Origin of the sequence: Thermodesulfobium acidiphilum (genome assembly GCF_003057965.1) — a bacterium.
GTDB lineage: Bacteria > Thermodesulfobiota > Thermodesulfobiia > Thermodesulfobiales > Thermodesulfobiaceae > Thermodesulfobium > Thermodesulfobium acidiphilum.
Window position 1 is genome coordinate 370,172 of the sequence record NZ_CP020921.1, and the last position, 230,686, is coordinate 600,857.

General features: G+C 34.2%; 263 protein-coding genes, 3 tRNA genes, 1 pseudogene, 1 riboswitch and 1 other annotated feature (2 of these 269 cut by a window edge). Of the genes and pseudogenes, 201 read left to right on the plus strand and 66 right to left on the minus strand.

Annotation, left to right across the window (positions count from 1 at the left end; translation table 11 throughout):
- On the minus strand, positions 1-416 hold the 5' portion of the coding sequence (locus tag TDSAC_RS01835; RefSeq protein WP_108308466.1) for a flavodoxin family protein. Its footprint begins 157 nt before the window's first position; the window shows 416 of its 573 coding nt (coding positions 1-416); it begins with the start codon at positions 414-416; the stop codon falls past the left edge of the window.
- Positions 417-436: 20 nt separating this feature from the next.
- A complete protein-coding gene (locus TDSAC_RS01840; RefSeq protein WP_108308468.1) occupies positions 437-1,030 on the minus strand; it encodes a flavodoxin family protein in 594 nt (197 codons plus the stop codon).
- A gap of 84 nt (positions 1,031-1,114) precedes the next feature.
- On the opposite strand from TDSAC_RS01840, the gene TDSAC_RS01845 reads away from it, so the two are divergent.
- The 6 genes from TDSAC_RS01845 (at position 1,115) to TDSAC_RS01865 (ending at position 5,363) form a co-directional block, all read left to right on the plus strand.
- Complete coding sequence (locus TDSAC_RS01845) at positions 1,115-1,525, plus strand: hypothetical protein (protein ID WP_108308471.1); 411 nt, start codon at positions 1,115-1,117, stop codon at positions 1,523-1,525.
- A 190-nt stretch (positions 1,526-1,715) separates the two neighbouring features.
- On the plus strand, positions 1,716-3,035 hold the full coding sequence (locus tag TDSAC_RS01850) for a glycosyl hydrolase family 18 protein (RefSeq protein ID WP_199919854.1): 1,320 nt from the start codon (positions 1,716-1,718) through the stop codon (positions 3,033-3,035).
- The gene (locus TDSAC_RS01855) at positions 3,025-3,405 is read left to right on the plus strand and encodes a hypothetical protein (protein WP_108308476.1); all 381 of its coding nucleotides are present in this window, start codon (positions 3,025-3,027) and stop codon (positions 3,403-3,405) included. Before TDSAC_RS01850 ends, TDSAC_RS01855 begins: the two co-directional genes overlap by 11 nt.
- Before the next feature lie 106 nt (positions 3,406-3,511).
- Positions 3,512-4,189, plus strand: a complete 678-nt coding sequence (locus TDSAC_RS01860; protein WP_199919855.1) for a tetratricopeptide repeat protein — start codon at positions 3,512-3,514, stop codon at positions 4,187-4,189.
- Between the two features lie 15 nt (positions 4,190-4,204).
- Complete coding sequence (locus TDSAC_RS09010; RefSeq protein ID WP_199919856.1) at positions 4,205-4,375, plus strand: hypothetical protein; 171 nt, start codon at positions 4,205-4,207, stop codon at positions 4,373-4,375.
- Positions 4,376-4,511: 136 nt separating this feature from the next.
- A complete protein-coding gene (locus tag TDSAC_RS01865) occupies positions 4,512-5,363 on the plus strand; it encodes a COG4705 family protein (RefSeq protein WP_108308481.1) in 852 nt (283 codons plus the stop codon).
- A gap of 80 nt (positions 5,364-5,443) precedes the next feature.
- On the opposite strand, the gene hepT is transcribed toward TDSAC_RS01865, so the two are convergent.
- The 4 genes from hepT to TDSAC_RS01885 all read right to left on the minus strand — a co-directional run bounded on the left by hepT (position 5,444) and on the right by TDSAC_RS01885 (position 7,780).
- Positions 5,444-5,875: a type VII toxin-antitoxin system HepT family RNase toxin gene (gene hepT / locus TDSAC_RS01870; protein WP_108308483.1), complete on the minus strand. Its 432-nt coding sequence runs from the start codon at positions 5,873-5,875 to the stop codon at positions 5,444-5,446.
- Positions 5,862-6,248 carry a type VII toxin-antitoxin system MntA family adenylyltransferase antitoxin gene (mntA, locus tag TDSAC_RS01875; protein ID WP_199919857.1) on the minus strand — a complete coding sequence of 129 codons (387 nt, stop codon included), beginning with the start codon at positions 6,246-6,248 and terminating at the stop codon, positions 5,862-5,864. The genes hepT and mntA overlap by 14 nt, the downstream gene beginning before the upstream one ends.
- 90 nt (positions 6,249-6,338) lie before the next feature.
- Positions 6,339-7,100 (minus strand): sulfite exporter TauE/SafE family protein, encoded by a 762-nt coding sequence (locus tag TDSAC_RS01880; RefSeq protein ID WP_108308488.1) that lies wholly within the window; start codon positions 7,098-7,100, stop codon positions 6,339-6,341.
- Between the two features lie 68 nt (positions 7,101-7,168).
- On the minus strand, positions 7,169-7,780 hold the full coding sequence (locus TDSAC_RS01885) for an FmdE family protein (RefSeq protein ID WP_108308493.1): 612 nt from the start codon (positions 7,778-7,780) through the stop codon (positions 7,169-7,171).
- A 412-nt stretch (positions 7,781-8,192) separates the two neighbouring features.
- Here TDSAC_RS01885 and TDSAC_RS01890 point away from each other — a divergent pair, with 412 nt between their 5' ends.
- The 7 genes from TDSAC_RS01890 to TDSAC_RS01920 all read left to right on the plus strand — a co-directional run bounded on the left by TDSAC_RS01890 (position 8,193) and on the right by TDSAC_RS01920 (position 17,052).
- Entirely contained in the window at positions 8,193-8,969 is a 777-nt protein-coding gene (locus tag TDSAC_RS01890) for an ABC transporter permease (RefSeq protein WP_108308495.1), read from the plus strand.
- Positions 8,970-9,017: 48 nt separating this feature from the next.
- Complete coding sequence (locus tag TDSAC_RS01895) at positions 9,018-9,707, plus strand: ABC transporter ATP-binding protein (protein ID WP_234405752.1); 690 nt, start codon at positions 9,018-9,020, stop codon at positions 9,705-9,707.
- Positions 9,708-9,819: 112 nt separating this feature from the next.
- The gene (locus tag TDSAC_RS01900) at positions 9,820-10,764 is read left to right on the plus strand and encodes a glycosyltransferase family 2 protein (RefSeq protein ID WP_108308500.1); all 945 of its coding nucleotides are present in this window, start codon (positions 9,820-9,822) and stop codon (positions 10,762-10,764) included.
- A gap of 35 nt (positions 10,765-10,799) precedes the next feature.
- A complete protein-coding gene (rfbC, locus tag TDSAC_RS01905; RefSeq protein ID WP_108308502.1) occupies positions 10,800-11,369 on the plus strand; it encodes a dTDP-4-dehydrorhamnose 3,5-epimerase in 570 nt (189 codons plus the stop codon).
- A 127-nt stretch (positions 11,370-11,496) separates the two neighbouring features.
- Positions 11,497-12,630 (plus strand): class I SAM-dependent methyltransferase, encoded by a 1,134-nt coding sequence (locus tag TDSAC_RS01910; RefSeq protein WP_199919858.1) that lies wholly within the window; start codon positions 11,497-11,499, stop codon positions 12,628-12,630.
- A gap of 14 nt (positions 12,631-12,644) precedes the next feature.
- Positions 12,645-14,942 (plus strand): glycosyltransferase family 2 protein, encoded by a 2,298-nt coding sequence (locus TDSAC_RS01915; RefSeq protein WP_108308507.1) that lies wholly within the window; start codon positions 12,645-12,647, stop codon positions 14,940-14,942.
- Between the two features lie 364 nt (positions 14,943-15,306).
- Complete coding sequence (locus TDSAC_RS01920) at positions 15,307-17,052, plus strand: hypothetical protein (protein ID WP_108308510.1); 1,746 nt, start codon at positions 15,307-15,309, stop codon at positions 17,050-17,052.
- 398 nt (positions 17,053-17,450) lie between these two features.
- Here the strand turns inward: TDSAC_RS01920 and TDSAC_RS01930 are convergent, their stop codons facing one another.
- The 9 genes from TDSAC_RS01930 to TDSAC_RS09245 all read right to left on the minus strand — a co-directional run bounded on the left by TDSAC_RS01930 (position 17,451) and on the right by TDSAC_RS09245 (position 26,640).
- The gene (locus tag TDSAC_RS01930) at positions 17,451-19,100 is read right to left on the minus strand and encodes a metal-dependent hydrolase (RefSeq protein WP_108308514.1); all 1,650 of its coding nucleotides are present in this window, start codon (positions 19,098-19,100) and stop codon (positions 17,451-17,453) included.
- Positions 19,097-19,702 (minus strand): TolC family protein, encoded by a 606-nt coding sequence (locus TDSAC_RS01935; RefSeq protein ID WP_108308516.1) that lies wholly within the window; start codon positions 19,700-19,702, stop codon positions 19,097-19,099. The genes TDSAC_RS01930 and TDSAC_RS01935 overlap by 4 nt, the downstream gene beginning before the upstream one ends.
- Complete coding sequence (locus TDSAC_RS01940; protein ID WP_108308518.1) at positions 19,699-20,760, minus strand: hypothetical protein; 1,062 nt, start codon at positions 20,758-20,760, stop codon at positions 19,699-19,701. Before TDSAC_RS01940 ends, TDSAC_RS01935 begins: the two co-directional genes overlap by 4 nt.
- 52 nt (positions 20,761-20,812) lie before the next feature.
- Entirely contained in the window at positions 20,813-21,517 is a 705-nt protein-coding gene (locus TDSAC_RS01945) for a hypothetical protein (protein ID WP_108308520.1), read from the minus strand.
- 65 nt (positions 21,518-21,582) lie between these two features.
- Complete coding sequence (locus TDSAC_RS01950; protein ID WP_108308523.1) at positions 21,583-22,494, minus strand: carboxypeptidase regulatory-like domain-containing protein; 912 nt, start codon at positions 22,492-22,494, stop codon at positions 21,583-21,585.
- A 282-nt stretch (positions 22,495-22,776) separates the two neighbouring features.
- Positions 22,777-25,320 (minus strand): bifunctional diguanylate cyclase/phosphodiesterase, encoded by a 2,544-nt coding sequence (locus TDSAC_RS01955; RefSeq protein WP_108308529.1) that lies wholly within the window; start codon positions 25,318-25,320, stop codon positions 22,777-22,779.
- A gap of 290 nt (positions 25,321-25,610) precedes the next feature.
- Positions 25,611-26,021 carry a hypothetical protein gene (locus TDSAC_RS01960; RefSeq protein ID WP_108308536.1) on the minus strand — a complete coding sequence of 137 codons (411 nt, stop codon included), beginning with the start codon at positions 26,019-26,021 and terminating at the stop codon, positions 25,611-25,613.
- A gap of 192 nt (positions 26,022-26,213) precedes the next feature.
- A complete protein-coding gene (locus TDSAC_RS09015; RefSeq protein WP_199919859.1) occupies positions 26,214-26,378 on the minus strand; it encodes a hypothetical protein in 165 nt (54 codons plus the stop codon).
- A 58-nt stretch (positions 26,379-26,436) separates the two neighbouring features.
- Positions 26,437-26,640: an Rpn family recombination-promoting nuclease/putative transposase gene (locus TDSAC_RS09245; RefSeq protein ID WP_108308538.1), complete on the minus strand. Its 204-nt coding sequence runs from the start codon at positions 26,638-26,640 to the stop codon at positions 26,437-26,439.
- A 307-nt stretch (positions 26,641-26,947) separates the two neighbouring features.
- On the opposite strand from TDSAC_RS09245, the gene fsa reads away from it, so the two are divergent.
- The 10 genes from fsa to TDSAC_RS02015 all read left to right on the plus strand — a co-directional run bounded on the left by fsa (position 26,948) and on the right by TDSAC_RS02015 (position 36,139).
- Positions 26,948-27,601, plus strand: coding sequence for a fructose-6-phosphate aldolase (gene fsa, locus TDSAC_RS01970; protein WP_108308542.1), 654 nt, complete (start codon positions 26,948-26,950; stop codon positions 27,599-27,601).
- A gap of 34 nt (positions 27,602-27,635) precedes the next feature.
- On the plus strand, positions 27,636-28,925 hold the full coding sequence (gene rbcL, locus TDSAC_RS01975) for a type III ribulose-bisphosphate carboxylase (protein WP_108308545.1): 1,290 nt from the start codon (positions 27,636-27,638) through the stop codon (positions 28,923-28,925).
- Position 28,926: 1 nt separating this feature from the next.
- The gene (locus tag TDSAC_RS01980; RefSeq protein WP_108308547.1) at positions 28,927-29,823 is read left to right on the plus strand and encodes a phosphoribulokinase; all 897 of its coding nucleotides are present in this window, start codon (positions 28,927-28,929) and stop codon (positions 29,821-29,823) included.
- Positions 29,813-30,694: a transketolase gene (locus TDSAC_RS01985; protein ID WP_108308549.1), complete on the plus strand. Its 882-nt coding sequence runs from the start codon at positions 29,813-29,815 to the stop codon at positions 30,692-30,694. Before TDSAC_RS01980 ends, TDSAC_RS01985 begins: the two co-directional genes overlap by 11 nt.
- 22 nt (positions 30,695-30,716) lie before the next feature.
- Complete coding sequence (locus TDSAC_RS01990; protein ID WP_108308551.1) at positions 30,717-31,778, plus strand: transketolase family protein; 1,062 nt, start codon at positions 30,717-30,719, stop codon at positions 31,776-31,778.
- Positions 31,762-32,763, plus strand: a complete 1,002-nt coding sequence (gap, locus tag TDSAC_RS01995) for a type I glyceraldehyde-3-phosphate dehydrogenase (RefSeq protein WP_108308553.1) — start codon at positions 31,762-31,764, stop codon at positions 32,761-32,763. Before TDSAC_RS01990 ends, gap begins: the two co-directional genes overlap by 17 nt.
- Position 32,764: 1 nt before the next feature.
- A complete protein-coding gene (locus tag TDSAC_RS02000; protein WP_108308556.1) occupies positions 32,765-33,970 on the plus strand; it encodes a phosphoglycerate kinase in 1,206 nt (401 codons plus the stop codon).
- A 47-nt stretch (positions 33,971-34,017) separates the two neighbouring features.
- Complete coding sequence (fbp, locus tag TDSAC_RS02005) at positions 34,018-34,989, plus strand: class 1 fructose-bisphosphatase (RefSeq protein ID WP_108308558.1); 972 nt, start codon at positions 34,018-34,020, stop codon at positions 34,987-34,989.
- 64 nt (positions 34,990-35,053) lie between these two features.
- Entirely contained in the window at positions 35,054-35,497 is a 444-nt protein-coding gene (gene rpiB, locus TDSAC_RS02010; RefSeq protein ID WP_108308561.1) for a ribose 5-phosphate isomerase B, read from the plus strand.
- A gap of 15 nt (positions 35,498-35,512) precedes the next feature.
- On the plus strand, positions 35,513-36,139 hold the full coding sequence (locus tag TDSAC_RS02015; protein ID WP_108308563.1) for a ribulose-phosphate 3-epimerase: 627 nt from the start codon (positions 35,513-35,515) through the stop codon (positions 36,137-36,139).
- A gap of 159 nt (positions 36,140-36,298) precedes the next feature.
- On the opposite strand, the gene TDSAC_RS02020 is transcribed toward TDSAC_RS02015, so the two are convergent.
- The 6 genes from TDSAC_RS02020 to TDSAC_RS02045 form a co-directional block, all read right to left on the minus strand.
- Entirely contained in the window at positions 36,299-37,870 is a 1,572-nt protein-coding gene (locus TDSAC_RS02020; protein WP_108308565.1) for a DUF255 domain-containing protein, read from the minus strand.
- A gap of 127 nt (positions 37,871-37,997) precedes the next feature.
- Positions 37,998-38,291, minus strand: coding sequence for a metal-sensing transcriptional repressor (locus TDSAC_RS02025; protein ID WP_108308568.1), 294 nt, complete (start codon positions 38,289-38,291; stop codon positions 37,998-38,000).
- Complete coding sequence (locus tag TDSAC_RS02030; protein ID WP_108308571.1) at positions 38,272-38,478, minus strand: heavy-metal-associated domain-containing protein; 207 nt, start codon at positions 38,476-38,478, stop codon at positions 38,272-38,274. Before TDSAC_RS02030 ends, TDSAC_RS02025 begins: the two co-directional genes overlap by 20 nt.
- 9 nt (positions 38,479-38,487) lie before the next feature.
- Positions 38,488-38,733, minus strand: coding sequence for a glutaredoxin family protein (locus TDSAC_RS02035; protein ID WP_108308573.1), 246 nt, complete (start codon positions 38,731-38,733; stop codon positions 38,488-38,490).
- Positions 38,734-38,763: 30 nt separating this feature from the next.
- Complete coding sequence (locus TDSAC_RS02040) at positions 38,764-39,450, minus strand: hypothetical protein (RefSeq protein ID WP_108308576.1); 687 nt, start codon at positions 39,448-39,450, stop codon at positions 38,764-38,766.
- Between the two features lie 21 nt (positions 39,451-39,471).
- Positions 39,472-41,682: a heavy metal translocating P-type ATPase gene (locus TDSAC_RS02045; RefSeq protein WP_108308578.1), complete on the minus strand. Its 2,211-nt coding sequence runs from the start codon at positions 41,680-41,682 to the stop codon at positions 39,472-39,474.
- A gap of 403 nt (positions 41,683-42,085) precedes the next feature.
- Here TDSAC_RS02045 and TDSAC_RS02050 point away from each other — a divergent pair, with 403 nt between their 5' ends.
- From TDSAC_RS02050 to TDSAC_RS02090, 9 genes are all read left to right on the plus strand, one after another.
- The gene (locus TDSAC_RS02050) at positions 42,086-42,307 is read left to right on the plus strand and encodes a YdbC family protein (RefSeq protein WP_108308581.1); all 222 of its coding nucleotides are present in this window, start codon (positions 42,086-42,088) and stop codon (positions 42,305-42,307) included.
- Between the two features lie 99 nt (positions 42,308-42,406).
- Positions 42,407-43,804, plus strand: coding sequence for an MFS transporter (locus tag TDSAC_RS02055; protein ID WP_108308584.1), 1,398 nt, complete (start codon positions 42,407-42,409; stop codon positions 43,802-43,804).
- The gene (locus TDSAC_RS02060; protein ID WP_108308588.1) at positions 43,782-44,522 is read left to right on the plus strand and encodes an alpha/beta fold hydrolase; all 741 of its coding nucleotides are present in this window, start codon (positions 43,782-43,784) and stop codon (positions 44,520-44,522) included. The genes TDSAC_RS02055 and TDSAC_RS02060 overlap by 23 nt, the downstream gene beginning before the upstream one ends.
- A gap of 98 nt (positions 44,523-44,620) precedes the next feature.
- Positions 44,621-46,822 (plus strand): DNA-directed DNA polymerase, encoded by a 2,202-nt coding sequence (locus TDSAC_RS02065; protein WP_199919861.1) that lies wholly within the window; start codon positions 44,621-44,623, stop codon positions 46,820-46,822.
- Between the two features lie 50 nt (positions 46,823-46,872).
- A complete protein-coding gene (gene panD / locus TDSAC_RS02070) occupies positions 46,873-47,220 on the plus strand; it encodes an aspartate 1-decarboxylase (RefSeq protein ID WP_108308593.1) in 348 nt (115 codons plus the stop codon).
- Entirely contained in the window at positions 47,217-47,927 is a 711-nt protein-coding gene (locus TDSAC_RS02075) for a hypothetical protein (protein WP_108308595.1), read from the plus strand. Before panD ends, TDSAC_RS02075 begins: the two co-directional genes overlap by 4 nt.
- A gap of 6 nt (positions 47,928-47,933) precedes the next feature.
- Positions 47,934-48,473 (plus strand): hypothetical protein, encoded by a 540-nt coding sequence (locus TDSAC_RS02080; RefSeq protein ID WP_108308598.1) that lies wholly within the window; start codon positions 47,934-47,936, stop codon positions 48,471-48,473.
- Positions 48,473-49,381: a ribonuclease HIII gene (locus TDSAC_RS02085; protein ID WP_108308600.1), complete on the plus strand. Its 909-nt coding sequence runs from the start codon at positions 48,473-48,475 to the stop codon at positions 49,379-49,381. Before TDSAC_RS02080 ends, TDSAC_RS02085 begins: the two co-directional genes overlap by 1 nt.
- Complete coding sequence (locus TDSAC_RS02090) at positions 49,378-50,151, plus strand: MBL fold metallo-hydrolase (protein ID WP_199919862.1); 774 nt, start codon at positions 49,378-49,380, stop codon at positions 50,149-50,151. Before TDSAC_RS02085 ends, TDSAC_RS02090 begins: the two co-directional genes overlap by 4 nt.
- A 48-nt stretch (positions 50,152-50,199) precedes the next feature.
- Here TDSAC_RS02090 and TDSAC_RS02095 read toward each other — a convergent pair whose 3' ends face one another.
- Positions 50,200-51,483: a TrpB-like pyridoxal phosphate-dependent enzyme gene (locus tag TDSAC_RS02095; protein WP_234405753.1), complete on the minus strand. Its 1,284-nt coding sequence runs from the start codon at positions 51,481-51,483 to the stop codon at positions 50,200-50,202.
- Between the two features lie 284 nt (positions 51,484-51,767).
- Here TDSAC_RS02095 and TDSAC_RS02100 point away from each other — a divergent pair, with 284 nt between their 5' ends.
- On the plus strand, positions 51,768-52,202 hold the full coding sequence (locus tag TDSAC_RS02100) for a bacteriohemerythrin (RefSeq protein ID WP_108308607.1): 435 nt from the start codon (positions 51,768-51,770) through the stop codon (positions 52,200-52,202).
- A gap of 15 nt (positions 52,203-52,217) precedes the next feature.
- Positions 52,218-53,501, plus strand: a complete 1,284-nt coding sequence (locus TDSAC_RS02105; protein ID WP_108308609.1) for a GGDEF domain-containing protein — start codon at positions 52,218-52,220, stop codon at positions 53,499-53,501.
- 45 nt (positions 53,502-53,546) lie between these two features.
- Here the strand turns inward: TDSAC_RS02105 and rbr are convergent, their stop codons facing one another.
- The 4 genes from rbr to TDSAC_RS02125 form a co-directional block, all read right to left on the minus strand.
- On the minus strand, positions 53,547-54,119 hold the full coding sequence (gene rbr / locus TDSAC_RS02110; protein ID WP_108308611.1) for a rubrerythrin: 573 nt from the start codon (positions 54,117-54,119) through the stop codon (positions 53,547-53,549).
- A 12-nt stretch (positions 54,120-54,131) separates the two neighbouring features.
- Positions 54,132-54,293 carry a rubredoxin gene (gene rd, locus TDSAC_RS02115; RefSeq protein WP_108308614.1) on the minus strand — a complete coding sequence of 54 codons (162 nt, stop codon included), beginning with the start codon at positions 54,291-54,293 and terminating at the stop codon, positions 54,132-54,134.
- A 121-nt stretch (positions 54,294-54,414) separates the two neighbouring features.
- Positions 54,415-55,953, minus strand: coding sequence for a Vgb family protein (locus tag TDSAC_RS02120; protein WP_108308616.1), 1,539 nt, complete (start codon positions 55,951-55,953; stop codon positions 54,415-54,417).
- Positions 55,954-56,020: 67 nt separating this feature from the next.
- Entirely contained in the window at positions 56,021-56,449 is a 429-nt protein-coding gene (locus TDSAC_RS02125) for a hypothetical protein (RefSeq protein WP_108308618.1), read from the minus strand.
- A gap of 391 nt (positions 56,450-56,840) precedes the next feature.
- On the opposite strand from TDSAC_RS02125, the gene TDSAC_RS02130 reads away from it, so the two are divergent.
- A complete protein-coding gene (locus tag TDSAC_RS02130) occupies positions 56,841-57,941 on the plus strand; it encodes a geranylgeranyl reductase family protein (protein ID WP_108308621.1) in 1,101 nt (366 codons plus the stop codon).
- Positions 57,942-58,006: 65 nt separating this feature from the next.
- Positions 58,007-58,253, plus strand: a pseudogene (locus tag TDSAC_RS09250) (NADH-dependent alcohol dehydrogenase); the annotation flags it as partial.
- Positions 58,254-58,311: 58 nt separating this feature from the next.
- On the opposite strand, the gene TDSAC_RS02140 reads toward TDSAC_RS09250, so the two are convergent.
- The 12 genes from TDSAC_RS02140 to TDSAC_RS02195 all read right to left on the minus strand — a co-directional run bounded on the left by TDSAC_RS02140 (position 58,312) and on the right by TDSAC_RS02195 (position 66,809).
- On the minus strand, positions 58,312-58,674 hold the full coding sequence (locus TDSAC_RS02140; protein ID WP_108308623.1) for a DsrE family protein: 363 nt from the start codon (positions 58,672-58,674) through the stop codon (positions 58,312-58,314).
- Positions 58,675-58,723: 49 nt separating this feature from the next.
- Entirely contained in the window at positions 58,724-59,086 is a 363-nt protein-coding gene (locus TDSAC_RS02145; RefSeq protein WP_108308625.1) for a DsrE family protein, read from the minus strand.
- Between the two features lie 33 nt (positions 59,087-59,119).
- Positions 59,120-59,482 (minus strand): DsrE family protein, encoded by a 363-nt coding sequence (locus TDSAC_RS02150; RefSeq protein WP_108308627.1) that lies wholly within the window; start codon positions 59,480-59,482, stop codon positions 59,120-59,122.
- A gap of 19 nt (positions 59,483-59,501) precedes the next feature.
- On the minus strand, positions 59,502-60,473 hold the full coding sequence (locus TDSAC_RS02155) for a heterodisulfide reductase-related iron-sulfur binding cluster (protein ID WP_108308630.1): 972 nt from the start codon (positions 60,471-60,473) through the stop codon (positions 59,502-59,504).
- A 5-nt stretch (positions 60,474-60,478) separates the two neighbouring features.
- Positions 60,479-60,781, minus strand: coding sequence for a 4Fe-4S dicluster domain-containing protein (locus tag TDSAC_RS02160; RefSeq protein WP_234405754.1), 303 nt, complete (start codon positions 60,779-60,781; stop codon positions 60,479-60,481).
- Between the two features lies 1 nt (position 60,782).
- Positions 60,783-61,025 (minus strand): helix-turn-helix domain-containing protein, encoded by a 243-nt coding sequence (locus TDSAC_RS02165; RefSeq protein ID WP_108308636.1) that lies wholly within the window; start codon positions 61,023-61,025, stop codon positions 60,783-60,785.
- A complete protein-coding gene (locus tag TDSAC_RS02170; RefSeq protein WP_108308638.1) occupies positions 61,022-62,746 on the minus strand; it encodes a CoB--CoM heterodisulfide reductase iron-sulfur subunit A family protein in 1,725 nt (574 codons plus the stop codon). Before TDSAC_RS02170 ends, TDSAC_RS02165 begins: the two co-directional genes overlap by 4 nt.
- Positions 62,743-65,328, minus strand: a complete 2,586-nt coding sequence (locus TDSAC_RS02175) for an FAD-dependent oxidoreductase (protein WP_108308641.1) — start codon at positions 65,326-65,328, stop codon at positions 62,743-62,745. The genes TDSAC_RS02170 and TDSAC_RS02175 overlap by 4 nt, the downstream gene beginning before the upstream one ends.
- A 15-nt stretch (positions 65,329-65,343) precedes the next feature.
- Positions 65,344-65,739 (minus strand): hydrogenase iron-sulfur subunit, encoded by a 396-nt coding sequence (locus TDSAC_RS02180; RefSeq protein ID WP_108308644.1) that lies wholly within the window; start codon positions 65,737-65,739, stop codon positions 65,344-65,346.
- 1 nt (position 65,740) lies between these two features.
- On the minus strand, positions 65,741-65,992 hold the full coding sequence (locus tag TDSAC_RS02185) for a sulfurtransferase TusA family protein (protein ID WP_108308647.1): 252 nt from the start codon (positions 65,990-65,992) through the stop codon (positions 65,741-65,743).
- Positions 65,993-66,008: 16 nt separating this feature from the next.
- On the minus strand, positions 66,009-66,362 hold the full coding sequence (locus TDSAC_RS02190) for an ArsR/SmtB family transcription factor (RefSeq protein ID WP_108308652.1): 354 nt from the start codon (positions 66,360-66,362) through the stop codon (positions 66,009-66,011).
- Between the two features lie 370 nt (positions 66,363-66,732).
- Positions 66,733-66,809: transfer RNA gene (locus tag TDSAC_RS02195), tRNA-Arg, on the minus strand.
- Positions 66,810-66,874: 65 nt separating this feature from the next.
- On the opposite strand from TDSAC_RS02195, the gene TDSAC_RS02200 reads away from it, so the two are divergent.
- The 6 genes from TDSAC_RS02200 (at position 66,875) to TDSAC_RS02225 (ending at position 71,972) form a co-directional block, all read left to right on the plus strand.
- Positions 66,875-67,882: a M23 family metallopeptidase gene (locus TDSAC_RS02200; RefSeq protein WP_199919863.1), complete on the plus strand. Its 1,008-nt coding sequence runs from the start codon at positions 66,875-66,877 to the stop codon at positions 67,880-67,882.
- A 76-nt stretch (positions 67,883-67,958) separates the two neighbouring features.
- A complete protein-coding gene (locus TDSAC_RS02205; RefSeq protein WP_108308656.1) occupies positions 67,959-68,879 on the plus strand; it encodes an NAD(P)/FAD-dependent oxidoreductase in 921 nt (306 codons plus the stop codon).
- 1 nt (position 68,880) lies between these two features.
- On the plus strand, positions 68,881-70,218 hold the full coding sequence (locus TDSAC_RS02210; protein ID WP_199919864.1) for an SH3 domain-containing protein: 1,338 nt from the start codon (positions 68,881-68,883) through the stop codon (positions 70,216-70,218).
- Positions 70,219-70,279: 61 nt separating this feature from the next.
- Positions 70,280-71,143: a fructose 1,6-bisphosphatase gene (locus tag TDSAC_RS02215; protein WP_108308661.1), complete on the plus strand. Its 864-nt coding sequence runs from the start codon at positions 70,280-70,282 to the stop codon at positions 71,141-71,143.
- Entirely contained in the window at positions 71,143-71,397 is a 255-nt protein-coding gene (locus tag TDSAC_RS02220; protein WP_108308663.1) for an FmdB family zinc ribbon protein, read from the plus strand. Before TDSAC_RS02215 ends, TDSAC_RS02220 begins: the two co-directional genes overlap by 1 nt.
- Positions 71,385-71,972, plus strand: a complete 588-nt coding sequence (locus TDSAC_RS02225) for a hypothetical protein (protein WP_199919865.1) — start codon at positions 71,385-71,387, stop codon at positions 71,970-71,972. Before TDSAC_RS02220 ends, TDSAC_RS02225 begins: the two co-directional genes overlap by 13 nt.
- Here the strand turns inward: TDSAC_RS02225 and TDSAC_RS02230 are convergent.
- Both TDSAC_RS02230 and pckA read right to left on the minus strand, forming a co-directional pair.
- Positions 71,965-72,444 carry a pilus assembly FimT family protein gene (locus tag TDSAC_RS02230; RefSeq protein WP_108308667.1) on the minus strand — a complete coding sequence of 160 codons (480 nt, stop codon included), beginning with the start codon at positions 72,442-72,444 and terminating at the stop codon, positions 71,965-71,967. The genes TDSAC_RS02225 and TDSAC_RS02230 overlap by 8 nt on opposite strands.
- Positions 72,413-73,924, minus strand: a complete 1,512-nt coding sequence (gene pckA / locus TDSAC_RS02235) for a phosphoenolpyruvate carboxykinase (ATP) (protein ID WP_234405762.1) — start codon at positions 73,922-73,924, stop codon at positions 72,413-72,415. Before pckA ends, TDSAC_RS02230 begins: the two co-directional genes overlap by 32 nt.
- A 92-nt stretch (positions 73,925-74,016) precedes the next feature.
- Here pckA and xseA point away from each other — a divergent pair, with 92 nt between their 5' ends.
- The 63 genes from xseA (at position 74,017) to speD (ending at position 119,514) form a co-directional block, all read left to right on the plus strand.
- A complete protein-coding gene (xseA, locus tag TDSAC_RS02240) occupies positions 74,017-75,396 on the plus strand; it encodes an exodeoxyribonuclease VII large subunit (protein WP_108308670.1) in 1,380 nt (459 codons plus the stop codon).
- On the plus strand, positions 75,389-75,586 hold the full coding sequence (gene xseB / locus TDSAC_RS02245; RefSeq protein WP_108308671.1) for an exodeoxyribonuclease VII small subunit: 198 nt from the start codon (positions 75,389-75,391) through the stop codon (positions 75,584-75,586). The genes xseA and xseB overlap by 8 nt, the downstream gene beginning before the upstream one ends.
- 180 nt (positions 75,587-75,766) lie before the next feature.
- Complete coding sequence (locus TDSAC_RS02250; RefSeq protein WP_108308672.1) at positions 75,767-76,669, plus strand: manganese-dependent inorganic pyrophosphatase; 903 nt, start codon at positions 75,767-75,769, stop codon at positions 76,667-76,669.
- Positions 76,670-76,778: 109 nt separating this feature from the next.
- Positions 76,779-78,017, plus strand: a complete 1,239-nt coding sequence (locus tag TDSAC_RS02255) for a peptidyl-prolyl cis-trans isomerase (RefSeq protein WP_108308673.1) — start codon at positions 76,779-76,781, stop codon at positions 78,015-78,017.
- Positions 78,018-78,039: 22 nt separating this feature from the next.
- Positions 78,040-78,831, plus strand: coding sequence for a nucleoside triphosphate pyrophosphohydrolase (gene mazG / locus TDSAC_RS02260; protein WP_234405755.1), 792 nt, complete (start codon positions 78,040-78,042; stop codon positions 78,829-78,831).
- A complete protein-coding gene (locus TDSAC_RS02265; protein WP_108308675.1) occupies positions 78,818-79,042 on the plus strand; it encodes a S4 domain-containing protein in 225 nt (74 codons plus the stop codon). The genes mazG and TDSAC_RS02265 overlap by 14 nt, the downstream gene beginning before the upstream one ends.
- A 34-nt stretch (positions 79,043-79,076) precedes the next feature.
- Entirely contained in the window at positions 79,077-79,340 is a 264-nt protein-coding gene (locus TDSAC_RS02270; RefSeq protein WP_108308676.1) for a hypothetical protein, read from the plus strand.
- A gap of 6 nt (positions 79,341-79,346) precedes the next feature.
- Positions 79,347-79,688: a S1 RNA-binding domain-containing protein gene (locus tag TDSAC_RS02275; protein WP_108308677.1), complete on the plus strand. Its 342-nt coding sequence runs from the start codon at positions 79,347-79,349 to the stop codon at positions 79,686-79,688.
- A gap of 6 nt (positions 79,689-79,694) precedes the next feature.
- On the plus strand, positions 79,695-80,900 hold the full coding sequence (locus TDSAC_RS02280) for an argininosuccinate synthase (protein WP_150130278.1): 1,206 nt from the start codon (positions 79,695-79,697) through the stop codon (positions 80,898-80,900).
- A complete protein-coding gene (gene argH / locus TDSAC_RS02285) occupies positions 80,884-82,344 on the plus strand; it encodes an argininosuccinate lyase (RefSeq protein WP_108308679.1) in 1,461 nt (486 codons plus the stop codon). The genes TDSAC_RS02280 and argH overlap by 17 nt, the downstream gene beginning before the upstream one ends.
- A complete protein-coding gene (locus TDSAC_RS02290; RefSeq protein WP_199919866.1) occupies positions 82,334-83,449 on the plus strand; it encodes a DUF1385 domain-containing protein in 1,116 nt (371 codons plus the stop codon). Before argH ends, TDSAC_RS02290 begins: the two co-directional genes overlap by 11 nt.
- Positions 83,395-84,351, plus strand: coding sequence for an ABC transporter permease (locus TDSAC_RS02295; RefSeq protein ID WP_108308681.1), 957 nt, complete (start codon positions 83,395-83,397; stop codon positions 84,349-84,351). The genes TDSAC_RS02290 and TDSAC_RS02295 overlap by 55 nt, the downstream gene beginning before the upstream one ends.
- Before the next feature lie 103 nt (positions 84,352-84,454).
- Positions 84,455-85,387, plus strand: a complete 933-nt coding sequence (locus TDSAC_RS02300; protein WP_108308682.1) for an AMIN domain-containing protein — start codon at positions 84,455-84,457, stop codon at positions 85,385-85,387.
- Between the two features lie 45 nt (positions 85,388-85,432).
- Positions 85,433-86,449, plus strand: a complete 1,017-nt coding sequence (locus TDSAC_RS02305) for a Gfo/Idh/MocA family protein (RefSeq protein ID WP_267894112.1) — start codon at positions 85,433-85,435, stop codon at positions 86,447-86,449.
- Position 86,450: 1 nt separating this feature from the next.
- On the plus strand, positions 86,451-87,605 hold the full coding sequence (locus tag TDSAC_RS02310) for a homocitrate synthase/isopropylmalate synthase family protein (protein WP_108308684.1): 1,155 nt from the start codon (positions 86,451-86,453) through the stop codon (positions 87,603-87,605).
- A 191-nt stretch (positions 87,606-87,796) separates the two neighbouring features.
- Positions 87,797-88,372: a 2-oxoacid:acceptor oxidoreductase family protein gene (locus TDSAC_RS02315; RefSeq protein WP_108308685.1), complete on the plus strand. Its 576-nt coding sequence runs from the start codon at positions 87,797-87,799 to the stop codon at positions 88,370-88,372.
- A complete protein-coding gene (locus TDSAC_RS02320; RefSeq protein ID WP_108308686.1) occupies positions 88,369-88,728 on the plus strand; it encodes a 4Fe-4S binding protein in 360 nt (119 codons plus the stop codon). The genes TDSAC_RS02315 and TDSAC_RS02320 overlap by 4 nt, the downstream gene beginning before the upstream one ends.
- 11 nt (positions 88,729-88,739) lie before the next feature.
- On the plus strand, positions 88,740-89,927 hold the full coding sequence (locus tag TDSAC_RS02325; RefSeq protein WP_108308687.1) for a transketolase C-terminal domain-containing protein: 1,188 nt from the start codon (positions 88,740-88,742) through the stop codon (positions 89,925-89,927).
- Between the two features lie 16 nt (positions 89,928-89,943).
- The gene (locus tag TDSAC_RS02330; protein ID WP_108308688.1) at positions 89,944-90,927 is read left to right on the plus strand and encodes a thiamine pyrophosphate-dependent enzyme; all 984 of its coding nucleotides are present in this window, start codon (positions 89,944-89,946) and stop codon (positions 90,925-90,927) included.
- Between the two features lie 197 nt (positions 90,928-91,124).
- Positions 91,125-91,228, plus strand: a riboswitch (TPP riboswitch).
- Between the two features lie 50 nt (positions 91,229-91,278).
- The gene (gene thiE / locus TDSAC_RS02335) at positions 91,279-92,286 is read left to right on the plus strand and encodes a thiamine phosphate synthase (RefSeq protein ID WP_108308689.1); all 1,008 of its coding nucleotides are present in this window, start codon (positions 91,279-91,281) and stop codon (positions 92,284-92,286) included.
- Entirely contained in the window at positions 92,287-93,585 is a 1,299-nt protein-coding gene (gene thiC / locus TDSAC_RS02340; RefSeq protein WP_108308690.1) for a phosphomethylpyrimidine synthase ThiC, read from the plus strand. It abuts the gene before it with no gap.
- Positions 93,579-94,562, plus strand: a complete 984-nt coding sequence (gene thiL, locus TDSAC_RS02345) for a thiamine-phosphate kinase (protein WP_108308691.1) — start codon at positions 93,579-93,581, stop codon at positions 94,560-94,562. Before thiC ends, thiL begins: the two co-directional genes overlap by 7 nt.
- A 155-nt stretch (positions 94,563-94,717) precedes the next feature.
- Positions 94,718-95,092 (plus strand): 30S ribosomal protein S12, encoded by a 375-nt coding sequence (rpsL, locus tag TDSAC_RS02350; RefSeq protein WP_108308692.1) that lies wholly within the window; start codon positions 94,718-94,720, stop codon positions 95,090-95,092.
- A 20-nt stretch (positions 95,093-95,112) separates the two neighbouring features.
- On the plus strand, positions 95,113-95,583 hold the full coding sequence (gene rpsG, locus TDSAC_RS02355; protein ID WP_013755868.1) for a 30S ribosomal protein S7: 471 nt from the start codon (positions 95,113-95,115) through the stop codon (positions 95,581-95,583).
- Positions 95,584-95,612: 29 nt separating this feature from the next.
- A complete protein-coding gene (gene fusA, locus TDSAC_RS02360; protein WP_108308693.1) occupies positions 95,613-97,691 on the plus strand; it encodes an elongation factor G in 2,079 nt (692 codons plus the stop codon).
- A gap of 79 nt (positions 97,692-97,770) precedes the next feature.
- Positions 97,771-98,988, plus strand: a complete 1,218-nt coding sequence (tuf, locus tag TDSAC_RS02365; RefSeq protein ID WP_108308694.1) for an elongation factor Tu — start codon at positions 97,771-97,773, stop codon at positions 98,986-98,988.
- Between the two features lie 9 nt (positions 98,989-98,997).
- The gene (rpsJ, locus tag TDSAC_RS02370) at positions 98,998-99,306 is read left to right on the plus strand and encodes a 30S ribosomal protein S10 (protein ID WP_108310286.1); all 309 of its coding nucleotides are present in this window, start codon (positions 98,998-99,000) and stop codon (positions 99,304-99,306) included.
- Between the two features lie 19 nt (positions 99,307-99,325).
- Positions 99,326-99,952 carry a 50S ribosomal protein L3 gene (rplC, locus tag TDSAC_RS02375; protein ID WP_108308695.1) on the plus strand — a complete coding sequence of 209 codons (627 nt, stop codon included), beginning with the start codon at positions 99,326-99,328 and terminating at the stop codon, positions 99,950-99,952.
- Positions 99,949-100,560 carry a 50S ribosomal protein L4 gene (gene rplD / locus TDSAC_RS02380; RefSeq protein WP_108308696.1) on the plus strand — a complete coding sequence of 204 codons (612 nt, stop codon included), beginning with the start codon at positions 99,949-99,951 and terminating at the stop codon, positions 100,558-100,560. The genes rplC and rplD overlap by 4 nt, the downstream gene beginning before the upstream one ends.
- 6 nt (positions 100,561-100,566) lie before the next feature.
- Entirely contained in the window at positions 100,567-100,860 is a 294-nt protein-coding gene (gene rplW / locus TDSAC_RS02385) for a 50S ribosomal protein L23 (RefSeq protein ID WP_013755874.1), read from the plus strand.
- A 14-nt stretch (positions 100,861-100,874) separates the two neighbouring features.
- Positions 100,875-101,705, plus strand: a complete 831-nt coding sequence (gene rplB / locus TDSAC_RS02390; RefSeq protein ID WP_108308697.1) for a 50S ribosomal protein L2 — start codon at positions 100,875-100,877, stop codon at positions 101,703-101,705.
- 25 nt (positions 101,706-101,730) lie between these two features.
- Positions 101,731-102,009, plus strand: coding sequence for a 30S ribosomal protein S19 (gene rpsS / locus TDSAC_RS02395; protein ID WP_108308698.1), 279 nt, complete (start codon positions 101,731-101,733; stop codon positions 102,007-102,009).
- Between the two features lie 22 nt (positions 102,010-102,031).
- On the plus strand, positions 102,032-102,391 hold the full coding sequence (gene rplV / locus TDSAC_RS02400) for a 50S ribosomal protein L22 (RefSeq protein WP_108308699.1): 360 nt from the start codon (positions 102,032-102,034) through the stop codon (positions 102,389-102,391).
- Entirely contained in the window at positions 102,392-103,129 is a 738-nt protein-coding gene (gene rpsC / locus TDSAC_RS02405; protein ID WP_108308700.1) for a 30S ribosomal protein S3, read from the plus strand. It abuts the gene before it with no gap.
- Positions 103,116-103,544: a 50S ribosomal protein L16 gene (rplP, locus tag TDSAC_RS02410; protein ID WP_108308701.1), complete on the plus strand. Its 429-nt coding sequence runs from the start codon at positions 103,116-103,118 to the stop codon at positions 103,542-103,544. The genes rpsC and rplP overlap by 14 nt, the downstream gene beginning before the upstream one ends.
- Entirely contained in the window at positions 103,541-103,756 is a 216-nt protein-coding gene (rpmC, locus tag TDSAC_RS02415) for a 50S ribosomal protein L29 (RefSeq protein WP_108308702.1), read from the plus strand. The genes rplP and rpmC overlap by 4 nt, the downstream gene beginning before the upstream one ends.
- A complete protein-coding gene (gene rpsQ / locus TDSAC_RS02420) occupies positions 103,756-104,031 on the plus strand; it encodes a 30S ribosomal protein S17 (RefSeq protein ID WP_108308703.1) in 276 nt (91 codons plus the stop codon). The genes rpmC and rpsQ overlap by 1 nt, the downstream gene beginning before the upstream one ends.
- Complete coding sequence (gene rplN / locus TDSAC_RS02425) at positions 104,006-104,374, plus strand: 50S ribosomal protein L14 (RefSeq protein WP_108308704.1); 369 nt, start codon at positions 104,006-104,008, stop codon at positions 104,372-104,374. The genes rpsQ and rplN overlap by 26 nt, the downstream gene beginning before the upstream one ends.
- Positions 104,371-104,709: a 50S ribosomal protein L24 gene (gene rplX, locus TDSAC_RS02430; protein WP_108308705.1), complete on the plus strand. Its 339-nt coding sequence runs from the start codon at positions 104,371-104,373 to the stop codon at positions 104,707-104,709. The genes rplN and rplX overlap by 4 nt, the downstream gene beginning before the upstream one ends.
- 9 nt (positions 104,710-104,718) lie before the next feature.
- Positions 104,719-105,264, plus strand: a complete 546-nt coding sequence (gene rplE, locus TDSAC_RS02435; RefSeq protein WP_108308706.1) for a 50S ribosomal protein L5 — start codon at positions 104,719-104,721, stop codon at positions 105,262-105,264.
- A gap of 53 nt (positions 105,265-105,317) precedes the next feature.
- On the plus strand, positions 105,318-105,503 hold the full coding sequence (locus TDSAC_RS02440) for a type Z 30S ribosomal protein S14 (RefSeq protein ID WP_108308707.1): 186 nt from the start codon (positions 105,318-105,320) through the stop codon (positions 105,501-105,503).
- 11 nt (positions 105,504-105,514) lie between these two features.
- Positions 105,515-105,907, plus strand: coding sequence for a 30S ribosomal protein S8 (rpsH, locus tag TDSAC_RS02445; protein WP_108308708.1), 393 nt, complete (start codon positions 105,515-105,517; stop codon positions 105,905-105,907).
- Positions 105,908-105,974: 67 nt separating this feature from the next.
- Entirely contained in the window at positions 105,975-106,517 is a 543-nt protein-coding gene (gene rplF / locus TDSAC_RS02450) for a 50S ribosomal protein L6 (RefSeq protein ID WP_108310289.1), read from the plus strand.
- A 12-nt stretch (positions 106,518-106,529) separates the two neighbouring features.
- Entirely contained in the window at positions 106,530-106,895 is a 366-nt protein-coding gene (gene rplR / locus TDSAC_RS02455; RefSeq protein WP_108308709.1) for a 50S ribosomal protein L18, read from the plus strand.
- 13 nt (positions 106,896-106,908) lie between these two features.
- Positions 106,909-107,412 carry a 30S ribosomal protein S5 gene (rpsE, locus tag TDSAC_RS02460; RefSeq protein WP_108308710.1) on the plus strand — a complete coding sequence of 168 codons (504 nt, stop codon included), beginning with the start codon at positions 106,909-106,911 and terminating at the stop codon, positions 107,410-107,412.
- Positions 107,405-107,854 (plus strand): 50S ribosomal protein L15, encoded by a 450-nt coding sequence (gene rplO, locus TDSAC_RS02465; RefSeq protein WP_108308711.1) that lies wholly within the window; start codon positions 107,405-107,407, stop codon positions 107,852-107,854. Before rpsE ends, rplO begins: the two co-directional genes overlap by 8 nt.
- A complete protein-coding gene (gene secY, locus TDSAC_RS02470) occupies positions 107,851-109,125 on the plus strand; it encodes a preprotein translocase subunit SecY (RefSeq protein ID WP_108308712.1) in 1,275 nt (424 codons plus the stop codon). Before rplO ends, secY begins: the two co-directional genes overlap by 4 nt.
- Positions 109,106-109,918: a type I methionyl aminopeptidase gene (gene map, locus TDSAC_RS02475; protein ID WP_108308713.1), complete on the plus strand. Its 813-nt coding sequence runs from the start codon at positions 109,106-109,108 to the stop codon at positions 109,916-109,918. Before secY ends, map begins: the two co-directional genes overlap by 20 nt.
- Positions 109,911-110,129, plus strand: a complete 219-nt coding sequence (gene infA, locus TDSAC_RS02480) for a translation initiation factor IF-1 (protein ID WP_041438279.1) — start codon at positions 109,911-109,913, stop codon at positions 110,127-110,129. Before map ends, infA begins: the two co-directional genes overlap by 8 nt.
- Positions 110,130-110,154: 25 nt before the next feature.
- Entirely contained in the window at positions 110,155-110,268 is a 114-nt protein-coding gene (gene rpmJ, locus TDSAC_RS02485; protein ID WP_108308714.1) for a 50S ribosomal protein L36, read from the plus strand.
- 12 nt (positions 110,269-110,280) lie between these two features.
- A complete protein-coding gene (gene rpsM, locus TDSAC_RS02490) occupies positions 110,281-110,652 on the plus strand; it encodes a 30S ribosomal protein S13 (protein WP_108308715.1) in 372 nt (123 codons plus the stop codon).
- A 33-nt stretch (positions 110,653-110,685) separates the two neighbouring features.
- Positions 110,686-111,090 carry a 30S ribosomal protein S11 gene (rpsK, locus tag TDSAC_RS02495; protein WP_108308716.1) on the plus strand — a complete coding sequence of 135 codons (405 nt, stop codon included), beginning with the start codon at positions 110,686-110,688 and terminating at the stop codon, positions 111,088-111,090.
- A 14-nt stretch (positions 111,091-111,104) separates the two neighbouring features.
- Positions 111,105-111,731, plus strand: a complete 627-nt coding sequence (rpsD, locus tag TDSAC_RS02500) for a 30S ribosomal protein S4 (protein WP_108308717.1) — start codon at positions 111,105-111,107, stop codon at positions 111,729-111,731.
- A gap of 15 nt (positions 111,732-111,746) precedes the next feature.
- Entirely contained in the window at positions 111,747-112,772 is a 1,026-nt protein-coding gene (locus tag TDSAC_RS02505) for a DNA-directed RNA polymerase subunit alpha (RefSeq protein WP_108308718.1), read from the plus strand.
- Positions 112,753-113,115: a 50S ribosomal protein L17 gene (gene rplQ / locus TDSAC_RS02510; protein ID WP_234405756.1), complete on the plus strand. Its 363-nt coding sequence runs from the start codon at positions 112,753-112,755 to the stop codon at positions 113,113-113,115. The genes TDSAC_RS02505 and rplQ overlap by 20 nt, the downstream gene beginning before the upstream one ends.
- Before the next feature lie 47 nt (positions 113,116-113,162).
- Positions 113,163-114,014, plus strand: a complete 852-nt coding sequence (gene truA, locus TDSAC_RS02515; RefSeq protein ID WP_108308720.1) for a tRNA pseudouridine(38-40) synthase TruA — start codon at positions 113,163-113,165, stop codon at positions 114,012-114,014.
- Positions 114,015-114,052: 38 nt separating this feature from the next.
- Entirely contained in the window at positions 114,053-114,487 is a 435-nt protein-coding gene (rplM, locus tag TDSAC_RS02520; RefSeq protein WP_108308721.1) for a 50S ribosomal protein L13, read from the plus strand.
- A gap of 76 nt (positions 114,488-114,563) precedes the next feature.
- Entirely contained in the window at positions 114,564-114,968 is a 405-nt protein-coding gene (rpsI, locus tag TDSAC_RS02525; protein ID WP_108308722.1) for a 30S ribosomal protein S9, read from the plus strand.
- Between the two features lie 13 nt (positions 114,969-114,981).
- A complete protein-coding gene (locus tag TDSAC_RS02530; protein ID WP_108308723.1) occupies positions 114,982-116,151 on the plus strand; it encodes a pyridoxal-phosphate-dependent aminotransferase family protein in 1,170 nt (389 codons plus the stop codon).
- On the plus strand, positions 116,152-117,738 hold the full coding sequence (gene serA / locus TDSAC_RS02535; protein WP_108308724.1) for a phosphoglycerate dehydrogenase: 1,587 nt from the start codon (positions 116,152-116,154) through the stop codon (positions 117,736-117,738).
- Positions 117,735-118,364 (plus strand): histidine phosphatase family protein, encoded by a 630-nt coding sequence (locus TDSAC_RS02540; RefSeq protein WP_108308725.1) that lies wholly within the window; start codon positions 117,735-117,737, stop codon positions 118,362-118,364. The genes serA and TDSAC_RS02540 overlap by 4 nt, the downstream gene beginning before the upstream one ends.
- 27 nt (positions 118,365-118,391) lie before the next feature.
- A complete protein-coding gene (locus TDSAC_RS02545; RefSeq protein ID WP_108308726.1) occupies positions 118,392-119,048 on the plus strand; it encodes a tRNA threonylcarbamoyladenosine dehydratase in 657 nt (218 codons plus the stop codon).
- Positions 119,049-119,109: 61 nt separating this feature from the next.
- Entirely contained in the window at positions 119,110-119,514 is a 405-nt protein-coding gene (speD, locus tag TDSAC_RS02550) for an adenosylmethionine decarboxylase (protein WP_013755907.1), read from the plus strand.
- Between the two features lie 60 nt (positions 119,515-119,574).
- On the opposite strand, the gene TDSAC_RS02555 is transcribed toward speD, so the two are convergent.
- Positions 119,575-121,128 carry a bifunctional aminoglycoside phosphotransferase/ATP-binding protein gene (locus TDSAC_RS02555; RefSeq protein ID WP_108308727.1) on the minus strand — a complete coding sequence of 518 codons (1,554 nt, stop codon included), beginning with the start codon at positions 121,126-121,128 and terminating at the stop codon, positions 119,575-119,577.
- Between the two features lie 168 nt (positions 121,129-121,296).
- Between TDSAC_RS02555 and TDSAC_RS02560 the strand changes: the two genes are divergently transcribed.
- The 28 genes from TDSAC_RS02560 (at position 121,297) to TDSAC_RS02695 (ending at position 146,789) form a co-directional block, all read left to right on the plus strand.
- Positions 121,297-122,094, plus strand: a complete 798-nt coding sequence (locus tag TDSAC_RS02560) for an ATP-binding protein (protein ID WP_108308728.1) — start codon at positions 121,297-121,299, stop codon at positions 122,092-122,094.
- Between the two features lie 10 nt (positions 122,095-122,104).
- Positions 122,105-122,305 (plus strand): FmdB family zinc ribbon protein, encoded by a 201-nt coding sequence (locus tag TDSAC_RS02565; RefSeq protein ID WP_108308729.1) that lies wholly within the window; start codon positions 122,105-122,107, stop codon positions 122,303-122,305.
- A 111-nt stretch (positions 122,306-122,416) separates the two neighbouring features.
- Positions 122,417-123,466: an NADH:flavin oxidoreductase gene (locus TDSAC_RS02570; RefSeq protein WP_108308730.1), complete on the plus strand. Its 1,050-nt coding sequence runs from the start codon at positions 122,417-122,419 to the stop codon at positions 123,464-123,466.
- A 66-nt stretch (positions 123,467-123,532) separates the two neighbouring features.
- Positions 123,533-123,706: a 50S ribosomal protein L33 gene (gene rpmG / locus TDSAC_RS02575; RefSeq protein ID WP_108308731.1), complete on the plus strand. Its 174-nt coding sequence runs from the start codon at positions 123,533-123,535 to the stop codon at positions 123,704-123,706.
- A gap of 20 nt (positions 123,707-123,726) precedes the next feature.
- Positions 123,727-123,801 (plus strand) — tRNA-Trp (locus tag TDSAC_RS02580).
- 75 nt (positions 123,802-123,876) lie between these two features.
- Positions 123,877-124,104 carry a preprotein translocase subunit SecE gene (gene secE, locus TDSAC_RS02585; protein WP_108308732.1) on the plus strand — a complete coding sequence of 76 codons (228 nt, stop codon included), beginning with the start codon at positions 123,877-123,879 and terminating at the stop codon, positions 124,102-124,104.
- The gene (nusG, locus tag TDSAC_RS02590) at positions 124,101-124,640 is read left to right on the plus strand and encodes a transcription termination/antitermination protein NusG (RefSeq protein ID WP_108308733.1); all 540 of its coding nucleotides are present in this window, start codon (positions 124,101-124,103) and stop codon (positions 124,638-124,640) included. The genes secE and nusG overlap by 4 nt, the downstream gene beginning before the upstream one ends.
- A gap of 29 nt (positions 124,641-124,669) precedes the next feature.
- Positions 124,670-125,116, plus strand: a complete 447-nt coding sequence (rplK, locus tag TDSAC_RS02595) for a 50S ribosomal protein L11 (protein ID WP_108308734.1) — start codon at positions 124,670-124,672, stop codon at positions 125,114-125,116.
- A 10-nt stretch (positions 125,117-125,126) separates the two neighbouring features.
- On the plus strand, positions 125,127-125,846 hold the full coding sequence (gene rplA / locus TDSAC_RS02600) for a 50S ribosomal protein L1 (protein ID WP_108308735.1): 720 nt from the start codon (positions 125,127-125,129) through the stop codon (positions 125,844-125,846).
- Positions 125,847-126,006: 160 nt separating this feature from the next.
- Positions 126,007-126,540 (plus strand): 50S ribosomal protein L10, encoded by a 534-nt coding sequence (gene rplJ / locus TDSAC_RS02605; RefSeq protein ID WP_108308736.1) that lies wholly within the window; start codon positions 126,007-126,009, stop codon positions 126,538-126,540.
- A gap of 70 nt (positions 126,541-126,610) precedes the next feature.
- Positions 126,611-126,997 carry a 50S ribosomal protein L7/L12 gene (gene rplL / locus TDSAC_RS02610; RefSeq protein WP_321165941.1) on the plus strand — a complete coding sequence of 129 codons (387 nt, stop codon included), beginning with the start codon at positions 126,611-126,613 and terminating at the stop codon, positions 126,995-126,997.
- Between the two features lie 105 nt (positions 126,998-127,102).
- Positions 127,103-128,083 carry an aldo/keto reductase gene (locus TDSAC_RS02615; protein WP_108308737.1) on the plus strand — a complete coding sequence of 327 codons (981 nt, stop codon included), beginning with the start codon at positions 127,103-127,105 and terminating at the stop codon, positions 128,081-128,083.
- A gap of 46 nt (positions 128,084-128,129) precedes the next feature.
- Entirely contained in the window at positions 128,130-128,702 is a 573-nt protein-coding gene (locus TDSAC_RS02620; RefSeq protein WP_108308738.1) for a hypothetical protein, read from the plus strand.
- A gap of 45 nt (positions 128,703-128,747) precedes the next feature.
- Positions 128,748-130,970 carry a methyl-accepting chemotaxis protein gene (locus TDSAC_RS02625; protein ID WP_108308739.1) on the plus strand — a complete coding sequence of 741 codons (2,223 nt, stop codon included), beginning with the start codon at positions 128,748-128,750 and terminating at the stop codon, positions 130,968-130,970.
- Positions 130,971-130,993: 23 nt separating this feature from the next.
- Positions 130,994-132,310 carry a vWA domain-containing protein gene (locus TDSAC_RS02630; RefSeq protein ID WP_108308740.1) on the plus strand — a complete coding sequence of 439 codons (1,317 nt, stop codon included), beginning with the start codon at positions 130,994-130,996 and terminating at the stop codon, positions 132,308-132,310.
- A 26-nt stretch (positions 132,311-132,336) separates the two neighbouring features.
- A complete protein-coding gene (locus TDSAC_RS02635) occupies positions 132,337-133,779 on the plus strand; it encodes a PP2C family protein-serine/threonine phosphatase (protein WP_108308741.1) in 1,443 nt (480 codons plus the stop codon).
- An 18-nt stretch (positions 133,780-133,797) separates the two neighbouring features.
- Entirely contained in the window at positions 133,798-135,543 is a 1,746-nt protein-coding gene (locus TDSAC_RS02640; RefSeq protein ID WP_108308742.1) for a serine/threonine-protein kinase, read from the plus strand.
- Between the two features lie 85 nt (positions 135,544-135,628).
- Positions 135,629-135,840: a binding site (T-box leader), on the plus strand.
- A 44-nt stretch (positions 135,841-135,884) separates the two neighbouring features.
- Positions 135,885-137,573, plus strand: coding sequence for a biosynthetic-type acetolactate synthase large subunit (gene ilvB / locus TDSAC_RS02645; protein ID WP_108308743.1), 1,689 nt, complete (start codon positions 135,885-135,887; stop codon positions 137,571-137,573).
- Positions 137,570-138,043 carry an acetolactate synthase small subunit gene (gene ilvN, locus TDSAC_RS02650; RefSeq protein ID WP_108308744.1) on the plus strand — a complete coding sequence of 158 codons (474 nt, stop codon included), beginning with the start codon at positions 137,570-137,572 and terminating at the stop codon, positions 138,041-138,043. Before ilvB ends, ilvN begins: the two co-directional genes overlap by 4 nt.
- Positions 138,044-138,116: 73 nt before the next feature.
- Complete coding sequence (gene ilvC, locus TDSAC_RS02655; protein WP_108308745.1) at positions 138,117-139,118, plus strand: ketol-acid reductoisomerase; 1,002 nt, start codon at positions 138,117-138,119, stop codon at positions 139,116-139,118.
- A 12-nt stretch (positions 139,119-139,130) separates the two neighbouring features.
- Positions 139,131-140,654: a 2-isopropylmalate synthase gene (locus TDSAC_RS02660; RefSeq protein ID WP_108308746.1), complete on the plus strand. Its 1,524-nt coding sequence runs from the start codon at positions 139,131-139,133 to the stop codon at positions 140,652-140,654.
- Between the two features lie 196 nt (positions 140,655-140,850).
- Positions 140,851-141,783 (plus strand): type IV pilus biogenesis protein PilM, encoded by a 933-nt coding sequence (gene pilM, locus TDSAC_RS02665; RefSeq protein ID WP_199919867.1) that lies wholly within the window; start codon positions 140,851-140,853, stop codon positions 141,781-141,783.
- Complete coding sequence (locus TDSAC_RS02670; RefSeq protein ID WP_108308748.1) at positions 141,773-142,339, plus strand: PilN domain-containing protein; 567 nt, start codon at positions 141,773-141,775, stop codon at positions 142,337-142,339. Before pilM ends, TDSAC_RS02670 begins: the two co-directional genes overlap by 11 nt.
- A complete protein-coding gene (locus tag TDSAC_RS02675) occupies positions 142,336-143,061 on the plus strand; it encodes a hypothetical protein (protein ID WP_108308749.1) in 726 nt (241 codons plus the stop codon). The genes TDSAC_RS02670 and TDSAC_RS02675 overlap by 4 nt, the downstream gene beginning before the upstream one ends.
- Positions 143,062-143,072: 11 nt before the next feature.
- Positions 143,073-143,594 carry a type II secretion system protein N gene (locus TDSAC_RS02680; RefSeq protein WP_108308750.1) on the plus strand — a complete coding sequence of 174 codons (522 nt, stop codon included), beginning with the start codon at positions 143,073-143,075 and terminating at the stop codon, positions 143,592-143,594.
- 19 nt (positions 143,595-143,613) lie between these two features.
- Positions 143,614-145,506 carry a type II secretion system protein GspD gene (locus TDSAC_RS02685; protein ID WP_199919868.1) on the plus strand — a complete coding sequence of 631 codons (1,893 nt, stop codon included), beginning with the start codon at positions 143,614-143,616 and terminating at the stop codon, positions 145,504-145,506.
- Between the two features lie 44 nt (positions 145,507-145,550).
- Positions 145,551-146,315, plus strand: a complete 765-nt coding sequence (locus TDSAC_RS02690) for a polysaccharide deacetylase family protein (RefSeq protein ID WP_199919869.1) — start codon at positions 145,551-145,553, stop codon at positions 146,313-146,315.
- Positions 146,316-146,330: 15 nt separating this feature from the next.
- Positions 146,331-146,789, plus strand: coding sequence for a universal stress protein (locus TDSAC_RS02695; RefSeq protein WP_108308753.1), 459 nt, complete (start codon positions 146,331-146,333; stop codon positions 146,787-146,789).
- Here TDSAC_RS02695 and TDSAC_RS02700 read toward each other — a convergent pair.
- The 10 genes from TDSAC_RS02700 to rpsO are packed head-to-tail and all read right to left on the minus strand — an operon-like array spanning position 146,779 to position 155,674.
- A complete protein-coding gene (locus TDSAC_RS02700) occupies positions 146,779-147,879 on the minus strand; it encodes a glycosyltransferase family 4 protein (protein WP_108308754.1) in 1,101 nt (366 codons plus the stop codon). The genes TDSAC_RS02695 and TDSAC_RS02700 overlap by 11 nt on opposite strands.
- Positions 147,876-148,742 carry a lysophospholipid acyltransferase family protein gene (locus tag TDSAC_RS02705; protein WP_108308755.1) on the minus strand — a complete coding sequence of 289 codons (867 nt, stop codon included), beginning with the start codon at positions 148,740-148,742 and terminating at the stop codon, positions 147,876-147,878. Before TDSAC_RS02705 ends, TDSAC_RS02700 begins: the two co-directional genes overlap by 4 nt.
- Before the next feature lie 52 nt (positions 148,743-148,794).
- Positions 148,795-149,373, minus strand: a complete 579-nt coding sequence (locus tag TDSAC_RS02710; RefSeq protein WP_108308756.1) for a CDP-alcohol phosphatidyltransferase family protein — start codon at positions 149,371-149,373, stop codon at positions 148,795-148,797.
- Positions 149,360-150,094, minus strand: coding sequence for a PHP domain-containing protein (locus TDSAC_RS02715; protein ID WP_108308757.1), 735 nt, complete (start codon positions 150,092-150,094; stop codon positions 149,360-149,362). Before TDSAC_RS02715 ends, TDSAC_RS02710 begins: the two co-directional genes overlap by 14 nt.
- Complete coding sequence (locus TDSAC_RS02720; protein ID WP_108308758.1) at positions 150,087-150,863, minus strand: lysophospholipid acyltransferase family protein; 777 nt, start codon at positions 150,861-150,863, stop codon at positions 150,087-150,089. Before TDSAC_RS02720 ends, TDSAC_RS02715 begins: the two co-directional genes overlap by 8 nt.
- Before the next feature lies 1 nt (position 150,864).
- Positions 150,865-151,929 carry an inositol-3-phosphate synthase gene (locus TDSAC_RS02725; RefSeq protein WP_108310293.1) on the minus strand — a complete coding sequence of 355 codons (1,065 nt, stop codon included), beginning with the start codon at positions 151,927-151,929 and terminating at the stop codon, positions 150,865-150,867.
- A gap of 1 nt (position 151,930) precedes the next feature.
- A complete protein-coding gene (locus tag TDSAC_RS02730; protein ID WP_108308759.1) occupies positions 151,931-152,587 on the minus strand; it encodes a PHP domain-containing protein in 657 nt (218 codons plus the stop codon).
- Positions 152,584-153,231: an endonuclease III domain-containing protein gene (locus tag TDSAC_RS02735; RefSeq protein ID WP_108310296.1), complete on the minus strand. Its 648-nt coding sequence runs from the start codon at positions 153,229-153,231 to the stop codon at positions 152,584-152,586. The genes TDSAC_RS02730 and TDSAC_RS02735 overlap by 4 nt, the downstream gene beginning before the upstream one ends.
- Positions 153,232-153,236: 5 nt before the next feature.
- Complete coding sequence (locus tag TDSAC_RS02740) at positions 153,237-155,402, minus strand: polyribonucleotide nucleotidyltransferase (protein WP_108308760.1); 2,166 nt, start codon at positions 155,400-155,402, stop codon at positions 153,237-153,239.
- Positions 155,402-155,674, minus strand: a complete 273-nt coding sequence (rpsO, locus tag TDSAC_RS02745) for a 30S ribosomal protein S15 (protein ID WP_108308761.1) — start codon at positions 155,672-155,674, stop codon at positions 155,402-155,404. The genes TDSAC_RS02740 and rpsO overlap by 1 nt, the downstream gene beginning before the upstream one ends.
- Before the next feature lie 170 nt (positions 155,675-155,844).
- Here rpsO and ruvX (TDSAC_RS02750) point away from each other — a divergent pair, with 170 nt between their 5' ends.
- Genes ruvX (TDSAC_RS02750) through wecB form a run of 4 tightly spaced genes read left to right on the plus strand, consistent with a single transcriptional unit; the run spans position 155,845 to position 158,885 of the window.
- Positions 155,845-156,249 carry a Holliday junction resolvase RuvX gene (gene ruvX / locus TDSAC_RS02750; protein WP_199919870.1) on the plus strand — a complete coding sequence of 135 codons (405 nt, stop codon included), beginning with the start codon at positions 155,845-155,847 and terminating at the stop codon, positions 156,247-156,249.
- The gene (locus tag TDSAC_RS02755; protein WP_108308763.1) at positions 156,239-156,697 is read left to right on the plus strand and encodes a deoxycytidylate deaminase; all 459 of its coding nucleotides are present in this window, start codon (positions 156,239-156,241) and stop codon (positions 156,695-156,697) included. The genes ruvX (TDSAC_RS02750) and TDSAC_RS02755 overlap by 11 nt, the downstream gene beginning before the upstream one ends.
- A 6-nt stretch (positions 156,698-156,703) precedes the next feature.
- Positions 156,704-157,723 (plus strand): glycosyltransferase family 4 protein, encoded by a 1,020-nt coding sequence (locus TDSAC_RS02760; RefSeq protein WP_199919871.1) that lies wholly within the window; start codon positions 156,704-156,706, stop codon positions 157,721-157,723.
- Positions 157,716-158,885 carry a non-hydrolyzing UDP-N-acetylglucosamine 2-epimerase gene (wecB, locus tag TDSAC_RS02765; protein ID WP_108308765.1) on the plus strand — a complete coding sequence of 390 codons (1,170 nt, stop codon included), beginning with the start codon at positions 157,716-157,718 and terminating at the stop codon, positions 158,883-158,885. The genes TDSAC_RS02760 and wecB overlap by 8 nt, the downstream gene beginning before the upstream one ends.
- On the opposite strand, the gene TDSAC_RS02770 is transcribed toward wecB, so the two are convergent.
- Entirely contained in the window at positions 158,874-159,515 is a 642-nt protein-coding gene (locus TDSAC_RS02770; protein WP_108308766.1) for a lactate utilization protein, read from the minus strand. The two genes, wecB and TDSAC_RS02770, sit on opposite strands and share 12 nt — an antisense overlap.
- Before the next feature lie 337 nt (positions 159,516-159,852).
- On the opposite strand from TDSAC_RS02770, the gene TDSAC_RS02775 reads away from it, so the two are divergent.
- From TDSAC_RS02775 to TDSAC_RS02830, 12 genes are read left to right on the plus strand one after another with little or no spacing between them, the layout of a single operon-like run.
- Entirely contained in the window at positions 159,853-160,071 is a 219-nt protein-coding gene (locus tag TDSAC_RS02775) for an AtpZ/AtpI family protein (RefSeq protein ID WP_108308767.1), read from the plus strand.
- A 16-nt stretch (positions 160,072-160,087) separates the two neighbouring features.
- On the plus strand, positions 160,088-160,843 hold the full coding sequence (gene atpB / locus TDSAC_RS02780) for a F0F1 ATP synthase subunit A (RefSeq protein WP_108308768.1): 756 nt from the start codon (positions 160,088-160,090) through the stop codon (positions 160,841-160,843).
- A 46-nt stretch (positions 160,844-160,889) separates the two neighbouring features.
- On the plus strand, positions 160,890-161,141 hold the full coding sequence (gene atpE / locus TDSAC_RS02785) for an ATP synthase F0 subunit C (protein ID WP_108308769.1): 252 nt from the start codon (positions 160,890-160,892) through the stop codon (positions 161,139-161,141).
- A 31-nt stretch (positions 161,142-161,172) separates the two neighbouring features.
- On the plus strand, positions 161,173-161,658 hold the full coding sequence (atpF, locus tag TDSAC_RS02790) for a F0F1 ATP synthase subunit B (protein WP_108308770.1): 486 nt from the start codon (positions 161,173-161,175) through the stop codon (positions 161,656-161,658).
- Position 161,659: 1 nt separating this feature from the next.
- The gene (atpH, locus tag TDSAC_RS02795; protein ID WP_108308771.1) at positions 161,660-162,202 is read left to right on the plus strand and encodes an ATP synthase F1 subunit delta; all 543 of its coding nucleotides are present in this window, start codon (positions 161,660-161,662) and stop codon (positions 162,200-162,202) included.
- Between the two features lie 17 nt (positions 162,203-162,219).
- On the plus strand, positions 162,220-163,734 hold the full coding sequence (gene atpA, locus TDSAC_RS02800; RefSeq protein WP_108310298.1) for a F0F1 ATP synthase subunit alpha: 1,515 nt from the start codon (positions 162,220-162,222) through the stop codon (positions 163,732-163,734).
- Between the two features lies 1 nt (position 163,735).
- Positions 163,736-164,596 carry an ATP synthase F1 subunit gamma gene (atpG, locus tag TDSAC_RS02805; protein ID WP_108308772.1) on the plus strand — a complete coding sequence of 287 codons (861 nt, stop codon included), beginning with the start codon at positions 163,736-163,738 and terminating at the stop codon, positions 164,594-164,596.
- A 10-nt stretch (positions 164,597-164,606) separates the two neighbouring features.
- On the plus strand, positions 164,607-166,028 hold the full coding sequence (gene atpD, locus TDSAC_RS02810) for a F0F1 ATP synthase subunit beta (protein ID WP_108308773.1): 1,422 nt from the start codon (positions 164,607-164,609) through the stop codon (positions 166,026-166,028).
- A 12-nt stretch (positions 166,029-166,040) separates the two neighbouring features.
- Positions 166,041-166,469 carry an ATP synthase F1 subunit epsilon gene (atpC, locus tag TDSAC_RS02815; protein ID WP_108308774.1) on the plus strand — a complete coding sequence of 143 codons (429 nt, stop codon included), beginning with the start codon at positions 166,041-166,043 and terminating at the stop codon, positions 166,467-166,469.
- A 56-nt stretch (positions 166,470-166,525) separates the two neighbouring features.
- Positions 166,526-167,773, plus strand: coding sequence for a UDP-N-acetylglucosamine 1-carboxyvinyltransferase (gene murA, locus TDSAC_RS02820; RefSeq protein ID WP_108308775.1), 1,248 nt, complete (start codon positions 166,526-166,528; stop codon positions 167,771-167,773).
- A 12-nt stretch (positions 167,774-167,785) separates the two neighbouring features.
- Positions 167,786-168,856, plus strand: coding sequence for a phosphodiester glycosidase family protein (locus tag TDSAC_RS02825; RefSeq protein WP_108308776.1), 1,071 nt, complete (start codon positions 167,786-167,788; stop codon positions 168,854-168,856).
- Positions 168,857-168,912: 56 nt separating this feature from the next.
- Positions 168,913-170,313: a phosphohexomutase domain-containing protein gene (locus TDSAC_RS02830; protein ID WP_150130282.1), complete on the plus strand. Its 1,401-nt coding sequence runs from the start codon at positions 168,913-168,915 to the stop codon at positions 170,311-170,313.
- 16 nt (positions 170,314-170,329) lie between these two features.
- Here the strand turns inward: TDSAC_RS02830 and TDSAC_RS02835 are convergent, their stop codons facing one another.
- Complete coding sequence (locus TDSAC_RS02835) at positions 170,330-172,003, minus strand: ribonuclease J (RefSeq protein WP_321165947.1); 1,674 nt, start codon at positions 172,001-172,003, stop codon at positions 170,330-170,332.
- A 139-nt stretch (positions 172,004-172,142) separates the two neighbouring features.
- Here TDSAC_RS02835 and TDSAC_RS02840 point away from each other — a divergent pair, with 139 nt between their 5' ends.
- The 9 genes from TDSAC_RS02840 (at position 172,143) to TDSAC_RS02880 (ending at position 179,549) form a co-directional block, all read left to right on the plus strand.
- Positions 172,143-172,622 carry a ribosome maturation factor RimP gene (locus tag TDSAC_RS02840; RefSeq protein WP_199919872.1) on the plus strand — a complete coding sequence of 160 codons (480 nt, stop codon included), beginning with the start codon at positions 172,143-172,145 and terminating at the stop codon, positions 172,620-172,622.
- Positions 172,619-173,647 carry a transcription termination factor NusA gene (gene nusA, locus TDSAC_RS02845; protein ID WP_108308780.1) on the plus strand — a complete coding sequence of 343 codons (1,029 nt, stop codon included), beginning with the start codon at positions 172,619-172,621 and terminating at the stop codon, positions 173,645-173,647. Before TDSAC_RS02840 ends, nusA begins: the two co-directional genes overlap by 4 nt.
- A gap of 1 nt (position 173,648) precedes the next feature.
- Positions 173,649-173,933: a YlxR family protein gene (locus TDSAC_RS02850; RefSeq protein WP_108308781.1), complete on the plus strand. Its 285-nt coding sequence runs from the start codon at positions 173,649-173,651 to the stop codon at positions 173,931-173,933.
- Complete coding sequence (gene infB, locus TDSAC_RS02855) at positions 173,934-175,985, plus strand: translation initiation factor IF-2 (RefSeq protein ID WP_108308782.1); 2,052 nt, start codon at positions 173,934-173,936, stop codon at positions 175,983-175,985.
- 106 nt (positions 175,986-176,091) lie between these two features.
- Entirely contained in the window at positions 176,092-176,370 is a 279-nt protein-coding gene (locus TDSAC_RS02860; RefSeq protein WP_108308783.1) for a DUF503 family protein, read from the plus strand.
- Between the two features lie 47 nt (positions 176,371-176,417).
- Entirely contained in the window at positions 176,418-176,756 is a 339-nt protein-coding gene (gene rbfA, locus TDSAC_RS02865; protein WP_108308784.1) for a 30S ribosome-binding factor RbfA, read from the plus strand.
- Between the two features lie 72 nt (positions 176,757-176,828).
- Positions 176,829-177,731 (plus strand): DHH family phosphoesterase, encoded by a 903-nt coding sequence (locus TDSAC_RS02870; protein WP_267894115.1) that lies wholly within the window; start codon positions 176,829-176,831, stop codon positions 177,729-177,731.
- Complete coding sequence (gene truB / locus TDSAC_RS02875; RefSeq protein WP_199919874.1) at positions 177,724-178,629, plus strand: tRNA pseudouridine(55) synthase TruB; 906 nt, start codon at positions 177,724-177,726, stop codon at positions 178,627-178,629. The genes TDSAC_RS02870 and truB overlap by 8 nt, the downstream gene beginning before the upstream one ends.
- Positions 178,626-179,549 (plus strand): bifunctional riboflavin kinase/FAD synthetase, encoded by a 924-nt coding sequence (locus TDSAC_RS02880; RefSeq protein ID WP_108308787.1) that lies wholly within the window; start codon positions 178,626-178,628, stop codon positions 179,547-179,549. Before truB ends, TDSAC_RS02880 begins: the two co-directional genes overlap by 4 nt.
- A 9-nt stretch (positions 179,550-179,558) precedes the next feature.
- Here TDSAC_RS02880 and aroH read toward each other — a convergent pair whose 3' ends face one another.
- Positions 179,559-179,942 (minus strand): chorismate mutase, encoded by a 384-nt coding sequence (gene aroH / locus TDSAC_RS02885; protein WP_108308788.1) that lies wholly within the window; start codon positions 179,940-179,942, stop codon positions 179,559-179,561.
- Between the two features lie 111 nt (positions 179,943-180,053).
- Between aroH and TDSAC_RS02890 the strand changes: the two genes are divergently transcribed.
- The 21 genes from TDSAC_RS02890 to TDSAC_RS02990 all read left to right on the plus strand — a co-directional run bounded on the left by TDSAC_RS02890 (position 180,054) and on the right by TDSAC_RS02990 (position 198,315).
- Positions 180,054-180,917 carry a bifunctional 5,10-methylenetetrahydrofolate dehydrogenase/5,10-methenyltetrahydrofolate cyclohydrolase gene (locus tag TDSAC_RS02890; protein ID WP_108308789.1) on the plus strand — a complete coding sequence of 288 codons (864 nt, stop codon included), beginning with the start codon at positions 180,054-180,056 and terminating at the stop codon, positions 180,915-180,917.
- Positions 180,904-181,953 carry a histidinol-phosphate transaminase gene (gene hisC, locus TDSAC_RS02895; protein WP_108308790.1) on the plus strand — a complete coding sequence of 350 codons (1,050 nt, stop codon included), beginning with the start codon at positions 180,904-180,906 and terminating at the stop codon, positions 181,951-181,953. The genes TDSAC_RS02890 and hisC overlap by 14 nt, the downstream gene beginning before the upstream one ends.
- Positions 181,946-182,755 (plus strand): HAD family hydrolase, encoded by an 810-nt coding sequence (locus tag TDSAC_RS02900; protein WP_108308791.1) that lies wholly within the window; start codon positions 181,946-181,948, stop codon positions 182,753-182,755. The genes hisC and TDSAC_RS02900 overlap by 8 nt, the downstream gene beginning before the upstream one ends.
- A 119-nt stretch (positions 182,756-182,874) precedes the next feature.
- A complete protein-coding gene (gene hisB, locus TDSAC_RS02905) occupies positions 182,875-183,483 on the plus strand; it encodes an imidazoleglycerol-phosphate dehydratase HisB (RefSeq protein WP_108308792.1) in 609 nt (202 codons plus the stop codon).
- Complete coding sequence (gene hisH, locus TDSAC_RS02910) at positions 183,483-184,091, plus strand: imidazole glycerol phosphate synthase subunit HisH (RefSeq protein WP_108308793.1); 609 nt, start codon at positions 183,483-183,485, stop codon at positions 184,089-184,091. The genes hisB and hisH overlap by 1 nt, the downstream gene beginning before the upstream one ends.
- A 92-nt stretch (positions 184,092-184,183) precedes the next feature.
- Positions 184,184-184,891, plus strand: coding sequence for a 1-(5-phosphoribosyl)-5-[(5-phosphoribosylamino)methylideneamino]imidazole-4-carboxamide isomerase (locus TDSAC_RS02915; RefSeq protein ID WP_108308794.1), 708 nt, complete (start codon positions 184,184-184,186; stop codon positions 184,889-184,891).
- A gap of 2 nt (positions 184,892-184,893) precedes the next feature.
- Entirely contained in the window at positions 184,894-186,279 is a 1,386-nt protein-coding gene (purF, locus tag TDSAC_RS02920) for an amidophosphoribosyltransferase (RefSeq protein WP_108308795.1), read from the plus strand.
- Positions 186,280-186,352: 73 nt separating this feature from the next.
- The gene (gene purM / locus TDSAC_RS02925; protein WP_108308796.1) at positions 186,353-187,369 is read left to right on the plus strand and encodes a phosphoribosylformylglycinamidine cyclo-ligase; all 1,017 of its coding nucleotides are present in this window, start codon (positions 186,353-186,355) and stop codon (positions 187,367-187,369) included.
- Positions 187,362-187,964: a phosphoribosylglycinamide formyltransferase gene (gene purN, locus TDSAC_RS02930; protein WP_108308797.1), complete on the plus strand. Its 603-nt coding sequence runs from the start codon at positions 187,362-187,364 to the stop codon at positions 187,962-187,964. Before purM ends, purN begins: the two co-directional genes overlap by 8 nt.
- 30 nt (positions 187,965-187,994) lie before the next feature.
- Positions 187,995-189,491 (plus strand): bifunctional phosphoribosylaminoimidazolecarboxamide formyltransferase/IMP cyclohydrolase, encoded by a 1,497-nt coding sequence (gene purH / locus TDSAC_RS02935; RefSeq protein WP_108308798.1) that lies wholly within the window; start codon positions 187,995-187,997, stop codon positions 189,489-189,491.
- A 70-nt stretch (positions 189,492-189,561) separates the two neighbouring features.
- A complete protein-coding gene (gene purD, locus TDSAC_RS02940; protein ID WP_199919876.1) occupies positions 189,562-190,794 on the plus strand; it encodes a phosphoribosylamine--glycine ligase in 1,233 nt (410 codons plus the stop codon).
- A complete protein-coding gene (gene purE / locus TDSAC_RS02945; RefSeq protein ID WP_013755989.1) occupies positions 190,791-191,282 on the plus strand; it encodes a 5-(carboxyamino)imidazole ribonucleotide mutase in 492 nt (163 codons plus the stop codon). Before purD ends, purE begins: the two co-directional genes overlap by 4 nt.
- Positions 191,283-192,086, plus strand: coding sequence for a lipid II flippase family protein (locus tag TDSAC_RS02950; protein WP_108308800.1), 804 nt, complete (start codon positions 191,283-191,285; stop codon positions 192,084-192,086).
- 40 nt (positions 192,087-192,126) lie between these two features.
- A complete protein-coding gene (gene gatC / locus TDSAC_RS02955) occupies positions 192,127-192,426 on the plus strand; it encodes an Asp-tRNA(Asn)/Glu-tRNA(Gln) amidotransferase subunit GatC (protein WP_108308801.1) in 300 nt (99 codons plus the stop codon).
- Positions 192,416-193,861 carry an Asp-tRNA(Asn)/Glu-tRNA(Gln) amidotransferase subunit GatA gene (gene gatA / locus TDSAC_RS02960; RefSeq protein WP_108308802.1) on the plus strand — a complete coding sequence of 482 codons (1,446 nt, stop codon included), beginning with the start codon at positions 192,416-192,418 and terminating at the stop codon, positions 193,859-193,861. The genes gatC and gatA overlap by 11 nt, the downstream gene beginning before the upstream one ends.
- Positions 193,862-193,865: 4 nt before the next feature.
- The gene (gatB, locus tag TDSAC_RS02965; protein ID WP_108308803.1) at positions 193,866-195,317 is read left to right on the plus strand and encodes an Asp-tRNA(Asn)/Glu-tRNA(Gln) amidotransferase subunit GatB; all 1,452 of its coding nucleotides are present in this window, start codon (positions 193,866-193,868) and stop codon (positions 195,315-195,317) included.
- Positions 195,318-195,342: 25 nt separating this feature from the next.
- Positions 195,343-195,948, plus strand: coding sequence for a tetratricopeptide repeat protein (locus TDSAC_RS02970; protein ID WP_108308804.1), 606 nt, complete (start codon positions 195,343-195,345; stop codon positions 195,946-195,948).
- Positions 195,929-196,348, plus strand: a complete 420-nt coding sequence (gene ruvX / locus TDSAC_RS02975) for a Holliday junction resolvase RuvX (RefSeq protein ID WP_199919877.1) — start codon at positions 195,929-195,931, stop codon at positions 196,346-196,348. Before TDSAC_RS02970 ends, ruvX (TDSAC_RS02975) begins: the two co-directional genes overlap by 20 nt.
- A 13-nt stretch (positions 196,349-196,361) precedes the next feature.
- Positions 196,362-196,556 carry a 4Fe-4S binding protein gene (locus tag TDSAC_RS09255; RefSeq protein WP_108308806.1) on the plus strand — a complete coding sequence of 65 codons (195 nt, stop codon included), beginning with the start codon at positions 196,362-196,364 and terminating at the stop codon, positions 196,554-196,556.
- Positions 196,556-197,935: a cobyrinic acid a,c-diamide synthase CobB gene (locus TDSAC_RS02985; RefSeq protein ID WP_199919878.1), complete on the plus strand. Its 1,380-nt coding sequence runs from the start codon at positions 196,556-196,558 to the stop codon at positions 197,933-197,935. Before TDSAC_RS09255 ends, TDSAC_RS02985 begins: the two co-directional genes overlap by 1 nt.
- A 77-nt stretch (positions 197,936-198,012) precedes the next feature.
- Positions 198,013-198,315 (plus strand): hypothetical protein, encoded by a 303-nt coding sequence (locus TDSAC_RS02990; RefSeq protein WP_108308808.1) that lies wholly within the window; start codon positions 198,013-198,015, stop codon positions 198,313-198,315.
- A gap of 31 nt (positions 198,316-198,346) precedes the next feature.
- On the opposite strand, the gene TDSAC_RS02995 is transcribed toward TDSAC_RS02990, so the two are convergent.
- The 10 genes from TDSAC_RS02995 to TDSAC_RS03040 all read right to left on the minus strand — a co-directional run bounded on the left by TDSAC_RS02995 (position 198,347) and on the right by TDSAC_RS03040 (position 207,017).
- Positions 198,347-198,820 (minus strand): 4Fe-4S binding protein, encoded by a 474-nt coding sequence (locus tag TDSAC_RS02995; RefSeq protein ID WP_108308809.1) that lies wholly within the window; start codon positions 198,818-198,820, stop codon positions 198,347-198,349.
- A 24-nt stretch (positions 198,821-198,844) separates the two neighbouring features.
- The gene (locus tag TDSAC_RS03000) at positions 198,845-199,786 is read right to left on the minus strand and encodes a respiratory chain complex I subunit 1 family protein (RefSeq protein ID WP_108308810.1); all 942 of its coding nucleotides are present in this window, start codon (positions 199,784-199,786) and stop codon (positions 198,845-198,847) included.
- On the minus strand, positions 199,783-200,205 hold the full coding sequence (locus tag TDSAC_RS03005; protein ID WP_108308811.1) for an NADH-quinone oxidoreductase subunit B family protein: 423 nt from the start codon (positions 200,203-200,205) through the stop codon (positions 199,783-199,785). Before TDSAC_RS03005 ends, TDSAC_RS03000 begins: the two co-directional genes overlap by 4 nt.
- Position 200,206: 1 nt before the next feature.
- A complete protein-coding gene (locus tag TDSAC_RS03010) occupies positions 200,207-201,496 on the minus strand; it encodes a proton-conducting transporter transmembrane domain-containing protein (protein WP_108308812.1) in 1,290 nt (429 codons plus the stop codon).
- Between the two features lie 16 nt (positions 201,497-201,512).
- On the minus strand, positions 201,513-203,402 hold the full coding sequence (locus tag TDSAC_RS03015) for an NADH-quinone oxidoreductase subunit 5 family protein (RefSeq protein WP_108308813.1): 1,890 nt from the start codon (positions 203,400-203,402) through the stop codon (positions 201,513-201,515).
- Positions 203,403-203,420: 18 nt separating this feature from the next.
- The gene (locus tag TDSAC_RS03020; protein ID WP_108308814.1) at positions 203,421-203,840 is read right to left on the minus strand and encodes a 4Fe-4S dicluster domain-containing protein; all 420 of its coding nucleotides are present in this window, start codon (positions 203,838-203,840) and stop codon (positions 203,421-203,423) included.
- Between the two features lie 9 nt (positions 203,841-203,849).
- Positions 203,850-204,725, minus strand: a complete 876-nt coding sequence (locus tag TDSAC_RS03025; RefSeq protein WP_108308815.1) for a hydrogenase large subunit — start codon at positions 204,723-204,725, stop codon at positions 203,850-203,852.
- Between the two features lie 3 nt (positions 204,726-204,728).
- Positions 204,729-204,947, minus strand: coding sequence for a hypothetical protein (locus TDSAC_RS03030; protein WP_108308816.1), 219 nt, complete (start codon positions 204,945-204,947; stop codon positions 204,729-204,731).
- Positions 204,940-205,407: an NADH-quinone oxidoreductase subunit C gene (locus tag TDSAC_RS03035; protein ID WP_108308817.1), complete on the minus strand. Its 468-nt coding sequence runs from the start codon at positions 205,405-205,407 to the stop codon at positions 204,940-204,942. The genes TDSAC_RS03030 and TDSAC_RS03035 overlap by 8 nt, the downstream gene beginning before the upstream one ends.
- A 374-nt stretch (positions 205,408-205,781) precedes the next feature.
- Complete coding sequence (locus TDSAC_RS03040; RefSeq protein WP_108308818.1) at positions 205,782-207,017, minus strand: MFS transporter; 1,236 nt, start codon at positions 207,015-207,017, stop codon at positions 205,782-205,784.
- A gap of 310 nt (positions 207,018-207,327) precedes the next feature.
- On the opposite strand from TDSAC_RS03040, the gene TDSAC_RS03045 reads away from it, so the two are divergent.
- The 7 genes from TDSAC_RS03045 (at position 207,328) to queA (ending at position 213,604) form a co-directional block, all read left to right on the plus strand.
- On the plus strand, positions 207,328-208,404 hold the full coding sequence (locus TDSAC_RS03045) for a glycosyltransferase (protein ID WP_199919879.1): 1,077 nt from the start codon (positions 207,328-207,330) through the stop codon (positions 208,402-208,404).
- Between the two features lie 71 nt (positions 208,405-208,475).
- Positions 208,476-209,414, plus strand: coding sequence for a bile acid:sodium symporter family protein (locus tag TDSAC_RS03050; protein WP_108308820.1), 939 nt, complete (start codon positions 208,476-208,478; stop codon positions 209,412-209,414).
- Between the two features lie 36 nt (positions 209,415-209,450).
- Positions 209,451-210,455, plus strand: coding sequence for an aspartate-semialdehyde dehydrogenase (locus tag TDSAC_RS03055; protein ID WP_108308821.1), 1,005 nt, complete (start codon positions 209,451-209,453; stop codon positions 210,453-210,455).
- A 28-nt stretch (positions 210,456-210,483) separates the two neighbouring features.
- Complete coding sequence (gene dapA, locus TDSAC_RS03060; RefSeq protein ID WP_108308822.1) at positions 210,484-211,374, plus strand: 4-hydroxy-tetrahydrodipicolinate synthase; 891 nt, start codon at positions 210,484-210,486, stop codon at positions 211,372-211,374.
- The gene (locus TDSAC_RS03065; protein WP_108308823.1) at positions 211,375-211,920 is read left to right on the plus strand and encodes an epoxyqueuosine reductase QueH; all 546 of its coding nucleotides are present in this window, start codon (positions 211,375-211,377) and stop codon (positions 211,918-211,920) included.
- Positions 211,917-212,141: a DUF2905 domain-containing protein gene (locus tag TDSAC_RS03070; RefSeq protein ID WP_108308824.1), complete on the plus strand. Its 225-nt coding sequence runs from the start codon at positions 211,917-211,919 to the stop codon at positions 212,139-212,141. The genes TDSAC_RS03065 and TDSAC_RS03070 overlap by 4 nt, the downstream gene beginning before the upstream one ends.
- A gap of 452 nt (positions 212,142-212,593) precedes the next feature.
- Entirely contained in the window at positions 212,594-213,604 is a 1,011-nt protein-coding gene (gene queA, locus TDSAC_RS03075; protein WP_108308825.1) for a tRNA preQ1(34) S-adenosylmethionine ribosyltransferase-isomerase QueA, read from the plus strand.
- Positions 213,605-214,085: 481 nt separating this feature from the next.
- Here queA and TDSAC_RS03080 read toward each other — a convergent pair whose 3' ends face one another.
- Positions 214,086-214,556, minus strand: a complete 471-nt coding sequence (locus TDSAC_RS03080; RefSeq protein WP_108308826.1) for an Hsp20/alpha crystallin family protein — start codon at positions 214,554-214,556, stop codon at positions 214,086-214,088.
- Between the two features lie 242 nt (positions 214,557-214,798).
- Here TDSAC_RS03080 and TDSAC_RS03085 point away from each other — a divergent pair.
- Both TDSAC_RS03085 and TDSAC_RS03090 read left to right on the plus strand, forming a co-directional pair.
- A tRNA-Ile gene (locus tag TDSAC_RS03085) sits at positions 214,799-214,873 on the plus strand.
- A 128-nt stretch (positions 214,874-215,001) separates the two neighbouring features.
- Positions 215,002-216,567, plus strand: a complete 1,566-nt coding sequence (locus TDSAC_RS03090; RefSeq protein WP_108308827.1) for a putative porin — start codon at positions 215,002-215,004, stop codon at positions 216,565-216,567.
- A gap of 24 nt (positions 216,568-216,591) precedes the next feature.
- On the opposite strand, the gene lgt is transcribed toward TDSAC_RS03090, so the two are convergent.
- Entirely contained in the window at positions 216,592-217,341 is a 750-nt protein-coding gene (lgt, locus tag TDSAC_RS03095; protein WP_108308828.1) for a prolipoprotein diacylglyceryl transferase, read from the minus strand.
- A gap of 188 nt (positions 217,342-217,529) precedes the next feature.
- Here lgt and mraZ point away from each other — a divergent pair, with 188 nt between their 5' ends.
- The 13 genes in view from mraZ to TDSAC_RS03160 are tightly spaced (at most 53 nt apart) and all read left to right on the plus strand, a layout consistent with a single transcriptional unit that may run on beyond the window.
- Complete coding sequence (mraZ, locus tag TDSAC_RS03100) at positions 217,530-217,946, plus strand: division/cell wall cluster transcriptional repressor MraZ (RefSeq protein ID WP_108308829.1); 417 nt, start codon at positions 217,530-217,532, stop codon at positions 217,944-217,946.
- Positions 217,939-218,835: a 16S rRNA (cytosine(1402)-N(4))-methyltransferase RsmH gene (rsmH, locus tag TDSAC_RS03105; RefSeq protein WP_108308830.1), complete on the plus strand. Its 897-nt coding sequence runs from the start codon at positions 217,939-217,941 to the stop codon at positions 218,833-218,835. Before mraZ ends, rsmH begins: the two co-directional genes overlap by 8 nt.
- Positions 218,832-219,182 carry a hypothetical protein gene (locus tag TDSAC_RS03110; protein ID WP_108308831.1) on the plus strand — a complete coding sequence of 117 codons (351 nt, stop codon included), beginning with the start codon at positions 218,832-218,834 and terminating at the stop codon, positions 219,180-219,182. Before rsmH ends, TDSAC_RS03110 begins: the two co-directional genes overlap by 4 nt.
- Before the next feature lie 53 nt (positions 219,183-219,235).
- Positions 219,236-220,849 carry a peptidoglycan D,D-transpeptidase FtsI family protein gene (locus tag TDSAC_RS03115; protein ID WP_108308832.1) on the plus strand — a complete coding sequence of 538 codons (1,614 nt, stop codon included), beginning with the start codon at positions 219,236-219,238 and terminating at the stop codon, positions 220,847-220,849.
- A 44-nt stretch (positions 220,850-220,893) separates the two neighbouring features.
- Positions 220,894-222,363, plus strand: coding sequence for a UDP-N-acetylmuramoyl-L-alanyl-D-glutamate--2,6-diaminopimelate ligase (locus TDSAC_RS03120; protein ID WP_199919881.1), 1,470 nt, complete (start codon positions 220,894-220,896; stop codon positions 222,361-222,363).
- 48 nt (positions 222,364-222,411) lie between these two features.
- Positions 222,412-223,818 carry a UDP-N-acetylmuramoyl-tripeptide--D-alanyl-D-alanine ligase gene (locus TDSAC_RS03125; RefSeq protein ID WP_199919882.1) on the plus strand — a complete coding sequence of 469 codons (1,407 nt, stop codon included), beginning with the start codon at positions 222,412-222,414 and terminating at the stop codon, positions 223,816-223,818.
- Positions 223,819-223,857: 39 nt separating this feature from the next.
- Complete coding sequence (gene mraY, locus TDSAC_RS03130) at positions 223,858-224,799, plus strand: phospho-N-acetylmuramoyl-pentapeptide-transferase (protein WP_108308835.1); 942 nt, start codon at positions 223,858-223,860, stop codon at positions 224,797-224,799.
- Entirely contained in the window at positions 224,790-226,184 is a 1,395-nt protein-coding gene (murD, locus tag TDSAC_RS03135; RefSeq protein WP_108308836.1) for a UDP-N-acetylmuramoyl-L-alanine--D-glutamate ligase, read from the plus strand. The genes mraY and murD overlap by 10 nt, the downstream gene beginning before the upstream one ends.
- Positions 226,181-227,284, plus strand: coding sequence for an FtsW/RodA/SpoVE family cell cycle protein (locus TDSAC_RS03140; RefSeq protein WP_108308837.1), 1,104 nt, complete (start codon positions 226,181-226,183; stop codon positions 227,282-227,284). Before murD ends, TDSAC_RS03140 begins: the two co-directional genes overlap by 4 nt.
- Positions 227,281-228,363: a UDP-N-acetylglucosamine--N-acetylmuramyl-(pentapeptide) pyrophosphoryl-undecaprenol N-acetylglucosamine transferase gene (locus TDSAC_RS03145; RefSeq protein WP_108308838.1), complete on the plus strand. Its 1,083-nt coding sequence runs from the start codon at positions 227,281-227,283 to the stop codon at positions 228,361-228,363. The genes TDSAC_RS03140 and TDSAC_RS03145 overlap by 4 nt, the downstream gene beginning before the upstream one ends.
- Positions 228,363-229,799 (plus strand): UDP-N-acetylmuramate--L-alanine ligase, encoded by a 1,437-nt coding sequence (gene murC / locus TDSAC_RS03150; protein ID WP_108308839.1) that lies wholly within the window; start codon positions 228,363-228,365, stop codon positions 229,797-229,799. Before TDSAC_RS03145 ends, murC begins: the two co-directional genes overlap by 1 nt.
- Positions 229,768-230,655, plus strand: a complete 888-nt coding sequence (gene murB / locus TDSAC_RS03155) for a UDP-N-acetylmuramate dehydrogenase (RefSeq protein ID WP_108308840.1) — start codon at positions 229,768-229,770, stop codon at positions 230,653-230,655. Before murC ends, murB begins: the two co-directional genes overlap by 32 nt.
- Positions 230,652-230,686: the 5' portion of a D-alanine--D-alanine ligase family protein gene (locus TDSAC_RS03160; RefSeq protein WP_108308841.1), read on the plus strand. The gene runs 892 nt beyond the window's last position; 35 of the gene's 927 nt are visible here — the first part of the coding sequence; the start codon lies at positions 230,652-230,654; its stop codon lies beyond the right edge, outside the window. The genes murB and TDSAC_RS03160 overlap by 4 nt, the downstream gene beginning before the upstream one ends.

Here is a 230,686-nt window from a genome sequence, read left to right on the forward strand (position 1 = left end):
TGATTGACGCTGTCGAATCCGTGTATTGCTCCAGCTCTCCTGTTTACTATTACTGCAGCGCCGATCTTTCTCTTTAAAAGAAAGTCATTGGCTCTGCCTACCATTCCAGCCCTATCTATTAAACATTTTAATTCGGGAGTAATGTCTGCAAAGTAGATAGGGGAGCCAAGCAGAATAATATCAGAGCTGATCATCTTTTCAAAGCACTCGTTGAATATATCATCGTCCACGGCACAACGCTTATCTTTGTTTGCAATACACTTATAACATGCTGTGCAGCCGTGGATCTTTTTCCCGGCCATCTGATAGAGTTCTGTTTGAATTCCATCTTTTTCTAATTCACTTAAGACCTTCTTTAACATTATTGCGGTATTAGAGTCTTTTCTTGCACTTGAGTTGATAGCCAATGCCTTCATAATTATCCCTCCTAAATAAATTATTGAAATCTTTCTTTGACAAGCCAGGCAATGTTGTGAGCCAGATCGATCATAGTCTTTACGCCCTCTTCGTCTACCTCTTCCTCTGAAACGCTTATTGCTTCCGATCCTCTTCCTACTCCTATATTTAAATAATTTGATCCGACAACGATCATTTGTTCTACTAAAAAGAAATGATTAATCGAATCAAGACCATGAATTGCTCCGGCTCTCCTATATCTTACTACCACACCAGCGCCAACTTTTCTTTTTAAGAGATATTTGTTTGCGATTGAGACCATTCCGCATCTTTCCATAAACGCAATAAGCTTTGGAGTGATGTCCACCAGATATACTGGGGAACCAAGAATTATAATATCTGATTCTATCAATTTTTGGATATAATGATTTAGATTGTCATCCTTTATTACGCATTTCTTATCTTTATTCTTAAAGCACTTATAACAAGCAGTGCAGGATTTTATTTCCTCGTCTGCAAGTTCTATGAGCTCTGTTTGTATTTTTTCTCTATCCAGCTCTTCTAAAACTGTCTTTAACATGAAAGCAGTATTCCCACCCTTTTTTGCACTTCCGCTAATAGCTATCGCCTTCATCACTTACTCCTTTCTAAAGGTTCGCAAAATAGTGTATTATTTTATTATAGTTTATTTTAATACAATTAAATTTGGAGGAAATTAATGAACGACATATATCCATCCAAAAAAAAGGATAATGAGCTAAAAGAAGTTGAAGAATACCAATATCAGGATGAATTTAGCAGGCTAAAATTCAAATATATAGTTGTAAACAAATTTGATGGAAGGATAAAACTCTTTTTAATCCAACTTTTAATCCTGTATATTCTACCTTTAGTATTGAGTATGCTTTCAATTATAAAGGGCAACTTTTTAGTTGTTTTTTGGACATGGGCACTTCTGACATCCTTTGTAATTTTTTTGGCTAATAAATATTATAAAGTAAGCAGATTTTTTACTATTACACTCTTTTTAATTTTCTACTTCACAATCTCTCTCTTTTCAATCTTTTATTTGGTATTTAGTTCGTTTTTTTATCTGATAACGAGTTTTATAACCTTGTTTTTTAGATAACTTTAATAGTTGATAGTTTGTAGGCTGTTTAAATTGGTATTTTAAAAGGGTCTAAGTGCTTCCCTGGCTTGAAAGTTTGAGCTTATTTTGATATTCTATCTTTCAAATGTATAGGATTATTTTTTCTCTTATTTTTGTTTTTCTTTTTGTTTCCCTGGGACAAATTTGTGCCTTTGACAAGGATCTTTATGTGGAAAGCTATCCGAGTAATTTTGCAGGTGAGGTTCTAAAAAACAATGACGGCCTTTTTATGCTGGCAAACAACATAAAGTTGGTTACCAAAAAGAACTTTTTGATAAACCCGAAAGAAAAAAGGGTTTATATCTTTGACGTAAAGTTTAATTTGCCTGACAGGAAAAGAATATCTCTTGAATCGGTAAACTTTCCACTAAAAATTATCAATAAAAACTACTACGTAGACCTTCTTTCGCTTTCAAGCCTCTTTGGTTTTGAGATACTGGACAAAAATGATTACTATCTTTTGGAGCAGGGCAAGAAACTTAAAATGCCTTCGAACAAAGAGGTACCAACGGGCCTGGTAGCTTTGGGATTTAGCACGGCAAGGAACTTTTCTGATCTTAAAAAAATTGATTTGAATTCGAATATCAATACCTTATGTTTTACCTGGTTTTCTCTGGAAGACGGTTTTGGAAATTTTAGCAATAATGCTGATATTGGAGTAGTTAATTATCTTCATGAAAAAGGATATAAGGTGTGGGGATTATTTAATAATAAGTTTAATCCTGATTTGACACATAAGCTGTTAGAGAATAAATATAACGTTGAGAATGCAATTAAACAGATTGTAATGTATGCTACTATATATCATTTAGATGGAGTTAATGTTGATTTTGAAAACTTTAGAGAACTTGACAAAAACAACTTTAATTACTTTATAGAAAGGTTGTCTGAAAGGTTAAGGAATATGAACGTTCTTTTATCTGTGGACGTAACTGTCCCTAACGATAACTCGTCCTGGTCCTCGTGTTATGATAGAAAAACAATATCAGAATTTAGTGATTACGTTGTTTTGATGGCATATGATGAGTTTACCAGGGGATCTGAGAGAGCAGGGCCTACAGCATCTATTTCCTGGGTAAAGAAGGGATTAGATGATACGCTAAAAGAAGTGAAACCTGCTAAAGTTTTACTGGGAATACCGTTTTATACCAGAGAATGGATAGAAGACTCATCGGGCAAGATAATAAGCGTTAAAGCGCTTGACAACAAGGACCTGAAAGAATTTATTGAGGCCAACAGCATTAGTCCAGAATTTGACAAAAAATATGGTCTTTATCATATTAGCTTTTACAGGTATAATTTAAGACATGAGATTTGGTTTGACGATACAAAGACCATGTCGAATAAACTTGAGCTTATTAAGAAATATAATCTGGGTGGGTTTGCAATATGGAAACTGGAGTCAGCAGGGATTTCTAGCTGGGCTTCTTTTTCTAGTGCCTTCGGGGACAAATTAATAAATATAGGAGGAATAAGAAATGGAGAATAGCGATCTTGAATATATGGAAAACTTTGAAAGCGACTTTGGTTCGTATGTTGTTGACAATGAGGAAAATGAAGTAAAGATCTGGCTGCTTGATTCTGACAGGGAAGAGGATCCAGATATTAGTATCTTTTACGAATTAGACGACGATAACGAACCATGGGTTACCGAAGTTAGCTTTTCTTTCCTCCCTCAAGTGCTCGACTTTGTAGGAATTTGGCGAGATAGATATTTTGATGAACTGGATACCTATTCTGAGGACGAGTTCGATGAAAGCTATGGAAATCTGATGGTAAACCTTGAAATAATTCAGGAACTCTTGTCCGAACCTTCAGAATGGAGCGACAACTGGTACGAAGAGATTGATGTAGACTAGCTTTGCTCACCCTTTAACGGATTAGTATGCTTTATCTAATATATGTATAATCTTTATGTTATAATTCTTAGTTATGGGAGGAAAAAGATTTCTTAGGATCTTTTTATTGGCTTATAGCCTTGTTTGTGCACTGTGGGGTGTATCCTTTTTTCTTTTGTTCAGCAGACTTGACAGGATCATAGACAACTCATCCTTTCATAGATTTAGATATTTTCTTCATCAACTACCGCCCATAAGCTTGATAATTTTAGCGCTTTGTATAACCATATACCTTCTTGAGAGAATTCGTATACTTTTTTTTGAAAAGGAAACAAGAGACTTTGTAATCAATAAAAAGGATCACAGGTTTTTGAAGATTCTTCACTACTTTTTTATAATTTTTACCTTATTGTTACTATCTTTTGATATATATGACATACTGACCAGCAAACTTGCATGGCACACTATATTTAATATGATTGACTCCCCTTCCATGATACTCCTCTCATTGATAATTAGTTTTCTTGTTCTTAGATGGCTGGAAAATCAAAGCATAAGGGCTATACATAATGAGGCGGCTGGAAATAGTGACATTTTTAGAAATCTAATGCTTGTGAGAAAGGGGCAGGACATTGCAAGAGCATATTTTAACCTGGGAAACATATATTTTGAGAACAAAAATTTCCCTAAAGCACTGCAGTACTTTAAAAAAGCCTGTAAATTTGGGAATAAAGATGCCTGCGATAAGCTAAAGGATTTATCTTGTGAAGAAATCAAAAGAGATTTGAGAAAAGAAAATATCTGATGTTAAGGCACTTCTTTGGCAGCAGGACTGATATGGAGAAAAAAGGCGGGGGATATAGATATATTGGTGGTGTCTGAGAAAATAGATTTCGATGTCAGAAGGAAGATAAAGCTGGATCTGATTTTGGCATTTGGCGATAGGATAAAAAATACTGCTCGTGGCTTTGAATTAGCTCTTGCCGCGTAAGATAGCAACACATTTTATTAAGAAAACATGAACAAAATTTCTAATAAGTTTATAACAGGTTCTCAAAACTCCTCTAATGATAATTGTCTATGCTTATATTAGTTAAAACAATTTCATGAAGAGGAGGATTATACGAATGAATGAAAACGTGAAATTAGAAAGCGAATCTTTAGCCAAAAAGATCTTTAACAAGGTGCCAGAAGTTACTATTTTTTTCTGGATTATTAAGATTTTGTGCACTACAGTAGGCGAGACTGCCGCAGACTTTCTGAACGTTCATATGGGATTTGGACTTACAAAGACCAGCATCGTAATGAGCGCTTTGCTTTTAGTTTTCCTGTATTTTCAGTTCAGGGCAAGAGAATACGTGCCAAAAATATATTGGATGGTAGTAGTCTTAATAAGCGTGGTGGGCACGCTGATAACAGATAACCTGAGCGACAAGTTAGGTGTTCCTTTACAGTTATCTACCGCTGTTTTTACGGTTGCGCTTATTCTAACATTTTTAGTGTGGTACTATAAGGAAAGGACCCTGTCTATTCATAGCATATTTACTCCAAGGCGTGAGGCTTTTTATTGGCTGGCAATTCTTTTTACATTTTCGCTGGGAACTGCTGCTGGAGATTTGATAGCTGAGACTCTTAAGCTGGGTTATTTTCCATCTGCCGTGATGTTTGGCTCATTGATTGCAATTATTACGCTGTTATATTATAAATTTAATCTGAATTCAGTGCTTGCATTCTGGCTGGCATATATATTGACCAGACCACTTGGTGCGACTATAGGGGATCTTATGTCTCAACCTAAAAACATTGGAGGGCTTGGACTGGGTACAGTAATGACGAGCGCAATATTTTTAACGCTTATCTTGATGCTGGTTATTTATTTGACAAAGACGAGAATTGACGAGGAAGCTGTTCCAGTAGAAGAAGTCTCTTACGAAGAGTTTGTTGCTGCCGAAAGGGCTGCAGAAAGAGAAGAAATATAACAACACCTGGTTTCAGGTTTTATATAAAAGAAGTGACCAGTTAATTGCTGGCCACTTCTCATTTTTAGTGTATAAAGTAATCAAAGAGCATCTTCAGACAGGACAAATTTTTTTAAAATTAATGTATAGAATTCTTCTATATCTTTCAAATTATGCTGAAGGATTGATTTCAAGATGTTTATATCAAGCGAGGCATAATCGTGAATGGCTATGTTCCTGAACCCAACCATAGCTTGCATCCTTTTCATCAAGTCGGCGTCAATTATTCCTGCTTCATTTAGAATCTTGAAATTTTCTTTTATTGTAGTAGCAAGTCCAAGACCTTGAGAGGCTATTATGTGGGCGGCAATATCGATTGTAGACTCTATGGCTCTCTGTAGATTCAATACGAATATATCCTGTTTGTCGATATCATCAAGGCTATTTGGATCATTGTTCGTGATGGCGATGATTCTTTTTAAACATCTTTGTATGTTTGCAACCTTTGCGAGAACTATATCAGTCTCTAACATAAATTCTGCCTTTAAGTATATTTTGTTCTTGGGGCCTTCTTATTATTTTCAAGTCATCATATTCTTTGATCGTTCTGAGAAAAAATTCATTGTAAACGCTATCGTTTACCTTCTTTAATAAGCGACCCCTTTTTAATACCTGCATTTTTATTATTGGCGATGCAGAATTTAAGATAACTATGTCAGTATCCCTATCTGTAATTTCAGTTATGCCGCTCTTGATCTTATTTAGAGATTTGAAATCAGGCATATTACTAAAAAGGATTGCAAAGTCTGCGTCGCTTTCATCTGTGAGTCTATTTTCGATAAAAGAGCCAAAGATAAATGCCAGCAAAACTTCGTCAATTTTGCTGAGAAATTCTTCTATTTTCACAATCGACTCTTCAATATCCATCAGAATTTATTTTAGCACAGTAAACTAAAGGATTTTTGAAATATCTCAACGTTATATATTTTCTCATTTTTAGTGTACAAAGTAATCAAAGAGCATCTTGGCAGCTACCATATATAACACTACTCCTATTAGAACCTTTACGCTCTTGTTGCTGAGCTTGTATTTCATAAGATAAGATCCAAAGAGAGCTCCCATGATGGCTGCTATAATAGTGCTGAAAAGTAACTTTATGTCAAGGCCTCCTATGGCTAGCTTTCCTAAAAATCCTCCAAAGGATGAGAAAAGGACTATAAAAGATGTAGTAGCAGCTGCAAACCTTGCTGGTACACCTATAAATATGAGTATAGGGATTATCATATTTCCTCCGCCAATGCCAAGAAGCCCGGCTACAAACCCTGCAAAAGCGCCAATTGGCGTGGCAATAGTGAGCATCTGTTTTTTATTTATTTGAAAATTTTCGCTTGAATTGCTCTTTTTCTGCTTGTAAAATATCATCATTGACGCAGCAAATATCAAAAATAGAGCAAAGAGAAGTAATAAGGTCTCTCTTGGAACAAATTTACTACAATATGCGCCTATTGGCGAGGTTATAAGGACAGCTATTATTATTGGAAAGGCCAATTTGTATTTTATCAAGCCAATTCTTGAGTATGAATAGGAGGCAAACGCCATAGCAACTACGTTTAACAAGAGGGCAGTGCTCATAGACTGGTGAAGGTCGAAGCCCATTGCATAAAACGCAGGTATAAGAATGAATGCTGCTCCAGCTCCAGTGATAACCATAATTGATTTTGCCACAAAGGTTACAAGTGCAGCTAATAAATATATCATTATTTTCTCCTTAGAAAAAGTTTAAGTTTAGAATAGCAGCCGCAAATTTTACGGCTGCATTTATTTTTTTATTTCTGAGTCAACTTTTCAGAACAGGGTATGCAGACCTGTTTTCCATCGATAAACTTTAGCCTGTCAATGAATACCGCTTCACCACAAACGTCGCAAAAATCTACATCCATTACTCCTGGAGTCTTTTTGAAATCATAGTTAAAAACAGGACTTATATCGAGAAAATCTTCTTCTTTAAGGTTTAATACCCTTTCTATCAATGGATCTACTATCTCTGGGGCAACGTCTTGAGGCGCTATTCCCTTTTTCCTCTCAGCTATGAAAGGCGACTCGAGCATCTTTTCAAAGAATTTTGGTTTTAGAGATACCCTTACTGCCTTCTTGTTCTTTACGTCGATGAGGGTAAAAGCCATCTTGCCATAATATAGCTTCTTTATATTGCTCTTACCATAGGTGCAACCCGTGACGGTCATAAGCCCATCTACAAAACAACCTGCTGCGTGATTGTCTGCTGTTTCTGCCAGGAGCATTAACTCTTTGTCCTTAGCCCTCTCTACTCCAAGGGTGTTCATTGCAGCGCAGGCAGCCTTCAGGCCCAATGGCATTGCCGGACATTTGTGACCGTGAAATTTCAATCCTAAATCAAAGAAATCTTTTGCTTCAAACATTTTATTTCCTCCTTAAAGCTCTTTAATTTAATAATTATATTATAAATTACTAATTTACTAATGTAAAGTAGTAAACTGAAATCTGTTTTTACTATTAGCGTGTTAGAGTTTAAGGTGAACCTATAGCTGTATTAAACCACAATACCACATCGGCATATATATTGTCGGAAAAAGATTATGAAGCTTTGATTGACAGTTTAAAAGATTATCAATTAGGGATGATCATTAATTATGAAGATGGATAGAAATTTCATTATTAATACTTTAAAATCAAATAAGGGCTATATTAAAAGCACTTTTCATATTAAAGATATGGCATTATTTGGTTCTTATAAAACCTTCTTTTTAACCTCATCTTAATTTTCTATGATAAAATTAATATTCGTTGAATTTTCCTAACTAAGGAGATATCTTGATCAAGAAAATTATTGAAATATATCGCTATCGAGAGATGCTGAGAAATCTCGTGTCCAAAGAGTTGCAGATAAGGTACAAAAATTCTGTTTTGGGGTTCTTCTGGACATTCCTGAATCCTCTCTTGATGCTTGTTGTTTATACATTTGTTTTTTCTACTATTATGAAGTCTGATATAAAGGACTTTAGCATATTTTTGTTTATTGGGCTTCTTGCCTGGAACTACATTGCTGGTTCAGTGATTCAGGGGACTGGGTGCCTGGTGGTAAACTCATCTTTACTAAAAAAGGTCTATTTTCCAAGAGAGGTAATTCCTCTTTCCATAGTGTTTGCGAATATGATCAACTATATTTTGAGCATGATAATACTTTTGGTGGCTCTGTTGATTTCAGGAATAGGCATTCATCACGATATATTGTTCTACCCTGTAATACTCCTTGTTCAGACAATATTTCTAATCCCTCTTGTGCTTATCCTTAGCGTAGTAAACGTATATTTTAGGGATCTGGAGCACACAGTAAACGTCCTTATAAACCTGTGGTTTTTTTCTACGCCAATAGTATATCCAATAAGCATAGTTCCTGAACACCTGAGGATATTTTTCTACCTGAACCCTGCTACGCATATAGTAGAGGCATATCTTGCGATAATGTATTACAGGACACCTCCCAATCTTTTAGCGCTTTTCTGGATGTTTGTGGGAAGCATTATATTTTTCTGGATTGGTTTTCTTATCTTCGACCGCTTACAGAGAAGAGTGGCTGAGGAGGTATAGATGGCAGAAATTGCAGTAGAAATTAAAGGACTTTATAAAGAATTCAGGGTGTACCACGACAGGGCTATGTCTATGAAGGAAAGAATAGTCAACTGGGGCAGACATAAATACGAGAAATTCTGGGCTCTGAAGAATATAAACCTTGAGGTAAAAAAGGGAGAGTCTCTGGGGATTGTAGGCAGAAATGGCTCTGGAAAGAGCACGCTCTTAAAGGTAATAAGCGGAATATACTATCCCACAAAGGGAGAGGTAAGGGTAAACGGAAAGCTGACCACGCTTTTGGAACTGGGCGCTGGATTTCACCCTGACTTTACGGGTAGAGAAAACATATATTTTAATGCATCTATATTTGGCCTTACCAGAAAAGAGATAAACGCAAAGTTAGATGAGATTATAGCCTTTTCTGAGCTGGGAGAATTTATAGACAATCCTGTGAGAAATTACTCATCTGGCATGTATATGAGACTGGCCTTTTCTGTGGCAATTCACATAGAACCAGAAATACTCTTGCTTGACGAAGTGCTTGCTGTGGGAGACAGCGCATTTCAGGAAAAGTGTATGTCGAAGATAGAGTCATTCAGGGAAAAGGGGGTTACTATGATCTTCGTCTCACATGCATCTTTGCAGGTAGAAAAGCTCTGCGACAGGGCGGTGTGGCTAAAAGACGGGGAGATAGAGAAGTACGACGATGCAAAGAGCGTTGTCAGGGCTTATGAGAGGTGGATGGACACAAGGTAGAAAGATAATATAAAATACTTTAAAGGTTTGTATGTACTGATATATGAGCTAAAATGTCTAATCTAATAATTTAAATTTAAAAAAAGAGGGTATTTTTCTGATAGATATACTTATGTCAACGTATAATGGAGAAAGCTATATAAGAGAGCAGATAGACTCTATCTTAAGTCAGACATACAAGGATTGGCGACTTCTGATACGAGATGACGGATCTAGTGATAAAACGCTTGAGATAGTATATGATTACTCCAAAAAATTTGACAAAATATATCCTATTAAAGATAACAGAAAACATCTTGGCCCTCAAATGAGCTATTTTGAACTGCTAAATCACTCTAGTGCTGATTATATTATGTTCTGCGATCAGGATGATGTTTGGCTACCTTACAAGATAGAAGCGACTTTGGGAAAAATGAGAGAACTGGAAAAGATTTACCACGAAAAGCCATTGTTGATTCATTCAGACCTAAAGGTTGTGGATGAAAACCTAAAAGTAATATCTGATTCATTTTGGAACTATCAAAAGCTAAATCCTGATTTGAAAGTTTTGAATAGCCTTCTAATCCAGAACAACGTTACAGGCTGCAGTGTTATGATAAATAGAAAATTGAGGGATTTATTAAAATCATTTCCACATAACGCAATAATGCACGATTGGTGGATTGCACTGGTGTCATCGGCATTTGGAACTATCGGCCACATAGATGAGCCACTTGTTCTGTATAGACAGCACGGCAGTAATGATACGGGTGCAAAGAAGTACTCTATTAAATATTTTTTAGGTAGGGCTATGAAATTCAGAGATTCTATAGAGTCTAATAAAAAAATTATTGACCAGGGTAGAGATTTTTATTCTATTTATAGCAATGTCCTTACGAAAGAGCAAAAAGAGGTTGTTTATAATTTCATTACGCTTTTTGAAACAGGAAGGCTCAGGAGGGCTTATAGGATATTTAAGTATAGATTTTTCAAATATGGCTTTTTAAGAAATTGTGGCTTTGTCTGTGTGATGCTAATTTCAAATAAAAGAGGTGTAAAGACAGAAATTAAAAGATAATATCAAATATAAAATTATTTCTATGGTGATGGGATATGGCATTTAAATTTATAGAAACAGTAATTCCAGAAGTAATAATGGTTAAGCCAAAGGTGTTTGAAGACGAAAGAGGCTTTTTCTTAGAGAGTTATAAAAAATCAGATTTTATAAAAGCTGGAATATATAAAGAGTTTATCCAGGATAATCATTCCAGATCAGTTAAGGGAGTCTTAAGGGGCCTTCACTACCAACTAAACCCGAAAGCTCAAGGAAAGTTGATAAGGTGTATAAAGGGCAAGATATTCGACGTGGCAGTGGATATAAGGGAAAATAGTCCCACATTTCTAAAATATGTAGCAGCAGAGCTTTCAGAAGAAAATAAATTTATGTTATGGATACCTGAGGGATTTGCACATGGGTTTCTTACCTTATCAGATGAGGCAGAAATCATTTACAAGGTGTCTGGCAACTCATATTCTCCAGAACATGACAGATCAATTCTCTGGAATGACCCTGAGATTGGAATAAATTGGCCATTAGAAGGTGAACCAATTCTGTCAAAAAAGGACAGAGAAGCGCCGCTTTTGCGCTATGCAGAGATTAATTTTGTATATGATGGAAGATAGTGAGAAATTCAGTGTCAAATTTTAATTTTTACAAGGATAATTTTAAGCTTAAACCAGGTTTTAAGTTAGGAATATATTTTTTGTATATTAAAATTATTTAAATTCAATTTTAATCAGGAGGCAAACATTGAATCTCGGTAACGCAAAAGAAAACAGACTATTTGTGATAAATAATGAGAAAAGATATTTTGCGACCGCAGATGATATACACCCAGAGATAGAAAATAATTCGCTTTCGTATATTGTCAAAGCTATAACGGATAATTCTACAGTGCTTGATGTTGGCTGTTCGTATGGTTACTTAGGCGAATGGCTAACAAAGAATAAAAACTGTCAAGTATATGGAATAGATATAGATGAAGAAGCTTTAGGGTATGTGAAAGAAAGAGGATACTACAAAGATGTATTTCATTTAGACCTTGATTACCCCCAAAATACAAAAGATGAATTTGAGAGATTTGCAAAACTACAAAATATTTTTGATTTTGCAATATGTGCAGATGTTTTAGAGCACCTAAAGAATCCTACAAATGCATTGGATTTTATTTCTTCAAAGCTTAAATTAGGCGGACAGGTTTTAATTAGCATACCTAATATTGCACATATGGATATAATCCTAAACTTATTAGAAAGTAAATTTAATTATTCTGAGTTTGGCATATTAGACAATACTCATTTAAGATTTTTTACGAAAAAGTCATTTGCTGAATGGATAAAAAACGCCAATGAATTTTACAAAGACAAGGGGTTTAAATTTGATGCTAAATATCTGGGCGCTACTACGTATGTTTCAGAATTTTTGGTAGATGTCAAAAATAATCATGCTGAATTATATAGTAAAATATTGGGGATTAATAATGAGCTTGAAATATTGCAGCATATTTTTGTACTAACTAAGGTTAATAGTTTTGCAAATACTTATAACTTAGATGAAATAATAAACACAGTAAACTACCCCAATGCTTTTTCAATTATTGCTTCAAGCATATCCTCTTTAGAAAATGAATTAACATTCAAAGATTCACATATTCAAGAACTAAACTCCAAAGTAGCCTCATTAGAGAACGAATTAGAATCAAGAGAGGTTGAAATCAAAAATCTAAATAACGAGCTTACAAACAAAGATTCATATATTCAAGAACTAAACTCCAAAGTAGACTCTTTAGAAAACGAATTAATTTCTGTTTTGCAAAGCAGAAGTTGGCGCTATACAAGGCCGATAAGAAAACTCTTACATAAATTGAAACTGAACAAAAAATAAAGGGGATAGAGGATATGTTTAAAATTGCCAGATTACTTAGTTTCTTTAGAAAAAGATATGTCATAAAGAAGAGTAGATTATTTGATGAAATATATTATTTAAAGTCATATCCAGATGTAAGAGCTGCTGATGTAGATCCAATAAAACACTATATATTATTCGGTGCAAAGGAAAGAAGAAATCCCAGTCCATATTTTCAGACTGCTTTTTATTTAGATAAATATCCAGATGTAGCCCAAAGCGGTATAAATCCACTCTTGCATTATATTTTATTTGGTGCAAAAGAAGGAAGATGGCCAAATCCTGAGTTTGACTCAGGATATTACTTGTTAGCAAACCCAGATGTTAAAAAGGCAGGATTAAATCCACTTCTACACTATATATTATTTGGACAACATGAAGGCAGAAAAGCAAAAGGCAACAGTGAAGTGAGATTATTAACAATTCAAAATGAGCCTACAAAACTTATAAAACTATTGAGATTAATTAATAAAACGCATATCAAAAAGAGCATTGATTACATAAGAATGTATGGATTAAAAGCGTTTTTTAGAAAAGTTAAGATGAAATTGGTTAGTGATAAAAGAATACAATTTTTAGATGATATGGACCATGATATTCTTTATCAATGTTGGATAACTCAGAATGAGCCATCGGTAGAGGAATTGCTTGCCCAAAGAACTACAAAATTTAACTACGAACCCAAAATAAGTATTATTGTACCTGTTTGGACTACACCAAAGCAATTTCTAATTGATATGATAGAGTCAGTATTGAACCAAACGTATTCAAATTGGGAACTATGTATTGCAGATGGTGCAAGCAAAGAAGCCTATGTAAAAGATGTGTTAGAAGAATATATCAAAAAAGACGATAGAATTAAAGTAAAATATCTTTCTGAAAATAAAGGAATTGTTGGGAATTCAAATGAAGCTTTAAGCATATCAACAGGTGATTATGTTGCTTTGTTAGATCATGATGACACATTAGCTCCATTTGCATTATTTGAAGTAGTAAAGGCAATAAATGAAAACGAAAATGCAGATTTTATATATTCTGATGAAGATAAAATCTCAGAAGATGGTACTAAAAGATTTAATCCACATTTTAAGCCAGATTGGAGTCCTGATACACTTAGAAGCTACAACTACATAGCGCATTTATCAGTAATAAAGAAAGAGCTTTTAAATGAAGTTGGTTGGTTTAGAGAAGGATATGACGGCTCTCAAGATTACGATCTGATACTTAGGTGTACAGAAAAAGCAAAGAAAATAGTACATATCCCTAAGATTTTATATCATTGGAGAATATCCCAAAATTCAACTGCTCAAAATCCGAATAGCAAATTATATGCATTTGAATCTGCTAAAAAACTTTTAAAAGATCATTTGGATAGAATTAGATTAAAGGGAAAAGTAAGGGACGGCTTGTTTCTTGGATCTTATAAAATAGACTACGATATAACTCGCAACTATAAGATTTCAATAATAATTCCAAACAAAGATCACAAAGAAGACCTTGAAAGATGTATTAACTCTATCTTGAGTAAGTCTACATATAAAAATTACGAGATTATAATAGTTGAAAATAGCAGTACCCAAGAGAAGACTTTTAAATATTATGAATACCTACAAAATAAATACAACAACATTTTCATATTGGAGTGGAAAGATGCATTTAATTATTCAGCTGTCAACAATTTTGCAGCTAAGTATGCTAAAGGTGATATATTACTTTTTTTAAATAACGATACTGAGGTTATAAATAAAAATTGGTTAGAAGAAATGATTCAATATGTTCAAAGAAAAGATGTAGGTGCTGTTGGTGCAAAATTATACTATCCTGATGATACGATTCAACATGCCGGCGTCATCATAGGGATGCTTGGAATTGCGGGACATTCTCACAGGTATTTCCCTAAAAATTCTTTTGGATATTTTGGGAAGTTAGGAATTGTACAAAACTTATCAGCAGTAACTGGTGCATGTTTAATGATGCGTAAAGACGTTTTTAATGAAGTTGGAGGATTTGATGAGGAATATCCTTTAGTATTTAATGATGTAGATATTTGTTTAAAGGTAAGAGGAAAGGGATATTTAGTAGTATGGACACCTTATGCAGAACTTTATCATCATGAATCAAAAACCCGTGGATTTGAAGATACTCCAGAGAAGCAAGAAAGATTTAAGAAAGAAATAGAATTATTTAAGAAGAAATGGGGGTATATTCTTGAAAATTGCGATCCATATTACAATCCAAATTTAACTTTAGAAAGAGAGGATTTTTCATACTCAAGAAAACCGGATGTATAAGTATTTTAAAAAACTTAATGAAAAAATTTAGACAATTTGATGGTTTTAAGAAGATGCTTTTTTGCTTTAAGTTATAATGATTTTATTGTTGATAAAAAGGTAAAGGCTCTTATGAGTAAGCTATAAATAACAGCCATATATCCAGAGAAAGTTGTTGGTACTCTAAGTGATACAACATCTGTTTATGGTGAACCAGATGTTTTTAATATTGATCAAGGTTTTCAATTAAGGTTTTATATGGCTGATTTAGGGGATGCAATCTAAATGAGAAATTAAGGAAAATAATAAATTGATTTAACAAAGGATTATAGGTTAAATTGTTTTATTTGGCATAAAAAACTTTTATTCAGAAAGGAAAATTTGTGTGAAAGTTAGCTTAAATAATAATGGAAATAGCAAACAAATAGGCTCGATTGAAGTTAAAAATTTCTTTAAAATAATATATATATATATATTTACAGCAGTACCAATTATTTTTTATTTATGGATAATTTTAAGATTCACTGTCAATATGCCATGGTGGGATGATTATGACGCTGTTTTGAATTGGATCAACAGGTTTATATCTCATCAAAACAATTTTAACTATCTGATTTCAATGCTATTTGAACAACATAACGAGCATAGAATACTTTTTGATAGAATCTTTATATTATTTAATTATTATGTTTTTGGTTCAATAAATTTTATATTTTTAAACTATATAGGATATCTTGGTTTATTCGCAATATTTGGATTAATGCTTTGGCTTAGTGTGAAAAATGGTGTGTCTGGCATATATTTACTACCTATTCCCTTTTTGACTTTTTCGCTATGTCAATACGAATTAATTTCTTTTGCAATGGCATCTATGCAACAGTATTGGCAACTCTTTTTTTGTTTAATTGCTATCATATTAATTACTAAAAACGAAGATATTAAAACTAGTTATTTGGTATTAAGTCTTTTATTTTCTATAATAGCTTCTTTTACTGGCGCTGGCGGCTTAATAGTTTTTCCTACAACTTTAATCTATCTTATAATTTATAAAAGAGGAATTAAAAATATAATCATATGGCTATCTATATCGATATTAACATTTATTTTTTATTTTGTTATTTTACAATACCATCAAACTGCAATAGGTATAGCAAGCCATCAGTTTGTTGTTGAACATCCATTAAAATATATAGCGTATATCTTTTGTTTTATTGGAAACATTGCAGGTGATAAAATCACCTCATTTATCTTGGGATTACTTTTATTTTTATCTATTTTGTTTTTGGGCTCAAAATTTTACAAAAAAAACACAGCGTTAATATTAATTTCATTCTTTATTATAGCAACAGCAGCAGCTGCCGGGCTTAGTAGGGTTAGTATGGGGGTAGTAGAAGCAACTTCTTCTAGATATACTATTTACTCTTCAATATTATTAGCATGTTTGTACATTCTGTTGATTGGTAGAATAAAATCTATTCTTTACAAACGCAACATTTTTATAATTTCAAGCTTAATAGCCATATCAATTTTTTTGTGCTGGGTTCCTAAAGGTATTGCTTCATTAGAGAACAAAGAAGTTTTGTTAAAGTCAAGTCTTGTGTATCCATCAGAACAAAGAGCTATAAAAATATTAGAAAATTCATTTAAATTGGGCACTTTTATGCCTATTGCTCAAATATATAAATTTTTGCCTTCTTATTATGCTTTTGCTATTGATCTAAATCAACCAACCTCTTACACAATAGAATCAATCACATTAAATAATACAAAACCTTTATATAACTTATCACAAAATCCTACACCTCCAACTGATATAAATCTAACAAAAAATGATAAAAATGACATTATCCAAATATCTGGCTGGGCAGTAGACAGCGTTGCAAAAAATGCTGATAGAGGTGTTATTGCAGTAATAGATAATAAATATTTTTATCCGTTAGGAAGTGGAGTCCAAAGACCTGATGTAAGTAAGGCTTTTAATAACTCAAATTATGAATATTCCGGATTTAGTGGTTCAATACCTTTGAACGAATTAAGTTATGGGAAACACATTTTAACCTTAAGAATAATAAATTATGATGAAACTGGTTATTATGAATCTAAGCCAATAGAACTAAATATTGAAAAGTAATGTAGAATAATTATGAATTGTGTTATCTTTAATTTATTTATCTCAACTATCTGGAGGTTCATATTAAAGATTTAGAATTGAATGCTGATAAAGTTTTTCTCACGCATAAAGAAAGGGTAGTCAGGTTTATCCTCATAGGTTTAATTTCTGCTGCCTTTAACTTTCTTCTAATATATGTCTTCATAGATCTTTTCAGAATGAACTCTTTATTTGATGACGAGTTGCGATTGATTGATATTGGGTCTTATTCTCAAATTTTTAAATAAAATTATAAAAATTTTTTTAAACACTGTGCTTTTTGCTTAAATTGTAGGTAAATTGTAAGATAAACCAAATCTCTACAAACAAAAGATTGGATAAAATTTACATCGATGTTAAGAAATCTAAAAAATAATAATCTACTCTACGCTTAAACTTCCACTAATCACACCATCATTAAAGTTTACGCTTATATTTGATACCTCACCGTCTATAGGACTAAATATATTTAATCTTTCAATGTGTCTGTTGTTATTTTCAATCTGAACGCTTAACTTAGCCTGTTCAGACTGAATGCTTGCAATCTCAAGCTCTTCATTTGCCTTCAGATTAGATATATCATTCTCAATATTCTTTACTGCCTGCTCAGAGATTAAGCCTTCTCTATAAAGATTTTTATTTAATTCAAGTTCTTTATATTTACTTTCGAGTTTTTCTTTGTAATTTGCCTGTATCTTTTCTATAGAGTTATTTAGTTTTGAAAAATCTATATAATTTTTATTATTCTCAAGTTTTAAAGCGTCCTGTTCTTTCGATGATATAACGAGTATGTCGCCTTTCTTTACCTTCTGGCCTACTTTAACCTTTATGTCTGATATGTCAAGTGCGTTAAAGCGTACAGTGATTTTATTTATATTTTCAGGGATATTTTTATCTGTATAATTTTTTTTCTCTGAAGTGTAATTGAGTTCTGAAGCGTGCGCTACGTCTTTATAAACTTTCTTCTCATATCTTATTGCAAGCTTACCACTGGTTATATGTGTATTCTTTAGCCTGTCAAGGTCTTCAAGCCTTGCAAACTGTAACTCTATTCTCTTTTGGTTTAACTTTATAGGGTTATATTGTGTGGGATATGAGGCTATATGATAGTGTTCATCGTCTATATATAACTCGCCTGTAATAAATGCTCTTGTGTCAGGGTCAGTAATGCTACTTTCAATGTCTGAGATAATTTTACGTATATTCGTCCTGTAAACGCTAATATTTTTGTTTGATATCAAGATATTATCGCCTGTCTTCTCTTCCATAGAAAACGGCTGGATATTATCAGTTATGCCTTTTCCTACGCTATAGAGATATCCTGTTTCAGTGTCTTCTACTATAAGGCTATTTGCGCCTATCCATCCACAAGCCTTAAACTGCTTGTTAATCTTCTCGTGTGTAACGTTGTGAATGCCTTTAAGGTTAACAATTGTTTCTTTCTCTGATGCCTCATATTTCACGTCTGACAATGCGCCTACTGGATTTTGAATAATTGAATGAATTATTTTTTTATAGCTCTCTGTTGGTAGACAAATAACAAATAGTAATATAAATATTCCTGCTAATATTTTCTCTACCTTGCTACCTGGCATGAAGCCTCTAAATGCTGCATCTTTTTTCGTAATAAGTGAAAACCTGATAAATGAAGGATAAAGAAGCCTTACGCCTGTAACAGAAAAGCTTTCTAATATTAAGTGTGAAATATAGCCTATCTCTAAGCTAAGCAAATAAGAAGTGTTTAATTTAAAGATAAAGAATGCTAAGTTTATTAATAGAGAAAAAATTAGATAACATAGTATTGAGTTTGTAAAGTCTATTATTTCCTGTTGGTTAACAGTAAGCTTATTAAAAATTGTAAAGGTTGATGATTTTCTGATTTTAAAGAGTATAACTGGCGTAAAACATATAAGGTTAGAGAATACACAGAGAATATAAAAGAATACATCAATCTTTACGTCATACGGTAAAAGTATCCTTACAAGCTGAATAAAAAGTAATGAAAAAGCTATATGAGTATAGAAGCTCATAAAGTTATCTCCATTTCTTTTATTTTCAATTCATCCTCTGTCTGCTCAAGCCTGCTTTTTATGTCAAGTAATTCTATGATCACTTTTTCCACCTCATCCCTGGTAATAAGTCCTGCATTGTATCTGTTCTGGACAATTTTAACCTGTGCCTCTTTTAATTTTAACTGTGCTTTTAAATTTTCTAACAAATTCTTTAGCCTCTTTATTTCTGCTATCTTAGCGTTATACTCAAGCGTCAATTTCTTTTTAATCTCTTTTAAATTAGCTTCTTTTTGCTGTAGTTCAATCTTTGCAAGCTCAATTTTTTCTTTGTACGTAGAAGTATTTAAAAATATATCCGTAATATTTCCTGATACTGATATCCCTGATGTGACATAGCCTTTAGATGGGTCATATCCTGAATGATAATGAATTTCTGGCTCTGATGCCTTCTTTAACTCTTTCTTCTGAATTTCAAGGTTTATTTTAGCCTTATCGTAATCATTTTTCGCTGTGATGTATTGATTATTTTTTGCTATGTATTCGTCAAGCGTTACAATCTCATTTGCTTGTGCTTTTTGAAAGGTTAGAAGTAAAAATAATATAGTTAAGATTAGCTTCATATAGTAATCCCAAAAAATATTTTAGAATTCTGGATATTAGCCGTTAAAAAGCCTGGTTGTCCTGTAATCTTAAATATCTTTATTCCTGCCTTCACGGCAAGGTTATTCTCTTGATATGTGATGCCAAAAAGCCCTTTATCGTTATTGATTGAAAAATTAATATTAGTCCCTGTGTGCCTGTCCTGCCTTGTGATATTCGTATACAGGCTTATAGTTGTATTTCTGTCTTCACCGTCTCTTAAATCTTTTTCAATTGATGCGGATATAGAATAGTTAGTAATCTTATGGTATACCACTGATATTGAACTGTTAAAGTCTGCAACGTTAAAATATCTGTCTATCATAAATGTAGATTTTATTTTGTCTGATTTAGTTAATGTGTGCCTTATATTAAAGTCAAATATCTTTTTATAGCTTGACATCTGATATGTAGGATGGCCTTTCAAGAAGTTAGCGTATATGTCAGATTTGATAGTCTTAAAATAAACGCTCTGGCTAATATAAAGGTCTTTCTTTTGTGCTATCTCTGAACCTGTAGTTGAGAAGTAATTTTCAATCTTTAATCTTTTGTGATCATACTTGTTATATATGCTGCTTCCTGATAGTGCCTTAGTTTTCTTGTCAAACTCAGAACCTATTGAAGTAGAAAATTCACCTGTTACGTATCTGGTCCCAAAGATAACATTTTCTCTCTTTTTCTCTTTGTCTGTGCTGTCTATGTAAAAGTAGTGTATGCCGTCCTTTTCTGAGTTGTCAGCTACTGCGTAATAATATCCTTTAAGATATTTTGCCTTTGGCCTGGTGAATAAATTTTTCTTTTCTTCTTCTGGATAATCGTAAACCCTGCCCGTGAAATACTCAAAGCCTTTTTCTTTCTCTTTAAAAGATAAGCCCTGTGCGCTTCTTTGATAGTGTCCTGCCTGTATATAACAGTCTCCTACGTTATAACTCATAAAATAATCTTCAGCGCTAATATTGGCTTTATTTTTTGTAATCTCTAAACTTGTAACGTCTGCATAAGCCTTATTATTTAGAGACAAAAATATAAAAATCAACAAAGTTATCCACATGATATAAACAAGTTATCAACAAGTTATCCACATATATCTATTAGATAATTTTCCTGAAATACTGATAATAGATAAACCTAAACAAAAAAAACATAGCCCCCATTGATCCCGCAAAGATATACGTGTCTTCATCGTTTAATCCAAGCGCTATAAACCTAAGCATAATAAAGATAAATCCAAAACCAAGAAGTATAGGAACAATAGACACATATGTAGCTCCGTCATATCTTAGTGCGTGTAGTGGCTCGCCTTCAGCGTATCGCCTGGCTAATTCTTCTGCACCGTTAAGGTTGCCACATGCAAGGTTATAGATATGTCTTGCTATCTCAGATGAAATATTATATTTTTTTGTAATATAATTTATTATCTTCTCTTTCTGTGAAAAAAGCTTTATCTCTTTCCCGTGCTTAAAAAAGGTAGTGATAATCTTCCCTGTAGGAAGAGATGAACAGCTAACATAAACGTCATTTTTTTCAAGCATTGCCTGGATAAATATTGCGAAGCTATCTGTCAGCTTTTCTGCGTGATTTATGTAAAATGGTTGATTTAGACTTCTTAACTCGTCTGCTAAACCGTATACATTTAAACCCTTTGTCTCAACGTTTAAATTTTTCAATACCTGTCTTATACATGTAGATGGCGGTGTAGGATTGTCAATATATATCCCAAATTTGGTTTTCATAATTGATTTTAGATGTCTTTCTCCTAAACCTGAGCTGTCTATTATGTAATAAAACGTGCCCATTTTCCTCCTCTTTTCCTTTAAGAAATCTAAAAGGCCGCTAAGGTTATTAGCGACCCTGAATTTTTCTACTTAGAAACTAAAGTTATAGTCTGAAGTGCAAAGGTAGCATTGGCATTAGGAATTATAACCTCTCTTATAGACTGATATCCTGATTTACTAACTCGTATAGGTACCTGTAGAATGCCGTTTGCTGGCACTACTATACTAAACTCGCCGTTAGCATTAGTAACAGTCTCAGGATATCCTACTTCTTTTAATGGTGCTGTTACCTTTGCATTAGCCACTGGATTACCCACTGCGTCAAGAACCTGTCCCGTTATAGTGGCTGTAGTTGTAGGCAGTACGTCTACGGTTACATTTTCATTAGCTACTGTAGTTGTGTCTTTGGTTACATTAAACTGTCCTGTAGCCATTGTATTCTTTATCCCATGCCCTAAAACTCTAACGTAATAGATAAAAGTAGAAGTATCATTTGGCTTTATTGCCTTTAGCGTGTATGTGCCGTCCTGCGCTGTTGTAGCCTTATCTACGACGTATTTACCCATAGTAGTACTTCCAAATCTTGGATCTTCTTTCATCAGTTGAACTACCAGGCCGCCTATTCCGTTGCCTGATGCGTCAGCTACCTTGCCTGTAACTGCTGCTGTGCCTCCTGCTGAAGGCATAGCCTTTATAGATATGTTTTTGTTTTTGGTAGTGATAGATACGGATTTGTCAACTCCAACATATCCTGTCTCTTTAACCTCGACTGTATAAACGCCTGAGTTAACGCCTGTAAAGAGAAACCTACCCGCGCTATCAGCTGTAACCTCCTTAAGAATATTACCAGAGCTGTCCTTTAGGTCTACAGTAGCGCCTGAAAGAGTAGCGGCTGTCTCAGCATCTATAATCTTGCCTTTGATATCCATTGCGTTTGCTGCTGATACAAGAATTAGTAAGCTTGAGCCAATCATTAAACCGCTTAAAAGTTTGTTCACTCTAACCCTCCTTAAAATTATTTGTTTTTCTAAGGCCAAAATCTAATTTAATACAAGCAAATCGCATCACCCCCATATGATTAATTATCAAAAATAATAAATTATAATAGATAATTTGTCAATATCTGAAATTGAAAGTAAGTATAAAAGTATAAGATAGTTAATTATCTTCCAGATAAAATTTATTGTGGATTGAATATGAAGGTCTTAGGGGAGATAAAAATTGACTTTAAATATTACGTATAATTGTTTTATTTGCAATTATTTATTCCTGATAGAGATTCAGGAGTTTAATATTTTATGAAGTTCACTCTTTGACATTGGCCTGTAAAACAAAAATCCCTGATAGTAATCGCATCCCATTGATTTTAGGATTTCAAACTGTTCTACAGTCTCTACACCTTCTGCTATGGTTTTTATGTTTAGGGATTTTGATAGGGCAATGATTGCGTTTGTAACGTTTTTTGTGTCTTTATCGTTTAGGTTTTTTACAAAAGATGTGTCTATTTTTAGGAAATTTACTTTTAGCTTTGATAGATAAGAGAGGCTTGAATATCCTGTGCCAAAGTCATCAATGCTAAAAAATATATTAAATTTCTTTAAGTTTTCTATAAGATTTCTTATATACTCAAAGTTTTCTAAAAAGGATCTTTCAATAATTTCTATATTTAATATGTTATGAGAAATATCTATGTTTATATTGCCTTTTACTTTTCTTCGGGTTAGTTTCGATATAAGGCTTTGGGATAGGTCCTTTCTAAATAAGCTTTTTATAGAGAGGTTGACAGAAACTGGAAAACTAAAACCTAGTTCACTTATATCGTCTAAAACATTATCGATTATTAAATCTTCAACATCTACAATATATTGCCCAGCTTCCAGCTCTTCTATAAATTCCGATGGCAACAGGATATTATCGCCTTTCTTCCATCGCATCAGGGCTTCTAACCCGACTATATTTTTATCTCTATCTACATATGGCTGATAATAAACAATGAATTCTTTATTTGACACTGCGCGTTCAAGTTCAGTTATTAAATTCAACCTTTTTATGACATCTTCTTCAATATCTTTTCTGAAAAAGCCAATCTGATTTTTTCCCTTTTGTTTTGCATCTACCAGCGCAATGTTTGCCATTTTTAGTATTTCAGATGGGTTGTTTACATCCTTTGATATGAATATTATTCCAAGATTAAATTCAAGAATAATATGACTGTTTCCTGTGTTATATGGCATTGCGAGTTCTTTTAAAATTTTTTTGGCAACTAGTAACACATCCTCTTTAAATCTCAGAGGTCTTATCAATACTCCAAATTTTTCTGATTCAAGTCTTGCTACAATGTCATTTTTTTCCACTATTTGATTTAGTCTGGACGCTATCAGACTAAGCAATTTATTCCCTGTGTCAAACCCAAAGGCTTCGTTTATCCTTCTAAATTCTTGTGGATCAATTAATATTAGCGCTCCAATTTGATCTTCGTATTTTACTGTTTGACAAAATTTTTCTATTTCTTTAATAAAATAATTAGTATTTGGTAAATTTGTTATGGGATCGTAGAAAAGCGCCTTTTCAAGACTTTTTAAGAGTTCATCCTCCCTTTCCAATATTTTGCCGATAACAATATAATTGGTAACTTTTTCCCCTTTAAAATAAGGCATAATATTTACAAGAAAATCTTTAGGAGAGTTATCCTTGAGCCTATAACTTATTACTCCAGTATATTGCCTGTCTGAAGAAAGCCTCTTGTAAATATCCTTTTTAAAGTCTTCTGATTGTTCAAAAAAACAAAAATCAATAAGATCTTTCCCGATAATTTCATTAGTTTGATATCCAGAAAGTTTTTTGGCTTTATCGTTTGCATATAATATTTTAAAGTTATCGTCTACTATACATACAAATTCGAAGCTTTTGTTTACTGCAGAAAGAATAAGTTGATACCACTTTTCATTTTCAACTTTTTCCAGGGCAAAAGATATGTCTAATTTTATCTGTTCCAGGAGGTGCAGGTGATCACTGTCAAACGTATTCGCAATAGTGTCGTGCAGGAGCAAAATATATTTTACCTCTCCTCTCTTTAATATTGGGATTGAACAGGCTGAAGATATGTTGAATTTGTTGAAAAAGTCATGCCAGTAGTGACCTGATTCAAGTTTTGAAATCTGAGAAATCAGGCTTATCTCTTTTGTGTGATAGGCTTTTGAAACCGTGCCTGTGCCATATGGGGTGTTTGGGTCTGCGCCAATCGTTAAAGATTTAAGGGCATCTTCTATCTCTTTTGTTTTGGCTTTTGTATAAATTTGTCTAAACAGCTTATTCTCATCTATATAGCCTATGGCACAATCCAGGTAACCAACCTCATCAATAGCTATTTCACAAATTTTTTCAAGAATTTCTTCCTCATCTTCAATCCTTACTATTAACTGATTTATCTGGCTTAAGGTGAGAAATAGCTTTTCAAATGACTTTTCTTTTGTTCTGTCAAGGATTAAAACCAGTCCAGAGTATTTGTTGTTATATTCTATTGTATAGGCAAAGAGAGATACAGGAATTATCGCATTAGTTCTGGATTTAAGATAGTGTTCTATATATTCAGCTGCAAAAATCTCTCCCTGGGCTTTTCTTTTTATATGCGATTTAACTTCATCAACATCTGAAGCTACCAGCTCTATTGCACTTTTCCCAATTAGCTCTTCTTTGCTGTCATACTTTAAAATTTGTGCTATCTTGTCGTTTGCAAAAACAATTTTAGCCTCTTCTCCTTGATATATGTATACTCCAAATACAGATGAATTTAATAGGAATTGGAACGTTTGCAGGTTAGACATGATATCCTCCTCCCTTTAAATATCTTTATACCTTAATTATCAAATTATTAACATCTACTCCCTGAAAAAAAATAATTTTTTATTATTATATTTCTTCTCTTGCTAAATATAAATAATGATAACTTATAAAATTTTAGCTTTAAAAAGCTTAATATATTTTGCAAATGCTATTTTTGAGGAGATTAGAGTATAAAATCTCTAAAATTATTCACAGGATATCCACAACTTATTAACAACTTATCCACAAAGTTTATTAGATTTAAGCCTGTTTGTAGATGAGATTAAGGAGATTAGGATGATAATATTTCAATAGATTTTAGTAGCTCATCTTTTTTCTTATACACATCCCCCAGATATGACTCTTCGTGTGGAAGTTCTAATCTTAAAAGATCGTCTTTGGTTAAATTCTTTTCAAATATATATCTGTTATTCTTGAAGTCATAATAGCACAGACTGGTTTTACTCTTTAAGACTATATCTCTCATGGTGCTTTTACCTGATATATAGTTCAGTATTACTGTTTGGTTTTCACACAGAAACCACTTTTCGTATTCTTCGTCATCATCATGCCAGATTAGTGCAATAGTTGCAGTTTTGTTTACCATAACCCTTGGTCCATAGTACCAGACCAGGATTTCAAAGTTATTCTCTAAAAGGACATCCCCTTCTTTATTTTCTATTTTTATTTTATAATCAAACACCAGCATCCCTCTTTAATTTAATTAGTTTATTTAATAAAATTTAAAAATTTGAGTTTGGGTTTTCTTGTAGAGCAAAGCCTGTAAAATTATTTATTATTTAGAACATACCCCTTATTTCATTTAAGCTTTGAACCTTTATAGTCGCTTTAAGTATGTTTCTTAACTTCTCCCTATCTTTTGTTTTTTTCACCATTAATTTATATCTCTTGGGACTTTATCGAATTTGGCTTCAATGGCATCTAAAAGTAAATCCTGGGCGTCAATAATCATACCCTCTTCTCTTCCCTTTTCTATCCACTTCTCAATTACAGGTGCCATCTTATCACCTCCTACAGTAGAGTCTAATATAGCTTTCATTTCCTCTTCTTCTAGATCATTTACATTTTATCCCAATTCGTTTTTCCATGATAGAAAACTACTGGAATAAACTGAACTTGTCTAAATTAAACCCCTTATACTTCTTTGAAATCTTTTCTGTGTTTATAGGTTTTATTGTATCAAAGTCCAGTTGTTTTAAAATCTCTTTTGGCAAAGAGAATTCTACAAAGCCCTTTGAATTCTCAATATTTGAGGTTATCTGTTTAAAGAATTTATCGTGTATTTGTTGTATGTCTTCCATAAATTGATTTAAACACAAGAATAGGGAAGTGTCAAATAGGGGAGTTCTTTAGTTTTAATTGTCTGACAATTATTAAAATTACTTAATTTAAGCGATAATTTTAATTATGTCAGAAGTGCTTGACAAGTCTGACAATTATATGTATTATTGTCAGACATACTTATGAAAGGAGGTTGGCAATGGCGGATGGGATTAGTTTTCTTTTCCTGGGTTTAGAGGCTTTTTTGTTTTTTGAGTTTAATCTCAGGTTGTATGACATTGTCAACCTGGATTACTCCCCTAAAAAATCTTTGGAGGTGAAAGAGCTATGCAAATTTTTTTAGATACTGCGAAAATTGACGAAATTAGAAAATTAGTTCCTACTGGTGTGGTAGATGGTGTTACCACGAATCCATCACTGCTTGCAAAGGCTGGTTGTAAAGACATTAAAGGTGCAATAAAGGAAATTTGTGCTCTGGTAAAAGAGCCTGTTAGCGTAGAGGTTATAGGGACTCAAGCAGATCAGATGATAAAAGAAGCAAGAGAATATTCATCCTGGAAGCTAAATACTGCTGTAAAGATCCCTATGACGGAAGAAGGCTTAAAGGCTGTAAGCGTTTTGTCAAAAGAAGGCATTAAGACGAACGTTACGCTCATTTTTTCAACTAGCCAGGGACTTCTTGCAGCTAAAGCAGGTGCGACCTTTGTGAGCCCATTTGTTGGCAGGTTGGATGACATATCCCATAACGGTCTGGAAGTGGTAAGAGACCTGGCACATATATTTAAGATTTATGGGATAAATACAAGAATTATTGCAGCCAGCATCAGACATCCTATTCACGTAGTAGAATCTGCGAAAGCGGGAGCTCACATCGCCACAATCCCCACTAAGGTTTTAGAGGCTATGTTTAGACACCCGCTGACTGACATAGGGATTGAGAAATTTTTAAGCGATTGGAAAGGGCTTCAGGAATCAAAATAGTTTAGAAGTAAAAAAATAATAATGAGGTGAAATTATGAGCAATAAATTAAATATTAAATATACAAATTTTTTGGATTTTGACTACGTTCCGAAAAAAAATGATGTGCTGGCTGCCTTTTACGTGGAACCTGCTCCAGGGACAGACATTAAAGAGGCTGCTGGAGCTGTGGCATCTGAGTCATCTATAGGTACATGGACAGATCTTGCTACTATGAAACAAAGTATTTGGGATGAATTGAGAGCAAGAGTTTATTCTATAGAAGGCGATGTTGTAAGGATAGCATATCCAGACGTGCTCTTTGAAGCAGCTAATCTTCCTCAGTTTTTAAGTAGCATTGCGGGAAACGTCTTTGGAATGAAAGCAGTAGAAAATTTAAGGTTGTTAGACATCGTTCTCACACAAAAATTTTTGGATGAGTTAAATGGACCTGCTTTTGGAGTAGAGGGCGTAAGAGAGGTATTGAACGTCAAGGACAGACCCTTGGTTGGAACTATTGTTAAGCCAAAGTTAGGGCTTGATCCAAAGGAGCAGGCAAAGGTAGTATATGAATCTCTTGTTGGTGGTTTAGATCTGGTAAAGGATGATGAAAACCTCACTCATCAAGATTTTTCTAATTTTGATGAGAGGGTAAAATATTCGCTCGATGCGGTTAGGCGCGCTGAAAAAGAGACTGGTGAGAAAAAGGCATATCTGCCAAACGTTACAGCTCCCACAGAGGAGATGTTAAGAAGAGCTACTCTGGTTAAACAAGAAGGTGGAAAGTATGCGATGGTGGACGTAATAACCACAGGTTTCGCAGGGGTTCAAAGTCTCAGGAATGCAAATACAGGGCTGATACTACATGCTCACAGGGCTATGTATGCAAGCTTTGCAAGAAGCAAAAAACACGGCATTCACATGTTAGTTCTCTCAAAGCTTTTGAGATTTGCAGGAGTGGACCAGCTTCATATTGGCACTGTAGTAGGAAAAATGGAAGGAGATAGGGATGACGTATTGGTGTGTCATGAAGCTTTGGGTTCTAGCAGTGAAATGAAAGTGAAAACATATTTGCCACATCAAGAATGGGGCAATATGAAGAGCGTTTTTTCTGTAGCATCTGGTGGGCTTCACCCAGGCCATACAGCTGATCTTTATAAAATATTTGGGAAAAATGCTATTTTTCAATATGGCGGAGGAGTTCACGGACATCCAGAAGGAACCAGAATGGGTGCAAGGGCTGTAAGGGATGCAGTTGAGTGTGCTGTTAAGGGAATAACTTTGAAAGAAGGGGCAAAGAGCAGCAAGGCGCTTGAAATTGCCCTATCAAAATGGGGAGGTGCATAAAATGAGCGTCGATCCTGTATTTATAGGCATAGCTGGGGATAGCGGTGCTGGAAAGAGCACATTTGTAAAAGATATAGCCACTCTTTTGGGTAGAGATAAGGTAAGAACTATATCTTTTGACGATTATCACTCTCTTGATAGGGTTGAGAGAAAGGCTATAGGGATTACTCCTCTTCATCCCAGGGCAAACAATCTCGGCCTTGCAATCGAGCACCTCTTTTTGCTTAAACAAGGGAAAAAGGTCTTAAAGCCCGTTTACGATCACTCTACAGGCAGTTTTGGAGATCCTGAGTGGGTGGTTCCTGTGCCTTATATAATATGTGAAGGTCTGCATCCATTTTTCTTTAGGTCTCTTGCAGAACTCTATGATATGAAGGTTTACTACGATACCCAGATGGATTTGAAATTCAACTGGAAGGTAAAAAGGGATACAGCAGAAAGAGGATATACAGTAGAACAGGTAGCAAAAGAGATCAGGCTCAGACAAAGAGATATTAGGAACTTTGTAGAGCCACAATGTGCTCTTGCGGATATAATAATCAAATTAAAGATTTCAAAAACTAGCTCTTCTGCAATTGGAGTGGACTGGAAGGAACCAGTCGATGATCCCTGGTTAAAGAAGTATTTGAAATCGTGTAATTTTGATGATTGGAAGTGTTTTAACGAGTGGTATGCGGGTAGAAAGATGAACGTTTTTGGAATACAAAGCGATTTAACTCAGGATCAGTTGAAAGAATTAAGTTCTATATTCTCTATAAGTCAAGATGTTCTTTCTAAGGTTAAGGAAAAGGAAGTAGTACCATATCGAACTATGTTAGTTTTGTTTGCTACCAGAATCAAGCAAATTAGGGCATCAAAGGACAAAGAAGAAAAGGTGGTGTTCAAAGATGCCGTTTAGCAGGATTGTATATAAGCCTGAATATGATGAGCTTGAGAAAAAGGCTTTGATTATCAGAAAAAATATAGTAAAAATGATTGGCAAAGCTGGATCAGGCCATCCAGGTGGTTCTCTTTCATGCGTAGATATATTAACTGCGCTATATTTCAGGATTTTGAGAATTAGTCCAAAATATCCGAAAGATCCTGAAAGGGATAGGTTTGTTCTGTCAAAGGGTCATGCTGCTCCGGCCTTGTATGCTACCCTTGCTGAAACAGGATTTATTCCATATGAATGGTTGGATGATTTAAGAGTGTTAGGGTCTCCTCTTCAAGGGCACCCTGATATGAAAAAAGTTCCCGGAGTTGAGATGTCTACAGGCTCTCTGGGACAGGGATTGAGCGTAGGAGTCGGCATGGCTCTTTCTGCAAAGATTTTAGAAAGTGGATATAGAGTTTTTGTGCTTCTTGGAGATGGAGAGTGTCAGGAAGGTCAGGTGTGGGAGGCCGCTATGGCTGCCTCTCATTTCAAGCTTACAAATATTGTGGCAATTGTAGATAGAAATAGATTGCAAATTGATGGCTGCACAGAAGACGTTATGGGAGTTGAACCCTTAGGGGCAAAATGGAAGGCTTTTGGTTGGACTGTGATAGAAGTAGACGGTCATGATTTTCTCGAATTAATACCTGCTCTTGAAGCTATATCTTACACTTCAAAGCCTACTGCAATAATTGCCAATACGGTAAAGGGCAAAGGTGTATGCTTTATGGAGAACAACGTAGATTGGCACGGAAAGGCTCCAAAACCAGATCAATTAGAAGAAGCTCTGAAGGGCTTTGAAGGGGTTGAGTTTATGGAATCTGAGGACGTAGAGATAGATTCCAAAAATTAAGGAATTAAGAAAATGAAAGGAGATGTTCTGTGTGGCCATTGTATCTGATAGGGAGATTGCTACAAGAGAGGCATATGGTAAGGCTTTGGTAGAACTTGGCAGACAAAATAACAATGTGGTGGTTCTTGACGCTGATCTGGCTAAGTCTACCCAAACTATAAAGTTTGCAAAGGAATTTCCAGATAGATTTTTTGACGTTGGGATTGCGGAGGCAAATATGATAGGGATTGGAGCAGGATTAGCTGCTTGTGGAATGGTGGTTTTTTGTTCTTCCTTTGCAATATTTGCTACGCAAAGGGTATTGAATCAGATCTTTCAATCTGTGGCATACCCTGGTCTAAACGTAAAAATTGCTGCAAGCCATGCCGGAATCAGCGTTGGAGAGGATGGAGCTACCCATCAGTCGGTTGATGATATCTCAATTATGAGATCTATACCAAATATGACAATTGTTGTTCCTGCTGACGCACATGAGGCTTATGAGGCTACCTTTGCAGCTGCAAACTTTGAAGGACCCGTTTATCTAAGGCTTAGCAGGATGGCAACCCCCGTAGTTACCCCTCCAGGAAAGCCGTTTGAAATTGGAAAGGCCATTGTGCTAAGAGAGGGAAAGGATATCACTATAGCAGCCTGTGGAATAATGGTTTATGAAGCTCTTGGCGCTGCAGAGAGACTTTCAGGACTTGGAGTAGAAGCTGAGGTAATCAATTACAATACAATTAAACCCTTTGACAAAGATACTCTTGTGGACTCGTTAATAAAGACTAGGGCTGTTTTAAGCGTTGAAGAGCATAGCATAATAGGTGGCTTGGGAAGCGCAATTGCAGAATGTGTGGCAGAAGAATTCCCTGTAGCTATGGCAAGAGTGGGTATAAGGGATCAATTTGGTCAATCTGGCAAAAGTTTAGATCTTTTAAAGCACTATCAGCTTACTTCAGAGGATATAGCAAAGGAAGCGCTGAAACTTTTGGAAACTAAAAGAAAGGCAAACGAGATATATGAGATTTCAGCTTCAACAAAAAGTAACTTTGAACCCTTAGGCCCAGAAGTTGAGGGAGGGATGTCAGATGAAGGTAGCAATTAACGGTTTTGGAAGAATTGGTCGTTTGGTGGCCAGAATTTCAAGTGATTATAAAGATATAGACATTGTTGCAATAAACAGTTCAAAAAATACTGCTATGCTGGCTAATTTGTTAAAACACGATTCTATATATAGAGACTTTGATAAGAAAGTAAGTTATGATAGCGATTCGCTTTATATCAACGATAAAAAAATTCTTGTCTTTGAAGAAAGAACTGATATCTCTAAACTTCCATGGAAAGATCTGGATATTGAGATAGTAGTAGAGTCTACTGGTAAATTTACAAAAAAAGAAGATGCGTACAAGCACATAATTGCAGGTTGTAAAAAGGTGCTTATTAGTGCGCCAAGTAAAGACGCTGATTGTATGGTTGTCTATGGCGTAAACCATAAAGACATACTGCCTTCCTTTGAAGTAATATCTGCAGCTTCGTGCACTACCAATTGTCTTGCTCCGGTTTGCAAGGTTTTAAACGATGAGTTTGGAATTGAAAAGGGTACTATGACTACAGTTCACGCATATACGTCGGATCAAAGACTATTAGACGGCACGCACAAAAAGGATCCAAGAAGGGCAAGAGCTGCAGCTATAAACATGGTACCAACTTCTACAGGGGCTGCAAGGGCTATTGGAAAGATATTCCCTGAGCTTGAAGGGAAGCTTGACGGAATATCTTTGAGAGTGCCAGTTCCTACGGCTTCTATAGTTGATTTGTCTGTGAATCTCAAAAAGAACCCTGAAATAGCGGATATAAATGAAGCGTTTAAGGGCTATTCAAATGACTCAATGAAAGGCATTTTATACTATTCACAAGAGCCTCTAGTATCAAGTGACATTATAGGCAGCAGATATTCTTCTATTGTGGATGGACTTTTAATATCAAAAATTCAAGACATTTATAAGGTATTTTCCTGGTATGACAACGAATTTGGTTATGCCAGTAGAATTGTTGATTTGATCAGATTTTTGTCAGGGGGAGGGGACTGAAGTGAGTTTGTTTGATAGAGCCTCTCTACTTGATTATCCAATATACAGGCTTCAGGGCAAAAGAGTGTTTGTAAGAGCGGATCTAAACGATCCAGCCGACTCAGAAGGTAATTTGACTGGAGACATGAGGCTCAGGGCAGTGGCTCCCACACTGGCATATTTGTGTGCTGCAAGGGCAAAGGTGATTCTGGCTTCGCACTTTGGAAGGCCAAAGAACAGAGAAGCGAACTTTTCATTAAAGGGAGTAAGGAAAAGGCTTTCTGAGATGCTTGGTTTTAACATAAACTTTATCCCGGAATGTACAGGGAGTGAGTTGGAGGAATTTGTTTTAAACGAATTAAAAGAAGGCGAGATTTTACTGATTGAAAATCTTAGATTTTGTCCGGGAGAGACAAAAAACGACATGCAATATGCGAGGTTTTTAGCCTCTTTGGGAGACATTTTTGTCCAGGAAGCTTTTGGTGCATGCCATAGAGAACACGCTTCAATAGCCTCTTTGCCAAAACTCTTGCCTTCTTTTGCGGGATTTTTACTTGAAAAGGAGGTTATTGCCTTGAGCAAGATTTTAAAAAGTCCAAAGAGACCTTTTCTTTTAATCTTAGGCGGTAAAAAGGTTTCTGATAAGATAAAGCTTATAAACAATATGATTGAGAAGGTTGACTGTATATGTATAGGTGGTGGCATGGCTTTTGCCTTTTTGAGGGCGAATGGATATGATGTGGGCAAGTCCTTTGTGGAAGAGTCTATTGATGACGTAGCGCGCCAAATACTTTATAAAGCTGGTGAAATGGGAAAGAAGATAGTCTTGCCAATAGACGTTTTGGTGGCAAAGGATATAATAAGTGGTAGTGAGTGTAGACTCGTCGATGCTCACAGAATACCTGCGGACTGGTATGGAGTTGATATTGGCCCTAAGACTTTGGAGCTTTTCAAGGAAGAAATATTGAAGGCAAAGACTATTTTGTGGAATGGTCCAATGGGAGTATTTGAGATCCCTGAGTTTTCGTGGGGTTCAAGAGCTATTGCTTTAGCAGTGGCTCTAAGCGAGGCGGTGAGCGTCTGTGGTGGCGGTGATACATCTGACGTACTTAGGCTAACTAATATGGTCAACTACTTTTCCCACGTTTCTACGGGCGGTGGAGCAGCTTTAAAGTTTTTGGAAGGTGAAAATTTGCCCGGAATTGACGTCCTCCCTAAAGTAATGTAGGGATTATTTAACTATGAAATAAAATATTTGGAAAGAGGGTAGATCCTATGAAGATAGAAAAAGGAATAGATCTAAGCAGGTTTATTCTTGAGGAAGAAAGGAAATATCCTAAAGCCTCAGGAACTTTGTCTCGCATACTTATCTCAATAGAAAATGCTACCAAGATAATTTCTTCCCATATTAGAAAAGCTGGTCTTGTAGACGTTCTTGGCAAGGTAGGTAGGATAAACGTCCAGGGAGAGGAAGTCCAAAAACTTGATGAGTTGGCGAACAACTGGTTAGTTGAGCATCTTGCTTCTACGGGCGACTTCTTTGCTGTTGTATCGGAAGAGATGGAGAAGGCGTTTTTCCCTGAGGGGGGCAAAGACGGGAAGTATGTAATATGTCTTGATCCTTTGGATGGGTCTTCTAATGTAGATGTAAATATAAGCGTGGGAACGATATTTTCAATTTACAAAAGGATATCTGACGATGACACATCGTTTCTTCAAGAAGGAAGAAAACAGGTAGCTGCGGGTTATGTAATTTACGGTTCCTCTACAATGCTAGTGTATTCTACAGGTAACGGAGTAAACGGTTTTACTCTGGATCCCGGGGTTGGATCGTTTATTTTGTCACACCCAAATATAAGGATACCAGAAAAAGGAAAGATATATGCTTTTAACGAATCAAATTATAAAAGATGGTCTGATGGTATAAAAAAATATGTCGATATTGTGAAGGAAAAAGGATACACGTTGAGATATGTGGCATCAATGATTGCTGACGTTCACAGAACCCTTTTGAAGGGCGGAATATTTGCCTATCCAGCAGATAACGTGAATAAAAATGGAAAGATAAGACTCCTTTATGAAGCAAATCCGTTGGGATTTCTGGTAACTCAGGCAGGAGGAATTGCAAGCAACGGTAACTCTAACATCCTTGATGTAAAGCCAGAATCCCTTCATCAGAGGACGCCTATCTTTATGGGTAGCAAAATGGATATGGAGGAATTTCTTTCTGTAACTAAAGAGAGTTAAAAAATTAAATTTTAATATTTTTTGATATTATTTATAATATAAATTCTCTTTTAAGGAGTTTGATATGAAGATTTCTATTGCGACTGATCACGGTGCCTTTGAACTAAAAAATAAGATTAAAGATTATTTAATATCAAAAGGCTATGAAGTTACTGATTTTGGTTGTTTTAGCAACGAAAGTGTAGACTATCCGCCAATTATAGCTAAAGCTGCAAGAGCAGTTTCAATAGGAAAGTGTGAAAGGGGTATAGTGCTGTGTGGTTCTGGAATAGGTGCATCTATTGTTGCAAACAAGATTAAAGGTATTAGATGTGCCTTGGTTTATGCTCCAGAACTTGCAAGGCTTTCAAGAGAACACAACAATGCAAATATGATAGCTCTTGGTGGCAGGTTTACTGACTTCGACACTGCTAAAGAGCTTGTGGATATTTTCTTGACTACCGAATTTCAGGGCGGAAGACACCTTAGGAGAGTAGAGCAAATTATGGATTTAGAAAAATTTTTATGAATTTTGGAGGCTGCCATGTTAATATCCGGTTCTATTCTGTCGGCTGATTTTTTAAATTTTGAAAGAAATATAAGAGAATTAGAGCCATATGCTGATGCCTGGCATGTAGACGTTATGGATGGGCACTATGTGCCCAACATATCTTTTGGACCGCAATTTGCAACTTATTTGGCAAAATGTTCTAAACTTCCCGTGTCCGTTCACCTTATGGTAAAGGAACCAGAAAAGTTTGTAAGTCTGGTTCCGAAAACCGTAAGAGAAGTAACCTTTCATCAGGAAGCTACCGTTGCACCTGTGAGATTTTGTGCAATGCTAAGGGAGATGAACTTCTTGCCTGGAATTAGTATTGGGCCAGGAGTGCACGAAAGCTCTATATTTGAGATATTGCCGTTTGTACATCACGTTTTGTTTATGAGTGTTGAGCCAGGATTCGGTGGACAGTCATTTATTGAACCAGTTTTTGAGAAAATAAATAGGTTAGTCAAACTTTATCCCAATAGAAATTTTGAGATCTGGGTTGATGGGGGCGTGGATATGTTTTGGGGTGAAAAACTAAAAGAGATTGGTACAGATCTGGTAGTTATGGGTAGTGCCTTTTTTAAGGCCAGGGACCCCGGTGAATTTGGAAAGCTTAGGGGGTAAGATTGAGTAAACAAAAACAAGGATAGTGTATAATGTAAGAGTTTAAATCCTACGTTAATAGGAGCAAGAAAGGTGGAAATATTTTTTATATCGCTCTTTATAGGTCTTATAATCGGTGTAGCGCTATATTTCGTTAGGAATAGAAAAAAGTCTTAGTTATTAGTTAAAGGTTTGGTTTTTCAGATCGAAAGCTACTTCCTCCTTTTCTATTGGATGATTTATCAAAACGTCCAGTGCCCTTAACACGCTTCCGCTATGAATTGGATTTTTGTCTGCTGAACCCATTAGCTTTCTAGCATATTCCTCAAGGAAGTATTCGTACTTTATCTCTTGTGGAAAATTTCTTAAGAGTTCCATCATGCTCATAAAGATATATGGTCCAGGTGCTGAAAGCGGCATATCGAGTAAATATTCTATCTGATCGTATAAACCACTTTCGCTTTCTACTTCAAAGAAACCACCTTTCCCTCTGTTCCAGAACCTATTTAGAGCCATATCTATTACATTCTTTGATGATTCAAGATATTTTTCTTCTTTAGTTATCTCAAACAATCTTAACAGGCTATATCCAAAATATGCATAATCAGATAGTATGCCTGGTTTGGTCTTTGATCTCATGAGATGGGCATTTTGCAGTCTATTATCTAGAAGCATATTAGCAGTTTTCACAGCGCTTTCTAGAAAGTATTTATCTGACGTGGCAAGATAACTTTCACAGAAAGCCTCTATTACAAGCGAGTTTACATCAGTGTAAATTGATTTATCTACAAATCTTTTTCCCTTTATTTTAGCGTTGGACGTGTAAAATCCGCCTTCTTCTGATTCGTTTGCAGAAAAATATTTTTTAAATTGATTTATTATATCCTTTAAATCAGAAGCTACAAAGGTTCTAAAGGCTCTAGAATAAAGCCGTAGTAGTTCTGCATTGTCTGCAGTAGTTTTTTCTTCTCTTACACATTGCCATGCTTCATCGGCGGAGCATCTATAAAATCCACCCTCTTCTTTATCGTGGATTTTACCCTTTGCCATATTCCTTAAAACGAGCAAAACTGCCTTTTTTATCTCTTCCTTTGTATCCGTTTGTGTTTCGTTAACGTATTGATTTACCATTACTTCAAAAAGAGAAGGAAAATAAAATTTCTGATCAAGAGCCAAACTGCCAGAGACATCGTCCCAGTTTTCTAACACTTCCATTACAGAAAAGTGTATTATGTTGTTATCAATGCCCATTGGTTCTGTGTGAAAGTGCTTTTGGATTAATTCTTCGTTGTTTTTTGAGAGTTCTTCTATCTTTTTTCTTGCTTCCTTGAACATACCTAACACTCTTTCAAGGATATCTTTAAAACCTATTTCTTCGTTTGTTTTTCTATACACAAAACCGTAGAATGCTCTCGCTTCAGGAGTAAGGAATGCTATCAATGGCCATCCAGAGTCTTTCATAATTACCGATATACTTTCCTGGTATCGTCTGTCAACCTCAGGGTGTTCATCTCGATCTAAGAGTACAGAAACGAAGTTTTTGTTCAAAAGGTCAGCTATCTGTGGATCTAGAAATATTTCATCAGTTATTTCATGACACTCCTGACACCATAGAGCACACGAAACCAAAAAAATTGGTTTATCCTCACTTTTTGCCCTGTCCAGACACTCTTTTGACCATGGATACCAGTCTATAGGATCATCTTTATGTAATTTCAGGATTTCGCTATCCGTGTTGCCGAGCTTGTTCATTAAATTAGACCTCCAATTATATGGAAAAAATTTTATACAAAATTACATTATACATTATTAATAGGATTCTTTATTACGTTGAAAAAATAAAGTCATAATTGTGTCGAAAGACAGTTTGATGTGAAATTTATTTGGTTTTTTCTATATATTTCATAATGTTTTGGAGTTCTGCGATCTTTTCGTCCACGTCTTTACTATTTACTGCGTTTCTTACGCATCTGTCAATGTGTTTATTTAAGACAGATGTATTAGCCTTTTTTAGTATAGCTATAATTGCCAGAATCTGGTTTGATATATCTATACAATATCTTTCATCTTCAATCATATTTATTACGCCATCAATGTGTCCTCTGGCAGTTTTTAGTAATTTGAGAGCATCTTTATGAAATGGTTCTTTTTTGTTAGTATTCGACTTTTTCAACCTTATATGCCGTGTCCTCTAAAGATTTTTCCAGCGCTTCTTTGCTAATATTTTTGGTACTTTTAATGTTTGCAATTTTTGTAGCCAGGTCTACTTCAACCTTTTCAACGCCATCAATTTGAGAAAATAACCTTTCAACTGTCTTTTTACAGTGCATGCACGTCATTCCTGAAACGTATACCTTCATTTTTTCACCTCAAGACTTTTTAAAAATTTTTTCTAAGTTAGGTTTTTGGTCCTTGAACGTTCCATAAAAAAATTTATCATTTATAACAGTAATTGGAGCTATTCTGACGCCAAACTTTTTATAGGCTTCATCTGCATTTGAATTAGCTGTGATATCTATCTCAGTATATTGTATATTATTTTTTTTAAGCCAGTTTTTTACGGCTGCGCAGTCTGGGCATCCAGGCGATGTGTAGATAATAACGTCATCTTTCATTTTTTTTGCTCCTCTTAAATTTATTTAAATCTACTTATCTAAGACTATAAACTTTCCATACATGCCATGTTGTGCATGTCCTGGTACCTGACATATATAATAATATGTTCCGGGTGTATTTGCACTAAATTCTGTGGATCCAGTTGCCAAAAGTTTACTTTGTTTGTCTTCATAAGGTAATGGTCTGATTGCAGAATATTGGAATGCTAAGGATATGTTCATCATCACCATATAAGGATATGAAGGTGCGGTGTTTGTAATTATTATCCCATGATACATATCATCATCATTGTTTATTAGTTTCAGAGTTACATTGGCATTTTTTCTAACAATAATAGTTGGATTTATTAGATTTCCTACTCCGAACGAATACATTGCATTGTCATTTGGAGAAGCTATGATGGGTATAACAGGGTTTTGATCGTTAAAGGTGACCGAATTGTTCTTATCGTTAACTGCTACGTTGCCAGTGAGATCTGAAAAACTCTTTAACTGGTTTGTAGGTATGGTTTGATAGCTACTCTGACCATTGTTATAGCCATACATCATTCCAGGTCCATAACCGTTTCCCGAACCATTTCCTTTTCCATACATCATTCCAGGTCCATAACCGTTTGTATATGTGCAAAATCCATTGCTATAAGCATATCCAAAAGCTAATATAAAGACTAAAACCAAAATAAAAATAATTGGCTTTACAAAACTCCTTTTAAACATTTTTAACCTCCTAAATATAATTTATATTTTAAAATTTCTAAGCCTAAGGGAGTTTGTAACTACAAAAACTGAGCTTGTAGCCATTGCTGCCTCGGCTATTACAGGATGAAGCATTCCAAGTGCTGCGAAGGGGATTGCAATAATGTTGTAGAAAAAAGCCCAAAACAGGTTTTGTTTAATTTTTTTGAACGTTGCTATAGACAGTTTTATAGATTTAGCTACGCTTATAAGATCATCTGACATTAATGTAATGTTGCTTGCTTCTTTGGCTATATCAGTTCCAGTTCCTATGGATATTCCTACATCCGATTGTTTTAAAGACGGGGCGTCATTTATTCCATCTCCAACCATTGCCACAACATGGCCTTTCTCTTGAAGTCTTTTGATGTGTGCTATTTTGTCTTGAGGCAATAGGTTAGCAAAATATTCATCAATGCCAACTTGACCTGCAACATATCTTGCAGTTTCTTCGTTGTCACCTGTGAGCATTATTGTTTTTATGCCCATCTTTTTGATTTGATCAATTGCTTCTCTTGCATTCTCTTTTATCTTAAAAGACAAAGCCATAATTCCCAGTAAACCCTTTTCATCTTCATATGCTATTGCCAGAGTTTTTCCTTCAAATTTTGACTTATCAATGTCTTTTATCCCTGCAATTTTTTCAATAAATTTTGGACTCCCTACGATGATCTTCTTGTTATTTAAATAGCCTTCTACTCCTAAACCTGGAACTACCTTTACGCTTTGAAAGTCTATTTTCGAAATGTTGTTGTCTTTTGCAAATTTATTAATTGCAATGCCGATAGGATGTTCGCTATAACTCTCAAGGGAGGCAACAATCTTTATAAATTCCTCTCTATCAATGTTTGACACAATATCAGTAATATAGAGTTCTTTGTCTGTAATTGTCCCTGTTTTGTCAAATACTACTATATCTATATCCTTTGCTCTTTCCAAGGCTTCACCTGATCTAATTAGTATTCCTTTAGATGCTCCTAATCCTAATCCTACCATTAGTGCAGTTGGAGTAGCGAGTCCTAGTGCACAGGGACAGGCTATTACAAGCGTTGCGATTGAAGCATATAAGGCAGCTGAAATTGTGTTGAGATTAGGATTTACCCAGGGAAGAAAATTCTTTACCCAGAAATTTAATTTGTGTAAATCTGATGGGAACAAGATCCAGGCTATAAATGTTAGAATAGCAATAATTATAATCGATGGAACGAAAATTGAAATAACCCTATCAGCAAATGCTTGTACAGGAACTTTAGTGCTCTGAGCGTCTTCTACTAATTTTGAAATTTTTGATAGGACTGTACTTTCTCCTATTTGTGTAACTCTGACTTTTATTGTGCCAAGTTGATTTATGGTGCCACCAATTACTTTATCATTAATTGATTTGGTGACTGGTAGACTTTCTCCAGTTATCATTGACTCGTCTACTGATGTGGTACCCTCAATTATTACTGAATCTGTTGGAATTTGCTCAGATGGTTTTACCAAAAGAATATCTGAAACCTTCACAAAGTCTATATCTACTGTTTCTATGGAACCGTCTTGTTTTACCAGATTAGCTTTCTTGGGGCTAAGGTTTAGTAGCTTTTTTATCTCTTCCGATGCTCTCCCCTTTGCTTTGTTTTCCAGGTATTGTCCTATAAGATAAAAGCTGGTGATCATAGCTCCTACTCCAGAATAATCAGCTATTTTTTGACCAAGCAAATTTAATACTCCTGTTAAATACGAAGACGTTACTCCGAAAAATATTAAAACGTCCATATTGGTATTTTTGTGAATCAATGCTTTTATTGCGCTTTTTATAGGATCTATACCTATTATGAAAATCACCGGGAAAGATAGAATAAGGTTTATTAGAATGTGATATTTGAATTCAATATTAAAAAACATGTGTAAAAACATAATAAAGCTAAGAGGGATTGTAATAGCCCAGGCATATATCATCTTTAATTTAGCTTTTTTTACCTTTTCCAAAAACTCATCGGACTCGTCTCTTTTATTAGCTTTTTCATAGAAGGCTTTGTATCCAGCTTTTTCTACGGCTTCAAAAACATCTTTTTCATTAAAATTTTGTGGATCAAATGTTATCAAAGCCTTTTCGCTGGCAAGATTTACTACTGCGCTTTTGACGCCTTTGACTTTCTTAAGAGCCTTTTCCACGTTCATTGCACAAGAGGCGCAACTCATTCCCTCTATCTTTAAGATTAACTTCTCCATCTGTTTTTGACCTCCTTTCCCACCCCATATGGGGTGGGTTATATTACATTATAATACTGTATTATTTTTTGTCAAACATTTTAATGATTATTTGCAAAAACTTTGAAAGATTTCAGTTTACTAAAATAGATTGCCGTAAAAATTCTTGATTTATCAATATGTTGCAGTTATTTATATGGGTTAGCTAAAAAATATTCGTAACACCTCAGGAACAAGCCAGAATAGCAAGAAGAATTTGTATAGCTGGAATATATATAAGTATTAGTTATCTATCTATATGTAGCTTAATTATAAGCGCATTATTTATTTATTTTAATTTATAATAAGTTATAAGGATATTTAAGCGCAATTTTTAGACTGTAAATTATAATAAGATTGAGTTAATCAAATACGAGGAGGTTTTATGGCTGAAATAAAGTTTGAAATCATAGAAACATTGGGAACCATTTCAGAAAGTCCAAAAGGATGGAAGAAGGATTTAAAACTGGTTAGCTGGAACGATAAGACTGCTAAATATGATATTAGAGAGTGGTCATCCAATTATGATAGAATGGGCAAAGGGTTGACTTTTACAAAAGAAGAGTTGATCTCTTTAAGAAATATTTTAAATACACTTGAACTTTAGAAAAGATTAAAATATTTGTGAGAAATTTTGATTTTTAAATTTAAGTTGACAGACTTTTTCTTTATAACAGGTTTTTGTTAATAATTTCGTAAATTAATTATGATTTCTTTAAAGAATATAATTTTGCTGTGTTGTTTATGTGTGGCTAGTTTTATGGTAAGCCTTGATGTTAGCATAGTAAACATCTCTTACCCTTACTTGAGCAAAGTTTTTAACGTCAATACTGAAAGTGTATCAAATTTGGCAATATTTTATCTTTTGTCACTTTGTTCAATGCTTATTATTTTTGGAAAAATTTCTGATTCTATAGGAGCGTCAAGGGTATTTTTGTTTGGATCTCTTTTATTCTCTTTGACTTCGCTTTTTTGTGCTGTTTCAGGGAATTTTTATATCCTGTTGATAGGAAGGTTTTTACAGGGGGTATCATCAAGTATGATTTCTGCAACTACAGGAGCCTTGATTTTGCAACGTTTGCCCAAAGACTTGATAGGAAGGTCTTTTGCAGCAGTTACCGGGCTTGGAGGAATAGGATTTGCATTTGGTTCTCCAATTGGTTCGCTTTTGGTGGAAAATTTTGGATGGCACTCTATTTTTTTAATAAACGTACCCATAGGCATTCTGACTTTTATTTTTGGGATTATTTCGTTATCAAAGACATATGAAACAAGGCTCAAAAATAAAATTGATTTTTTAAGCTCTCTTTTGATCTTTCTAATAATTTCTTTGTTAACCGTTATATTAAGTCTATATAGAATTATAATCGAAAAAAATTTGATTTTCTTGCTATGGGTTCTATGGTTTTTGCTTTTCTTCTTCTTTTTGTATTATGAAAAGAAAAACAAAAATGCGACTATAGACTTTTCAATCTTCAGGAACAAAAACATATTGTTTGCACTTATTTCGAGTTTTCTAATAGTTTGTTTGTTTGATGGTTTTAACTTCATAATACCCTTTTTTGCCATTGGCGCAATGGGTTTTAGCCAGGAACTGACAGGTTTTTTGATTGGTGTTGGAAGTACGATAACTATCTTAACATCTCCATTGATTGGGTTTTTGTCTGATAGATTTGGTCACAGGAAAATGTGTATCCTTTCCTCGGTGAATGTTTTTTTGTCAAGCATATTGTTCTTTTTTATTCAAAATTTCGTTTCTATTTTTTATTTTGTAATTGCTATTGTATTTGCTGGTATTGGCTTAATTGGGTTTTTCGTTGCAAGTCCATCTCTTATTTTAGGACAGGTAAAAAAAGCGCAAAGTGGTTTTGTTTCCTCATTCATCCAGGTGGTTCAAAATCTTGGAGCTATAATTGGCATATATATTTTTAGCAATTTTTATGGGAAAATAGATATATATGAATCGAGGAAACTTTTGGAAAGGGGTTTTCACGATGCGTGTTCTTTTGGGATATTCTTAAGCTTTATTTCGATAATTTTTTCTTTTTTTGCATTTGAAAACAGGGCAAAAGGAGTTTTGGGTGCCGAGTATAAAGATAAATAACCTTGAAACGTATTATGAGATTTTTGGAGCAGGGACCGATTGTCTGATTTTGCACGGTGGCAGTGAAAACATTAGTACGATGCATAATCTGGCAGGTAGACTGTCTGAAAAGAATTATAAGATATATTTGCCTGAACGAAGGGGACATGGCAGAAGCCTGGATACAGGCGATGAGTTTTCTTATGAACAGTTTGCATCAGACACATATCAGTTTATAAAAGCCTTTAAGCTGGAAGGGTGTTATGCAGTAGGTTATAGCGATGGGGCGATAATTCTTCTGCTTTTGTCGATAGAGAATCCAACACTTTTCAAGAAGATCGCTTTGTTGGGGGGACAATATCACTATGAGGGTCTTGAACCATATTTTGTAAAAGCTTTAAAGACAGATAACGTTTTAAAACTTTTTGAAAAAGAGAGAATAGAATATGAAAGGATAAATAAATACGGCGTAAGTTTCGAAAAATTCCTGAAAAAAATAATTTTGCTGTGGCTGACATCTCCGAAAATTGATTATACAGAGCTCAAAAAGATAACCACTCCTACTTTGATAATTAGCGCTGACAGAGACATTATAAAGCTTGAACACACTATTTCTATGTTTAGGGCGATTGAAAGATCACATCTTGCAATTATACCCAATTCTAATCACAATTTCCCAATTTCTAGACCTAATTTTACAGCTAGTTTGATTTTGAACTTTTTTAACTCAAAGCCATGAAAATTAAAGTATGTCCTTTTCAGATTCTCGTATCAAAGGAAAACAGGAAGCCTTCAATATGTATAAATTGTTTAGATGAAAATGGCGAAAGGATAAAATTGTTTGATGATAGTTTCAGACCAAGTTTTTACGTGCTTGTCGAAGAGAACAGTGAAAGGATAGAGTCTGTTATTAACTCTTCTCTTAATGAGGGAGTTAAGGAATTTAAAATAGAAAACAAGATATATATTGGTGAGAATAAGAGGTTTTATAGGATATATTTTGATTTCAATGAAGATAAGGACGTCCAAAGTGCTAAATTTTTTAAAAAATTTAGAGAGTTTATTTTATTTCATCACGATCTGAGGCCAACAGTTCAGTATATCTTAGAAAAGAACATAACCTTTTGCGCTTTCAATGAGATAGAAGTAAATAAATTTTCAGATGGTTATAGGGTAGAGGGTGATTTTTCTTTATATAGCTACGATTATCCTGACTTTAAATCTATGTCCTTTTACTTCTTGACAGATAGCAAGGTGTTAAATCCTGATCCAGAAATAAACAAAGTTACTTATATATCAATATTTTCCAATGAGGGGCCGATGACTTTTGAGGGGGACGAAAGGGGTATCTTTGAGAGTTTTTTAACATTTATCAAACGTTACAAGCCGAGCATCATATACGTTTTTAACGTCGGTCAAGATGATTTTGACTTCATGGCGAAAAGGGCAAAAAGCTTAGGCCTTGATCTAAAATTTGAGGATAGTCTTCCTGTTAAAGGCCAATTTGGTTCCATTCAAATAGATTCGATAGTAATATTCGATCTCTTCCAATATGCCCAGACTTTGTATGACCTTAAGCAAAAGGAATTAAAAAAGACTTTAGAGTTTTTGAATATAGCTTTTCAAAAGGATTACATTCTAGACCAGATCGAACTTGTAAAAGCTATTGAGTTTTTAGATGCTGAAAGGTTGTCAAAGCATTGTAAATATTCTGCCAAATCTATCTTTGATCTTGGAGAGCTAACCCATCAGTTATACTTTTCTCTATCTCAGATTACGTTTATGCCGCTTGATGTTGTGATATTTGCTCCTACCGGGTTTAGGGTTGAAGGGCTTTTTATGAAAAAGAGTTATTTACAAAATATGATAATATTGCCGAAAAAACGACACGTTAGCGATTCTTATGAAGGGGGTATAGTTCTAAAGACATCTCCTGGAGTGTATAAGAACGTAGTAGTTTTAGACTTTAAGAGCATGCTTCCGTCTATTATGATAAGATATAACATTTCATTTGATACATTTGTTGAGGAAAGCTGTGATGAAGAATGCTTTAAGTCTCCAAAGAATAAATATAAGTTTAGAAAGAGACCGGACGGATTCTATAAAAAAATCCTTCAAGAATTAATTTCTGAAAGGGATAGAATAAAAAAAAGTATGGATAATTTTCCAAAGTCTTCGAAAGAGTATATCTTCCTGAACGCTAAACAAAAGACCTTGAAGATAATTACAAATGCCTGTTATGGATATGCAGGGTGGCAAAGTGCCAGGTGGTTTAAGAAAGAAATTGCTGAGGCCACTTCCGAGTGGGGCAGGAAGACTCTAACAGATGCAATAGAACTGGCTGTAAGTTTAGGTCTTGAGATTATATATGGCGACACAGATAGCCTTTTTATAAAAGAAAGTGAAAATATAAGCAAATTTCTTTCAGAATTGAAACTTAGGGGCGAAATTATTAAAGTTGACGAAGTCTTTAGATCGGTTGTTTTTACTGAGGCTAAGAAAAAATATGCTGGAATTAACGATTCCGGGGAGCTAGTCCTGGTTGGTTTTGAAGGGGTCCACGGTGATGTTCCAGAAATTGTTAGGATTGTTCAGGAAAAAATTTTAAGATCTATTTTGAATTTTAAAGGATTTGATGCTGCTATAGAAATTTTACAGGACGAAATAGAGAAGCTAAGAAATAATGAATATCCACTTTTGTCCTTTGTAATTTATAGGGCTGTTAATAAGAATATAAGTTCATATGAAGTAAGAGCACCTCACGTTGAGGCTGCTAAAAAATACATTCAGATGGGATTCAAGTTGAGATCGGATAACATTATAGGATATGTGATTACAAAAGGTGCTGGAGCAATTAACTCAAGGGCTATGCCTTATATCTATTTGAAAGTCGAGGATGTAGATGTTGATTACTATATAAAAAATTTACTTGTTCCTTCTGTTTCAAGAATTCTATATAGCATTTTTGGAAAAAAAGTTGTCTTTAAAAACGACAAATTGATTGTGGATAATGATAAAAAGGATTATCTTTTCAATTGATAATTTAGCTATAATTAGATTTAATTGAGATTGTTTTAAGAGGTGATTAGATGTACATAAAGATGTTGAAATCAAAGATTCATAGAGCAAAGGTAACGGATACAAACCTCAATTATGAAGGCAGTATAGGCATAGACAAAGCTTTACTTGAAGAGTCAGGAATAATGCCAGGTCAGGCGGTAAGCATATTTAACCTTAATAACGGAGAGCGTTTTGAAACTTATGTTATAGAGGCAGAAAAAAATTCTGGTAAGATAAGTTTGAACGGTGCTGCAGCAAGACTTGCTGAACCAGGTGATTTGGTTATTATAGTGGCATACTGCTGGGTTGAGGATAAAGAACTAAAAGACTTTGTTGCAAAAATTGTTTACGTTGATGAAAAAAATAAAATAGTATGAGGGATATAGATCAGCAAGAATTAAGAAGATATATAAGAAAAAACTCGCTATTAATAGCGATTGTTTCAGTATTTTTTACCTTTATTCTCGTTTTGTCTGATTATCTAAATCAAGGGCCGATGTTTAAGCTAATAATATTGTCCCTTTCAGTATTTGTAATACTGTTAATTCTTTCTAGAGCTTATAGAAATAGGAATATAAGTTTTATTTCAGATAGCATGAAAATAAGGCCTTATAGGATTACTGAAGAACTTGGTAAAGAATTGGAAACGATACCAGAAAATTCTTTGGTATACACCCATTTTCCAGGAAGATATGGCGATATATTATATTTATTGGTGATTTTGGGCTCTGGTATTTTTATTATAAACGTGTGCTACACTAAGGGTTCTTTTTCAATAAAAAACAATGAATTTTTTTTAGATAACGCTAAACCAAAAAGGGATATATTGACAGTAGCCTTGAAAAACAAAGTCTGGTTAGAAGAGGAAATTAGAAAAAATCTAAAAGTTGACGTAAACGTTTTTTCGCTAATTGTTTTTATTAACTCTGATATTAATGGTGTTTTTGAGTTAAATAATGTATATTTAATGAACAGAGAAAGTCTGGCAAACTTTTTGAAAGCTAAAAGGGATTTTCGGATAAACATGAAAGATATTTCAAATTTATTGAAGAAGATTATAGAAAAATATAGTTTTAAGGAGTAGGTAGATATGAAAAGCGATGAAAATGTTGAACAGGGCATAATTGATAAAATTGGCAATATTGACGCTGGAAGGCCAAATCTTGGACTATTGATGCCCGTATTTATGTACAGGTTTTTCTTTATCTCTGTGCAGGAGAAACTAAAAGAAAGATTTGGACAAAGCGAAGCTGACAGGGTTTTGTTCGATGCAGGATTTTTAGCTGGAAACGAATTTTGTGAAACATTTATTTCTGCCGAAGGTGACGTTAAAAAGTTTTTGGTATCCTTGCAAACAGCGTTCAAGGAACAAAGGCTTGGTGTATTGCAATTAGAGGATATGGATTTGAATTCTTTATACTTTGAGATAAGTATTTTAGAGGATGTCTATTGCTCTGGGGTTGAACATTCTGATCGCTTTGTTTGTAGCATGTGCGAGGGATTTTTGGCTGGGATATTTAGTTTCTATTTCAAAAGAATCTTTGAAGCCAAAGAATTAGAGGCGTGGACTGGAACTAATCCAAAAAGCACTTTTGAATTAAAACCGAAGAAAATAAAAAAATCTTCTTAATGTTTGATACAGAACTTGAAGCTATAATAGAAAGGTTTAAGCTTTGTGGTTTTTTGATTAAAGATATTAAAGTAATTCAGTATGGAGTTCAGTTAAAAGTTTTGTTTGGAGAAGAAGAAGCAGTTGTAAGGTTTTATAAGAATAAAAAAAGTGGCCTAAAACTAGATACATCTCTAATAAAAAACACCGATTTAAAAAATGAAATTAGTTATTGCTTTAAAAATACATTTAAAAAATATTTGATATCTCAAGAAATAGATGAGAAGTTCGACTTTTATATTGGCTCTGATGAAAGTGGAAAGGGAGATTACTTTGGACCTCTGGTAGTTGCGGGGGTAAAAATGACGGATGAAAATCTGATATTTTTAGAAAGTTGTGGGATTAAAGATAGTAAAGTGTTAAGTGAGGATAGGATCTTTTGTCTTGAATCTGAAATTATTAATTCAAAAGTTTTATACAAAAGAATAACTGTATTGCCCGAGAAGTATAATAATGTTTATGAATTTTACAGGTCAAAAAACGCTAATTTGAACGATATTCTTGCAAGGCTTCATTTTGAAACAATAAGTTATTTTCTGGATAAAGAAAGCAGTTTTAATGTAGTGGTGGACAAATTTTCTATCAATAGCGGTTTAAAAGAAAAGTTTTCAGGGTATAAGAATGTAAAATTTTTTGAGGTAGAAAGAGCTGAAAGTAAATTTTTGTTTGTGGCTGCTGCCTCAATTCTGGCTCGTGCAGAATTTTTGAGACAGATGAAAAAGTTATCTGATGAAGTTGGGATCAAATTGAAAAGGGGGAGCGTGAGCGTTAGGGATGTTGCACAAAAAATCGTTGAACAATATGGTTTGGATGGCTTGAGAAAGGTTGCAAAATTGCACTTCAAGATTACAAAGGAACTGAAACTTTGAAAAGCGTTGAATTAAGCGTCCTGGCAAGCTCTAGTAGTGGCAATTCTACTTTATTAAGAATAGGTGGTTATAATTTTTTAATAGATGTTGGAGTTAGTTGCTTTTATCTTAAAAAGGCTTTAGAGAGCTTATATCTTAGGATTGGAGATATTGATGCAGTATTTATTACTCACGAACACACTGATCACGTCAAAGGATTGGAAGTCTTTATGAAAAATTATAATATTCCTGTTTTTATCAGAGAAAAGTGTCTTTATGAAGTTTCAAGAAAGGTATCATGTAGGAATTGTTTTCAAATATTAAATGACGATATAAAGTTCAATGACGTAAAAGTCTCATTTTTTCCAACATCTCACGACGCAATAGACCCAATTGGCTATGAGTTTTCTTATAAGGATTTTTGTTTTTCTTATATTACTGACCTTGGTGAAGTTACGTCTGACGTAAAGTATGCGATTGATAAATCTGATTTGTTAGTCCTTGAGTCAAATCATGATATTGAAATGTTGAAAAACGGATCTTACCCTTATTATCTAAAAAAAAGAATTCTTTCTTCAAACGGGCACTTATCCAATAAGGATGCAGCGTTTGCTCTTTTAAATTCTAAGATAAAAAAGAGAAATATTGTGCTTGGTCACCTGAGTGAAAAGAATAACTGTATCGAACTTTTGAAAAAGACTTATAGAGAAATTTTTGGGAAGTCAAAATTGCCTTTTAAAATTAAAATTGCTAAACCCAGAGAAATAGTTGGATTAAAGATCAACATATAACCTTAGTATTTATGGGTTTGAGGAATAAGTTACATTTGAATATTTTAATTAGTTTATCTCTCTATTTTTTTCATAAGCACTTAAATCTAAATAACCGTGCCCTGACAAAAGAAACACAATGGTTCTTTCTTTTTTTTCTTCCTTTGCTATTAATGCCTCATCTATAGCCTTTTTTATTGCATGGGCAGATTCTGGGGCAGGAGTTATCCCTTCTGTTTTAGCAAATATTCTTGCGGCTTCGAATATGCTCTTTTGATCGTAACTACATGCCTCAATTATTTTGTTTTTGTAAAGATTGCTTATTATTGGAGCCATCCCATGATATCTTAGCCCTCCTGCATGAATTGGTGGTGGAACGAAATTGTGCCCCAACGTATACATAGCAAGCAGTGGAGTAAATCCCATGGTATCCCCATAATCGTATTCAAATATACCCTTTGTAAGCGATGCAGCGACAGATGGTTCGACTGCTATAAGCCTAATTTGATTGTTTTTAATTTTTTTCTTTACAAATGGTGCTATTAGGCCGCCAAAATTGGAGCCCCCACCTACACACCCGATTAATATTTCTGGGCTTTCATCTGCTAGCTTCAATTGCTTCTTTACTTCCAGACCGATTATTGATTGATGCAATAAAACGTGATTTAGTACAGATCCCAGAGCATAATTGGTATCTGGATTTTTTACTGCTTCTTCGACTGCTTCTGATATAGCAATTCCTAAACTGCCTGGAGAGTTCGGGTCAGTTTCAAGGGTTTTTCTTCCTGACTCTGTAGTGCTTGAGGGACTAGGTAAAACTTGTGCATCAAAAAGTTCCATTAATATTCTCCTGTATGGTTTTTGTTCAAAGCTTGCTTTAACCATAAAAACTTTGCACTTGAGGTTAAAAAAGGAACATGCCATAGAAAGAGCGCTCCCCCATTGACCGGCACCTGTTTCTGTTGTAAGTGACCTTATTCCTTCTATCGAGTTAAAATATGCTTGTGGTATTGCAGTGTTTAACTTGTGACTTCCTGCTGGCGATATTCCTTCGTGTTTGTAATATATTCTTGCAGGGGTATTAAGATATTCTTCAAGAGCCAAAGCTCTTATTAGTGGAGTGGGGCGATAACTGAGATATTTATCTCTTACTTTTTTTGGGATTTCTATTTCTCTTTCATCGCTAGTCTCCTGTTTTATTAGCGACTGTGGAAAAATTGGTTTCAGATCATCTGCCTTTATTGGTTCTCGGGTTACTGGATGTAGTGGTGGTAAAAGCGGTTCTGGTAAATCTACCTGAACGTTGTAATAAAAATCTGGCATGTCTTTCTCATTTAGAATAATTTTTCTCAAGCTTATCTCTCCTTTTCTTAAATTAAATAAAATATTGTTTTTATTATTATACTTTATCAGCATTTAATTTTATCTTGAAGACAACTTTATAAATTAACTTTGTGCTTGCCGAACGTAATATATCACATCCTGAGAAAGTTGGCAAATTACAATTAAAATGGCTTTTTAGTTTGACCTTAATTGATATTCCAGATTTTGTATTATAATAATTTTAATAACATACATGAAACTTTCAAAAAGTTTAAAATAAATTTACGGGAGAATTAAATGATAGGGGTGTTCTGATGAATGATGAAAATATGAAAGTAGAGTGGACCCCTGATTTTGAAACAGGCATTGAGATTATTGACACCCAGCATAAGAAGTTATTTGAGAATATAAACGAGTTGCTAGATTCGTGTGAAAGGGGAGAGGCAAAGGAAGGAGTAGCTAAAATGTTTGACTTTTTAGAGCATTACATAATATTTCACTTCGGCACAGAGGAAGACTTTATGATTAAGTATCGATATCCAAATTATTACCAACACAGAATGTTTCACGATAGGTTTATTATTGATGTAAATGGTCTCAAGAGGGAATTTTTGAAAAATGGCATTAGTGAGAGCTTTCTTTTGTTAATAAAGCATTTTGTTATTGATTGGTTAAAGAATCATATAGGTGGTGAAGATAAGAGGTTAGGAATTTATTTGTTGAGGTTTCCAGAAATTGTACACAGTTAATTTACGTGATTAATTATGTTATTGCCTTTAAAAGTTTTATATATTGATTTGACTAAAACTTTTAACGTTCAGATATCCAATCTGGTTGCAAACAACGTTGAGACTCTTGAAACGTGTACAAAATCGCAGGATATTTTCGTAAAAATAAACGAATTTAGACCAGATCTGGTAATATTTAGATCGAAAAACAATTCAGAAATTCCAATTATTATAAATAAAATTAAAAAAGATTTTCCAGATGTTTTTCTGCTGTTACTTCTTGGAAGAGGAATTAACTTAAAATCTAGCACTTCTATTAGTTTTTATTATGTGGATGAGAACTTCAACCAATTGACCTTTTTAGACTTTTTCTTTAATCTTGCTAAAGAAATCAACCAGCAAAAAATGATAGCCTATGATTTAAAATTCTATAAAGACATTTGCTTTAATATCCAAAATATGGTTTTTGTGTGTCAATATGATGAAATTGTCTTTATGAACAAAAATCTACTGAATTATATTGGTCTTTCAAGCTTAAATGAGTTCAACGAAAAGAATCTTGATATATATGACTTTTTATATCCAGATGAAAAAAGTTTATATAAAGGAGAGGGTTTGAAAGAATGGCTTTTAAGTATTAAAAATAAAGGTAATAAGAAAAACGAGAACGTTGTTTTTTTGAAAAATAGTGTTTTTTTAAAAGAATTTTCTATTGAACCTTTTTGGATAGATTATTCAGAGATAAAAGGTGCTGAGATTGTAATTATTTCTTTGTTTAGGATGTCAAATTTAGATAGGTACAAAAGCTATAGAATTATTAAGAGAGTTAGAAATCCTATCACTAACCTATATGACAAAAAGTTCTTTTTTGAAGAGTTAAAGAAGGAAACTCAAAGGTCAGTAAGATATAAAAGGCCGCTTAGTTTAATTTTTTTATCTAACGATAATTATAATAGCATTTACTCTAAATTTGGCAAGGAAATAGCTCATAAAGTTTTGAGGGAATTCTGTAATAGAATAGATAATTCAATAAGGGGTCTTGATCTGTTTTGTAATTACTCAAAGAGTAAGTTCACCATTCTTTGCCCTGAAACTGATGTTTTTGGAGCGCTGTTCGTTGCTAAGAGAATAAAATCTATGATAACATCTGAAATCTTTTCTCATGGAGAAAATCTTGAATGTACTATTGGCGTTACCCAATATCAGCCACAGGAAGATATTGATATGTTTGTAAACAGAGCAATAGAGGCATGGAATAAATCAAAGCAAACCAAAGGGAAAAATGTAGAAGCAATACTGGTTCCAATTAATTACTCATAAACCCTAAGGCATTTATAAGTGCCTTAGGGAAATTTTAGAGAGACATTAATAGGGTTCTGAAAAGAGCTCGAAATACGCTTGAGGATGTAGACAGCTTGGACAGCTTTGTGGGGCTTCAATTCCTTCATGGAGATAGCCACAATTTCTACATTTCCATACAGTTTTCACTGTCTTTTTAAAGACTTCATTATTTTGAACGTTTGTGTAAAGCTTTCTATATCTTCTTTCGTGTGCTGCTTCAACTTTAGCTATATTCCTGAATAACGTTGCAATTTCGGGGAAACCCTCTTTTTCCGCAACTTCTGCTGCCTGAGGGTACAGTATAGTATGTTCTAGATGTTCCCCTTCTGCTGCGGCTTTAAGGTTTTCAAGTGTGTTGCCTATTACGCCAGCGGGGTATGAAGCTGTAATTTCAACATCACCGCCCTCAAGGAAACTAAAAAACCTTTTAGCATGCTCTTTCTCATTTTCTGCAGTTTCCAAAAATATTGCAGCAATCTGCTCGTATCCTTCCTTTTTTGCTTGTGATGCAAAAAAGGTATACCTTGTCCTAGCCTGAGATTCGCCTGCAAACGAAGCAAGAAGATTTTTTTCTGTCTTAGTGCCCTTTACGCTCATTTAGTTTACCTCCTACTCCTGTTTTTTAAAATCAGATTTTGAAGCTCCACAAACAGGGCATTGCCAGTCATCAGGTATTTTCTCAAATGGAGTATTTGGAGCTATGCCACCATCCGGATCGCCAACGGCTGGATCGTATACATAACCGCAAATTGTGCATACATATTTATCCACTCTGGTATCCTCCTATAAGTAATATCTATTATTATATTATACTTTGGAATTTTTTTTCTTACTAAAGTTCTGAATTTTAATAAATAGATTTTATTGGCTTTCTTTTTGAATATAACTGTATTTATTTCCCAATATTTTCTGGGAAGGTATGGTGTACGGCTATTGGTAAATGTGGATTAAGATTGGATGATGAATTTTGACTTGAGTTCATTTGTGTGGTTTCTGATGATCCATAAAATTCTGTAATAGTATTTTGCCCGCTTATTACCCATATATTATTATATTTGTCAACAACTAAAGGTCCGGGAAATTTCCCAAGTGGGTAAACATGTTTTTCTTCTTTGGCTATTTCTTCTAGAAGGCCTCCACCATATTTTTTGTTTCCAGAAATCCATATATTTCCCATACTATCTATTGCTATTCCTGTTGGCTGAATATCTAACTTATAGCTTTGATCTAAGATTTTACAGTTTAAATTTATATGTTCTAACATAACACTATTATCTAAAAGTTTGCCTGTGGTAATCCATGCTGTATTATTGTCTGAAATAATATTATTTACACCATATTGTGGACATTCCTTGATATATCCATCAGAATAAAGTATTGTTAATGGCCCATAACTTGAAGTGACCCATAAATTATTGACTTTATCCATTGTTATCTGGTATACACCGCGGCTTGCCTGATAGGTGTTTATTATGCTGCCATTTTCGTTAAGTTTAAAGATTTTACCACTTTTCCAGTCATCTACCCAGATATTATTTTTAGGATCTATGAAGATGTAGTTCATACCATCTGCTATTTCGTGGGTACCAAGTATTTTTCCTTCCTGATTGAGTTTTATCAAGCTATTATTGTTAATAACAAAAATATTTCCATAGTTATCTGCTGCAATACCTATTGGATCGACCTTTATGTTGAAGTTAGTAACATTCCCTTCCTGATTAATTTTTGATATACTTTGACTTTGATAATTTGTAACCCAAATATTGCCAAATTTATCTGTGGTTATTGCATTTGGTGCCTGTCCTACATATATTGTGCGCTCTTTATTAACATCTGCTGATTTTTTAGACTCTGATTGAGAGTAGGGATTCGTTTTATGAATTTGTATTTTACCGTTTGAATTAATTATTATGTCTGAAATTGCACTTTCTGAATTGCACGATTGTAAAATAGTTTTTGGCAAAATTGTACTATCACCTTTTTCTATTGCTACCCAGTGACTGCTAAAGGCACCGCATTGGCCCATAGGGTTAGGATTTCCAGCTATTGAACCTATAGTAATTTTATACGTTGAATCATTAATTTTACAGGACAAATTTAAAAGCTTTGTAGAAGTCACAAATCCATTGCTATTCCTTATTAATAGTTCATCTGGCCCGCCTAGATTTTTATAACCTGCTTGTTGAAGCGCTTCTATAGTACTAACTTTACTATTTTGTGCACTCTGAGTATAAAAATATAAATTTTTAAGCTCTAGTTTTCCTTCTGGTTCACACTTATAAAAAAGATAACTATTTGAGTTATCAGAGCTGCTAGAACTATTAAAGCTCTTGGACAAAATCTCAGGATGTTTAAAATTAATCAGAAATATTGTAACAATAACAATAAAACTTGCTACAATAACCAAAATTTTCAACCAATATTTTCTCATCTTATTTTCTCCATAAAGCATTAATAAAAAAGCGGCTAAACCATCATAGGCTTAGCCGCATGCAACCTTATTCCATAATCCAGGTTTGATACGTGCATTGTGGTCCCTGATAACCGTTGTGTACGAGTAGTTTTCCTGGATATTCGTTTGGAGCTCTCCAAACGTTAATAAATTCTCCATTGAGACAGGAACCGGGTGCATGAAGCTGGCATTGACCTACAAGTTGGGCATCTCTAAAACCTTCCACTGTTACATTTTGAATGTGTTGAAGGGGTATTTCCTGACCATGCCATGTACATGTTGCAGCCGGTTCTTCAATACAACCTTTACATTGTCCGATAAGTAGTGGGTCATTAAAACTTTTAGCGGTAATACTTTTGTAAATTTGAAATTCTGTCAGTTTTTCCTGCAGGAAGCAACTTTGAGCTTGAGCAAGGTTATAACTGAAGAGTATGAGAACTGAAATTACAAACAAGAGTATCAATTTGTATTTCATCTTTCCCTCCTATAAAAAATTTCTCTGTTACATAAATCAAAACTGCTTAAGTGCTACATATTTTTTCTAATATTAAATTATCATTTTCACCTCCCTTCCCGTTCACGAAAACAAAATCCAGTTACCCCTAAAAGTAATTAGAGTTTTGTAATTGTAATGTTTATAGATATTTTACTTTTGAATTGAGTTTTAGAAGCGTAAAGGTATTAGACAAAAGTTTAGTAAATATTTGGAATGAATATTAACCCATATAAAAATTTTATCATTTTTTTTAATTTTTTAAATTTAATTTATTAGACTTAATAACTAAATTTTATTATTTGATAAAGAAAATTTTTATTTTATAATAAATTTTCAACTTTATTGAATTTATCTTATAATCATAGTTTATATGAACAATGAAATTTTAGAATTTGATGTAGTTGTTTGTGGTTCAGGACCTGCTGGGGCTACGGCTGCTGCTTTGTTAGCAAAAAATGGCTTAAAAGTAGCATTAATTGATAAAGAAGATTTTCCCAGGGATAAACTTTGCGGGGGGTTACTAACAAAAAAGTCTTATAACTTAATTGAATCTATATTTGGTAATAAATTTTTACAAAAGGAAATTGAATTTTTCTCAAATAGGTTTGAAGTTTATTATAGGAAAACAAAAATATTTTCAGCCCTTTCAAAAAAGTTATTTATCTATGTCAATAGAAGAAAGTTTGACTATGCAATTTTAAAAAAGGCAATAGACTCAGGTGCATATTTTTTTGGTAAAACTAAGGTTGTAGGTATAGATGTAAACAATATGCTGATATTCACAAGTAGCAATACTTTTAAGGGAAGATATATTGTTGCTGCTGATGGTGTAAATAGCGTTATTAGGAATTATTTGATAAAAAATACTATTATAGATAGCAGTGATTATAAAGATAACTTAACCCTTGCTATAGAATTTTATGATTATAAGTTTACAACTGATCGAGCGTCTCTATTTTTTGGATTTACAAAATTTGGCTATGGATGGATTTTTCCTAATAAAGAGAGAACTGTTATTGGGATAGGAGCGCTAATAAGCAAAAATAAAGGTCTGATGCGAGAACAGTTCAATAATTTTCTAAATTCAATTGGATATGAAGAACCAATAAAAACTTTTGCTCATCTAATACCTACAGGTTGGATTCCAAATAGGACAGGTTTTAATAATATTTTATTAGTAGGCGATGCAGGTGGTTTTACAGATCCTATAACAGGCGAAGGTATATATTATGCTATTAAAACTGCTCAAATGGCTTCTGAGGCAATTTTATTTTCTGAAAAAAATAAACTTTTTGCTGAAATTAATTATAAACTATTCCTGGAAAAGATGCTTAAAGATTTAAAGAAAAGGAAAATGTATAGAAACATTGTTTTTGGTACAAAATTTAGGTTTTTTATAAAAATTTTTCTCCTGGTTCAATTAATTTTGTTTAGAGATAAAGTACTTGATTTTATTCATGAACCCTCTTGAGAAATGGAGGATGAACAATTAAAAGGATTGGCCTATATGACAAGGTTTGTTAGGGTCTGAAATGAATTAAGTATGCTCCAATTGCAATAAAAGAACCAACTAACTATCAGGTAAGAGCAAATCTGATGTGGACATCATCCTGGGCTTTAAATGGATTTTTGCAAACAGGCGGTGAGTTTCATGAGCGAGGTTGGCATTGATGATAAGAATTTCAAGATTATGGCACATAAGGCCTGTAGAGGGGGAATTTTGAACGGTTATAAGCCGTTGATTGAAGAAGACGTTGAAAAAATATATAGAATGTGCCTATAATATTTCTGAAAAGCCCCGTCTCCAACAATTTTTGGAGACGGGGGCAGGGTTTAAAAGATTAATAATTTAATACTGAGTTAGCCTCTAATATCTCTTTGATGGCTTTTCCGGCTTTTGTGAGCTCACAGCCATCAACTATCATTTCCTTTGTGATGCCTCTTTCTTCACAACAAGGAATGCATAGGAATATCTTTCCACCATTTGAAAGAAAATTCTCTACATGTTTTTTTATCGGATCATGTCCAGGTGCCTTTATGTGTTCGTAAACTCCCTTTGTTACTGTGTATACACCGTTTGCCTGCAAACAAACTATAACCTCAGCATCCATTGCAAGGGCTGCATTAGCCATTACGTATGCAAGGGTTGCCTTTTCAGGGTCTTCTGGTCCGATTGTCGACATAACTACAACTTTTTCGCTCAAATTAGAATTTCCTCCTTAGAATTTAGTTATAAAAATACACTTTAAAGATTTAATAGTTTAATGTGGTTTTGGCTTCCAGTATAGCTTTCATAGCCTTGCCAGACTTGGCCATTTCGCAGCCTTCCAGTATTTGGTCTTGAGAAATATCTCTTTCCTGACAACAGGGGATACAAACATAAAATTTTCCACCATTTGAAAGAAAATTCTCTACATGTTTTTTTATCGGATCATGTCCAGGTGCCTTTATGTGTTCGTAAACTCCCTTTGTTACTGTGTAAACGCCATTTGATTGGAGAACCATCAATACCTCAGCATCCATTGCAAGGGCTGCATTAGCCATTACGTATGCAAGGGCTGCCTTTTCTGGGTTTTCTGGCCCAGAAGATAAGGTAATTACAAGCTTTTCACTCATTTTTTTCCTCCGATTAAGTTTTTAGATTGATAATTAATAAAACATTACTAAGTCTGATTCGGCCATGTCTAACATTGCTCTTCCGGCTCCAACTATTTGAGCATTTCTAACAAGATCTTTCTCAGTTATGTTTCTGGCTTTACTTGCGCAAACGCATAAATAGAATTTACCGCCCTGTTCTATAAAGTTCTTTACGTAAATTTCCAGAGGATCATAATCTTTATACGTAATTCTCTCAAACATTCCGTTAACTGCTGTAAAAACTCCTCCGCTTTGAAGCCACATAGTAACTTCATAGTCCATTGCAAAAGCAGCGTTTGCCATAATAAAGGCACCTATAACTTTTTCAGGGTTATCAGGACCTGATGTGAGTGCAATAAAAGCCTTCTTTGCCATTCTCTCCTCCTAACACTATTTATGAATTTTGTAAGTATGATTTAACTAAGATTTCGGAAAGATCCAGGAAACTATCCTTTGAAGGAGAACTTTCTTTTAAGTTTAATAAGCAAATTGGACACATTGTAGTTACTATGTTTGAACAGGATAATAAATCGTTTGCTCTTTTTGAGGCAATTTCTTTTGCTTTTTTTGGGAAGAGTGACTCAATTGGACCACCGCAACAGTGAGTAAGCTTTCTTGAAAGTTCTGGTTCTACATAATTTATTCCGGCATTTTTTAAAAGAACTCTTGGCTCTTCTATTATCTCTTCATATCTTGCCAGGACACAGGAATCATGAATAGCGACTGTCATATCTAGCTTATTTTGAGGTTTGATTTTATTTTCATATAATACTTCAATATAATTTTTTACTTCGTAATTAAATTCTGGCAAAATCTTTTTATAAACCCTTCTAAGCATGTGTGTAGTGTGTGGATCGACTGTAATAATATTTTTAACGTTATTGTCTTTAAGAATTTTGTTTAATGTCTTTGCTTGATTTATTAGCGGTTCGTCTATACCGTTGTCGTACAAAAGAGTACCAACATAAAGTTCATCCTCATATAAGTATCCTGCCTCTACACCGGCGTACTTTAAAAGCTTATAGATATTTTGCAGACATCTTTCTGACCTTTCTACCTCATTTCTCTCAGGTTTTGCAGCGTATTTGGACATTGAAGAAAGGTTGACAAACTTATTAACGATTCTGCCTACTGGAGCTAGTTTCATAAGAGGGGAATCTTCGAGATTTTCGTAAAGAGTGGTTGCTGATTTTGTGATGGGCATAAGCTGGTACATGTGTCCCGTATAAATTATTGTTTCTGTACCTCTTTTTATGTCTAAATCTTTTGCCCATGATGTAAGGCTTTTTTCTGAAACGCTAAATACTGTTTTTCTCTTTTCAAAATTATCGTTTAATATTCCTAAAACCGCTCCCACTTTGCTCATTTTTTTCACACTCCAAGCTTGCTTTTGGCAAGATAATTTCTTATAAGCCTTATATTTTCTGTAATATTAACTTCATGTGGGCATTGCTCTTCACACATTCTACACAAAAGGCATGAAAATACCTGATCGGTGCTCTCAAGAATTTTTTCTTCTTCACCTAAGAGAACATATCTAAAGAGTTTTCTGGGTAAAATATCAAATCCTACTGGACACAGTGCTGAGCAAGTCCCACAATTAAAACATGCTGAAGCGTTGAAATCTTCGCTTATTTTAATCTTATCTATCAATCCAGAATTGACTTTTATCATCTTATTTCTCCTTGAGAGCGTATTTATAGTAATCATCTCGTCTCTTTTTTGGAAGTTCTTCGACAAGATTGTATCTGCGCATTGCCATTAGATGCATAGTAACCTCATAAGTTGGAATATTTAATTCCTTTGAAATTTCTGGTATTGTCTTTGGTTCACTTTTGAGCAAAGAAGCTATTTTTTCGTGGAAATACATCTCATTTTTTATAACGTGTAAAGGCGGCTTAATAAATTTTTTTATCATTCTTTTGCCTCCAAGAGCATAGAATTTATCATAGAATTTATTTGAACATGAGTGTAACCAAGAACTTCCAGCGCATCTTCAGGGCAATCAGGTACACAGCCGCCACATCCTTTGCAAATTGCAGGGTTTATGTTTGCAATTATCTTGTCGTTTTTATTTATAAAGGATATTGCTTCGTAAGGGCATGAATTTTCACATAATTTGCAACCTGTACACTTTTCTTCTATTACGTGTGCAACAGTGGGTTCAATGTCTACATAGCCTTTTATAAGAAGAGATGCTGTTTTTGATGCTGCAGCCATTGAACTAGCTACGCTTTCTGAAATATTTTTTGGACCTTGTGACGTTCCTGCAATGAATATGCCGTCTATTACAGTTTCTACAGGCCTTAGTTTTGGATGAATTTCGTTATAAAACTTATCTTTACCGATAGGAGTTTTTAAGATATCATTTAGCTCTGTATTTTCATTTGCTACCATACCGTTAACTAATACTAGCAGATCACAGGGGATTAAGATATCTTCTTTGGCCAGCAATCTATCTTTTACTATAATTTTTATTCTTTCGCCTTTTAGACTAATATCTGGGGGGTTTTCTTCCTCGTATTTGAAGTATAAAGCTCCACGTCTGAGATTTTCTTCGTAATATTCCTCGTATTTTCCGTATGTTCTTATATCTCTATAAATATGATATTGCTTTAAATTGTTATCGATATCAAATGCTAAAAGAGAAGCATAGTTAACAGCGCTGCAACAATATCTGGAACAGTATTTATTGCCGTTTTCTTTATTACTTTCTCGGGAACCTACACAATAAATGTAGGCTATTTCTCTAATTCTTTGACCATTAAAGATTAGTTCACCTTTTTTAGTATTATTTGATAATAACTTCTTAAAATCTACCAAAGTTATTACATTGGGGTGCCCATAGCCAAACTCATTAGGTTCTGGAATATAGGGCTTGAATCCTGTTGCTAAAATTATTGAACCAACGCTTAAAGTTAGTTTTTCATTTCCAGACATTATATCGCATTCAAAATTTCCTACGCTGCCTTGTTTTTTCAATAATTTTGCGTTCGTATAAACTTTTATATTGTTTCTTCCCTTAATTTCTTTTTCAAGTTCTTCTATTAGTTCAGAACTATTTTTATGTTCAGGAAAGACTATACCTATGTCCTTTAAATTGCCACCTATTTTGGATTCTTTTTCTACTACGTGAGCAAAGATCCCCATATCGGATAATGCTAAAGCGCACCTTAAACCTGATATGCCTCCTCCTATTATTAAAGCCTGATTTACAGTGTTTACTCTTAATGGAGTGAGTGGAACAGAATTTCTAGTTTTTGCAATGCCAGCTCTTACTAAATCAATTGCTTTAGAAGTGGCTGCTTCTTTGTTGTGAGTATGTGCCCATGAACACTGCTCTCTGATATTTACCTGAGTATACTGGTAGGGATTAAGTCCTGCCCTTTGTGCCATATTTTGAAAGGTCTTCAAATGAAGTTTTGGGGAGCAAGAAGCAATTACAATTCCGTCTAACTTCTTTTCTTTTATTGCATTTATCATTTCTGTTTGAGCGCTGTCAGAACATGTAAACATATTGGTCTTTGCATATACTACGCCTTCATCGTTTGCAACTGCATCCCTTACTCTTTCTACGTCTACATAGTCAGATATGTTTCCACCGCAATAACATATGAAAACGCCAATTCTATCGCTCATAGCCCCCTCCTCATCTTTGTAATGTATCCTGCTGCTTGAGCTGCAGCAGCTCCAGCGTGTACAACAGAATCGGGGATATCTTTTATAGAACTAGAAGTGCCAGCTACAAATATTCCTTCTATTGAGGTTTTTGCTGGCTCTATGTTTTCTTCTACTTCTCTTACGAACATATGATTGTCCGCATCCAGTTTTATATCTTTGAAAGACTTAAATATAGATGTGTTCGACAGTAGGCCAACTGATAGTATTACCATATCGTGACTGGCAACCTTTATCTGCCCATCTTCTTCTATATCTTCGTAAAATAGATTTAAATTGTTTTCTTCATCTTCTTCAATTCTTGCTACCTTCCCTTTTACGAATCTTATTCCCATTTCTTTGGCCTGGTGGTAAAACTCTTCATATCCTTTGCCGAATGCCCTTATATCAATGTAATAAATAGTCAAATCGGCGGTAGGTAGGGCTCCCATTATAAGTTGCGCCTGTTTTAGAGAATACATACAGCAAACTCTTGAACATATATTATTGTTTACCTTTCTGTCTCGTGAACCTACACACAATATCATTGCAATATTTGAGGGTACTTTACCGTCAGATGGTCTTATTACAGCATTATATGGCCTGGTTGGTGCGAGTATTCTGTCCATTTGCATTGCGTCGATGACATTTGGAAATCTGCCAAAGCCGAATATTTCTTTTTTGCTGGCGTTAAACAAATTGAATCCTGTAGAGACAATTACAGTATCCACTTCTATTTCGTATCTTATATCTCTGATAGAAAAATCTATTGCATTAGCCGGACAAATGTTTACACATTGGTGACATTCGCTACAACCACCACAATCCAGACAGCCTGTAGCATATTTCTTAACTTCTTCTTCTGAAATGGTTTGTTCTATTTCTTCAAAATTGAGTTCTTTTGTTTTGAGATGTGGCTCAAATTTTATATGTTTTGGAAAGTCTGAGTTATAACGTTCTTTTATTTCATTAGGTTTTACGGCAGGAAGTCTGTTGTCAAATTTTTCTGAACTAAAATCTAAATTGTTTAAAAATAGATCAAGATAAAAAGCTGCCTTTTTTGCACTGGAAATAGCCTTAAGAATATTTGAATGTCCGTGTACACTGTCACCACAACTAAATGCCCACGGAATTTGGGTCTGATAAAATTCGTTAACTTTTAGTTCGGATATATTCGAATCAGACTCGTCAAAAATTATTTGCTCAGGTTTTGGGTCCATTGCATAAACAATAATATCTGCTTTATCTATCTCATCTAATTTGGAATTAAGAATCAATCTGGCTCCCTCGTTTGTAGCATCGTCGATCTCTTTTTTTGTAGCACTCATACTTACCCTGTCCTTTTCAAAGTGTATTGAAACGTTTGCTTTATACCTTAGTGCCACTCTGGCACAGTGCATAGCAATGTTATTTCCACCTATTACAACAACGTTTTTAGAATTTAGGGTGGGGGGGATATCTTTGTTCTGCAAGAATTTAATTGCGTCTATGACATTTTTTTGTTTTAAGAATTCTGGTAAATCCTTTTCATTATAGCTGGTTCCAGTTGACAACAATACTGCGTCAAATCCATTTTCTTTTAAAGATTTTAAAGAAGAGATTTTGGTGTTAAGCTTTACTTCAATATTATTGAACGATGTTATTTCTTCAATATCTCTATCTAATAAATTCTTTGGAAGCAAATAATCTGGAATTAATCTAAGTTTGCCTCCCAGTTTGTCTGATGATTCGAAAATAGTTACTCTGTAACCCTTTTTAGCTAGATAATATGCTGCGCTGAGTCCAGATGGACCAGAGCCTATAATTGCAATTTTCTTATCTAATAGATTTTTTGGTTCTATTTTTTGTGGTATAGGGAAATTTTTAAAGTGTTTGTCAGCTATATATCTCTTTATGTTTCTAATAGGGATAGAACCTTCTAATTGGTTTCTGGTGCACCTTTTTTCGCAGGGAGCGGAGCATATTCTACTAAGAGTTGAAACTAGAGGTGAGTCTTCAAGATGTAAACGATATGCCTCTTCAAATTTTCCAGATCTTGAGAGTGAAACCAGTCCGTGAGCTTTTATGCCAATAGGGCACACAAAGGTACAGGGGGATGTACCAAATCTCTCTATTACGGCTTTTTTAGGAACGGCTTGTGGAAATGCAATATATGCCGCTCTTCTGGGAACCAGGTCACAATTGAACTGGTCAAGCAAGGGAACAGTGCAAGCAAGCTCACACTGTCCGCATCCAGTGCATTTAGCAGGATCTACAAAAGACGCTTTTTTAAGAATTTTAGCAGTAAACGAATCCTCTTTTTTCTTTATTTCCTCTACCTCACTATAATTTAACACGGTAATATTATTGTGAGCTGCTGTTGCAGCCATTTTAGGTGTAGATATACAGCTCGAACAATCAAGAGTGGGAAATACTTTACTAAGTAGTATCATTTTTCCGCCAATACTGGACTCTTTTTCTACAAGAAGCACTTTGAACCCCATATCACCAAGCAATATGGAAGATTCCATCCCAGCAATTCCGCCACCTATTACTAATGCATCAAATTTTTTAAAGTCGCTCATGCCTACTCCTTATAGTTAATTATTTAACTCACTTAATGCTTTATGAAACTTTTTAATATGTGATACAAATGACTCTGCACAAACTGAACATATTGCTGCCATTTTTACTCTTCTCGGATCCAGATTGTTTGCTGTAAGGAGTTCTTGTGATTTTTCTACGACTTTTGCAGTTCTATCTGTGCAGTCAGTTAAATAAGGACAGTCTGTTCCATCGGCAGCTATAAATACTCCATCAAAGCCATTTTTTATAGCATTTAAAATCCACTTTGGGCTTATACCACTAGAGCAAGGTACTGTTATAACTTTAACCGATTCTGGATAGTCCATATGAGATGCCCCTGCAAGGTCAATACCCGGATCTGAGATGTTATTTGTTGAAAAAACCAATATTTTTGGATTATTGGTAGACATTTTATTTTCCTCTTTTTACATAAAGTTTCCAATATCCAGCTTCTTCAACAGTTCCTAAAAATTCGTGTCCAACTTTTTCTGCCCATAATGGGAGGTCTTCGTTTGTTCCTTCGTCAGAGGATAGAACTTCCATTATCCCGCCAATAGGTATCGAGACGATTTCTCTTTTGGCTGCGAGCAATGGGCCAGGACAGGCACTCCCTCTTGCATCTACTGTTTTGTCTACTTTCAAATTTTTCAAGTCTAAGCTCATGACATCCTCCTAATATTTATTTTTTTATTTTAAAGCAAAGAAAATTGCTTTCCAAACTCATTTCTTTTGCAAAATTGCCCTTTTTTTTCATTGTTTCATAAAGAATTTGTCTTATAAGATTACAGGCTTCACCTAACCTTTTGTCTGAGAGTGAGTAGTAAATTGTTTTGCCCTCTTTTCTGGCTTCTACTAAATTGTGTGATCTAAGAATAGCTAGATGCTGGCTAACAGTTGATGGTCTTGCGCCTATTGTTTTAGCAATTTCTGTTACGTTTGCCTCCCCTTCAGCAAGCATTGCTATTATCATAAGCCTTTTCGAACTGGAAAGGCTTTTGCAAAGCTCTGCATGGGCATCAAAGAGTTGCAGCAAATTAATTATAATCACCTCTTTTTATACATATATTCGAAAATTCGAAAATAAGTATATATAATTTTTTCAATTCTGTCAATAAGGCAATTTTATTCGTTTTTGTTTTCTAAGTTATCTTTATAATTTATTAATTTTTTTCTATATTTTTTTCTGAAAAGGATAATATAAATAGTTTATATGACAAAAACATTTGACATATTCATTTTAAATAACTATACTTTTGGAGTTGTTTAAAAGTTGATTTTAATTTAAATTTAATGAAATTAATTTATTTTTTTTAATGAGTTTTAAAAAGGGGTAAAGGGCAAGGATCTTTTCAGGAGGTACTAAGGTTATGATTTTATTTTTTAAGGTGATTAAAGGCTTTAAGTGGCGTGCCCGACAGGATTCGAACCTGTGACCTTTGGATTCGTAGTCCAACGCTCTATCCAACTGAGCTACGGGCACAACGTATTTGATTATATCATAAATTTTTAATTGAGCTAAAAATTAGGCTATGAGAGGTGATTTTATTGGGTAATTTTTTTAAAAAATTTAAATTAGGTTCTATTAAAGAGTTTTTAACGAAATACAAAAAAGAAATTTATTACTTTTTTCCCATTATTCCTCTGATTGTAGGGGGGCTAATAATTACAAGTAGCGTTAATTTAAAACCAAAAATTTCTAATTTTTCAAATCTTCCCGTTCAAAAAGTTTCAAAAGGAGACGTTAAAAAGGTTGAAAGCGAACCAAAGCTTCAGATTCAGGAGTATACTGTTCAGCCAGGAGACACGCTTGAAAGTATAGCTCAAAAATTCAGCATTAATTATCAAACTATTAAATTGCTGAACGACATTAGAGATGAAGGGTACCTTAAAGTTGGTCAAAAGTTAAAAATTCCTAACATGAACGGTGTAATTTATACTGTTCAGCCAGGAGATACGCTGGGTGAAATCTGTGATATATATGGGGTCAGTCAAGAAAGAATTTTGAAATCCAACAATATACCAAACCCTCAAGAACTTCAAATAGGGCAGGATATATTCATACCAGGACTTGACGTTGTATCTGAGGTGGCAAACAAGTGGACATCTAATAATAGCAACAATGGGTATGAACGTATTGCTCTTGCTTATAGAGGTAGAGGATTTCCTGGCGACTTTATATGGCCTGTAGATGGACCTATTACTTCTGGTTTTGGTTGGAGAATACATCCAATTTTCGGCACTCCAGAGTTTCATACAGGAATAGATATAGGAGTTCCTTATGGTACCCCAGTTAGGGCTGCTGATAGAGGGGTAGTTACTTATGCCGGTTGGGAGCATGGTTATGGAGAAATTGTTACTATTAATCATGGGGATGGCATTAGTACTTCATATTCTCATAATAGTTCGATAGTTGTTTCGGTAGGACAAAGAGTTAGCCAGGGTCAGGTGATAGCCTATGCAGGTAGTACTGGTTGGTCTACGGGGCCACACGTGCTCTTTGAGATAAAGGTTGATGGAAGGTACGTAAATCCTTTAAATTATTTGCCTAGATAAAACCTTTAATTGTATTATTTTATATGATCTGCAACAATGGTTTATAATGGTTAAATCATTTTTGGAGGTATAAAGATTGAGATATGATGTAATTATTTTGGGAGCAGGACCTGCTGGTTTATCTGCTGCTGTTTATTTAGCAAGAGCTAATGTTTCGTCTCTTGTAATAGGTTTGCCAGGCGGATCAAGGGCTTCGTGGGCCCATAACATTGAGAACTACCTTGGATTTCCTGAAGGAATTTCGGGTAAAGAATTTAAGGAGAGATCGGTAGCTCAAGCAAAAAAATTTGGCGCAGTAATTTTAGAAGAAGAAGTTATTGCAGCTAACTTTTCTGAAAATGGCGGTTACTACGTTGAAACAAATAAAGAAAATCGCTTTGAGGCTAATTTTTTGATTCTAGCACTGGGATTGAATGTAAAACCTTCTGGCGTAAAAAATGAAGTAGAATATGTTGGGAAGGGAGTCTCTTATTGCAGCACCTGTGATGGGTTTTTTTACAAAAATAGGCCTGTTGTGGTAATAGGTAATAAAGATCTGGCTGCAAGAGAAACTCTTGATCTGGTTGAATTTGCTTCGAAGATAAATTTGATTTCGCATGCAAAGAGTTTTGAAATCTCTGAAAACTTTCTGAATAAGTTAAAACAAAATAATGTTGAATTAACGACAGGAAAGGTAATTGAAGTGCTTGGTGATGGAGAAAAGGTTACTGGAGTTTTGCTGGATAACGAGAGCAAGATATCTGCGGACGGCGTTTTCTTTGCTTTGGGAGATATGGGGCCGCTTGATATAGCCAGATTTTTAGGGTTAGAAATTGACGAAAAAACAAAATCAATTGTAGTAGATAGGAAAATGAGAACTAATATTCCTGGAATATATGCTGCGGGAGATTGTACTGGAGAACCTTATCAGATTTCCACTGCTGTAGGAGAGGGTGCAATTGCTGCCCTTGAAATTATACATGAACTAAGAAACAGAAAGGACAGAAAAGATGATTAATATGATTAATATTAAAAGGTTTATTTTGCTTTTGGTATTGTGGGCATTTCTGGTTTCTAGTGCTTATGCAGCAGCCTTTACTCCTGATGGGAACCTGGTAGGAAATAATATACCAGTAAGAAGTGGCCCTGGTACAAGTTTTAAGATTATCAAAATAATCAACCAGGTTACCCCCATACAATCGATTGAAAAGCAGGGAGATTGGTATAAAGTAAAGTTTCAGGATAATTCGGAAGGTTGGGTTATAGGTTATTTTGTTGCATTAACTAAGCAAGCGCCCGGTTCTATTATAACTTTTGATAAATTAAAGGATATCAAAGCTCTTGGTATTCAAAACGAAAACGACGTTTGGGCTGCTACAAGTTTTGGAATCTTTTTGATAGAATCTACTACGAAAGTCGTACCTTATAACGATGGATATCCTTTAGGATATGAGGTTGAAAAATTTTATTTTGATAATAACAATGTTTATGCTCTCTTCAAAAAAGGTGATAATGATAGAAAAATTATGTATTTAAAAGGTAAAAAGTGGGTAGGTTTGGATACAAAATTTGAGTACAATACTGTGTATTATCAAGGCGATTCTTATTTTTGGCTTGGTGGAAAAAATGGAATTGAACTCTGGGATCTTAAAGGCCCAAAGCTAGTTTCCTCCTTTCCGGAAAAGGAATATCACGCTTTTAGTTCTGTTCTCAGTATTTACAGAGATTCTAACGATCTTTGGGTCGGAACTGAAAAGGGATTGTATATGTTAGATCTTAAGACAAATAAGATTACTACTTATTCTGAAAAGAATCATTTAATAATGGGTGCCTTTACTCTGATTCTTGGTGATAAGGATAGGATTTATGCTGTGTCCAGAGAAACTAATATGCTGGGTTTAAACATTTCTTGTGCTTTGAATATTTATGATAAAAAAACTCATAAGTGGATAAATTATCTTCCTGCTGATTATCCACCAGGGATAACTTCTTATCCATGGATAGAAAAGGGTATCATAACCGATGATGGAGCCTGGTTTAGTGTGTTTCAGGAACAATCCACTCTTATAACAGGATATGGCGTAGTTCATTACATCAGCAAAGACAATAAGTTTAAAGATTATTACGTGCCAAAAATTTATTCAGACTCAATAATGGGATTTGTTTACCAAAAAGGCAAGCTGTATATGATGAGTCCTAAAGGTGTATTGACCTATAACGAAGCTACGGGCGATTTTGGAAAGATTACAAAAGCAGATGGTTTGTTAGACAACGATATCAAAGCTCTCGCAGTATATGGCAATACCCTTTGGATTGGTGGGCCTCAAGGCATAACTAGATATAATTTAGAAAAGTAAAAATTTGATTGTGAAAGTAGAATTAGAAATTTTGTTTAAAAAATTAAGATAGGAGTTTGCTTTGAAAATAAGATTGGATATGGCTAAGTTCGATGTATCTGGTTACGTGGATAATATAAGCGTGCATCCTATAATAGTTGAAAAGCTAGAGTGTTTTTTCTCGAATCTAGTTAGTGAGAAAGAAATCCTTGACTATAATGTGTTGACTCTCTCAAATAGAGTTTTGGTAATTGTAGTATCAGAGGCCGAAAGATTCAAAGAAGCAAACGACATTGACAAGATTTTATATGGTGCACTAGGAAGCATAGAAAAGGCTGATTTTAATTTTACATTTGAAAATTCAAGTCTTAAACAATTTAAAAATTTTCTTTTTACTGAAAGAAGAAATGAAAGCATACTAATATTCTTTTCAACTAACGTTGAACTTGTAACATACAATATGGCAATTTTGAAGCTTTTATTTAATCCTTTTGCAAATTTTGATATTTTTAAAATTAATGTTTTTGAACTATATACCATCAATTTGAAATTTAATGAGCGTTTGAAATCTTATACACAATTTAAAGATCTTTTTAAGTTACTAAAAGATATAAAGAAGTCAAGTTTAAAATTTTTTGTTCAATCAATTGAAGGCCAAAATTCTGAGCCTGTGATGGTATCCCTGGAAGATAGTAGCGCTTCTATATGGAGGGTGTCTACCCCATATTTTTCTATAAACTTTATTCTAAACGCATTGGTAGAAAACATTTTGCCTGTAACCTTTTATGATTCATCTAACGCTTTAGCTTTTCCTAAATCACTGGCTGTAGGTTTTACCCTCCAAAATGGAAAACTTTTTGGACCCGTTGATCTCTTTGATGACTCGTTTTATGATTCTTTAAGAAGTAAATTTTATGAAAAAATTATTAATAGGAGGTTTTCATAATGCCTTTTTATGAATATAAGTGTTGTGATTGTAATAATGTGTTTACTCTATTAAGGAGTGTTGATAAAAAAGATGACGCAACAAATTGTCCAAAGTGCGGTTCTCCAAACGTGAAGAGAGTAATTTCAAGACCTATGGTTTCAAGAGCGAAATCTCCCAGTAATAGCGATAGTTCGATTGATATTAGTTCAACTACTTCGAGTTCTTCTTGTGCAGGTTGTTCTGGAGGAGATTGCAGTTCTTGTGGCCTATAAATAAAAATTTTGTTTTAATTTTAGCGCTTTTTTTTGTAACTTTTGCAGGTGTTTTTTATTTAAATAATCTTGAAGTTTCTAATAAGAGGTATTCTTTTGATCTAAAAAAGCAGCAACTAACGCCTAAAAGTATTTTCAATTTTAATTTTGATGGTTTGAAAGTTGATAGTGGTGGAGGGGGGTTAGGGAAATTAACACTCAGCGATTTATTTTCTTTTAAAAATTCAAGCGTTATTTTAGACAATAATGTTCACATCAGCAATAAAGATTTTAATCTATATACAAAAGAAGTTGAATATAAACCCTTTGAAAAAACCGCTTATGCAAAGGGAGAGGTTCTTGTAGAGGGAAGAGACTTCTTCTTTTTTGGAAAGGACGCATATCTTGAAAAAACTTCTTCGGGAGTAGTTTTAAGTTTACAGAATATAGATGGTGTGATATTTAAAGGTCCGTTTACTGCCAACAAGATTTCGTATAACATAAATACAAAACAATTGTCGGTTGAGAACTCAGTAATTCACATCTGGAAAATTCCTGTTATGTGGCTGCCTACCATATCTATTGAGATTAATTAACGTTTTTATTAATCCATATTCTTCCTGTAGCAGTTCCTATTATAATATCTATTTCTTTGTTAATCTGTTTACATATCAACGATATTTTTCCGCCGCCCTCATTAGGAACTCCATGTATACTAAAACTACATCTGTTAGATGAACCACAATAGGCATTTTTAAAGGTTATTTTGTTTGCCAGATCGAATCTTGATGATTGTTTGCCATTGTTGGAAAAGATATAATATGCGTTTTGATTGATATCAAATAAAATTGAATTATTAGTTTCTCCGTTGAAAGCTGAATTTCTTATAATTCTAAGATTTTCGGCAATTAAATCGGCCTGATTTTCTAATTGCCAATTTAAAATAATGTTTTCTAGGTATGCTGGTGCTATAGAAAATAGACAGATAGAAACAATTAATATAGAAAGGATAAGTTCAAGGAAGGTTATACCTGAGCTATTCTTTGTGTTTTTTGATTTGATTTTCAATCTTTTTTGCTAATTCAATAGCTTTTTTTGTATACTCTTCTTTGTTCTCCCAGGAATTTATTGGATTTAGTATTTCTGGTGCGATGCCCTCAAGATATTCTGGTATAGTAAGTCCAAAGTATTTGTCTTTTATAAATTTTGAGTTTTCAATTGTTCCTTCGATTATATGTTTTACTATAGTTCTTGTAGTTTTGATATCTATTCTTTTGCCAATGCCAAATGGCCCACCAATCCAGCCAGTATTTAAGAGGTATATTCTTACACTATGCTCCCTTATTTTCTTTTCAAGTAATGAGGCATACTCTATTGGTTTTCTTGGCATAAATGGAGCTCCAAAACAAAAAGAGAAGGTAGTCTGTGGTTCAATTATTCCTCTTTCTGTGCCTGCTAATTTGCTAGTATAACCGCATAAAAAGTAATCCCTGGCATCTTGAGGGCTTAGTTTTGCAACTGGTGGCATAACTCCGAAAGCATCTGCTGTGAGGAAAATAATGCATTTTGGATGTGGACCGTATAGTTTATCGTGGGCTATGCTAACTGCTTTCATGGGATATGCAGCTCTTGTATTTTCTGTGATAGATGAATCTGTGTAATCTGGAGTTCTATCTTTAGTAAGGATTACATTTTCTAATAGACTACCAAATTTGATTGAATTATAGATTATGGGTTCGTTTTCACGAGATAGATTAATACACTTAGCATAACAGCCACCTTCAAAATTAAAAATTCCGTTTTCGGACCAGCCGTGTTCATCGTCGCCAATTAACTTTCTTTCTGGGTCGTTAGATAGGGTAGTTTTTCCTGTACCAGAAAGTCCAAAAAAAAGTGCTACATCGTTGTTTTTTCCAATATTTGCACTGCAATGCATTGGAAGGACTTCCTTTTCTGGTAGAAAATAATTCATACAGGTAAATATTGCTTTTTTTATTTCTCCGCAATACATACTTCCAGATATTATTATTGTTTTTTCTTTCAGATTAAGAATTATTGCTGCATCAGAGTTAGTTTTGTCAGTTTCTGGATCAACAGAAAAACCTGGTAAAACAAACATTGTAAAAGAATTTTTTGCTATTTTGTTTTTGCTATTTATAAACAAAAATTTTGAAAAAAGAGCTGAAAAGGCATATTCGCAAAAAATGTGAACGTTAAATTGATAATCTGGATCCGCTCCTACAGAGCCGCTAAATTCTAAAATATCTTTATTTTGCATATAAGCCGAAGCTTTTGATTTTATAATTTTGTAGTTCTCTTCTGGTAGAGGTAGGTTTATCTTTCCCCAATCAACAGTATCTTTAGTTATATCGTCATAAACTATAAATCTATCGTTTGGGGATCTGCCTGTAAACTTGCCTGTTCTAACACAAAGAGAACCGTCGCTCGATAATACCCCCTCGCCATTTTTTATGGCTAGTTCTATTAGTTCTGGGACGCTAAGGTTTTTTTTAATACTTCTAACATTTTTTGGAATAAAGTTTGACATCGCTTTCAATTCGTCACCCCGCAATTATCTAAATGAACGATTTAATTTTAACACAATTGTTATAAAATTAATAAAAAAAGGTGAGGTTTTTAATGAACAACAATAAGCCCCTTACTTTATATGAACTTAATCTTATGATACAAAAGGTTATTAAAGACAATTTTGAAAGCGATATACCTTTAATTGCTGAGGTATCAAGAATAATTCATAATCCTAGTGGTTTTGTTAGTATTGAACTGATCGAAAAGAAAGATAATCAGATAATTGCCAAAAATCGTGCTTTTATTTGGAGCGATAAGAAATTTATAATGGATGTTTTTGAAACGATAGTTGGCGAAAAGCTTTCAGAAGGGATGAAAATTCTTGCGAGGGTAAAGGTTACTTACCATCCATCTTATGGCTTGGCTTTGAACATTTTTAATATAGATCCATCTTATACTATTGGCGAAATGCAGTTGAAAAAGAACCAGATACTGGCAAAACTTGAGAACGAAGGTTTACTTGAATTAAACAAATCTCTTGAACTTCCACTTGTTCCTCAAAATATTGCGCTTATTTCATCTGAAAGTGCAGCTGGGTATGAGGACTTTATTAGACATCTTATTTATAATGAAAAAGGATATAATTTTAATGTAAAACTATTTTCTTCTGTAATGCAGGGTAAAGACGTTGAAAATTCAATTATAAGCTCTTTGGACGCTATAGCTGAATACAGAAATTTTGAAGTGGTAGTTATTGTGAGGGGAGGGGGATCGGTAGGAGAGTTAGATTGTTTCAACAGTTATAATCTAGCAAAAAAGATCTCACAATTTCCGATCCCGGTTCTTGTAGGAATTGGGCACGATAGAGATAAAACAGTTTTAGATTACGTTGCTTATGAAGGATTTAAAAATCCTACTGCTGTAGCACATTTTTTGATAAACAGAGTAGAAGCCTTTGAAAACCAACTTAAAGATAAGTTATATAAAATATTTAGTTTAAGTTCTGAAAAAATAGACAGAGAAATAAAAACTGTAGAAAGAGTATCTATCAGGATCAAAGAAAAAATACTTGAAAATTTGAACACCTCAAAATCAAATATTAACTATATAGGTAATAGGATCTTTCCTGATTTTTTAAGAAGAATTGATTTGGAAAAAAGAAAGTCTGACAAAATTCTTTTCAATATCTTTTCAAGACTAAAAGAAAGAGTAGGGGACGAGTATTCATTTTTGCAAGGAAAGGAATACGAATTAAAAAGTAAAGTCATATCAGTATTTCAAGAAAATAAAAATTTTGTTGCAAATCTTGAAAGAGAAATAAGATTAAAGGACCCCAGAGAAATCTTGAAAAGAGGTTTTTCTATTACAACTTTACAAGGAAAGGTAATTAAAAATTATGAAGATGTTGCAGAAGGCTCAAGTATTTTGACACATTTTTTTAACTTTGATCTTTTTAGCGTAGTAGAAAGGAAGGTAAAAACTAATGAATGAAGAAATAAGTTACAAAGAAGCTTTAGATGAATTAAATTCTATTGTCCAAAAGATTGAATCCGACGAAATTGATATGGATGAGCTCTCTAATATTGTGAAAAGGGCATTGTTTTTAGTAAATCTTTGTAAAAGCAAGTTAAAGAAAACAGAAGATGAGCTACAAAGCATGTTCAATGAGCTAAACTCTTAATGGTTATATAAAAAAAGTTTTTTAATATATAAATACTTATTAAATTCAATCCTGTTTTTTTGTGATAGTATCAATGATGACCTGGATTTAATCTTTAAGAAAGGGGGTTGTTGAATTTAGATATAAATTTTGTTATACTATCCATAAGTCAAAATTATATATTAAGGGGGTATTTTCTTAATGTCAGATGTTTATGTAGTTGGTCACAAGGCACCAGACACCGACAGCGTTTGCTCTGCTATTGTTTATGCTGAATTGAAAGGTTATAATAGCGCAAGAGCAGGCGAGCTAAACGATGAGACAAAGTTTGTTTTAAACAAGTTTGGATTTAAAGAACCCGAATTACTTGAAAACGTTGAGGGGAAAAAGCTCGTACTGGTAGATCACAATGAAGCTTCACAAAGAGTTTGTGGCGAAGATTCATCGATGGTTATAGAAATAATCGACCATCACAAGTTTAATTTTGTAAATAACACTCCAATTTACATTTTGAATGAACCCCTTGGTTCAACCTGTACAATTTTGGCCAAGCATTATATGGACAAGATTAAGGATAAACCCAAATTGGCAGGTCTTTTGTTGAGTGCGCTTCTTTCTGACACCGTTATTTTTAAGTCTCCAACAACTACAGAAGAGGATAAAAAGATTGCTCAAGAGCTTGCAAAGATTGCAGGTATAGATGACATCAATGCTTTTGGTATAGAGATAAAGAAAGTACAAGGCAGCATTATTGGCAAGCCAATTGATAGTGTAGTTAAGAAAGACTATAAAGACTTTGATTTTGGTGGCAAGAAGGTTGGTATTGGCCAAACTGAAATCCTTGATATTAATGAAGCTTATGACAGAAAAAATGAGATAATCAAGTTTATAGAAGAATTAAAGAATTCTGGTGGATATGCAATGGTAGCCTTTGCCGCAACAGATATTATGAAAGAGGGATCAGAGTTATTCTTTGCTGGTGATCCTGGTATAATTGAAAAGGCCTTTGGGAAGAAACCAGAAGGAAATTCTTTGTGGCTTCCTGGAGTTATGTCGAGAAAGAAACAAATTGCACCGCCTCTGGAGAAGGCTTTTAAATCGTAATTTAAGGATTATAAAAATATTTCCCCCTCACCTTTTTGAGGGGGTTTTATTTTTTTTTCTTATATTTTTGCTATAATTAATGCAAATTTTTGAGGAGGTAATAAATTAATTGTTATCAATTAGAAAATTGTTTTCAATCAGAAAGAAGAAAGAAAGTAGCAATTTAGAACAAAAAAGCTTACAAAATGAGAAGAAGGACAAAAGGTTTAGGTTTGGGTTTGGTTTTCTAAAGAACATAAAATTTTGGTTGGGCGTGTTGGTTGTCGTTTTGGTTGTTTCAGGTGCATATACACTGTTTGAATTTCAACCTGTTGCAACTGTTAATGGTGAACCAATAAGAAGATATGAATATGAAAAGACATTAGGTGATGCTGTTAGTTATTATGAGCAATATGGAATAAATCTTTATGATCCTAAGGAAGCTTCTTTTTTCCTCGAGTTAAAAAAACAAGTATTAAATCACATGATAGATAATAAGATAATTACTCAAGAAGCCAAAAAAGAAAATATAAAAATTACTCCTTCTGAAGTGGATGCAAGAATTGATGAAATAAAGAAAAGCTTTCCATCAGAAAAGGATTTTTTTGAAGCTTTAGCTAAACAAAAGATATCAATGGGCGAGTTAAGAAATATTATTGAACAGCAACTGACAGCTGAAGCTCTATTTAAGAAATTAACTTCTAATGTAACTATATCAGAAGCTGAGGTGAAAGCCTATTATGAAGAACACAAAAAGGAGTTTGTACAGCCAGAACAAATCCACTTGAGACATATTTTAGTCAAAACAGAGCAAGAAGCTAATTATATTTACGAACAGCTTAAGCAGGGAAAGGATTTTGCTACCCTTGCAAAAGAGTATTCAATTGATACGCCTACAAAGGATAAGGGGGGAGATCTTGGTTGGATCTCAAAAGCAAGTCTGGTTCCTGATCTAGCTAAGGCAGCAGATGAACTAAAGGATAACGAATTTTCTAAACCAATAAAAAGTCCTTTTGGATATCATATAATTGAAAAACTTGGCACCAGACCATCAAAAGAACTCTCGTTTGATGAGGTTAAAAATACTTTAACTGCTCAACTTCTCAGAAATAAACAGGCTCAGAGTTTGGAGAAGTGGTTTAAGGAGAAGAAAGAGCAATCAAAGATTACTCCTGATCCAATTGTTGCGCCTATGGATAATCCAGTTATAACAGCCTGGGAGAGGTTTAAGTTTTGGTTAGTTTCTTTGTTAAATAAAACAAGAGAGGGTAAACCAATCCAGGGGCCACAACCAACTACGAATCCTAATACGAATTCTCAGGGTGAGAGTCAAGGTTCGCAAAGTCAACAAAACTCTCAGAGCAAATAAAAGTAAAAATATGGACGATTTCTTGTCTAAAGATCGTTATAATTTTTCTGATTTAGTCGAAATAGTAAAAATTCTTCGATCAGAGAAGGGATGTCCTTGGGACAAAAAACAAACACACGAAAGTATAAAATCGAACTTAATTGAAGAAGCTTATGAAGTAATAGATGCAATTGATAAGAAGAATATCTCTTCTTTAAGAGAAGAGCTAGGAGATTTGCTTTTACAGGTGGTTTTTCATTCACAGATGGAAGCTGAGAAGAAGGCTTTTGACATCTATGACGTTATAGACTCTTTGGTAAAAAAATTAATTTACAGACATCCACACGTTTTTGGAGATGTCTGTGTGAAAGATTCTGATGAAGTATTAAAAAGATGGGAAAATTTAAAACTAAAGTCTAATAATAACGCATTTGAAGAAAGTATTTTTTCTGGCTTTACCACAGCTCTTCCAGCTCTCATACTAGCTTACAAGGCTCAAAGGAGAGCTAAAAATGTTGGTTTCGATTGGGATAATTATGATGATATTGTGGAAAAGATCAAAGAAGAAATTGATGAATTTAAAAGTACTGTGAATTCCAATAATAGAGATAAAATGATAGATGAAATGGGAGATATTCTTTTTAGCGTGGTAAATTTGGCTAGGTTTTTTAATATATATCCAGAAGACGCATTGAGGCTTTCTACTTTGAAGTTTATAAAAAGGTTTGTCTTGATGGAAAGGATTATAAGAGATGATAATTTGAAGATTTCAGATCTTGATATTGAAAAGCTAGATTTTTATTGGGAAAAAGCAAAAGAATTTGAGACTGGATAAGTGGCTTAAAATAACAGGTTTGATAAAGAGAAGAACAATAGCTAAAGAAATGTGTGAGTGTGGATTTGTTCTGGTTAATGGAAGGGTTGCGAAGCCAGATTATAGCGTAAAGGTAGGAGATAGAATTGAAATCGTTTCCCCAAAGTTAATAACTGTAATTGTTGAAGATGAATTACCAAAAAGAGGTATCGGATACAAGATTTCGACCTAGATCAAGGCCCAATAAATATGGGCCTATAAGGACTTTGTGGTTTTTTATATTAATAATTCTTTTGGTTATACTAACTTTGTGGGTTATAGATGGATTAAATAAAGTTGCTATTTTAAACAAAGAAAAGGCATCTTTATTGGAGAAGAAGAAAAGACTAGAAAGTGAAATAAATGTTCTTAATAGAAGAAGTGAACTATTTAACGATCCGGTATGGTTGGATTTTTATTTGAGGAAGAACTATTCTTTTTTGCATAAAGACGAAAAACTTATAATTATAAAAAAAGATGGAGGTAGTTAAGACTTTATGGTTCATATCATGCCCGGGGAATTTTATGAGGGTGTAGTAATTGGAACGGCAAAATTTGGAGCTTTTGTTGAACTTCCCTCAGGTGAGATAGGTCTTGTACACATTTCAGAGGTATCAGATGATTATGTAAAAGACGTTGATACGGTAATAAAAAAGGGTGACAAAATAAGAGTAAAGGTATTATCTATTAAAAACGATGGTAAAATTGAACTTTCGATCAAACAAGCTACAATAAGTTTTGAAGACAAGATGAATATCTTTAAAAAACAAAGTGAAGAAAGACTTCTTGATTTAAAAAGAAGTTTGGAGCCAAAACGTAAGGGAAAAAGGCAAAAATAGGAGGTTATTGTGAAGAAAAAGGTAGTATTAGCTTATTCTGGCGGATTAGACACATCTGTAGCCATAAAGTGGCTACAGGAAAAATATGACTCTGAAGTTATAACCCTTACTGTAGATATTGGACAGGGAGAGGAAATTGAACCAATTGTTGAGAAGGCAAGAAATGTTGGTGCAATAAAAGCAATTGCTTTAGATTTAAGGCGTGAATTTTTAACTGATTATGCATTTAAGGCGCTTAAAGCTAACTGTACTTATGAATACAATTATCATCTTTCTGCAGCTCTTTCCAGGCCGCTAATTGCATCTTATCTTGTAAAGCTTGCTAAGGAAAACAATGCTTCGGCAGTATCCCATGGTTGTACCGCAAAAGGAAACGATCAGGTAAGGTTTGATCTGACAATAAAGACTCTTAAAGAAGATCTTGCAATATGGGCACCAATGAGAGAATGGGTTATGACAAGAGAAGAAGAGATTGATTATGCTCAAAAAAACAATATACCGGTCCCAGTTGGTAGAAAAAGCCCCTTTTCAATCGATTTGAATTTGTGGGGCAGGAGTATAGAGGCAGGTCCAATAGAAGATATTGAAAAGGAGCCACCTGAGGAAGCATTTCAACTTGTCGTGTCGCCTGAAAAGGCACCTGACAAACCAGAATACGTTGAAATTGAGTTTGAAAATAATGTTCCAGTAGGACTTAACTCTAACAGGATGAATCCAGAAGATCTTGTGGAGAGACTGAATAAAATTGCAGGTTCTCATGGGATTGGTCGTTCTGATATGGTTGAAAATAGATTGGTTGGCATAAAAACGAGAGAAGTTTATGAGGCTCCTGCTGCTACAGTTCTGGTAAAGGCACACAGAGATCTGGAATCTCTTGTTTTGCCAAGAGACCTGTTTCACTTTAAATCTTTAATAGACGAAAAGTATTCTTGTCTGATATATGATGGCCTCTGGTTTTCACCCTTGAAGAAAGCTCTTGATTCCTTTATAGACTCTTTTAGCGAAAGGATTACAGGAAAGATAAAGATAAAGCTCTTTAAAGGAAGTTTGACTGTGGTTAGCAGAAGTTCTCCTTTTAGCATGTATCAACAAGATCTGGCAACTTACGGTCAAAATGACTCCTTTTTGCACAACAGCGCAGTGGGCTTTATAGATATATTTAGTTTGCCAAATAGGGTTTATCATAGGGTAGGACATGGGAAAAAGTTTTAGGGCCTGGCAGGGGAGACTCCCTGATACCAAGAGAGAACTTATAGAGTTTAGCTCTTCTTTAGATCTTGATAGGAGATTTTTTTTACAGGATTCTTGTTTGAACTCTGTATATGCTGAAGAGCTTTCTTTGATAGGACTTATCTCTAAAGAAGATTTTGAAGTTATAAAATCTGGCATTAAAGAGCTTGTCAAAGCATACTTGAATAACAATGTTGAGTTTTCCAATCAGGATGAAGACATTCACATGGCCATAGAAAGGCTACTTTCTGAGAAAATTGGCGAGACTGCTTTTAAGATGCATGCAGGAAAAAGTAGAAATGATCAGGTTATAACAGACTTTAAGATGTTTTTAAGAATTGAAATATTAAATATATTAACGAAATTAAACAATTTCTTTGATTCTTTCCTTGAAATTTCTCAAAGATATGAAGATGTAATAATGCCAGCTTATACACACACTCAACAGGCCCAGCCAATTATTTTTTCTCATTGGGTTTTTGCTCACCTCTATAGTTTATTTGAGTGTGTGAAGAAATTAATAGAAGTCTATGAATCTTGTAGAATGTTACCACTTGGTTCGGCTGCTATTGCTGGAAGTGCATTCAACCTCGACAGGTTCAGACTTGCAAAAAAACTTGGCTTTGAAGCGCCAACGTTTAACAGTATTGAGACAATTTCATCCAGGGATTTTGCTCTTGACTTCCTTTATGCTTTAGCAACGATCTCAATTAAGCTTTCGTGCCTTGCACAAGATCTTATTACTTTTTCTACCTCGGAATATGGATTTATAAACTTACCTGATGAATTCTGTACGGGCTCATCTATAATGCCACAGAAAAAAAATCCTGATTTTCTTGAACTTATAAGGGGAAGGAGTTCAATAGTTATAGGAAATCTTATTTCGCTTTTAACGCTTATGAAGGGACTTTCAATAGGATACCATAGGGATCTTCAAGAAGATAAAACTGTCGTATTTAGTTCTCTTGATATAGTTTCTTCTATTCTTGTGCTTTTACCTGAGTTTATATCAAAAATAAATTTGAACGTTGAAAAAATAAAACAAAGCCTTAATCAGGGGTTGCTTGCTACAGATATTGCAGATTATCTTGCTAAAAATGGCGTTCCATTCAGAGAGGCACATTCTAGAGTGGGGTCTCTTGTTAGGTTAGCTGAGGAAAAAGGGGTTAAAATTTTTGAGCTAGATTTCGAAGACGTCAGGAAAATTTTAAAAGATATTGACTTTAACTCATACAGAAACTTTGATTTCGTATCTTCAGTAAATGCAAGAAATATTTATGGAGGAACATCAAAAAGTTCTGTAAAGTGCCAGAGAGATCAATTTATTGAAATAAAGAAAGATTTTGTCTCTTTTATTGAGATCCAGAAGAAAAAAGAATCTTATATTTACATTCAAGCAATTGATGCGAACCCTTTTGATCTCTGATTTAAGACCTGTTTACAAGAAGATTAATTTTGTTTCACATTTTGATACCATAGGCAGGCTTATATTATTCTTTAGGACTCACGGTTGTGAAATCTTTTTAACGCATACAGATGATGGTTATTGTGCAATTTCGAAAGATGATGTTATTGGGTTCGGATGGAATGATCTGGTAAGCGATCTTTTAATGAACAAAAATTTATCACCTTTGATGTTTGTTTTTGAAAATGATTCTGTCGATAAATTTTTGCAACTTTCTTTAATATATAAAAAACCTGTTATTGTACTAGGTCCAGGCAATATCCCGGTAGGGATTTTATATTATCCAGATGTAATAGCCTTTTTAAATGGTTATCCTATGCCTACAAGAGTATCAGGGGTATCTACCCCATTTGGGATTTTTTTCACAAATTCTCTTGCAAGAGGTGGAGTAAACGATATAAAACTGTTTCTTACTGGAGGTCTCTTTTCTCTGTTTGCAATTATACTGTTTATTACAGGCAGCTTTTTCTATGAAATATTAAAATATAATTTTGTAGATTTTGATCCCTACACACTTTCACTTTTTTCCATAATTTTACCTCTTGTAATTTTTTTGTTTTTAATAAAATTTAGTAAGCTATCAAAGTTACACGGTGCAGAACATAAAGTGGCACATGCTATTGAATCTGGAGATATTCTTTCTAAGAATTCAGTGAATTCTTATTCAAGAGTTCATAAAAGGTGTGGCACAAACTTGTTGATATTATTATTCCTTTTACAAATAATGGTTATTTATATTAATCCGATTTTAGCTTGTGTTATTGCTCTTTTTACATGGAGGGCTTTGGGCAATAAGATACAGTTTTATATCACTACTTCAGAACCAGGCGAGAAAGAGATAAACAATGCGCTTTTTGCCGGTAGAGATTTTATGAAAAATTACTTTAATACTATTATAAATAACGTTAAAATTAGTTCATTCAGAAAAGTATATAATTTAGGAATATTCCAAATATTGAGTGGATACTTTTTTGTGATCTTTGTAATTAATTTTCTTGCATGGAGTTTATTGTGGCTTGGTATATTACCAAAAGATTATTATCAGCTATTGCGCTTGTTTTTATAATTTCTGCCGTAAGCTTTTTTATTATCCATCTTGCTCCTGGCGATCCTAGCACCCTCTTGATAGATCCAAGAGTAAAACCAGAAGATCTTGCAAGAATAAGAAACAATTTAGGTTTGAACCAAAGTATTTATGTGCAATTTTTAATCTGGTTTAAAAACGTTTTATTTCTAAATTTTGGTAGGTCATTTGTAGATTCAAGGCCTGTTTTGGATTTAATATTGGAGCGTTTGCCTGCAACGCTTGAATTAATGGGTTCTGCTTATCTGATCGGTTTTTCGATCGGTATTTTGTGGGGGATCTTATCGGCGTTGTTTAGGGATAAGTTCGATATTGTTTCAAGTATAATTTCCTTTATTGGGCTTTCTGTTCCATCGTTTTTTCTTGCACTTATTTTAATTAGAGTTTTTGCTGTAAGTTTGAAATGGTTTCCTGTGAATGGCTATGTTTCTGTAGGTATTCCTTATCCTAGTTTAGAATTCTTTTCGAATCACATAGCTCATCTTGCTCTTCCAGTTTTTACTATCTCATTAGGCATTATATTTTCTGTGATGAGGTATCAAAGGAATGCAGCAATAGAAGTGTTTCAAGAAGAATATATCCAGTTTGCAATAGCAAAAGGTTTGTCAAAAAAAAGGATAACCTTTCATGTCTTAATAGTGGCTATAATACCAATAATTACCTTGTTAGGATTGTCTCTTCCTGACATATTGGGCGGAGCTTTCATTATAGAGACAATTTTTGCCTGGCCTGGCATAGGAAGACTCGGGGTTAACGCTATATTTTCTAGAGATTATCCTGTTATTATGGGTATAGTTGTTTTTTCTTCTGTTTTAGTAATTCTTTCTAATTTATTGGCTGACATTATAAATAAATTACTTGATCCGAGAACCGCAGAAGATTAAAATTTTTTTACTTTTATTAAGAAAAATATGGTAAAATCATTTACAATAAATAGATAGTTAAGGTTTTTTGATTAAACAATAAGTTGAAGGAGGATTTACTAAAGTGCATAAAGTTAAGGGATTTTTGATCCTGTTGTTTATTCTTTCCTTTACTTTACTTTCTACTAGTTTAGCAAGTGCTTCTATATTTTCTAAAATTTTTGGCTCTAAAGATTCAAAATCTAATGAGACACAAATGCAAAACGTTACATCTGCCGACAATACCAATTCTGACTTTCAAAAGTGGAATAGTGAGGTAGACAGTCTTTTGAACTCTCTTTCTTCCAATAATCAAACTTCTACAGGCAATTCTCTTAAAACAAGTTCCACAAACGTTAACTCCAACGCATCTGCCTCAACATCAACAAATTCTTTAAAAACTAATGTTTCAAGCCAAAAAGAAGAGATTAAACAGGATACAACGGTTAAAAGTGTTAATGATCTAACTTCTACAAGGACTGGAAATAATAGTTCGAACTCTGTTGGGGTTCCTTTGAACTCTGCTGGTTGTATTAAAATTACTGACGCAGAATATCCACCAGTAAATTTAATGAAAAATCAATTTATTGATAATGTGAAGTTGTTTAACGATGGCACGAAGGTTGTACTCCTTTTAGAAAGTACAGTTCCTTTTGAACAAGCTGATATTAAACAGTATGCATTCCCGGATCAAATTATTATAGATATTCCAAATATTTTTCTGGACAAATCTGTTAAAACGGGTCAATTTAGCCCTCAGGGTTTAAATTATGTAAATATGGTAAGAATCCAAAATTTTGATTCTGATATACTAAAATCTTCAAGAATTGTATTAACTTTCCCAGATACTCCAAAGTATACAATTTTGAAAACAGACGATCCCAAAAAGCTAGAAATAGCTTTTGAAGTTCCATCACTTGAAACTACCTTAAAAAAGAATGAGAATACCAGTCAGGATACAGGTGCTAATAGTGTAAATACCACAGCTAAAGCTCCAGTTGATAGTGGCAAAAAATGACATATTATATAATATAATTACTTTATAACAGTTTGGAGAGGTGAAATTAAAACGAGTGTAAATGTTGCTGTAATTGGTGCAGGAGATTGGGGCGTAAACTTAATTAGAAATTTCTTCGAATTAGGTTATCTCCGTAGTGTGTGTGATCTGGATTCAGAAAAGTTGATAAAGGTGGAGAGCCAGTACAAAAGCGTTAATTGTGTTACAAATCCAGATGAAATATTTTCTTCTAAGGATATAGATGCCGTTGTGATATCTACGCCGTCGTCTTTTCATTATTCTTTAGCAAAAAAAGCTCTTAATAGTGGAAAGCATGTCTTTGTAGAGAAGCCAATGGCCCTGAATGTAAAGGAAGGCGAAGAGCTGGTTGAACTGGCCAGGTCGAAGGATTTGAGGTTATTGGTGGGTCATGTTCTTTTATATCATCCTGCTGTTCAAACTCTTCACCAGTTAGTTATGGAAGGTGAACTTGGAGATATTCACTATATTCATTCAAGCAGGTTGAATTTAGGAAAGGTTTCTTTTGATGAATCAGTTCTATGGAATTTGGCTCCGCATGATTTGTCAATATTTTTTTATCTGCTTGGACTTGAAGGAGATATTGTGGTATCTAGTACAGGGCATAGTTTTTTGAGCGAAGATAGGGTAGATATTGCCCATGTAACGCTTGAATTTAAAGATATATTTGGAAATATCTTTGTTTCCTGGTTACATCCTCGTAAAATTCAGCAAACAGTAGTTATAGGGACGAAGAAAATGGCTATATTTGATGATAGAGCTCCTCATAAGCTGATTCTTTACAATAAAGGAGCTAAGATTGTTAACGGAAAGCCATTTTTAAATTCTGGTGGAGAAAAGATAGTTGACTTTGAACAAAGCGAACCGTTGAAAAATGAATGCAGATCTTTTATTGAGTCGATTATATATAAAAAGGATCCAATAACTGAGGGTATGCAAGGTTTAAGAATCCTCGAAATTCTTGAGGCTGCAGAGGAATCTATACTAAAGAAGGGTGCTCCTGTTAAGTTGTCTTACAAATCTAAAAAGGGTGTCCTTATATAAAGTGTTCTTTCATGCTTTTAGTTCTAGTGAAGCTATCTTAAAAAACATAAAAATTGTTGATTCTACTTTAAGGGATGGAGAACAAACAGCGGGGGTTATTTTTACTAAACAAGATAAAGTTAAAATTGCTAAAGAATTAAATGATTTAGGTATTTATCAAATTGAAGCTGGAATACCTGCCATGCTGGGGGAGGAGTTTGAAGCCATTTCGGCTATTGTTAAACTTGGTTTAAAATCAAAGATAATGTCCTGGAATAGGCCCGTTTTGTCCGATATTGACATGTCTTTGAAATCAGGAGTAGATTCGGTTGGAATTTCCTGTCCAATTTCTCCAATTCATCTACACTTTAAATTGGGATTAGAATTTGATGAAGCTCTTAAATTAACTGATAAAGCAATAAATTATGCAAAAAAACATGGCCTTTATGTCTCTACTCATATGGAAGATGCAGGAAGGGCGCCAAGGAATTTTTTGGTTAGATTCGCTCTTATGGCAAAAGAATCTGGCTCTGATAGACTTAGAATTTGTGACACTTCAAGCGTAATGGATCCGTTTAAAGTTCATGAAACAGTAACCTATTTGTCTGAGAGAGTGGGCATACCCTTAGAAGTTCACATGCATAACGATTTTGGTATGGCTACGGCAAACACCCTTGTTGGCATTGCCTCTGGCAGCGAGTTTGCAAGCGTTACTGTTTTAGGATTGGGGAAAATGGCAGGGAACGCTTCTTTGGAGGAGGTTATTGCTGCGCTAAAGTTTCTCTGGGGAGTAGACCTGGGGGTTGACCTCAAAGGAATGGCTTCTTTATCAAAGTATGTGAGCAAGAAATCAGGTATAGAAATACCTGATTTTAAACCTATAATTGGCAAGAAGCTCTTCAGTACTGAATCCGGAATCTCACTGGATGCAAGAAAGATGGGAGAAAAGATTTCGGCTTTTTCAGCTCAAGACCTTGGGATGGTAGAACAACTGGTAATTGGTAAGCATTCTGGTCCTAAAGCTATAAAAAACAAATTTGAAGAATTTGGTATCCAACTAAGTGACGAACAAATAAACGTTATATTGCCAAAAATTAAAGCAAAAGTTTTAGAATTATCAAGAACTCTTTTTGACAAAGAATTGATGTTGATCTATAAGGAAACTTTTAATAATTAATAATTCTTCAATTTTTTATAAGTACTTGAGTACTATATTAATTTAAATATTTGATTTATTCAGACATTTCAAAACATTTGGTATACTTTTTTTTTAAAAAAATGCATACTATACATTTATAATGTTTATAGTTCATTCTTAAGTATTTAGCTTTTTTTAAGTTGCGTTCACATATAAAAGGAGGTCTGATAATGAAAAGTTATTGGGAAATTCGTTGGCACGCAAGAGGAGGACAAGGGGCATGGACGGCCTCTCAATTTCTTGCATCAGCTGCACTGAGTGTTAATAAATACTTTCAATCCTTTCCTGAATTTGGAGCCGAAAGAGAAGGAGCTCCTATCGTAGCTTATACTAAAATATCTGATATGCCAATAAAAAATTATTCCCAAATAGAGGAACCTGATGCGGTAGTGGTTCTTGATCCTACTTTATTTTCCCAAGTAAACTTTTTAAACGGTCTTAAAAGTGATGGATACTTAGTAGTTAATTATCCTGATGAACCCAAACAGCTTAGAGAAGAATTAAAAATTGCGCCTGGGATAAAAGTTTTTACAGTTGATGCCACAAAAATAGCTTTGGAAACTTTAAAAAGGCCTATAACCAATACCACTATGGCAGGTGCACTGGTTAAGGCGACTGGGATACTCAATTTCGAGGATGTCGTAAACGAAATGGTAAGAAGCTTTAGCGGTAAGTTCAAGCAGGAAATTATTGATGCAAACGTCAATGCCATTAGAAGAGCATATGAGGAGGTGAAACAGGGATGAACAAAGATATAAAGAGAATTGAAATACCATGTGAAGAGAAATTAGTTTGGGAAGAAATGCCTGTAGGAAATGTTCTGGTTGGAGGTGCTAATTCTAAGTGCTTGAAGACTGGTACCTGGAGGGTTCAGCACCCTACTGTGAATAAAGAGAAATGTACTAATTGTATGACTTGTTGGCTTTTTTGTCCGGATATGTCAATTGTTGTTGAAAACAAAAATGGAAAATATGAAATGTTTGGATTTGATCCCGTGCACTGTAAAGGTTGTGGAGTTTGTAGTAAAGTTTGCCCGGTAAATGCTATTGAGATGGTGTTAGGATCTGATTTTGAAAATACTGAAAAGCCATTCTTGAGATAACGGAGGGTCATATGGCGAGAAAAAGTGTTGGTTTAACCGGAGATTATGCAGTAGCAGAAGCAATGAGACAAATTGATCCAGATGTGGTTGCAGTTTATCCTATTACGCCTCAGACTTTGATAGTTGAAAAGTTTGGAGAATTTGTGGCTGATGGTATTGTGCATACTGAATTTGTACCTGTAGAATCAGAACATTCGGCGCTTTCAGCATGTTGTGGCGCATCAGCTGCAGGAGCCAGAACAATGACCTGTACTTCTTCACAGGGGCTTGCGCTTATGCATGAAATTTTATATATAGCAGCAGGGAATAGACATCCAATTGTAATGATAAACGTTAATAGAGCGCTTTCTGCTCCTATCAACATTCACGGCGATCACAGCGATACTATGGGTTCAAGAGACGCTGGTTGGATTCATCTTTATTGTTTCAATGGCCAGGAGGCATACGATTCAACGATTATTGCTACAAGAATTGCTGAAAATTCAAATGTTTATTTGCCAGTTATTGTAGGTCTTGATGCTTTTAATATTTCTCATAATACCGAAAGGATAGAGCTTCTGGACGATCAAGAGGTAAAAGACTTTGTTGGAGAGTTTAATCCACCTTACTCGCTTTTGGACGTGAAGTATCCAGTGAGTGTGGGTGCTTACTTTTTGCCAGACTACTATATGGAGGCCAGAAGAAAACTCCAAGAGGTTATCCAGAATTCAAAAAAGATAATTGTAGAAATTCATGAAGAATATAACAAAAAATTTGGAAGAAATGTTCCTGCTATTATGGAAACCTATAGGATGGAAGATGCTGAGTATGCTATTTTGGCTATGTCATCAATAACTGGCGTTGCAATGCTTGCAGCTGATGAACTTAGATCTAAAGGGATTAAAGCAGGAGTAATAAGGCTCAGATTATTTAGACCATTCCCTGCTGAAGAATTATATGAAGCAATTTTTAATCTGAAAGGATTGGCTGTTGTTGAGAGAGCGGATGCTTATGGAGCGGCTTGCGCTCCAATTTTTTCTGAGTTGTCAGGTGCTTGTGCAAATAAAAAGAAGATGCCCCTGATGGCTAACTATATAATTGGTTTGGGTGGAAGAGATGTAAAAATTAGGGATATGAAAGGTGTTTTTGAAGATATAATGTCTAAAGTTGATAAGGGAGAGGTAAAAGATTTGAGACAGTATATAGGCGTGAAAGGATAAAGGAGGGATAAATTATATGGCTTTTAAATTAACTGAGTTACCAAAAAAAGAATTGCCTATAACTTCAGGACATAGAGTTTGTGCTGGCTGTCCTGAACCCATGATAATAAAGCAAGCTATATTAGCGTCAAATGAACCAGTAGTGGTTGGTGAGGCTACAGGTTGTTTTGAGGTTTCATCCTGTATTTTTCCGTATACGTCCTGGAACGTAAACTGGTATCATAATGCTTTTGAAAACGCTGCTGCTATTACTTCTGGTATGGAAGCAGCTTATAAAGCGCTTTCTAAAGTAGGCAAGGTTACTGAACCTATCAACTTTATAGCCTTTGGTGGTGACGGTGGAACATATGATATTGGTCTTCAAGCTCTTTCCGGTGCTATGGAAAGAGGACACAGAATGCTTTATATTTGTATGGATAATCAGGCATACATGAATACAGGAATCCAAAGATCAGGTGCTACTCCGCTTGGAGCATGGACGACAACCTGTCATGTAGGAAAGGCAAGACCTGGTAACGTACGTGCAAACTTGAGAAAGGACATAGTAGCTATAATGGCTGCTCATGATATTGCATATGCTGCTCAGGCCTCTTTGTCGCACTGGAATGATTTTATGAGAAAAGTACAAAAAGCTCTTTCTTATGATGGGCCAAGTTTTATCACAGTGCTTGCACCTTGCCCAAGAGGGTGGAGATTTCCTGCTTCAGAAACTGTAAACATTGCAAAGCTTGCAGTAGAAACAGGCTTTTGGCCACTTTATGAAGTAGACAATGGTCAGTGGAATGTTACCTTTAAGCCAAGAGAGCTAAAACCGCTTGAGGATTTCTTAAAGACTCAGGGAAGATATGCCCATTTGTTTAAATCAGAAGAAGGAAAACAAGTCATTGAACGCATTAAAGAGCTTATACAATATAAGCTTAATTACATTAATCACATGGCAGAAGCTACAAAAGGTTGCGAAATGAATATTTTTGGACGCTGTGCATTCCCAGAAGTGTAATTCATTTTAATTTACCAAACATTTTAAAGTTAATGGGGACTGAGAGAATCAGTCCCCTTTTTTTATATATTTATTTTTTAAAAGTTCAAATATAAAACTTTTATAAGTTAATTTAAAGGTTTTTCATTTGTATTTTTCTTATAATTTGTTTAAAATATATTGTAGCAATTAAACAGAAATATATTTATTTAAATGAATAAATTTTCCCGGGGAGCTCGAAAGGGCTGAGATAGGCTTGAGGCCTGACCCGCTGAACCTGAATCGGGTAATACCGACGAAGGGAGAGAAATTGATAACTCCCAAGGTCGGGAGTTTTTTATTTTTTCATATTTGGAGAGGTAAAAGAAAAAAATGCTTTCTAAGACTTATATTAATAGAGTTATAGATGCCAATCGAAATAGATGTATTGAAGGCTTAAGAGTTGTTGAAGATTATTTAAGGTTTATAAAAAATGACTTAACTAATTCCTCTACGATTAGGAATATTAGACACGAAATATCAAGAATTTTAGATTTTGATATGATTGGCGAAAGAGATGTCAAATCTGATATAGGAAAAAATAACTTTCATAGCCCATACACAGAAATGGATCAAGTCTTAAGAGCTAACCTATCAAGAATTAAAGAAAGTTTGAGAGTTTTAGAAGAATTTACAAGATATATCGATACTTCCATTAGCGATCAAATAATGAATATAAGATTTGGGTTTTATGAAATAGAAAAGAGGTTATTATCTAATAAAGACCTTGAAAAAATTTATATATTAGCAGACATAGATCTGGCAAAAAATGAATCAGATCTTTTTGAAGGTCTCAAAATACTTTCAGATAATAATGTGAGATTAGTTCAACTAAGAGCAAAAAAATTTTCTACCAAAAAGTTCTATGAACTAGGAGAGAAGATAATTGAATTTTTTCCACATTTTAAATTGATAATTAATGATAAAGTTGAAGTAGCGCTTGCTTTAGAGTCTTACGGCGTTCACGTTGGAGAGGATGAATTACCGTTTAATGTTACAAGAAAGTTGATGGGGAATAAAGTAGTAGGGGCTACAGTTCACAATGTCGAAGATCTTAGACTTTCTCAAGTAGCTAAAGTAGATTATATTGGTGTCGGCGCTATTTATCCCTCTACTACTAAACCGGATTGTCAATTAAACGGTGTTGAGTTCTTAAAAAAGATAAGGGCTTTAACTACAACCTTTATATATGCTATTGGTGGTATAAACTCAAAAAATGCTAGGAAAGTTTTTGATGCTGGTGCTGATGGGATTTGTGTAGGAAGCGGTTTTTGGTATGCTAAGGATAGAGTTGAAGAGATAAAAAGGTTGATTCATATTTCGAATGAGGAGGAAAATTAGATGACTCAGAGGGAGTCTGCTATAAAGGGTATTGTTACTGATGCTATGAAATTCGTTTCAGAATATGAAGGATTAAGTGTTGAGTATATTTTAGAACAGCTTGTTTCAGGAACAGTTTGTATTCCTGCAAACATAAACCACAGACCAATATCCTACAGAGGAATTGGAAAAGGCCTAAAAACAAAAATAAATGCTAATATAGGAACTTCAAGTGATTTTCCAGATTTAGATGAAGAACTTGCAAAGTTAGAAGTTGCTATTAAAAGTGGTGCAGATGCGGTAATGGACCTTTCTACAGGAGGAGATCTAATAAAAATTAGAGAAAAACTTTTAGCAAAGTGCAATGTGCCATTTGGTACTGTGCCTATATATGAGGTAGCTGTTAATGCGCTTGAGAAGTATGGTGCAATCGTAAAGATGAAAGTTGATGACATTTTTGAAGTTATAGAAAAACAGGGCAAACAAGGAGTTGATTTTATAACAGTTCATGTTGGTGTTACCAGGTCTTCTATTGAGAGATTGAGAAAACAAAAAAGAATAGCAGATATTGTAAGTAGAGGTGGATCGTTTTTGACTGCCTGGATTTTGCACAATGATAGAGAAAATCCCCTTTATGAAAATTATGATAGATTATTAGAGATTGCCAAAAAATATGATATGACCCTTTCTTTGGGAGATGGAATGAGACCTGGGGCGCTGGCTGACGCAACTGACAGATGCCAGATTGAAGAATTGATAACTTTGGGAGAATTAACAAAAACAGCTCTTGATAATGGGGTTCAGGTAATGGTAGAAGGGCCTGGTCATGTTCCGATTGATCAGATAGAAACAAATATTAAGATCCAGAAGTCGCTTTGTCAGGGAGCTCCATTTTATGTGTTGGGTCCCTTAGTAACTGACGTTGCTCCGGGATACGATCACATAACATCTGCAATTGGTGGGGCAATTGCAGGCATGTATGGAGCTGACTTTTTGTGTTACGTAACACCTGCAGAACACCTTGGTTTGCCGACTTTGGAAGATGTAAAGGAAGGAGTAATTGCAGCGAAGATAGCTGCACATGCAGCCGATATTGCAAAAGGGATCAAAGGCTCCCTTGATTGGGATATAAAAATGGCTAAGGCAAGAAAAGCTCTTGACTGGAAAAAGCAGATTGAACTTTCTATAGATCCAGAAAAGTCTTCTAAAATTTATAACAGTAGAAAGTCATCTGAAGAACAGGGTTGTAGTATGTGTGGCAAGTATTGTGCTATGAAAATTGTTTCTGAGTATTTAGATACAGAAATTAAAAAATGTTAAAAATAAAAGATATTGGAGAATTTGGTTTTATAGATAGTATAAAACCAGAAGAAACAGTAGAAGATCTTAAAGTTGGAATTGGAGATGATGCTGCAATAATTTCTCCTTATGGGGAGTTCGATATAGTTGTCACTACAGATATGTTAGTAGAAGGCACTCACTTTTTGGCAGATACAGATCCTTTTGCTATTGGATACAGATCTATGTGTGCAAATTTATCTGATATTGCGGCAATGGGAGCTATACCGAAATTTTATTTTGTATCCCTTGGTATAAACCCCGAAAGAGATTTTAATTATGCGAGGGATATATATAAAGGCTTTAATTCTCTTGCTGAGCAATTTAACACTCATCTGGCTGGAGGAGACACAGTTAAATCTGATAAAACAATTATTTCTATTACTTTGATCGGTTATGTTGAGAAATCTATAACCATTGAAAGAAAGGGGAAGATAGAAGCTAAAGACCTTGTTATTTCTGTAGGGCCCCTGGGTTATTCTGGAGCAGGATTGGAAGTAATCAAAAATAAATTTGACGGCTTTGATGAACTGGTAAAGGTTTTTCTGTATCCTTATCCTCAGATTATTGCAGGGCGTATTTTAGGACAGTCGAAATTGGTACGCGTAATGATGGATAATTCTGACGGGTTAGCTAGTTGTATTGAAAATTTAGTTGTAAAGAACGGTTTTGGAGCCATTCTTTTTGAGGAAGGGCTTTTTGACGAAAGATTAAAGGCTATTGCAGAATTTACAAATAGAAACTATCTTGATTTTGTATTTAATGGGGGAGAGGATTTTGGGCTTGTGGCAGTAATAAAAAAAGACGGCTTTTTGGATTTATCTTACTTTTTGGAAAAGTCACTTTTTAATAATAGTGTAAAGGTAATAGGAGAAATAACTCAAAACAAAGAGATAATCCTAAAAAGATTGGACAATAGTTTGCTTGAAATAAACAAATCTGGTTATGTTCAGTTTTAAGTATCCATATTAGGGAATATAAAAGTTTTAGATAAAATTATCTTTTGTAAGTGATTAAGTATTTGACAGATATTTTATTTATTGGTATGATAACACTTTGTCAATAATTTAAAATATTTTATTAGGAGGTGAACCTCTAAAAGAGGGATTATAGTATGCCCACAATTAATCAATTAGTTCGGTATGAACGAGAAAAGCTAATTAAAAAATCAAAATCACCAGCTTTGCAATCTTGTCCTCAAAGAAGAGGAGTTTGTACAAGGGTTTATACTACTACGCCAAAAAAGCCTAACTCTGCTCTAAGAAAGGTTGCTCGTGTAAAGCTTACTAACGGTTACGAGGTGACGGCTTATATACCTGGCATAGGACATAATTTACAAGAGCACTCCGTTGTTTTGGTGAGGGGCGGTCGTGTAAAAGATCTCCCGGGCGTTCGTTACCATATTGTAAGAGGAGCTTTAGATGCAGCCGGTGTTCAAAATAGAGCTCAGGGCCGTTCAAAATATGGCTCTAAAAAACCTAAGAAATAAGCTAAAAGGAGATAAAAGTTATGCCTAGACGTGGAGGAGTAAAAGTTAGGCAAGTAATGCCCGATCCTGTTACCGGTAGCACGGTTGTGACTAAGATTATTAACAAAATAATGTGGGACGGAAAAAAGAGTAAAGCAGAAAGTATAATGTATGGAGCACTTGATATAGTAGAAAAAACTATTGGAGAACCTGGAGTCCAGGTTTTGGAAAAAGCAATACAAAATATTACTCCAATCTTAGAAGTAAGACCAAGGCGTGTTGGTGGTGCTGTATATCAAATACCTATTGAAGTAGAACCGAGAAGAGGTTTGGCTCTTGCAATTAGATGGATTGTAGATGCTGCTAGAGCAAGAACAGGTAAATCTATGAAAGAAAATCTAGCTCAAGAGATTATAGACGGATATAGAGGAACAGGAACAGGCATTAAAAAGAGAGAAGATATGCATAAGATGGCAGAAGCTAACAGAGCTTTTGCTCATTATAGATGGTGATAAATTAACAAATTAAGGATGGAGTGTTTATGAAACGAGGTTTTTCAATTGAACAATTAAGAAACATTGGTATTGCTGCACATATAGATGCGGGTAAAACAACTACCACGGAGAGGATTCTGTTTTATTCTGGCAGAATTCATAAGGTTGGGGAAGTTCACGAAGGCACTGCAACTATGGACTGGATGCCACAGGAAAGAGAAAGGGGAATAACGATAACTTCGGCAGTAACTACTGTGGAATGGAAGGGTTGTAGAATTAATATTATTGACACTCCAGGCCACGTGGACTTTACTATCGAAGTAGAACGTTCATTGAGGGTACTAGATGGAGTCGTAGTTGTACTATCTGCTGTTGAGGGTGTTCAGCCTCAATCTGAAACTGTTTGGAGACAGGCTACCAGATATGAAGTGCCAAGAATTGTATTTGTAAACAAAATGGATAGAGTAGGAGCAGACTTTTTCAGGGTTGTAGCTGATATGAGAGAAAAGCTCAGGGCTCCTGTAGTTCCTATTCAAGTTCCGATGGGAGCAGAGGATGACTTCTTAGGAGTAATAGATATAGTTGAAAGAAAGGCATATATGTGGATAGGGGATAAAAGTGGTAAAGATTATGAAGTTTCTGATGTGCCTGAGGAATACAAGAAGATAGTAGAAGATTGTAGGGAAAAGCTTGTTGAACACGTTGTAGAAAACGACGAAGCTCTTTTAGATAAATATATGAATGGTGAAGAGATTTCTCTTGAAGAAATTAAGTCTGGTATCAGAAAATCTACAATTGAAAATAAACTTATACCAGTTTTATGTGGAACTGCATTTAAGAATAAAGGTATTCAACAACTTATGGATGCTGTAGTTGACTACTTGCCATCTCCGAGTGACATACCCCCTGTTAAAGGTATTAACCCAAAAACTGGAGAAACCGAAATAAGACTCCCATCAGAGGATGAGCCAATAGCAGCTCTCGCGTTCAAGATTGTGTCGGATCCATATGTTGGTAGGTTAACATATATAAGGGTATATTCTGGAGAAATAAAAGCTGGTTCTTACATTTACAACGTTAATAAAAGGTCTAAAGAAAGAGTTGCAAGACTTCTTCAGATGCACGCAAATCATCGAGAGGAAATACCTGCAGTTTATGCTGGAGACCTTTGTGCTGTGGTAGGCCTCAGAGATACCGTTACCGGAGATACGCTTGCACAAGAAGATAAACCAATAATTTTAGAATCAATTCATATACCGGAACCTGTTATATCTGTAGCTATAGAGCCTAAAACCAAAGCAGATCAAGAAAAACTTTCTATAGCTCTCCAAAAATTATCTGAAGAAGACCCGACTTTTAGAGTAAGCATTGATCACGAGACTGGTCAGACTATTATTCAGGGCATGGGAGAATTGCACCTTGAAATAATTATTGATAGGCTCTTGAGAGAATTTAAAGTAGAAGCAAAGATTGGGAAACCGCAAGTCTCTTATAGGGAAACTATCAGGCAGCCTGTAAAAGCTGAAGGAAAGTTTATACGTCAGTCTGGCGGTAGAGGTCAGTACGGACATGTGTGGATAGAACTAACTCCAACCGAACAGGGTTCTGAGTTTGTATGTGAGAACAAAATTGTTGGTGGAGCGATTCCAAAGGAATATATTCCTGCGGTAGAAGCGGGAATAAGAGAGGCCATGCAATCTGGAGTCCTGGCAGGATATCCTGTTGTAGATTTCAAGGTCACAATTTTTGATGGTTCATATCACGATGTAGATTCTTCCGAAATGGCGTTCAAGATTGCTGGTTCGATGGCATTTAAAGAAGCCATGTCAAAAGCAAAACCAGTTTTGCTTGAACCTATTATGAGCATCGAAATTGTAGTTCCAGATGACTATCTTGGTGAAGTTCTTGGAGATATTAATTCTCGTAGAGGCAGAATTGACGGTATGACTACAAGAAACGGGGTGCATATTATTAACGCACTTGTGCCTCTTTCAGAAATGTTTGGCTATGCGACTGATTTGAGATCTAAAACCCAGGGCAGAGGAACATATACGATGGAATTCGACCACTACGAAGAAGTTCCCAAGAATGTAGCTGAAGCAATTATTGCATCAAAAAAAGGATAGTTTTTAGGTTTTTAAATGTTTGAAGTTTCAAATTACTTAAATAAAAAATTAATAAAAAAAGTTTTTGGAGGGTAAAGAAATGGCAAAAGCGAAATTTGACCGAACAAAGACACACCTTAATGTTGGTACCATTGGTCATATTGATCATGGAAAAACTACTTTGACTGCAGCTCTTACAATGACTCTTGCTGCTGCAGGCAAGGCTCAGGCAAAGAGATATGAGGATATTGACTCTGCTCCTGAGGAGAAAGCAAGAGGTATTACGATTAACATTGCTCACGTTGAGTATGAAACAGAAAAGAGACACTATGCACACGTAGACTGTCCAGGACACGTAGACTATATCAAAAACATGATTACTGGTGCAGCCCAGATGGACGGAGCAGTTCTTGTAGTAGCGGCGAACGATGGACCAATGCCTCAAACAAGAGAACACATCCTTCTTGCAAGACAGGTAGGAGTGCCCTCTATCATAGTCTTTATGAACAAGATTGATATGGTAGATGACCCTGAACTCCTTGATCTGGTAGAGATGGAAACAAGAGATCTTCTTTCTTCTTATGAATTTCCTGGAGACGAAATACCCATAATAAGAGGTTCTGCTCTAAAGGCTATTGAAGCCCTTCAAGCAAACAGCTCTATTCAAAGAGGACAAAACGAATGGGTAGACAAGATATGGGAGCTTGCAGATGCCCTAGACTCTTATATCCCAGATCCACAAAGAGACATAGATAAGCCATTCATCATGGCAATTGAAGACGTCTTTACAATCACAGGTAGAGGAACAGTAGTAACAGGCCGTATTGAAAGAGGTCGCATAAAGCCAGGAGACGAAGTAGAAATAGTAGGATTTTCCATGCAGCCAAAGAAAACAGTCTGCACATCTGTAGAGATGTTTAGAAAGATATTAGACGAAGGCATAGCAGGAGATAACGTAGGATGTCTTCTAAGAGGTATTGACAAGGACGAAGTAGAAAGAGGACAGGTCCTTGCAAAGCCAGGTTCAATCAAGCCCTATACAAAGTTTAACGCAGAGGTCTATGTCCTTAAAAAGGAAGAAGGTGGACGTCACACCCCATTCTTCAACGGATATCGTCCACAGTTCTACTTCAGAACTACAGACGTAACAGGAACAATAAAGCTTCCAGAAGGCGTAGAAATGGTAATGCCTGGAGATAACATAAACATGTTGGTAGAGCTTATATCTCCAGTAGCAATTGAAGAAGGACTTCGCTTTGCAATACGTGAAGGCGGCAGAACTGTAGGTGCTGGCGTTGTCACTAAGACACTCGAATAGTTGGTGATGATAATGCGTCAAAAAATTAGAGTAAAGATAAAGTCATACGATCACAGAACTTTGGACCAATCAGTAAAAAGAATTGTTGATACTGTCCAGAGAACAGGAGCTGTAGTACATGGTCCAATTCCGCTTCCAACAAGGCGTGAACTGTTTTGTGTGATTAGATCTCCTCATATAGACAAGGATTCACAAGAACACTTCGAAATTTTAACTCACAAGAGACTAATTGATATAGTTGATCCTACACCTAGGACTATGGACGCGTTAAGAGACTTAGATCTACCCGCAGGAGTTGATATAGAGGTTAAGGTGTAAGAGAGGAGGAAAACTTGCAATGGGTAAAATGTTTATGGGTTTAGTTGGAAAAAAACTGGGCATGACAAGTTATATTACACCATCAGGCGTAATACCCGTGACAGTTGTACAGGCTATAAAAGGAACTGTTGCTGATAAGAGGACGGTTGAAAAAGATGGATACGAGGCTGTTAGAGTGGCTTTTCAAGAGTGTTCTGAGAGAAAACTAAATAGACCTGAGCTTGGACTTTTTAAAAAAGCTTCTATAAAGCCTCATAAGAAAATCGTAGAATTCCAAAATAACAGTTTGAACGTAGGCGATACCATAGATATATCTATGTTTTCAGTTGGTGACAACATTAATGTTACAGGAATTACGAGAGGTTTTGGTACCAGTGGCACTATCAAAAGATGGAAGTTCCAAAGAGGGCCGATGAGCCACGGTTCAAAGAACATCAGGAAAATCGGTTCAACAGGAGTAGGGACAGGAATGAGCAAGATAATAAAAGGAAAGAAAATGCCAGGTCATATGGGCAACGTTAAAAGAACTGTTAAGAATATATCAGTAGTTGATCTTATGCCCGAAGACTATCTTGTAATCCTTAAAGGTTCTATTCCTGGACACAAAAACTCCTTTGTTATTTTGTACAAAGGAGGAAACGCATGATTTCTGTATATGATTTAGAGGGAAATAAAGTTAGAGAAATTGAATCCGATTTGATTGATGTTAAAGATAATTCGCACGTTGTCTATATGCAGGTTGTAAGAGAGCTAGCAGGAATGAGATCGGGTAGCGCATGTACCAAAACACGTGGAGAAGTAAGAGGCGGAGGGAAAAAACCATATGCCCAAAAGCATACTGGTAGGGCCAGACATGGTTCAATTCGTTCTCCGATATGGAGAAAAGGAGGAATTACATTTGGCCCAAAACCCAGAAAATATAGTTTTTCTCTGCCTAAAAAAGTTATAAAGCTTTCAAGAAATATTGCGCTTAAAAATCTTATTGCTCAGGATAGATTTATAGTAGTTGAAAATCTTTCAAATATTGAACCAAAAACAAAGTTTGCTACTAATTTTGTAAAAAAACTTCCTGGAGAAAATTGTAAAAGTTTAGTAGTTGTAGATGACTATTTCGAAAACGTTTTGCGCGCTTTTGCAAACCTCCCAAATTTTAGAATAGTTGACGTGAATAATTTAAAGGTAGCCGACATTCTTTGGTCTCAAAGAGTAATTTTGACTCCCGAGGCTTTAGAGTGTCTAGAGACCTGGAGGTGATAAGAGATGTTTGACCCATATCGCTATGTAATTAAACCTGTTGTTACTGAAAAGAGCACGGATTTGGCTGGGAAATATAATCAATATACTTTTATTGTTAGTAAAGATGCTAATAAAACTTCTATTAAGATGTCTATAGAAGAAATTTTCAAAGTTAAGGTAAAGGATCTTAAAATAATTAACGTCAAAGGTAAACCTAAAAGAATGGGAAGGAATGTCGGTTTAACCTCTTCTTTTAAGAAAGCCATAATAACTTTGATGCCAGGAAATAAGATTGAGATCTTTGAAGGCGTTCAATAGGGAGGTTAAAAAATATGTCTGTTAAGAGTTATAAGCCATATACAGCAAGTAGAAGGTTCATGACTGTTTCTTCTTTTGATGAAATATCAAAGGATAAGCCGGAGAAATCGCTTATAAAGGGTTTAACCAAAACTGGAGGAAGAAATAATTTTGGAAGAATTACTTCAAGATTTCGCGGTGGTGGTCACAAGCGTTTATATAGGCAAATTGACTTTAAAAGGGATAAAGATGGAATAGAGGCAAAAGTAGTTTCTATAGAGTATGATCCAAATAGAAGTGCAAGAATTGCTCTTTTGAGTTATAAAGATGGTGAAAAGAGATATATTATCTCGCCTGAGGGACTAAAAGTTGGACAGACTGTGCTTTCTGGTCCTGAAGCAGATATAACGGTAGGTTCTTGTCTGCCTCTGAAATATATACCCCTTGGTACTATTGTTCATAATGTGGAACTTTATCCCGGGAAGGGAGCTCAACTTGTGCGTTCTGCAGGAGCAGGAGCTCAAATAATGTCTAAAGAGGGTAATCTGGTTAGCTTGAGGATGCCTTCAGGCGAAGTAAGATTTGTTAATAGCAATTGTAAAGCTACTATTGGACAGGTTGGTAATCTGGATCACGAAAACGTTTCTATTGGTAAAGCAGGAAGAAAAAGATGGTTAGGAAGAAGGCCCCATAATAGAGGATCGTCAATGAATCCAGTAGATCACCCACATGGTGGTGGAGAAGGCAAGGCTCCTATTGGGCATCCAGGCCCACTAACTCCATGGGGAAAGCCAACTTTGGGCCATAAGACAAGAAAAAGACATAAACCATCAGATAAATATATCCTTCGCAGGAGAAATAAATAATGTTTTATATAAGGAGAGGATAGTCATGGGACGTTCAAGTAAAAAGGGTCCTTATGTCCACCCAAAGCTTTTAAAGAAAGTGGATGAAATGAACAAAACAGGAGAAAAAAAGGTTATAAAAGTATGGTCTAGATCTTCTGTTATTATTCCAGAAATGGTTGGCCACACTTTTGCAGTTCATAATGGAAAGAAACACGTTCCAATTTATCTGACTGAGGCTATGGTTGGCCACCGTTTGGGAGAATTTGTCCCAACGAGAACTTTTAAAGGCCATCCTGGTCATAGTGTAGCAGAGCGTTCTTGATATTTAGGTATAGGAGGAAATTATGGAAGTTCGAGCTGTATCAAAATATGTTCGAATATCACCGAAGAAGGTACAGGAAATTATTCATTTGCTTCCTGGCAAGCAGGTTGACGTTGCTTTGAATAGTTTGAGCGTTATGCCACATAAGGCTGCACGTATTCTTTATAAGGTTACGAAATCTGCTATAGCAAATGCAGAGAATAATTTCAATCTGGATAGAAAGGATTTAATTGTTTCTAAAGCTTTTGCCGATAAAGGGCCAAGCATGAAACGATTTACTCCAAGGGCATATGGACGTGCTTTTCCAATATTGAAAAGGACTTCTCATATAACTATAGTAGTTGCTACTGCTGAATCTAAACAAAAAGGAGGCAAACAATAAGTGGGTCAAAAAGTACATCCAAATGGATTAAGAGTTGGAATAACAAAGGATCATATTACACATTGGTTTGCCCCGAAATCAAGTTTTAGTTCTGATCTTGTGCAAGATTTTAAAATAAGACAATTTATAAAAAAAGAACTTAGCTCTGCTTTTGTTTCTAAAGTGTTGATCGATAGAAGAGGTTCTAAGGGTCAAGAAAGGATAAAAGTAATAGTAAGAACGGCAAGACCAGGTATGGTAATTGGTCGTGGAGGACAGGGCAGGGAAGTATTAAGGAAAAAACTTGTTGACGAATTTAATTCTAATATAGAAGTTGACGTGGAAGATATTCCAGTACCAGATCTTGATGCACAGCTAATTGCTGAAAATGTAGCTTCACAAATAGAAAAACGTGTAACTTTTCGAAGGGCAATGAAACAGGCTATTTTTAGAGCAAGGCGTTCTGGTGCCAAAGGAATAAAAATAATGGTAGGCGGTAGATTAGGCGGAGCTGAAGTGGCAAGAAGTGAATGGCTTAGAGAAGGAAGAGTGCCCCTTCAGACGCTAAGGGCTGATATAGATTATGGTTTTGCCGAGGCGCATACCATATATGGCATAATCGGAGTTAAGGTTTGGCTTTATGTTAACGATTTTGCTGAATATGCAAAATTTGCCTCGCCTATAATACCTGTTCCTGCAAGTGTAAAGCATGAGAATTTGCCCTTAGAGGAAGGAGAAATTAGCCATGATGATGCCTAAAAGGACAAAATGGAGAAAGCCTCATCTTTTCCACCCTAGAAGAATGGCTAAAAGAGGGACGACACTATTGCACGGTGATTATGGTTTGGTTGCTTTAGAAGGTGGATTTATTACTGCAAACCAGATTGAGGCGACTCGTAGGGTTTTAGCTAGAAGTTTTAAAAAGGTAGGTAAGGTTTGGATTAGAATATTTCCTCAGTTGGCGGTTACCTCTAAGCCAGAAGAAGTCAGGATGGGCGGAGGAAAGGGATCTCCTGAAACCTGGGTAGCTGTAGTGGACCCTGGAAAAGTTATGTTTGAAGTAGGTGGAGGAGTTGAGCCATCTGTTGCAAAAGAAGCCCTTAAACAAGCACAATACAAGTTATCTATAAGGACTAAGATTATTGAGGCAGATAAAGGTGGTGACAACTCATGAGCTATAAAGAATCTGAAGAAATTAAAGAACTCTCTGCTATGGATATTGAGACTTTGGAGAAAAAACTTTTAGAAGCCAGACGTGAGTTGTTTAACTTTAGATTTCAACAGGCAACCAGACAATTGACCAGCACTTCTAAGATTAAGGATATAAAAATAAGAATTGCAAGGATTTTAACCCTCTTGGCCGAAAAGAAAAGAGGTGTCAGATAATGAAGAAACGCTTAAAAGGTGAAGTAATTTCGGATAAAATGGACAAAACTGTAATTGTAAGAGTAATTGAAAATGAGAAGCACCCACTTTATAAGAAAACAATTAAGGTATTTGCTAAATTTAAAGCACACGATGAGCTTAATGCTTGTAAAGTTGGAGATACAGTCGTAATAGAGGAATGTAGGCCAATCAGTAAAGAAAAGAATTGGCGTGTCGTAGAAATTGTTTCGAGCAAGGAGGAAAGTGACGATGCTTTGCGTTCAATCGAGACTTAATGTAGCTGATAATACAGGTGCCAAGAAGGTTATGATTATAAGAATTATGGGAAAGAGTTTAGGGAAATATGCTGGAGTAGGTGATGTAGTAGTTGCTGTAGTAAAAGTGGCTCAACCTCATGGTATGGTTAAAAAGTCGGATATTGTTAAGGCTGTTATTGTAAGGACTCATAAAGAAATCAAAAGGCCTGATGGTTCCATAATAAGATTTGACGACAATGCCGCTGTAATAATAGATAATCAAGGAAATCCCCGAGGCACTAGAGTATTCGGTCCTGTAGCAAGAGAGCTAAGAGACAAAAACTTTATGAAAATTATATCTTTGGCTCCGGAGGTTTTATGAAAAACAAATTAGTTGAAAAGAGTAAATTAAACGTAATAAAGGACGATAACGTTTTAATAATATCTGGCAAAGATAAAGGTAAGCAGGGTAAGATTATCAAATCTATACCAGATAAAAAGATGGTAATTGTAGAAGGAGCAAATATTGTAACGAGGCATACAAAACCCAGTGCAAAGGGACGTGGCGGAATTCAAAAGATTCCAGCTCCTCTTTCTGTTTCTAAGGTTATGTTGATTTGCCCTAAGTGCAAGAAACCAACAAGGGTCAAACATAAGATTGATTCTGAGGGCAAGAAGCATCGTTACTGTTCGCATTGTAATGAAGTGTTTGATTAGGAGGTCTTTATGAAAGCAAGGTTAAAAGAATTATACGATTCTAAAGTAATACCTTATTTAAAGGATAAATTTTCATATAAAAATGTTATGGAAGTGCCAAAGCCTGTGAAGGTAGTTATTAATATCGGTTTAGGTGAAGCTGTTCAAAACGCTAAAGCGGTAGATGCTGCTACAGAAGACCTTAGAGTGATTAGTGGTCAAAAACCTATAATCAGAAGGGCAAAGAAGTCTATTGCTGCCTTCAAAATTAGGCAGGGAATGCCTATTGGACTAAAGGTAACTTTGCGCGGGCAAAGGATGTACTACTTTCTTGACAAGCTATTTAACGTTGCACTTCCAAGGATAAGAGACTTTAAAGGGTTTTCTGACGATCACTTTGATGGCAGAGGAAACATAACAATAGGTTTAAGCGAACAGCTTGTTTTTCCTGAAATAGAATATGATAAGATTGATAAGGTTAGAGGAATGAACGTTACTATTGTAACAACAGCAAAAACTGATAAAGAAGCCAAAGAATTGCTGGGTGCTCTTGGCTTTCCATTCAGAAAAAATTGATTCAAAAGACCTTTTTGGATTTAAAAGTTTACCTTAAAGAAGGAGTGAAATAGTTGGCACGAAAAGGTTTGTTAGAAACATGGAAAAAACCACCAAAATTTTCTTCGCGACAAAAGAATCGTTGCCTTTTATGTGGAAGACCACATGCATATTATCGTAAATTTGGTTTGTGCAGAATTTGTTTGAGAAAGTTGGCTTATGAAGGTGTAATACCTGGTCTTAGGAAAGCGAGCTGGTAAGGGAGGTTTATATGCATACTGATCCGATATCTGATATGTTAATAAGGCTAAAAAATGCTAATAATGCTAAACAGGACGTTTTTACACTTCCTGCTTCTAAAGAGAAAGAATCAATATTACAAATCCTGAAGCAGGAAAACTTTATTGAAGATTTTGAAAGAATTAAATCTAATCCACAAGATATTTTAAGAGTAAAACTTAAATATATCAACGGAAAAAGAGTTATTAGAGATGTTAAAAAGGTTAGCAAGCCTGGGCTCAGAATTTATGTAGGGAAAAACGACATTCCAAGAGTTTTGGGCGGTTTTGGTATAGCAATTCTCTCAACTCCTAAGGGCATAATGAGCGATCATATGGCTAGAAAAGAGGGAATTGGAGGAGAATTGCTGTGTATGGTCTGGTAATAAAGTAAATTAATTTATGGGCTTAAAAACCATAGCTTTATTTATCTATAAAGGTAGGTGATTGATTTTGTCTCGAATAGGGAAAAAACCTATAACGATCCCAAAAGGAGTAAATGTTGATTTAGACGTAAATCTGATAAAGATAAAAGGACCATTAGGAGAACTAACCCAGGTTTTGCCACCAGAAATAGATGTAAAGATTTCTGATAACAAGATAGAAGTTCAAAGGAAAAGCGACTCTAAAAGAGCGAGGGCTTTTCATGGGTTGTTTAGAACTCTAATTGCAAATATGGTTACAGGCGTTTCTGAGGGATTCAAAAAAGGACTTGAATTAGTAGGAACTGGTTATAGAGCACAGTTACAAGGCAACAAACTTGTAATGCAGTTGAGACATTCTCATCCTGTGGAATTTGTTCCGCCTCAAGAGATTAAATTCGAGCTGGAAGGGAACAATAAGATCTGGGTGAAGGGCATTAGTAAAGAGCTTGTAGGTCAAATTGCTGCAAATGTACGTAAATCACTTCCTCCTGATTCTTATAAAGGCAAGGGTATTCGTTATATAGGTGAAATCTTGCATCTCAAACCTGGAAAAGCTGGAACAAAGAAGTAGAGGAGGCTTATTGTGATAAAAGAGAAAACAAGATTAGAAGGTAGAAAAATAAGACAAAAGAGAACTAGAAAGAAGGTTTTTGGCACCAAGGAGAGACCTAGACTCTGTATCTTTAGGAGTTTGAATCACATTTATGCACAGATTATTGATGATACAGAAGGCAAAACTCTTGCATATGCATCTTCATTAGACCCTGAGATCAGAAATTCTTTATCTGGTAATAAGAAAGATAAATCAAAAGCTGTTGGTTTTCTTATTGCTAAAAGAGCTCTTGAAAAGGGAATAGATAAAGTAGTTTTTGATAGAGCAGGGTATAAATACCATGGTCGCGTGGCAATCCTGGCAGAAGCTGCAAGAGAAGCTGGATTAAAGTTCTAATGAGGAGGAAAATATGTTAAATAAATCTCAACACTCTTTGGAAGACGTTACTCTTCAAGAGCGTGTTATTGAAGTAAGAAGAGTAGCCAGAGTAGTTGCAGGCGGTAAAAGGTTAAGATTTAGAGTAATTGTAATAGTAGGCAATGGCGAAGGTAAAGTTGGAGTTGGAATTGGAAAAGCTCAAGAAGTGCCTTCGGCTGTTAGAAAAGCTGTCGAAAAAGCGAAGAAAAATCTTATAGACGTTCCTATGAGAGGTGATACTATACCTGTTTTTGTTCAGTCTAAATTTGGATCTTCCAATGTAATATTAAGACCTGCTGTTCCTGGAACTGGAATTATTGCTGGCACAACTGTTCGTGCAATACTTGAATTGGCCGGATATAAAGACGTGCTCACAAAAGTAATCGGATCTACTAATGCTCTTAATACTGTTTTGGCTACAATAAAAGGCTTGCAGGAAATTAATAATTCTATTCTCCTTTCAAAGATGAGGAAGGGAGTGGTTAGTAATGATTAGTCTTTCAAACCTTAAACCCAGTTATGGTGCTATAAAGGAACCAAAAAGATTAGGAAGAGGTAGGAGCTCTGGACATGGTAGGACATGTGGGAGAGGACAGGCTGGTCAGAATTCTCGTTCTGGTGGCGGAGTGAGACCTGGCTTTGAAGGCGGCCAAGTGCCTCTTTATAGAAGACTCCCGAAGTGGAAAGGGTTTAAGAATACCCTTTTTAAGAAGACTTATGAAGTTATAAATATTTCAAGGCTTGCTGAATTAGAGCCTGATACGGTTGTAACTCCAGAATTTTTAGAAGATAAAGGTTGGGCAAAAAAAGGTGCTTTGATAAAAATTTTAGGTGATGGTGAAATTTCTATTCCATTGAAGGTTAAGGCTCATAAATTTAGCTCTTCTGCTAAAGAAAAAATTGAAAAGTGTGGCGGAAGTATAGAGGTGTTATCGTGATAGACAATTTAATGGGAGCAATGAACTTTGGGGATTTGCGAAACAAGGTAATTTTTACAATACTTATGATTGTTTTGTTTAGATTTGGTACCCATATTCCTGTTCCCGGAGTTAATCACGAAATGATTTCGAGAATTATAGAACAAACAGGTATATTGGGATTTCTTGATCTATTTGCTGGTGGTGCGCTTGCAAAGTTTTCAATTTTTGCTATGGGTATAACTCCTTATATTAACGCGTCAATTATCATTCAATTGTTGACGCCAATTGTGCCGAAAATGCAAGCTATGCAAAAAGAAAGTGAATCTGGCAGAAAAGCCTTAGCTCAATATACAAGATATTTGACTGTCGTGCTTGCTGCTCTCCAAGGCATAGCTATGAGTTTTGTTCTTTCTTCTGCAATTCCTGTATTTACATTTTTCAACATTGTAACGACTGTAATAGTTTTAACGGCTGGTTCAGTCTTTCTAATGTGGATGGGCGAATTGATAACAGAGAAAGGAATAGGAAATGGAGCGTCGCTTTTAATTTTTATAGGCATTATTTCTAGATTGCCTTTGTATTTTGGTCAGACATTTTCTCTCCTTATGATAGGAGATATAAATATATTGCAAGTTATAGCGTTATTTGCAATTTTTTGTTTGGCTATTATTGCAATTGTCTGGATTCAGTTGGCAGAAAGAAAGGTTCCAATACACTATGCGAAAAAAGTTGTTGGTAGAAAAGTTTATGGAGGGCAAACGTCTTATTTGCCTTTGAGAATTAATACTGCTGGTGTTTTGCCAATTATATTTGCAGTATCAATTTTGATGTTACCCAACACAATTTTTGGATTCTTAAGAGGTGTCCCATCTGTACAAAACCTTGCTATATATCTTTCTACTCTTTTTTCTCCCGAATCAGTTTTGTATAATATTATTGAATTTTTCCTGATTATATTTTTTGCTTTTTTCTATACTGCAATTATTTACAATCCAGTTGAACTAGCAAATAATTTAAAGAAATATGGCGGTTTTATTCCAGGAATTAGACCAGGAAAGCCGACTTCTGAATACTTTGATAGAGTTTTGACAAGAATTACAACGTTGGGAGGCTTGTTCTTGGGGTTTATTGCTTTAATTCCTACTTTAGCAGAACTTTTGACAAAGGTTACAACATTTAGAGGTTTGGGAGCGACTGCTCTTCTTATTGTGGTAGGTGTGGCGCTTGACACAATAAGACAAATCCAGGCGCAGTTGATGGCAAAACAATATGAACATCTTATTAAATAAAAATAAAAAGATTATAATTAAATCAAATGAAGAGATAATGGCCTTGAGGAAGGCAGGTCGTGTAGTAGGAAAGCTTTTGTACGAAATAGCTGATATAATAAAGCCCGGCATTTCAACATATGAACTAGAGAAATTTGCAGAAATGTTTTTCGAAAAAGAAAAGGCAATCCCCGCTTTTAAAAATTATAAGCCCAGTTTTTCTGCGAAGCCTTTTCCTGCTATACTTTGCACTTCAATTAACGATGAAGTCGTACACGGTATCCCTTCCAAAAAAAGAATACTCAAAGAAGGAGATATCTTAAAAATTGATGTGGGTTCTATAGTGAATGGTTGGTGCGGAGATAGTGCCAGAACTTATCCTGTAGGAAATATTTCTTCTGATGCCAGGCTTCTTTTGGAAGTGACAGAGAAATCTTTATATGCAGGAATTGACCAGGCTGTTGTTGGAGGTCATGTTTCTGATATTGGCGCTGCTGTTCAAAGATTTGTTGAAGCTTTTGGATTCTCTCCTGTTAGAGAGCTTTCAGGTCATGGGATTGGTAGGAGCGTTCACGAAGAGCCCTGTATTCCAAACTTTGGCGACTATGGTCAAGGTCCAAAGTTGTTAGAGGGTATGACTATTTGTATTGAGCCAATGATTAATGCAGGGAGTTATGAGGTGGATTTAGCAAAGGACGGTTGGACAGTAACTACTAAAGATAAATCCCTTTCAGCTCATTTTGAGCATATGGTTGCTATAACAAAAGATGGACCTGTAATCCTCTCTGCATGGGGAGGTGATGAAACTGGCTAAAGAAGAGGCTATTGAAGTCGAAGGAGTGATACTGGAAGCGTTGCCAAACGCAATGTTTAGAGTGGAACTTGAGACTGGCCATGTAATTTTGGCTTATGTTTCTGGTAAAATGAGGATGAACTTTATCAAAATAGTACCTGGCGATCGCGTTAAAGTAGAATTATCTCCTTACGATCTTACGAGAGGTCGTATTATTTATAGAATGAAATAGAAATTTGCTATTAGGAGGACAATATATGAAGGTTCGTGCGTCAGTAAAAAGAATATGTGAAAAATGTAAGATTATCAAGCGAAAAGGGATAGTAAGGGTAATTTGTGAAAACCCTCGCCATAAACAGCGACAAGGATAAGGAGGTTAGTTAATGGCTAGAATTGCTGGAGTAGACCTGGCTGAGAACAAGAAAGTCTGGGTTGCACTGACCTATATTTATGGTATAGGAAAGCCCCTTGCTTTTAAAATTCTTAATGCTACCGGAGTAGATCCCGAAAAGAGAATAAAAGAGTTATCCGAAGAGGAAATTATAAAGTTAAGAGATGAGGTAGAAAAAAACTATAAGGTTGAAGGCGATCTAAGAAGGGAAGTTGCTCAGAATATACGCAGACTGATTGACCTTGGTACATATAGAGGTTTAAGGCACAGAAGAGGACTTCCAGTTAGAGGGCAAAGAACAAGGACAAATGCAAGAACGAGAAAAGGTCCTAAGCGCTTGATTGGCGCTAAAAAGAAAAAGTAAAAATTTTTTAATTAACTTTAAGGAGGTATTGAGTTGGCAAGAAAGGGTAAAGCTCAAACACAAACCCGAGTGAAGAAAAAAGAGAAGAAAAATGTATTGTACGGGATAGCTCATATTCATTCAACTTTCAATAATACTATTATAGCGATTTCAGATAAGCAAGGTGCCTTGATTTCGTGGGGCAGTGGAGGTACGGCAGGATTTAAGGGAACTAAAAAGGGTACGCCTTATGCCGCCCAGCTTGCTGCAGAAGTAGTTGCGAAAAAAGCAATGGATCATGGAATGAAACAGGTGGACGTATACGTTAAAGGTCCCGGGCCAGGCAGAGAGACTGCAATTCGTTCTTTGCTGGCTGCAGGCCTTTCAATTGAGATGATTAAGGATGTTACGCCTATTCCTCATAATGGGTGTCGTCCGCCTAAACGCAGAAGGGTATAGGAGGTAAAACACTAATGAGCAGATATACTGGCGCTGTGTGTAGACTTTGTAGAAGAGAGGGCATGAAACTTTTTCTAAAAGGAGATAGGTGCTTGTCTGAAAAGTGCTCTTTCGATAAGCGTCCAACTCCACCAGGAATGCATATTAATACGAGAATAAAGACTTCAGAGTACGGATTGCGTTTGAGGGAAAAACAGAGAATGAAGCGTTTTTATGGCTTGATTGGCGAAAGACAGTTTAGAAGATATGTTGAGCTTGCTGAAAAAATGGGTGGTGTTACTGGAGATAACCTTTATTTTTTACTAGAAAGAAGACTCGATAACGTTTTATACAGGTCTGGTTTCGCTTCAAGTCGTCAAGAGGCAAGACAGATGATCTCTCATGGGCACTTCAACGTTAACTCTCGTAAAGTTAGTATACCATCTTATAGAGTTAAACCAGGAGATGTTATTTCTGTAAGGGAAAATAGTAGAGAACTTTTTAGCTCAGAATATGTTGAAGTTATAAAAGAGAGAACTCCTGCTCCTTGGATTTATGTTGATTATGACAAATTAGAAATCAAGTTTGATAGACTTCCTCAGCGTGAAGAACTTGATGTGCCTATCAGAGAAAATCTAATTATCGAGTTCTATTCTCGATAGAAGAGGAGGAGTCCTTTGTTTGGGTCAAAGGAAAGTTATAAACTAGAAATTAAAGAACAACTGGAAATTGAAAATGGTGGTAAATATAGCAAATTTGTTCTAGAACCATTGCCACCAGGTTATGGTGTTACAATTGGTAATGCCTTAAGAAGAATTCTTCTTACGTCAATTCCCGGAAGTGCTGTTATTGCTGTAAGGGTTGATGACGCACCTCATGAATATATGACTTTACCGGGCATGGTAGAAGATATTTTAGAATTTCATTTGAATTTAAAAAAGTTAGTCGTTGCCATTTTGGCTGATATTTCTGAAGAGGAAACGAGAAAACTGATTCTTGATGTTAAGGGGCCAAAAATAGTAAAGGCTTCAGATATCCAACCAAATGCTGAAGTACAGATTATCAATAAAGACCTTTATTTGGCTACTTTGGAAGAAAATGGTGAATTAAGAGCAGAAATAACTGTAAAAAAGGGAAAAGGGTATATGTCTATTGAAAAGATGAAGGAGAATACCCGTTGGCTATCGCCGGGTAGCATTCCTTTAGATGCTAATTTTTTACCAATTACGAGGGTAAATTATTCTGTTGAATCAACTCGTGTTGGTCAAGAAACTGATTGGGACAAACTTATATTTGAAATTTGGACTAACGGTGCTATTGAACCAGTTAATGCTCTGAGAATTGCAGCAGAAGATCTGATATCTTATTTTAGAATTTTTGCTGAGTATGGTACTTTTTTGGATACGCAGATGCCAGTTTCTGATTACAAAGAGATAAAAAAGGATTCTTACTTAAAGTCGCAGACAAAAATGGATTTAGAACAGTCAATAGAAGAAATTGGCCTTCAAACCAGAATTGCCAACGTTCTTAAAAGATCTGGTATATCGACTTTAGGGGACTTGATTTCAAAGACTAGAGAGGACATCTTAAACGTCCCAAGTTTTGGTAAAAAGTCGTTGGACGAACTTGAAGAAATTTTGCATGCCAAAGGTTATCGTCTTAAATCTAGCGATGAAAATGGAGGTGAAGATTTTGGGGCATAGAATAGCACACAGAAAACTTAATATGCCAATTTCTAACAGAAAGGCATTGTTAAGGGGTTTGGCTTGTAGTCTTTTTATTAATAAAAGGATTACTACCACCTTAGCTCGCGCTAAAGAGGCCCAGAGGATTATTGAACGCATTATAACTATTTCAAAAAAAGACAATACAGCTAATAGAAGGTTAGCTTTTTCTTATTTACAATCCAAAGATGCTATAAAAGCTTTGTATAGTGAAGAACTTGATCCTGTAAGAGAAAGAAATGGCGGCTATACTAGAATTGTCAAAATTGGTCCCAGGAAAGGTGACGGGGCTGAAATGGCAGTTCTAGAAATTGTTTTCTAAGAAATTGGAAATCTTGGAAATCGGAATATTAATGGGTCGGGGCTTATGTGCCTCGATCTTTCTCTTTTAAAATGGATATTGCAGCTATAATTTCTTATGATGGCACTAACTTTCATGGATTCCAATTGCAAAATCAGTCTAGAACTGTTCAATTAGTAATTGAAAAAGGACTTGAAAAGATATTTAAAGAAAGAATTTGTGTCGTACCTGCTGGTAGAACAGATGCTGGAGTACATGCTATAGGCCAAGTTATCTCCTTTAGGTTAGAGAAGTGCCCATTTAGTATTGAAAAATTGCAAAATATTTTAAATTATCATTTGCCAGATGATATTAGGATTAGTGAAATGAAGATAATGTCAGGGGATTTTAACAGCAGATTTTCAGCAAAGTCAAGAGTTTATGTTTATGCTGTAAGTGCAAAAAAAGATATGTGCGCTCATTTAAACAGGTATTTTTGGAATTTAGATATCTCTCTTGAACAACTGAAGGTGCCATTGAATTTAATCCCTGAAAGGTTTTGTTTTAGGTCCTTTTCTAGAGTTTCTCGAGACAGAAAGTTGAATTTTGGTACTGTAACTTTCTCTAAGTGTATTTTTTCTGATGATTTTTTGTATTTTATTATTGAGGCTCCATCCTTCTTGTGGCATACTGTGAGGTTTTTGTTTGGTGAAGCTGTGGCTGTAGCAATAGGCAAAAGAACTTTAGAAGATTATAAAGAAGCCTTAGAAGGAAAAAAGAGATTGGTACTTTATAAAGCTCCTCCGAAAGGATTACATCTTTGGGGAGTGAGCTACTTTGAACAAGCACTTGGAGCTCTTTGTGAAAAAAATATAATTAAAGATGGATTATGTGGTTTTTTTAAGCCCCCATCTTTCATTGACATTGTAAAATGTCCGTAATATAATGAGTTTTCTAAAATGTATTTAGGAGGAAGGATATGAAGACTGAGTTCCCAAATATATCTAATTCGGATAAAAAATGGTGGCTTATTGACGCAAATGGACAAACTTTAGGTCGTTTGGCTAGCAAAGTTGCAACAATCTTGAGAGGTAAACACAAACCCAGTTACTGTCCAAATTTTGATAATGGAGATTATGTAATTTTAATAAATGCGAGCAAGATTGTTGTTACCGGAAACAAGGAGAATGATAAAACTTACTATAGACATTCACAGTATCTCGGAAACTTAAAATCAGTTAACTTTAAGAAAATGAGAGTTCAAAAACCAGAGTTTATTTTGTTTCATGCAGTAAAAGGGATGTTACCAAAGGGATCGCTTGGGAGAACTATGCTTGGCAAACTTAAGATTTATAAAGATGAAAATTATAAAGAAAAGGCTCAAAAACCAGTTCTTTTGAAGCTTGAAAACTAGATAAATTTTCTAATAAATATAATGATATGCTTTTAATACAATTTTATTTTTATTTAACAATTTAAGGAGGAAGTTGATGAATCTTAAAGAACAGGCTTTTGTTTGGGGGTTGGGAAGAAGGAAGACTTCTGTTGCGAGAGTAAGGGTATATCCTGCAGATAATGGCAAGATAATAGTTAATGGCAAAGACTACTTAGAATATTTCCCAAGAAAAACTTTACAAATAATTGTAGAAGAACCACTAATAACAGCAGGAATTTTTGGAAAAGTAGAAGTAAGGGCAAAGATAGTTGGAGGAGGGATTTCTTCTCAGGCAGGGGCTCTTTCTCACGGTATTTCAAGGGCACTTTTCTCTCTTAATCCTGAATTAAAGATGTTGTTGAAATCTAAGGGACTATTAACAAGGGATTCAAGAATGAAAGAAAGAAGAAAATATGGTTTACAGAAGGCAAGAAAAGCACCTCAATACTCTAAGAGATAATCGGGAGGAATAGATGGACCGTTTCTTAAATGACAATCATATGTTAATGATTCCTGGACCAATTACTGTTCCACCTCGAATTTTAAGAGTAAACTCAAGGCCAATGATAAATCACAGAGGGCCGGTCTTTCAGAAAATTCACGAATATTGCGTTGATGGTTTGAAAAAGATCTTTAAAACTAATGAAGGCGAAGTTTATATCTTTGCTTCAGTTGGAACTGGAGCTATGGAAGCGTGCGTTTCGAACTTTTTTAACAAAGATGATAGGGTTTTAGTTTTGGTCAACGGTAACTTCGGTCAACGTTTTGTCCAGATTGCAAGCGCATACGGCTTAAATGTAGATGCTTTGGAATTCGTTTGGGGTCAATATGCAGACCCAGAAAAGGTAAAGGATTATTTATCAAAATATCCAAAGGGTACATATAAGGGAGTTTTGGTTCAGCATAACGAAACTTCTACAGCTATACTAAACGATCTTGAAAAACTTTCACCGATCATAAAGGAACATGGAGCTCTGTTTGTGGTTGATTCAATTAGTGGCATGGTTGCAGCGCCTTTTGAGATGGATAAGTGGAAGGTGGATGTAGTAGCTGCAGCTTCTCAAAAGGCTTTTGGTTGTCCTCCTGGAATTAGTATTCTTGGAGTATCTAAAGAGGCTCTTAATAGAGCAAATAATTCTAACTTGCCAAGATTTTATTTTGATGTCAGAAAATATCATGAATCATATAAAAAGGGGCAACCTCCCTTTACAGCACCTATTTCGCTTTACTTTTCACTTGAAGAATCTATAAAGATGATTTTTGAAGAAGGTCTCGAAAACTTCCAGAAGAGACATATTGTTTTAAGGGATTCTGTAAGAAGTGCTGTAAAGGCTCTTGGTTTGAAACTGGTGTCGGATGACAGCTGTGCAAGTCCTGTGGTTACGGGCGTTTTTGCTCCTGAAGGAATCAATCCTCAAGATATTATAAATACAATGAGAAAAGATTTTGGAATAGTTCTTGCAGGCGGTCAATCGCAGTTTAAAGGTAAAATATTTAGGATTGGCCATTTAGGTTTTATAGGAGCTACAGAAATATTTTCAACCTTTGCAGCTCTTGAACTAACTCTTGATAAACTGGGATATAAGTTTGAAAAAGGTGTATCAGTTAAGGCAGCACAGAAAGTTTTTGAGGAGAGAATGTAAATGAATGAAAAGATATTGGTAGCTGACGAGGTTTCTCAACTTGGTATAAGAAGGTTGGAGTCTGCAGGTTTTCAGGTAGACATTAAAACTGGACTTTCGGAAGATGAACTTGCCGACACTATAGTAGACTATAATGCTATTATTATAAGATCTTCAACGAGAATTACTGAAAAGATTCTTTCTAAAGCCAGAAATCTTAAAATAATTGGCAGGGCTGGCGTTGGAGTTGATAATATAAACGTGGAGGCTGCCACGAAATATGGGATAGTTGTAATTAACTCTCCTGAAGGAAACATTATTTCGGCTGCCGAACATACTTTTGGTTTGATAATTTCCCTCCTCAGAAATATTCCTCAGGCAGATAGGTCTGTTAGGAATCTCGAATGGAAGAGGAACAAGTTTACAGGTCATGAACTTTATAGGAAAACAATAGGAATTATTGGTCTAGGAAAGGTTGGAAGTAATGTTGTAAAGTATGCAAAGGCATTCGGAATGAAAGTAATTGGATATGATCCTTATATAACTCTTGATAGGGCAAAGGAAATGGGCATTATACTTATGTCCCTTGATGAGGTTTTTAAAGAAGCTGATATTGTAACTCTTCATGTCCCAAAAACAAAAGACACATATCATCTAGTTAATAAAGAAAGAATTAACCTGATGAAAAAGGGATCTTATATTATTAATGCTGCTAGGGGTGGAGTTGTTGATGAAGATGCTGTTGCAGATGCTCTTAAGTCAGGTCATTTAGCTGGAGCTGCTTCTGATGTTTTTGAGACCGAGCCTATTTTGGCTGATAATCCATATATTTCTATAGAAAATACTGTTTTGACTCCACATATTGGAGCTGCTACCAAAGAAGCTCAGATAAATGTTATACTTGATGTAGTGGATCAGATTATTGCTTTTTTCGATGGCAGGATTCCTCATGGTGCGGTTAATTTGCCTGCTTTTAGAGGAGTGTCTGATGATTTATTGCCATGGATTGATTTAGCTGAAAGACTGGGAAAATTTATTAAAGATCTGGTTTCTGATAGAGTAAATAAGATTGAGATTGTATATTATGGAGATATTGCTAAGAAAAATGTCAATTCAGTATCAATTAGCGTACTTAAAGGGTACTTGATAAAAATAAAGGGTAATCATGTTAGTTTTGTTAACGCACTGTCGCTTGCAAATGAACTTGGTATCAAGTATACAGAGATAAAAGAGTCAGAGGATGTTGACTTTAAGAGTTTGATAACAGTTAGAGTTTTAACTGATTCTGGCGTTAGATCAGTTTCTGGAACAATACTATCTGATCAAAAACCAAGAATAATAGAAATAGATTCCTATCGAGTTGATGCCTTCCCAGAGGGCTATCTTTTGGTTTCCAGACATAGAGATAAGCCTGGTATAATAGGGCGATTTGGGACAATTTTAGGAAGGAACAACATTAATATTGCAGGAATGCAACTTGGAAGAAATTTGACCAGTGGCCTGGCTGTAATGATTTTAAGCGTTGATTCTGAGGTTAATGATGATGTGCTTAGTGAATTAATAAGCGGAGGGGATATTGAAGAGCTTAGGTCAATTTTCCTTTCATGAGAATATATTTAATTAGACATGGCGAAACTAAATGGAATAAGGAAAGCAGGTATCAGGGGGTAAAAGACATACCTCTTTCTGAAATTGGTTTAGAGCAAGTAAAAAAGCTTGGAATGTATTTTTCTAATTTGCCCTTAGATATAATAGTTTCCTCTCCGTTAAGCAGGACAAAAGAAACAGCAAATTCTATTGTCAAATTTTATCCAAAAAAATTGCAAGTTTTTTATGATGATAGATTTTTAGAGATATCACATGGCTTATGGGAAGGAAAAGTTGTAGCTGAAGTAAAGGAAGAATTTAAGGAGATTTATAATTTTTGGAAGGTAAAGCCTTACGAGGCAAAAATGCCTGAAGGTGAAGGCTTGCATGATGTGTCTTTGAGAGCTACTAGCGCTTTTAAGGAATGGGTAAATAAATATAGAGAAAAGGATATTGCTTTTGTTACACATGATGTAGTGATAAGGGTCATTTTGATGGACATATTTTCTCTTCCTTATGACTTCTTTTGGAAATTCAAGCTTGCAAATGCTGGCATAAACGTTCTTGAATATGATGAAGAATTTAAACTACTGTCGATAAATCTAATCTGCCATCTAAATGAATTTAGTGCAGAGGGCGTGATTTAATTAAGATTTCATAGAACTTCACTACTCTTGGGTGAAGATTGTGTTAGGAAGATAAAAAAATCAAGAATTGCAATCTGTGGTCTTGGAGGGGTTGGGGGATTTGCCTTGGAATCTCTTGCAAGATTGGGAATCGGAGGTTTCTTTCTAGTTGATGATGATAGGTTTGAAATAACCAATCTAAATAGGCAAATTTTGTCGAATTTTGACAACATTGGCAAACTGAAAGTTGAAGAAGCAATAAAGAGGTTGAAGTTAATAAGTGACTGTGATGTTGTTGTTTCAGAAAGTAGAGTTCAAGATGCTATTTATGAGATTGAAAAATTCGAACCAGATGTAATTATTGATGCTATAGACGATCTGGAAGCAAAGGTATTACTGATCAAACGTTTTTATAAAAAAATTAATATTATAGTTAGTGCAGGAGCTGGAAATAGAGTAGATCCTACAATGGTAACCTATGCAGATCTTTCAAAGACATCTAATTGTTCTATTGCTAGAATTCTTAGGAAAAAACTTAAAAGTTTTGGAATTGTTTCGGGAATTAACGTTGTCTTCTCTAAAGAGATTCCAAAAAAAGAGCTTAATAATTCGAATATTATTTCGAGCGCAGTTTTTGTGCCTATGGCTTTTGGCACTTTAATTTCTTATTTAACTTATAAATTTATTTGTAATAATATGGATTAAACTATTTTTTTTATAATGTGATATAATCACTTTTTGTGATTCGTTTTAGGAGGTAAAAGCTTTGGAAGCAATAGGAATGCATTACATTGTTGAGGCTTCTGGATGTGACCCTGCTATTATAGGGGATCCAGTAAGAGCAAGAGAAATTTTTTTGGCAGCTGCTAAGGTTGCGAACATGGACGTAAAAGCTGTTCACTTTTATAAGTTCTTTCCGTCCGGGACTAGTGGTGTTGTAGTAGTTTCTGAATCGCACATTTCAGTACACACATGGCCTGAAAATGGTTATGCTGCACTGGATGTGTATACATGCGGTGAGAAAGCACAACCCGAAAAAGCGGTTGAGTTTATTTTGCAGGCATTTCGAGTTAGACATGCACATATTACAGAAGTTCAACGAGGCGTAAAGGATGAGGATACCTATACGCATACCACAATGACGTGGGAGGAAGATTATTCGGAAGATTAATTTAATTAATTTAATATTTGGTAGTTGCTTGCAAAGAGTAAAACTCTTTGATTTTTTGATTTATATATTTTTTTCAAAAACATCAAGGAAAAGATATTCTTTTGCTAATTCCTCACAAAGAATATCTAAATCCTTTACGTTGCCTATTTTTTCATATGTAATACCTTTAGATATATTCCATGGCTTATATTCTGATAGTTGCCTTTTGTAAATTGCTAAATCGGCATCGCTTGATGTATTCCTCTTTAGAGCTCTTTTATTTAATCTCTCTTTAATTACTTCAAAATCGGCATCTCTTTCAATTAAGATCATATCGACTCCTAAATTCTCCTGTAAATTTAAGATCATCTTTCGATATACGTCTGAATTAAAGGTAGCATCAATAATCACAGAATTATTTGACCTGATTTCTGCATTAGTTAGATCAAATATTTTGTTATAGACTTTCTCGGTAAATTCTGGTGAATATATTCCTTGATTATAATTAGCTTTTGCGCTTTCGTGTTTTGGAATTCCTGCTAGTTCTTTTCTTATTTCATCCGAAGAAAGCCTTTTAATATTTATTCTGGCACTCAATCTTTTAGCGAGCGCACTTTTCCCTGTACCAGAGAGGCCGCAGATAACAAATATTGTTGGCAGCGCGCTATCAAAATATTTTGCAGAAAGTCTGAAATATCTTCTAATTGTTCTTTCAAGTTCTTTGTTTTTCTGCTCGTTTAAAAAAGAGAACGATAAAACCTTTCCTCTTACGTAAGCAAGATAGGATTTAAAAAAGTTTAGATAGGGTGCTATATTTTTGTTACTTAGTTCTTGATAAGAATTTATATATGCCAATGAGAGATCGTTTTTGTTGTTAAAGTCTAGATCCATTGAGAGAAATGAAATTTCAGAAGCCACGTCCTGAATTCTAAATCTTTCATTAAACTCAATACAATCAAATATATATATGTCATCTGGCATGATAGAAATATTTTTCGAGTGTAAATCTCCGTGTCCGTCGACAAATAAATCGTTTTCCATTCTTTTTAAAAAATCAGATTTGTGAGAATCAAAGAAATAAAGCGAATTATCTTTTATTAAATTGTAATTGTGTTTTGAAATTAACCAGTTTACAATATTTTCGGTTTGTCTAAAGTTTTCTTCCAGATTATATCTAATGGATTCTACAAATTGAGGATCTTTAACCTTATTGGCTATTGAATGAAAATATGTAACTTTTTCGGCGATTCTTTTGATATCTTCCATAGATACTCTATCTTTCATTAGTAAATTTGACATTAGAGAATCTTGAGGTAATTCTACCATCTTAATACAGTATTCAACTATGTTTTCAGGTGAATTTAGAATATAAAAGTTATTTATTAGACTAATGGGTAAAACCCCTAAATACAAATTTGGGCTTATTCTTGAATTTAATATGATTTCTTGTTCACAAAAAATTTTTCTATTTTCAAGAGTAGAAAAATCTAAAAAACCAAAATTAACTGGTTTTTTTATTTTATAAACATACTTTCCGGTCAAAAAAACGCAGGATATATGAGTTTCAATAAGTTTTACATCTGCTTCGTGTGGATAAAAAGAAGGTTTTAGCATCGCTTTGATTAAATTTTCCATACTTCCTCCAAAGGATATTATTTTATAGTTTATAATATTTTTAAAAGTTTAAATCATAACTTTAATTTAATACTTAATATTATAGGTTATATGCTTTGAAATAAAAAAATTTTTAAATTGTAAAAGATACAATAGATAATTGGGTCTTACTAAAAGAGGAGGTTTTTTATGTCGTTTAAAGAAGATTTAAAGGAAATAGCTGCATTTAGATTTAAGGATGAGAAATTGATGCCCATACGTAATGTAAGTTATTATGACTTAAGCAAGTTTTTAGGTATTGATGATCAAATTGAAACTCTGTTAAAAAATACTTTCAAATTCGTAAAAAGATTGCCTGCTAGTGATGTTTTGCTTTGGGGAGAGAGAGGAACTGGCAAATCAAGTTTAGTTAAAGCTATGCTTGGCAGATTTTTTTCTGAAGGATTGAGAATTATCCAAATTTATAAATCACAAATAAGTGATTTGTCAAATCTTTATGGTTTGTTAAGAGATGAGGACTATAGATTTATACTTTTTTTTGATGATCTGTCATTTTCAATAGGTGAGGACTCCTGGATGGTTTTAAAAGCGTTACTAGATGGCGATATTGAAGAGAGACCTTCTAACATACTGGTTTATGCTACGTCAAATAGAAGACATTTGACAAAAGAAGAAGATACAGATGAAAAATTTGCAAACGACTCCTATAGAGAGACTATTTCTCTGGTAGAAAGGTTTGGCATTAGGCTTTCTTTCTCTCCCTTTAGTAAGGAGCAGTATCTAAAAATTGTTAGAAATTATGCAAATCTTAGAGGTTTAGAAATTGAGGAGGATATTTTGAACCAAAAAGCTCTTGAATGGATTCAAATGGGTGGGAGTTTTACGGGACGATCTGCTTTTCAATTCGTAGAGTATTTATATGGCGAGGAAATGTTGAAAAAATTAAACTTTGAGTATATAATTAGTAATAAATATATAAATAGTTAGGGGTGTTTAAATGCCAATATTTGAGTATTTTTGTAAGGATTGTGGTGCGGACTTCGACATATATTTACCATCATCTGCTGATGGTAAAAAAGTAGTATGTCCAAACTGCAATTCAGAGAACGTTAGAAAGGTTTATAGGGTTAATCACTGGGCTAATACAAGTAGTTCTGATGATGGATCTGACTCAGGTGGCTGTTTTAGTGGTGGCTGAGGATTTTAATTAGGGCTCAGTTTGAGCCTTCGAAAGCCTGCATTAGTGCAGGCTTTTTTTATTTTAAAAAAGTAATATAATAACTAAAATTATATATTAGGGGGTGATCAAATGGATGTTTTTTCTCCATTTAGTATTAAAAATTTGAATTTTAAAAACCGTTTTATAAGATCTGCTACACACGATTGGTTAGGTAATGAAGACGGTTCAATATCAGAAAGACAATTGAATATGTTCAGAGAACTTGCAAGGGGAGAAGTTGGACTAATTGTCTCTGGCCATTCTTGTGTCGAGTTCCCACGTGGAAGAGCTGGGTTAAAGCAAAATAGGATAGATGACGATAGATTTATTGAAGGATATAAAAAATTGGCTGACGTAATACACGAAAACAACTCACTTTTTGCAATTCAAATTTCTCATGCAGGCCTCCAGACGAATAAAGATTTTACGAATAATTTAGAACCAATTGATCACAATACTATAACTAAAGAAGATATTAATATTTTGGTTGAGATTTTTACAAAAGCAGCTGTAAGGGTAAGGCTTTCTGGAGCTGACGCAGTTTGTGTTCATCTGGCTCATGGATATTTTTTGTGTAGGACGCTCTTTTCCGATTCAAACAAAAGAGAGGATGAATTTGGCAAAAGTATAGCAAATAGGTCAAAAATTGCTCTTAAGGTGATTGACTCTATTAGAAATGCTGTTGGTAAGGATTATCCAATTTTTGTAAAATTAAATTCCACAGGCGGGACTAAAGAAGGTAATATAGAAACAGAAGAACTTGTTGGCGTGTCAGTGCTTCTTGAGGAGCACGGCGTAGACTTAATTGAAATAAGTGGTGGTGTCGTTGGTTCAAAGGATAATCCAATTGATAGGTTAAATATTTTAAAAATTGAAGATGAAGGGTATTTTTTGAAAAGAGCAAAAATTGTTAGAAAAAATATTAATACTCCACTAAGCGTGGTAGGAGGTATCAGATCCCTCTCTTTGATGAATGAAATTATTGGAAAGGGTTTTTCTGATTTTATTTCTCTTAGTAGACCATTTATCAGAGAACCTGATCTGGTTATAAGACTTAAAAATGGCCAGGAAAAAGTTTCGTGTATATCTTGTAGCAAGTGCAGGAATTTTGAGGGTATAAGATGTGTTTTTAACAAATAAAATTTGACAGTTTTTTATTAATGTTATAAAATTAACCGTCTATGAAATATATATGGAGGTTTTGATATGGCTAAGGCCGGAGCAAAGGAAAAAAGAATAAGGGTAACTTTAGCATGTCAGGAGTGTAAGGAAAGAAATTATCATACTCAGAAAAATAGAATCAACGATCCAGATCGTTTGCAATTAAAGAAATATTGTCCAAGATGTAATAAAGTAACTGTTCACAAAGAAACAAAATAGTATTATAATGCTTTTGTTTTAGGCCAGTAGCTCAATGGCAGAGCACCGGTCTCCAAAACCGGGGGCTGCAGGTTCAAGTCCTGCCTGGCCTGCCATTTTTGCGTGACCACATCGCTAGTTGTGGGAGCATAAAGCTTGTTTAATTTCTTAATACCTCGTGGAGGTGTACTTTGTTATCTTTTAGTAATATAAAGGAAAAGATTGTTTCATTTTACTCTGAAGTTAAAGTTGAAGCCAGGAAAGTAAGTTGGCCTGATAGAAAAACAGTAATTTCTGCTACTGGAGTTGTTCTGGCGTTTAGTCTAATTGTTGCTGCTTTTGTAGGGGCAATTGATGCTATTTTTACTGCTATTTTTAACTTCTTGATTTCAACATTTGGTCATTGGACTTCCTTATGACAAAAGCTAATCCTAATTTAAAATGGTACGTTATTACAACTCTTTCTAATTATGAAAAAAGAGTTGAAGAGGCAATATTGGTTAGAGCACAAAGGGAAGGTCTTGAAGACAAAATAACAAGAGTTTTAATACCTGTAGAGAAAGAAGTTAAAATGATAGGCCATCAGAAGAAAGAAAGCTCAAAAAAAGTTTTTCCTGGCTATGTTTTGGTGGAGATGGATCTTGATGATGCTACATGGAATCTTGTTAGAACTACTCCAGGAGTAACTGGTTTTATCAGTAGCAAAAAAAAGCCTTTGCCGCTAAGCCCAGAAGAAGTTGAAAAGATTATGATGTATGTAAAGTCAGATAAACCTGTGATAAGAGTAGAATTTGAAAAGGGTCAGGTAGTGAGAGTTACTGCTGGGCCATTTGCTGAACAAACGGGAGTAATTGATGAGATATTTCCTGAGAAAGGAACGGTAAGACTTGTTATAAATCTTTTTGGTCGAGATACTCCTGCTGAGATAGCTTTGACTCAAATAGAAAAGGTTTAATTTTGATTAATTGATGGAGGTTATAATAAATGGCTGCTCCTAAGAAGAAAAAGAAAAAGATTGTTGGAATTGTAAAGTTGGCGTTGCCTGCAGGTAAGGCTAATCCAGCACCACCGGTAGGTCCCGCATTGGGTCAATACGGCGTCAATATAATGGAGTTTTGTAAAGCTTATAATGCTCAAACTTCATCTCAAGAAGGGACTATAATTCCTGTAGAAATTACAGTATATGAGGACAGAAGTTTTGATTTTGTTCTCAAGACTCCCCCCGCCTCGGTCCTGATTAGAGAAGCGCTAAAATTAGAAAAAGGTAGTAGTGAACCCAATAAAAAGAAAGTCGGAAAAATAACAAGATCTAAACTTGAAGAAATAGCCCAAAAAAAGTTAAAAGATATGAACGCAAACAGTGTTGAAGGTGCAGTTAGGATGTTAGAGGGTACTGCGCGCAGCATGGGCGTAGAAGTAATTGAAGGCTAGGAGGGTAAGGATGCATAAAAGAAGTAAGAGATATATTCAGGCACTAAGTCTTTTTGATAGAAATCAGAAGTATGATCCAGCTCAAGCTGTTGAAATTGTACAAAATTCTCCTAGGGCAAAATTTGATGAGACTGTTGAGGTTTCTGTGAGAACTGGTCTGGATGTAAAGCATGCAGACCAACAAATTAGAACAACGGTATCTTTGCCAGCTGGAACAGGAAAAAAGGTTAGAGTTCTGGTTGTTGCAAAAGGGGAGAAAGCTAACGAAGCTAAAGAAGCTGGAGCTGATTATGTTGGAGCTGAAGATGTTTTACAAAAAATTCAACAGGAAAGTTGGTTTGATTTTGATGTAATTATTGCAACTCCAGATATGATGGGCGCGCTTGGTAAATTAGGTAGAATTCTTGGCCCAAAGGGTTTGATGCCAAATCCAAAAACTGGTACAGTAACTTTTGATATAGCAAGAGCTGTAAAGGAATTCAAAGCTGGCAAGGTAGAGCTAAGAACCGATAAAAGTGGCATTTTGCACGTTCCAATAGGTAAAGTTTCTTTTTCAAAAGAAGACCTGGTTGCAAATTTTGCTGCCGTAATGGATACAATTTTGAGATCAAAGCCGTCTGCTGCAAAGGGAACTTATTTGAAGAGTATTACTATTTCTTCAACAATGGGTCCTGGAATAAAGATAGACCCAACTAAGGCAGCTGAGTCTGTAAAGAAAGTAAACCTTTAATAAATAACAAGTTTAAACTGAATATTGGCCAAAGAAGCAGGTGAGATAATCATAAATCCTGCGGAGGCAAAGGAAGATAATACCCAGGTATTGCCTTTGCCTGGGTATATTCATAATTTTAAGGATAAATTTTTATCTTCATTGAAGGGAGGTGAAATATATGGTAAGTCAAATAAGAAAAAATAAAGAAAATACTGTAAGTAAAATTTTAGAAGATCTTAAAAATTCCTCTGCTGTTTTTTTACTGGATTTAAAAGGGATGAATGTAAAAGAGAGCGTTGAATTGAGGGATAGAATAAGAGAAACTTCTTCAAAACTCAGGATAGTAAAGAATACCTTGCTTGGTATAGCACTTGATCAGATTAATAAAAAGTCTTTAGTAGAAGATTTATTGTTTGGGCCAACCGCAGTTCTTTTTGTCCAGGGCGATATTAGCGCTGCCGCAAAAGTCTTGAAGGCTTCTCTTAAAGAATTTGAAAAGGGAACGATTAAAGGTGGATTTATAGAGAATAAAACGCTTAGCGCTATAGAAATTGAAGCTCTTGCTGATATTCCACCAAAAGAAGTGCTTTTATCAAAGGTGTTATATCTTTTACAGAGTCCTTTGTCAAGGTTTGCAGGAGTACTTGGTGCTGTTCCAAGAGACTTTATATATGCTATGCAGGCCCTTAAGGATAAAAAGGAGGCTTCTTGATTTTTAAAAAAATATAAATTAATTTTGTAAAGACAGTTTTTAAAAAATTTTAAACATTTAGGAGGATAAAATGGCTTTGAGTAAAGAAGAAATATTAGAAGCTATATCTCAAATGACTGTTCTTGAACTTTCAGAACTTATTAAGGCTTTTGAAGAAAAGTTTGGTGTTACAGCCGCGGCACCCGTTGCAGTTGCAGCCGCTGGTGCTGGGGTTGCTGCAGCACCTCAGGAAGAGGTTGAAGAACAAACAGAATTCGACGTAATTCTAACTGATGTGGGTGCAAAAAAGATTGATGTTTTGAAGGTTGTGCGTGAGATTACTTCACTTGGTTTGAAGGAGGCAAAGGATTTAGTTGACAACGTTCCAAAACCAATTAAAGAGAAGGTGAAAAAGGAAGAGGCAGCTGAAATCAAAGCAAAGATTGAAGCTGCTGGCGGTAAGGTCGAAGTAAAGTAATAAATATTATTTAAATAATATTCTGGTCGGACTTAAGTCCGACCTTTTTTTTTATTATAAAAAAATGTTAAACTAATATGAAACTTTAAAGTTGAGGTGTAGTTAATGGAATATAGGAAGTTAGGGACTTCTAATATTATGATTTCTACAATAGGATTAGGTACCTGGGCTATAGGTGGTTGGTCCTGGGGTGGTACTGATGTAGAAAGGTCAATTGAAACAATCAAGGCTTTTATAGATAATGGAGGCAATTTTATTGATACTGCTCCTGCTTATGGTTTAGGACTGTCTGAAGAGATTGTTGGAGAGGCAATAAAGGGTAAGAGAGACAAAGTTGTTTTAGCTACAAAGTGTGGTTTAGTTTGGGATACAGAAAAAGGCACGTTTTTTTTTCAGGAGAACGATAAGCCTGTTTATAGATATCTAGGTAAAGAATCCATAGAAAACGAATTAAACCAAAGCCTTAGAAGATTAAATACTGATTATATAGATCTTTACCAGATCCACTGGCTTGATAGAATTACTCCTGCTGAAGAGGTAATGGGGACTCTTTTAAAGGCTAAAGAAGAGGGGAAGATTAGAGAAATTGGAATATGTAATGCTGGAACTTTAGAAATTGAAGAGTTTATGAAGTATGCAAAAATTCAATCTGATCAAGAGAAATTTAGTATGCTGGATATGGAAGCAAGGTTTGAAAATATACCCTATTGTGTAAAGAATAATATTTCTTTTATAGCCTACTCTCCTCTTGAAAAGGGTTTATTGAGCGGTAAAGTAACTCTTGATAGGGTATTTCCCAAAGACGACAACAGATCTTTCGAATCAAGATTTAGCCCTCAAATTAGGGGAAAAATTTTGAATATTTTGGCTGAGTTCAATAGGCTAAAAGAGAAGTATAATATTACAACAGCACAACTTATTCTGGCCTGGACTAGAATGATGCCAGGAGTTTCATGTTTGCTTGTAGGAGCAAGAAGGGCAGAACAGGTTATAGAAAATCTTAAATCGTCTGATATTTTTCTTGAGCAGAGCGATTGGAACTATATTTTTGATTATGTTGAAAGAAAGGCTGAGAGCATATTTTGATGTTCATAATTTTAAAATATCTATTTTATATTGAGGACAAATAATTTTGGAAAAGATTGATATTATTAAGAAAAATTTAAAAAAAGTCGTTGAAGAAAAAATTCAAAAAATGCCAATTTATTCCTGGATTGATAGTTTTTATGATATATTTATTTCATGGGAAGAATTTTTCGAAATTTTAAAAAAATACGATGACAAAGCATTGTTTAGTATAAGTGAATTTAGCGGTGAAGAGCTTAAGAATATAGAAGAAGAGGTTGTAAAAATATCAATAGAGGGTTTAAAATGTAGAATTAGGAAAGAGATTGAGAAGGAACTTCAATCGGTTGAAAGGTTCTGGATTATAGTAGATAAAGAAGGTCTTAAATTGCCAAGATTTATTGTTTATGATGATGGTGAGAAAAAGAAGAAGGACTTTAATGTTTTTGATTGTTTGAGGGCATATGGCTTAAAACCTGATGGGAACGAAGTTTGGGAAGATGTTGCAAAATCAATTTTGTACTCAAGAGAAAATAGGGAAGAATGGGATCTGGATCTTTATGCTACTTATCTTGAAGCTGAAGATCAGGGGTTAAACGAAGTTCAAAGTTGTTCTACAAAATATATGGATATAGTTTAAGTTTTTTGTATATAATTTTTATATAACTTAAACTTAGGGGGTAATATGAAGATTTTTCGTACTTTCTTAAATGCTGCCCTTCGTAAAAAAATGGGCATAATGGTTCTTTTGAGCTTTTTTGTCTTCGGATTGTTATTGTCTGGTGGTGGATTAATTCAAATTTATAACTTTAGTAATGAAATTCTGTCAAATGATATAGCAAACGCGTCTAAAGGTCTTAATTTATTTCTTGATTCAAAGATTACGGACTCAAAGAGAATTGCTTTGATCCTTTCTACTGAACGCGACCTTGTTAATGATATAAAAAATAAAGATTTTGCTTCTCTATCTTCATTTATTGAAAAAATTTCTCAGCTTTACCCTGGATCATATGTGACAGTTACTGATTCTGATGGCAGAGTTATAGCGAGAAGTAATGCGCCTGCTGAAAGAGGTGATAATTTATCTGATTTACCAGAAATTGCAAGCGCTTTAAGTGGTAAAGTTGAATCTGGCATTGCGAAGGGACATACTACTGGACTATCAGTAAGAAGTGGAGCACCAATTAGAGACGAAAAAGGAAAAATTATTGGAGCCATTTCAACAGGTTTTAAAATTGCTGGAATTAAAGATATTCCAGTTCAAATTAAAGATACTCTTGGAGTAGAAGTAGCTTTTTTTGATGGGGAGAAAATGGTTTCCACGTCTATTAAAAATGAGGAGCTTCCATACTTTGATAAATTTTTTAAATCTTCTATTTATGATCCAGTACTAAAGGATGGCAAAACAGTTGATTATGGTAATCCTAGAAATATTTCAGAAATGTATAACTTTATAAAAGAAATACTATTTGGCAAGCCTTATTTTGCATATTATTATCCTCTTGAAGATGTAAATGGAAAAATTCTTGGAATGTATTTTATTGCAAAAGATACTTCTTTTTATAATAACATGTTAAAAAGATTTACTATAATGCAGTTTGCTTTGAACATTTTAGCTATTGTTATCGGTATAATTTTGTTATTGTTATCTATGGAATTTTTCTTTATGAGGCCAATAGGACTGTTGGTAAAAGATATTAAAAGGGTAGCTTCTGGTGATCTTAGCCAACCTCTTAATCCTGTTTACAACGATGAGTTAGGAGTTGTTGTAAGGGCTGTAGAGTCTATAAGATCAAACTTTATTAACGTTATTGGAAAAATTAATTATGCTATTAAAGATCTAGCAAATGCTTCTAACAATCTTTTGTCGGTGTCGTCTTCTCTTACAACGTCTTCAAGCGATGTATCTAAATTATCTGAAATAAATGCTAAAGGAGCAGAGAATTTATCTACTATTGCATCCAAATTAAATGAAGATAAGGACATTTTGCTAAAGAGTATCCAGGGTATATCTAAAGGTGTCGAAGATCAAGCAATTGCTGCTTCTAGCATTGCTCAAAACATCAATAGAATAGCAAGGAGCATTGAAGATTTTACGAATAAGCTTGAGGACGTAAGTAGCAACTTGTTGGCAGTAGATACGAAATTTAAAGAAATGGAAAAGAGTATTTTAGAAAAAAGAAGTGTCGTTGGAGCAGCAATAGATATGGCTAGTAACATAAATACAATTTCTGATGGAATAAAAGAGATCTCTGAGAAAATGAGAATGTCTTTAATTCCGATTCAAACCATTGCGAATCAAATTCAGCTCTGGTCATCAAACGTTATAATTGAAACCTCAAAATTAGGTGAACAGGGGAAAGCCTTTGGTGTTATTATAGATGAGATACGTAATCTTTCCGAAAAGCTTTTGTACACAACCAATGAAATTTCTAGCAATCTTAACGAACGCTTGTTTAACTCTGATAATTTTGATCTTAATTTTGAAAAATATATTGAAGGCATAAAAGATCTGAGGAACTACTTTTCTGAAATAGAAGACTTTGTTAAAACTTTGAAGGATAACATCAGTAATTTGTACCAAAAATTTGAGAAAATAAAAGGCGAAGCTTTGGGTATAATATCTTCAAAAGACATTAAAAACATTGAGACAAGTTTGGCCAATCTTGCTGCTTTAGCTGAAGAAGATCTTTCAAACGTGCACGAACTAAACAGAGCATCTATAGGCGTTCAAAAGGCAATCGAAAATCTTGTAGGGATTTCAAAAGATACTGTTTCATCAACAAAGGACATTTCAGAAAGAGCTGATAAACAATTAAATGAAGCAGGTAAATTGGAAGAAGTTTCGAGTAATATTAAGATAAAGTCAAATGAACTTGAAGATGAGGTAAGAAAGTTTAAAATATAGAAAATGGTCTAAGGAGACTTATAGTGCTAAAAGTAAATCTTAAGACTCATAGGAAAAGGTTGTTGGCCGATACCAGTGGCCAAAAACTATTTGTTTTGCTTAGCATTGAGGTTGCTAAAGAAGTTGAGGAGAGAGGAAAGCTTTTTGTCTCCTTTGTTCTTGACACATCTGGTTCAATGAACGAAACAGTAAATGATAAGTCAAAAATTGAAATTGTTGTTGAATCCCTGAAAAAAATTCTTGAGTCTAACATTTTAAAAGATGATGATGAGATAAGTATTATAACGTTCGATGATGAAGCAAAAATTGTTCTGCCATTTACCGCTGCGACGAAGAGTGAAAAAATATTTTCATCATTTGAGCAAATTAAGACTGGCACAGTTGGTACAAATTTGGGTGCTGGGATGAAAGTTTCTTTAGATTTACTTAAGGATAAAGCCGGGATAAAAAAGATGGTTGTTTTAACAGATGGTAACGTTTTTGATCCAGATCAGGTTGAAAAAGTTCTTGATGAACTTGTTTTTTCTAATATATCTGTGATATCGGTTGGTGTTGGTGACGAGTGGAATGAGGATTTATTATGCAGGATTTCTGATCGAACTTTAGGTAAACCTCTGCACCTAAGTGATGTTGAAAACGATTCTGAAAGTTCAAGCAATATTAACGTTAGTAAATTGCCTTATGTCTTTTTAAACGAATTAGGTCATGCGACACAGGAAGTGGTTATGAATATTGAAATGGAAATTGAATTAAAAGATGGCTTTTCTCTTGAAAGGATAACAAAAATCTTTCCCGTTCAATATGAGATTATGATAGAGAATGCACCTTACTTATTGGGGAATCTCGAATCAAGGAGAAGAAATGTTTATCTTCTAGAATTTAATATTCCTTCGATGCCTGTCTCAAAGGTTGAAATGGGAAAAATTGAGCTATATTACCAGGTTCCAAATGCTGATACTAGAGAAAAAATAGGACCTTTTGAAATTGGAATTGAATTTACGAAGGACCAACTGTTGGCAGTTCAAACAGATCAAGAAGTAATGGATTGGGTTCAACAAAGAAACATTGAGAAAATAGTAAGTGAGGCAATTAGTCAGGCACATAAATCGCCCGAAGAAGCAGAAAAAATTTTGGGTTTGGCAAGAAGTCTAACTATAAAATTAAAAAATGAAGACTTAACGGCTTTGTTAGATAAAGCAATAGAAGAAATTAGGGTTAAGAAATATATAGGCTCAAACGTGGCTAAAACGCTTAAAATAGGCACAAAAACACAACTATTAGATCACTCTAGAGAGGATATGCCTACAGATGATGATATTAGAAAAGCAACAGGAAGATAGGTTGGTCGTAAATATGGAGAAATCTTATGGATGATGAAGCTGTTGAGAGTTTAGATTTTGAAAAATCGTTTAATTCTTTTAAAGTTGTTGAATCCTTTGAAAATGGATGGAATAAATGTGAATATAATGGCAAAACGTTTTTGTGCTATAACGGGGAAAGGGTTAATGTCTATGAAAAGATATTAAAGATAAAGATTTTTCCAGAAATATTAAGTCTTTTCGGTAATAATATTGTTTGTAAGTTTTATCAAGATAAAAGAATAAATCTCCCATTAGCACCAGATTTGTCGCTACTTCTTATAAAAGACATATGTGAAGCATCTATTCTTTTAAAAAATCAAGGATATATGTTTAAGAATATTAATGTTAATGACATAGTGAAATCAGAAAATGGCTTTAAGTTCTCAAAAATTCCTACAATTATAAGCTTTTCAGATTTTGAGTTAACAAACCAAGCTTATAAAATAGAAGATTATACGATCAAATTGCTGGGCTCCCTTCTATATGAATTATTGAGTGCAATGTCAATAAACAATGGTTTTGATGTCAAAATTATTTCTCGTTATGATATTCCTGGTATTCCACAATTCCTCTCACTTGCTCTTCCTGGAAGTAGAGCAAAATTTTCTCTTAATGATGCTTATAATATGTTAAATCAAATATGCTCTACAATCGAAGTGCGCCACTGTAAATATAATATTGGCGCGGCCTCAACAATTGGCTTGAACGTTTCAAGATCAATCAATGAAGACTCATTTGGTTATGCCCAGATGTATTTCTATAATCATTTTGGAAAACATAACGTTTTGAAAGCCTGTATAGCAGATGGTATGGGGGGGATGGAGGCAGGAGAGATAGCCAGTGAAGCTGCTGTAGATGCCTTTTTAACTGAAAAATTTAAACTAATTGATGATGAAGAACATATAGCCAATCAAACAATTGAACTTGCATGGAGGGCTAACAAGGCTGTTTTAGAAGGTTTAAATGGTAAAAATGGAGGTTGTACTTTTAGTGGCATTTTCATTTATGATGACAAGCTTTTTATTGCACATGTTGGTGATACAAGAATTTATCTGTATAAGGATAAAAAGCTTGAAAGGTTAACAAACGATCACTCTTTGGTTGAAACGTTGATTTTAGGTGGAATAATGACAAGAGAAGAAGCCCTTAACAGTCCCGATAGAAATAAACTTTTAAGGTCTATGGGGGTTATAATAGATAAACAAGAAAATTACATAGAAGGACTATATCAAAAATTGGGGAAACACTTTGTTCAATTAGTTAAAGGAGATCTTGTCTTAATAGTAAGCGATGGAGTATGGGGTGAATTGCCGGACGATGAGCTGTTTTCTATTATAAGTTCCTTATCTAATAGGCCAGATGACCTGGTAAATGAACTAATTTCAATAGTTTTGAAAAGAGGGGCGCCTGACAATGCGACAGCAGTTGCTATTTATAAAGAATTTTAAAAAATTTAAGGAGAGAGTATGATTTTTTGTAAGGTTTGCGGGTATGGACCTATATCAGAGGAAGTAAATGTTTGCCCGGTATGTGGCACGTCAATTGTTGAAAAGGCTTTTTCTGGGACCAGGACTCTTTCTATAATGTCGCTGGCTTCGGGGACTCTTCTTCAAAATGGGAAGTACAGAATTGAAGATGTAATTATTCAAGGTGGATTTTCTTTTACTTATTCAGCAGTACAAACTATGCTTGATGTAAAAGTAGCGATAAAGGAGTTATTTGCACTAGGAGCTACCAGACAGGGTAGTGTTGTTATTTTTGACTCAGATTCTTCTGAGAGTATTGGTGAATTTTTAAACGAGGGTAGAATTCTTGCAAGGTTAAATCACCCTGGAATTGTAAAGGTTCTTGATTTCTTTGAAGAAAACAACACTGCGTATCTGGTAATGGAATTTCTTGAAGGGGAATCTTTGTCTTTGTTGTTGAATAGGGTAGGAAAAATACCCGAAAATGAAGCTCTTAATTATATTAAACAAGTAGCCCAGGCTTTAAAAGTTGTTCATGATGCGGGGTTACTTCACCAGGATGTAAAGCCAGATAATTTAGTTTTAACAAAAGAAGGTCGAATTGTAATTGTTGATTTTGGATCAGCCAGGCAATTTATAGCAGAGAAAACAGGCAATTATGATAGAATTGTTACTCCTGGCTTTGCACCTCTTGAACAATACGGTCAGAGAGTGAGAAGGGGGCCATATACAGATGTTTATTCACTTTGCGCTAATTTTTATACGTTAATAAAAGGCTTTCCTCCACCACCTGCTCCAGATAGATTGCAAACTTTAAAAGAATTAGATTTAGCGGGTATAAGTCCTAAAATTGGTAGAATTATTTCAAAAGGTCTTGAAGTTAATGTAAACAATAGAATTAGATCGATGGATGAGCTTTTGGCGATGATTGATGAAGTAGAAGGCAAAACTTTTGCAGTGGATAAAACTATTTCGAAAGAAATGCTGCAAAGGGAAGAGGGCATTAATTTTGATGATAGAAAACTTTCTACAGGTAATGAAGGTATAGCTTATCAAAAAGAAATACCTGATATTGATATTTTGGAAATTGAGAGTCAAGAAGATCCTAAAGTACTTTTTGAAATTGGATTAAAATATTTATTGGGTTTTAATGTTACAAGAAATTTCGATATAGCGTTTAAATGTTTTAGAGAGGCTTCAGAAAAGGGAAATGCTGATGCAATGTACCACCTTGGACTTATGTATCTTCACGGACAAGGTACTTATCAGGATGATAAAATGGCCTTCAAATACTTCAAAGAGGCTTCAGAAAAGGGAAATGCTGATGCAATGTATAGACTGGGCTGGATGTATGAGTATGGTAGAGGTACTTATCAGGATGATAAAATGGCCTTCAAATACTTCAAAGAGGCTTCAGAAAAGGGAAATGCTGATGCAATGTACCACCTTGGACTTATGTATCTTCACGGACAAGGTACTTATCAGGATGATAAAATGGCCTTCAAATACTTCAAAGAGGCTTCAGAAAAGGGAAATGCTGATGCAATGTATAGACTGGGCTGGATGTATGAGTATGGTAGAGGTACATCACAGGATTATAAAATGGCAAAGTATTGGTATGAGAAGTCAAAAGATTTAGGAAATATTGATTCGAAAAACAAACTTGAAAGCTTTTTACCTGAAATTAGTTCTAAAAAAAATAAGGGTAACTTTATTGGGAAAATTTTCAAAAATATTTTTGGTTGATAATTTTTTGTAATTTCACAATGTTTGACATTTTAAATTTAAGGTTTATTATATATAGAATTAACGTTTTGAAAATTTAATAGAGTTAAAGGCTACGAACAGGAGTAGTAGAAAGCTTAACTTTTTAAGAGAGCCGAAGGTTGGTGCGATTCGGTAAAGGGCGCTTTCGAACTCGCCTGGGAGCTTTTCTGGTGAATTTAAGTAATCAGGAACGTAAGACTGCGTTAAAGTTCAGAGTGAACCATCCTTAGGATGGTTAATCGTGGTGGTACCGCGGAACTTCCCTCCGTCCTCGTGATGTGAGGGTTTTTTTTTAAAAAAATTTGGAAGGAGGGATATTTATGAAGATGAGAGGGACAGCTGCAATTTTAAAAGTTCTTGAGTCTCAAGGTGTAAAAAATGCATTTGGCATCACGGGCGGAGCAATAATGGGTCTTTATGACGAACTTTACAAAAATCCAGTTTTTACTCACTATATGATGAGACATGAGCAGGGTGCAGCGCATGCTGCTGATGGCTATGCTAGGGCTTCTGGCGAGGTAGGAGTGTGTATTGCGACTTCTGGTCCTGGTGCAACAAATCTTGTAACTGGCATTGCAAACGCCTATATGGATTCGATACCTATTGTTGCACTGACTGGACAGGTGCCTACTAATGTGATGGGCACAGACGCATTTCAAGAAACCGATATATTCGGTATAACTTTACCTATTGTAAAACATAGCTATATCGTAAAAAATCAGCAAGAAATACCTACTATCTTTAAAGAGGCTTTTTATATTGCTTCTACAGGGAGACCTGGCCCGGTTCTTATCGATCTCCCAAGAGATATTTTAATGAATGAGAACGAATTTAATTTTACAAAACCTATTAATATTCCTGGTTATAAGCCTACTACAGAAGGACACCCCTTACAAATTAAAAAAGCTGTAAAAATTATACAGAAATCGAAAAGACCAGTGATTTTGGTTGGTGGAGGAGCACGAGATTGTGTTGAAGAGATCAAAGAATTTGTCGAAAAAACTCATATTCCTGTAGCTCATACTTTACATGGTAAAGGAGTCTTGCATCCCGATTCTGTTTATCATCTTGGAATGCCTGGAATGCATGGCTTGCCATGTGCTAACAAAGCTTTAATGGAATCTGATTTAATTATTTCAATTGGAGCTCGCTTTGACGATAGAGTTACAGGACATCTTGCTTCATTTGCGCCCCATGCTAAAGTTATTCATATTGACGTTGACCCAGCAGAAATAGGAAAAAATGTGCCAGTTTTGGTCCCAATAGTTGGGCTTAGCAAAAAGGTGTTAGCTCAATTAAATAAAGAGCTAGAACAAATGCAACCGAAAAATGATTGGATGAAGCAGATAGAAGAATGGAAAAAAGAGTTTTGTCTTGAATACAAGCCTCCAAAAGCACATGAAGGCATTTATCCACAAGAGTTTTTCTATTTGTTCAGTCAGATTTTAGGTACAAACGGTATTGTTGTTACTGATGTTGGTCAGCATCAAATGTTTGCGGCACTGTATCTTAAGAGGTTTGACCCGAGAACATTTATTTCTTCGGGCGGACTTGGAACCATGGGATTTGGGCTTCCTGCGGCTATTGGGGCTCAAGTTGCAAAGCCAAATCAACTTGTAGTTTGTATTGCTGGAGATGGCGGATTCCAGATGACTATTCAAGAGCTAGCTGTCTTAAATTCTTATAAATTGCCGGTAAAAGTAATAATAGTTAATAACGGATATTTAGGTATGGTTCGACAATGGCAGGATTTGTTTTTTGAGAAAAGATATGCTGAAACTGATTTAATATCGGGGAATCCCGATTTCCTAAAGATTGCCGAAGCTTACAACATTCCTGCAAGAACAGTAAAGAAAAATTCAGAGTTAAGGGATGCAATTGAAGAATGTCTCTCTTCTTCAGGTCCCTATTTATTGGATATTTGGGTAGAAAGAGAAGAAAATGTTTTCCCAATGGTTCCCCCTGGCGTTGATATATCAAAGATGATTTATGGGAGGGAAAGTAAATGAGACACACTCTTAGTTTAGTAGTTATAAATAAATCGGGTGTGCTTGCAAGAGTTGCCGGCTTATTTGCTAGAAGAGGGTATAATATCGAATCTTTGACCGTTGCTCCTATGGAAAATGAAGGTTTTTCTAGAATGACTATTCTTGTAGAAGGGGATGATAAGGTCGTTGAACAGATTGCAAAGCAACTACACAAGCTTATTGATGTAATAAAAGTATTCGATTACTCACAAGAAAACATTGTTGAAAGACAACTTGTTCTTATAAAAACAAAAGCAAGCGGTCCTGTGAGATCAGAAATTCTACAGATAATAAATATTTTTAGGGCTAGAGTAGTAGATCTTTCCAAAGATACGTTAACTGTTGAAGTAACTGGAGATGAAGAAAAGGTATATGCCTGTCTTAATCTTTTAAAACCTTATGGTATTATCGAAGTTTTGTTTAGTGGTAGAGTAGCAATGAAGAGAGGATAGAACAGTTGAATCTAATAATAGATTCTTAATAGTTTTATTTTTTTGAAAAATTATGTGAGGAGGATTTTAAATTATGGTAAAAGTTTATTACGATCAGGACGCGGATCTTAAATTTTTAAAAAACAAAAGGATTGCGATTTTGGGTTTTGGAAGTCAGGGACATGCACATGCCCTAAATCTTAAAGATAGTGGCCTTGATGTTATTGTAGCCTTAAGGCCTGATTCAAAAAGCGCTCAAAAAGCTATTGATGCTGGCTTGAAAGTGACAACCGTTTCTCAAGCGACTCAAGATTCTGATATAATTGTTTTTTTAATTCCGGATGAGTTACAAGCAAAAATTTATGCGAGCGAAGTGAAACCATATCTTAAAGCAGGTAAAGCTTTGGTTTTTGCTCATGGATTTAGCATTCATTTTAATCAGATTGTTCCTCCTGCTGATGTAGATGTTTTTATGGTAGCACCAAAAGGTCCCGGACATCTTGTGAGAAGGCAATTTCAAGAAGGTAAAGGCGTTCCATGTTTGTATGCTATTTATCAAGATGCCAGTGGCAACGCTTTTGATATGGCACTTGCTTATGCTAAGGGAATTGGCGGTACAAGAGCAGGGGTTTTAAAAACTACTTTTAAAGAAGAGACTGAAACCGATTTATTTGGTGAACAAGCTGTTTTGTGTGGTGGACTTACTTCATTGATAAAAGCAGGTTTTGAAACTCTTTGTGAGGCTGGATATCAACCTGAGCTAGCATATTTTGAAGTTCTCCATGAGATGAAATTAATAGTAGATTTAATATATGAAGGTGGTTTTGGTTGGATGAGACATTCAATTTCGAATACAGCTGAGTATGGTGATTTAACAGTTGGACCACGTGTGATTGGATTAGAAGTTAAAGAAAACATGAAAAAGGTTCTAAATGATATTCAAACTGGAACTTTTGCTAAGAGCTGGATTTTGGAAAATGCTGCAGGTCAACCCATGCTTAATGCCCTTAGAAGAGAGGCAAGAGAGCACAAAATTGAAGAAGTTGGAAAGAGAATTAGAGCTATGATGTCGTGGTTACCGAAAGTTGAATATTAAGGGGTGAACGCCTTGAAAAGAATAAAGATTTTTGATACAACTCTCAGAGATGGAGAACAGTCTCCAGGTGTAAGTCTTAATAGTGAAGAGAAATGTGAAATTGCAAAGCAATTGGCCAGGCTTAACGTTGACTGTATCGAGGCAGGTTTCCCCATTGCTTCAGAAGGCGATTTTAAGGCTGTTCAACAGATTGCAAGAGAGGTTGAAGGTCCAATTATTGCAGCGCTTGCAAGGGCAAAAAAGGAAGATATAGACAGAGCCTGGGAGGCGATAAAAGACAATAAAAATCCCAGGATTCATACCTTTCTAGCCACATCGGATTTGCACCTTGAAAAGAAACTTCAGATTTCAAGAGAAGTAGCTTTGTCTAAGATAAGAGAGTCAGTAACCTATGCCAGATCCCTTTGTACAGATGTTGAGTTCTCTGCAGAGGATGCATCTAGAAGTGACCTTGAGTTTCTTGCTCGATGTGTTAGTGTAGCTATAGAATCGGGAGCAAAAACGATTAATATTCCTGATACTGTCGGTTATGCTACTCCAAGTGAAATGGCTGAGATTATTCGCTATCTTAAAGAGAATGTTAGAGGGATAGAAAATGTGGATATTTCTGTTCATTGTCATAACGATTTGGGACTTGCAGTTGCAAATTCTTTAGCTTCTATAGAAGCTGGAGCTTCACAGGTTGAATGTACTATTAATGGAATTGGTGAAAGGGCTGGGAATGCAGCTCTTGAAGAGATAGTAATGGCACTTTATGTTAGAAAGAACTTTTATCAGAGTTTTACCAATATTAATACTCAGGAAATTTATAGAACTAGTAGGTTGGTATCGTCTTTGACAGGGATGAATGTCCAGGCAAACAAGGCTATTGTGGGTGCTAACGCCTTTGCTCACGAATCAGGTATACATCAAGATGGCGTTTTGAAGGATAAGAGGACTTATGAAATTCTTGATTCAGAACTTATCGGGCTTACTGGTTCACAAATGGTGCTTGGGAAACACTCAGGTAGACATGCTTTTAGAAAAAGGATAGAAGATTTAGGGTTCAAGTTGTCTTCAGCTGATTTAAACAAAGCTTTTATAGCTTTTAAAGAAATGGCTGATAAAAAGCAGCAAATTCATGATATGGACCTTGTAACTCTTATTAGTGATATTATTTTCCAGGGTGAGGAGTTTTACAGGATTGATTATGTTGGTGTTTTTTCAGGTACCAATTCATATCCCACAGCGACTGTAGTGTTAGAAAATAGTTCCGGAGAAAGATTGGTAGACTCAGGTATCGGTAACGGCTCAGTAGACGCAATTTACAAGACAATTGAAAAAATTGTTAATTTAAAGTTAAATTTAATTGATTTTAATATTAAAGCCATTACGGGTGGAACAGATGCTTTAGGAGAGGTTACAGTAAGGGTTCAAGACTCTGATAATAGGGTTTTTATTGGTAGAGGATCTGATACTGATATTCTTATAGCATCTGCAAAAGCATTTGTGAGTTCTGTAAATAAGATGATTAGTTATAAATCAATGCAATCTTAAAAAATAATGTGGGTGGGGGAACTTCTTTTTTTCAATATTTTTTTAATTATTGGTTAAATGTAGGCTTTTCGCCATTGGTTTTAAAAAAATCTTACTATTGGCACAAATTAATTTAAAGTATATTGTAAAAATGCGTTATAACATGTATTATAAAGTATTATCGAATAATTTTATTTTATTGTGGGCGGAGGAAGAATTGTTTTTATTTAAAAAGAAAAAAATTTATTGTGGTATTGAAATAGATGGCAATATATTGAGGTTTTCTCATGTGGAAAATCGCAAATCTTCCTTTTTTTTAAAAAATTATCAGGAAGTTATATTGCCGCAACCTTATACTAAAGATTCGAATATTGAAAGCGTAAAGTCTTTTTCTTCTTTGCTTGAACAACAATTTGGCCCATTTAAAAATGTTGACTTTGTTTTGGGCCTTCATGGAACCCAAATTATTTTAAAAAATGTTAGGCTTCCAATGCTGCCAGCTGATGAAGTTCCTTTCGTTGTAAAATCTGAGGCAGATAGATACCTGCCAATTCCACCTGAAGAAGCCTATATTGATAGTTGTTTTTTAAGGGATGTTAGTATAGGAAATGATAATTTCGTTGATGCTCTTTTAGTTGCCTGTCCGAGAAGAATAGTTGATTCTTATATAGACTCTTTTAATAGGGCGGGCCTGACTCTGAATAAGGTAGATCTTTCAATTTTAGCGCTTGCTAGATCTTTGGGGGAGCAGCTTATCTCTGGGATTCAAATGGTTATGAAAGTATTTTCGGAAGGAGTAAATATTTTAATTCTGGATGAAGGCTTTCCTGTATATCAGCGTTTTATTTTAATCCCCTATGATAATCTTATAAAAAATGATACTGCAAGCCTCGAACTGCTTGTATCTGAGATTGAAAGAACTATTAACTTTTATCTTTCTGATAAGGTTAACAAGGAAATTAGTAAATTAAGTTTTGTAGGAAGAAGCGAAAGTGATAAGCCTTTGTTCAATTATATTAAAGAAAAAATTAGCGTTTCATTCGGGGAGGCAAAGATTGTTCCAAACAAATTCCTTAAAGGGAATTTTGATGAGAGTGCTCTTAGTTATTCTGGTATTTCAGTAGGGTTGGGGATGAGAAATGAAGAATAGGGTTTATATGAGATACGTTGTAAATTTATTACCTGAAGAATTCGTTGAGAAGAACAAAGAAATTAATCAAAACTTAGTTTTTCTTGTACCCATGGCTATCTTTTTTATTCTTTTGTTATTTACAGGTGTTGCTTTTTCTTTAAATTTCTATATGTCATCTAAAATTAATAGCTTAAACGCTCAAATTACTGCACTTATGCCAGATGCACTTAATTATGATATTCTTCTAAAAAAGAAAAATGAATTACAAGAAGCTAATAAGGTTATGCAGGGGATAGATCAAAGGTCTAAGATAGATATTGAGGTTTTAGAGGATCTTAGGGCAAATATACCTGCTGATACCTGGATTACTTCCTTGAAAATAAACGGATCTCATTATACTCTTAACGGTTCTTCGCTTAGTTCTACTTCTCCTCCATATTTCTATTATCTGATATCTAAATCTAAAATACTTTCTAATCCAAGATTAGATGAAATCATTAGAGTTTCTGGTAAAGACAAAGAGAATTCAAATAGTGTTTTTAACTTTATTTTCGACTTTGAGGTTTCAAGATGAAAGACTATATATTAAATTATTTTAGAAATTTGAGTTATAGAGAGAAAAAGATGCTCTCGTTTTTGTTGTCTTTTTTGTTTGTTGTCTTTTTTGGAGTTTTTTTTCTTTTACCACAGGCGCAACAATTTATAACACAGAAGTCAACTCTGGATTCCAAAGAGTTGCAGCTAAACGAATATAAAAATAAATCTCTCGCTTTAGCTGCCCTTAGAGAAGACTTTAACAAGGTGAGTTCTGAGATTGATAGGATAAAATCAAGGTTTATAACTCAAAACGATATGGCCAGGATGTATGTAGACTTGTCAAATCTAATTGAGGCATCAGGTGGTACTATTGTTGAATTTAAACCAGAAGCAGTTGTTCAAACTCCTAATGTTCAGCAAAAGTCACAACAACAAACAAATGTCAATACTGGGGCGGCTTTTAGTAAAGCAGTTATGCAGCCAGCAAATCAGCCTGCTAATATTAATGTTACCAACCCATCGGTAGGCAATCCTTATGCGAGCGCTGAAAAAATTCTAAATGTTAGAACTATAAAGTTTGCTCTTAAAGTAGATTTTCACGGTTATGAGTCAATGAAAAAATTTATACAAAGCTTGAGCACCTTTCCTAAAATACTTACTTTAGATAATTTTCAGGTAGTTGGTTATTCTGAGAAAGATAAAACTTTGAGATTGGATATGACTTTAGATGGATTTTACGATCTGTCGAAGTCTAAGTAGGGAGAGCAAATATGGATAAACAGAAAAGAATGAAAATTATATTGGGGGTTCTTCTTTTAGTTCTGATAATAGGAATAGGCATTAACCTATATCCTTATTTTTTTCAAACAAATCCCAAAGGATCCCAAATTCCACAAGTTGGACAAATTTCTGAAGTTAAAAAGGAAAATACTCAGGTTACTGCTAGTAATATTATTAATCCAGAAACGTTTGAAAAGCCAAATGTACCAATAGGCAGGTCAGATCCCTTTGTTCCTCTTATTAGTTCCGAGAGTAGTTCAACAAATCTTCATAAATCTTCGGGTTCAAATACCGGCTTTCCTATGGTAAAAATAAGTCCTTTTCCTCCGACATTGAAATTGGTGGGAATTATGAGAGTTAATGATAAGATGTTAGCAATTATAGAAAATGGTCAACAGACATATACTGTTAAACAAGGCGATATAATATTGGGAAACATTAGAGTTCAAAATATATATTTTAATAGTGTAGTTTTAACCTCTTCTGGTCAAACTAGAACTTATGAACTATAAAATTTGTGAGGTGAATTTTATGAGATGGTTTTTGAGGGTGTGTCTTTTTCTGTTTTTTCTATTTATTTCTGTAATTTCTTACGCTTCTGATAAACCCGCTCTTGTTAATATAGGCACAAATAATCAGGATACATATGATGAATTGACTCTTACCTTTTCAGGGCCAATAGATTTGAACAGCGTTAGTGAAGAAAGACTTAATTATCCTGACTGCATAAAATTTACTTTTAAAAATGTAAATCTTTCTCTAAAACCAGGACAAAAGATTTTTGCTGATCTTACAAAAATTGATTATCTTTCTTATTATGTTATTCCAGAAGGAGTAGAACTCTATGCATATCTTAGAGATCCAGATACGAGTGTAAGCATTCAAAAAACTGCAGACAATGTTTTGGAATTGAAGTTTCAGTCTAAAGAAGTTAGCAAATCTGAGCAAATTAACTCCTCGAAAAACGAAAATATGGAAAGCAAATCATCAAATCAAAATGTTTCGAGTTCTGAAAGTGTAAACAGTTTAGATTCAGGCCTTTATCCAAGGGGATTTAATTTATCAAGTTTTAAATCGCAATCTAATAATACACAAAACGAGAATAGCAATAACTACCAAACTGATAACTCTCCTATGATCTCTTATATGGCTTTTAAGGGGGCCGATATAAGAGATGTTCTGGCGACTCTGGCAAGGCTAGGGGGATACAATTTAATTGCTGCTGATTCTGTTAAAGGATCAGTTACTGTGGATTTAAAGAATATAAGCGTTGATGATGCAATTAAGCTTGTTACGAAAATTAACAACTTTTCGATGCAAAAAGTTGGCAACGTTCTCGTAATAGGTACCGATAAGGATCTTAGTAATTTTGGCGTTATTAGAGTTTATAAATTATATAATGTGGGTAATAAGACGATAATAGAGACTTCTAGCTCAGCGACTGCTGGCGGTAGCAGTGGAGGAGGGGCTTCAGGGTTAACTATAAATAAAGTAACTACTATGAGGCAGGGAGTTGATGTAGCTAAGCTTATTGCAGAGGGTATAGGTGCATCGTTTTCTTCCACAAAGATTGCATCTTCTTCTGGTGGAGGCGAGACAACTTCTACATCTAACACAAGTAACAGTTCTGGGAAGGTGCTCTATGATGATAGAACAAATACAATTACAGTAATTGCACCAGAAGACAAGCAAAAAATTGCACAAGAACTGCTCCAAAATCTTGATAAACCTCTTAAACAAATAGAAGTTCAGGTAATGGTTATTGAACTTGACAATCAGGGAATAAAACAATTAGGTATACAATGGCCAAATAATGTTCAGGTTTCCGGCAGTGTAACCGGTACAAGGACTTATGGTACCTCAAAAAGTAAATCCAGCGTTTATACCGGTACGATTTCTAATATTACTGCAAGTCTTTATGCTCAGCTAAACAATAATAATGCAAAAATACTTTCAGATCCGAGAATTCTTGCTTTGGATGGGCAGGATTCATATGTGTTTGCCGGTGATAAGTTGTATATACCTCAGGTATCTTCTGCTACTGGGGGTAACGTAACGTATACTACAAATGAGTATGACGTGGGAGTTTTGTTAAAAATTACTCCATTTATAGGCGAAAATGGAGAGATTACTATCCACGTGACTCCATCTGTTTCTGCATTTAATGGCGATGTGACTCAGCTTCAGATTAATCAACCCTTTACTACGACTATAAGAGAAGCTGACGTTACAGCAAGAGTAAAAGATGGCCAAACATTTTATATCGGTGGCCTAATTAACGATCAAGAGAGAAAACAAACTATTTCTGTACCGGGATTAGGAAATATGCCACTTCTTGGTCCAATGTTTAGATATGATTACACCATGAAGAGTAGGACAGAAGTGATATTCTTGCTTACACCTCATATTGTTAAAAATAGCTAGTGTTAAAAAGATTTTCTTTTGTTATCTTAATAGTATGTGGGGTATTGTTTCTTTTTGCGGGAAGTAGGGTATTACATACTGATAGACCTCAAAATGACAACGAGCCGGTTAAGGAGGAAGTTGTAAACAATCAAAACGAGAGTATTACTCCTAAAGCTAGTAACAAAAGAACAGCTAAAGAACAAAAAGTTGATGAAGCATCTAAAATTTATAGTTCAAGATATGAGATAGATCGAACAAAAGGCAAAACTGTAGTTCTTACATTTGATGCGGGAGCTGATGGTAGTAGGTTACCTGAAATTCTAGATATTTTATCAGAAAATCACGTGAAGGCAACCTTTTTTCTTACCGGACCCTTTTGTGAAAGGTATCCTAACCTTGTTAAAAAAATTACGGCGTATGGTTTTGAAGTTGGAAATCATTCTTATGCTCATAAAGATATGACAACAATGTCGAACGAAGCAATTAGAGAAGACATACTTAAAGCTCAAGAAATAATTATCAGAACTACTGGACAGGATCCAAGGCCATGGTTTAGACCTCCTTATGGAGCCAGGGATGATAGGGTTAGAGAGGTATTAAAATCTTTGGGATACGAAACAGTTTATTGGACTATCGATTCTCTTGATTGGGAAGATAACATGACTGTTGAAAGGGAAAAAAATAGAATATATAATAATCTTAAAGATGGAAGTATAATCTTACTTCATATCGGAAGTAAAACAACTCCAATAATTCTTTCGGAAATGATAAAGTACTTTATAGGCAAGGGTTATAGAGTTACAGATCTGTCAGGTGCTCTTAGATAAGTAAGGAGGGCGTATATGAAAATTCTTGTAGCTGTCGATGGCACCAAGTATTCTAGAGAGGCAGTTTTGTGGGCAGTTAAAATAGCTAAAAAAGAAAAGGATGCTAAAATAATAGCACTCTATGTTGAAAGGCAGCTTTCGAGGGAAGATTATTTATTATCTGATGATGAAATTGATCTTAAAATTGAAAAAAAAGCAAATGATATATTTGTAAAATCGTTTGAAGATATAGATATTGAGGGTGTCGAAGTTGAAAGAATAGTAGAAAGGGGTAGTCCTGCATCAAAAATATTAGATGTTTCTGATAGGGAAGATGTAGATTTGATAGTTGTTGGAAATAGATCGAGATCAGGAATTAGCAATTTCTTTTTGGGATCGGTGTCTGACAAAGTTTTTACTTATTCAGTAAGACCTGTTCTTGTTGTAAAGACAAGAGAAAAAGAACCTGAAATAGAAACAGTAGCTATAACTTAGTTTTAAAGATATTTTTAGCTTCTTTGTAATTATCAATAAGAGAAAGCGTAATTTTTTCCCAGGAGAAATTTATTGCATAAGGTCTTGCTTTTTTTTCCAGTTCTGTTCTTGCATCTTTATTTTTAATCAAATAACATATTTTTTGTGCAAGATCATTTGGATCGTTTGGTTCAACTAATAAACCATATTGACCATTTTTTAAAAGACTTCTAAAACCAGTGATGTTTGAAGCAACAACTGCTGTCCCGCATGAAAGTGCTTCTAGAATAGTCATACCGAAACTTTCGCCACCTAATGCTGGTGAACAAAATATCCAGGCTTTTGAGTATTCTCTTGCAAGGTCTTCTTCGCTTAATTCTCCAAGAAACTTTATGCCATCAAGATCTTGAAATTTGTTAATTCTTTTTTCAGTAGAATATCCAGCAATTCTAAGTTGCGCATCAGGGAATTTTTTGAAAATTTTATTCCATGCTCTTAATAGCACATCAAGCCCTTTTCTTTTTTCAAGTCTTCCAACAAAAAGTATTGTCGGTTGTTGAAATTTTTCAGAGGGGGCAAATATGTCAATATTAACTCCATTTGGTATGATTTTAAAATCTCCATTAATATATTGTTCTGCAAAGTGCATTGATGCTTCTGAAACAGCAATTTTAACATTTATCCTTTCGGAAAATTTTTTTGAAATTGGTTTAAACCATTCAAAGGGGAAAGGTATATCAGAATAGGCGTGAAAAGTACCTACTATTGGTTTATTTATAGTAAATATAGAAAAAAGAGATGGACCTGGTGCAAATGGTTCGTGTATGTGCCATATATCGAAGTTTTCTTTAAGCAAAAGTATTTTTCCGAGAGCTCCTGGGGTAGGTGCAAGTCTTGCTATAGAACCATTTGTCATAAAAGGAAAAGATCTACCTACTGTGTGAAATCTTGAGTGATCAATATTGTAGGCAAGTGGTTTTCCTGGTTCTGCAGGAGCAATTATGTGCGTTTCTATGTTGTATTTGTCAAAGAATTTCTGTAGAAAAAAAAGGTGAGTATTAACTCCTCCTTTAAAGGAGAAAGAGTATGGGCTGACAAGGGCTACCTTCATTCGTAATCATCTCCAATCCAATTGGGTTGAAAGATAAACCATTGTGTTGGACTGATCTTTATCATTTCTTCTAGATTTTTTATTAATAAATTTGTTATTTCTTCCTTTGAACTTTCACTTTTATACTCTATTTCTTTGAAGTATATTTGATATTTTTTGTTTAATCTATACAAACCAGCTATAAAAAGTTTTGGGTTAGTTCTCTTTATTAAAATTGAAGGTCCATCGTTGAAGATACATTCTCTTCCAAAAAATGTTGTTTTTATTCCGTGTTTTGTTAAGTTTCTGTCGACTACAAGTGCTATTACATTGCCTTTTTTTAACTCTTTTAAAGACTTTATTCCAGTAGATTCATTAAGTGGAATTGTTTCTAATCCAGCTTTTTCTCTTGTCCATTTAAAAAATTTAAACAGCCATTTGGGCTTTATTGACTCAGCTACTGCAAATGTTTTTTTGTTACACTCTTTTGATATTGATGATATTATGTAAGACCCTAGGTCCCAATTGCCAAAGTGAGCAGTAATAACAACTATGCCTTTATCATTTGCTTTTAGAAAACAATTTCTTAATATTGAATATGATTCTTGAAAGTTATTGATAAAGTATTTAGTAAATTTTATTAAAAGCGGCAATAAAATTATTTCAAGATAATAAATTGAGTAATTATAAAAGTTTTGACTGACAAGAATATTTAACTCTTTTTCGCTTAAATTTGGAAATAAATTTTTAAATCTTAATTTTGCTAAACGAAATCCTTTTTTATGAAGTGATTTCATAAAAAAGGAAATAGGACGTGCAAAAAACCTTATATTTTCGAATATAAAATAACACAGAAAAATTTTAATCCTTTCTTTAAAAAACATTCTTATGCCTTACTTTAAGAGAGTTTAAAATTCCTGACAAGGATATAGCTTTTCAATTTTGTTTATATCCCTTGAATGCTATTAAAATTCTTTGAAAAGTTGTAAATATCGAAAGTATTGTAAGTATTATAAGTCCCTGTAATAAATAGCCAGTTGCCAAAAACACAACTAGCAATAAAAGCCTTTCTGGTCTTTGCATAAGTCCACCCTTGATAGGAACATTGTCGCATTCTGCTCTTGCCTTCGAGTAAGATATCATGTAAGAAAAAACCATTGATAAAAAAGAGAAAATTATAATAAGATTATTAGTATTTATGATTCCATATATGGCTATAAAAGTAAAAATAAAGCCTTCAGATAGCCTATCAAGAGTTGAATCTAAAAAACCTCCAAATTTGGTTATTTTCCCGGAAATTCTTGCAACCAACCCATCTACAGAGTCGAATGAAACTGCAATTAATAAAAGCAAAGCGCTAATTATATTTGGAAGAAATATAATTGAAAGTGATGCAAGAAAGGTTGTTATAGTGCAAAAAATAGTTATAGAATTTGGAGAAATATTCATTTTTGATAAAAGTTTTGCTATAGGATAAATAATTGGTTTTATTAATTTTCTTTTATCTATTTCCATTTATCAGTTTGCTACCTATTTTTTGTGCGATATTTTTTATATCTGAATTTAGTCTTGTTTTAGCAATTCTTATATGATCCTTAACACTCCAAAACTCTCCATATGCTCTGGTTTGTCTATTTATAATAGCGTTTTTCACGTCTTCGAGATTTTTTATACTTTTGGGGAACAAAGTGTATGCACTTCCTATTGTGTCCAGCGTATGAGAATCAGTACCGGCAAGTTCTGCCAATTTTAAAATTTTATTTAGTTCTATTACCTTTTGCCTGACTACTCTACCAGCAAGCGTAGGATTTATTATTTCTATTGCATCTGGTTTTGGAAAGGTTTCTTTTTTAAATATATTTTTTATACAACGAAGTGAGACGCTATACGTTAAAGGACTCATTGGATGAGGAAGAACTATTATTCCGCCTGATTCATACGTTATTTCTATAGTTTTATAAATACTGGTAAATTTCCTTATGTGTTTGTCTATAAAAAGACAAATTATGTGACCTTGTAGGGTAGTTACTTCAACTCCAGGAACTACAATTATTCCATATTTTTCTCCTAATTCAACAGCCTTTAGGGATCCCTTTATATTGTCATGATCTGTTATGGCAATTATTTTGAGATCCGTATAGTTTGCTACATATCTAACTATTTCTTCCGGTGACGCTATTCCATCGCTGAAACTGCTGTGTATGTGAAGATCGGCTTTAACAAAATTTTTATCCATTTTTTATCTCCATTGGCAAAAAAATATACCACTGTTGTGGATAAGTTTTTACGTATTTTTCAAAATAATTTACCCATTCTTGCATTGTGGCTTTGTAGTCCTTTTTTGGCTTAATATATTCTTCTATGTAGCAATCAAAACTAAATGGTTGCTTCCTGATTATAAATACTGGTAGAATTGGACACTGCCTTGAAGATGCTATCTGAAAAGCTGCTTTCGGAAAAGGAATTTTATGATTTAAAAAATTTATATATTCAGATGGATGATTTGAAGCTATATCACTAAGCATACATAAAATTTGATTTTTCTTAAGCGAGCTTATTATTTCTCTTAATCCACCTTTTGCAGGAATCACATCAAAGCCAATTCTTGAACGGATTAATTTTATTAAATGACCAGCAAAAGGGAAATCAAGGTTTGCAACAACTTTTAATTTGATACCTCTGTGTTCAAATAAACTTCCTGCATCCCAGTTGCCTATATGTGCCGTATTCACTATTACCCCTCTTTTCAAAGATAAAGCTTCATCAAGTCTTTCTAAATTAAAAAAATTTATATTAAAACTCTTTTTATTTAAAACTAATACTAATACTTCGTATATATAGTCGCTATATGATACAAGAGCTTCTTTGGCAAGCGTTTCATAATCTGGATGATTGGATGCATTGCCTATTATTTTATAGTTGTTTAATATAATTTCCCTCTTTTTTTTATTATCCCAATAAATACCAAAAATAACTCTTTTAATTATTTTTTTTATTAATAACAGATTATTCTCCCTTTATAAAACTTTCAAGCATTGCTCTTGCTTGTGTGTCAGGATATTGTACTGGGGGGCTTTTCATGAGGTATGCGCAAGCGCTGATTATTGGCCCACCTAATTTTCTATCTTTTGCTAACTTTACCAGCCTTAGTGCATCAACTATTATTCCCGCAGAATTTGGGGAATCCCATACCTCTAATTTGCATTCTATATTCAATGGGACTTCACCAAAAGCTTTGCTTTCTATCCTTATATATGCCCATTTCCTATCATGTAACCATGGAATATAGTCTGAGGGCCCTATGTGTATATTTTCTTCTGACATAGGTTCTGGCATTAATGAGTTTACAGCATTTGTTTTGCTAATCTTTTTTGATTCCAGTCTTTCTCTTTCTAGCATATTTAAGAAATCCAAATTACCCCCAACGTTGAGTTGGAACGTTCTCTCTATTTCAAGACCCCTGTCAAGGCAAATTTGAGTAAGGGCCCTATGTAAAATTGTAGCACCAAGCTGAGATTTTATGTCGTCACCTATTATTGGCAAATTTTTGTCTTCAAATTTCTTTGCCCAATCACTATTGCTTGCTATAAAAACGGGAATCGCATTAATAACGCCTAGATTTGCTTCTAATGCACAGTTCATGTAGAATTCTGTAGCTTTTTGACTCCCCACAGGTAAATAGTTTATTAAAACATCTGCCTTTGATTCTTTTAAAACTTTTACTACATCAACTGGTTCTTTTTTCGATTCTATAATTGCTTTTGCAGCATATTTGCCAATTCCATCATTCGTGTGTCCTCTCATAACAGTTACGCCTAAGTTTGGAACGTCATGAAGCTTTATGGTATTATTAGGCGCTGTAAATATGGCTTCAGAGAGATCTTTGTCTACTTTTCTTTCGTCAATATCAAAGGCGGCCACGAAACGAATATTTTCTAATTTATATGGACCAATCTTTTCATGAATTAAACCGATGGGTTTTTTGTGTGAGTTTTTATAAAATTCAACACCTTGCACTAAAGAGGAGGCACAATTCCCAACCCCAACTATTGCAACTCTTATTTCTTGCATTTTATAACTCCTTTCTTTTTTGAAAACTTGCTGATATTTTATAAAAGATATTCTCAAGAAAAAAATATTTTCCAACTATTTTGGCTTCACTCAAAATTTTTACCAAATTTTCTCTCGAAACGTTTAGTTCTGTTTCAACATAAGAATAGGTTTTACCGAATCCTTCTATTGAGTGTGCATCACTTCCTGCTGCAACCACCTTTCTATTTTTTGTTGCAAACTCTTTAGCAAGAAAATTTTCATAGGGCAACGATTTAGCATTAAACGATTCAATTATATCAAATTCATCTAAGAGAGCTCTTTTAACAGAATTTTTTAATGCACTTCTAAAAAAGGAAAACGGATGAGGAAGATATACAAGAGCATTCTGCGCTCTAATTTGCTTTATAGTTTCAGATGCGCTCAGATATGGTTTAATTTCTTTTTGTAGGAATAGTCCAATTATTTCTCCTTGAGTAGTAAGAATTTCTTCTCCTATAATAATTTCAATATCCCTTATTCTATCCCTTGCAATCAGTGCCCCCTTTATCGTGTTGTGATCGGTAATGGCGATTACGTTTATGCCACTTAGTATAGACTTTTTGTGCAGTTGTTCTATAGAAATATTTGAATCTTTAGAAAAATCAGTATGAACGTGTAAGTCTATTTTATATTTCATTTATTATTAGAAATTCCTACCTTTGGACAAATATCGTTTAATATACATTCCTGACATTTAGGATTTTTTGCAGTACATATTGTTCTTCCGTGTTGATTTAACATATATGAGAATTTAAACCAATTTTTTTCTTCCACATTTGAAGAAATCTCTCTTTCAACAGTTATTGGATCGGCTTTTTTTACAAGAGCTAAGCGCATAGCCAATCTCTTAACGTGAGTGTCAACGACTATAGCGCTTTTATTAAATACATAGCCTAAAATAGCATATGACGACTTTCTTCCTAATCCAGGAATTTTAATAAGGTCATTGAAATTATTTGGTAAAGTTGAATTGAAGTGTTTGATTATATACTTTGCCCCTTCCTTAAGAGACTTTGCCTTATTGTGATAGAATCCGGTTGAATGTATTGCTTCTTCTAATTCCTCTAATGATATTCTGTCTAAATCTTCAAAGCTTTTTATACGTTTAAACAATTCTTTAGTTACCGTATTTACTTTTTCGTCTGTGCACTGAGCCGCAAGAACAATGGCCACATAAAATTCGAAAGGAGTGTTAAAGTTCAGGTTACTTTTTATTTCAGGATAGAGAATATTAAGTCTATGTAATATTTCGGAATAGATATTAGTTTTGTTTAAAACCATTTTCGTTATCTGTTTGTCCTTTTTTGTTTTCCTGAATGTTTGTTACTTTTAGAATCTGATGAATTTTCTGAAAGAGCCTTTATGCTTAAATTTATTTTTCCGTTGCTTTCAAGATCAAGAACTTTCACTGTCACCTCATCTCCTAACTTTAAAACATCTTCAACGTTTTTGACTCTTGTTTTCGAGAGTTCAGAAATGTGGACCAGGCCCTCTTTTCCAGGAGCAATTTCAACAAGTGCTCCAAAGTTGAATATCTTAGTTACCTTTCCAATGTAAATCTGTCCTGGAACTATTGGTTTAGTTATGTTATTTATGATTTCGATGGTTCTATTTAGACCTTCTCTGGAGGTAGATGCTATATAAATTTTACCATCTTGTTCAATACTGATCTTTGAGCCAGTTTCTTCTATGATTTTCTTGATTATTTTTCCACCTTGCCCTATTACATCACTTATCTTATCCGGATTAATCTGAATCATTTCTATTCTTGGAGCATAGTTTGAAAGTACTTCTCTGGGATGTGATATAGCTTGATTCATTTTTTCTATGATTACCTTTCTGCCTTCATTTGCTTTTTTAAGCGCTATTGAAAGAGCGTCAATGGGTATACCAGGTACCTTTACGTCTAGTTGTAGCGCACTAACTCCGTCAATAGTTCCGGTAACCTTAAAATCCATATCCCCTAATGCATCTTCCAAACCAGTAATGTCAGATAGAACAACAATTTCGTCATTTTCATAAATAAGTCCCATAGCTATTCCGCCAACGTGTTTTGAAATAGGAACACCTGCATCCATCAGAGATAAAGAAGAACCGCATGTTGAAGCCATAGAAGATGAGCCATTTGATTCAAGTATTTCAGAGACAACTCTTATAGTGTAGGGAAAATCAGATTCTTTTGGTAAAACTGGCAATAAAGCTTTTTCTGCCAGGGCACCATGGCCAATTTCTCTTCTTCCCGGCCCCCGTGATGGTCTTGCTTCACCTACGCTAAAACCTGGAAAATTATAATGATGCATATATCTTTTTCTGATTTCATTGCTTGATTGATAAAGGGTATCTATTATCTGAGAATCTTCCTGTGTTCCCAGTGTTGCAATGCTAAGTGCCTGTGTTTGACCTCTGGTAAAAAGTGCTGAGCCATGTGCTCTTGGTAATAAACCCACTTGAATGGATATCGGTCTAATTTCATCTAAATTTCTACCATCAACTCTTTTTTTGTTTTTTATCACATAGTTTCTTATTATCTTTTTTAATCTATTTTGGAAAGCCTGGTTTATTAACAAGAGATTATTTTCTACAAATTCAGTACCAAATCTTTCAGACAAAGTAGACAAAATTTCGTCTTTTAATTCCTTTTCTAAATTTTCAAAATCCTGTTTTGTTTTGAGAGGAAATCTATCCGTGATGCTACTCGTTAAAATAGAATCTAATGCGTTGATAATGTCTTCTGTTGGTTCTTGCAAATAGACTGAACTCTTAGTTGGATTTATTAAGGATATTAATTCTTTTTGAAGGTCGCATATTTTTGTTATTGCCGGGAGAGCATAATTAATTACTTCAATTATCTTATCTTCAGGGATCTCGTTAAAACTTCCTTCTATCATTAGAATGTTGTTTTCTTTGCCTACTACTACGATATCTATGTCACTTTTTTCGATCTGATCAATTGTGGGGTTTAAAATGAACTTTTTGTCGATTTCGCCAACTCTAACAGCGCCTACAGGTCCATTAAAAGGAATGTCTGAAATACATAAAGCTGCACTGGAAGCGATGATAGAAAGCACATCTGCTGGAAAATCATTATCTATCGAGAGGGGAAAGGAAGAGATACAGACATCATTTCTTAATCCTTTTTGAAACAACGGTCTGATAGATCTGTCTATAATTCTACTATACAGAATAGCTCTTTCGCTTGGTCTTCCTTCTCTTTTAAAAAACCCCCCAGGAAACTTTCCAGCAGCATACATCTTTTCATCAAAGTCAACTACCAGAGGCATGAAGTCTATATCACTTCGGGCTTCTTTAGACATTGTTGCTGCACTAAAAACTATAGTATCTCCTGATCTAACAGTAACCGAACCGTTTGCTTGCTTTGCTAAAAGTCCCGTTTCAATATTTATAACTATGCCTTCTGCTATTTCTTTTGTGATACTGTGTACTCCGTTCATTATGCAGTTTCTCTAAGACCAAGTTTGCCGATCAGCTTTCTATATCTATTTATATCTTTATTCTTCACATAAGATAACAATCTCTTTCTTTGGTTTACCATCTTTAAAAGCCCTCTTTTTGAGTGAAGGTCGTTTTTGTGTTCTTTTAAATGCTCTGTAAGTTTTTCAATGCGATAGGTTAATATCGCTACCTGTACTTCTGCCGAACCAGTGTCATTCTCATGCAGGCCAAAATCTTCTATTACCTTTTTCTTAAGTTCTTTGTCTAGCATAAAATCCTCCTTTAAATAATAAATCCACTATCTGAGCATTGCCCATTGTTATCCCGCAATGCCCAGACAGGGTAAGTTTGATAACTTTATGATAATATTGAGTAGTCAAACATTCAAAACTATTCTATCATAAATGTGTAATATTCAAAAAGTGAGGAGTATATTATATATTGATTTTAGGAATCGATGTTGGAAGTTGTAAAATTGGTTATGCAATTTTAGATGATAAGTATAATGTTTTTTCAAAAGGGATAATACTACTTAATGACTTCAAAAAAGAGTTTTTAAAATTTATAAAAAGTTATGAGATTGAAGTTGTTGCTGTTGGAAGTGGAACTGGGCATAAAAAGGTGATGGAGTTAATAGATGAGCTCAATTTGGATTTAAAAGTTGTGATAATATCAGAAAGAAATACTTCGGTACAAGCCAAATGGAGATATATTAATTCGCTAAAAGGATTCAAAGGTTTTTTTTGTAAGTTTTTTGGATATTTGGATAAGCCAGTTGATGACATTTCAGCTGTAATAATAGCTGAAAGATACTTAAATGAAAAGAGGAAAAAGAGTGAGACCTGATTGGGATTCTTATTTTATGAAAATAGCTTTTTTAGTTGCTACGCGCTCAACTTGTATAAGAAGAAGAGTGGGAGCTGTTATTGTAAAGGAAAAAAGGATATTGTCAACTGGTTATAACGGTGCTCCTTCAGGACTATTGCACTGTTTTGATATTGGCTGTTTGAGAGATAAGATGAACATTCCTTCTGGTGAGAGACAGGAACTTTGTAGAGGATTGCATGCTGAGCAAAATGCAATAATTCAGGGTGCTATGTATGGAGTAAGTCTTATGGGTTCTACAATATACATTACGAATCAGCCATGTATAACCTGTGCAAAAATGCTTATCCAGGCAGGGATAGTTAAAATAGTTTATCAGGGCGATTACCCTGATAAACTTGCTTTAGAGATGTTGGATGAAGCTGGAGTAGAAATTATAAAATTTATTCCTGATAACAAAGAGGTGTAGTTTATCTTGTTGTTTCTTATATGTCTGTTTTCTTTTTTTCTTTCACTCTTGAACACTAAATTTGTAATTTTTTTATCTGAAAAATTGGAAATTTACGATAAGCCTGATAAGAGAAAGATTCACAGTAAATTAACATCCCGCCTTGGAGGATTTGGATTTTTTGTACCTTTTCTAATTACATTATTCTTATACTCCCTTTTGGTAAAGGGATTTGAAATTACTGATTTCCTGATTTGCGTTTTTCCAATATTTTTCCTTGGGCTATATGACGATCTTTTTGGAATTAATCCTATTATAAAATTAGCAGCCCAAATTTTTGCCTCGTTTATAGCTTTTAATTTAGGTTTTCGAATAGACTATATTTATTTTCCATTTGTAGGGTATCTTTTTTTTGGAGGATTGTCGTTGTTTTTGACAATTTTTTGGCTTGTAGGGTTATCTAATGCGCTAAATTTGGTAGATGGTATGGATGGCTTGGCATCGGGAGTTGCTATTTTAATACTTTTATCAATGGCAATAGTTTCTTATGTTCTGGATAGAAATTTTGTTTTTATAATTTCGATAATACTTTTGTTTTCTATGACAGGTTTTTTTGTTTTCAATATAAATCCTGCTAGAATATTTATGGGAGATAGTGGCTCCTTGACTGTGGGTTTTATAATTGGTCTAATCTCTATTAGTGGGTTTATGAAGGGCCTTACACTTGTAACGCTATTTTCAATTATTATTATGCTAATAATCCCTGTTGCAGATACTTTTTGGGCTATTATAAGAAGATCGGTATCTGGAAGATCAATTTTTTCACCTGATAAAGGTCACTTTCATCATATGCTTTTGGAAAAGGGCTGGAGTGTAAGGAAGATCAATTCTTTGTTTAGAGGAATCACTGTAATGGGATCTCTGGTATTCTTTTTTGTCTTTTTGCCTCAAGAATATTTTTTGTTTACAGCTTCTTTTTTGATTTTTGGTTATCTATTTTTATTTTTACTTGAATCTATTGTTATTGGAGTGAGAAAAAGTGCTTAAAGCTTTGCTGATTTTTGGGACTAGACCTGAAGCTATTAAAATGGCTCCTCTTTTTTTGGAATTAAAGAACTCGAAGTACTTTGAACCTGTCGTGGTTGTTACTGCTCAGCACAGAGAAATGCTAGATCAGGTTTTGAAAATATTTAATATTGAACCAGATTTTGATCTTGACATAATGAAACCGGGTCAGAGCCTTGAAGGAATAACTATTAGAGCATTGGAAGGTTTATGTAATATTATGAAGAGGGTTAATCCATCTATTGTTCTTGTTCAGGGAGATACAACGACCACTTATGTGGGAGCATTAGCAGCATTTTATCACAGAATAGCAGTTGGACATGTAGAGGCAGGTTTGAGAACTTATGATAAATTCAACCCTTATCCTGAAGAAGTTAATAGAAGGATGACTACCTGTCTTGCTGATTTACATTTTGCACCTACTATTATTTCTTTTAATAACCTGATCAAGGAAAATGTCAAAAAGGAAGATATATTTATAACCGGGAATACCGTTATAGATTCTTTACTTCATATATCTAAAAGAGATTATGATTTTCCTCCAATTTTAAATTCAATAATAAATTCTCCTTTAAGAAAGATTTTAGTTACTGCTCATAGAAGAGAAAATTGGGATGAAATGAAAAATATTTTTCATGCAATAAAAAAGTTAGTTGAGAGCTTTGACGACATACATATAATTTTTCCTGTACATATGAACCCAAAAATAAGAGTTGATGCTCAAAATATTTTGGGCAATAATTCAAGAGTATCTTTGCTTGAACCCCTTGACTATGAAGCTTTTATACATGTTATGAAAAACTGTTACATCATACTTACAGATTCTGGAGGCGTTCAAGAAGAAGCCCCCTCTCTTGGTGTTCCTGTGGTCGTTATGAGAAAGACTACAGAGAGACCTGAGGCGCTCAAGGCAAATGCAGTTGTTTTAAGCGGAACTGATGGAGAAAAAATTTACAATACTGCAGCTAAACTCTTGAGTGATAAAACTTTTTATCTTTCTATGAAAAAGAAGCTCAACCCCTATGGAGATGGGAGAGCTTCTTTTAGAATTTTGAAATCTCTAGAATATTTTTTTAAACTTAGCTCAGAAAGGCCTGTTGATTTTAGATACAATTATGAAGATGGTTTACTATTAGAAACCTAAATGTTCGTTAATTATAAAAACGCTAAATGGGGTTAGAGTTGGTCTCTTCTTTAATATAGTGGTAATATTACATATCCTTGTCGGTCCTTGACAATCCATACATTCACCTGTTACAGTACAGGGGTTTGGTCTATTTAACCTCTTATTGTTTATTGGTGCCGCTATTGTTTTGATTCTTTTTCTTGCTTCTTCTTCATCCTTAACTATTTTATTTGTGCCGGCTATTATTATTACCTGTTTAGGTCCAAATATCATTGAAGCAACCCTGTTTCCAACTCCATCAGTATTTACAAGTTTTCCATCAAGCGTTATTGCATTGGAACTTGCTATAAATGTATCGCAGGTAAGCTGTTTTCTTCTTAAGTTTAATACTTCTTCTGGTGAAAGATTTGGCTTATTGTGATCTAAGATTGTATTGCCTCTCTTTGCCAGGATATCCAATATGCCCAGGTTTTGTACAGTTGTTGAGCCTCCTACTCCTATAACATCTTTGTCTGGAATAATTTCTAAAAGTTTATTTATTAACTCTTCTCTGGTATTAAAGAAATCAGCATTAAAATTATTTTTTTTTAAAGCTTCTACAGCTCTTTTGCCAAATACTTCACCATGCCACTTCAGATTTGGATCCATTTTTTCTTTCCTCCATTTCAAAAAATTTTGATATTATACTAAAATGATACCATCAAATTACTATTTAAGTTACATTGCTCAGTTTTTATTTAATTTTTATATTATAAATATTCAAAAATACCTATTAATTTAATTTGTGATATAAATTATTTATTTGTATAAATCTTTTTTATTTAGAAAATTAAGACTTTTCTGACAGAACTAGTGACATATGAGATTGGTGAAACTAAAATATTTATTTAGTAATTGGAATTTGAAGTGTTTAGTGAAAGTATAATTTTATTATTGACATGATAAGGAAAATCTATTAATCTATAAATGATTTTTGTAAGTAGGGGTGAATAATATAAAAAACAATAAAGGAAAACAAAATTTGCCCCTACACGTTGCTCAATTAGGTTTTAATGTTTTAGGAACTACATTAGGAGGGTTGTTGCTAGGGTGGTTTTTACAGGAAAAAATGGGCTTTGGATTAGTAGGTTTTTTATTTGGGCTTTTGTTGGGCGTTTTTTCAGGTCTGTGGATCATATTAAAACAAATCTTAGTTCAAAAATGAAAGGGGGTGAAGAAGGTTGCATATTGCTGAAGAATTTATGTTGCACAAAATTATACCTATAAACATTGGTGGATTTGATCTTAGTATTACCCAGGCAGTTTTGTGGATGTGGATAGCTTCTATAATTATGATGTTGTATTTGATTTATTGTAGCAGAAGTATGACTGTAGTACCGTCTAACAGACTTGTTACTTTGTTTGAAGTACTTATAGATTTTGTTAGGAAAGATTTAGTAGAAAGTTTTATGCACGGAAAAGATGTTGAAAGGTTTTTTCCTTTAATAGCCTCAATATTTTTCTTTATCTTTGCATCAAATTTTATAGGAATTATTCCAGGTACTTATACTCCTACTGCTAACATTAATACAACCGCTATACTTGCAATATTCGTGTTTATACTTTATAACGTTTTGGGAGTATTTAGAAATGGTTTAGTCGGATATTTAAAAAGTATAGTTGTCCCTGGTCTTCCTGCTCCTATTATTCCGGTTGTTTTTGTCATAGAGGTATTTAGCCACTTTGCAAGGCCTCTTTCATTGGCAATAAGGTTATTTGCCAATATGATGGCTGGACACATTATAATCGGTGTTTTGATTTATCTTGCACTGCTTGCGACAGGAGCATTTATGGGTGGCATAATGCTCGGGTCTGTTTCTTTCGCTGCTTCTGTGGGAATGTATTTCTTGGAAGTTTTTGTAAAATCACTTCAAGCGATAATCTTTGCTGTTTTAACATCAATGTATATTGCTGGTGCTGTTGCACCTGAACATTAGTTTTTGTTTCACAACTTTAATTAAAAATTTTTGGAGGTGTTTTTAAATGGATGCAGTAAGTATAAATCTTGGTTTGGCTCAGTTGGGCGCAGGTGTTGCTATTGGATTTGCCGCTGCTGGTGGTGGCGCAGGTATGGGTATTTTAGGTGGATATTTTTTGACCGCTCTTGCAAGACAGCCAGAACTTCTTGGACCGCTACGTACCTATATGATTTTGGTATTGGTCTTTATTGAAGCTCAGGTTCTTTATGGTTTTACTGTTTCTATGATCCTTTTGTTTGCAGCTCCTAAGCACTAGTCTTTTATTCTTTTAAGGGAGATCTAAAAAAATGATGAATTTTGAATTTGGACTAGAGTTCTGGACTATTGTCTCCTTTCTAATATTCTTCTTTTTATTTGTAAAATTTGTTGTTCCACCAATAAACAGTGCACTTAAAGAGAGAGAAAAAGCTATCGCAGGTGCAATAGAACAGGCTCGAAAGGAAAGGGAAGAAGCGGAAAAACTCTTGCAGGAGTCAAAAAGAGAACTTGAAGAAACAAAGGCTCGTTCTTCAAAAATTGTAGAAGAAGCAAGAGCGTATGCTGAAGAGGTCAAAAAGGATATTATCCAAAAAGCTAAAGAAGAGGCGCAAAAAATAGTTGATAGTGCTGCCAAAGACCTTGAAAGGGCTAAGGCAGAGGTTATAGCAGAACTTAAGGTTGAGGTTGTTAATCTTACTATTTCGCTTACAGAAAAGCTCCTTGAGAAAGAATTGGATAAAAATGCGCAGACAAAATTCGTAACAGAATATTTACAGAAAATAGGTAAGAATTAGAATGAGCAGTAACTATGTTTTAGCCAAAAGATACGCAAGAGCTTTTTTGTCTATTCTCAAGGAAAACAAGAGAAGCCTGCAAGATGTTGTTGACGAAACAAAAACCCTTCTTAAGAGCTTTAAAGAAACAGGACTTGATAAGATAATCTTAAATCCTGTTCTAGATCTTGGTACCAAGAAGGAGTTAATCGAACCTTTAAAAAACAATATTTCAAGTGATATTTTTTCTTTGCTAGAATTTCTTATAGATAAAAATAGATTTTTTTTACTTCCTTTTATACTCCAATCTTTAGAGGAGACTTTGAATGAAGAAAGTGGAAGAATTGTTGCCAATCTTGAAGTGGCCACTCCATTAACTGACGAATTAAAATCAAAATTTATAGAGTACTTTAAGAAGAAATTTAATGCTAAAACAGTAGATATTGTAGAAGTTGTTAACGAAAAGATTATTGGTGGTTTTAGAGCAAAGATTGGAGATTATCTTATTGATGCAAGTATTAAGGGGTCCTTGGATAAGGCCAAGAGACTTCTTTTAACCAATTGAAGGGAGGTGTTGTTTTTTTGAAGATAAGGGCTGAAGAAATTACTGATGTAATAAAAAAGCAGTTATCTAACATAAAGGCTGAGCCAGAATCTGCATTAGTTGGCACAATTATATCTGTTGGTGACGGAGTAGCAAGGATTTGGGGATTAAAAGATGCTATGATGTCTGAGCTCTTAGAATTTCCAAATGACGTTTATGGGATTGTGTTTAACCTTGAAGAAGACTCTGTTGGTGCAATTATCTTAGGTGATGACTCAAAGTTAAATGAGGGTGATACAGTTAAATCAACTGGAAGGGTTATATCGGTTCCCGTTGGTCCAGAGCTGGTAGGTAGAGTGGTCGATGCTTTAGGAAGGCCCCTTGATGGTAAGGGACCCATCAATGCAAAGAAGTATAGGGTAATAGAAAGAGTAGCCCCTGGCGTAATTACCAGACAATCAGTAAACCAACCCGTACAAACAGGTATTAAAGCTATAGATGGCATGATTCCTATAGGTAGGGGTCAAAGAGAGCTTGTAATTGGTGATAGACAAACTGGTAAAACAGCTATTTGTGTTGATACGATCCTTAATCAAAAAGATCAGAATATGATATGTATTTATGTAGCAATAGGCCAAAAAGCTTCAACTGTCGCAACTATTATTAAGACATTGGAAGATAATGGTGCAATGGACTATACAATTGTTGTAGTAGCAAATGCTTCTGATGCCGCTGCTCTTCAATACATTGCGCCATTTAGCGGTTGCGCAATGGGTGAAGAATTTATGGAGCAGGGTAAGGACGCTTTAATAATCTACGATGACCTTTCTAAGCATGCATGGGCATATAGACAGGTTTCACTTCTTTTAAGAAGGCCACCTGGTCGTGAGGCTTATCCAGGTGACGTATTTTATTTGCACTCCAGGCTTCTTGAAAGAGCGGCAAAGCTCAATAAAAATTATGGGGGTGGCAGTTTAACTGCACTACCAATAATTGAAACGCAAGCAGGTGACGTTACGGCTTATATACCCACTAACGTTATTTCTATTACAGATGGTCAGATATACCTTGAGCCAGAACTTTTCTATGCGGGCGTTAGACCTGCTGTAAACGTAGGTCTTTCTGTTTCTCGTGTAGGTGGCTCGGCGCAAACAAAAGCTATGAAGCAAGTTGCAGGTAGATTAAGACTTGAACTAGCACAGTACCGTGAGTTAGCTGCATTTGCTCAGTTTGCTTCTGATCTTGACCCAGCTACGAAACAGGTTTTGACTCGTGGTGAAAAGCTTGTTGAGCTTTTAAAACAGCCTCAATATCTGACTTTTTCTCTTTGGAAAGAAGTGTGTTCTATATTTTCAGGAGTTCGTGGATTCCTTGATGATATTAATACTGAGGATATTCAAAGATTTGAAAAAGAACTTCTATCTTATATCGAAGCTCACAATCAGGATATTATTGAAGCAATAACAAAAGAAAAGGCAATTTCAAAAGAGACAGAAGAAAAACTTGAGAAAGCAATCAAAGAATTCAAAGCTCTTTTTGTAGGCGGTAAATAAAATGCGTCCTAATGATGTAAAACGAAAAATAAAGGCTGTTCAGAATATCCAAAAGATAACTAAAGCAATGAAATCTGTAGCTGCGGTTAAGGCAAGAAAGGCTGAAGAAAGGGTTAAAAGGGTTAAAGACTATTCAAGAGAAATGTTTGAGTTAACCAAAAGACTCTCAACTGAAATTTCTGGTTTTCAACATCCACTTTTAGAAAAGAGAGAAGTTAAGACTGTAGGCATTCTGGTTGTGACTTCTGACAGAGGGCTTTGTGGGTCCTTTAACGCAAACATTCTCAAGGAAACCCTTAAGCTTTATCAAAAATATAAATCTGAAGGCAAAGAGGTCAGACTTTTTGCCGTAGGGAGAAAGGCAAAGCAATTTCTTGAAAGAAGATTTCCTGTAGTAATAGCTAGTTTTACAAAGTTACCTCAACCTCCGACTCAAGCGGAAGCTTCATTGATAGCTTCTGAAATTACAAAATATTTTTCTGATGGAACTATAGATTCCTTAAAAGTTCTTTACTACAATTACAAATCTATGGCTAAATATACAATAGTTGAGGAAGAAGTGTTACCACTAATTCATGTACAGGAAAAATCTGAGCCAAAAGCAACTTATATTTTTGAACCTGAAGAAGATGTTGTAGCTTCATACTTGTTGGAAAGAGGTTTGATGGCAGAAATATTAAGAGTGATTCTTGAGACTGCAGCTTCTGAACAGGCTGCAAGGATGCAAGCTATGTCTCAAGCTTCAGAAAATGCACAAGATCTAATTAAACAACTTACACTTGCTTTCAATAAAGCGCGTCAAGCAATAATTACCCGCGAGCTGAGTGAAATTGTAGGAACCACTACAGCTCTCGGTTCTTAGGAGGTGGACATTGGCGAACGTTGGTAAGGTTGTACAAATTTTAGGTACAGTTGTGGACATAGAATTTGAACCTGGCAAAATACCTTCACTTTTGAACGCTCTTAAAATAGAGGGGAAAAATCAGTATGGGCAGGAATTTAATATTACTTTAGAGGTTATGCAACAGCTAGGCGATAATCGAGTAAGAGCTATTGCAATGTCTTCTACTGATGGTTTGGTAAGAGGAACTGAAGTTGTTGATACCGGTGCACCAATTATGATACCTGTGGGTAATGAAACCCTTGGTAGAATTTTTAACGTTTTAGGTAATACAGTTGATGATGGCCCAAAAGTTGAAGCAAAAAACTTTTCACCATTACACAAAGCCCCCCCAAGTCTTAGAGATATTAACCCCGTTCCTCAGCAATTGGAAACAGGTATTAAGGTCGTAGATCTCTTGGTTCCATTTCCAAGAGGCGGGAAAATAGGCTTGTTTGGTGGCGCAGGAGTTGGCAAAACGGTTATTTTGATGGAGTTAATTAGAAATATAGCAGCAGAGCATGGTGGGAAGTCAGTATTTGCAGGCGTTGGAGAAAGAACTCGTGAAGGCAATGACCTTTATCACGAGATGAAAGCATCAGGCGTTATCGATAAAACTGTTATGGTTTTTGGCCAGATGAATGAGTTACCAGGTGCTCGTATGAGAGTTGGTTTGACGGGTCTTACTATGGCGGAATATTTTAGAGATGTTGATAAAGCTGACGTATTATTGTTTATAGATAATATATTTAGGTTTGTTCAGGCAGCTTCTGAGGTTTCTACACTTCTGGGGAGATTGCCGTCTGCAGTAGGTTATCAACCTACTTTGGGTACAGATGTTGGAAGCTTGCAAGAACGTATTGTAACTACAAAAGACGGTTCTATTACTTCTGTACAAGCTGTTTACGTTCCTGCTGACGACCTGACTGACCCAGCGCCAGCAACAACTTTTGCTCACCTTGATGGTACTGTTGTCTTGTCAAGACCTCTTGCAGAACTTGGAATATACCCTGCTGTAGACCCACTTGACTCAACATCACGCATACTTGATCCAAGAGTAGTAGGTGAGGAACATTATCTGGTAGCACGTGGAGTCCAAAAGGTTTTGCAAAAATATAAAGACCTCCAGGATATCATTGCCATTCTTGGAATGGAAGAGCTTTCTGAAGATGATAAACTGACGGTTGCCAGAGCTAGAAAAATCCAAAGATTTTTGTCTCAGCCATTCTTCGTTGCAGAAGCATTTACAGGAATGAATGGTAAATATGTAAAGCGTGAAGATACAATTAAAGGCTTTAAAGAGATCCTTGATGGCAATTGTGATGAACTACCCGAACAGGCTTTTTATATGGTTGGAACAATTGAAGAAGCTCGTGAGAAGGCAGCGTCTATGCAAGCATCACAAGCTAGTTAGGGGTGAATATAAATGAGATTGTTAATCTTAACCCCTGAGGGTGTTGTAGTTGATGAAGAGGTAACGTTTGTTTCAGCAATGGGAGAAGAGGGCTCGCTTGGTATTATGCCCAGACATGCACCGCTTGTTACCACTTTAAAGGTAGATGTGATAGAATTTGTTAAAGAGAATTCTGATAGAGAAGTAGTAGCTGCCATCGGAGGAATTCTCGAAGTTAAAGATAATAAAGTAACAGTTCTGTCTGATGCTGCAGAACTTGCTGTAGATATAGATGAGTTGAGGGCTAAAGAGGCTGAAAAAAGAGCGAGGGCAAGATTAACCATGAAAACAGAAGAGGTAGATGTGAAGAGAGCAGAAGCTGCGCTTGCAAGGGCGCTTGCAAGACTTAAGGCAATCGAACTGTTGAATAGAAGAAGTGGAAGTAGGAAAAGAGGTGCATAAGGAGTATTTTAGAAACGAATAATTGCAATGGAAATTTTTCTAAACAATATTATAGAATTTGTGGCGGTAATTCTTTATCAGGTTCTGTAAAAATTAGTGGTTCGAAAAATGGGTCGCTGCCTATTATGGCGGCGGCTCTATTATTCAATTCACCTGTATTTTTGTCTAATATCCCATATTTATTGGACGTTAATACTATGGCTAAGATAATTTCCAGTCTTGGGGGCAAAGTTGATTTTAGAGGAAATTCAGAGATTTTAATTGATCCCTCGAACGTTTCAAGATACGATCCTCCTTTGGAACCTGTTATTGCTATGAGGGCTTCTTTTTTGGTTGCAGGGGCACTTCTTGCAAGATTTGGTAGAGCAAAGGTAGCTCTTCCGGGTGGTTGTGCTATTGGTTCGAGACCTGTCGATATTCATCTTAAGGGTTTTGAGGCTCTGGGCGTAAAAAGATCAATTGAACATGGTTTTGTGAATCTTGAATGCGATAAGCTTAAAGGCGCAAATATTTATTTGTCTTATCCAAGCGTGGGTGCTACTGAAAATTTGATTATGGCATCTGTATTTGCAGAGGGTATGACAGTTATTGATAATGCTGCAAAAGAGCCGGAGATACTGGGTCTTTCTGAATTTCTAAATTTATGTGGCGCAAAAATTAGAGGGGCGGGTTCAAGGACTATTGAAATTGAGGGAGTAAAATCTCTTAAACCGATCGATAATTATACGATTATACCTGATCGTATTGAAGCTGGTACTTTAATGCTCGCGGGAGCAATAACGCGTGGCGATATCCTGGTAGAGAATATAAGCTCTGATTATTTGAGCTCAGTTATTGAAAAGATGATTGAAGCAGGCATTGAAGTTTTGCCAGAGAAAAACGGTATCAGGGTAAGATGTAATAATAGACCTAAGCCAGTAACAATAAAAACATCTCCACATCCTGGATTTCCTACAGATATGCAGGCGCAATTTATGGCCCTTCTATCACTTGGGGAGGGTACTTCTGTTATAACAGAAATGGTTTTTGAAAATAGGTATTTGCATGCTGAGGAACTGAGCAGATTGGGCGCAGATATCAGGGTTGATGGAAGGACTGCAGTTGTTGTAGGGGTTGATCATTTGTCTGGTGCGCCAGTAAGAGCTCTTGATTTGAGAGCGGGTGCTGCACTTGTAATTGCTGGATTGATGGCAGAAGGTGAGACTAGAGTCTTTGGGTTGTCACATCTTAATCGTGGCTATGAAAATTTGGAAATAAAACTCAGTAACTTGGGTGCATGTATATCAAAAGAAGTTCTACCCTAATTCGAGGTGAGTATGAAAAGAGTTTGGATAAAAAATACTATTTCTTTTTATGAGAAATTGATAAATTCCTTTTTGTTTTCTACAAAAATCCTTTTTTATGCTTTTTTTGTTTTTTGTATATTGTTTTTTTATCAAAATAATTCTTATGCTTTTACTGAGAACGAATATGTTATTAATAATGCACATTTATATGTGTTTAAATTTAATCCAAAAGAAGTTCGAATAATACCTTACTTAAATGATTATCCCATTAGAGCAATAGACGTGGTTAACTACTATAACCCCTTTTTACTTGTAAACGGAACGTTTTTTTATTCTAATAAGCTTTTAGGTGCTCTATACATGCATGGTGAACCTCAGTCATATATGGGCGATAATAGAGCAACATTTTTTTATTATAAGAATAATACTGCAAGTATAAATTATTTAAAATATAGAGTGAAGCTCAATATTTGTAGTTCTTCTTCAAAATGCAAGGTATTATACCTTGATGGGATAAATAGACCACAAAATTATTACGAAAACATATTGTATACGAATGGATATTTAAGGCCCGTTTTACCCACTTCAGGCATATTAATAAAAATAAATGAGGATGGTACTTTCGAATATTTGTATACTAGAAGTGCATTGCCAACTAAAGGAGGATATATATTATTAGCCAATCATGACTTGGACGTATTAAATAACCTTGTGCCTACAGATACAATTAGAGTAAGTGTAGAACCAATAATAAATAGTAATTTGGATTTCTATATTTCTGGTGGTCCTATGTTGCTTTATAATGGGCAAAATATTGCCATTCAATCATCTGAAAAAGAATATATAGCAAATGATATTAAGATAGGAAATCGCATGAGAACTGGTTTGGGAATTGATGCATCATCTAATATTTATGTTTTTTCTGTTTCTTGGCCAGGTTGTACTTTGAATGAGCTTGCAAACTCTTTGGAAAAACTTGGCTTAAAAGAGGCCATGCTTTTGGATGGTGGATATTCTTCTGTACTTTATGCCAAAAATAGATTTTTGGTTGGGAGTGAAGCAAGGGCGAATATTTCTTATTTGATGTTTTTTACGAATTAGTTTGTATAATATATTTATTGAGTTTTATATTCTTAAAATACAAAGGGGTAGAAAAGTTGAATATAAAATTTGGAACTGATGGTTGGAGAGCAAAAATTGCTCAGGATTATACTTTTGAAAATCTTGAAAAAGTATCATTGGCATTAGCAATTACCTTAGAAGAAGAAAATCCCTTAAATAAAACTTGTGTTATTGGTTATGATACAAGGTTTTTCTCAGAAGATTTTGCAAAACACGTTGCTGAAATCTTGTCAGGTGTAGGTTTTGACGTAATAATTTCTGATAATTTTATCCCAACTCCTACACTTGCATTTTCTGTTAAAGACAAGGCATGTGCGGTGGGCATAATGATAACTGCAAGTCATAATCCGTATAATTATAATGGCTTTAAAATAAAGCAAAGCTTTGGCGGTTCTGCATCTAAAGATTTCACATCAAAGGTCGAATCCAATCTGGGAAAAATTAAAACTTATAGATTTAGCAATGAAAAGAAGAAAATTAGAGTGCAAAATCTTTTTGAAAATTATAAAAATTCTCTATTAAAATTTATTGATATCAATGCCATTAAAGAGTCAGGCATTAAAGTTGCTGTTGATTGCATGAATGGTGCAGGTTCGGGGTATCTTTCAAAACTTTTATCTAATCTAAATATAAATGTATTTCCTGTAAGAAATGAAAAAGACCCATACTTTAATGGGTCGAGACCTGAGCCAATTCCTCAACTTTTGGGTCCACTTTCGTATGAAGTTTTTTCTAAATCATTAAATTTAGGTACAGCTCTTGACGGTGATGGAGATAGGGTGGCATCTTGCGATGCTTCTGGTACTGTTTTTACATCTCAACAAACCTATGCTTTATTGCTCAATCATTTGGTTACAAATAGAAAGCTGAAAGGAAAAGTTCTCAAGAATTTTGCCGTGAGCGTTTTGGTTGATAAATTATGTAAGCACTACAATATAGAATTTGAAATATTGCCAGTTGGCTTTAAATATATTTGTTCTAAGATGATTAGCGAAGGCAATATCTTAATGGGGGGAGAAGAGAGTGGAGGCTTTGGTTTTCTTGGGCACATTCCGGATAGAGATGGTTTTTTGTCTTCTCTTTATTTGATCGAATCTGTTGTTGTTACAAAGAAATCTTTAATGGAACAACTTGATGAGATATATGATAAAGTTGGTTTTTTTGAATATGATAGATACGATCTAAAATTAGAAATTTCAGTCGAAGAGGTAAGAAAGAGAATTAAAGATCTAATTGAAAATCCGGCAAAGAAGATTAATGATAAAAAAGTTTTTGAAATTTCTACTATTGATGGAATTAAATATATTTTAGAAGATGAAAGTTGGCTTTTGATAAGGCCATCTGGAACTGAGCCTGTGATTAGAATCTACGCAGAAGGGAAAAGCATCTACGAAGTTAAAGCTTTAATCAGGTTTGGTACAAAACTTTTTCAATGAAATTAAACTAGGAAAACTATTTAATATTTAGCGCAATGGCCTGTACAAAAATAGCTGGGTATTTCCTATATTGACTGAAAACTAATTCTTTTATTGAATTAGAGATTTTATCTTCAAGTTTTTGAGTATTTTCTATTTTTGGACTCTTTAAAAAGAAAGAATATATTGCCGATTCAATTTCTTTTTGAATAATATTATCATGATTTTTCAAACCTAATGTCTTTATTCTTGGTTCGGCTAATATTTTGAACCTTTCTGGATCAAATGTTAATGATATCAAAATTAACCCTTCTTCTAATAATTTTTTTCTTTCAAGGAAAGAACTTTTATTAAATTCAATTATTTCTGAACCGCTTGCAATCATATTTCTAATTGCGATTTCATCAACTATTTTAACTTCTCCATTATTCAACTCAACGACTGCTCCATTTTTTGCCAATATGATATTTTTTTCAGAGTAATTAAGATTTTGGGCAAGATCAGAAAAATGCTTCATATGTCTAAATTCGCCGTGAAATGGTAAGAGATTTTTTGGTTTTACTAAATTTATGAGGAGCTTTATATCTTCTTTAGAACCGTGTCCTGATACATGCACCTTGTGATTTGGTTCGTATAAAACTTCAGCTCCCAACTTAAATAGTTTATTTATGGTCTTGTTGACGAGAGTTTCATTGCCTGGAATTGGTGATGCTGAAATAATAACAGTGTCATTTGGAAAGATTTTAACGTCTTTATGATTGTTATTTGCTATTCTTGTTAGAACTGAAAGAGGTTCACCTTGACTTCCTGTTGTGATTATTGTGGTTTTTTCAAGTGGCTGATTTTTCAATTCATGCTGCTTTAACTGAAACTCTTCAGGAAAGGATAAATACCCTAGTTCTTTTGCTATTGATACAGTATTTACCATGCTTTTACCAAGAATACAAAATTTTCTGTCAAAAGCGATTGACGCGTTAATTGCTTGTTGTACTCTATGGATATTTGAAGCAAAAGTTGTAAGAATTATTCTTCCATTTACTTTCCTGAATACATCAAAAAATTTTTCTCCTACTACCCTTTCAGATGGTGTAAAACCTTCTCTCTCAACGTTTGTAATGTCAAGTATCAGGAGGTCTATGCCCTTTGAACTAATTGATACTAGTTTGCTGTATTCTGTTGTTTTTCTATCTATTGGAGTTTGATCGAATTTGAAATCGCCAGAATGAATTATTGTTCCATGTGGGGTATGAATAGCATATCCTACTCCGTCAGGAATACTATGGTTGACGTGAAAGGATTCAACAAACATATCGTCAACAAAAATAATTTCATTTGAATTAATTTCATGAAAAGTTATATCCTTTGGGGATATTTTATAATCTCTTAACTTTGCCCTTACCATTCCGAGAGTTAATTTGGTTCCGTATATAGGTATGTTTACTTTTTTTAAAAGAAATGGAATTGCACCAATATGATCTTCATGCCCATGTGTGATGAAGAGGGCCTTTACCTTATCTTTTTTTTCAATTACGTATTGGAAATCAGCCGTTAAAAGAGAGGATTCGAAACTTGGATCGGGGAATTTTATTCCACAATCAAGTACAATAAGAGACCTTTCGCTTTCAAAAAGTGTCATATTTCTTCCAATTTCTTCGATTCCACCTAGTGGTATAATCTTGATGGGTGAGCTTTTTTTAGTAAAATTAAAAATGTATTTCCTCCTGTTAAATTTTAACTATTATGATATAATATTTTCAAATAAGATATTTTATTATAACATTTTAAGTTCTTAGTTAGAGTGGGTAATTACCCACTCTTTATGTTTTTAAAACCTGAAAGGAAGAAATTTTTTGAGATCGAAAGACATTAAAGAAAAACTACTTAATATAGTTGAAAAAGTATTGTTAGACATAGGATTTGAGCTCTATGATCTAGAATACTTTAAACAAGGCAAGAGATGGATATTAAGGGTATTCATCGATAACGTTGAAAAACCCGTTTCTCTTGATGATTGTGAGTTAGTATCAAAAAAATTAAGTGTTGTTTTGGATTACTATGACATAATTCCTGAGAGTTTTTATCTTGAGGTATCTTCTCCAGGAATAGAAAGAAAATTAAAAAAAGATTCTGATTTTGTTAGATTCAAAGGAGAAGAAATAATAGTAACGTTCCAAAAACAAAATATCAATCCTATTATTGGTATACTTGAAGGAATTGATAGTGATGGTAATTATATTTTTGTAAACACTGAAAAATCTAAAGAAAAGATAAACCGAAATGATATAAAAGAAGTTAGAATACATTTCAGGTTTAAGGGAGATAAGCAATGAAAATAGATTTACATGTACTTGAACAGTTAGAAAAAGAAAAGGGTGTTTCTTTGCCTGCTATGGTATCTGCTTTGGAATCGGCTCTTTTAGCTTCATATAAAAAATATTATCCATCAAAGAATGTTACTTTAAAAATAATTCCTGACAGTGGAGTTTTAGAAATAGTAGTTAAAAAAACTGTTGTTGATAAAGTTAATAACATCTTTGATGAAATATCCCTTGCACAAGCTAGGGAGATCGATCCTAAAATTAATATTGGCGAAACTATAGAAGTACAGGTAGATCCTAAAAATTTTGGTAGAATTGCTGCTTTAACAGCGAAACAAGTTTGGCAACAAAAAATAAAAGAAGCCGAAAGAGATGCTGTTTATGAAGAATTTAAAGATAGGGTCTTTGGCGTTATTTCTGGAAAGATTTTAAGGTCTGAAGGAAAGAATTGGATAGTACAGCTTGGAAGAGCTGAAGGGATATTGCCTCAAAAAGAAACAGTTTTTCAAGACAAATATAGCATTAACGAAAGATACGTTTTTTACGTTTTATCGGTTAAAAAGCAGAAAAAAGACGTTGAAATAATTTTATCTAGAAGTCATCCAAATCTGGTTAAAAGGATATTTGAGCTTGAATCGGCTGAAATTAGATCTGGTATTGTAGAGATAGTGTCAATAGCTAGAGATCCTGGTAGTAGAACTAAAATAGCAGTTTTATCACGGGATCCTCATGTTGATCCATTAGGAGTTTGCTTGGGATTGAGGAATTCCAGGATACAAAATGTCACAAGAGAGCTTAGGGGAGAAAAAATTGATGTAATTTTATACAATCCAGATCCAAAAATTTATATAGCAAGTGCCCTTTCCCCTGCTAAAATTAGAAGGGTAGAAATATTGGATCAGGTTAAAAAAGAATCAAGAGTATATGTCGATAAATCACAGCTTTCTTTGGCAATTGGAAAAGATGCGCAAAATGTAAGATTAGCACATAAATTAACTGGTTATAAAATTGATATTAAAATAGAAGAACAGCTTTAGTATGATTAAAGAACATAGAAAGTGTATTTTTTGCGGAAGAATTCTTCCAAAAAAAGATATGATTAGAGTTGCAAAGGTTAAAGATAAAGGTTTAATTGTGGATTATGAAAAGAAAAATATTGGAAGAGGCTGTTATATTTGTTTCTCATGTATAAGTTCTAGTAATTTTAAGAAAAAAAACATAATTGCAAGATCTCTTAAAACAAATGTAGACACAAAGATCTATAATGAAATTGAAAGATATTTTAAAAATATAATAATACAAAGTCGAGGAGGTGAGCGCTGATTGAAAAGAATATATGAACTTGCAAGAGAACTGGGCGTTTCTTCTAAAAAAGTAATGGAAATACTTTCTGGTTTGGGGGTAACTGTTAAGTCTTCTTTGTCTTCTGTGGCAGAAGAAGAAGAGTTTATGGTTAGATCTACTATTGAAGCTGAAGATAAAGTTGAAGCTACTAAAGAAACTGAAAAAGTTGAGGTTGATAGGAAGATCTTGCAAAAAGAGGATATGACTAAAGTTGTTGTAGCAGAACAGCCTGAAGTTGCAGTTCAAGAAAAAGAATCTCAGATAAGTGAAGAGCCAAAAGTTGAGGAAAAAAAGATTTTATATATATCAGATGGCATGACTCCGAGAGAGATTGCACAAAAGATCAATGTTAAAGAGAGCGAAGTCATAAAAAAATTAATAAAGCTCAAAACACTTGCAACTATAAATCAAGCTTTAAATATAAGCCTTATCGAGAGAGTAGTAAGTGAATTTGGTTATGAACCAAAGTTAAAAGAGGAAGAATCTTTAACTTTTGAAGAGAGTGAAATTGAAAACGAAGCCGATCTCAAACCCAGACCCCCAATTGTTACTGTTATGGGTCATGTAGATCATGGCAAAACAACGCTTTTAGATAAAATTCAAAAAACAAAAATTGCATCCAAGGAATTTCGTGGAATTACACAAAAGATTGGTGCATATCAAGTAGAAATTAGTGGCAAGAAAATTACCTTTATTGATACGCCAGGCCATGAAGCATTTACAGCTATGAGAGCAAGGGGTGCAAACGTTACTGATATTGTAATTTTGGTAGTGGCAGCTGATGATGGAGTAAAACCTCAAACTATTGAAGCAATTCAACATGCAAAAGCAGCGGGGGTCCAGATAATGGTTGCTATAAATAAAATTGATAAACCTGGGGCACAGCCAGAAAAGATAATGCAACAATTAACTGAATATGGTTTAATTCCTGAAGAATGGGGTGGGAAGACCATATTTGTTAAAGTCTCGGCTAAAACGGGAGAAGGTATAGACGAGCTTTTAGAAATGACATTGCTATTGGCAGAATTGATGGAATACAAAGCTAATCCGAAGACTTTAGCAAGAGGTCTGGTTTTGGAAGCGAAGTTGGATAAAAATAGAGGTCCTGTAGCCACTATATTAGTTCAAAAAGGCACTTTAAAGGTAGGAGATTTTGTCTGTGTGGGTGCTGCTAGTGGAAGAATAAGAGCATTAATTAATGACAGGGGTAAAAGATTAAAAGAAGCAGGACCTTCAACCCCTGTTGAGATACTCGGTATCAATATGGTTCCTGAAGCAGGAGATAATCTGATTGCTGTAAAGAGTGATAAAGAAGCAAAATTAATGGCTGAAAAAATGCTTAATAAGAAAAAAGAATTACAAATGCAGAGGATGAAAAAACCAACTTTATCCTGTTTTGTACAGGGTACAAATCTATCTGAAGTAAAAGAATTAAGGCTTATTTTGAAAGCTGATTCTCAAGGATCACTAGAGGCCATTCTTACATCTTTGGCGAAGATTAAAGAAGAGAATGTAACTATAAACATTCTATCGTCTGGAACGGGTGGAATTTCTGAATCTGATGTTATGCTTGCTTCTGCTTCTCAGGCTATTATAATTGGCTTTAATGTAAGACCATCTAATACGGCTTTAAAGCTTGCTTCTGAGGAAGGTATTGATATTAGGACTTATAGGGTTATATATGATCTTATTGAAGATATTTCGAAAGCCGTTAAGGGCTTGCTTCCGCCAAAATATGAAGAGACAATACTTGGAAGGGCTGAGGTTAGACAAACTTTTAAAGTTCCAAAAATAGGTCTTGTTGCAGGTTGTTATGTTGTGGACGGGAAGGTTACAAGAGATGCAAAGGTAAGAGTTTTGAGAGATAATGTTATTATTCATGAAGGCGAGTTGTCTTCTTTAAAGAGATTTAAAGATGACGTAAAAGAAGTGAATCAGGGATATGAATGTGGAATTTCGATAAAAGATTTTCACGATATAAAGGAAAACGATATTTTTGAGATATATAAATTAGTAGAAGTAGCTTGTTAATATTTTTGAGTTTTATAGAATATAGTTAATTTGATTCAAAACTATTTTAAAAGTATTAATTCAACTTTAAAGTTCTAGAAAATTTAAATTTAATTTAGTGATTATTATGATAAGAACTTGTTTAATTGAATTTGAGCTTTATTTTCCATATATTGTTAGCATAAAAGAACATAGAAAAATTATGCAAGCAATTATTTCGGATATAAAAAAGCAAAATATTAGTGTGCTTGAAGTTCTTAATAAGAATATTAGATCAAGTACTTTATATTTATCAGTGGTAAAAGAAAACGAAGTAGATATAAAAAGACTCTATGACTATTATGTTAATTTTTTCCTTGATAGACCTGATATTAGGCTTATTTCATATAACATTGAAATTTATTAGATCTAATCTATTTTCTGTTTTTACTCTTACAGGAGGTTTAAAATAAAATGAGCGTAAAATCCGAAAGACTGAAAGAAACAATTAAGAAAGAACTTGCTATTTTATTGTACGAACTAAAGGACGTTCGTATTAAAAGTATGGTTTCTATAATGGAATTAGATATGTCGAGTGATCACAAGAATATAAAAGTTTGGGTTAGCATATACGGAGATGAAAAATCAAAAGAAGAAACAATGAAAGGACTTGTTTCCGCATCAAGATTTTTGAGAGGAGAACTGGCAAGAAGAATTGGTTTAAAGTATGCTCCACAAATTCTTTTTGCTATAGATAATTCCCTTGAAAGAGGAGATAAAATATTCGAAATACTAAGAAAAATTGAACACTGAAATGGGTGAGCAGTTCTGAGTAAAATATGTGCTAGAATTTTAAACTTATTAAGTAACGCCAATTCTTTTGATATTTTTACACACTTAGAACCTGATGGTGACGCTATAGGTTCTAGTCTTGCTTTATATTTTTACCTGAAGTCAATAGGAAAGGATGTAAGATTTATAAAGCCTTACAGAACTCCAAATAGTGTTATGGATTTTCCGGGTATGGAAAACGTATATACTGGCAATGATTTTGATTTTTCGAGAGTTGCAATATTACTTGATGCATCTTCATTGAAAAGAATAGGGAAACCATATGAAGAAATTTTTCCAAAATACAAGAATTTTTTTATAATCGATCATCATCACGGTCCATATTTTGATTCTGCTAACATATACATTGACACTACTGCTAGTGCAACTGCTGTTTTAGTTTTTGATGTTATAAAAAAGATGAAACAAAATATAAATAATCTGGTAGCGACGTACTTATATTTGGCTTTACACTACGATACGGGCGGATTTTATTATACAAATACTAATGAAAAATGTTTAAAAGTTGCTTCAAAATTATTAGAATACGGTGTAGATATGAGTTTGGTTATGAGGTATTATGAGAGAGATGCGAGCAGTATTGCAAAAATGGGTTTTTTATTATCTAAACTAAAGGCTTCTGATGGTATTTCATGGCTTTCTATATCATACAAAGATTTTATAAATTTTTCGCTAGAACCAGATATTACTAAAGGTCTTATTGAATGGTTAAGAAGAATAAAGAATTGTAGAGTATCGATAGTCTTTAGAGAGGATCAACCAGGTAAAGTAAAAATAAGTTTTAGAGGGAAGAATACAGGAAAGCTTAACTCTATTGCTGAACACTTTGGAGGTGGGGGACATCCTGAAGCAGCGGGAGCTGTTGTTGATGGTAACTTTGATGAAATAGTCGATTTAGTTTTGAGCTACACTAAAAAAGAGGTTTTTGGTGCTTAACGGCTTTTTAAACGTTTTTAAAGATAAATCTAAAAGTTCTTTTGAAGTTGTTGACTCAATTAAGAAGATGTTTAAAGACGAGCTTGGTGCTGACATAAAGATAGGACATTTAGGAACGCTTGATCCGTGCGCAGTAGGAGTTTTACCTATAGCTTTAGGAAAGGCTACCAGGCTTTGTGAATTTATTGAGAATAAGGATAAAAAATATCTCTTTGAGCTTACTTTGGGGTTTAAGACTACTACTGGAGATCAAGAAGGAGATGTTTTAGATGTTCAAACTATTCCACATATTTCTGATGAAAGGATTATTTCTGTTTGTTCTGATCTTATAGGTTGCTATTTCCAAAAAGTACCTTCTTATTCTGCTTCTAAGGTTGAAGGCAAGAGGTTTTATGAGTTGGCAAGAGCAAATCAGAAAGTCCCTGAGCGATATAAAGAAGTAAATATAAAGCAACTTAAATTTATTAAACGAAATAAAAATTCGCTTTGGTTTGAGGTTTTGTGTTCCTTTGGAACATATATAAGAACTTTGTGTGAAGATATAGCTGTAAAGCTGGGAACTATTGGGACAATGACATTTTTGCTTAGGGAAACATCTGGAGACTTTCATCTAAAGGATAGCATTAGTCTTGAGAAATTAAGAAATTTGATTATGAGAAGAGAATATTTTAAAGTTATAATTCCTGTGAACAAGATGTTGTCACATATACCAGTTGTAGTATTAAATTATGAGAATGCTAAGAAATTTGTAGCTGGTCAAGAAGTTTGGATAAAGAAGGATTTTGATAATTTTGAAATATTAAGAATATTTTGTATGTCTGGGACATTTCTGGGTTTGGCTGAAAAATCTAAAGGTGAGAAAAAAATTTGGAAACCTAATAAGGTGATAATTATATGATAAGAGGTATTTATAGAAAAGAAAATAAAAATGGATCAAGATTTTTGACCATTGGTACATTTGACGGAGTACATTTAGGACATCAATTGTTATTTAAGCAACTTAAAAAAATGAGAAAAGATAGTGAGGATTTAATTAGCGTAGTAACATTCGAACCGCACCCGAGGATTTTTTTTAAAAGCATAGAAAATCTGTCGCTAATTACTATTATTGAGGAAAGAATAAGGTTGTTGTTAGAACACGTTGATGAGGTAATAGTTTTGCAGTTCGATGAGTCACTCTCAAAACTTACTCCAGAAGAATTTATTAATTTTCTTTGTAGTAATTTTAAAATTAATACAATTGTTGAAGGGGAAAATTTCCATTTTGGACGCAAAAAAGGTGGAGACGTTAATCTTTTAAAGGAACTGGGAAATAAGTTTGGATTTAACGTAGACATTGCAAACCTGTATATATTTGACGGAGTTCCAATTTCAAGCTCAAGAATTAGGAGGCTTATAATATCTGGAAAGATTGATGAGGCAAATAAGCTACTTGGTTGGGATTTTTTTGTTTCTGGAGAAGTAATTCATGGAGACCGTATAGGCACATTTTTAGGCTTTCCAACTGCTAATCTTAGATTGCCTGAATATAAAATCGTTCCACAATCAGGAGTTTATTCTGCTGAGGTTGAAATTGCAGGTGAGAGATATTTAGGAGCGCTTAATATTGGTGTAAAACCAACTGTTGGTGGGAAAAGAAGATCTATTGAAGTACATGTAATAAACTTTGAAGGCAATCTTTACCAGGAAGTTATTACAGTTTACTTTAAATCTAAAATTAGAGACGAGATAAAATTCGATTCAATTGCCGCGTTAAAAAAACAGATAAAGTTAGACATAGAAAACATTGTAAGGACTAGCAATAGAGAGAAAGTTTAATATATATTCTTAATCTCTTATAAGATCGGGCCTTAATTTTGATGCTTCATTAAGAAATATATGTTTTATTTGGTTTTTTGCCTTTTTGCTATAGCACTGTAAAAGTATTCTTATACACATTTTTGGTGCATTAACAACTTTTGCCTCTAATGTCCCGAAAACTGGAGTGGATGGAAATGTTTCTCTTACAAATTTTCCTGCAAATTCAGAGTGAATGTCATTAGTTACTGATATAAAAAAGTTAACCATATCTTCTTCCTTTATATCATTTTCATTAACCATTTTAGTGACCAACTCAATAACCTTTTCCTTTATTTCATTTGGATCGTCTTTTAATAGAGTAGTAGCTCCTCTAATTGCCAGTAGCCTTGAATTTTCTTTATACTCTTCCATTCTATGCTCTCCTCTTTAAGTTTTTTTTTATAATAATTAAAAAAATAAAATAAAATTTTTTACCTTATTGTCTTATAATAAAGTATCATAAAAAATATGGAGTTGATAAAGTTGAGTGCAATTATATTAAACGGAAAAGAGGTAGCTAGTCAATGGGAGAAAAAAAATATTTTAAGAGTGCAAAATCTAAAAACAAAAGGAGTAAGTGTCTGTCTTGCGGTTGCAAGATTTAATGATGATGAAGCGTCAAAGGTTTATGTTAAAAAGAAAGTTGCAATGTGTGAAAAATTGGGCATAAAACCCATTCTTATAGAAGAGGAAGGCCTGGATCAGGAAAGAATAGAAAATAGAGTTTCTTCTCTGAATAAAGACAAAGAGATAAATGGAATAATAGTTCAATTACCCTTACCCAAGGGCATTGACAAAGAAAGGGTTTTATCTTTGGTTAGTCCTGAAAAGGATGTAGATGGCTTAAATGTTTTTTCATGTGGCTTGTTATACAAAAACATGCCTGGTTTGAGGCCATGTACTCCAAGTGGGATAATTCGCTTATTAAAAGAATACAAAATAGAACTTATTGGTAAAAGAGCTGTAATTCTTGGAAGGAGTCAACTTGTAGGTCTGCCAATTTTTTTGATGCTTTTGCATGAGAATGCCACACCAACTATTGTACATTCAAAAACTATGGACCTAAAAAATATATGCAAAGAAGCAGACATATTAATTGTTGCCACTGGAAAAGCAAAAATGGTAAATAGAGAGTATGTAAAAAAAGGGGCAGTAGTAGTTGATGTAGGAATATCCAGAGTAGATGGTAAAATCGTTGGTGACGTTGATTTTGATGATGTTTTTGATGTAGCTGGTTATCTTACTCCAGTGCCGGGTGGTGTAGGACCTCTGACTATAATGTCTTTGATGGAAAATGTAATTAACGCAGCTTCTATTCAGGCAGGCATAAAAGATGACGTTGTTTAGAAAGGACCTTTTAGAGATTGAACCATATAGACCAGTAGAGGTTGAAGATGCAATTAGGCTTGATAGAAATGAAAGTCCATTTGATTTACCAGTGCAGGTGAAAGAGGAAATTATTAGTGCGTTTTCTAGGCTTCGACTGAATCATTATCCTGATGCGTGGTGCAGTTCTGTAAAAGAAGCATTTAGCCAATATGTTGGTAAAATAAAACCCGAAGAAGTTACTGTAGGAAATGGTTGCGATGAAGTTATCCAAAATGTAATTATGGCATTTGCATTAAATAATGGTCCTGTCCTTTCCTTTAGGCCGACATTTCCTACTTATCAAATAGCTTCAAGGAATTTGGGAGTTGAGTATATAGAAATTCCTTTAAATGAAGACTTTACAATACCTATTGAAAAAACAATTGATGTTTTGAAAGAAAAAAAGCCTTCAGTAGTTGTGATATGTAATCCTAACAACCCAACTGGAAACTGTTTTCCAGAAGAATATATAGAAAGTATAATTAATAGTACAATAGGAGTTGTCTTAATTGACGAGGTTTATTTTGAGTTTAGTAAAAAAAGCTTTGTTGACAAATTTAGGCTATATCCAAATGTTTTAATATTGAGAACCTTATCTAAAGCCTTTTCGGGTGCAGGAATAAGAATTGGTTTTGCTTTTGGAAACAAACTTCTAATAGATGAAGTTGAAAAGGTAAGATTACCATATTTACTTTCCCACTTTTCACAAGTGGCAGGGAGCATTCTACTTAAAAGTAGTAACCTATTCAAGCCGAATATTGATGCTATTAGTGCTGAGATAAAAAAAATTTACGATGGCTTATTAAAAATGGGAATCAAAGCCTATCCTACTGAAGCTAACTTTTTGTTAGCAAAATTTGATAAACCTGCTAAAAATATTGTTGAAAAGCTTAGAAAAAGAAAAGTTTTAGTAAGATATTTTCCATATTTGCCTAACTTTATTAGGATTTCTGCTGGCAGAAGTTCTGATACAAATATCTTGTTAAAGGAGCTTGAAAGAATACTAAATGAGTAATTTTATAGTTTTTGATATAGATGGAGTTTTGATCCAAACTAACGGTTCTTTTGTAGAATCTACAATTAAGACCTTTGAGTATGTTAGAAATTTATTTGGTAAGAGCTCAAAATGTAATATTGAACACATAGGCTTTTTAAAGTCACTGCGGGGGTTTAATAATGATTGGGATTTAACATATGCTCTTTTGGCAATTAGCTGGAATTATCCTACTTTTGAAGAGGCAGAATTTCTTGAAATTTTGAAAAATTATTTCAAGAAAAATAGTGAACTCCCCAAAATAGAAATTGGTTATGAGTTTGTTAAAAGAATCTTTCAAGAATTTTACCTTGGTGAAAAACTTTTTTTTGACATATATTTGGAGAAACCAAAGTATGTATTTTTTAAAGGTTTTATTTATCAAGAAAAACCTTTGATTAATTTTTGTAATTATTCTATAGATAGGCAAAAAATAGGAATTTATTCTGGAAGATGTTTTAAGGAAGCCGAAGTTGCTTTGAGGGCAGTTAATCTAATTGTGTTGAATGATTTTTATTTTACTGATGATAGCGGCTTTAAAAAGCCTGATCCTACCCCTCTTGAGAAGATGTTTGTTATGAACAAATGTTCACAAATGACTTACGTGGGCGATACTTTGGATGACCTTGAATTGGTTATAAGAGCAAGAGAAAAAGGATTACCTGTAGAATTTGTTGGAGTTAAAACTGGAACATATTCAAATCAGCTTATTGACAAAATAGAAAACTTTTCCTTTGCAAAAATGTATGAAAATGTAAGGGATTATTTGGATAAAATTCTTTAAATTAAGCTACCTTTTTAAGCTTTATTTTTATGATTAAACTGGTGTTTAAAAATTTAGTAAAGTTTGGTTTTGGAATTTATAGTTACTTTCAAACAAACAAAGAGAGGTAGGTTTTCAAAATGACTTTTGGAAGCAAGAAAAAAATAGCAAGAGTGTCAAAAATTAAAAGGAAAACTTATGAAACCGACATTGATTTGGAAATTAACATAGATGGAACAGGAGAAAATTCAATACTAACTAATATTGGTTTTTTTGACCATATGCTCTCTACTCTTTCAAAACACTCAAATGTTGACATGAAATTGAGGTGTACAGGAGATTTAGAAGTTGATTATCATCATAGCGTTGAAGATGTAGGAATTGTTGTTGGAGAAGCTTTATTAAAGGCCTTAGGGGATAAGGTTGGTATAAAAAGGTTTTCAAATGCAATCCTGCCAATGGACGATGCGTTAGTTTTGTGTGCTATAGATATTTCTGGCAGACCTTATTTTTCTTATGATGTTGAATTTGATTCCAAAATTATAGGCAAATTTAATACAGAACTTGTAGAAGTTTTTTTTAACTCTCTAGCGATGAATTTGAAAGCAAACCTTCATTTTAAGAAGATTTCTGGATTTAATAGCCATCATATTGCAGAAGCATGCTTTAAATCATTTGCTATATGTTTGAAAGATGCTGTAGCTTTGACTAATTCGGGATCTATTCCATCTGTTAAGGGGAGTATTTAATGATAGGGGTTTTGTGCTATAAAGGAGGAGGAAATTTAGGTAGTGTATTTAAAGCAATTAGTTATTTGGGTTATGAATTTAAAGAAATTTGGAATCAAGAAGATTTGAGAAAAGCCGATGCTTTGATTTTCCCTGGACAAGGCTCCTTTGCACAGGCAAATAAATCTCTTAAAGAAGCTAATCTTTGGGAAGCATTAAAGGAATTCATATACTCAGGTAAACCCTTCTTTGGAATCTGTTTGGGCTTGCAATTGCTTTTTGATTATTCTGATGAATTTGGATTTACAGAAGGTTTGAAAATTATTTCTGGAAAAGTTGTAGAATTTCAAAAGGATTTCATAAGACCGCATCTTGGTTGGAACCAAGTTTTTAATACTTCTGACTTGAAATTTTTTAAAGATATACCTGATGCTTCTTCTTTCTATTTTGTTCATTCTTATTATCCAGAAGTTTATGATCTGTCTTGCAAAAAGGGATTTAGTGAATATGTGGATAAAAAATTTGTATGCGTTGTTGAAAAAGAAAACGTATTTGCCTGTCAATTTCACCCTGAAAAGAGTGGACGTTGGGGACTTAAGCTCTTGGATAATTTTTTGAGTTCAATATAGTTATAAAAGTTATAAAATAGTTATAGATTATAAATTTTTTACCTTTATGTTATCCAACATCAACAGGGCTAATTACTTTTTAAGGAGGTTAAATGTTTGAAATAATACCTGCAATTGATATATACCGGAATAATGTTGTTAGACTCTATCGAGGTGATTTTGATAAAATAAAAATATATGGGAAACCTGAAGAATATTTTGATAAGCTAAAATCTTCTGGAATTAATTTTGTGCACATAATTGATCTGGAGGCTTCTAAAAGTGGTAAATTTACTGCATTTAACGTTCTTGAAATGGCAAAGTCAAGGGGTTTTGTCGTCCAATGGGGGGGAGGAATAAGAAAATACGATGATGTTAAGGAACTGGCAAAGTTGGGAGCCGATAGAGTTATTATTGGAACGGTTGCTTTTACTGATGAGGAAACTCTTGATAGGATTTTAAAAGATTTTGGAGACAAAGTCCTTATTTCTTTAGATTTTAAGGATGAAAAACTTTGTTATCATGGATGGACTTCTTCAATTTCCTTAGAATTAAAAGATTTACAGAATAAATTTGCGAACAAAAATAATCTGGGTTTTTTGGTTACAGACATAAATAAAGATGGTACGCTTTCTGATCCTTCGGAAGAGTTATTTGAAAGTATTAGAAAAATATTTCCAAAACACAGATTAATAGGTGCTGGAGGAATCTCAAAAAAAGAACACATTCATGTCCTTGAAAGCATTGGGTTTAACGGTGCGGTAATAGGTAAAGCATGGGTGGAAGGTCATATAAAATTTTTTGATGGAAGGGTAATTTAATCATGTGTGGAATATTTGGAATTCTTTGCCCATCGAGGAAAGATGTTGCTAAGCATACATATTTTGCTTTATATTCACTTCAACATAGAGGGCAAGAAAGTTGTGGTATAGCTGCTACTGATGGGACAAGTTTGATGATACAAAGGTCTATGGGTTTAGTATCTTCTGCATTTTCTGAAAGAGAACTCCAGGAATTATATGGTTATGCTGCTCTTGGTCATGTTAGGTATTCAACAACTGGAAGGCCTAGTATAGAAAACGCACAGCCTTTAAAGATGAGATATAAAGGCGGAACCTTTGCTTTAGCGCACAATGGAAATATTGTGAACGTCAAAGAACTCAGAGAGCAAGTTTATAGCCTTGGTATTTCACCATACACATCTTCTGATACAGAGCTTATGGGCCATTTAATTGCTAGAAACTTCCAGGATGATTTTAAATCAACTCTTGCCAACGTGTGTAAGGGATTCATTGGTGCTTATTCTTTAGTTTTTTTAACTGAGGAAGAAATTTATGCAATTAGGGATCCATGGGGTTTTAGACCACTTTGTATGGGCTCTTATGAAGATGGTTTTGTGATATCGTCTGAAACTTGTGCATTTGACATTATTGGTGCGAGATTTATTAAGGAAATTTCACCTGGCGAAATGGTTAGGATTCACAGAAATGGTTATGAAGTGGACCAAATATTAGAACCACAAGGTAATTTCTTGTGTTCTTTTGAATATATATACTTTGCTAGACCTGATTCTGTAGTTATGGGAAAGCGACTTTATGAGGTTAGAAAGAGATTTGGCGAACTTTTAGCTGAAGAATCGCCAGTAGATGCTGATATAGTTGTCAGTATACCAGACTCAGGTACTCCAGCTGCAATTGGCTTTGCCCAAAGGTGCAAAATACCCTTTAACGAGGTATTTATAAAAAATAGATATGTAGGAAGGACTTTTATTCAACCTACAAAAGAATTAAGAGAAAGAGGCGTTCGCCTAAAATTAAATCCTATTTCGGAATTGGTTAGAGGAAAAAGAGTTGTGGTTGTAGATGATTCTATTGTTCGAGGTACGACAAGTAAGGAAATTGTTAAAATGCTTTGGGAGTGCGAGCCAAAAGAAATCCATTTTAGAGTAAGTTCTCCAATGGTTAGCCATCCATGTTTTTATGGTATTGATACTGCTTCAAGAGGAGAGCTTTTGGCTAGTAAAATGAATGTTGAGCAGATTAGGGAGTTTCTTTGTGTAAATAGCCTGGCATACCTTTCAACAAAAAGTACTATTGAGGCTATCGGGATTGAATATCCATGTCTTGCCTGTTTTGGGGCAGATTATCCTACTTATATACCCAGTGAGGAAGTTAGAGAAAAGTATGTGCTTGAAAAAAACGAAAAGTGATAAATGATAAATACTAATATTTATTACTTTCTTATCATAAATTTATAATTGTTTTATAGAAAGAAGGTGTGTTATGCAAGAAGAAGAACTAACATATAAAAAATCTGGAGTGAATATCGAGAGTGCAAATAAGTTTGTAAATGAGATCAAAAAGATAACTAATAAAGCTTTTGGATCTTTTTCTGAGAGTTTGGGAGATGGTTTTGCCGGTTTTTATCCTCTTGATAATTTTGGTTCTGATTTTATCTTGCTATCTTCTTGTGATGGAGTTGGGACAAAAGTTTTAGTTGCAAAAAAGGCAAATATCTGGAGTGGAATAGGTCAAGACTTAGTAGCTATGAACGTTAACGATATATTGGTGCACGGTGGAAAGCCTTTATTTTTTTTAGATTATATTGCATGTTCTAAATTAGATACAAAAATCGCATTAGAAATTGTTTCCTCCATAATCGAAGCCCTAAAACCTACAGGTGGAGTTTTATTAGGGGGAGAGACTGCTGAAATGCCAGATCTTTATAAAAAAGGCGACTGGGATCTCTCAGGTTTTGTAGTAGGCGCTGTTAAGAGGTCTTCTCTTTTGCCAAGGAATATTAAATCAGGAAATATTTTAATTGGATTAGCTTCAAATGGAGTTCACAGCAACGGTTTTTCTCTAATAAGAAGAATTATTAAAGATTATAAAATTAATATACTTAAAAGTGTAACTCCAGAAGGTATCAGTTTGGCTAAAGAACTTTTGAAACCTACTAAAGTCTATTATTCAGATATATATCCTTTTATTGAAAAAGGTATGATTAATGGTCTTGCACACATTACAGGAGGTGGTATAGAAGGAAATTTAATTAGGATTTTACCAAAAAACGTTAAGGCAGTGATAAAAAAGGATTTTGACATACCATGGATTTTTAAATGGATTTCAGATCACGGTGTGAGCGAAGAAGAAATGTATAGGGTATTTAACATGGGTATTGGGATGATATTAGTTGTCAACCCTTCGAACGTAGATGAAATTTTAAGATATTTAGGTTCAAATGCTAAAGTAATAGGCAAAATTGTTTCCTCTGATGAGAGGAGAGTTGAATTTGAATAAACTAAAAGTTGGAGTTTTAGCTTCTGGTAGAGGATCAAATTTTAAAGCTATTGTACAAAAGGTAGATAGTGCTGAAGTAAAGGTGTTAATAGTTGATAATCCAGATGCAAAAGCTATAGAAATAGCTAAAGAATTTGACGTTCCGTATGAAGTTGTGGATAGAAAAAAATTTATCAGTAAATTAAGTTTTGAAAAAGAAATAATTAATATTTTGGAATCATATAAGGTAGAACTAATAGCTTTAGCTGGTTTTATGAGAATTCTGAGTTCTGATTTCGTAGAACGCTTTAAATGGAAAATAATGAATATACACCCCTCTCTTCTACCCTCTTTCCCTGGGCTTAACGCACAAAAACAGGCTCTTGATTATGGTGTAAGAGTTAGCGGTTGCACTGTTCATTTTGTTGATGCTGGGACTGATACCGGTCCAATAATCTTACAAGCTGTTGTTCCTGTACTTGATGATGACAACCCGGAGACTTTAGCCTCAAGAATTTTAAATGAAGAACACAAAATATATCCATTTGCTATCACACTCTTTGCTCAGAATAGATTGGTAATTGACGGAAGAAAGGTAAAAATTAAAAATATATAATATGTACAATGAATTTTAAGGAGGTCTAATATGCAAAGAGCTTTAATAAGTGTTTATAATAAGAATGGTATTGAAGAATTTGCAAAAGAAATAAATAAATTAGGCTATGGTTTACTCTCAACAGGTGGAACTGCAAAGTATCTAAAGTCTTTTGATTTTCCTGTAATTGAAGTTTCTGAATATACTCACTTTCCTGAGATTTTGGGTGGAAGGGTAAAAACTCTTCATCCAATAATTTTCGGTGGTATTCTGGCCCAAAGAGATAACCCAAATCATATACAACAGATAAAGAATTTAGATACTATAGATATCGTAGTGGTAAATCTTTATCCGTTTCTTGAAACTTTGAATAGGGGTGCTCCAATTGAGGAAATAATTGAGATGATTGATATTGGAGGAGTAGCTCTTATTAGGGCTGCTGCCAAAAATTATAAAGACGTACTTGTTTTGGTGGATCCAGACGATTATAAAAAGACCATTGAACTTTTGAGAAACAATACAATGACACTTGAGTATAGAAAATATCTTGCTGCTAAAGCCTTTCAACACACTGCCTCCTATGATTCTCATATAGCAGCGTATCTTTCAGAAGATCTATTCCAGGAACAATTTACCCTTACAGGCAAGAGAGTTCAAAGCCTTAGATACGGGGAAAACCCTCATCAGAAAGCTTTTCTTTATAAAACTGAAGATGGATATCCACTTGATGCTGAGTTTTTAAGCGGAAAGGAACTTTCTTTTAATAATATTGTAGATATAGATGCGGCCTTACGCTTTCTTTATGATTTTATAGATGAGAAAGCAGTTGTAATAATAAAGCATAATCAAGCGTGTGGTTTTGCAGTTGCTGATGATCTCTTGACTGCCTATATTAAGGCTTATGAAGGTGATAAAGAGTCGGCTTTCGGTGGTATAGTGGCTATAAATGGTGTAGTTGATGAAGTTTTGGCTAGAGAAATTTATAAAAACTTTTACGAAGTAGTATATGCTATTGATTTTACCGAAAAGGCTCTTGAAATTTTGCAGGAAAAAAGAAATTTAAGAATTTTGAGAGGTTCAACCAAAAGAACTAATTGGAATTATAACATAAAACAAGTTGGGGCTGGTTTTTTGCTTCAAACTGAAGACTTTTTAAAAATAGATAACCTAGAAGTAGTTACTAAGGTAAAGCCAGATGAAAAGACAATGAAAGATTTAATCTTTGCCTGGAAATTATGTAGAAACTTTAAGTCGAATGCAATTGTTTTTGCAAAAGATGGCCAATTAGTAGGTGCTGGCGCTGGCCAGTCAAGTAGAGTAATGTCTGTAAGAATTGCTGGAATGAGAGCGCAGGAAAGATCTATTGGAGCCAGTCTTGCTTCTGATGGATTTTTCCCATTTAAAGATTCAATAACTCTTGCAGGAGAATATGGTATCAAGGCAATTATTCAACCTGGTGGTTCTAGGAGAGATGAAGAAGTGATTGAAGAGGCCGATAGGCTTGGGATACCTATGGTATTTACTCACAGAAGACATTTTTATCATTAAAATATGACATTTAGGTAAAAAACCAAGAGGTCTTTAAAGGAATTAATATATTTTTAGTTGGGAGGTATATGTGGGTTCGATTTTAGTTATTGGTAGTGGAGCAAGAGAACACGCGATTGCCTGGCGTCTTAAAAAGGAAGGAAAGGATGTTTTCCTTTCTCCAGGAAATGGTGGTACGTCTTTAAACTGGATAAATAAGATTCTCTCAAAAGATGAGATAGAGTCTTTTTGTAAGGTTGCAGGAGTAGACCTTATAGTTGTAGGCCCTGAAAAACCGCTTACCGAAGGAATTGCTGATTTTTTGAGATCAAAAGGCTTCTGGGTTTTTGGGCCAGGTAGGGAAGGTGCAAAGCTGGAAGGAAGTAAGGTTTTTGCAAAATCTTTTATGAAGAGAAACAACCTTCCAACTGCTGACTTTGTTATATATGAAGACGAAGGTTCCTTAATAAAGCACTTTGATAATTGTAAGTATCCTGTTGTTATAAAAGCTGATGGGCTTGCAGCTGGAAAGGGAGTAATAGTAGCTCATGAGAAAGAAGAGGCTCTTGAGGCAATAGGTTTTCTAAAAAATAACTTTCCTGAGGCCTCCAAATACATAATTGTAGAAGAGTGTTTGGTAGGGAAGGAACTATCTCTTTTTGTGTTAATTAATGATAAAGGCCATGTAGTTTTGGATAATGCAAGAGATTATAAAAGGTTAAACGATTTTGATGAGGGTCCTAATACAGGGGGTATGGGTTCATATTCGCCTGTTGACGATCTACCTGAATTTCAAATTAACAAAATTCAAAATAATATTGTTGAACCTACAATCAGAGCTTTGAGAAAGGAAAATATCTCTTACCAAGGGGTTTTATATTTTGGAATAATGTTGACAAAAGAAGGGCCGTCGATTTTAGAATTCAATTGCAGGTTTGGCGATCCTGAAGCACAGGTACTTGTTCCAAGAATTCTTAATTTTTCAGAACTTTTGTATGTCGTAGCAAAAAACGAAAAAATACCTGAACCAAAAATTTCAAGTAAAAAAGCCCTGTCAGTGGTTCTGACTGCAAAGGGATATCCAAATAATCCTGAGACAGGAAAGAGAATAAATATTGATGAAAGAATTTTTGAGGATGAGGACGTTGTAATCTTTTATGCAGGGGTAGTAAGAGACAAAAATAATCTTTTTACTTCTTCTGGTAGAGTTTTGAACGTAGTAGGTATGGGAGATACCTTTGAAGAAGCAAGAAATAAGGCTTACAGTTCGATTAAGTATATAAATTTCGAAGGTATGCATTTTAGGAGGGACATAGGTTTATGATTTCTTTGGTAATTGGAAGTTACAATGATTATGAAGCAATTATTCCTGCAATCAAGGAACTTAAAAAGTTTAACCTTAAGTTTGAACTTGTTGTTAGTTCTGCTCATAGAAACACAGAAGAAACTATAGAGTGGGCAAAAAAAGCAGAAAGTAGAGGTACAGAAGTAATTATTGCTTTTGCTGGCCTTGCTGCTCACCTCCCTGGTGTATTAGCTGCTGTAACTACTCTACCTGTTATAGGAGTTCCTTTAACGAATTCTCCTGTTTCGGGTATGGATTCAATGTTTTCTATTGTTCAGATGCCTTCGGGAGTACCTGTTGCAACAGTTGGACTTGGAAATGTAAAAAACGCAATTTATCTTGCCATGAGAATTTTGTCAATTAAATATCCTGATATCAAGAGCAAGCTTTTAAAGGCTTCTGAAGATATGAAGAAAAATATCCGTGAACAAAATAAAGTTCTTCAAGAAAAGTTAAAGGATCTGTAATTGCTTTTTTTAATAATGTTTTTTGATTTTTCGATTCACCTTTCGGAGGCTACAGCTTCTGCGCTACGTTTAGCGGGTTTAAGAACAGGTAAGATTACTACTTCTTTATCCTTCTATAATATAATCGCTCTGGTTTCAAGGATGTCAAATATGTTTCAAGCTCCTCTTTTAGGCGTACTTGTTGATTCGGCGGTATTGACAGGTAAGATTGATACATTGGGAAATAATTTTAGAGCTGTTATCTTTTGCGGCGCACTTGGAGATATTCTGGCAATAATATTACTACCATATTCTGTTGCTTTTTTCTCAAGAATAATTTTATGGTTTGAGGAAACCGGATCAGTTCCAATGGCCCTTTTTAAGCTTTTAAGCTTTAAAAATATTAAACTTGTTTCAAGGGATTTTGCTAATGTAAAGTTCATAAAGAGGTTTGAAGATTTTGATTTTAAAGGAATTCCAAAAAAGTTTATTTTTTTTAATATTGTGGTTGTTGCCGTATATACAGTTGGAGTGATGTCATCACTGTTTGCTGGAGCACACCTTGCTGCTTATAGAGTGACAGCTACTCAACTTTCTGGAATTGTAAATGGTCTTGCTACTATATTAATGGCTTTTGTTGTCGATCCTACTGCAGCACTAATTACTGATGACGCTTTGCACAAAAGAAGGACTTACAATAACGTTGAGTCTATGGTATATCTACTCCTCTTTACAAGAATTTTAGGATCTCTAATTTTATCTCAAATCATTTTTTTGCCTGCTACCTGGTATATAATGAGTGTAACTTTATTTTTACACAGATAATATCTTTAAGTTTTTAAATAAACTTTTAAGGAGGATTGTTTTGATTGACAAAGAGACAATACTACATGTTGCCAATCTTGCAAGATTAGAATTAAAGGATAGTGAAGTTGAGAGCCTAAAAGAAGATCTTGGTAAAATCTTGAATTATTTTATTACTTTAAACGACGTGAATACTGATGATGTAGAACCTACCTTTCATCCTTTTCCAATAAATAATGTTTTTAGGGAAGATATTGTAAAGAAGTCTTTTCCTGTTGAGGAAATATTATCAAATGCTCCTGATAGGACTTTAACTTACTTTTTGGTGCCCAGGATCGTGGAGGAGAAAAATGGAAATTAATGAACTCACAATTAACTCTCTCAAGAGTGAATATAAGAAAGGAAACCTTTCTCCAAAAGAGCTATTAGACTTTGTTTTTAAGAGGATAAAATTATATGATCCAAAAATAAATTCTTTTATTACGCTTACCGAAGAATATGCCTATAAAGTAGCAGAATCTCTTAGATTTGACGAAATGGATTCCAAACCTCTTTGGGGGATTCCTGTGGCTATTAAGGATAACATGTGTTTTAGAGGTTTTAAAACCACGTGTAGCTCTAAAATACTTGAAAATTTTATACCAATATATACTTCTACTGCAGTTCAAAGACTAATTGATGCAGGAGCAATTATAGTAGGAAAAACTAACCTTGATGAATTTGCAATGGGATCTTCTACTGAAAATTCTGCATTTTTCACCACTTCAAATCCGTGGGATTTGGAAAGAGTTCCTGGTGGAAGTTCTGGGGGATCTGCTTCTGCTGTGGCAGCAAGATTTGTTCCTGTTGCAACTGGTTCAGATACAGGTGGTTCTATAAGACAGCCTGCCTCTTTTTGTGGCGTGGTAGGATTTAAGCCAACCTATGGAACTGTTTCAAGATACGGCCTGGTTGCTTTTGCCTCTTCTTTGGATCAGATAGGTCCTTTCGGAATAAAGGTTAAGGATGTAGAACTTGCTTTTCGAGTTATGAGCGGGAAAGACGATATGGACTCTACTTCACACCCTTACAAATTTATTCCAGTGGATAAAAGTATAAAGGAATATAAAGTGGGCGTTATAAAAGAACTTTATGAAGCAGAAGGATTTGATGCTGAAGTCTTAAATTCTTTAAGCAATGTTATAAAACTTCTTAAATCTGAGAATATATATGTTGATGTGTGTTCTTTGCCTCACTTAAAATATTCTTTACCTGTTTATTATCTGGTAGCCACTTCTGAAGCAAGTTCAAATCTTGCTAGATTTGATGGCGTAAGATATGGACTAAGGGTTAAAGGCAAGGATATAAATGAAACCTTTTCAAAAACGAGAGGACAAGGATTTGGAAGCGAAGTAAAGAGAAGAATTATGTTGGGCACTTATGCTCTCTCGAGCGGTTATTATGATGCCTATTATTTAAAGGCTTCAAAGGTAAGAACGCTTATTGTAAATGACTTTGAGAAAGCTTTTAGAGAATATGACTTTTTAATATGCCCAACTTCACCAACTACAGCCTTTAAAAAGGGTGATAAGACAAGCGATCCCCTTTCTATGTACTTATCTGACATTGCTACTATTCCTGTGAATCTTGCTGGTCTTCCTGGTATTTCTATTCCATCTGGATGTGATAATAAAGGGTTACCAATTGGATTGCAGATTATTGGGAAGCCTTTTAATGATAATGAATTATTAAACTTCGCAGATCAGCTGGAATCAATTATAAATTTTGAAACCAAGCCTCAATTAGGAGGTATATAAGTTTATGAGCAATAATGTAGTAATTGGTTTGGAAATTCATGCCCAACTAAAAACTGAAACAAAAATGTTTTGTGGATGCAGAACCTCTTTTGGCGATGATCCTAATACAAATGTTTGCCCTGTATGTATGGCTTTACCAGGGTCTTTGCCAGTTCCCAACAAAAAAGCAATTGCCTTTACGATAATGAGCGGTTTAGCTCTCAATTGTACAATTTCGAGATATTCAAAATTTGATAGAAAGCAGTACTTTTATCCTGATATGCCTAAGAATTATCAAATTTCTCAATATGATCTTCCTTTTTGTAGAAATGGATATCTTGAATTTCTTTGTGACGATGAGTTAAAAAGGGTAAGGATTCATAGAATTCACTTAGAGGAAGATACTGGCAAACTTGTTCATGCAGGAGATATTATGGAATCGGAACAGAGTATGGTGGACTATAATAGAGCAGGTACTCCATTGATGGAAATTGTTACTGAACCTGATATATCTTCTCCTAAAGAAGCCAGACTTTTTATGTCGGAGCTTAGGAATATTTTAAGATATCTTGGCGTTTCCGACGGGAATATGGAAGAAGGGTCAATGCGTTGTGATGCAAATATTTCACTAAAAAATCCTGATGGTACTTTTGGGACAAAAGTTGAAATTAAAAATATGAACTCTTTGAGATCTCTTGAAAGAGCACTGGAATTCGAAATCATTAGACAATCAGAAATTTTGAATTCGGGTGGAACTATAATTCAAGAAACAAGACATTTTGATGAACGTGATGGAACAACTCATTCTTTGAGAACTAAAGAAGAAGCTCACGATTATAGATATTTTCCAGATCCTGACCTGCTTCCTGTTGTTATTTCTGATGAAGAAATACGAAGTATATCTAGCAATATACCTGAACTTCCATTAAAAAAATATTTTAGATTTATTGATGAATTTGGTATTAATAAAAGTGATGCTGCTGTTTTAGTTTCTGATTTAAAGTTGGCTAACTTTTTCGACGATTGCGTGAAATGTAATTGTTCACCTAGAGAAGCTGTGAAATGGATTTTAGGAGATTTGACTTATTTTTGGAACGAAAAAAAATTGCAACCTGATAGTAAAGTTTTTGAACCTTCATATTTGAAAGAAATTTTAGACTTCATTGATTCAAAGACGATAAGTATCAGACAAGCGAAGGAAGTAGTTGAAAAAGTTTTTGATATGAAAGAATCTCCAAAGAATATTATCGAAAAACTTGGCATTAAACAAATTTCAGATGAGGATTTTTTAATTAATGCTGCTAAAAAGGTTATAGAAAATAATCCAAAAGCTGTTCAAGACTTTTTTAAAGGAAAAAAGAATGCAATAGGATTTCTAGTTGGTCAACTTATGAGAGAGACTAAAGGTAAGGCTTCTCCAGAGATATCTAATAAGATAATTTATGATCTGTTAGAAAAACTGAGGGTTAAAGAATAGCGTTTTAAAAAAGGAGGGATGGAAGATGTCTTACAAAAAAATCTTTTTGTTACTTGCTTGTTTTTCCATATTTTTTTGTGGACAGTCTTTTGCAAGCTTGGGGGATAAAACTCATGAATATATTATGGAAACTATGATAGGTAGTGGGCTTTATAAGAGCGCTATAGAATATTCTCATACTTTTACTAATCATAGCGATAATATAATGAAGATGAATCTTAAATCAGCAGCTCTTAGTCTAGATAAGCCATTGATTGAAAGGATTTTAAGTTCTGCGCCTGTATCTTTGATGAACTCAAATGAGTATTTTTTCGCAGAGGGAGTAAAGTATTATTTAGATGGTAATTATTCTCAAAGTATTGGCGCATTCAGTATCTGTATTGATAAAGATCCGTTGGATGTTTATAGCTGGTATTATATGGCTAAGGATTATGAATTGAGAAATGATTATAATAGCGCTAATTATGCTTACCAAAAGGCACTGTCAATAGAACCAAATAATATAGGTATTTTGAAAAGTTATGCAAAGTTTTTGGAGTTAGCGGGATTGACTGATCAATATAATATAGTCATAAAGCATATTAGACATATCTATTCGAGAGGTAGTAATCTTGAGATATCTTGGAATTGATTGGGGAGTAACTCATCTGGGGTTAAGTATAAGCGATCCTGAGGAAAGGATTGTATTTCCTATAGGCACTATTGTTAGAACTACCTGGGATAAAGATTTGAATATGATTAAACAAATTGTTGAGGAAAAAAATATAAAGACAATAGTTCTTGGTGATCCTTTAAGAACAGATTTTCCTTTTACGTCATCTAAATCAATTCTTAAAGTGAAGAAGAAGTTAGAAACTATAGGGGTCAGAGTGATACTCTTTGATGAGAGATATTCTACTAAAGAAGCGCTAAAACTTCAAAAGATTTTAGGAAATAGGAATAAAGATAAAGTTCATGAAATTGCAAGCTCGATTATATTAAAATCATTTTTAGATTTTATATCTAAAGATAAGAAAAACATAGGTGAATGATAAAAGTAATTTTATGATTCTTACAAAATCTATTTCTTTCATCTCTGATAGGTGTAATAAGTGCGGAAAGTGTTCTTTAATTTGTCCTAAAGGGGTAATTTATTTAAATGGTTTTTTCAGGCCGATATTTGTTAATTTATCAAGGTGTAATGCTTGTAAAAGGTGCGAAAGAATATGTAAAAGTAATGCGATTGAGGTTTTATTATAGTGAATAAAAGTTTTAAAAAAGTTTTAATATCTGCTCCATTTGGTCGTTCTGGTAAAACATCCTTTTCAATAGGTCTAGCTCGTGCGCTTTCAAGAAAGGGATATAAGGTTCAAACATTTAAAAAAGGACCTGATTTTATAGATCCCAGCTGGCTTTCTATGTCTTCAGGAAGATTCTGTAGGAATCTAGATTTGTTTATGATGGATAAAGAAACAGTTTTAAGATCTTTTATAACAAGTTCTATTGACGCAGATATTGCCATAGTTGAAGGTGCAATGGGGCTTTATGATGGGATTGACTATTTAGGTACCGGCTCAACTGCTGAAATTGCAAAAATAATAGATAGTCCTATTATATTTGTTTTGCCTGTTCAAAGAATAACAAGGAGCAGCGCTGCACTTATAAAAGGGTATGTTGAGTTTGATAAAGAAATAGATATTAGAGGCATAATATTGAATAAAGTGGCAAGAGATAGACAAAAAAATTTAATTATTAACGCACTGAAGCACTACAATTTGCCGGAGGTTTTAGCCTCTTTTCCAAAAGATGATAAAAGATTATCTATTCCAGATAGACATTTAGGTTTGATACCTGCCAAAGAAAGATCGGAATTAAATTCTGTGATTGATAGTTTTGCTGATGCTGTAAATGAACATATGAATTGGGACCTGTTTTTTAATATAACCAAGAGTTATGAAGTAAGCAGCGAAGTATTAGGCGATCTTGTTAACTTTGAAAGGTTATTTGATGTTAGGATAGGTATAATTCAGGACATATCGTTTTCCTTTTATTATCCTGAAGTATTTGACTTTTTGAAAAAGTTAGGTGCGAAAATAGAAATTATAAACTCTTTAGCAGATAAGCACCTTCCAGATATAGATGTGCTTTATATTGGAGGTGGCTTTCCTGAAGTTTTTGCTAAAGAGCTTGAAAAAAATGATTCGCTAAGAAGATCTATTAAAGAATTTGGTGAGAACAATTATCCAATTTATGCTGAATGTGGTGGGTTAATGTATTTATCTGACTTTATTGAAAACGACGGTAATAAATATAATATGGTAGGACTTTTGCCATTTGGCATCCATATGGATAAAAAACCTGTTGGACATGGTTATGAAGAAGTTGAGGTATTTGAAGAAAACCCATTTTTCAGAAAGGGGATAAGAATAAAAGGACATGAATTTCATCACAGTAGTGTCTCGATCAGTAGAAGTACTGATATTAAATTTTCTATGAAAGTTCTTAGGGGAAATGGCATAATGAATAAACTCGATGGCGTGGTATATAAAAGGGTTATGGCATCATATCTTCATATCCATCCATTGGGGTTTAAGGATTTTGTAGCTAATCTGCTAAGATCTATATACGTTTGTAAATAAAACGTAGACTTAAAATAGTTTATTTTTGGAATAAATTTGATGTATAATTACTTAAGAAATTTTGGAGGTGGAGGGTTTTGAATATTTTTGTAAAAATAGTGAGAAAGATTATGTTGTCTGTTTCGATAGTTTATGTATTGCTTATTTTAAGTAGCTTATTTTTTGCTGTAAAGAGGTTTGCTTCTTTTGGTTGGGGGGTTAGTGCCTGTGTTTTTTGGGTTTTGATTGTTTTAGTAGTAATTTTTGCTAGAGATCTCTATATAAAACGTTTTCTAGCTCTATTAGAGAAAGTTTCTTTTTTAACCTCTTCGCGCTTTAATTGGATTATTGAAGATATTAGCTTAAAAGATTATCGTGATTCGGAAGTTATTGAAAAGTAGTTAGATTGATATTGATTATATATAGTACTTGTTATGGTTTTCTTTTACATTTAGGGCACATAGTCAAATGTTTTGGGACTGGTTTTCCCTCACCAAACAATTTGTGTGCTATTAACGTCATATCCGGTATAAATGCGCCACATTTTGCGCACTTTATAAGTTTTATTTGATGATCGACCTTAAAATCATCGAGATTGGTAGCAACAAAGTATGGGTTTGGTCTATGTTTTATTGCATTGGTAGGGCAATAATCTATACACTGTCCACAACAGGTGCACTGATCTAGGTCCATGTGATAATTCATTTTGTCATCTATTTGTGATATTTTTATAACCTTTGCCGGGCAAAAGTACTGACATATACCGCATGCAATACACCTGCTGGGGTCGTGTTCTGGATAGCCATGAAAACCTCCTGGATGCTCTGGTAAGTTAGCAGCCGATATTTCTTCTGTTATAGGCGGTTTAAAAATATTCTCAATTAAGATTCTTATCAGTGGAAGCATGGCGTCTCCTTTCTAATATACAATTTAAACATGTGTGAAAAATGCTAATAAAAGCCCTAATATAGAAATTGGCCAGGTAAACTTTACAAATATATTAATTGCCTGACTGAGCTCAATTCTTGCTGTTGCGGCTTCTAATAATGAGAGCAGCGATGCGAATACAAAGCAAATTAATATTATTGAGATTAATATAAGATTTGTTGGTATGATAAATATTGGTAAAAATAGATAAGAAAATAAAAATCCCAAAATAACCCACTCCATAAAATGCGAGATTTCAAAAAGTGCTAGAGCTGGTCCGCTTGCCTCTACCATAGGTCCCTCCAATATTTCTTGTTCAGCATTTGGTATTGAAAAGGGATTAAGCTTTAGCTTCGCAAGTGAACATAAAATGAATATCGGAATAAATATGATTTTTAAAAAGATTGATGTGGTATTTAAACCCTTTGTAGCAAGGTCAAATAAATTGAAAGTTGGGGATCCATTTACGCTAAAAGCTAGTGCCGTAATGATCAATATCATTGGCACGTTGTATGCAAAAAGAAGTTGGGCCTTTCTTGACGCTCCTATTTGACCAAATATAGAATTTGTAAAATATCCAAATAAAAGATAACAAATAGTAGGCACTTCAGAGAGATAGAATATCACTATTAGATCAAATGGTATTTTGTGGGAGTTAAACTTGACAAAGGGTAATGGAATAGGAAAAAGAGAGAGCGCAATTGATATGGAAACTACGCCTATAATTGGGGGTATAAAATATAGAACCCATGGCATATTTTCTGGGATTAAGGTTTCTTTGCTAAATAACTTTATAATATCGTAGAAACCCTGTGTCAGTGGAGGACCAATTCTAAGCTGCATTTTTGCCTTTAACTTTCTTCTAAATGAGTCCATAAGACCTCCAAGCAAGAATGAAAAGAGAAAACCAGGAAAGATCAAAATTGAAAGTATGTATGAGATCATCTTCCCTCCTTAAAAACCTCTATTGCTTTTTGTAATCCCAGAAATATATTCTTAGGATGAGCAGAGCATCCTCCGACATAAGCGGTTACGGGAATCAATTTATGAGCAGGACCTACTATGCTATATCCGTCTGTAAATACTCCTGAACTTATAGAACAGGTGCCAACGCACACAACTACCTTTGGGTTTGGCAGCATGTCGTATATTCTTAAAAGAGGTTCCTTAGATCTTGCTGTTACAGGGCCAGTGACCAGACATATATCTGCATGTTTTGGGCTGCCAACTAATTTGCAGCCAAGTCTCTCTACATCGTATCTTGATGCAAAGAGGGCTATAATTTCTATATCGCAGCCATTGCAAGAGCCTGTATTTAGATGAAACAGCCAGGGTGATTTACTTCTTCCAATTTTAAAAATCATTTCAGTGTACCACCTTAATCAAGTTATTGATGACGTTTATTAAATAGTTTGGGTATATACCAAAAAATAAAATTGCTATACATAAAATTGTTAGCGAGACATTCGTAGCAAATTTTTCTACAAAACTCATCTTATTTCTTGCCATGCTTTCTTCACTTCCCCAAAAAATTTTATGATAGGCACGGATGTAGTAAATAAGAGTTAAGCAGCTTGCAATAATTAGAAAGATACTAAGTAACAAGCTTTTATCAAAAGCTGCCTGATAAAGTAATAATTTGCCAGAAAAACCAGGTAAAAAAGGCGCACCTATAAGGCTAAGTGAAAAAATCAAAAATGTTATTGATAAAAAGGGATATTTTTTTGCAATGCCGCTTAAATCTGACATATTTGTGGTGTAAAAAATGTTTTCAATTTTGTCAGTTATAACGAATAGTCCAAATTTTGAAACGGAATGATTTATTAATATTATTACGGCTGCGATTAATCCTAAACTATTTCCAATTGCAAGCGCTAAAAGAAAGTAGCCCGTATCATCAATTGTCGAATAAGAGAGAAGTCTTTTTAGATCTTTTTCAAGGTATGCCATTATTGCTCCGACAATAATTGATAATATTGCCATGAAGAACAGCATATTGTTTAGATCTTGATATGTTATAAATGATATCGACTTAACTTCTTGCAATATGAAGAACAGTAGGTAAAAGTCTATTACTTCTCCGACACATACAACTGCTGATGATATTATAGGATTTGTGATGCTAACGAATTTTGGTTGCCACCAGTGAAATGGTGTGGCAGCTAACCTTAAAGATATTGCAATTAGAGCTAGAAAACCAATAAATGGAATAAAACTAGTGGTATTTAAAATAAAAAGTAAATAATATATTACGTTAACAATAAAATATATCTTATAAGAGTTGAAAGATTTGATTGTCATAAATAAAAAGCCAAATGCTATTAAACTTAAGAGTTCCAACACAATACTATAAAGCAATGCATCGTGATTTAAGAGTGCAAATAACTGAAAAATGAAAGCTATGATATATAAAGGTGAGACTGATTTCTCGAAATCCTTAACTGACAATATGATAGAAATCAAAGTAGAGACGATAAATATAGTTATTATAAAAAATGATTTTAAGTCAAAGGGTGAAAAAATTTCAAAGTTAATTAGATCATATCCTAATGAAGAAAATGTAATCAAAACTAATATGAATCTTATAATTTTATTTTTTGTATTAGAGAGTAATATTAGACATATTGCTAAAAATAAATCAGATATTAATAACAAATTAACATCTCCTTGCCTACCATTTAATTAATTGAGCAAAAGCTATTACTATTATCATTGAAACCATACTCATTACCAGCCACATCTCGTTTTCAAGCCACCTTATAGGTATATATATAATTTCAAATGCAGTTTTTAACAAATCATTTGAAAAGTCATACCACTTGTCAGAATCTGTAAATCTATAAAAGTTTTTTGAAAGACTTTCAACATCGAATATGTAATCAAATGCATTGATACTTTTTAATGAGCTAATTTTTACTTCTCCACCGGTAAAGCTTTGAACTCTCTTGAAGCTTTTGTTTGAGACGAAAATTATTATGATAGGTATAAAAATAGCTATTATTGCGAATATAGCTGTAAAACTTGCAAGGTAGCCTCCTCCAGAGGATAACAAGACCCCCAGGTTAAAGTTGAATATTTCCTGGTTTAAATTTAAGTTAAGGCTATGAAGAGCTGGAACAAGAAGATAGGAAATCAAAAATTGTGGCAATATTCCAATTAGTATGCAAAAAATTGCGAGCAGGGAAATTGAGAATATTTCAATTTTATATTTGCCTTCTTGTATATTTTTAAATTCTTCTTTTTGGAATCCAAAAAAGGCTGTTGAAGATGCCTTTATGAAAGAAAGCAGGGTAAGAGTGCTTGCAATAAGACCAATAGCCGCAGCAAATGGATAATTTGCCTGAATTGCTGCATAATAAAAGATCCATTTACTTATAAATCCATTAAAACCCGGCACGCCTGATATTGAAAACGATCCTATAAGAAAGAGGGCAGCTGTAAATGGAAGTTTTTTAAAAAGCCCACCCATTTTTGTAAGGTCTTTGCTGCCTGTAGCGTTTTGTATTATTCCAGAGCATAAAAATAGAGTGCATTTAAATAGCCCATGATTAAGTGCGTGAAAAAGTGCGCTTGCAATCCCAAGGGGGGTTCCAAGTCCGATTCCTGCTACCATATATCCAATTTGAGATACGGTGTGAAAGGCAAGAAGTTTTTTTATCTCTGTCTGTTTTAGTGCATACATTACGCCAATTAGTGATGTTAACGAGCCTACAGTAACTATCAGTGCGTTCCATGGGAAGGGATAGGGGTATAATATCAAATACGTCTTTACAAGAATATATACGCCAGCCTTAACAAGGCATGCAGCATGTAAAAGTGCGCTGACAGGAGTTACAGTGTTCATGGCGAAGGGTATCCACGTGTGAAGCGGCCATTGAACAGACTTTGCCATACATGCAATTAATATTCCCATAAGAATTAGATTGATATATATGCCAAAATTACTTCCTTCAAGTTTTGAGATAATAAGGTTTCCGTTTGTACAATATGCAATAGCAATAATGCCAAGTAACAGCCCGTATCCAGCAATGTGTGTCATAAGATATGCCTTTTTTGCAGAGTAGCTTGAAAGATCTCTTTCATACCAAAAGCCAATTAATTGATAAGAACAAAGTCCAATAAGTTCAAAGAAAACATATGTCCAAATTAAATTATCACTCAATACTACTCCAAGATATCCTCCAATAAAGAGCTGCATAAATCCAAAAAATCTGCCCATTCCATTTTTTTCATGGGACATATATTCAAAAGAATAAATGCAAACGCAAAAACTAATAAAGGATCCAAAAAGTGCAAAAAATAAGTTGATACCATCAGCTCTTAGTATTAAATTTAAATTAATGATGTTGAAAAGGTTTTGACTGAAGGGACTGGTTGAAAAAGGATAGTTAATAAAATTTATACAAAGGTAAATTATAGCTAAAAAGGAGATTAAAGAAGTAATTATCGAAATAGATCCATGAAACTTGCACGAATTTATTTTATAAAATAAGAAAGAGATTATACTTCCAGAAAAAAGAATTCCTATGCTTAGAAAAATTATAAAATTTTTGTCTATCAAATTTCTCCTCCTTTACTCTTATTCTGCAGAAATTGCTGCTATTTGTACGATTGCCCCTGTTGGACAGGCCTGAGCACACACAGCAACAAAGTTGTTTTTTTCACAGAGATTACATTTTTGAGCTATTATTTTTACATAATGTGTGCTTTGTCTTGATATCATTTCAATTGCCCCAAATGGGCACATATAGTAGCAAGTTTTACAGCCAACGCATGCATCAGGATTTATATCAATTACTCCCTTTTTTCTATCTATAGCTTTTACAGGGCAAACCTTTTCACATATTCCACACATTGTGCAATATGTGATTTTGTAGCTTTCTGTAGATTCATTCTTCGATATAAAAATCCTTGGTTCAGGTGAATTATTTATTTTCCTGCATGCATCCATGCATTTGAGGCACCCAATACATTTTTTTTGGTCTATTCTAAGTCTCACATTTTCCTCCTATCTTTGAGTGCATGAGAGACATGGATCTACGCTGGCAACTATTAATGTAGCATTTGCCAAATCGTTATTGGGCAGCATTGCTGAGAGGGCTGGAAGATTGACAAAGCTTGGGGCTCTAATCTTGTGCCTGAATGGGACATCTGAACCATCAGAGATAAGAACGTGAACGTCTTCGCCTCTTGGTGCCTCATGCCTACCTACTGCTGTACCTTCTGGAATTATTGGTCTAATTTCTTTAGCAATCGGGCCATCTGGCATAATTTTTAGAAGTTTTTTGATAATGTTTATGCTTTCCAGAATTTCTAAGAGCCTTACTTCTACTCTTGCAAAGACATCACAGCCATCAGAGACGATTACTTGCCAGTCAATCATGTCGTAGGCAGCTCCTGGCTCGTCAATTTTTCTAATATCTTGTGATATTCCCGAAGCCCTTGCGACAGGTCCTACGACTGAATATGTAATTGCATCTTCTTTTGTGAGGATTCCAACCCCCTTAGTTCTGAGTTCAATCGTTTTATCATTCATAACTACATCAATAAATGATTTACAGTTATCTTCTATTTCGTTTAATGTCTTATAAATTGATTCTAAATCTGTAATATCCCTTCTTACTCCACCAATTGTATTAAATGAATAGTTTGCTCTATGCCCGGTGGTTAATTCCATTAGGTCTTTAACCTTTTCTCTCGAATTCCATATTAAATAAAATACGCTTATAAAACCAATTACATGTGCTGCTATTCCTGCCCAAAGAAGGTGTGAGTGAATTCTTTCAAGCTCACTAACTACTGTTCTTAAGCATTTAGCCCTTGGTGGTACGTTAACATTTCCAAGTTTTTCTACTGCCTGGACCCAGGCCATTGGATGGGACATACTTCATATTCCACAAACTCTTTCTACAAGTGGGATTACTTGCCAGAAATTTTTGGTTGCAGACAGATATTCGATACTGCGATGTACGTAACCTAAATCTATTGTAGCGCTCTTTATTTTGGAACCTTCTGCTTCAAGAGTGTATGTGGCTGGTTCTTCGAGGGCTATGTGAATGGGCCCAATCGGTAGAGAAAAACCTCTCTTTATTTCATTTTCAGACAATTTTGTCCTCCTGAAGTTTATTTTTTCTTATTAAAATCTTTTCTCTTTCCTGTTTAAGAAGGGGTACCTTTACATCTTTTTGTGAGGTGAGAAGCAGTCCATTTTTTAAATCCTTATTATCAATAAAATCAATTCCGAACATTTCAAAACATTCCCTCTCTCCCCAATTGGCATTTGGATATACTGAAGTTATGCTTGTATACGTGGCAGGAAGATTTTTCTTGAACTGAAATAAAAATAAACACCCCTCAATATCGTATAGGTTTTCCAAAATTATTGATTTTTCATCTTCAAGATCTACGTATGCATTTACCAGGATAAGTCTGGCATTAATTGATCTCATAATAATAGCAACTTCTAAGGGAGTTTTGTCTTCTGTGTTATTTTTATAAATGCCCCTTTCTAAGACACAGGAACTTTTGATTTTCTCAAATATAATGTTTAAATTTTGTTTGTTCATATAAGCATTTTTGCCCCTCTCACCGAAATTTATTTATTTATAAAAACTATTTTTTATTGCTTTATATTTTATAAATATATTTTATAATAAAAAATACTTATTTTTTAATAAATTAAATTTACTAATTACTTAGACAATTCTAAATTTTCTCAATCTTGTATGTAATGATTATGCTTTTAAGTCAATTAATAAAATCTATGAATAGTTATGTAGATTAGATTAAATGATTTATAGAGTTAAAGAAGATGTGATTGGTTTGATTAAGATTTCTAAAAATAAGCTTTGGAATATTCAGTTCTAAGATTCATTCTTATTGCAGATATATTATTTAGAATAAACACTGAAAGGGTGCAAAACTTTGCACCCTGATAAATTTATTGTAATTCTATTCCTTTTGTTTCTGGTAAAAAGAATATTAGAATTGCGCCGAGGAAAAAGAAAAGTGAGGTAATAGTGAGAGATACGCCAAGACCATAACTAATGGCAAAAAACCCAACAACTGTAGGTGCAAAAGCGCTTAGCGCTCTTCCAGTATTATATGTAAAACCTACTCCCGCCCCCCTTGCTTTTGTTGGGAAGAGTTCTGAGATGAATGCTCCAAATCCACTAAAATACCCTGAACCAAAAAATCCTAGAAAGGGCCCAATTAACATTAATGTGTTTGCATCTCTTGTATGTCCATAAATATATACCAAAATTGCTGATATTATAAGATAAAAAGAAAATGTTGGTCTTCTCCCCAATCTGTCAGCTATAAAGCCAAAACTAATGTAACCTAAAAAGGCACCGATCATGGTGGGCATCATAAAGCTTGAACTCTTTACTATACTAAGTCCAGCTCCACCTTTTTCTACTGGAGAGCTTAAAAATCCAGGCAACCAGACAAATAAACCCCAATAGGCAAACATAACTGCTGAGCTAATTAAAGTGGTAATTATTGTAAATTTAAGCAGGTATGGTTTAAAGATTTCAATGAATGATGAAATAAAAGTTCTGTTTTTATCAGTCTTTTCAATCCATATTCTTGGTTCATCTACGAATTTTCTTACATAAAATATAAATAAAGCCGGGAGTATGCCTATAAAAAAGAGCATCCTCCACCCATATGCTGGAATAACGAAAGAGGATGCTAAAGCAGCTAAAAAATATCCTATTGCCCAACCGCTTTGCATAATGCCAATCGCTTTTCCTCTGTGTTCTGCTGGCCAGGATTCGCTTACAAGCAAGGCACCCGTAGCCCATTCACCGCCCATTCCAAGTCCAAGTAAAGTCCTTGCTATAGCAAGCTGCCAGATATTCTGAGATAAACCGCTTAAAGCCGAACAAATTGAAAAAATTAATACAGTTGACATCAAAGCTTTTTTTCTGCCAATCTTGTCAGCGATAATGCCCCATATTATACCACCAGCAGCTGAAGATAGTAGGGTAAGAGATGCTAAAAGTCCTAGTATTGCTGTGTTTATTGACCACTCCTTCATGATACTTGTGAGGGCGAAGGCATAAAGCATAACATCAAACGCATCTAGTCCCCATCCCATAAAACCTGCAAAAAGAGAATACCACTGGCTTTTGTTGACCTCTAAGTACCATGGAACGCTTTTTTCTGACACAGTTTGCACCCCTTCCACTATAGAAATTATTATAATAATACCATTAAGCGTTAGAAATTTATAATAGAGATAGTTAGTTATATATTTTAATTTTTTATAAATATATAAGAAAAACTAATAATATGTATGGCACTAATCTATTTCTAATTTGTTAGTAGAATAATATAACTTGTTATAAAAATTTAAGAAAAAGTTATATAATATTTTGTAAGTTAATTTTAAATAATAACTGTTTAAAATTATTCTAGGTGTGAGGTAAATATTGTTTTTATATTTTATAATATTAACTTGTTTTATTAGCTGGTATTTTGTGTATCTATTTTTTAAATTAAGAAAAAAGCATCCGGTGGATCCTAACTTTAACCCAAAAGTGCTCTTAATTACACCCTTTAAAGGATTGGAGCAAAACACCAGAGCAAATGCTTTATCAATTTTAAATCAAGATTACAATAATATTCAGATTTACTTTGTTGTTGATTCAAAGAAGGATGAAGCATATCAAATCTTAAAAGATCTGGAGAAGGACTATGGTAATAAATTAAGCGTTATAATCTCTGGTATTTCAAAAAGTTGTAGCCAAAAGGTATATAACATTGTAAGGGCAATTCAGAAATGTAAGGAATACGACATACTTGTAGTTCTTGATTCTGATGGCAGTCCCTCTTCTGACTTCATTTCAAAACTAATTTCTCCACTTCGATCTGAGAGAATTTCAATTACAACCGGTTATCCAAAATATTTCCCGCCTAATAAGACATTTTTTGGTTTTGGTAGGGCTATACTTGTAAGTCTTGGAATAGTGCACGCTCTCAATCCATTTAATAGAGGTATCTGGGGTGGAGCTTTTGCTATAAAAAGAGAAGATTTCGAGAAAATTGGGGGAGTTAAAATTTGGGAAAGAAGTGTTTGTGAAGATAGAGATCTTACCTGTGCAATTAGTAAGGCCAATCTAAACGTTTCATTTGTTCCTGAAGCCTTTTTGCATTCACCTGAAGATGCCACTTTATCTTCGTTTTTAGAATACTGGAGAAGACGGTATCTTATATTAAAACTTTGGGATAAACCGCTTTGGATTTCTTCAGGAGTTATTTATTTTGCTTTTTTGGTTCCATATATTGTTTTGCTTTTGGATCTTGTAGACCCACTGTATGAAGCTAATCTGGTTTGGACAATTGCTTCAATTCTAATTATCATTATTGGCTCGATACTTATTTTAAAGTTTGACTTCAAAGAAGAAAATCAGCTCGTTTTGAGAGCTTTCTTCTTGCCTATTTATTTTTTTGTTATGCTTTTGGCTTTTTGCCAGGGAATCTTTCAGAACGAACTTCAGTGGAGAGGGGTTACATATAAGTTTAATAAAGCGGGAAAATTAATTGTTTTGAGATAAAAATATTTTGTTATGTTATACTTCTTATTTAACAAACATAAGGCATAAAACCTTTAAAAGGGGGTAAGAATTTGAGTGTTGCTGATCGATTTACGAGATGGATAACAGGTTTTTTTACTTTATGGGTTATAATTTTTGCGCTGTTAGCATTTTATAATCCTGATTTTTTTAAATGGTTGTTGCCATATATTTCTATACTGTTGGGGATAATAATGTTTGGCGTGGGTATAACTTTGGACTTAAAGGATTTTGGTCAGATTATAAAGCAACCGAAAAATGTTATTATTGGCGTTCTTCTTCAATTTATTATTATGCCTTTGTTAGGTTTTGGGATCGTTCTTTTGTTTAAACTGCCATATCAATTAGCTGCTGGAGTTGTACTGGTTGGATGCGTCCCCTCAGGGACTGCTTCTAATGTGATGACCTTGATAGCAAAAGGAGATGTATTGCTTTCCGTTACTGTATCCTCACTTACCACTTTGCTTTCTCCTTTTGTTACCCCATATTTATACTACTGGCTTGCTGGAACATGGATTCCTATTAATCCAAATGCTATGTTTATAGATATATTTAAAATTATTATAGTTCCAATAATTCTTGGCTTTTTGATCAGGATATTTCTGGGTGCAGAAAGGGCCAAAGCAATTTCTTATTTTTTGCCTTCTATTTCTGTTTTTGCTATTGTTTTAATTATCAGTGCCGTTGTGGCAGTTACAAGAGATAGGTTGTTATTGGTGGCAATTCCTATTGTTATAGTTGTTGTTATGCATAATAGCTTAGGTTATTTATTTGCTTATTTGTTCTCAAAATATCTTTTTGGTATGACAGAAAAGCAAGCAAGGGCTATATCTTTTGAGGTAGGAATGCAAAATTCAGGTTTGAGTACTGTGTTGGCTATGAAATTTTTAACTCCAATTGCAGCGCTTCCCTCTATAGTTTTTAGCGTATGGCATAATATTTCAGGTTCTATGCTTGCAAATTTTTGGTCACAGAGAGATCCTGAAATATAAACTCAATTAAAGTATATTAGGAGGTTTTAGTAAAAAATGGGTTTAAAGGTTGCCGTAGTCGGTGCTACGGGAGTTGTGGGTTCTAAGATGCTTTCAATTCTTGAGGAAAGAAGTTTTCCTGCAGAAGAGGTTAAAGCTCTTGCTTCTGCTAAATCTGTTGGTAAAAGACTTTTATATAAAGGTAGGGAAATTGTTGTAGAGTTAGCAAGACCTGAAGCTTTTGAGGGCGTGAATATAGCTTTATTTTCTGCTGGTGGAGAACTTTCAAAAGAACTTGCTCCTGAAGCTGCAAAAAGAGGATGTGTAGTAATTGATAATAGTAGTGCTTGGCGTATGGATCCTGATGTTCCTCTTGTGGTTCCTGAGGTAAATGAGAACGATGTTTTTAAAAATAAAGGAATAATTGCTAATCCAAATTGTTCTACTGCTCAATTAGTTTTGGTGCTTTGGCCCTTACACAAGAGATATGGTTTAAAAAGAGTTGTAGTTTCTACATATCAAGCTGTTTCGGGTGCTGGCAAGAAAGGCATTGATGATTTAAACAATCAAATTGATGCTATAGTTAATGGGAAAGAAATAGTTTGTAAGAAATTTCCTTATCAAATTGCTTTTAACTGCATCCCTCATATTGATGTTTTTAAAGAAAACGGTTATACAAAAGAAGAAATGAAAGTAATCGAAGAAAGTAGAAAGATTATGCACATTGATAATCTGGCAATTACTTGTACTGCAGTTAGAGTGCCTGTTTTGAATTCTCACAGTGAAAGCGTTAATGTAGAACTAGAGAAAGAGTTTGATTTAGATGAAGTTAGGGATCTTTTTTCTAAGTCTCCTGGAATTAAACTCTACGATGATTATACAAAAAACGTATATCCTATGCCTATAATAGCTACCAACAAAGATGAGACTTTTGTAGGACGAATTAGAAGAGATTTTTCAGTTAAAAATGGCTTAAATCTTTGGGTTGTATCAGATAATTTAAGAAAGGGTGCGGCACTGAATGCTGTTCAGATTGCCGAGTCATTAATAAACAAAAAATAACTTTCCAAATTTAAAGGAGGTTTTTGTCATGCAAGTCAATTTTGGAAGAGTTTTAACCGCAATGGTTACTCCCTTTGATGAAGATGGAAAGGTTAATTATGATGAAGCGGTTAGACTTGCTAATTTCTTACTTGAAAATGGTTCTGATGGCGTGGTTCTTGCTGGTACAACTGGTGAGTCTCCTACGCTGACTCATCAAGAAGAATTCGAACTTTTTAAAGCAGTTTATGATTCATTGAAACACAAGGGGACTATAATTGCTGGAACTGGCTCAAATTCAACTGAAACTGCTATAAACTCTACAAAGATTGCTGAAAACGTGGGGGTGCATGGAGTATTGCTTGTAGCCCCATATTATAACAAACCACCTCAGGAAGGATTGTATCAACATTTTAAGGCTATTGCAAAATCAACGTCTTTGCCTTGCATTTTGTACAATATTCCTGGTAGAACAGGTGTTAACGTAAATCCAGATACTATAATAAGGCTTTCAGAAATAGATAATATTGTAGCTTTAAAGGATGCAACAGGTTCAACGGAACAGGTTTCCCAGATACTTACTTCTGTAAAGGAAAATTTCTTGATTTATAGCGGTGATGATAGTATGACACTTCCTATGTTGGCTGTAGGTGGTTACGGTGTAATTAGCGTTGCAAGTCATGTTGTAGGTCCTGAGATTAGAGAGATGATTATGGACTTTGTTAATGGAAATATAACTAAAGCAAAGGATATGCACTTAAAACTATATCCAGTTTTTAAAGCAATGTTTACCAGTACAAATCCAATACCAGTTAAAGCAGCTACTAATCTTATAGGCTTTAAGGTTGGAAATCCAAGGCTACCCTTAGTAGCGCTTAGTAAGCCTGAATTAGAAAAACTAAAAGAACTTTTGATAAAATTCAATAAGATTTCTCGGTAAATGAAAGTACTTTTACATACTTGTTGTGGCCCCTGTGCTAGTGGAGTGATTTCCTGGTTTAGAGCACAGGGACTTGACTTTGTTGGTTATTATTATAATCCGAATATTCATCCATTTTCAGAATACGAAAAAAGAAGGCTAAATCTAGAAGAAGTTGCAAGGATATTATATTTTGAAGTGATTTATTCTTTAGACTGGGATGTTGAAAGGTGGATAAATAGTTTTTCGAGCGAAAGAAGGTGTAGTAATTGTATATTTATACGTCTGGAAAGAACAGCCCAATTAGCAAAAGATCTAGGTTTTGATGCCTTTTCTACCACTCTTTCTATAAGTCCCTACCAACCTCTTGATGTTATAAAGAATTGTTTTGAAGAACTTTCTAATAAATATAGAATTGATCACATTTTTAAAAATTTTAGACCTTTGTATCAGGATTCTATTAAATTTTCTAAAGCAAATGGTATATATAGACAACACTATTGTGGTTGTATTATAAGTGAATATAATATGTTAATTAAAAAAAGAGCAAGAGGTGATAAGATTTGAGCGAGTTTGCTAAAATTTTTATAGGAATAGGTTTTTTACTAATCTTTATGGGATTGATTTTATTATTGTTTGATAAATTGCCCTTTTTTGGAAAGCTTCCAGGTGATTTTGAATACAGAGGAACAAATATTAGAGTTTATTTTCCTTTTTTGTCTATGTTAATTGTAAGCTTAATACTAACAATATTGCTAAACATATTTTTTTATTTCTTTAGAAGATAAAAGGCTTAAAACCTTTATTTTCTTCATCATCTTTGTTTCATTTCTCATCACTGAATCCTTTATAAATATTTTATTATATAACTAATCAAAAGTTTAAGGATTATTAATACCTTTCTCAATTGCATATTTCTCTGAAGTAAAATAAAAGTTTGATTAAAAAATTCACGACTTTTATTGGCTTAAAGAGATATTTTTAGTAAAATACCAAATACTTTAGAAAAAGAAAAATTGATATAGTTTGATTTAAAAATTTCAAATTTGATGCTTAATAAATATATAATATTTTCTAATAGTTTGTGAAGTTCAAAAAAATCGCTGAATTTAAAATCTTCCTGGATAAAATTTTTTAAACTTTGAATATTTTTAGGATATGATTACTAAGATGGGTAAATCTGATATTAATTATAAAAATATCATTTATCATCATTTTTTAGGTATGGAGGTAGTGAGATTTGTTCCTTGATAAAGAATTAATGAATGATCTGTGTTATTTTCTTCCAAATGAAAGGATCGCACAAAGTCCTATTGAACCTCGAGACAACGCAAATCTTCTAGTTGTAAATAGGGAAAAATTAAGTTTCGAAGACTGTATTGTGAGAGATTTACCTAATTTTCTGTATAAAGGCGATCTGATAATTTTAAATAATACTAAAGTAATTAAAGCAAGGCTTTATGCAATTACTGATACTTCTGCAAAGGTTGAAATACTTTTAATAAAAAAAATTGATATCAAAACTGGTTTATTTATGACAAAACCTGGAAAGAGATTAAAAAAGGGTAAAGAAATTATTATAAACAATAAAAAAATTGGGATAGTTAAGGATGTCGATTCACAAGGTAGGAGAATTATAGAGTTTTATGAAGAAATTGATACAATACTTGAAGAATTCGGAATGATCCCAATACCGCCATATGTAAAAAAATTTAGTAAAGATTTTAACGAGAAATATCAAACAAAATTTGCAAATGTGCCTGGTTCTGTTGCTGCGCCAACAGCTGGACTTCACTTTACTGATAATTTATTAGAAGAATTAAGAGAGAAAGGAGTTTTAATTAAATTTATAACTCTTCATGTAGGTCCTGGAACGTTTAAGTCTCTTTCAAATGAAGGCGAAGTCCTATTAGAACCTGAATGGGTAGATATTTCACAGGATGTTTGCGATTCTATTAAGAAAGCTAAAGGGAATAATAATAAAATTCTTGTTGTTGGTACTACAACAATGAGAACTGTCGAGTCTACAAATTTAGAGCCATACAGTGGTTATATAGATACTATAATATTACCAGGGTATAATTTTAAAGTCCCGGATATGTTTATGACTAACTTTCATCTTCCAAAAACAAGTCTTTTAGCGCTTACTATGGCTTTTGGCGGCATTGAATTAATTAAAAAAGCTTATAGCTATGCTATAGAAAATGATTATAGGTTTTACTCTTTTGGCGATGCTATGCTAATTATTTGACCTTTTCTCTCGCAAAAGCAAGAGGATTTTGTAAGTTATATTAAACTACCTTACAGAATGCTATTCGCTTATCTTTTGGTAAATGCAGAGTTGATAGCTTTCTGTAAATCCTTTAAGGTTTTTTGTAGTGTTTGGGATGGTGCTTTATTATTTGAAAGCTCATATTGTTGCGTTGATTTTCAAAACAAAAGCATATTTGCTAAATCATAGTAATTTGGCAGATAGCTTTAAGTTTAAATTTAATAGTTTAACAAATTTTCATAAGAAAATTATGATTCGGTCTATGAAAAAGTGAGGTGAGATTAGAACAGGCGACACTGTGTATTTACAATGTATATTCATCTGGTATTTGCTACCAAATACAGAAAAAACATATGCTTAAAGACAGAGCTTGTATGGGAAAAAATCTATAAAAATATAAAAAAAATACAAAAATCCCCCACTCAAAGTGGGGGAATATCTGAATTCCTTAATATTATTTTTATTTCTTTACTTCTTTAACAAAGTTAACAGGTATTTCTTTTGGCTGAGATTCTGGTTTTTTGGGCATGGTAATCTTTAAAAGACCATTTTCATATTTAGCTTCGATTTTATCTTTCTCTATGTTATCTGGCAAGGAAAAGCTTCTTGAAAAGCTGCCATAACTCCTTTCAATTCGATAATAATTTTCTTTTTTATCTTCCTTTTCAAATTTTCTTTCGCCATTAATGGTAAGCATGCCATCCTCAATTTTGATCTTTAAATCATCTTCTTTGAGACCTGGCGCTTCCACTTCAATAATTATATTTCCTTCTTTTTCATAAACATCCATTGCAGGTATCCAACGAGAGGTAGTTTCAAACTCCGTTGAGGGCAGCAAGTCGTTAAAAACTTTATTAATCCTTTCCTGCAGAGCAAATAAACTTTCAAAAGGATCTGATGACCTTAATAAAGATCTAACAGGCTTTAGCATACTAACACCTCCTAATTTTTTTATTAGCACTCATCATTCTTGGGTGCTAATAATATTATAATAATAAAATTTATCTTGTCAATAGGTGGAATTGCTTCATTAAAAATCTAAATGAAAAATAAAAAAGCTTAAAAAATAATATCGTGGATAGTGTGAATATTAACTCATAGAATATATTTGGGATTTACATAATTAAATTTGACTAATTCGGTATAAGTAGGTTATAATATCACACGAAAGTAGGGCCCTTAGCTCAATGGCAGAGCAGCGGACTCATAATCCGTTGGTTGTAGGTTCGAATCCTTCAGGGCCCACCAATTTAAATTTAGGATTTTAAGTCACGAAGACTTATGTTTTTATATGTCTTTGTGACTTTTTTGTTTTTGGAGGAGGTGATAAATCTTTTATTTTTTTTATTGAATAAAAAATACTTGGGAGGGTTATTATGAAAAGATTTTTTACGGCCTTTTGCTTTCTCTTCGTTTCTGCTTATTTTGTTTCTTTTGCTTTTGCAGGACCATTCTCAGATGTACCAGCTAATTCTTGGGCATACAAGGCAGTGCAAGATTTAGCAGCAAAGGGATTGGTCATTGGTTATGGCGATGGAACTTTTAGAGGAGAGAGACTTGCCACTCGTTATGAGATGGCAATGGTAGTTGCAAGAATGCTTGATATGTATGAAAAGGGTCAAAACGCTCAGGATCAAAAGATAGAGCTTAACGCTAACGACATCGCAACGCTTATGAAGTTAGCCCAAGAGTTTAAGTCAGAACTCGCATCTTTAAACGTCAGAGTTGCAGCACTTGAGAAGAAAGCAGCTCTTGACACAGTAAACTTCACAGGGGATGCAAGGTTTAGGTTCGGGAGCGAGAAAAGAACGTTTTATCCGATGGCTACATCTGGAACAAACGTGTTTATTAATACAGAAGGTTCATCTAAAAATGGATTTATAGTAGGTGACACCTCTCCTGCAATGTTGGCTCAAGATCCAAACCTTTCCCAGCAAAAGGACAATACGTTTATGCAGTATAGAATAAGGCTAAACGTATCAGCTCCTGTAGCAGACAACATATCCTTTAACGCAAGGCTTACAATGGAGAAGAACGCAGGAGTTAATTCAGACGGCTCTTCAAACAGCAATCCTTTGTATGCCTCTCTTACAGGTTACAATGATGACAACAACACGTTGTATGTAGAGAGATCTTACATCACCTGGACTCTTAACCCATATCCTGTAACCTTTGTACTTGGTAGACTTCCTACTATGGATTCAGGCGCTTATTACAACAACCTGTTTATGGATACAGGCACAGAAGGCGCTATGGCAATATTTGATCTGAGCAACATATTTCCCTCTACATCTCTTTCAGCTGCATGGGTAAAGATGTTTGATGCCGGGCTTATAACATCAACAGGTGAAGCAAGCGGTTTAAAGGATAAGGATGCCTATATCTTGAACCTTAGCACAAAATTATTTAATACCTTTGGTTTAGAGGCAGACTATGGAAACGTAAACAAGTTTTCGTATATGGGAAGTGCACCAAATGGCGTATACGGAAAGTATGATTGGTGGGCAATAATAGGTAACTGGACTATGTATAACGTAAATATGTGGGCAGGTTACAACGGCACATCTACAGATATGCCAGCACAGACCGCCACAGGTCCAAGCTTTACAAGTTTACATTCTGTAAATGGAGGAGCATTCAGAGTTGGAGCTACCATTCCTCTTCCAGTGGGCTCTCTTACAGGAGATTTCTGGTTTGGGAATAACAAGTGGTACAATCCATTTAACCTAAATACAATGGTTACTACAGAGTATAAGGACTATTACAACGTCTACTATACCTTCCCCGTTGCAAATAATGCCACTCTTACTCTAAACTACGATTATTGGAAGGGCAAAAAACCATACTCAACTGACTCTGTAAATAGTTACTACTATACCTTCAATCCAGATCAGATCGATAAAGACCAAAGATATTATATTCAGTTAGACGTGAATTTCTAAGAAGACAAATCCCTTCAGAACTATTTAAATGGTCTGAAGGGATTTTCTTTGTAGATAGCTCCTTAATATAACAGCAAATGTAAATAATATTATGCTAAAAACCTGGGAATGAGTAAGACCAAAGAAGATTCTTGCTTCATCGCGCAAAAATTCTATTAAAAATCTTGATATAGAATACATTATTAGATATTTTGTAGTCAGATCTCCTTTAAATTTTTCTTTCCCTCTTTGAAAGTAAAGATAAATAAAAAATAAAAAACTTACAAACGAGTCTATCAGCTGAGTAGGAATTCTTTCTCCAGGAACGTGGGCATCGGCAAATACAACTGAAATAGGAGTTTTTGCGACGATTCCATAGCAGCATCCATTAAGGAAACATCCAATTCTGCCTATTGCATATGCAAGTGGTAGAAAGGGAGATATTAAATCAGATAAAGTAAGTAAATCGATTTTGTAATATTTAGCCATAAAATAAAAGGCTAGTGCAAATCCGACTAAACCTCCATAAAAAACCAATCCGCCATCCCATAAATAAAAAACGCTAATCAAGTTATTCACGAAGTCCTGGTGATGTTCTATAACGTAGTATATCCTTGCACCAATTAAAGAGCAAAATATACTGACAATACCAATATTTAGAATGTTATCAGGGTTGATATTCTTCTTTTTAGCGTCTCTTAAGATAAAGATTGTTGAAATAATAATTCCTAAAGCAACCATAAAGCCCCACGAATATACCTTTAATCCATCAAAGCTGAATAAAATTCTGTGCATATTACCTCCAATTTTCTTAATCTTTCATATTTTAAACTAAAATCTTAAAAAAGTTATTACAGTTTTCTAAATAATACAAAGAAATGAATCCTTATAAAAATATAATTGATATTTATTCAATTATTGACATTATGTGTATTTGAGTGTTGAATAGTGTTTATGAGTGGGATAAAGTGGGATAAGAAATTATGTTAGGTGGAGAATATCTACATTCTTTAGACTCTAAGGGTAGAGTTACTATTCCCTTTAAGTTAAGAGATGAGATATCCTCAAAGATTATTCTCACAAGAGGCTTTGAAAGATGTTTGTACCTTTATCCGGTAAGGTATTGGGAAGAATACGTAGAGTATTTGAAAGAAAAATCAAGATCAGATATAAAGCTTAGAGATGTAATTCGTTTTTTGTTTTCGGGCGCTTATGATGATGAGTTAGATCGCGCTGGGAGACTTTTGCTTCCTCAACAATTAAGAGAGTATAGCAATATACAAAAAGAAGTTGTAGTGATTGGTGCAATGGATAGGGTTGAATTGTGGAATCCTGAGGAGTGGGAGAGCCAAAAAAAGAAGATTTCAAATTCTGTCAAAAGATTTATAGAAAATGAGTAACTATACAAAGAATATTCATATTCCAGTTCTTCTGAATGAAGTTTTAGAAAATTCTAAGTTAACTCCTGGAAAAGTAGTAATAGACGGTACAATTGGTGCTGGAGGACATAGCTTTAATTTTTTGAAAAAAATTCTTCCAGGCGGTTTTCTTTTAGGATTTGATAAGGATGTAGAGGCAGTAAAATTAGCAGATGAGAAATTGTCTTTATCCTTTAATAGGAATTCCTTTGCTATTTTCAATGATAAATTTGAAAATTTTGCCAAATATTTAAACCTTTTGCCTTATGGTAGATTTGATTTATTTTTTTTAGACCTCGGGCTTTCCACTATGCAAATTAAGGAGTCAAATAGGGGATTTAGTTTTATAGGGGATGAAAAATTAGATATGCGAATGGATCCCAGAGAAAAATTGACCGCTTCAGACTGGCTTAACAGTGCAAGCGAGGAAGAAATGGAAGAAGTTTTTAGAAAATATGGTGATGAGCCTAGAGCAAGAAAATTGGCTAAGATGATATCTCTGAGAAGGCGCGAAAAATTGTTTGAAAGTACTATGGATCTTACCCAACTTGTAAAAAAAATCTATCCATATGGTAGAAGGCATCCTGCAACAAGAATTTTTCAGGCAATAAGAATTGTTGTAAACGATGAAATTGAACATCTTGAATCTACTTTGAGGGAAGCTACAAAATATATAAATTCTCTTGGAAGAATAATTGTTATTTCTTTTCATTCAGGAGAAGATAGAGTTGTTAAGTGGACATTTAAAAATTTAGAAAAGGAGGGAAAGGGAAAAGTAATAACAAAAAAGCCTATTATAGCTTTGGAAAGTGAAGTTAAAGAAAATCCATTGGCTAGGAGTGCCAAAATGAGGGTATGGGAGGCAATATGAAAAGAGATTATGATTTGAGCTTTTCTGAAATTGAAAGTATCAAAGGACTTAGAACTTTTGAATTAAAAAACATTCTTATAAATATTAAGAACAACATCTTAATAGTTTTGTTTTCTTTATTTATAATATTAATTCTGGTCTATGGTCTTTATTTAAGATCAGATATAATATCAATGTCTAATGAAGTTGATAGTATTAAGACTTCAATTCAACGATTAGAAACAATAAAGACGCAAAAAACTTTAGAGGAGGCAAATGTTTTTAATGCAAAAGTGATGCAATCGGTTGCTTTGAAAAGGGGAATGAGTTTACCATCAGAGATAGAGTATATCCAAATAAACCATTAGATCAATCGCATAATGAATTTATAAATAAAAGAATTGCTTATATACAAAAAATCATGATACTCTTGTTTTTTGTTGCTATATTTAAACAACTTTATTTTGTTACAATTGATAGACAAAAATTAATTTCTTATGCTCAAGAACAAAGAAATGAAACAGTGAAAGTATCAAACCCTAGAGGTGAAATTATTGACAGAGAAGGATTGATTTTAGCTTTTTCAATTCCTTCCTATTCGTTGTATATACAACCGTCACTTATAAAAAATGATGAAATTAGAAACAAATTATATGATGAACTTTCAAAGATTAAGGGTATACCAATTGAAAACCTTAAAAAAATTTTCGATAAAAATGCACCTTTCACTTGGGTTTATAGAAAGATGCCATTTGACATTGAAAAGCAAGTTAGAGAAATTCTAACTAAATTTCCAGAACAGGGAATAGGTCTTATAAAGGAAGAAAAAAGGGTTTATCCATATAAAGACCTCGCTGAGCCTCTTTTAGGCTTTGTAGGGACTGATAATCAGGGATTGGAAGGTGTAGAAAAGTTTTATAATTCATATTTAAGTAGTATTTCGAAAGAAGAGAATTTGGAGTTTGATGCTAATGGAAGGATAGTGAATATAGATAAATTAGAAAATCTGGTGCAATCGTCTCCGGTAAAATTGAAACTGACGATAGATTCTAAGTTGCAAGGTCTTACTGAAAGTCTCTTAGATGAATGTATAAAGGAGTATAAAGCAAAAAGAGGAACTGTAATTGTAGTTGATATTAAAACAGGGGCAATTCTAACTTTGGCTCAAAGTCCAAGGATAAATCCTGATAAGTTTTATGATTTTCCAGAAGAAGACTATAGAATTATTTCAAGGGATTTCCTATATGAGCCTGGTTCAATACTAAAACCTATAATATTTAATATATTGTTGGATAACAATATAATATCCAAAGACACAACAGTTAATATTGGAAAATATTTACAAGTTGCTAATAGAAGAATTTTTGATGCTGAGGATGGATTGGGTTTATCAGGTCCATCTACTATTAAAGATATTTTAAGATATTCTAGCAATATTGGTGCTGGTTCTTTAGCTTTGAAAGCTCCAAATAAAGAGTATTTTGAGTTATTAAAAAAATATTTTTGTGATGATGAAAAATATCTTTTTTCTGAAAACTTTCTTAAGGGGTATGTTCATCTACCTGATTATAAAGGTCCAGTTGAGCAGGCAACAACGGCATTTGGACAGGGTATTTCACTTTCCTTCTTGAACGTTGTTGCTTATTATTCTGCTATCGCAAATGGAGGAGAGATTGTTCCTTTAAAGATTATTGAGGATGATATTGGCAGACCTCAAAGGCTATTTGAAAAAAGTAATGCTGATTTTATAAGAAAGTGCCTGATAAGCGTTGTGCAGAATGGAACTGGCGTAAGTGCTCAGATAAATGGAGTAGAAGTTGCAGGAAAAACTGGAACAGCTCAGAAACCATCAAAACTGGGTGGATATATTCCAGGAGAATATGTAGCTTCTTTTATAGGTTTTTTCCCTGCTAATAAACCTAAATATGTAATTGGTGTATTGATTGATAACCCGGTGGGTATACACTGGGGTGGTTCTGTTGCAGCGCCGTTATTTAGGAAGATAGCTATCGCTACAATGTCAATGAACAAATGATTGTGAAGTACTAAAAATTATAAAACCTCTAGGGAGTGGTTTATTTGACTGTTAAAGAACTTTTTGATAAATCAAATATTATAATAGAAAACCTAAAAGAATACTCTTCTAAAGAATTCTTAGACAGTCAAGTAACTAGCATTAGTTATAATTCTAAAGAAATTAAAAGTGGATGTTTGTTTTTTGCAATCAAAGGCAGCAGAATTGACGGTCATGATTTTATTCAGGAAGCTTTTAAAAATAAAGCTATAGCTGCTGTTGTTGAAAAGGACGTAGGATATGCTAATATTATTCGAGTTAAGTCTACTCTTCAGGCTTTAAGAAAAATAGCTCTTGTATTTTATGATTATCCTTTTAAAAAACTTTTTTTAGGTTCAGTTACAGGAACAAACGGTAAAAGCACCGTTACATGGATTTTGTCTCATGCTGTAAATAAGTTATTGGGAAAATCTTTTGCTTTAGGTACATTGGGTTGGATGCACGCGGGAAAAATTATTAAAAAGACCACCAATACCACACCAGAATCAAAGGATGTATGTGAATTTTTAGATCAGGCAGTTCAATTAGATATGAAATATGGTTTTTTGGAGGTATCTTCTCATGCACTAAAACTTGGTAGACTATATGGCATAAAATTTGATGCTGCACTGTTTACTAATCTTGCCAGGGATCACATGGATTTTCATCCATCTTTGGAAGATTATTTTGAGACTAAAAGTTCTTTGTTTACTTCTACTTATTTAAAGGAGAATGCATTTGTTGTAATTAATACGGATGATATTTATGGTATAAAGTTATATGAAAGTATAAAAGATTTTAGAAAGGTATCCTTTTCGTTGGAAAACGAAAAGGCAAACTTTTTTGGGAAATTTGAACCTGTTGATATGGGTATAAATTTGTTAATTGAGGACCAGAAAATTTTTGCTCCTATTTATGGAAGATTTAACGCTTCAAATTTATTGGGAGCCTATGCTTTTTTGAGAATGATGGGGATTGAAAAGGATAAATTAAGATATGTTTTTACTGATTTAGTGGTACCTTATGGACGCCTGGAATGTGTACAAACAAAGCCCTTTAAAATATGGATAGATTATGCTCATACTCCTGATGGGCTTGAAAAAGTACTAATGTCTTTGAGAGATATGGTTAAAAGGAAAGTAATTTTAGTCTTTGGAGCAGGCGGTAATAGAGATAAAGGCAAAAGATCTATTATGGGCAAAATAGCTGCGCAGCTTTCGGATTATACAATAATTACTTCAGACAACCCTCGCTATGAAGATCCGATGACAATTATTAATGAAATAAAATCTGGTTTTTTGAGTATAAAAAATTCAAATTTTGAGATACTTTCTGATAGACGAGAAGCTATAAAAAGAGCTTTAGAAATAGCAAGAAACGATGATGCAATAATAATTGCAGGGAAAGGCCATGAAGACTATCAAGAGATAAATGGTGTAAAATATCCTTTTTCAGATAAAGAAGTGGTTAAAGAGTTGATGCGAAGACAATTTTAAGGAGGCTTAAATTTTAATAAATTGAGTGCTGATAGGGATGTTAATAAATTGAATAGTATCCAAAATTTTGATCCTGGTGGTTCTATTTCGTTAAGCTTTATTACATCTTTAACTAATTGTGAAATTGAAAGAGTTGGCCCTATGGAATTTGAAAGAATTTCAATAGATTCAAGAGATATCAAAGGGAAAGAACTTTTTATTGCCATTAAAGGTAAAAATTTTGATGGACACAATTTTATTAGGAATGCCTTAGAACAAGGTGCTTTTGGGATAATTTCTGAATTGAGTTTGGCAGGAATTGCCAGTTCTTTGGGGGATATAGTTTTTGAGAATGACTTTTCATTTATGAGAGTTCCAAATACCATTCTTGCAATGCATGATATTGCAAGAGGATTTAGACAAAGGATTGAAAGGGTTATAGGCATTACTGGAAGTGTAGGTAAAACAACTACCAAAGAAATTTTGAAAACGCTTCTCAAAAGATATCAGACAGTATCAACTTTTGGTAATTTCAATAATGAAATTGGTTTGCCATTAAGTCTTTTTAGAGCTAAAAAAAATGATAAGTTTGGAATTTTTGAAATGGCTATGCGCTCAAGAGGGGAAATTTCTCAGCTTTGTTCAATAGCCTTGCCTGATATTGGTATAATTACAAGAATTGCAGAATCTCATATTGGACTCCTTGGTTCGATGGAAAACATAGCAAGAGCAAAGGGAGAAATTTTAGATTTTGTAAATAGTGCTTTCTTAAATTTCAATTGCACATATAGCAGAAAAATTTTTGGCGAGATGCTTAAGAATAAGAGGGAAAAGCCTAAAGAGATTTTTTGGTTTGGAAAAGTATCAGATATTTACATTAAATCATATGAAATTTCCATATATGGTTCAAGGCTTGAATTTTCCGGAAGGTTTGGGAATTTTGCTTTAAATGCACCAAATATTTTTTTGCCTCAATTTGAGCCGCTTTTGGCGTCAGTAGCAGTTGCAAGATTTTTAGGCCTTGACTGGAACGAAATAAATGATAATTTACAAAGTTATGTGCCTTTACAGGGCAGATTTTTAATTAAAAAACTAAGAGATCAAATTGTTATTGATGATTCTTATAATGCAACATGTACTTCTTTTATAAAGGGATTGGAGACAATTAAGAGTTTAAAATTTGGCAGCAGAAGAAAGATATTTATATTTGGAGATATACTTGAGGCTGGAGATGAGTCTAAGGATTTACACAGGAAGGTTATAAAAAAAATTGAGGAATTAGATCCATATTTGGTATATTTTGTTGGGACAGAGTTTGTAAAATCAATAGATCATAATTCTAAGATAAGGTTTAAAAATATGGATATTGACTGTGTTAAAGAGGATTTAGCTAAAATCTTATCCAAAGACGAAATTGTTTATATTAAAGGTTCGAACTCTACAAAAACATGGAAAATTCTTGAGTTGTGGAATTAAATATCAAGAGTTTATTTGCATTGGAGGTTAGCTTTATAAATGATTGAGCTCTTTTTTAGCTTTTTAATAGGAATTTTTGCCTTTTCAATATGGGAGAGATATTTTGGGAGGTTTTTTGGGCAAAGAATAAGGGAAGAAGGTCCTGAAACCCACAAGATAAAAAATGGAACGCCTACTGCATCAGGAATATTTTTTATTCTTATTATCGCTTTATTTTTGCCTTTCTTTGACTCAAGGATGTTTATAATTTTTCTTATTCTACTGCCCTTTTTTATAATTGGCTTTATAGATGACTTTCTTTCAATAAAAAAGGGCAAAAACGAAGGTCTAAAGCCTCGACAAAAGATGATCTTGATCGCACTGTTTTCTTTTATAGCGGTGTTTTTTCTGGCATTCGTACTTAATTCTCAGATTTTTACCAGACTTCAAATATCTCCTACAATACAATTTTATGTTCCTGGTATACTTTTGTGGCCCTTTTTAATTTTTGTGATAAGTGGTTCTACTAACGCAGTTAATTTAACAGACGGTCTTGACGGTCTGGCTGCGTTGTGTTCTTTATCTATTCTTTTTGGTTATTTGTTTTTTTCATATCTAGATGGAGACGTACCATTAATGTTAATGCTTCTTTCCTTTATTGGGGTTTTGCTCTCTTTTTTGTGGTTTAACGTAAACCCAGCAAGAATATTTATGGGGGATGTTGGTTCAATTGGTATGGGTGCTCTTTTAGCAATACTTGCGATTTTTACAAATAGAATTGTTTTTTTCATTATTTCTGCAATGCCTTTTATAGTTGAAACTCTATCTGTGATTATTCAGGTAGCTTATTATAAAAGAACAAAACAAAGGATATTCAAAATGAGTCCTCTTCATCATCATTTTGAACTATCTAATGTTAAGGAAACACACATATCTATGAGATTTTTTATTATTTCTTTGTTGTTTACACTTCTTGCTGTGAGTATACAGATATGTTGTTAAATTGGGAGAGAATATTTGCAAAGCTTAAAGTTCCAACTAAGATTATTATTGTTGGTTATGGTAAAAGTGGTTTTGCTATTGCGAAACTTTTAAGGAATGAATTGAAAAACGTTGAAATTGTGGTGACTGATAAAAACCAGTTAAAGTTTCCTGAGATTAAAGAGATAAATTATCTTTTAGGAGAACACGATCCAAAGATTTTAGATAAAACTTCATGGATAATTAAGAGTCCTGGAGTTCCCCTGAGGTTAGAATTTTTTAAATTTGCTAAGGAAAAAGGTATTCCTATTATTGGAGAACTGGATTTGGTATTTGGGCTTTTACCTGATGGAATAAATACTATAGGTGTGACTGGAACCAATGGGAAAACTACAGTTACAGAATGGATAGGATATGGTTTTGAAGTTGCAAAACTTCCTTATTATGTTGCTGGGAATGTAGGAACTCCTCTTTCTGAAATTATTTATGATATCATTCCTGGTTCTAATCTGGTTCTTGAGCTAAGTTCATATCAGATTGAGAATTCAATTTTTTTGAAACCAAAAATAGCGATGATTACAAATTTAACTTTAGATCATATAGATAGATATGCCAATCTTCACGAATACTTTGAAGCAAAAGTTCACTTATTTAAAAACCAAAAAGAAGGTTTTTCTATCTATAATAAAGACGATCCTTATTTAGAGAAAAATATTAAAAATTTAGCTTTGAAAACAAAAGTCTTAAACGTTTCTAAAGGGAAGAATTTTTCTATTGCTGGTGTTGTAGAAAATGAAATTTTTGTAAAAGATAACTTAGATTTAGTTAAAATTACAAGTCTTTCTGATCTCTCTCTAAAAGGCGAGCACAACATAGAAAATGCTTTGTTTGTAGTAAGTTCACTTTATCTTTCGTCTGTAGAACTTAAACACATAAGAAAAGCTTTATCAAGTTTCTCAGGAGTCGAACACAGACAAGAAATATTTCATACTAATAATGGGATAATTTGGATAAACGATTCTAAGTCAACGAATCCAGAATCTACTATTGTTGCTCTAAAGACATGGGGGAAGAAAAACAATCTTATTTTAATTTTAGGAGGTAGAGACAAAAATACGCCTCTTGATGAACTTGTAAGCTTGACAGCTAAAACATGTAAAACAGTAATTCTTTTTGGAGAGGCAAAAAAGAGGTTTTTAGAACACTTTAAAGGCTTTTCAAACGTTTTTGTTGTGGATTCTTTTGATGATGTAATTGATAAAGCGTTTGAATTGACCAGGCCAAATGATATAGTTCTCTTTTCTCCTGCTTGTGCAAGTTTTGATATGTTTGCAAATTTTGAAGAAAGAGGAAAAATTTTTAAGAAAAAAGTCAAAGAGAAAAGCAAATGTGAGGAAATAACATGAGAAAGATGAAGGACAAAAAGCTCTTGCTGCTTTTGACTTTTATATTAAGCCTGGTAGGTACGCTTTTTACTGCTAGCTCAGCTGCTCAGTTGGGGATTCAGCTTTATTCGGACCCGCTTAATTTCTTTAAACATGCTGTTGTTTATTTTATTATAGGATGGTTGTTCTTTTTCATTATAATTAAGTTACCATCAAGCTTTATTAAAAAATATATTGATTTTTTGTTTTATTTAAGTATAACCCTTTTGATAATTACTCTTTTACCTTTTTTTTCTCACAAGATTAATGGAGCTAGAAGATGGATTAATTTTGGTCCACTATCATTTCAAACTTCGGAACTTGTAAAGCTAAGTTTGGGGTTAAAAATTGCCAATAGTGCTTCGTTTTTTTTGGCTTTAAAAAATAATATATCAGGTTTTATAGTTAATATATCCTTATATCTTGTGCCAATTAGTATTTTAATAGCGATGCAGCCAGATTATGGTACGATGACTTTAATTGTTGTTACGGTATTCTTATTTTTATTGTTTATGGGAATTAATTTTAGATTTTGGTTAAGTATAACAAGTATTGTTTTTGTAATTCTTTTGATTGGAGCACTTCTTGCTCCATATAGACTTCAGCGAATAACTTCTAATTTTAATCCCTGGGCTCATATGCAAACCAGTGGCTATCAGATTGTTCAAGCTCTGTATGGGATAGGAGATGGTGGCTTTTTTGGACAGGGACTTGGTAGTGGAAAACAGAAATTGGGTTATCTTCCAGAGGCACATACTGACTTTGTTTACTCGGTTTTTTCAGAAGAAGTTGGCATGGTTGGAGGGGCTGCTTTTTTGTTTACCTTTTTAAATCTTGTGTTATTACTTTATAAGATGGCAAAAAAAGTTACAGATCCTTTTGATAAATCATTTATTTTTTGGACTGCCACGATATTGGGTTTACAGTGTTTTTTGAACGTTTTTATGGTTTTAAACATCATACCTGTTATTGGTGTACCACTACCCTTTCTTAGTTACGGAGGAACTTCTGAGGTAGTTAATTTAATAATGATTGCCCTATGTTATAAATTTTATTCTGATTTGCCAAGAGGTTTGCAATGAGGATTTTAATTGTAACATCTGGTACTGGTGGGCATTTTTATCCTGCACTTTGTATAGCTGAAAAATTTAAAAAAATACATCCTGAATCAAAATTATCCTTTTGGTCTCAAGGTCTACTTTTTAAAAATACGATGCTTGAAGGAATTGAAAAGAAGGAGATACCTTCATATCCATTTGTCGGAATGCCAAAAATTGCACAATTTTTGTCTATTATAAAAACTATTTTTTTATCTTTAAAACTTATCCCGGAAATTACAAGATTTAAGCCTGATTGTTTAGTTTCTTTTGGCGGTCACACAAGTGTTGCACCTTGTATTTCAGCTTATATATTAGGTATACCAATATTGTCTCACGAGCAAAATTATAAATTAGGCCTGACGAATTATCTAGTTTCTCGATTTGCTAAATTTATAATGATTTCCTTTCCGAAGGCCGATCCAAAGTTGCCAGAAAATAAAGTGGTATTTACGGGACTTCCCATTAGAGAAGACATTGGAAAAGTTGAAGTAGAAGAAGCAGAAAAAAAATTGGGGCTTAAGAAACTAGAGAGAACTATTTTATGTTTCGGTGGAAGCCAAGGCTCTGAGGTAATAAATAAGACAATATGGTCCTTGTTGCCAAAGCTTGATGAGAAATATCTTGTGATTCATATTACAGGCAATCAATTTGTTCCTCAAATAAGAGGTCTAAAATGCCAATATGTCAATTTCAAATACTTTAAGGAGATGTCCTTGTTGTATGCATTGTCAGATTTAGTTATTTCTCGAAGTGGTGCATCCACTGTATTCGAAATTATAAAAACAGGTAAAAGAGCTATTTTAATTCCCTATCCTGGAGCAAAATCGCATCAAAAATATAATGCTATTTATCTTGAAAAATTAGGACTTGGGAAAATTGTATTTCAGAATACTCTTTCTGAAAACTTACTCTATAATATTATTAGAGAAATATTTGAATTAAATAATAAAAATGTTAATGTAAATTATAATGAACTTTTAAAGCTTCAAAAGATTGATGCAACAAAAAATATTGTTGGTCTTGTTGAAAAAATTATAGAAAGGAAGATGATAATTTCTTGATGAAAAACATTGTGAAAGATCTGAAGAATGTTTTTTTTATTGGAATAGGTGGTACAGGTATGAGTGCCTTAGCATTCTTTCTTCTTGAAGATGGAAAGATTATTTCGGGTTCTGATAAGAAAGAATCAAGGTCTCTTTTAAAACTAAAACAAAAGGGAGTAAACATATACATAGGTCACAATCCTGATAACATTTCGAAAGACGTTGACGTGGTTGTATATTCTGGAGCTATACCATCTGACAACTGTGAGCTTTTGAGCGCAAAGCAAAGAAATATTCCGGTTCTATCGAGAGCCCAAATGCTGTCTAAAATAATTGAACAAAAATTTTCAATTGCTGTTGCGGGAACGCATGGTAAGACAACAACTACTTCGATGATCGGCAAGATGCTTAACGATGGGGGGCTCGATCCTTCTTTTTTGATTGGTGGTGAGTTGAATGATTATGGTGCTAACGCAAGACATGGGAGTGGCCCATATATAGTGATTGAAGCAGATGAAAGCGATGGTTCGTTTTTGAATTACAAACCTAATATTGCTGTTATTACCAATATTGATTTTGATCACCCTAGCTTTTTTAGCGATTTAAAAATGGTTGAAGATTATTTTGAAAAGTTTATGCAAGGAGTAAATAAGGACGGGAAATTGGTAATTTGTGGTGATCATGCAATTACTAGGAGTGTTGCAGAAAAGATAACAGATAAAGAAAAAATATTTTATGGTTTTGGTGATAACAATCAAGTGCAGTGCAAAAATTTAATATTGAGTGGTTTTGGTAGCTATTATGACTTATATATTGAAGGTAAAAAAATTGGAGAGATAACTTTGAATGTACCAGGGATTCACAATGTTTTAAATTCACTTGCAGCATTTAGCGTTGCTAAAATAATTGGACTTGATTTTGTTTCTGCTTTCGATTCAATTGCATCTTTTTCGGGAGTCAGAAGAAGATTTGAACTCAAGTGTAAAGATCCTTATATCATTGATGATTATGCTCATCATCCTGAAGAAATAAATGTAGTTTTAAATACGGCGAGAAGTATATTTAAAGATAAGAACTTAGTTCTTATCTTTCAGCCTCATAGATTTACCAGAACTGAAAAATTTTTGGATAATTTTTGTGATGTTTTAGCAAAAGCAGACACTTTATTACTTGTTGATATTTTTCCAGCAGGTGAAAAGGTTACAAACCCTTATTTGGGGAATGAATTGTTCAAAAGGTGTAAGAAGAAGATGAAAGACAACATCTTTTTTGCTTCTAAGGACTCAGTTTGTGAAATCATCCAAGAGATACATAACGAAAAGAACGTATACTTGTTTATGGGTGCTGGTGATATTACAAAGATATGTGATAAGGTGGCTTCTATTTTTTTGGACATTAAAAAGGACGAGAGAAAAGAGATAAGTGATCCGAATACTTCGGAACTTTCAACTTAAGAACCTTACCACCTTTGGAACTGGCGGGGTAGGCAGAAGTATCTATCTTCTTAGAAGTTCTGATCTGCCTATTGTTTTAGGAGAGATAGACGATTTCGTAATTTTAGGCAACGGTTCAAACGTTATTTTTTCTGATGAATATTTTTCTAAAAATATTTTATATGTTGTTCCTTTAAGTTCTTTTGAAGGGATCAATATTGTTTCTGATCTTTTAGAGGTTGATGCTAATGTTTCTTCAAGCGCCCTTTCGTGGTGGTGTGCCAGGAAGGGCATAAGTGGCTTTGAATTTGCAGCAGGGATTCCAGGAAGAATCGGAGCATGTATTTTTGGCAATGCAGGTTGTTTTGGTTCAGATTTTTCAAAAAATCTAAAAAGTATTTTTGTTTTTGACTGTATTAGCAAGACCTTTAGCGAAATAGATTCAGGTAACATACAATTTTCTTATAGAAAGAGTTCTATTAAAAATAAAGTTATATTGAAAGCGTATTTTGAGACAAGTTTTAATAAGCCTGAGAGCGTTTTTGCAAGAACCCTCGAACTTTTAAATAAAAAGAAATTGTCTCAGCCGCATGGAATTAAAACTTTTGGGAGTATTTTCAGAAATCCACCGGGTAACTGGGCTGGAAAATTGCTTGATAGTTTGGGTTTTAGAGGTTATAAATTAGGTGGAGTTATGGTATCTGAGAAACATGCTAATTTTTTAGAAAATATTGGAGGGTCAACTTCAGACGCTGTAAAGATTATAAAATTGATGCAAGACAAGGTTTTGGAAAGATACAATATTTTATTGGAGCCAGAGGTAAGATTTTTGGGAGAATTTAAAGAATTGCCAATTTTATCTGGTGATGAATTATGAAAATTTTGATTTTATGTGGTGGGACTTCTTC

Coding starts and splice junctions, on each gene's coding strand:
- TDSAC_RS01840 (WP_108308468.1), bottom strand. CDS start 1,030: ATGAAGGCGATAGCTATTAGCGGAAGTGCAAAAAAGGGTGGGAATACT.
- TDSAC_RS01845 (WP_108308471.1), top strand. CDS start 1,115: ATGAACGACATATATCCATCCAAAAAAAAGGATAATGAGCTAAAAGAA.
- TDSAC_RS01855 (WP_108308476.1), top strand. CDS start 3,025: ATGGAGAATAGCGATCTTGAATATATGGAAAACTTTGAAAGCGACTTT.
- TDSAC_RS01865 (WP_108308481.1), top strand. CDS start 4,512: ATGAATGAAAACGTGAAATTAGAAAGCGAATCTTTAGCCAAAAAGATC.
- hepT (WP_108308483.1), bottom strand. CDS start 5,875: ATGTTAGAGACTGATATAGTTCTCGCAAAGGTTGCAAACATACAAAGA.
- TDSAC_RS01880 (WP_108308488.1), bottom strand. CDS start 7,100: ATGATATATTTATTAGCTGCACTTGTAACCTTTGTGGCAAAATCAATT.
- TDSAC_RS01885 (WP_108308493.1), bottom strand. CDS start 7,780: ATGTTTGAAGCAAAAGATTTCTTTGATTTAGGATTGAAATTTCACGGT.
- TDSAC_RS01900 (WP_108308500.1), top strand. CDS start 9,820: ATGTCAACGTATAATGGAGAAAGCTATATAAGAGAGCAGATAGACTCT.
- rfbC (WP_108308502.1), top strand. CDS start 10,800: ATGGCATTTAAATTTATAGAAACAGTAATTCCAGAAGTAATAATGGTT.
- TDSAC_RS01915 (WP_108308507.1), top strand. CDS start 12,645: ATGTTTAAAATTGCCAGATTACTTAGTTTCTTTAGAAAAAGATATGTC.
- TDSAC_RS01930 (WP_108308514.1), bottom strand. CDS start 19,100: ATGAGCTTCTATACTCATATAGCTTTTTCATTACTTTTTATTCAGCTT.
- TDSAC_RS01935 (WP_108308516.1), bottom strand. CDS start 19,702: ATGAAGCTAATCTTAACTATATTATTTTTACTTCTAACCTTTCAAAAA.
- TDSAC_RS01945 (WP_108308520.1), bottom strand. CDS start 21,517: ATGGGCACGTTTTATTACATAATAGACAGCTCAGGTTTAGGAGAAAGA.
- TDSAC_RS01955 (WP_108308529.1), bottom strand. CDS start 25,320: ATGTCTAACCTGCAAACGTTCCAATTCCTATTAAATTCATCTGTATTT.
- TDSAC_RS09015 (WP_199919859.1), bottom strand. CDS start 26,378: ATGAAAGCTATATTAGACTCTACTGTAGGAGGTGATAAGATGGCACCT.
- TDSAC_RS09245 (WP_108308538.1), bottom strand. CDS start 26,640: ATGGAAGACATACAACAAATACACGATAAATTCTTTAAACAGATAACC.
- fsa (WP_108308542.1), top strand. CDS start 26,948: ATGCAAATTTTTTTAGATACTGCGAAAATTGACGAAATTAGAAAATTA.
- rbcL (WP_108308545.1), top strand. CDS start 27,636: ATGAGCAATAAATTAAATATTAAATATACAAATTTTTTGGATTTTGAC.
- TDSAC_RS01980 (WP_108308547.1), top strand. CDS start 28,927: ATGAGCGTCGATCCTGTATTTATAGGCATAGCTGGGGATAGCGGTGCT.
- TDSAC_RS01985 (WP_108308549.1), top strand. CDS start 29,813: ATGCCGTTTAGCAGGATTGTATATAAGCCTGAATATGATGAGCTTGAG.
- TDSAC_RS01990 (WP_108308551.1), top strand. CDS start 30,717: ATGTTCTGTGTGGCCATTGTATCTGATAGGGAGATTGCTACAAGAGAG.
- gap (WP_108308553.1), top strand. CDS start 31,762: ATGAAGGTAGCAATTAACGGTTTTGGAAGAATTGGTCGTTTGGTGGCC.
- fbp (WP_108308558.1), top strand. CDS start 34,018: ATGAAGATAGAAAAAGGAATAGATCTAAGCAGGTTTATTCTTGAGGAA.
- rpiB (WP_108308561.1), top strand. CDS start 35,054: ATGAAGATTTCTATTGCGACTGATCACGGTGCCTTTGAACTAAAAAAT.
- TDSAC_RS02015 (WP_108308563.1), top strand. CDS start 35,513: ATGTTAATATCCGGTTCTATTCTGTCGGCTGATTTTTTAAATTTTGAA.
- TDSAC_RS02020 (WP_108308565.1), bottom strand. CDS start 37,870: ATGAACAAGCTCGGCAACACGGATAGCGAAATCCTGAAATTACATAAA.
- TDSAC_RS02030 (WP_108308571.1), bottom strand. CDS start 38,478: ATGAAGGTATACGTTTCAGGAATGACGTGCATGCACTGTAAAAAGACA.
- TDSAC_RS02035 (WP_108308573.1), bottom strand. CDS start 38,733: ATGAAAGATGACGTTATTATCTACACATCGCCTGGATGCCCAGACTGC.
- TDSAC_RS02040 (WP_108308576.1), bottom strand. CDS start 39,450: ATGTTTAAAAGGAGTTTTGTAAAGCCAATTATTTTTATTTTGGTTTTA.
- TDSAC_RS02045 (WP_108308578.1), bottom strand. CDS start 41,682: ATGGAGAAGTTAATCTTAAAGATAGAGGGAATGAGTTGCGCCTCTTGT.
- TDSAC_RS02050 (WP_108308581.1), top strand. CDS start 42,086: ATGGCTGAAATAAAGTTTGAAATCATAGAAACATTGGGAACCATTTCA.
- TDSAC_RS02055 (WP_108308584.1), top strand. CDS start 42,407: ATGATTTCTTTAAAGAATATAATTTTGCTGTGTTGTTTATGTGTGGCT.
- panD (WP_108308593.1), top strand. CDS start 46,873: ATGTACATAAAGATGTTGAAATCAAAGATTCATAGAGCAAAGGTAACG.
- TDSAC_RS02075 (WP_108308595.1), top strand. CDS start 47,217: ATGAGGGATATAGATCAGCAAGAATTAAGAAGATATATAAGAAAAAAC.
- TDSAC_RS02080 (WP_108308598.1), top strand. CDS start 47,934: ATGAAAAGCGATGAAAATGTTGAACAGGGCATAATTGATAAAATTGGC.
- TDSAC_RS02085 (WP_108308600.1), top strand. CDS start 48,473: ATGTTTGATACAGAACTTGAAGCTATAATAGAAAGGTTTAAGCTTTGT.
- TDSAC_RS02100 (WP_108308607.1), top strand. CDS start 51,768: ATGAATGATGAAAATATGAAAGTAGAGTGGACCCCTGATTTTGAAACA.
- TDSAC_RS02105 (WP_108308609.1), top strand. CDS start 52,218: ATGTTATTGCCTTTAAAAGTTTTATATATTGATTTGACTAAAACTTTT.
- rbr (WP_108308611.1), bottom strand. CDS start 54,119: ATGAGCGTAAAGGGCACTAAGACAGAAAAAAATCTTCTTGCTTCGTTT.
- TDSAC_RS02120 (WP_108308616.1), bottom strand. CDS start 55,953: ATGAGAAAATATTGGTTGAAAATTTTGGTTATTGTAGCAAGTTTTATT.
- TDSAC_RS02125 (WP_108308618.1), bottom strand. CDS start 56,449: ATGAAATACAAATTGATACTCTTGTTTGTAATTTCAGTTCTCATACTC.
- TDSAC_RS02130 (WP_108308621.1), top strand. CDS start 56,841: ATGAACAATGAAATTTTAGAATTTGATGTAGTTGTTTGTGGTTCAGGA.
- TDSAC_RS02145 (WP_108308625.1), bottom strand. CDS start 59,086: ATGAGTGAAAAGCTTGTAATTACCTTATCTTCTGGGCCAGAAAACCCA.
- TDSAC_RS02150 (WP_108308627.1), bottom strand. CDS start 59,482: ATGGCAAAGAAGGCTTTTATTGCACTCACATCAGGTCCTGATAACCCT.
- TDSAC_RS02155 (WP_108308630.1), bottom strand. CDS start 60,473: ATGAGCAAAGTGGGAGCGGTTTTAGGAATATTAAACGATAATTTTGAA.
- TDSAC_RS02160 (WP_234405754.1), bottom strand. CDS start 60,781: ATGATAAAAGTCAATTCTGGATTGATAGATAAGATTAAAATAAGCGAA.
- TDSAC_RS02165 (WP_108308636.1), bottom strand. CDS start 61,025: ATGATAAAAAAATTTATTAAGCCGCCTTTACACGTTATAAAAAATGAG.
- TDSAC_RS02170 (WP_108308638.1), bottom strand. CDS start 62,746: ATGAGCGATAGAATTGGCGTTTTCATATGTTATTGCGGTGGAAACATA.
- TDSAC_RS02175 (WP_108308641.1), bottom strand. CDS start 65,328: ATGAGCGACTTTAAAAAATTTGATGCATTAGTAATAGGTGGCGGAATT.
- TDSAC_RS02180 (WP_108308644.1), bottom strand. CDS start 65,739: ATGTCTACCAATAATCCAAAAATATTGGTTTTTTCAACAAATAACATC.
- TDSAC_RS02185 (WP_108308647.1), bottom strand. CDS start 65,992: ATGAGCTTAGACTTGAAAAATTTGAAAGTAGACAAAACAGTAGATGCA.
- TDSAC_RS02210 (WP_199919864.1), top strand. CDS start 68,881: ATGATTAATATTAAAAGGTTTATTTTGCTTTTGGTATTGTGGGCATTT.
- TDSAC_RS02220 (WP_108308663.1), top strand. CDS start 71,143: ATGCCTTTTTATGAATATAAGTGTTGTGATTGTAATAATGTGTTTACT.
- pckA (WP_234405762.1), bottom strand. CDS start 73,924: ATGTCAAACTTTATTCCAAAAAATGTTAGAAGTATTAAAAAAAACCTT.
- xseA (WP_108308670.1), top strand. CDS start 74,017: ATGAACAACAATAAGCCCCTTACTTTATATGAACTTAATCTTATGATA.
- xseB (WP_108308671.1), top strand. CDS start 75,389: ATGAATGAAGAAATAAGTTACAAAGAAGCTTTAGATGAATTAAATTCT.
- TDSAC_RS02250 (WP_108308672.1), top strand. CDS start 75,767: ATGTCAGATGTTTATGTAGTTGGTCACAAGGCACCAGACACCGACAGC.
- TDSAC_RS02275 (WP_108308677.1), top strand. CDS start 79,347: ATGGTTCATATCATGCCCGGGGAATTTTATGAGGGTGTAGTAATTGGA.
- argH (WP_108308679.1), top strand. CDS start 80,884: ATGGGAAAAAGTTTTAGGGCCTGGCAGGGGAGACTCCCTGATACCAAG.
- TDSAC_RS02315 (WP_108308685.1), top strand. CDS start 87,797: ATGAAAAGTTATTGGGAAATTCGTTGGCACGCAAGAGGAGGACAAGGG.
- TDSAC_RS02320 (WP_108308686.1), top strand. CDS start 88,369: ATGAACAAAGATATAAAGAGAATTGAAATACCATGTGAAGAGAAATTA.
- TDSAC_RS02325 (WP_108308687.1), top strand. CDS start 88,740: ATGGCGAGAAAAAGTGTTGGTTTAACCGGAGATTATGCAGTAGCAGAA.
- TDSAC_RS02330 (WP_108308688.1), top strand. CDS start 89,944: ATGGCTTTTAAATTAACTGAGTTACCAAAAAAAGAATTGCCTATAACT.
- thiE (WP_108308689.1), top strand. CDS start 91,279: ATGCTTTCTAAGACTTATATTAATAGAGTTATAGATGCCAATCGAAAT.
- thiC (WP_108308690.1), top strand. CDS start 92,287: ATGACTCAGAGGGAGTCTGCTATAAAGGGTATTGTTACTGATGCTATG.
- thiL (WP_108308691.1), top strand. CDS start 93,579: ATGTTAAAAATAAAAGATATTGGAGAATTTGGTTTTATAGATAGTATA.
- rpsL (WP_108308692.1), top strand. CDS start 94,718: ATGCCCACAATTAATCAATTAGTTCGGTATGAACGAGAAAAGCTAATT.
- rpsG (WP_013755868.1), top strand. CDS start 95,113: ATGCCTAGACGTGGAGGAGTAAAAGTTAGGCAAGTAATGCCCGATCCT.
- fusA (WP_108308693.1), top strand. CDS start 95,613: ATGAAACGAGGTTTTTCAATTGAACAATTAAGAAACATTGGTATTGCT.
- tuf (WP_108308694.1), top strand. CDS start 97,771: ATGGCAAAAGCGAAATTTGACCGAACAAAGACACACCTTAATGTTGGT.
- rplC (WP_108308695.1), top strand. CDS start 99,326: ATGGGTAAAATGTTTATGGGTTTAGTTGGAAAAAAACTGGGCATGACA.
- rplD (WP_108308696.1), top strand. CDS start 99,949: ATGATTTCTGTATATGATTTAGAGGGAAATAAAGTTAGAGAAATTGAA.
- rplW (WP_013755874.1), top strand. CDS start 100,567: ATGTTTGACCCATATCGCTATGTAATTAAACCTGTTGTTACTGAAAAG.
- rplB (WP_108308697.1), top strand. CDS start 100,875: ATGTCTGTTAAGAGTTATAAGCCATATACAGCAAGTAGAAGGTTCATG.
- rpsS (WP_108308698.1), top strand. CDS start 101,731: ATGGGACGTTCAAGTAAAAAGGGTCCTTATGTCCACCCAAAGCTTTTA.
- rplV (WP_108308699.1), top strand. CDS start 102,032: ATGGAAGTTCGAGCTGTATCAAAATATGTTCGAATATCACCGAAGAAG.
- rplP (WP_108308701.1), top strand. CDS start 103,116: ATGATGATGCCTAAAAGGACAAAATGGAGAAAGCCTCATCTTTTCCAC.
- rpmC (WP_108308702.1), top strand. CDS start 103,541: ATGAGCTATAAAGAATCTGAAGAAATTAAAGAACTCTCTGCTATGGAT.
- rpsQ (WP_108308703.1), top strand. CDS start 103,756: ATGAAGAAACGCTTAAAAGGTGAAGTAATTTCGGATAAAATGGACAAA.
- rplN (WP_108308704.1), top strand. CDS start 104,006: ATGCTTTGCGTTCAATCGAGACTTAATGTAGCTGATAATACAGGTGCC.
- rplX (WP_108308705.1), top strand. CDS start 104,371: ATGAAAAACAAATTAGTTGAAAAGAGTAAATTAAACGTAATAAAGGAC.
- rplE (WP_108308706.1), top strand. CDS start 104,719: ATGAAAGCAAGGTTAAAAGAATTATACGATTCTAAAGTAATACCTTAT.
- rpsH (WP_108308708.1), top strand. CDS start 105,515: ATGCATACTGATCCGATATCTGATATGTTAATAAGGCTAAAAAATGCT.
- rpsE (WP_108308710.1), top strand. CDS start 106,909: ATGTTAAATAAATCTCAACACTCTTTGGAAGACGTTACTCTTCAAGAG.
- rplO (WP_108308711.1), top strand. CDS start 107,405: ATGATTAGTCTTTCAAACCTTAAACCCAGTTATGGTGCTATAAAGGAA.
- map (WP_108308713.1), top strand. CDS start 109,106: ATGAACATCTTATTAAATAAAAATAAAAAGATTATAATTAAATCAAAT.
- rpmJ (WP_108308714.1), top strand. CDS start 110,155: ATGAAGGTTCGTGCGTCAGTAAAAAGAATATGTGAAAAATGTAAGATT.
- rpsM (WP_108308715.1), top strand. CDS start 110,281: ATGGCTAGAATTGCTGGAGTAGACCTGGCTGAGAACAAGAAAGTCTGG.
- rpsD (WP_108308717.1), top strand. CDS start 111,105: ATGAGCAGATATACTGGCGCTGTGTGTAGACTTTGTAGAAGAGAGGGC.
- rplM (WP_108308721.1), top strand. CDS start 114,053: ATGAAGACTGAGTTCCCAAATATATCTAATTCGGATAAAAAATGGTGG.
- rpsI (WP_108308722.1), top strand. CDS start 114,564: ATGAATCTTAAAGAACAGGCTTTTGTTTGGGGGTTGGGAAGAAGGAAG.
- TDSAC_RS02530 (WP_108308723.1), top strand. CDS start 114,982: ATGGACCGTTTCTTAAATGACAATCATATGTTAATGATTCCTGGACCA.
- serA (WP_108308724.1), top strand. CDS start 116,152: ATGAATGAAAAGATATTGGTAGCTGACGAGGTTTCTCAACTTGGTATA.
- TDSAC_RS02540 (WP_108308725.1), top strand. CDS start 117,735: ATGAGAATATATTTAATTAGACATGGCGAAACTAAATGGAATAAGGAA.
- TDSAC_RS02555 (WP_108308727.1), bottom strand. CDS start 121,128: ATGGAAAATTTAATCAAAGCGATGCTAAAACCTTCTTTTTATCCACAC.
- TDSAC_RS02560 (WP_108308728.1), top strand. CDS start 121,297: ATGTCGTTTAAAGAAGATTTAAAGGAAATAGCTGCATTTAGATTTAAG.
- TDSAC_RS02565 (WP_108308729.1), top strand. CDS start 122,105: ATGCCAATATTTGAGTATTTTTGTAAGGATTGTGGTGCGGACTTCGAC.
- TDSAC_RS02570 (WP_108308730.1), top strand. CDS start 122,417: ATGGATGTTTTTTCTCCATTTAGTATTAAAAATTTGAATTTTAAAAAC.
- rpmG (WP_108308731.1), top strand. CDS start 123,533: ATGGCTAAGGCCGGAGCAAAGGAAAAAAGAATAAGGGTAACTTTAGCA.
- nusG (WP_108308733.1), top strand. CDS start 124,101: ATGACAAAAGCTAATCCTAATTTAAAATGGTACGTTATTACAACTCTT.
- rplK (WP_108308734.1), top strand. CDS start 124,670: ATGGCTGCTCCTAAGAAGAAAAAGAAAAAGATTGTTGGAATTGTAAAG.
- rplA (WP_108308735.1), top strand. CDS start 125,127: ATGCATAAAAGAAGTAAGAGATATATTCAGGCACTAAGTCTTTTTGAT.
- rplJ (WP_108308736.1), top strand. CDS start 126,007: ATGGTAAGTCAAATAAGAAAAAATAAAGAAAATACTGTAAGTAAAATT.
- rplL (WP_321165941.1), top strand. CDS start 126,611: ATGGCTTTGAGTAAAGAAGAAATATTAGAAGCTATATCTCAAATGACT.
- TDSAC_RS02615 (WP_108308737.1), top strand. CDS start 127,103: ATGGAATATAGGAAGTTAGGGACTTCTAATATTATGATTTCTACAATA.
- TDSAC_RS02625 (WP_108308739.1), top strand. CDS start 128,748: ATGAAGATTTTTCGTACTTTCTTAAATGCTGCCCTTCGTAAAAAAATG.
- TDSAC_RS02635 (WP_108308741.1), top strand. CDS start 132,337: ATGGATGATGAAGCTGTTGAGAGTTTAGATTTTGAAAAATCGTTTAAT.
- TDSAC_RS02640 (WP_108308742.1), top strand. CDS start 133,798: ATGATTTTTTGTAAGGTTTGCGGGTATGGACCTATATCAGAGGAAGTA.
- ilvB (WP_108308743.1), top strand. CDS start 135,885: ATGAAGATGAGAGGGACAGCTGCAATTTTAAAAGTTCTTGAGTCTCAA.
- ilvN (WP_108308744.1), top strand. CDS start 137,570: ATGAGACACACTCTTAGTTTAGTAGTTATAAATAAATCGGGTGTGCTT.
- ilvC (WP_108308745.1), top strand. CDS start 138,117: ATGGTAAAAGTTTATTACGATCAGGACGCGGATCTTAAATTTTTAAAA.
- TDSAC_RS02670 (WP_108308748.1), top strand. CDS start 141,773: ATGAAGAATAGGGTTTATATGAGATACGTTGTAAATTTATTACCTGAA.
- TDSAC_RS02675 (WP_108308749.1), top strand. CDS start 142,336: ATGAAAGACTATATATTAAATTATTTTAGAAATTTGAGTTATAGAGAG.
- TDSAC_RS02680 (WP_108308750.1), top strand. CDS start 143,073: ATGGATAAACAGAAAAGAATGAAAATTATATTGGGGGTTCTTCTTTTA.
- TDSAC_RS02685 (WP_199919868.1), top strand. CDS start 143,614: ATGAGATGGTTTTTGAGGGTGTGTCTTTTTCTGTTTTTTCTATTTATT.
- TDSAC_RS02695 (WP_108308753.1), top strand. CDS start 146,331: ATGAAAATTCTTGTAGCTGTCGATGGCACCAAGTATTCTAGAGAGGCA.
- TDSAC_RS02700 (WP_108308754.1), bottom strand. CDS start 147,879: ATGAAGGTAGCCCTTGTCAGCCCATACTCTTTCTCCTTTAAAGGAGGA.
- TDSAC_RS02705 (WP_108308755.1), bottom strand. CDS start 148,742: ATGTTTTTTAAAGAAAGGATTAAAATTTTTCTGTGTTATTTTATATTC.
- TDSAC_RS02710 (WP_108308756.1), bottom strand. CDS start 149,373: ATGGAAATAGATAAAAGAAAATTAATAAAACCAATTATTTATCCTATA.
- TDSAC_RS02715 (WP_108308757.1), bottom strand. CDS start 150,094: ATGGATAAAAATTTTGTTAAAGCCGATCTTCACATACACAGCAGTTTC.
- TDSAC_RS02725 (WP_108310293.1), bottom strand. CDS start 151,929: ATGCAAGAAATAAGAGTTGCAATAGTTGGGGTTGGGAATTGTGCCTCC.
- TDSAC_RS02730 (WP_108308759.1), bottom strand. CDS start 152,587: ATGAAATATAAAATAGACTTACACGTTCATACTGATTTTTCTAAAGAT.
- TDSAC_RS02735 (WP_108310296.1), bottom strand. CDS start 153,231: ATGGTTTTAAACAAAACTAATATCTATTCCGAAATATTACATAGACTT.
- TDSAC_RS02740 (WP_108308760.1), bottom strand. CDS start 155,402: ATGAACGGAGTACACAGTATCACAAAAGAAATAGCAGAAGGCATAGTT.
- rpsO (WP_108308761.1), bottom strand. CDS start 155,674: ATGCTAGACAAAGAACTTAAGAAAAAGGTAATAGAAGATTTTGGCCTG.
- TDSAC_RS02770 (WP_108308766.1), bottom strand. CDS start 159,515: ATGGATCCAAATCTGAAGTGGCATGGTGAAGTATTTGGCAAAAGAGCT.
- atpE (WP_108308769.1), top strand. CDS start 160,890: ATGGATGCAGTAAGTATAAATCTTGGTTTGGCTCAGTTGGGCGCAGGT.
- atpF (WP_108308770.1), top strand. CDS start 161,173: ATGATGAATTTTGAATTTGGACTAGAGTTCTGGACTATTGTCTCCTTT.
- atpH (WP_108308771.1), top strand. CDS start 161,660: ATGAGCAGTAACTATGTTTTAGCCAAAAGATACGCAAGAGCTTTTTTG.
- atpG (WP_108308772.1), top strand. CDS start 163,736: ATGCGTCCTAATGATGTAAAACGAAAAATAAAGGCTGTTCAGAATATC.
- atpC (WP_108308774.1), top strand. CDS start 166,041: ATGAGATTGTTAATCTTAACCCCTGAGGGTGTTGTAGTTGATGAAGAG.
- TDSAC_RS02825 (WP_108308776.1), top strand. CDS start 167,786: ATGAAAAGAGTTTGGATAAAAAATACTATTTCTTTTTATGAGAAATTG.
- nusA (WP_108308780.1), top strand. CDS start 172,619: ATGAAAATAGATTTACATGTACTTGAACAGTTAGAAAAAGAAAAGGGT.
- TDSAC_RS02850 (WP_108308781.1), top strand. CDS start 173,649: ATGATTAAAGAACATAGAAAGTGTATTTTTTGCGGAAGAATTCTTCCA.
- TDSAC_RS02860 (WP_108308783.1), top strand. CDS start 176,092: ATGATAAGAACTTGTTTAATTGAATTTGAGCTTTATTTTCCATATATT.
- rbfA (WP_108308784.1), top strand. CDS start 176,418: ATGAGCGTAAAATCCGAAAGACTGAAAGAAACAATTAAGAAAGAACTT.
- TDSAC_RS02880 (WP_108308787.1), top strand. CDS start 178,626: ATGATAAGAGGTATTTATAGAAAAGAAAATAAAAATGGATCAAGATTT.
- aroH (WP_108308788.1), bottom strand. CDS start 179,942: ATGGAAGAGTATAAAGAAAATTCAAGGCTACTGGCAATTAGAGGAGCT.
- hisC (WP_108308790.1), top strand. CDS start 180,904: ATGACGTTGTTTAGAAAGGACCTTTTAGAGATTGAACCATATAGACCA.
- TDSAC_RS02900 (WP_108308791.1), top strand. CDS start 181,946: ATGAGTAATTTTATAGTTTTTGATATAGATGGAGTTTTGATCCAAACT.
- hisB (WP_108308792.1), top strand. CDS start 182,875: ATGACTTTTGGAAGCAAGAAAAAAATAGCAAGAGTGTCAAAAATTAAA.
- hisH (WP_108308793.1), top strand. CDS start 183,483: ATGATAGGGGTTTTGTGCTATAAAGGAGGAGGAAATTTAGGTAGTGTA.
- TDSAC_RS02915 (WP_108308794.1), top strand. CDS start 184,184: ATGTTTGAAATAATACCTGCAATTGATATATACCGGAATAATGTTGTT.
- purF (WP_108308795.1), top strand. CDS start 184,894: ATGTGTGGAATATTTGGAATTCTTTGCCCATCGAGGAAAGATGTTGCT.
- purM (WP_108308796.1), top strand. CDS start 186,353: ATGCAAGAAGAAGAACTAACATATAAAAAATCTGGAGTGAATATCGAG.
- purH (WP_108308798.1), top strand. CDS start 187,995: ATGCAAAGAGCTTTAATAAGTGTTTATAATAAGAATGGTATTGAAGAA.
- purE (WP_013755989.1), top strand. CDS start 190,791: ATGATTTCTTTGGTAATTGGAAGTTACAATGATTATGAAGCAATTATT.
- gatA (WP_108308802.1), top strand. CDS start 192,416: ATGGAAATTAATGAACTCACAATTAACTCTCTCAAGAGTGAATATAAG.
- gatB (WP_108308803.1), top strand. CDS start 193,866: ATGAGCAATAATGTAGTAATTGGTTTGGAAATTCATGCCCAACTAAAA.
- TDSAC_RS02970 (WP_108308804.1), top strand. CDS start 195,343: ATGTCTTACAAAAAAATCTTTTTGTTACTTGCTTGTTTTTCCATATTT.
- TDSAC_RS09255 (WP_108308806.1), top strand. CDS start 196,362: ATGATTCTTACAAAATCTATTTCTTTCATCTCTGATAGGTGTAATAAG.
- TDSAC_RS02995 (WP_108308809.1), bottom strand. CDS start 198,820: ATGCTTCCACTGATAAGAATCTTAATTGAGAATATTTTTAAACCGCCT.
- TDSAC_RS03000 (WP_108308810.1), bottom strand. CDS start 199,786: ATGATCTCATACATACTTTCAATTTTGATCTTTCCTGGTTTTCTCTTT.
- TDSAC_RS03005 (WP_108308811.1), bottom strand. CDS start 200,205: ATGATTTTTAAAATTGGAAGAAGTAAATCACCCTGGCTGTTTCATCTA.
- TDSAC_RS03025 (WP_108308815.1), bottom strand. CDS start 204,725: ATGTCCCATCCAATGGCCTGGGTCCAGGCAGTAGAAAAACTTGGAAAT.
- TDSAC_RS03035 (WP_108308817.1), bottom strand. CDS start 205,407: ATGAACAAACAAAATTTAAACATTATATTTGAGAAAATCAAAAGTTCC.
- TDSAC_RS03055 (WP_108308821.1), top strand. CDS start 209,451: ATGGGTTTAAAGGTTGCCGTAGTCGGTGCTACGGGAGTTGTGGGTTCT.
- dapA (WP_108308822.1), top strand. CDS start 210,484: ATGCAAGTCAATTTTGGAAGAGTTTTAACCGCAATGGTTACTCCCTTT.
- TDSAC_RS03065 (WP_108308823.1), top strand. CDS start 211,375: ATGAAAGTACTTTTACATACTTGTTGTGGCCCCTGTGCTAGTGGAGTG.
- TDSAC_RS03080 (WP_108308826.1), bottom strand. CDS start 214,556: ATGCTAAAGCCTGTTAGATCTTTATTAAGGTCATCAGATCCTTTTGAA.
- TDSAC_RS03090 (WP_108308827.1), top strand. CDS start 215,002: ATGAAAAGATTTTTTACGGCCTTTTGCTTTCTCTTCGTTTCTGCTTAT.
- lgt (WP_108308828.1), bottom strand. CDS start 217,341: ATGCACAGAATTTTATTCAGCTTTGATGGATTAAAGGTATATTCGTGG.
- mraZ (WP_108308829.1), top strand. CDS start 217,530: ATGTTAGGTGGAGAATATCTACATTCTTTAGACTCTAAGGGTAGAGTT.
- rsmH (WP_108308830.1), top strand. CDS start 217,939: ATGAGTAACTATACAAAGAATATTCATATTCCAGTTCTTCTGAATGAA.
- TDSAC_RS03110 (WP_108308831.1), top strand. CDS start 218,832: ATGAAAAGAGATTATGATTTGAGCTTTTCTGAAATTGAAAGTATCAAA.
- TDSAC_RS03115 (WP_108308832.1), top strand. CDS start 219,236: ATGATACTCTTGTTTTTTGTTGCTATATTTAAACAACTTTATTTTGTT.
- mraY (WP_108308835.1), top strand. CDS start 223,858: ATGATTGAGCTCTTTTTTAGCTTTTTAATAGGAATTTTTGCCTTTTCA.
- murD (WP_108308836.1), top strand. CDS start 224,790: ATGTTGTTAAATTGGGAGAGAATATTTGCAAAGCTTAAAGTTCCAACT.
- TDSAC_RS03140 (WP_108308837.1), top strand. CDS start 226,181: ATGAGAAAGATGAAGGACAAAAAGCTCTTGCTGCTTTTGACTTTTATA.
- TDSAC_RS03145 (WP_108308838.1), top strand. CDS start 227,281: ATGAGGATTTTAATTGTAACATCTGGTACTGGTGGGCATTTTTATCCT.
- murC (WP_108308839.1), top strand. CDS start 228,363: ATGAAAAACATTGTGAAAGATCTGAAGAATGTTTTTTTTATTGGAATA.